At 34.0% G+C, this 230,686-nt stretch carries 176 protein-coding genes, 5 tRNA genes, 1 rRNA gene and 73 pseudogenes (2 of these 255 cut by a window edge); 127 read left to right on the forward strand and 128 right to left on the reverse strand.

What is annotated here, in order from left to right; genetic code table 11:
- Both O1Q06_RS06905 and O1Q06_RS06910 read left to right on the forward strand, forming a co-directional pair.
- Nucleotides 1-189 (forward strand): annotated as a pseudogene (locus tag O1Q06_RS06905) (IS982 family transposase) (it extends 679 nt beyond the left edge of the window).
- Nucleotides 190-207: 18 nt separating this feature from the next.
- Nucleotides 208-789, forward strand: a pseudogene (locus O1Q06_RS06910) (hypothetical protein); the annotation flags it as partial.
- 20 nt (nucleotides 790-809) lie between these two features.
- Here the strand turns inward: O1Q06_RS06910 and O1Q06_RS06915 are convergent.
- A pseudogene (locus O1Q06_RS06915) lies at nucleotides 810-1,811 on the reverse strand (IS630-like element ISWpi10 family transposase).
- Between the two features lie 83 nt (nucleotides 1,812-1,894).
- Between O1Q06_RS06915 and O1Q06_RS06920 the strand changes: the two are divergent.
- Nucleotides 1,895-2,101, forward strand: a pseudogene (locus tag O1Q06_RS06920) (ankyrin repeat domain-containing protein); the annotation flags it as partial.
- 165 nt (nucleotides 2,102-2,266) lie between these two features.
- Nucleotides 2,267-2,386 (forward strand): annotated as a pseudogene (locus tag O1Q06_RS06925) (IS630 family transposase); the annotation flags it as partial.
- Here O1Q06_RS06925 and O1Q06_RS06930 read toward each other — a convergent pair.
- Nucleotides 2,379-2,780, reverse strand: a pseudogene (locus O1Q06_RS06930) (transposase); the annotation flags it as partial. The pseudogenes O1Q06_RS06925 and O1Q06_RS06930 sit on opposite strands and share 8 nt — an antisense overlap.
- Before the next feature lie 80 nt (nucleotides 2,781-2,860).
- Here O1Q06_RS06930 and O1Q06_RS06935 point away from each other — a divergent pair.
- From O1Q06_RS06935 to O1Q06_RS06995, 13 genes and pseudogenes are all read left to right on the forward strand, one after another.
- Nucleotides 2,861-3,306: pseudogene (locus tag O1Q06_RS06935) on the forward strand (IS630 family transposase); the annotation flags it as partial.
- A gap of 194 nt (nucleotides 3,307-3,500) precedes the next feature.
- Nucleotides 3,501-4,682, forward strand: a complete 1,182-nt coding sequence (locus tag O1Q06_RS06940) for an ankyrin repeat domain-containing protein (RefSeq protein ID WP_410542507.1) — start codon at nucleotides 3,501-3,503, stop codon at nucleotides 4,680-4,682.
- Nucleotides 4,683-4,804: 122 nt separating this feature from the next.
- Complete coding sequence (locus O1Q06_RS06945) at nucleotides 4,805-6,031, forward strand: cytochrome b (protein ID WP_410542508.1); 1,227 nt, start codon at nucleotides 4,805-4,807, stop codon at nucleotides 6,029-6,031.
- Nucleotides 6,031-6,792: a cytochrome c1 gene (locus O1Q06_RS06950; protein ID WP_410543170.1), complete on the forward strand. Its 762-nt coding sequence runs from the start codon at nucleotides 6,031-6,033 to the stop codon at nucleotides 6,790-6,792. Before O1Q06_RS06945 ends, O1Q06_RS06950 begins: the two co-directional genes overlap by 1 nt.
- A gap of 85 nt (nucleotides 6,793-6,877) precedes the next feature.
- Nucleotides 6,878-8,812 carry an excinuclease ABC subunit UvrB gene (gene uvrB / locus O1Q06_RS06955; RefSeq protein ID WP_410542509.1) on the forward strand — a complete coding sequence of 645 codons (1,935 nt, stop codon included), beginning with the start codon at nucleotides 6,878-6,880 and terminating at the stop codon, nucleotides 8,810-8,812.
- A gap of 109 nt (nucleotides 8,813-8,921) precedes the next feature.
- A protein-coding gene (locus O1Q06_RS06960) for an IS630 family transposase (protein WP_410542510.1) occupies nucleotides 8,922-9,970 on the forward strand; the annotation gives its coding sequence in 2 pieces (ribosomal slippage) (nucleotides 8,922-9,576 and nucleotides 9,576-9,970; 1,050 coding nt in all).
- Between the two features lie 252 nt (nucleotides 9,971-10,222).
- Nucleotides 10,223-11,419 carry an MFS transporter gene (locus O1Q06_RS06965; RefSeq protein WP_410542511.1) on the forward strand — a complete coding sequence of 399 codons (1,197 nt, stop codon included), beginning with the start codon at nucleotides 10,223-10,225 and terminating at the stop codon, nucleotides 11,417-11,419.
- 38 nt (nucleotides 11,420-11,457) lie between these two features.
- On the forward strand, nucleotides 11,458-11,757 hold the full coding sequence (locus tag O1Q06_RS06970) for an integration host factor subunit alpha (RefSeq protein WP_410542512.1): 300 nt from the start codon (nucleotides 11,458-11,460) through the stop codon (nucleotides 11,755-11,757).
- The gene (locus tag O1Q06_RS06975) at nucleotides 11,754-12,080 is read left to right on the forward strand and encodes a MerR family transcriptional regulator (protein WP_410542513.1); all 327 of its coding nucleotides are present in this window, start codon (nucleotides 11,754-11,756) and stop codon (nucleotides 12,078-12,080) included. Before O1Q06_RS06970 ends, O1Q06_RS06975 begins: the two co-directional genes overlap by 4 nt.
- Before the next feature lie 52 nt (nucleotides 12,081-12,132).
- Nucleotides 12,133-12,723, forward strand: coding sequence for a murein hydrolase activator EnvC family protein (locus O1Q06_RS06980; protein WP_410543171.1), 591 nt, complete (start codon nucleotides 12,133-12,135; stop codon nucleotides 12,721-12,723).
- Between the two features lie 4 nt (nucleotides 12,724-12,727).
- The gene (leuS, locus tag O1Q06_RS06985) at nucleotides 12,728-15,196 is read left to right on the forward strand and encodes a leucine--tRNA ligase (RefSeq protein ID WP_410543172.1); all 2,469 of its coding nucleotides are present in this window, start codon (nucleotides 12,728-12,730) and stop codon (nucleotides 15,194-15,196) included.
- Nucleotides 15,197-15,431: 235 nt separating this feature from the next.
- The gene (locus O1Q06_RS06990) at nucleotides 15,432-15,779 is read left to right on the forward strand and encodes an IS630 transposase-related protein (RefSeq protein ID WP_410542311.1); all 348 of its coding nucleotides are present in this window, start codon (nucleotides 15,432-15,434) and stop codon (nucleotides 15,777-15,779) included.
- Between the two features lie 56 nt (nucleotides 15,780-15,835).
- Nucleotides 15,836-16,180 carry a transposase gene (locus O1Q06_RS06995; protein ID WP_410542514.1) on the forward strand — a complete coding sequence of 115 codons (345 nt, stop codon included), beginning with the start codon at nucleotides 15,836-15,838 and terminating at the stop codon, nucleotides 16,178-16,180.
- Here the strand turns inward: O1Q06_RS06995 and O1Q06_RS07000 are convergent.
- The gene (locus tag O1Q06_RS07000) at nucleotides 16,165-17,619 is read right to left on the reverse strand and encodes an IS4 family transposase (RefSeq protein ID WP_410542272.1); all 1,455 of its coding nucleotides are present in this window, start codon (nucleotides 17,617-17,619) and stop codon (nucleotides 16,165-16,167) included. The genes O1Q06_RS06995 and O1Q06_RS07000 overlap by 16 nt on opposite strands.
- Before the next feature lie 492 nt (nucleotides 17,620-18,111).
- On the opposite strand from O1Q06_RS07000, the gene ispD reads away from it, so the two are divergent.
- The gene (ispD, locus tag O1Q06_RS07005; RefSeq protein WP_410542515.1) at nucleotides 18,112-19,317 is read left to right on the forward strand and encodes a 2-C-methyl-D-erythritol 4-phosphate cytidylyltransferase; all 1,206 of its coding nucleotides are present in this window, start codon (nucleotides 18,112-18,114) and stop codon (nucleotides 19,315-19,317) included.
- Between the two features lie 84 nt (nucleotides 19,318-19,401).
- Here the strand turns inward: ispD and O1Q06_RS07010 are convergent, their stop codons facing one another.
- The 3 genes from O1Q06_RS07010 to O1Q06_RS07020 all read right to left on the reverse strand — a co-directional run bounded on the left by O1Q06_RS07010 (nucleotide 19,402) and on the right by O1Q06_RS07020 (nucleotide 23,674).
- Entirely contained in the window at nucleotides 19,402-20,268 is an 867-nt protein-coding gene (locus tag O1Q06_RS07010; protein WP_410542516.1) for a ParB/RepB/Spo0J family partition protein, read from the reverse strand.
- The gene (locus tag O1Q06_RS07015; RefSeq protein ID WP_006014513.1) at nucleotides 20,265-21,107 is read right to left on the reverse strand and encodes a ParA family protein; all 843 of its coding nucleotides are present in this window, start codon (nucleotides 21,105-21,107) and stop codon (nucleotides 20,265-20,267) included. Before O1Q06_RS07015 ends, O1Q06_RS07010 begins: the two co-directional genes overlap by 4 nt.
- An 86-nt stretch (nucleotides 21,108-21,193) precedes the next feature.
- Nucleotides 21,194-23,674, reverse strand: a complete 2,481-nt coding sequence (locus tag O1Q06_RS07020) for a response regulator (protein ID WP_410542517.1) — start codon at nucleotides 23,672-23,674, stop codon at nucleotides 21,194-21,196.
- Between the two features lie 159 nt (nucleotides 23,675-23,833).
- Here O1Q06_RS07020 and hemF point away from each other — a divergent pair, with 159 nt between their 5' ends.
- The 3 genes and pseudogenes from hemF to O1Q06_RS07035 form a co-directional block, all read left to right on the forward strand.
- Nucleotides 23,834-24,658, forward strand: a complete 825-nt coding sequence (gene hemF, locus O1Q06_RS07025; protein WP_052264973.1) for an oxygen-dependent coproporphyrinogen oxidase — start codon at nucleotides 23,834-23,836, stop codon at nucleotides 24,656-24,658.
- A gap of 301 nt (nucleotides 24,659-24,959) precedes the next feature.
- A pseudogene (locus O1Q06_RS07030) lies at nucleotides 24,960-25,828 on the forward strand (IS982 family transposase).
- A 12-nt stretch (nucleotides 25,829-25,840) separates the two neighbouring features.
- A pseudogene (locus O1Q06_RS07035) lies at nucleotides 25,841-26,423 on the forward strand (IS630 family transposase); the annotation flags it as partial.
- On the opposite strand, the gene O1Q06_RS07040 reads toward O1Q06_RS07035, so the two are convergent.
- A complete protein-coding gene (locus tag O1Q06_RS07040; protein WP_410542518.1) occupies nucleotides 26,420-26,800 on the reverse strand; it encodes a hypothetical protein in 381 nt (126 codons plus the stop codon). The pseudogene O1Q06_RS07035 and the gene O1Q06_RS07040 overlap by 4 nt on opposite strands.
- Before the next feature lie 157 nt (nucleotides 26,801-26,957).
- Here O1Q06_RS07040 and mraY point away from each other — a divergent pair, with 157 nt between their 5' ends.
- Together mraY and O1Q06_RS07050 are read left to right on the forward strand one after the other, a co-directional pair.
- On the forward strand, nucleotides 26,958-27,938 hold the full coding sequence (gene mraY, locus O1Q06_RS07045) for a phospho-N-acetylmuramoyl-pentapeptide-transferase (protein ID WP_410542519.1): 981 nt from the start codon (nucleotides 26,958-26,960) through the stop codon (nucleotides 27,936-27,938).
- Between the two features lie 5 nt (nucleotides 27,939-27,943).
- The gene (locus O1Q06_RS07050; protein WP_410542520.1) at nucleotides 27,944-28,537 is read left to right on the forward strand and encodes a ribonuclease HII; all 594 of its coding nucleotides are present in this window, start codon (nucleotides 27,944-27,946) and stop codon (nucleotides 28,535-28,537) included.
- A 7-nt stretch (nucleotides 28,538-28,544) separates the two neighbouring features.
- On the opposite strand, the gene virB9 is transcribed toward O1Q06_RS07050, so the two are convergent.
- Together virB9 and O1Q06_RS07060 are read right to left on the reverse strand one after the other, a co-directional pair.
- Entirely contained in the window at nucleotides 28,545-29,330 is a 786-nt protein-coding gene (virB9, locus tag O1Q06_RS07055) for a P-type conjugative transfer protein VirB9 (RefSeq protein ID WP_410542521.1), read from the reverse strand.
- Nucleotides 29,331-29,659: 329 nt separating this feature from the next.
- Nucleotides 29,660-30,286 carry a histidine phosphotransferase family protein gene (locus O1Q06_RS07060; protein ID WP_410542522.1) on the reverse strand — a complete coding sequence of 209 codons (627 nt, stop codon included), beginning with the start codon at nucleotides 30,284-30,286 and terminating at the stop codon, nucleotides 29,660-29,662.
- 137 nt (nucleotides 30,287-30,423) lie between these two features.
- On the opposite strand from O1Q06_RS07060, the gene purM reads away from it, so the two are divergent.
- On the forward strand, nucleotides 30,424-31,461 hold the full coding sequence (gene purM, locus O1Q06_RS07065; protein WP_019236866.1) for a phosphoribosylformylglycinamidine cyclo-ligase: 1,038 nt from the start codon (nucleotides 30,424-30,426) through the stop codon (nucleotides 31,459-31,461).
- On the opposite strand, the gene purC is transcribed toward purM, so the two are convergent.
- Entirely contained in the window at nucleotides 31,458-32,180 is a 723-nt protein-coding gene (gene purC / locus O1Q06_RS07070; RefSeq protein ID WP_410542523.1) for a phosphoribosylaminoimidazolesuccinocarboxamide synthase, read from the reverse strand. The two genes, purM and purC, sit on opposite strands and share 4 nt — an antisense overlap.
- Before the next feature lie 73 nt (nucleotides 32,181-32,253).
- On the opposite strand from purC, the gene trmD reads away from it, so the two are divergent.
- From trmD to O1Q06_RS07090, 4 genes are all read left to right on the forward strand, one after another.
- Nucleotides 32,254-32,952, forward strand: a complete 699-nt coding sequence (gene trmD / locus O1Q06_RS07075) for a tRNA (guanosine(37)-N1)-methyltransferase TrmD (protein ID WP_410542524.1) — start codon at nucleotides 32,254-32,256, stop codon at nucleotides 32,950-32,952.
- Entirely contained in the window at nucleotides 32,949-33,320 is a 372-nt protein-coding gene (gene rplS / locus O1Q06_RS07080) for a 50S ribosomal protein L19 (RefSeq protein WP_410542525.1), read from the forward strand. The genes trmD and rplS overlap by 4 nt, the downstream gene beginning before the upstream one ends.
- A 257-nt stretch (nucleotides 33,321-33,577) precedes the next feature.
- On the forward strand, nucleotides 33,578-34,831 hold the full coding sequence (locus tag O1Q06_RS07085; protein ID WP_410542526.1) for a DUF3333 domain-containing protein: 1,254 nt from the start codon (nucleotides 33,578-33,580) through the stop codon (nucleotides 34,829-34,831).
- Complete coding sequence (locus O1Q06_RS07090) at nucleotides 34,828-35,625, forward strand: phosphoribosylformylglycinamidine synthase subunit PurQ (protein WP_108784327.1); 798 nt, start codon at nucleotides 34,828-34,830, stop codon at nucleotides 35,623-35,625. The genes O1Q06_RS07085 and O1Q06_RS07090 overlap by 4 nt, the downstream gene beginning before the upstream one ends.
- Before the next feature lie 113 nt (nucleotides 35,626-35,738).
- Here the strand turns inward: O1Q06_RS07090 and pdxH are convergent, their stop codons facing one another.
- Genes pdxH through O1Q06_RS07105 form a run of 3 tightly spaced genes read right to left on the reverse strand, consistent with a single transcriptional unit; the run spans nucleotide 35,739 to nucleotide 37,263 of the window.
- Nucleotides 35,739-36,332 (reverse strand): pyridoxamine 5'-phosphate oxidase, encoded by a 594-nt coding sequence (gene pdxH / locus O1Q06_RS07095; RefSeq protein WP_410542527.1) that lies wholly within the window; start codon nucleotides 36,330-36,332, stop codon nucleotides 35,739-35,741.
- 15 nt (nucleotides 36,333-36,347) lie between these two features.
- Nucleotides 36,348-37,163, reverse strand: a complete 816-nt coding sequence (gene mutM / locus O1Q06_RS07100; protein ID WP_264375214.1) for a bifunctional DNA-formamidopyrimidine glycosylase/DNA-(apurinic or apyrimidinic site) lyase — start codon at nucleotides 37,161-37,163, stop codon at nucleotides 36,348-36,350.
- Complete coding sequence (locus O1Q06_RS07105; RefSeq protein ID WP_255324779.1) at nucleotides 37,129-37,263, reverse strand: hypothetical protein; 135 nt, start codon at nucleotides 37,261-37,263, stop codon at nucleotides 37,129-37,131. Before O1Q06_RS07105 ends, mutM begins: the two co-directional genes overlap by 35 nt.
- Nucleotides 37,264-37,291: 28 nt before the next feature.
- On the opposite strand from O1Q06_RS07105, the gene O1Q06_RS07110 reads away from it, so the two are divergent.
- Nucleotides 37,292-37,364: transfer RNA gene (locus O1Q06_RS07110), tRNA-Thr, on the forward strand.
- Nucleotides 37,365-37,610: 246 nt separating this feature from the next.
- On the opposite strand, the pseudogene O1Q06_RS07115 reads toward O1Q06_RS07110, so the two are convergent.
- Nucleotides 37,611-38,478 (reverse strand): annotated as a pseudogene (locus tag O1Q06_RS07115) (IS982 family transposase).
- An 86-nt stretch (nucleotides 38,479-38,564) separates the two neighbouring features.
- Here O1Q06_RS07115 and O1Q06_RS07120 point away from each other — a divergent pair.
- From O1Q06_RS07120 to O1Q06_RS07130, 3 genes and pseudogenes are all read left to right on the forward strand, one after another.
- Nucleotides 38,565-39,004 (forward strand): annotated as a pseudogene (locus tag O1Q06_RS07120) (IS630 family transposase); the annotation flags it as partial.
- Between the two features lie 16 nt (nucleotides 39,005-39,020).
- Nucleotides 39,021-39,344 (forward strand): annotated as a pseudogene (locus O1Q06_RS07125) (transposase); the annotation flags it as partial.
- 33 nt (nucleotides 39,345-39,377) lie between these two features.
- The gene (locus tag O1Q06_RS07130) at nucleotides 39,378-39,557 is read left to right on the forward strand and encodes a diacylglycerol kinase (RefSeq protein ID WP_410543173.1); all 180 of its coding nucleotides are present in this window, start codon (nucleotides 39,378-39,380) and stop codon (nucleotides 39,555-39,557) included.
- 6 nt (nucleotides 39,558-39,563) lie between these two features.
- Here the strand turns inward: O1Q06_RS07130 and O1Q06_RS07135 are convergent, their stop codons facing one another.
- From O1Q06_RS07135 to O1Q06_RS07155, 5 genes and pseudogenes are all read right to left on the reverse strand, one after another.
- Nucleotides 39,564-40,496, reverse strand: a complete 933-nt coding sequence (locus O1Q06_RS07135; RefSeq protein ID WP_410542528.1) for an RluA family pseudouridine synthase — start codon at nucleotides 40,494-40,496, stop codon at nucleotides 39,564-39,566.
- Between the two features lie 65 nt (nucleotides 40,497-40,561).
- On the reverse strand, nucleotides 40,562-41,278 hold the full coding sequence (locus O1Q06_RS07140; protein WP_410542529.1) for a hypothetical protein: 717 nt from the start codon (nucleotides 41,276-41,278) through the stop codon (nucleotides 40,562-40,564).
- Between the two features lie 120 nt (nucleotides 41,279-41,398).
- A complete protein-coding gene (locus O1Q06_RS07145) occupies nucleotides 41,399-42,319 on the reverse strand; it encodes a hypothetical protein (RefSeq protein ID WP_410542530.1) in 921 nt (306 codons plus the stop codon).
- A 41-nt stretch (nucleotides 42,320-42,360) separates the two neighbouring features.
- A pseudogene (locus O1Q06_RS07150) lies at nucleotides 42,361-44,193 on the reverse strand (ComEC/Rec2 family competence protein).
- Nucleotides 44,174-45,042 (reverse strand): annotated as a pseudogene (locus O1Q06_RS07155) (IS982 family transposase). Before O1Q06_RS07155 ends, O1Q06_RS07150 begins: the two co-directional pseudogenes overlap by 20 nt.
- A gap of 538 nt (nucleotides 45,043-45,580) precedes the next feature.
- Here O1Q06_RS07155 and cutA point away from each other — a divergent pair.
- The 3 genes from cutA (at nucleotide 45,581) to O1Q06_RS07170 (ending at nucleotide 46,545) form a co-directional block, all read left to right on the forward strand.
- The gene (gene cutA / locus O1Q06_RS07160; protein ID WP_010402294.1) at nucleotides 45,581-45,916 is read left to right on the forward strand and encodes a divalent-cation tolerance protein CutA; all 336 of its coding nucleotides are present in this window, start codon (nucleotides 45,581-45,583) and stop codon (nucleotides 45,914-45,916) included.
- Nucleotides 45,907-45,978, forward strand: a tRNA-Gln gene (locus tag O1Q06_RS07165). The genes cutA and O1Q06_RS07165 overlap by 10 nt, the downstream gene beginning before the upstream one ends.
- 21 nt (nucleotides 45,979-45,999) lie before the next feature.
- On the forward strand, nucleotides 46,000-46,545 hold the full coding sequence (locus O1Q06_RS07170) for a hypothetical protein (protein ID WP_015587954.1): 546 nt from the start codon (nucleotides 46,000-46,002) through the stop codon (nucleotides 46,543-46,545).
- Here O1Q06_RS07170 and O1Q06_RS07175 read toward each other — a convergent pair.
- The 3 genes and pseudogenes from O1Q06_RS07175 to O1Q06_RS07185 form a co-directional block, all read right to left on the reverse strand.
- A complete protein-coding gene (locus tag O1Q06_RS07175) occupies nucleotides 46,542-46,832 on the reverse strand; it encodes a hypothetical protein (RefSeq protein WP_410542531.1) in 291 nt (96 codons plus the stop codon). The two genes, O1Q06_RS07170 and O1Q06_RS07175, sit on opposite strands and share 4 nt — an antisense overlap.
- Before the next feature lie 29 nt (nucleotides 46,833-46,861).
- Nucleotides 46,862-47,185 (reverse strand): annotated as a pseudogene (locus tag O1Q06_RS07180) (transposase); the annotation flags it as partial.
- A gap of 16 nt (nucleotides 47,186-47,201) precedes the next feature.
- Nucleotides 47,202-47,641, reverse strand: a pseudogene (locus O1Q06_RS07185) (IS630 family transposase); the annotation flags it as partial.
- Nucleotides 47,642-47,727: 86 nt separating this feature from the next.
- On the opposite strand from O1Q06_RS07185, the pseudogene O1Q06_RS07190 reads away from it, so the two are divergent.
- A pseudogene (locus O1Q06_RS07190) lies at nucleotides 47,728-48,611 on the forward strand (IS982 family transposase).
- A 510-nt stretch (nucleotides 48,612-49,121) separates the two neighbouring features.
- On the opposite strand, the gene dapE reads toward O1Q06_RS07190, so the two are convergent.
- A complete protein-coding gene (gene dapE / locus O1Q06_RS07195; RefSeq protein WP_410542532.1) occupies nucleotides 49,122-50,318 on the reverse strand; it encodes a succinyl-diaminopimelate desuccinylase in 1,197 nt (398 codons plus the stop codon).
- Between the two features lie 42 nt (nucleotides 50,319-50,360).
- Between dapE and O1Q06_RS07200 the strand changes: the two genes are divergently transcribed.
- Nucleotides 50,361-51,626 (forward strand): iron-containing alcohol dehydrogenase, encoded by a 1,266-nt coding sequence (locus tag O1Q06_RS07200; RefSeq protein WP_410542533.1) that lies wholly within the window; start codon nucleotides 50,361-50,363, stop codon nucleotides 51,624-51,626.
- A 562-nt stretch (nucleotides 51,627-52,188) separates the two neighbouring features.
- Here the strand turns inward: O1Q06_RS07200 and O1Q06_RS07205 are convergent.
- Together O1Q06_RS07205 and O1Q06_RS07210 are read right to left on the reverse strand one after the other, a co-directional pair.
- A pseudogene (locus O1Q06_RS07205) lies at nucleotides 52,189-53,169 on the reverse strand (IS481 family transposase).
- Nucleotides 53,170-53,250: 81 nt separating this feature from the next.
- Nucleotides 53,251-54,238 (reverse strand): IS630 family transposase gene (locus O1Q06_RS07210; protein ID WP_410542534.1). Its coding sequence is split into 2 segments (ribosomal slippage): nucleotides 53,251-53,778 and nucleotides 53,780-54,238, totalling 987 coding nucleotides; the frame shifts between segments, so codons are not numbered across the junction.
- 173 nt (nucleotides 54,239-54,411) lie between these two features.
- On the opposite strand from O1Q06_RS07210, the gene O1Q06_RS07215 reads away from it, so the two are divergent.
- The 3 genes and pseudogenes from O1Q06_RS07215 to O1Q06_RS07225 all read left to right on the forward strand — a co-directional run bounded on the left by O1Q06_RS07215 (nucleotide 54,412) and on the right by O1Q06_RS07225 (nucleotide 56,163).
- Nucleotides 54,412-54,759 (forward strand): IS630 transposase-related protein, encoded by a 348-nt coding sequence (locus O1Q06_RS07215; RefSeq protein WP_410542358.1) that lies wholly within the window; start codon nucleotides 54,412-54,414, stop codon nucleotides 54,757-54,759.
- A 56-nt stretch (nucleotides 54,760-54,815) separates the two neighbouring features.
- The gene (locus O1Q06_RS07220) at nucleotides 54,816-55,073 is read left to right on the forward strand and encodes a hypothetical protein (RefSeq protein WP_410542535.1); all 258 of its coding nucleotides are present in this window, start codon (nucleotides 54,816-54,818) and stop codon (nucleotides 55,071-55,073) included.
- A 109-nt stretch (nucleotides 55,074-55,182) separates the two neighbouring features.
- Nucleotides 55,183-56,163: pseudogene (locus tag O1Q06_RS07225) on the forward strand (IS481 family transposase).
- 49 nt (nucleotides 56,164-56,212) lie between these two features.
- On the opposite strand, the gene O1Q06_RS07230 reads toward O1Q06_RS07225, so the two are convergent.
- From O1Q06_RS07230 to O1Q06_RS07245, 4 genes and pseudogenes are all read right to left on the reverse strand, one after another.
- A complete protein-coding gene (locus O1Q06_RS07230; RefSeq protein WP_410542536.1) occupies nucleotides 56,213-56,467 on the reverse strand; it encodes a hypothetical protein in 255 nt (84 codons plus the stop codon).
- A gap of 24 nt (nucleotides 56,468-56,491) precedes the next feature.
- On the reverse strand, nucleotides 56,492-56,872 hold the full coding sequence (locus O1Q06_RS07235; RefSeq protein ID WP_410542537.1) for an IS630 transposase-related protein: 381 nt from the start codon (nucleotides 56,870-56,872) through the stop codon (nucleotides 56,492-56,494).
- A 24-nt stretch (nucleotides 56,873-56,896) separates the two neighbouring features.
- Nucleotides 56,897-57,898, reverse strand: a pseudogene (locus tag O1Q06_RS07240) (IS630-like element ISWpi10 family transposase).
- Nucleotides 57,899-58,114: 216 nt separating this feature from the next.
- A pseudogene (locus O1Q06_RS07245) lies at nucleotides 58,115-59,116 on the reverse strand (IS630-like element ISWpi10 family transposase).
- Nucleotides 59,117-59,192: 76 nt separating this feature from the next.
- Here O1Q06_RS07245 and O1Q06_RS07250 point away from each other — a divergent pair.
- Nucleotides 59,193-59,486, forward strand: a complete 294-nt coding sequence (locus tag O1Q06_RS07250) for a transposase (RefSeq protein ID WP_410542538.1) — start codon at nucleotides 59,193-59,195, stop codon at nucleotides 59,484-59,486.
- 90 nt (nucleotides 59,487-59,576) lie between these two features.
- Here the strand turns inward: O1Q06_RS07250 and O1Q06_RS07255 are convergent, their stop codons facing one another.
- Genes O1Q06_RS07255 through O1Q06_RS07270 form a run of 4 tightly spaced genes read right to left on the reverse strand, consistent with a single transcriptional unit; the run spans nucleotide 59,577 to nucleotide 62,371 of the window.
- Nucleotides 59,577-60,056 (reverse strand): dihydrofolate reductase, encoded by a 480-nt coding sequence (locus O1Q06_RS07255; RefSeq protein WP_410542539.1) that lies wholly within the window; start codon nucleotides 60,054-60,056, stop codon nucleotides 59,577-59,579.
- Nucleotides 60,053-61,306 carry a dihydropteroate synthase gene (gene folP, locus O1Q06_RS07260; RefSeq protein WP_410542540.1) on the reverse strand — a complete coding sequence of 418 codons (1,254 nt, stop codon included), beginning with the start codon at nucleotides 61,304-61,306 and terminating at the stop codon, nucleotides 60,053-60,055. The genes O1Q06_RS07255 and folP overlap by 4 nt, the downstream gene beginning before the upstream one ends.
- Nucleotides 61,303-61,689 carry a dihydroneopterin aldolase gene (locus O1Q06_RS07265; RefSeq protein WP_410542541.1) on the reverse strand — a complete coding sequence of 129 codons (387 nt, stop codon included), beginning with the start codon at nucleotides 61,687-61,689 and terminating at the stop codon, nucleotides 61,303-61,305. The genes folP and O1Q06_RS07265 overlap by 4 nt, the downstream gene beginning before the upstream one ends.
- A 22-nt stretch (nucleotides 61,690-61,711) precedes the next feature.
- Complete coding sequence (locus O1Q06_RS07270) at nucleotides 61,712-62,371, reverse strand: CADD family putative folate metabolism protein (protein WP_410542542.1); 660 nt, start codon at nucleotides 62,369-62,371, stop codon at nucleotides 61,712-61,714.
- Nucleotides 62,372-62,552: 181 nt separating this feature from the next.
- Between O1Q06_RS07270 and O1Q06_RS07275 the strand changes: the two genes are divergently transcribed.
- Nucleotides 62,553-63,275, forward strand: coding sequence for a hypothetical protein (locus tag O1Q06_RS07275; RefSeq protein WP_410542543.1), 723 nt, complete (start codon nucleotides 62,553-62,555; stop codon nucleotides 63,273-63,275).
- A 112-nt stretch (nucleotides 63,276-63,387) separates the two neighbouring features.
- Nucleotides 63,388-64,842: an IS4 family transposase gene (locus tag O1Q06_RS07280; protein WP_410542423.1), complete on the forward strand. Its 1,455-nt coding sequence runs from the start codon at nucleotides 63,388-63,390 to the stop codon at nucleotides 64,840-64,842.
- On the opposite strand, the gene O1Q06_RS07285 is transcribed toward O1Q06_RS07280, so the two are convergent.
- The 8 genes and pseudogenes from O1Q06_RS07285 to O1Q06_RS07320 all read right to left on the reverse strand — a co-directional run bounded on the left by O1Q06_RS07285 (nucleotide 64,827) and on the right by O1Q06_RS07320 (nucleotide 70,231).
- Entirely contained in the window at nucleotides 64,827-65,093 is a 267-nt protein-coding gene (locus tag O1Q06_RS07285) for a transposase (RefSeq protein ID WP_410542308.1), read from the reverse strand. The genes O1Q06_RS07280 and O1Q06_RS07285 overlap by 16 nt on opposite strands.
- Before the next feature lie 2 nt (nucleotides 65,094-65,095).
- Nucleotides 65,096-66,097: pseudogene (locus tag O1Q06_RS07290) on the reverse strand (IS630-like element ISWpi10 family transposase).
- Nucleotides 66,098-66,228: 131 nt separating this feature from the next.
- On the reverse strand, nucleotides 66,229-66,408 hold the full coding sequence (locus O1Q06_RS07295; protein WP_319606739.1) for an IS630 transposase-related protein: 180 nt from the start codon (nucleotides 66,406-66,408) through the stop codon (nucleotides 66,229-66,231).
- Nucleotides 66,396-66,575 (reverse strand): IS630 transposase-related protein, encoded by a 180-nt coding sequence (locus O1Q06_RS07300; RefSeq protein ID WP_410542246.1) that lies wholly within the window; start codon nucleotides 66,573-66,575, stop codon nucleotides 66,396-66,398. Before O1Q06_RS07300 ends, O1Q06_RS07295 begins: the two co-directional genes overlap by 13 nt.
- A complete protein-coding gene (locus tag O1Q06_RS07305; RefSeq protein WP_410542465.1) occupies nucleotides 66,565-66,840 on the reverse strand; it encodes a helix-turn-helix domain-containing protein in 276 nt (91 codons plus the stop codon). Before O1Q06_RS07305 ends, O1Q06_RS07300 begins: the two co-directional genes overlap by 11 nt.
- Nucleotides 66,841-66,924: 84 nt before the next feature.
- Nucleotides 66,925-68,175 (reverse strand): hypothetical protein, encoded by a 1,251-nt coding sequence (locus O1Q06_RS07310; protein ID WP_410542464.1) that lies wholly within the window; start codon nucleotides 68,173-68,175, stop codon nucleotides 66,925-66,927.
- A gap of 279 nt (nucleotides 68,176-68,454) precedes the next feature.
- Nucleotides 68,455-69,123 (reverse strand): JAB domain-containing protein, encoded by a 669-nt coding sequence (locus O1Q06_RS07315; RefSeq protein WP_410542261.1) that lies wholly within the window; start codon nucleotides 69,121-69,123, stop codon nucleotides 68,455-68,457.
- A 187-nt stretch (nucleotides 69,124-69,310) separates the two neighbouring features.
- Entirely contained in the window at nucleotides 69,311-70,231 is a 921-nt protein-coding gene (locus O1Q06_RS07320) for a helix-turn-helix domain-containing protein (protein WP_410542228.1), read from the reverse strand.
- A gap of 89 nt (nucleotides 70,232-70,320) precedes the next feature.
- On the opposite strand from O1Q06_RS07320, the gene O1Q06_RS07325 reads away from it, so the two are divergent.
- Entirely contained in the window at nucleotides 70,321-71,256 is a 936-nt protein-coding gene (locus O1Q06_RS07325; protein WP_410542544.1) for an Rpn family recombination-promoting nuclease/putative transposase, read from the forward strand.
- Between the two features lie 110 nt (nucleotides 71,257-71,366).
- Here the strand turns inward: O1Q06_RS07325 and O1Q06_RS07330 are convergent, their stop codons facing one another.
- Nucleotides 71,367-79,373 carry an ankyrin repeat domain-containing protein gene (locus O1Q06_RS07330; protein WP_410542545.1) on the reverse strand — a complete coding sequence of 2,669 codons (8,007 nt, stop codon included), beginning with the start codon at nucleotides 79,371-79,373 and terminating at the stop codon, nucleotides 71,367-71,369.
- Nucleotides 79,374-80,141: 768 nt separating this feature from the next.
- Between O1Q06_RS07330 and O1Q06_RS07335 the strand changes: the two genes are divergently transcribed.
- The 3 genes and pseudogenes from O1Q06_RS07335 to O1Q06_RS07345 all read left to right on the forward strand — a co-directional run bounded on the left by O1Q06_RS07335 (nucleotide 80,142) and on the right by O1Q06_RS07345 (nucleotide 83,887).
- Nucleotides 80,142-81,137, forward strand: a complete 996-nt coding sequence (locus tag O1Q06_RS07335) for an RDD family protein (protein ID WP_410542546.1) — start codon at nucleotides 80,142-80,144, stop codon at nucleotides 81,135-81,137.
- 208 nt (nucleotides 81,138-81,345) lie between these two features.
- Nucleotides 81,346-82,899: an ankyrin repeat domain-containing protein gene (locus tag O1Q06_RS07340; RefSeq protein ID WP_410542547.1), complete on the forward strand. Its 1,554-nt coding sequence runs from the start codon at nucleotides 81,346-81,348 to the stop codon at nucleotides 82,897-82,899.
- Nucleotides 82,900-83,019: 120 nt separating this feature from the next.
- A pseudogene (locus tag O1Q06_RS07345) lies at nucleotides 83,020-83,887 on the forward strand (IS982 family transposase).
- A 133-nt stretch (nucleotides 83,888-84,020) separates the two neighbouring features.
- On the opposite strand, the pseudogene O1Q06_RS07350 reads toward O1Q06_RS07345, so the two are convergent.
- A pseudogene (locus O1Q06_RS07350) lies at nucleotides 84,021-85,022 on the reverse strand (IS630-like element ISWpi10 family transposase).
- A gap of 76 nt (nucleotides 85,023-85,098) precedes the next feature.
- Here O1Q06_RS07350 and O1Q06_RS07355 point away from each other — a divergent pair.
- The 3 genes and pseudogenes from O1Q06_RS07355 (at nucleotide 85,099) to O1Q06_RS07365 (ending at nucleotide 87,539) form a co-directional block, all read left to right on the forward strand.
- Nucleotides 85,099-86,082 (forward strand): ankyrin repeat domain-containing protein, encoded by a 984-nt coding sequence (locus tag O1Q06_RS07355; RefSeq protein ID WP_410542548.1) that lies wholly within the window; start codon nucleotides 85,099-85,101, stop codon nucleotides 86,080-86,082.
- 53 nt (nucleotides 86,083-86,135) lie between these two features.
- A complete protein-coding gene (locus tag O1Q06_RS07360; RefSeq protein ID WP_410543174.1) occupies nucleotides 86,136-86,486 on the forward strand; it encodes an ankyrin repeat domain-containing protein in 351 nt (116 codons plus the stop codon).
- Nucleotides 86,487-86,537: 51 nt separating this feature from the next.
- Nucleotides 86,538-87,539, forward strand: a pseudogene (locus tag O1Q06_RS07365) (IS630-like element ISWpi10 family transposase).
- A 638-nt stretch (nucleotides 87,540-88,177) separates the two neighbouring features.
- Here the strand turns inward: O1Q06_RS07365 and O1Q06_RS07370 are convergent.
- From O1Q06_RS07370 to O1Q06_RS07380, 3 genes are all read right to left on the reverse strand, one after another.
- On the reverse strand, nucleotides 88,178-88,489 hold the full coding sequence (locus O1Q06_RS07370; RefSeq protein ID WP_410542245.1) for a hypothetical protein: 312 nt from the start codon (nucleotides 88,487-88,489) through the stop codon (nucleotides 88,178-88,180).
- 46 nt (nucleotides 88,490-88,535) lie between these two features.
- Nucleotides 88,536-88,793, reverse strand: a complete 258-nt coding sequence (locus O1Q06_RS07375) for a transposase (protein ID WP_410542244.1) — start codon at nucleotides 88,791-88,793, stop codon at nucleotides 88,536-88,538.
- An 86-nt stretch (nucleotides 88,794-88,879) separates the two neighbouring features.
- Nucleotides 88,880-89,419: a hypothetical protein gene (locus O1Q06_RS07380; protein ID WP_410542549.1), complete on the reverse strand. Its 540-nt coding sequence runs from the start codon at nucleotides 89,417-89,419 to the stop codon at nucleotides 88,880-88,882.
- Nucleotides 89,420-89,620: 201 nt separating this feature from the next.
- Here O1Q06_RS07380 and O1Q06_RS07385 point away from each other — a divergent pair, with 201 nt between their 5' ends.
- The 5 genes and pseudogenes from O1Q06_RS07385 (at nucleotide 89,621) to lpdA (ending at nucleotide 99,128) form a co-directional block, all read left to right on the forward strand.
- The gene (locus tag O1Q06_RS07385; RefSeq protein WP_410542550.1) at nucleotides 89,621-90,805 is read left to right on the forward strand and encodes a hypothetical protein; all 1,185 of its coding nucleotides are present in this window, start codon (nucleotides 89,621-89,623) and stop codon (nucleotides 90,803-90,805) included.
- A gap of 9 nt (nucleotides 90,806-90,814) precedes the next feature.
- Nucleotides 90,815-95,104, forward strand: a complete 4,290-nt coding sequence (locus O1Q06_RS07390; RefSeq protein WP_410542551.1) for a hypothetical protein — start codon at nucleotides 90,815-90,817, stop codon at nucleotides 95,102-95,104.
- 262 nt (nucleotides 95,105-95,366) lie between these two features.
- Nucleotides 95,367-96,347 (forward strand): annotated as a pseudogene (locus tag O1Q06_RS07395) (IS481 family transposase).
- A 176-nt stretch (nucleotides 96,348-96,523) separates the two neighbouring features.
- A complete protein-coding gene (locus O1Q06_RS07400) occupies nucleotides 96,524-97,393 on the forward strand; it encodes an IS982 family transposase (RefSeq protein ID WP_410542552.1) in 870 nt (289 codons plus the stop codon).
- A gap of 349 nt (nucleotides 97,394-97,742) precedes the next feature.
- On the forward strand, nucleotides 97,743-99,128 hold the full coding sequence (gene lpdA, locus O1Q06_RS07405) for a dihydrolipoyl dehydrogenase (RefSeq protein WP_410542553.1): 1,386 nt from the start codon (nucleotides 97,743-97,745) through the stop codon (nucleotides 99,126-99,128).
- 1 nt (nucleotide 99,129) lies between these two features.
- Here the strand turns inward: lpdA and O1Q06_RS07410 are convergent, their stop codons facing one another.
- Entirely contained in the window at nucleotides 99,130-99,495 is a 366-nt protein-coding gene (locus tag O1Q06_RS07410) for a hypothetical protein (RefSeq protein WP_410542554.1), read from the reverse strand.
- 73 nt (nucleotides 99,496-99,568) lie between these two features.
- Here O1Q06_RS07410 and O1Q06_RS07415 point away from each other — a divergent pair, with 73 nt between their 5' ends.
- Nucleotides 99,569-100,606: a UDP-N-acetylglucosamine--N-acetylmuramyl-(pentapeptide) pyrophosphoryl-undecaprenol N-acetylglucosamine transferase gene (locus O1Q06_RS07415; protein WP_410542555.1), complete on the forward strand. Its 1,038-nt coding sequence runs from the start codon at nucleotides 99,569-99,571 to the stop codon at nucleotides 100,604-100,606.
- Between the two features lie 62 nt (nucleotides 100,607-100,668).
- Nucleotides 100,669-101,670, forward strand: a pseudogene (locus O1Q06_RS07420) (IS630-like element ISWpi10 family transposase).
- Nucleotides 101,671-101,688: 18 nt separating this feature from the next.
- Here the strand turns inward: O1Q06_RS07420 and O1Q06_RS07425 are convergent.
- The 3 genes and pseudogenes from O1Q06_RS07425 to O1Q06_RS07435 all read right to left on the reverse strand — a co-directional run.
- Nucleotides 101,689-101,969: pseudogene (locus O1Q06_RS07425) on the reverse strand (IS982 family transposase); the annotation flags it as partial.
- A 105-nt stretch (nucleotides 101,970-102,074) separates the two neighbouring features.
- Nucleotides 102,075-102,942: pseudogene (locus tag O1Q06_RS07430) on the reverse strand (IS982 family transposase).
- Between the two features lie 304 nt (nucleotides 102,943-103,246).
- A protein-coding gene (locus O1Q06_RS07435) for an IS630 family transposase (RefSeq protein WP_410542357.1) occupies nucleotides 103,247-104,252 on the reverse strand; the annotation gives its coding sequence in 2 pieces (ribosomal slippage) (nucleotides 103,247-103,789 and nucleotides 103,791-104,252; 1,005 coding nt in all).
- Between the two features lie 187 nt (nucleotides 104,253-104,439).
- Here O1Q06_RS07435 and O1Q06_RS07440 point away from each other — a divergent pair.
- Nucleotides 104,440-104,516 (forward strand) — tRNA-Met (locus tag O1Q06_RS07440).
- 132 nt (nucleotides 104,517-104,648) lie between these two features.
- On the opposite strand, the gene tmk is transcribed toward O1Q06_RS07440, so the two are convergent.
- Nucleotides 104,649-105,266 carry a dTMP kinase gene (tmk, locus tag O1Q06_RS07445; protein ID WP_410542556.1) on the reverse strand — a complete coding sequence of 206 codons (618 nt, stop codon included), beginning with the start codon at nucleotides 105,264-105,266 and terminating at the stop codon, nucleotides 104,649-104,651.
- Nucleotides 105,267-105,368: 102 nt separating this feature from the next.
- Between tmk and O1Q06_RS07450 the strand changes: the two genes are divergently transcribed.
- The 3 genes from O1Q06_RS07450 (at nucleotide 105,369) to O1Q06_RS07460 (ending at nucleotide 108,918) form a co-directional block, all read left to right on the forward strand.
- The gene (locus O1Q06_RS07450) at nucleotides 105,369-105,941 is read left to right on the forward strand and encodes a thioredoxin family protein (protein ID WP_410542557.1); all 573 of its coding nucleotides are present in this window, start codon (nucleotides 105,369-105,371) and stop codon (nucleotides 105,939-105,941) included.
- A 5-nt stretch (nucleotides 105,942-105,946) separates the two neighbouring features.
- Nucleotides 105,947-107,665, forward strand: a complete 1,719-nt coding sequence (locus O1Q06_RS07455; RefSeq protein ID WP_410542558.1) for a monovalent cation:proton antiporter-2 (CPA2) family protein — start codon at nucleotides 105,947-105,949, stop codon at nucleotides 107,663-107,665.
- Nucleotides 107,666-107,757: 92 nt separating this feature from the next.
- Nucleotides 107,758-108,918 (forward strand): aspartate kinase, encoded by a 1,161-nt coding sequence (locus tag O1Q06_RS07460; RefSeq protein WP_410542559.1) that lies wholly within the window; start codon nucleotides 107,758-107,760, stop codon nucleotides 108,916-108,918.
- Nucleotides 108,919-108,933: 15 nt separating this feature from the next.
- On the opposite strand, the gene recF is transcribed toward O1Q06_RS07460, so the two are convergent.
- Complete coding sequence (gene recF / locus O1Q06_RS07465) at nucleotides 108,934-110,013, reverse strand: DNA replication/repair protein RecF (protein WP_410542560.1); 1,080 nt, start codon at nucleotides 110,011-110,013, stop codon at nucleotides 108,934-108,936.
- A gap of 8 nt (nucleotides 110,014-110,021) precedes the next feature.
- On the reverse strand, nucleotides 110,022-110,489 hold the full coding sequence (bcp, locus tag O1Q06_RS07470; protein WP_410543175.1) for a thioredoxin-dependent thiol peroxidase: 468 nt from the start codon (nucleotides 110,487-110,489) through the stop codon (nucleotides 110,022-110,024).
- Between the two features lie 63 nt (nucleotides 110,490-110,552).
- Between bcp and gshB the strand changes: the two genes are divergently transcribed.
- The gene (gene gshB / locus O1Q06_RS07475; RefSeq protein ID WP_410542561.1) at nucleotides 110,553-111,524 is read left to right on the forward strand and encodes a glutathione synthase; all 972 of its coding nucleotides are present in this window, start codon (nucleotides 110,553-110,555) and stop codon (nucleotides 111,522-111,524) included.
- Here the strand turns inward: gshB and O1Q06_RS07480 are convergent.
- The 4 genes and pseudogenes from O1Q06_RS07480 to O1Q06_RS07495 all read right to left on the reverse strand — a co-directional run.
- A pseudogene (locus tag O1Q06_RS07480) lies at nucleotides 111,487-112,488 on the reverse strand (IS630-like element ISWpi10 family transposase). The gene gshB and the pseudogene O1Q06_RS07480 overlap by 38 nt on opposite strands.
- 161 nt (nucleotides 112,489-112,649) lie before the next feature.
- A pseudogene (locus O1Q06_RS07485) lies at nucleotides 112,650-112,889 on the reverse strand (IS5/IS1182 family transposase); the annotation flags it as partial.
- A gap of 149 nt (nucleotides 112,890-113,038) precedes the next feature.
- Nucleotides 113,039-114,058 (reverse strand): P-loop NTPase, encoded by a 1,020-nt coding sequence (locus O1Q06_RS07490; RefSeq protein ID WP_410542562.1) that lies wholly within the window; start codon nucleotides 114,056-114,058, stop codon nucleotides 113,039-113,041.
- A gap of 841 nt (nucleotides 114,059-114,899) precedes the next feature.
- Nucleotides 114,900-115,277, reverse strand: a pseudogene (locus O1Q06_RS07495) (transposase); the annotation flags it as partial.
- A gap of 79 nt (nucleotides 115,278-115,356) precedes the next feature.
- Between O1Q06_RS07495 and O1Q06_RS07500 the strand changes: the two are divergent.
- A pseudogene (locus O1Q06_RS07500) lies at nucleotides 115,357-116,224 on the forward strand (IS982 family transposase).
- A 42-nt stretch (nucleotides 116,225-116,266) separates the two neighbouring features.
- On the opposite strand, the pseudogene O1Q06_RS07505 reads toward O1Q06_RS07500, so the two are convergent.
- The 4 genes and pseudogenes from O1Q06_RS07505 to O1Q06_RS07520 form a co-directional block, all read right to left on the reverse strand.
- Nucleotides 116,267-116,455 (reverse strand): annotated as a pseudogene (locus tag O1Q06_RS07505) (transposase); the annotation flags it as partial.
- Between the two features lie 26 nt (nucleotides 116,456-116,481).
- Nucleotides 116,482-116,637, reverse strand: a complete 156-nt coding sequence (locus O1Q06_RS07510) for a hypothetical protein (RefSeq protein WP_410542563.1) — start codon at nucleotides 116,635-116,637, stop codon at nucleotides 116,482-116,484.
- Nucleotides 116,601-116,741 (reverse strand): hypothetical protein, encoded by a 141-nt coding sequence (locus tag O1Q06_RS07515; RefSeq protein WP_410542397.1) that lies wholly within the window; start codon nucleotides 116,739-116,741, stop codon nucleotides 116,601-116,603. Before O1Q06_RS07515 ends, O1Q06_RS07510 begins: the two co-directional genes overlap by 37 nt.
- Before the next feature lie 283 nt (nucleotides 116,742-117,024).
- Nucleotides 117,025-117,405: pseudogene (locus O1Q06_RS07520) on the reverse strand (IS4 family transposase); the annotation flags it as partial.
- 508 nt (nucleotides 117,406-117,913) lie between these two features.
- Here O1Q06_RS07520 and O1Q06_RS07525 point away from each other — a divergent pair.
- The gene (locus O1Q06_RS07525) at nucleotides 117,914-118,666 is read left to right on the forward strand and encodes an ankyrin repeat domain-containing protein (RefSeq protein WP_410542564.1); all 753 of its coding nucleotides are present in this window, start codon (nucleotides 117,914-117,916) and stop codon (nucleotides 118,664-118,666) included.
- Nucleotides 118,667-118,768: 102 nt separating this feature from the next.
- Here O1Q06_RS07525 and tyrS read toward each other — a convergent pair whose 3' ends face one another.
- Both tyrS and rsfS read right to left on the reverse strand, forming a co-directional pair.
- Nucleotides 118,769-120,031, reverse strand: a complete 1,263-nt coding sequence (tyrS, locus tag O1Q06_RS07530) for a tyrosine--tRNA ligase (protein WP_410542565.1) — start codon at nucleotides 120,029-120,031, stop codon at nucleotides 118,769-118,771.
- Nucleotides 120,032-120,260: 229 nt separating this feature from the next.
- Nucleotides 120,261-120,578 carry a ribosome silencing factor gene (rsfS, locus tag O1Q06_RS07535; RefSeq protein ID WP_007302263.1) on the reverse strand — a complete coding sequence of 106 codons (318 nt, stop codon included), beginning with the start codon at nucleotides 120,576-120,578 and terminating at the stop codon, nucleotides 120,261-120,263.
- A 128-nt stretch (nucleotides 120,579-120,706) separates the two neighbouring features.
- Between rsfS and O1Q06_RS07540 the strand changes: the two are divergent.
- The 7 genes and pseudogenes from O1Q06_RS07540 to O1Q06_RS07570 all read left to right on the forward strand — a co-directional run.
- Nucleotides 120,707-121,069: pseudogene (locus tag O1Q06_RS07540) on the forward strand (hypothetical protein); the annotation flags it as partial.
- Between the two features lie 51 nt (nucleotides 121,070-121,120).
- Entirely contained in the window at nucleotides 121,121-121,468 is a 348-nt protein-coding gene (locus O1Q06_RS07545; protein WP_410542358.1) for an IS630 transposase-related protein, read from the forward strand.
- A 56-nt stretch (nucleotides 121,469-121,524) separates the two neighbouring features.
- Entirely contained in the window at nucleotides 121,525-121,869 is a 345-nt protein-coding gene (locus O1Q06_RS07550; protein ID WP_410542566.1) for a transposase, read from the forward strand.
- Nucleotides 121,870-121,913: 44 nt separating this feature from the next.
- Entirely contained in the window at nucleotides 121,914-122,558 is a 645-nt protein-coding gene (locus O1Q06_RS07555) for a transposase DNA-binding-containing protein (RefSeq protein WP_410542567.1), read from the forward strand.
- A gap of 12 nt (nucleotides 122,559-122,570) precedes the next feature.
- Nucleotides 122,571-123,368 carry an IS4 family transposase gene (locus O1Q06_RS07560; RefSeq protein ID WP_410542568.1) on the forward strand — a complete coding sequence of 266 codons (798 nt, stop codon included), beginning with the start codon at nucleotides 122,571-122,573 and terminating at the stop codon, nucleotides 123,366-123,368.
- A gap of 373 nt (nucleotides 123,369-123,741) precedes the next feature.
- Nucleotides 123,742-124,230 (forward strand): RNA pyrophosphohydrolase, encoded by a 489-nt coding sequence (locus O1Q06_RS07565; RefSeq protein WP_410542569.1) that lies wholly within the window; start codon nucleotides 123,742-123,744, stop codon nucleotides 124,228-124,230.
- Nucleotides 124,220-125,008, forward strand: a complete 789-nt coding sequence (locus O1Q06_RS07570; protein WP_007302260.1) for a TatD family hydrolase — start codon at nucleotides 124,220-124,222, stop codon at nucleotides 125,006-125,008. Before O1Q06_RS07565 ends, O1Q06_RS07570 begins: the two co-directional genes overlap by 11 nt.
- A gap of 5 nt (nucleotides 125,009-125,013) precedes the next feature.
- Here O1Q06_RS07570 and mdh read toward each other — a convergent pair whose 3' ends face one another.
- The 7 genes from mdh to O1Q06_RS07605 are packed head-to-tail and all read right to left on the reverse strand — an operon-like array spanning nucleotide 125,014 to nucleotide 128,801.
- The gene (gene mdh, locus O1Q06_RS07575) at nucleotides 125,014-125,958 is read right to left on the reverse strand and encodes a malate dehydrogenase (RefSeq protein WP_007302259.1); all 945 of its coding nucleotides are present in this window, start codon (nucleotides 125,956-125,958) and stop codon (nucleotides 125,014-125,016) included.
- 3 nt (nucleotides 125,959-125,961) lie between these two features.
- On the reverse strand, nucleotides 125,962-126,537 hold the full coding sequence (locus O1Q06_RS07580) for an NADH-quinone oxidoreductase subunit C (RefSeq protein WP_214249946.1): 576 nt from the start codon (nucleotides 126,535-126,537) through the stop codon (nucleotides 125,962-125,964).
- A 1-nt stretch (nucleotide 126,538) separates the two neighbouring features.
- Complete coding sequence (locus O1Q06_RS07585; RefSeq protein ID WP_015588278.1) at nucleotides 126,539-127,042, reverse strand: NuoB/complex I 20 kDa subunit family protein; 504 nt, start codon at nucleotides 127,040-127,042, stop codon at nucleotides 126,539-126,541.
- Complete coding sequence (locus O1Q06_RS07590; RefSeq protein ID WP_410542570.1) at nucleotides 127,033-127,386, reverse strand: NADH-quinone oxidoreductase subunit A; 354 nt, start codon at nucleotides 127,384-127,386, stop codon at nucleotides 127,033-127,035. The genes O1Q06_RS07585 and O1Q06_RS07590 overlap by 10 nt, the downstream gene beginning before the upstream one ends.
- 17 nt (nucleotides 127,387-127,403) lie before the next feature.
- Nucleotides 127,404-127,772: an HIT domain-containing protein gene (locus tag O1Q06_RS07595; protein WP_006014413.1), complete on the reverse strand. Its 369-nt coding sequence runs from the start codon at nucleotides 127,770-127,772 to the stop codon at nucleotides 127,404-127,406.
- Between the two features lie 6 nt (nucleotides 127,773-127,778).
- On the reverse strand, nucleotides 127,779-128,063 hold the full coding sequence (locus O1Q06_RS07600; protein ID WP_410542571.1) for a hypothetical protein: 285 nt from the start codon (nucleotides 128,061-128,063) through the stop codon (nucleotides 127,779-127,781).
- Nucleotides 128,064-128,066: 3 nt separating this feature from the next.
- Nucleotides 128,067-128,801 carry a hypothetical protein gene (locus O1Q06_RS07605; protein WP_410542572.1) on the reverse strand — a complete coding sequence of 245 codons (735 nt, stop codon included), beginning with the start codon at nucleotides 128,799-128,801 and terminating at the stop codon, nucleotides 128,067-128,069.
- Nucleotides 128,802-128,985: 184 nt separating this feature from the next.
- Between O1Q06_RS07605 and O1Q06_RS07610 the strand changes: the two genes are divergently transcribed.
- Nucleotides 128,986-130,362 (forward strand): UDP-N-acetylmuramoyl-tripeptide--D-alanyl-D-alanine ligase, encoded by a 1,377-nt coding sequence (locus tag O1Q06_RS07610; RefSeq protein WP_410542573.1) that lies wholly within the window; start codon nucleotides 128,986-128,988, stop codon nucleotides 130,360-130,362.
- Between the two features lie 33 nt (nucleotides 130,363-130,395).
- Nucleotides 130,396-131,361, forward strand: coding sequence for a complex I NDUFA9 subunit family protein (locus O1Q06_RS07615; protein WP_410542574.1), 966 nt, complete (start codon nucleotides 130,396-130,398; stop codon nucleotides 131,359-131,361).
- Between the two features lie 8 nt (nucleotides 131,362-131,369).
- Here O1Q06_RS07615 and O1Q06_RS07620 read toward each other — a convergent pair.
- From O1Q06_RS07620 to rpmF, 4 genes are all read right to left on the reverse strand, one after another.
- Nucleotides 131,370-131,443: transfer RNA gene (locus tag O1Q06_RS07620), tRNA-Arg, on the reverse strand.
- A 142-nt stretch (nucleotides 131,444-131,585) separates the two neighbouring features.
- Entirely contained in the window at nucleotides 131,586-132,542 is a 957-nt protein-coding gene (locus tag O1Q06_RS07625; protein ID WP_410542575.1) for a beta-ketoacyl-ACP synthase III, read from the reverse strand.
- Nucleotides 132,535-133,572, reverse strand: a complete 1,038-nt coding sequence (gene plsX / locus O1Q06_RS07630; protein ID WP_006014431.1) for a phosphate acyltransferase PlsX — start codon at nucleotides 133,570-133,572, stop codon at nucleotides 132,535-132,537. Before plsX ends, O1Q06_RS07625 begins: the two co-directional genes overlap by 8 nt.
- Before the next feature lie 8 nt (nucleotides 133,573-133,580).
- Complete coding sequence (rpmF, locus tag O1Q06_RS07635) at nucleotides 133,581-133,763, reverse strand: 50S ribosomal protein L32 (protein WP_410542576.1); 183 nt, start codon at nucleotides 133,761-133,763, stop codon at nucleotides 133,581-133,583.
- A gap of 231 nt (nucleotides 133,764-133,994) precedes the next feature.
- Here rpmF and O1Q06_RS07640 point away from each other — a divergent pair, with 231 nt between their 5' ends.
- From O1Q06_RS07640 to O1Q06_RS07650, 3 genes are all read left to right on the forward strand, one after another.
- The gene (locus O1Q06_RS07640) at nucleotides 133,995-134,777 is read left to right on the forward strand and encodes an MlaE family ABC transporter permease (protein ID WP_012481974.1); all 783 of its coding nucleotides are present in this window, start codon (nucleotides 133,995-133,997) and stop codon (nucleotides 134,775-134,777) included.
- Nucleotides 134,770-135,471: an ABC transporter ATP-binding protein gene (locus tag O1Q06_RS07645; protein WP_410542577.1), complete on the forward strand. Its 702-nt coding sequence runs from the start codon at nucleotides 134,770-134,772 to the stop codon at nucleotides 135,469-135,471. Before O1Q06_RS07640 ends, O1Q06_RS07645 begins: the two co-directional genes overlap by 8 nt.
- Before the next feature lie 278 nt (nucleotides 135,472-135,749).
- Nucleotides 135,750-137,204, forward strand: a complete 1,455-nt coding sequence (locus O1Q06_RS07650; RefSeq protein ID WP_410542423.1) for an IS4 family transposase — start codon at nucleotides 135,750-135,752, stop codon at nucleotides 137,202-137,204.
- Here the strand turns inward: O1Q06_RS07650 and O1Q06_RS07655 are convergent.
- Nucleotides 137,189-137,533 carry a transposase gene (locus O1Q06_RS07655; RefSeq protein ID WP_410542578.1) on the reverse strand — a complete coding sequence of 115 codons (345 nt, stop codon included), beginning with the start codon at nucleotides 137,531-137,533 and terminating at the stop codon, nucleotides 137,189-137,191. The two genes, O1Q06_RS07650 and O1Q06_RS07655, sit on opposite strands and share 16 nt — an antisense overlap.
- A gap of 91 nt (nucleotides 137,534-137,624) precedes the next feature.
- On the opposite strand from O1Q06_RS07655, the pseudogene O1Q06_RS07660 reads away from it, so the two are divergent.
- The 3 pseudogenes from O1Q06_RS07660 to O1Q06_RS07670 all read left to right on the forward strand — a co-directional run.
- A pseudogene (locus O1Q06_RS07660) lies at nucleotides 137,625-137,762 on the forward strand (IS630 family transposase); the annotation flags it as partial.
- Nucleotides 137,763-137,843: 81 nt separating this feature from the next.
- A pseudogene (locus tag O1Q06_RS07665) lies at nucleotides 137,844-138,387 on the forward strand (IS982 family transposase); the annotation flags it as partial.
- An 83-nt stretch (nucleotides 138,388-138,470) separates the two neighbouring features.
- Nucleotides 138,471-139,472, forward strand: a pseudogene (locus O1Q06_RS07670) (IS630-like element ISWpi10 family transposase).
- 64 nt (nucleotides 139,473-139,536) lie between these two features.
- Here the strand turns inward: O1Q06_RS07670 and O1Q06_RS07675 are convergent.
- From O1Q06_RS07675 to O1Q06_RS07690, 4 genes are all read right to left on the reverse strand, one after another.
- The gene (locus tag O1Q06_RS07675) at nucleotides 139,537-139,884 is read right to left on the reverse strand and encodes an IS630 transposase-related protein (protein WP_410542358.1); all 348 of its coding nucleotides are present in this window, start codon (nucleotides 139,882-139,884) and stop codon (nucleotides 139,537-139,539) included.
- Between the two features lie 255 nt (nucleotides 139,885-140,139).
- Nucleotides 140,140-141,483 (reverse strand): signal recognition particle protein, encoded by a 1,344-nt coding sequence (gene ffh, locus O1Q06_RS07680; protein WP_410542579.1) that lies wholly within the window; start codon nucleotides 141,481-141,483, stop codon nucleotides 140,140-140,142.
- Nucleotides 141,468-143,027 (reverse strand): proton-conducting transporter membrane subunit, encoded by a 1,560-nt coding sequence (locus tag O1Q06_RS07685; RefSeq protein ID WP_410542580.1) that lies wholly within the window; start codon nucleotides 143,025-143,027, stop codon nucleotides 141,468-141,470. The genes ffh and O1Q06_RS07685 overlap by 16 nt, the downstream gene beginning before the upstream one ends.
- Nucleotides 143,028-143,635: 608 nt before the next feature.
- Nucleotides 143,636-144,016, reverse strand: coding sequence for a hypothetical protein (locus O1Q06_RS07690; protein ID WP_410542581.1), 381 nt, complete (start codon nucleotides 144,014-144,016; stop codon nucleotides 143,636-143,638).
- An 81-nt stretch (nucleotides 144,017-144,097) separates the two neighbouring features.
- Between O1Q06_RS07690 and O1Q06_RS07695 the strand changes: the two genes are divergently transcribed.
- The 5 genes and pseudogenes from O1Q06_RS07695 to O1Q06_RS07715 all read left to right on the forward strand — a co-directional run bounded on the left by O1Q06_RS07695 (nucleotide 144,098) and on the right by O1Q06_RS07715 (nucleotide 148,848).
- Nucleotides 144,098-144,445 carry an IS630 transposase-related protein gene (locus O1Q06_RS07695; protein ID WP_410542358.1) on the forward strand — a complete coding sequence of 116 codons (348 nt, stop codon included), beginning with the start codon at nucleotides 144,098-144,100 and terminating at the stop codon, nucleotides 144,443-144,445.
- Between the two features lie 131 nt (nucleotides 144,446-144,576).
- Nucleotides 144,577-145,578: pseudogene (locus tag O1Q06_RS07700) on the forward strand (IS630-like element ISWpi10 family transposase).
- Nucleotides 145,579-145,663: 85 nt separating this feature from the next.
- Nucleotides 145,664-147,124, forward strand: a complete 1,461-nt coding sequence (locus O1Q06_RS07705; RefSeq protein WP_410542582.1) for a hypothetical protein — start codon at nucleotides 145,664-145,666, stop codon at nucleotides 147,122-147,124.
- Between the two features lie 234 nt (nucleotides 147,125-147,358).
- Complete coding sequence (locus O1Q06_RS07710; protein ID WP_410542583.1) at nucleotides 147,359-148,066, forward strand: uroporphyrinogen-III synthase; 708 nt, start codon at nucleotides 147,359-147,361, stop codon at nucleotides 148,064-148,066.
- Nucleotides 148,066-148,848 (forward strand): exodeoxyribonuclease III, encoded by a 783-nt coding sequence (locus tag O1Q06_RS07715; RefSeq protein WP_410542584.1) that lies wholly within the window; start codon nucleotides 148,066-148,068, stop codon nucleotides 148,846-148,848. The genes O1Q06_RS07710 and O1Q06_RS07715 overlap by 1 nt, the downstream gene beginning before the upstream one ends.
- Before the next feature lie 37 nt (nucleotides 148,849-148,885).
- On the opposite strand, the gene O1Q06_RS07720 is transcribed toward O1Q06_RS07715, so the two are convergent.
- Together O1Q06_RS07720 and O1Q06_RS07725 are read right to left on the reverse strand one after the other, a co-directional pair.
- Nucleotides 148,886-149,836 carry a hypothetical protein gene (locus O1Q06_RS07720; protein ID WP_410542585.1) on the reverse strand — a complete coding sequence of 317 codons (951 nt, stop codon included), beginning with the start codon at nucleotides 149,834-149,836 and terminating at the stop codon, nucleotides 148,886-148,888.
- 727 nt (nucleotides 149,837-150,563) lie between these two features.
- Nucleotides 150,564-151,151: pseudogene (locus O1Q06_RS07725) on the reverse strand (IS982 family transposase); the annotation flags it as partial.
- Between the two features lie 129 nt (nucleotides 151,152-151,280).
- Here O1Q06_RS07725 and O1Q06_RS07730 point away from each other — a divergent pair.
- The 3 pseudogenes from O1Q06_RS07730 to O1Q06_RS07740 form a co-directional block, all read left to right on the forward strand.
- Nucleotides 151,281-151,480, forward strand: a pseudogene (locus O1Q06_RS07730) (IS982 family transposase); the annotation flags it as partial.
- An 83-nt stretch (nucleotides 151,481-151,563) separates the two neighbouring features.
- A pseudogene (locus O1Q06_RS07735) lies at nucleotides 151,564-152,565 on the forward strand (IS630-like element ISWpi10 family transposase).
- A 26-nt stretch (nucleotides 152,566-152,591) separates the two neighbouring features.
- Nucleotides 152,592-153,251 (forward strand): annotated as a pseudogene (locus O1Q06_RS07740) (IS982 family transposase); the annotation flags it as partial.
- A 14-nt stretch (nucleotides 153,252-153,265) separates the two neighbouring features.
- Here the strand turns inward: O1Q06_RS07740 and O1Q06_RS07745 are convergent.
- The 8 genes and pseudogenes from O1Q06_RS07745 to O1Q06_RS07780 form a co-directional block, all read right to left on the reverse strand.
- Nucleotides 153,266-153,558: pseudogene (locus O1Q06_RS07745) on the reverse strand (IS982 family transposase); the annotation flags it as partial.
- Between the two features lie 235 nt (nucleotides 153,559-153,793).
- Nucleotides 153,794-156,322, reverse strand: a complete 2,529-nt coding sequence (gene polA, locus O1Q06_RS07750; protein WP_410542586.1) for a DNA polymerase I — start codon at nucleotides 156,320-156,322, stop codon at nucleotides 153,794-153,796.
- A gap of 111 nt (nucleotides 156,323-156,433) precedes the next feature.
- Complete coding sequence (gene gatA, locus O1Q06_RS07755; RefSeq protein WP_410542587.1) at nucleotides 156,434-157,900, reverse strand: Asp-tRNA(Asn)/Glu-tRNA(Gln) amidotransferase subunit GatA; 1,467 nt, start codon at nucleotides 157,898-157,900, stop codon at nucleotides 156,434-156,436.
- Between the two features lie 186 nt (nucleotides 157,901-158,086).
- Nucleotides 158,087-160,459, reverse strand: a complete 2,373-nt coding sequence (gyrB, locus tag O1Q06_RS07760) for a DNA topoisomerase (ATP-hydrolyzing) subunit B (protein WP_410542588.1) — start codon at nucleotides 160,457-160,459, stop codon at nucleotides 158,087-158,089.
- A gap of 217 nt (nucleotides 160,460-160,676) precedes the next feature.
- Nucleotides 160,677-161,093 carry a hypothetical protein gene (locus tag O1Q06_RS07765; RefSeq protein WP_410542589.1) on the reverse strand — a complete coding sequence of 139 codons (417 nt, stop codon included), beginning with the start codon at nucleotides 161,091-161,093 and terminating at the stop codon, nucleotides 160,677-160,679.
- The gene (locus O1Q06_RS07770) at nucleotides 161,084-161,899 is read right to left on the reverse strand and encodes a hypothetical protein (protein WP_410542590.1); all 816 of its coding nucleotides are present in this window, start codon (nucleotides 161,897-161,899) and stop codon (nucleotides 161,084-161,086) included. The genes O1Q06_RS07765 and O1Q06_RS07770 overlap by 10 nt, the downstream gene beginning before the upstream one ends.
- Before the next feature lie 77 nt (nucleotides 161,900-161,976).
- A pseudogene (locus O1Q06_RS07775) lies at nucleotides 161,977-162,450 on the reverse strand (ankyrin repeat domain-containing protein); the annotation flags it as partial.
- Between the two features lie 15 nt (nucleotides 162,451-162,465).
- Nucleotides 162,466-162,669: pseudogene (locus tag O1Q06_RS07780) on the reverse strand (transposase); the annotation flags it as partial.
- A 90-nt stretch (nucleotides 162,670-162,759) separates the two neighbouring features.
- On the opposite strand from O1Q06_RS07780, the pseudogene O1Q06_RS07785 reads away from it, so the two are divergent.
- A pseudogene (locus tag O1Q06_RS07785) lies at nucleotides 162,760-163,628 on the forward strand (IS982 family transposase).
- Here O1Q06_RS07785 and O1Q06_RS07790 read toward each other — a convergent pair.
- A pseudogene (locus O1Q06_RS07790) lies at nucleotides 163,539-163,958 on the reverse strand (IS630 family transposase); the annotation flags it as partial. The pseudogenes O1Q06_RS07785 and O1Q06_RS07790 overlap by 90 nt on opposite strands.
- Before the next feature lie 36 nt (nucleotides 163,959-163,994).
- Nucleotides 163,995-164,435 (reverse strand): annotated as a pseudogene (locus tag O1Q06_RS07795) (ankyrin repeat domain-containing protein); the annotation flags it as partial.
- Between the two features lie 231 nt (nucleotides 164,436-164,666).
- Between O1Q06_RS07795 and O1Q06_RS07800 the strand changes: the two are divergent.
- Genes O1Q06_RS07800 through plsY form a run of 5 tightly spaced genes read left to right on the forward strand, consistent with a single transcriptional unit; the run spans nucleotide 164,667 to nucleotide 169,531 of the window.
- Entirely contained in the window at nucleotides 164,667-165,350 is a 684-nt protein-coding gene (locus O1Q06_RS07800; RefSeq protein WP_410542591.1) for a phosphatidylserine decarboxylase, read from the forward strand.
- Complete coding sequence (locus O1Q06_RS07805) at nucleotides 165,347-166,117, forward strand: CDP-alcohol phosphatidyltransferase family protein (RefSeq protein WP_064086015.1); 771 nt, start codon at nucleotides 165,347-165,349, stop codon at nucleotides 166,115-166,117. Before O1Q06_RS07800 ends, O1Q06_RS07805 begins: the two co-directional genes overlap by 4 nt.
- A gap of 22 nt (nucleotides 166,118-166,139) precedes the next feature.
- Entirely contained in the window at nucleotides 166,140-167,474 is a 1,335-nt protein-coding gene (locus O1Q06_RS07810) for an alanine/glycine:cation symporter family protein (RefSeq protein ID WP_410542592.1), read from the forward strand.
- A 2-nt stretch (nucleotides 167,475-167,476) separates the two neighbouring features.
- Nucleotides 167,477-168,943: an alanine/glycine:cation symporter family protein gene (locus O1Q06_RS07815; RefSeq protein ID WP_410542593.1), complete on the forward strand. Its 1,467-nt coding sequence runs from the start codon at nucleotides 167,477-167,479 to the stop codon at nucleotides 168,941-168,943.
- A gap of 9 nt (nucleotides 168,944-168,952) precedes the next feature.
- A complete protein-coding gene (gene plsY, locus O1Q06_RS07820; protein WP_410542594.1) occupies nucleotides 168,953-169,531 on the forward strand; it encodes a glycerol-3-phosphate 1-O-acyltransferase PlsY in 579 nt (192 codons plus the stop codon).
- Here plsY and O1Q06_RS07825 read toward each other — a convergent pair.
- From O1Q06_RS07825 to O1Q06_RS07850, 6 genes and pseudogenes are all read right to left on the reverse strand, one after another.
- On the reverse strand, nucleotides 169,526-169,939 hold the full coding sequence (locus O1Q06_RS07825) for a hypothetical protein (RefSeq protein ID WP_410542595.1): 414 nt from the start codon (nucleotides 169,937-169,939) through the stop codon (nucleotides 169,526-169,528). The genes plsY and O1Q06_RS07825 overlap by 6 nt on opposite strands.
- 9 nt (nucleotides 169,940-169,948) lie before the next feature.
- Nucleotides 169,949-170,950: pseudogene (locus O1Q06_RS07830) on the reverse strand (IS630-like element ISWpi10 family transposase).
- 233 nt (nucleotides 170,951-171,183) lie between these two features.
- Nucleotides 171,184-172,052 (reverse strand): annotated as a pseudogene (locus O1Q06_RS07835) (IS982 family transposase).
- An 85-nt stretch (nucleotides 172,053-172,137) separates the two neighbouring features.
- Nucleotides 172,138-173,486: pseudogene (locus tag O1Q06_RS07840) on the reverse strand (hypothetical protein); the annotation flags it as partial.
- A 55-nt stretch (nucleotides 173,487-173,541) separates the two neighbouring features.
- Nucleotides 173,542-174,438: a cation diffusion facilitator family transporter gene (locus O1Q06_RS07845; protein ID WP_410542596.1), complete on the reverse strand. Its 897-nt coding sequence runs from the start codon at nucleotides 174,436-174,438 to the stop codon at nucleotides 173,542-173,544.
- Nucleotides 174,439-174,466: 28 nt separating this feature from the next.
- A tRNA-Val gene (locus O1Q06_RS07850) sits at nucleotides 174,467-174,539 on the reverse strand.
- A gap of 508 nt (nucleotides 174,540-175,047) precedes the next feature.
- On the opposite strand from O1Q06_RS07850, the gene O1Q06_RS07855 reads away from it, so the two are divergent.
- The 3 genes from O1Q06_RS07855 (at nucleotide 175,048) to O1Q06_RS07865 (ending at nucleotide 179,279) form a co-directional block, all read left to right on the forward strand.
- Nucleotides 175,048-177,492 (forward strand): hypothetical protein, encoded by a 2,445-nt coding sequence (locus tag O1Q06_RS07855; RefSeq protein WP_410542597.1) that lies wholly within the window; start codon nucleotides 175,048-175,050, stop codon nucleotides 177,490-177,492.
- A 125-nt stretch (nucleotides 177,493-177,617) separates the two neighbouring features.
- Complete coding sequence (locus O1Q06_RS07860; RefSeq protein ID WP_410543176.1) at nucleotides 177,618-177,887, forward strand: GIY-YIG nuclease family protein; 270 nt, start codon at nucleotides 177,618-177,620, stop codon at nucleotides 177,885-177,887.
- A gap of 171 nt (nucleotides 177,888-178,058) precedes the next feature.
- Nucleotides 178,059-179,279, forward strand: a complete 1,221-nt coding sequence (locus O1Q06_RS07865) for a hypothetical protein (RefSeq protein ID WP_410542598.1) — start codon at nucleotides 178,059-178,061, stop codon at nucleotides 179,277-179,279.
- 90 nt (nucleotides 179,280-179,369) lie between these two features.
- Here O1Q06_RS07865 and rlmB read toward each other — a convergent pair whose 3' ends face one another.
- Nucleotides 179,370-180,137, reverse strand: coding sequence for a 23S rRNA (guanosine(2251)-2'-O)-methyltransferase RlmB (gene rlmB, locus O1Q06_RS07870; protein WP_007302490.1), 768 nt, complete (start codon nucleotides 180,135-180,137; stop codon nucleotides 179,370-179,372).
- A 92-nt stretch (nucleotides 180,138-180,229) separates the two neighbouring features.
- Here rlmB and O1Q06_RS07875 point away from each other — a divergent pair, with 92 nt between their 5' ends.
- Complete coding sequence (locus O1Q06_RS07875) at nucleotides 180,230-180,721, forward strand: Smr/MutS family protein (RefSeq protein WP_410542599.1); 492 nt, start codon at nucleotides 180,230-180,232, stop codon at nucleotides 180,719-180,721.
- A gap of 11 nt (nucleotides 180,722-180,732) precedes the next feature.
- Here the strand turns inward: O1Q06_RS07875 and uvrC are convergent, their stop codons facing one another.
- From uvrC to O1Q06_RS07895, 4 genes are read right to left on the reverse strand one after another with little or no spacing between them, the layout of a single operon-like run.
- Nucleotides 180,733-182,550: an excinuclease ABC subunit UvrC gene (uvrC, locus tag O1Q06_RS07880; protein ID WP_410542600.1), complete on the reverse strand. Its 1,818-nt coding sequence runs from the start codon at nucleotides 182,548-182,550 to the stop codon at nucleotides 180,733-180,735.
- The gene (gene glyS / locus O1Q06_RS07885) at nucleotides 182,534-184,642 is read right to left on the reverse strand and encodes a glycine--tRNA ligase subunit beta (protein ID WP_410542601.1); all 2,109 of its coding nucleotides are present in this window, start codon (nucleotides 184,640-184,642) and stop codon (nucleotides 182,534-182,536) included. The genes uvrC and glyS overlap by 17 nt, the downstream gene beginning before the upstream one ends.
- Nucleotides 184,643-184,645: 3 nt before the next feature.
- Nucleotides 184,646-185,485: a glycine--tRNA ligase subunit alpha gene (locus O1Q06_RS07890; RefSeq protein ID WP_410542602.1), complete on the reverse strand. Its 840-nt coding sequence runs from the start codon at nucleotides 185,483-185,485 to the stop codon at nucleotides 184,646-184,648.
- Nucleotides 185,486-185,529: 44 nt separating this feature from the next.
- Nucleotides 185,530-186,288: a phosphatidylglycerophosphatase gene (locus O1Q06_RS07895; protein WP_410542603.1), complete on the reverse strand. Its 759-nt coding sequence runs from the start codon at nucleotides 186,286-186,288 to the stop codon at nucleotides 185,530-185,532.
- 463 nt (nucleotides 186,289-186,751) lie between these two features.
- Here O1Q06_RS07895 and O1Q06_RS07900 point away from each other — a divergent pair, with 463 nt between their 5' ends.
- Complete coding sequence (locus O1Q06_RS07900) at nucleotides 186,752-188,206, forward strand: IS4 family transposase (protein WP_410542423.1); 1,455 nt, start codon at nucleotides 186,752-186,754, stop codon at nucleotides 188,204-188,206.
- Between the two features lie 141 nt (nucleotides 188,207-188,347).
- Here the strand turns inward: O1Q06_RS07900 and O1Q06_RS07905 are convergent.
- A pseudogene (locus O1Q06_RS07905) lies at nucleotides 188,348-188,584 on the reverse strand (terminase); the annotation flags it as partial.
- A 68-nt stretch (nucleotides 188,585-188,652) separates the two neighbouring features.
- Here O1Q06_RS07905 and O1Q06_RS07910 point away from each other — a divergent pair.
- The 3 genes and pseudogenes from O1Q06_RS07910 to O1Q06_RS07920 form a co-directional block, all read left to right on the forward strand.
- The gene (locus O1Q06_RS07910) at nucleotides 188,653-188,856 is read left to right on the forward strand and encodes a hypothetical protein (protein WP_410542604.1); all 204 of its coding nucleotides are present in this window, start codon (nucleotides 188,653-188,655) and stop codon (nucleotides 188,854-188,856) included.
- Between the two features lie 554 nt (nucleotides 188,857-189,410).
- Nucleotides 189,411-189,694: pseudogene (locus O1Q06_RS07915) on the forward strand (IS982 family transposase); the annotation flags it as partial.
- Nucleotides 189,695-189,775: 81 nt separating this feature from the next.
- Nucleotides 189,776-190,762, forward strand: a pseudogene (locus tag O1Q06_RS07920) (IS630-like element ISWpi10 family transposase); the annotation flags it as partial.
- 6 nt (nucleotides 190,763-190,768) lie between these two features.
- Here O1Q06_RS07920 and O1Q06_RS07925 read toward each other — a convergent pair.
- The gene (locus O1Q06_RS07925) at nucleotides 190,769-191,638 is read right to left on the reverse strand and encodes an IS982 family transposase (RefSeq protein WP_410542605.1); all 870 of its coding nucleotides are present in this window, start codon (nucleotides 191,636-191,638) and stop codon (nucleotides 190,769-190,771) included.
- 129 nt (nucleotides 191,639-191,767) lie between these two features.
- Here O1Q06_RS07925 and O1Q06_RS07930 point away from each other — a divergent pair.
- Nucleotides 191,768-192,355 (forward strand): annotated as a pseudogene (locus O1Q06_RS07930) (IS982 family transposase); the annotation flags it as partial.
- A gap of 330 nt (nucleotides 192,356-192,685) precedes the next feature.
- Here the strand turns inward: O1Q06_RS07930 and O1Q06_RS07935 are convergent.
- The 7 genes from O1Q06_RS07935 to O1Q06_RS07965 all read right to left on the reverse strand — a co-directional run bounded on the left by O1Q06_RS07935 (nucleotide 192,686) and on the right by O1Q06_RS07965 (nucleotide 196,971).
- Nucleotides 192,686-193,018, reverse strand: coding sequence for a hypothetical protein (locus tag O1Q06_RS07935; RefSeq protein WP_410542606.1), 333 nt, complete (start codon nucleotides 193,016-193,018; stop codon nucleotides 192,686-192,688).
- A 54-nt stretch (nucleotides 193,019-193,072) separates the two neighbouring features.
- Complete coding sequence (locus O1Q06_RS07940; RefSeq protein WP_410542607.1) at nucleotides 193,073-193,333, reverse strand: hypothetical protein; 261 nt, start codon at nucleotides 193,331-193,333, stop codon at nucleotides 193,073-193,075.
- 117 nt (nucleotides 193,334-193,450) lie between these two features.
- Nucleotides 193,451-193,639, reverse strand: a complete 189-nt coding sequence (locus O1Q06_RS07945) for a hypothetical protein (RefSeq protein WP_410542608.1) — start codon at nucleotides 193,637-193,639, stop codon at nucleotides 193,451-193,453.
- Nucleotides 193,640-193,752: 113 nt separating this feature from the next.
- Entirely contained in the window at nucleotides 193,753-194,010 is a 258-nt protein-coding gene (locus tag O1Q06_RS07950; protein ID WP_410542609.1) for a hypothetical protein, read from the reverse strand.
- Nucleotides 194,011-194,014: 4 nt separating this feature from the next.
- Entirely contained in the window at nucleotides 194,015-194,428 is a 414-nt protein-coding gene (locus tag O1Q06_RS07955; protein ID WP_410542610.1) for a hypothetical protein, read from the reverse strand.
- Complete coding sequence (locus O1Q06_RS07960; protein ID WP_410542611.1) at nucleotides 194,416-196,122, reverse strand: hypothetical protein; 1,707 nt, start codon at nucleotides 196,120-196,122, stop codon at nucleotides 194,416-194,418. Before O1Q06_RS07960 ends, O1Q06_RS07955 begins: the two co-directional genes overlap by 13 nt.
- Nucleotides 196,123-196,236: 114 nt before the next feature.
- Nucleotides 196,237-196,971 carry a hypothetical protein gene (locus O1Q06_RS07965; RefSeq protein ID WP_410542612.1) on the reverse strand — a complete coding sequence of 245 codons (735 nt, stop codon included), beginning with the start codon at nucleotides 196,969-196,971 and terminating at the stop codon, nucleotides 196,237-196,239.
- A gap of 111 nt (nucleotides 196,972-197,082) precedes the next feature.
- Here O1Q06_RS07965 and O1Q06_RS07970 point away from each other — a divergent pair.
- Nucleotides 197,083-198,088 (forward strand): IS630 family transposase gene (locus O1Q06_RS07970; RefSeq protein ID WP_410542613.1). Its coding sequence is split into 2 segments (ribosomal slippage): nucleotides 197,083-197,541 and nucleotides 197,543-198,088, totalling 1,005 coding nucleotides; the frame shifts between segments, so codons are not numbered across the junction.
- Here the strand turns inward: O1Q06_RS07970 and O1Q06_RS07975 are convergent.
- The 6 genes and pseudogenes from O1Q06_RS07975 to O1Q06_RS08000 form a co-directional block, all read right to left on the reverse strand.
- A complete protein-coding gene (locus O1Q06_RS07975; RefSeq protein WP_410542614.1) occupies nucleotides 198,051-198,371 on the reverse strand; it encodes a hypothetical protein in 321 nt (106 codons plus the stop codon). The genes O1Q06_RS07970 and O1Q06_RS07975 overlap by 38 nt on opposite strands.
- 352 nt (nucleotides 198,372-198,723) lie before the next feature.
- Entirely contained in the window at nucleotides 198,724-200,187 is a 1,464-nt protein-coding gene (locus O1Q06_RS07980; RefSeq protein WP_410542615.1) for a DegQ family serine endoprotease, read from the reverse strand.
- A 3-nt stretch (nucleotides 200,188-200,190) separates the two neighbouring features.
- Entirely contained in the window at nucleotides 200,191-201,063 is an 873-nt protein-coding gene (gene hflC / locus O1Q06_RS07985; protein WP_007302430.1) for a protease modulator HflC, read from the reverse strand.
- A 2-nt stretch (nucleotides 201,064-201,065) separates the two neighbouring features.
- The gene (gene hflK, locus O1Q06_RS07990; protein ID WP_410542616.1) at nucleotides 201,066-202,091 is read right to left on the reverse strand and encodes an FtsH protease activity modulator HflK; all 1,026 of its coding nucleotides are present in this window, start codon (nucleotides 202,089-202,091) and stop codon (nucleotides 201,066-201,068) included.
- 414 nt (nucleotides 202,092-202,505) lie between these two features.
- Nucleotides 202,506-203,738, reverse strand: a pseudogene (gene mutL, locus O1Q06_RS07995) (DNA mismatch repair endonuclease MutL); the annotation flags it as partial.
- Nucleotides 203,739-203,754: 16 nt separating this feature from the next.
- Nucleotides 203,755-204,195: pseudogene (locus O1Q06_RS08000) on the reverse strand (IS630 family transposase); the annotation flags it as partial.
- A gap of 86 nt (nucleotides 204,196-204,281) precedes the next feature.
- On the opposite strand from O1Q06_RS08000, the pseudogene O1Q06_RS08005 reads away from it, so the two are divergent.
- Nucleotides 204,282-204,683, forward strand: a pseudogene (locus O1Q06_RS08005) (transposase); the annotation flags it as partial.
- On the opposite strand, the pseudogene O1Q06_RS08010 reads toward O1Q06_RS08005, so the two are convergent.
- The 5 genes and pseudogenes from O1Q06_RS08010 to O1Q06_RS08030 all read right to left on the reverse strand — a co-directional run.
- Nucleotides 204,676-204,795, reverse strand: a pseudogene (locus O1Q06_RS08010) (IS630 family transposase); the annotation flags it as partial. The pseudogenes O1Q06_RS08005 and O1Q06_RS08010 sit on opposite strands and share 8 nt — an antisense overlap.
- Before the next feature lie 67 nt (nucleotides 204,796-204,862).
- A pseudogene (mutL, locus tag O1Q06_RS08015) lies at nucleotides 204,863-205,478 on the reverse strand (DNA mismatch repair endonuclease MutL); the annotation flags it as partial.
- On the reverse strand, nucleotides 205,478-205,978 hold the full coding sequence (gene purE, locus O1Q06_RS08020) for a 5-(carboxyamino)imidazole ribonucleotide mutase (protein ID WP_410542617.1): 501 nt from the start codon (nucleotides 205,976-205,978) through the stop codon (nucleotides 205,478-205,480). The gene purE and the pseudogene mutL (O1Q06_RS08015), both read right to left, overlap by 1 nt.
- Nucleotides 205,979-206,580: 602 nt before the next feature.
- Nucleotides 206,581-207,433: pseudogene (locus O1Q06_RS08025) on the reverse strand (IS630 family transposase).
- Nucleotides 207,434-207,467: 34 nt separating this feature from the next.
- Nucleotides 207,468-208,336: pseudogene (locus O1Q06_RS08030) on the reverse strand (IS982 family transposase).
- Nucleotides 208,337-208,765: 429 nt separating this feature from the next.
- Here O1Q06_RS08030 and O1Q06_RS08035 point away from each other — a divergent pair.
- From O1Q06_RS08035 to O1Q06_RS08075, 9 genes are all read left to right on the forward strand, one after another.
- A complete protein-coding gene (locus O1Q06_RS08035) occupies nucleotides 208,766-209,062 on the forward strand; it encodes a helix-turn-helix domain-containing protein (protein ID WP_007302434.1) in 297 nt (98 codons plus the stop codon).
- 60 nt (nucleotides 209,063-209,122) lie between these two features.
- Nucleotides 209,123-209,515 carry a DNA-directed RNA polymerase subunit omega gene (rpoZ, locus tag O1Q06_RS08040; RefSeq protein ID WP_410542618.1) on the forward strand — a complete coding sequence of 131 codons (393 nt, stop codon included), beginning with the start codon at nucleotides 209,123-209,125 and terminating at the stop codon, nucleotides 209,513-209,515.
- Nucleotides 209,516-209,544: 29 nt separating this feature from the next.
- Nucleotides 209,545-209,790 (forward strand): monovalent cation/H+ antiporter complex subunit F, encoded by a 246-nt coding sequence (locus tag O1Q06_RS08045; protein WP_012481980.1) that lies wholly within the window; start codon nucleotides 209,545-209,547, stop codon nucleotides 209,788-209,790.
- A gap of 6 nt (nucleotides 209,791-209,796) precedes the next feature.
- Entirely contained in the window at nucleotides 209,797-210,069 is a 273-nt protein-coding gene (gene mnhG, locus O1Q06_RS08050) for a monovalent cation/H(+) antiporter subunit G (RefSeq protein WP_012481981.1), read from the forward strand.
- A gap of 11 nt (nucleotides 210,070-210,080) precedes the next feature.
- Nucleotides 210,081-210,605, forward strand: a complete 525-nt coding sequence (locus O1Q06_RS08055) for a DUF4040 domain-containing protein (RefSeq protein ID WP_410542619.1) — start codon at nucleotides 210,081-210,083, stop codon at nucleotides 210,603-210,605.
- Entirely contained in the window at nucleotides 210,598-211,017 is a 420-nt protein-coding gene (locus O1Q06_RS08060) for a Na(+)/H(+) antiporter subunit B (protein WP_410542620.1), read from the forward strand. Before O1Q06_RS08055 ends, O1Q06_RS08060 begins: the two co-directional genes overlap by 8 nt.
- Nucleotides 211,014-211,316, forward strand: a complete 303-nt coding sequence (locus O1Q06_RS08065; protein ID WP_012481982.1) for a cation:proton antiporter subunit C — start codon at nucleotides 211,014-211,016, stop codon at nucleotides 211,314-211,316. The genes O1Q06_RS08060 and O1Q06_RS08065 overlap by 4 nt, the downstream gene beginning before the upstream one ends.
- A 139-nt stretch (nucleotides 211,317-211,455) precedes the next feature.
- On the forward strand, nucleotides 211,456-213,354 hold the full coding sequence (rpoD, locus tag O1Q06_RS08070) for an RNA polymerase sigma factor RpoD (RefSeq protein WP_410542621.1): 1,899 nt from the start codon (nucleotides 211,456-211,458) through the stop codon (nucleotides 213,352-213,354).
- A gap of 743 nt (nucleotides 213,355-214,097) precedes the next feature.
- Nucleotides 214,098-214,445: an IS630 transposase-related protein gene (locus O1Q06_RS08075; RefSeq protein ID WP_410542622.1), complete on the forward strand. Its 348-nt coding sequence runs from the start codon at nucleotides 214,098-214,100 to the stop codon at nucleotides 214,443-214,445.
- Nucleotides 214,446-214,509: 64 nt separating this feature from the next.
- Here O1Q06_RS08075 and O1Q06_RS08080 read toward each other — a convergent pair.
- Nucleotides 214,510-215,012, reverse strand: a pseudogene (locus O1Q06_RS08080) (IS630 family transposase); the annotation flags it as partial.
- A gap of 88 nt (nucleotides 215,013-215,100) precedes the next feature.
- Here O1Q06_RS08080 and O1Q06_RS08085 point away from each other — a divergent pair.
- Nucleotides 215,101-215,969 (forward strand): annotated as a pseudogene (locus tag O1Q06_RS08085) (IS982 family transposase).
- Between the two features lie 15 nt (nucleotides 215,970-215,984).
- Here O1Q06_RS08085 and O1Q06_RS08090 read toward each other — a convergent pair.
- Nucleotides 215,985-216,485 (reverse strand): annotated as a pseudogene (locus O1Q06_RS08090) (IS630-like element ISWpi10 family transposase); the annotation flags it as partial.
- A gap of 526 nt (nucleotides 216,486-217,011) precedes the next feature.
- On the opposite strand from O1Q06_RS08090, the pseudogene O1Q06_RS08095 reads away from it, so the two are divergent.
- Together O1Q06_RS08095 and O1Q06_RS08100 are read left to right on the forward strand one after the other, a co-directional pair.
- Nucleotides 217,012-217,657, forward strand: a pseudogene (locus O1Q06_RS08095) (IS630 family transposase); the annotation flags it as partial.
- 11 nt (nucleotides 217,658-217,668) lie between these two features.
- Nucleotides 217,669-217,878, forward strand: a pseudogene (locus O1Q06_RS08100) (transposase); the annotation flags it as partial.
- Nucleotides 217,879-218,396: 518 nt separating this feature from the next.
- Here O1Q06_RS08100 and O1Q06_RS08105 read toward each other — a convergent pair.
- The gene (locus O1Q06_RS08105; protein WP_410542623.1) at nucleotides 218,397-219,014 is read right to left on the reverse strand and encodes a hypothetical protein; all 618 of its coding nucleotides are present in this window, start codon (nucleotides 219,012-219,014) and stop codon (nucleotides 218,397-218,399) included.
- Nucleotides 219,015-219,167: 153 nt separating this feature from the next.
- Here O1Q06_RS08105 and O1Q06_RS08110 point away from each other — a divergent pair.
- The 5 genes from O1Q06_RS08110 to O1Q06_RS08130 all read left to right on the forward strand — a co-directional run bounded on the left by O1Q06_RS08110 (nucleotide 219,168) and on the right by O1Q06_RS08130 (nucleotide 224,065).
- Nucleotides 219,168-220,671: ribosomal RNA gene (locus tag O1Q06_RS08110) — 16S ribosomal RNA — on the forward strand.
- Nucleotides 220,672-220,773: 102 nt separating this feature from the next.
- Nucleotides 220,774-221,151, forward strand: coding sequence for a succinate dehydrogenase, cytochrome b556 subunit (gene sdhC, locus O1Q06_RS08115; RefSeq protein ID WP_410542624.1), 378 nt, complete (start codon nucleotides 220,774-220,776; stop codon nucleotides 221,149-221,151).
- Nucleotides 221,148-221,513, forward strand: a complete 366-nt coding sequence (gene sdhD / locus O1Q06_RS08120) for a succinate dehydrogenase, hydrophobic membrane anchor protein (protein ID WP_410542625.1) — start codon at nucleotides 221,148-221,150, stop codon at nucleotides 221,511-221,513. The genes sdhC and sdhD overlap by 4 nt, the downstream gene beginning before the upstream one ends.
- Before the next feature lie 76 nt (nucleotides 221,514-221,589).
- The gene (locus O1Q06_RS08125) at nucleotides 221,590-222,825 is read left to right on the forward strand and encodes a hypothetical protein (protein ID WP_410542626.1); all 1,236 of its coding nucleotides are present in this window, start codon (nucleotides 221,590-221,592) and stop codon (nucleotides 222,823-222,825) included.
- Between the two features lie 118 nt (nucleotides 222,826-222,943).
- Nucleotides 222,944-224,065 carry a mannose-1-phosphate guanylyltransferase gene (locus O1Q06_RS08130; protein ID WP_410542627.1) on the forward strand — a complete coding sequence of 374 codons (1,122 nt, stop codon included), beginning with the start codon at nucleotides 222,944-222,946 and terminating at the stop codon, nucleotides 224,063-224,065.
- On the opposite strand, the pseudogene O1Q06_RS08135 reads toward O1Q06_RS08130, so the two are convergent.
- The 3 genes and pseudogenes from O1Q06_RS08135 to O1Q06_RS08145 form a co-directional block, all read right to left on the reverse strand.
- Nucleotides 224,062-224,385 (reverse strand): annotated as a pseudogene (locus tag O1Q06_RS08135) (transposase); the annotation flags it as partial. The gene O1Q06_RS08130 and the pseudogene O1Q06_RS08135 sit on opposite strands and share 4 nt — an antisense overlap.
- Nucleotides 224,386-224,401: 16 nt before the next feature.
- Nucleotides 224,402-225,407, reverse strand: a protein-coding gene (locus tag O1Q06_RS08140; protein ID WP_410542255.1) for an IS630 family transposase whose coding sequence is annotated in 2 segments (ribosomal slippage) — nucleotides 224,402-224,944 and nucleotides 224,946-225,407 — 1,005 coding nt in all. Because the reading frame shifts where the segments join, the coding sequence is not laid out codon by codon here.
- 83 nt (nucleotides 225,408-225,490) lie between these two features.
- Nucleotides 225,491-226,035: pseudogene (locus O1Q06_RS08145) on the reverse strand (IS982 family transposase); the annotation flags it as partial.
- A 94-nt stretch (nucleotides 226,036-226,129) separates the two neighbouring features.
- Between O1Q06_RS08145 and O1Q06_RS08150 the strand changes: the two are divergent.
- The 6 genes and pseudogenes from O1Q06_RS08150 to O1Q06_RS08175 form a co-directional block, all read left to right on the forward strand.
- Nucleotides 226,130-226,324: pseudogene (locus O1Q06_RS08150) on the forward strand (mannose-1-phosphate guanyltransferase); the annotation flags it as partial.
- Between the two features lie 116 nt (nucleotides 226,325-226,440).
- Entirely contained in the window at nucleotides 226,441-227,670 is a 1,230-nt protein-coding gene (locus tag O1Q06_RS08155; RefSeq protein ID WP_410542628.1) for a lipoprotein-releasing ABC transporter permease subunit, read from the forward strand.
- The gene (locus O1Q06_RS08160) at nucleotides 227,663-228,394 is read left to right on the forward strand and encodes a hypothetical protein (protein ID WP_007302451.1); all 732 of its coding nucleotides are present in this window, start codon (nucleotides 227,663-227,665) and stop codon (nucleotides 228,392-228,394) included. Before O1Q06_RS08155 ends, O1Q06_RS08160 begins: the two co-directional genes overlap by 8 nt.
- Entirely contained in the window at nucleotides 228,391-229,611 is a 1,221-nt protein-coding gene (locus O1Q06_RS08165) for a tetratricopeptide repeat protein (protein WP_410542629.1), read from the forward strand. The genes O1Q06_RS08160 and O1Q06_RS08165 overlap by 4 nt, the downstream gene beginning before the upstream one ends.
- Nucleotides 229,612-229,777: 166 nt before the next feature.
- The gene (gene atpG, locus O1Q06_RS08170; RefSeq protein ID WP_410542630.1) at nucleotides 229,778-230,650 is read left to right on the forward strand and encodes an ATP synthase F1 subunit gamma; all 873 of its coding nucleotides are present in this window, start codon (nucleotides 229,778-229,780) and stop codon (nucleotides 230,648-230,650) included.
- Nucleotides 230,651-230,668: 18 nt separating this feature from the next.
- Nucleotides 230,669-230,686 (forward strand): annotated as a pseudogene (locus tag O1Q06_RS08175) (PmbA/TldA family metallopeptidase); its annotated part runs 201 nt beyond the window's last position; the annotation flags it as partial.

A 230,686-nucleotide genomic window follows, 5' to 3' on the forward strand; every position in this document is an offset into this window, starting at 1 on the left:
GAAAAGATTTTGCTGAGAAAAAGGTCGATCATTGAGACGATTTTTGGCTACCTCAAAAATAGACTTGAAATTGAACATACTCGCCATAGATCTCCCGTTAATTTCTTGGTTCACATCTTTTCTACTCTCATTTCCTATTCCTTGAAATCCAAAAAGCCTTCCATTTCCTATACTTTCTTCCTTCCTTAATCCAGAATTAGCGTTTGTAGTACCACTTCCCAAGTAATGCAAGGTTTTACAGCTTTACACTTAGCCTTTTTTTATTGTCGATTAGATATCGCGAATCTTCTGCTCAATAATAACACTATTAATATTAAAAATGCAAATGGCAAAACGGCATTTGAGGTTATCCCAGGTTATGAAAGTCTTTGCAGTGATGGCTGTGACATAGAAAAAATATTCTTAGCTGTGTTAAGATTTCATAAAAATAATTGTACAGAACTATTACTTTCTGCTAGAATAAATACTAAATTAGAGTTAGAAGCTGGTGATACTCCAGATGCAGCAAGTAGTATAGCGAACCCTTTCTCAACATGCACCAGGGCAAATACTAAGATAGGATTGGAAGCTGGTGATACTCCAAATCCTGCACCAAGCAGTGCAGTAAAACCTTTTTCTTTTATTAATAGTATATTTAGTTGGGTAACCACTGCCACACTCAGCAATTTATTCAGCAGTGCTCCTGCTTTACCTCCTGCACAGCAATCTGTTGACCACTTAGATCGTAGCCCAATTAGTTCTTCACAAGTTGATTGTAATGGAATAATTCTGCTAACTTCTGCAGCAATAAGTAATACCAAATTCCATTACTAATCGAACAAATAAGAAACATTACAAACTCGTTTAATAGTAGCACTGGAAATACTGACAATAAAATTACACAGAACATCTTCAAGTAAGCCTATGGTATCGTAGACTCTGTTGCGTAAAGTATTGTGTTTGATATATTGCCACAACCTCTCAACAGGATTCAGTTCTGGTGAATAAGGAGGCGAGTATATAATGGTAATGTTTTTCTGAATTTTCAAACTTTTTGATCTATGCCAGCCTGCACAATCCATTACAAGAAAGGCTTTTTTCGTGCCTAAATCTTTCGACATCTGCTCCAGAAATATATTCATACAATCAGTGTTTACATATGGAGCAAGTAGGCTAATTTTCTTACCACTTCTTGGATTTACCGCACTGTAGATATAGAAATTTTGTCTACCAATTTTCATTTAACCTGCGTTCTGACCCCTTTTTTAAACCATCCGTGTCCGATTTTTGAATGAGTTCCAAATCGTGATTCATCAAAAAAATACCTCCTTTTCAGGGTGGGAATTGATTATTTTATTGAAGTATTTTTTAAACTCTTCTTGCTTGTTTTTATCTTGTTTATGGTGAATTGGCCTCGGTGTTATATAAGAAAACTTCATCCTTTGTATCTCACGATGCACTGTTGATTTGCTAATGTTTAGGCCAAATTCCTCTGAGATTTTTATTTGCACTTCCTTAATAGTAATATTTGGATTTCTTTCTACCCATATTTCAATTTGCTCACGTTGATTTTTGTTTAATTTGCTTTTTCTTCGCCGCTGAGAAGGGGAAAATAATTTTTCTTCTCTTCCAAATTTTAGATGCTTTATCCATTCAGTCAAAGCAGTCCTTGAAATTTTACATATTCTTGCCACAGCGCTTATACTACTTTCTTTTCCTGCTATCACCGCTTGTAACTTTTTTGAAACATATGCGTTATTTCTGACCTTTTTTAACATTTCTTTCGCCAAATTTACAACTTTTTCGTCTAACAGTTTTGACCTTAATGCCATTTATACCTCTCTATTTTATCTACTCTAGTATCACTTCTTTCCCATTATTGTCTATCTGTTCTTTACATAGTGGGAATTGGTATAAGTTCACAGGAAAAAAATATTCAAGGACACTGGACAATTCACTTCTCACAATAGAAGAAATTAGAGAAAGAAATCTTAACACTATAGAAAAAAACTTCGAGACAGCACTTAGTAAGTGTAAAAAACTTTATCAATGTCCTGAAAGTTCATTAAGCAATTTAACGATATCTAAAGGTATACATCAAAAGTCCCTTTTAATCAGTTAAAATAAGCACTCAAGCTTGAGTGCTTATTTTCGTATAATCCTCTTTAAGTTAAAGCTCTTATATGTTGAGAATAAGCTGCTAATACCAATTCCCGCTATACAAGCAACGAATAGAAAATTAATGGAAAAAAAGCCATACTGAAGTAAGTAAAATAGCGAGGTTTAGATGGCATTAAGATCAAAATTATTGGATGAAAAAGTGGTGAAATCAGCAAAAGAGATGCTGAAGAGAGTAAGAAATAATGCGTATGTTGCAAAAAAACTAAATGCTGTAATTGCAGCAAAAACCTTATTTCTTGATATTCTTTTTGCATGGCAAACTGCAATAGGAGTTGTATCTATGTATGAGATTCCAGTAAGTTCTGACCATCCGCAAAGGCACTGTAATAGCATGGCTAAATGCCACAAAACCCTGGACTTTAGAGCAACAAACCTAGTGTATGAAGGCAACTTCGAAAACTCTGTTTGTAGAGCAATGTTAGGTAATGCAGGTAGAAAGCCTTAAAATTTTCACAGGGAGATTGCTGATACAGGAGGATTATTGTGATAATTTCCGAATGTGTAATTTCTGGCACTCTTGTGGGTTTTTTACCGTTTGGTAGTAGTTTATCTGCAAAATTTTTCTCTATATCTCTGCAAAAATCATCGACCAGACAAAACAGTTTTGTTATATCTTCCATGGGTAACCTCATCTATTTTTTTCTATTTGTTGAGTTTACCCTACTCTCCTGACTTTTCTATTCTCTTTTTAATCCAGAATTAGCGTTTTAAAAAAGGCAGTAGGACACAGGTTAAGGTAAAATTAGGTAGGAAAATTTTTATCTCTATAGTGCAGTTAATCCCAGAAATGGAGAGAATTTTAGCTTATTTGCACCAAACGTCAACACTGATTGTATAAATATATTCCTTGAACAGATGTCGCAATATTTAGGAATACGAAAGGCTTTTCTCTTGATGGATTGCGCTAGTTGGCATAAGTCAAAAAATTTAAAGGCACCTAAAAATATCGAAATTATATACCTACCACCATACTCACCTGAACTCAATCCTGTTGAGAGGTTTTGGTTATATATAAAACAGAACATTTTGCGCAATAAAATCTACGATACAATTGTTCTGCTTGAATGCGCTTTGTGTAAATTTATTACCTCTCTTTCCCCTTCCACGGTTAAACAACTCTGCTATGCTTCTTATTTGGTTCATTAATAATGAGAATTGGTATAAGCAATTTAAGCAAACTAAGGAGGCTTATGGTGTTTTGCACAAAAACTAAATGTAGCACGTGATCAAATAACAATCTCTTACGTTGTAAATTTTTTTTTAATTTTACATATAAATTTCACTAGCATATGCCCAAATTATGTGGTATAAGGGCAAAAATTTTATCCTTTAGGAGGGTTATGGTTACAAAAACAGAAGTTGAAAAATGGAGAGATGGGTTACGTTCTGCAGTAAAGGAACGTGATTTTCAAAAAGCTGAGGAGTATATTAGAGAAGGAAAGACACATACTACTAATGTTATTAACTCTAAAGATAGAAATGGTAACTCACCTTTATCGATTGCTGTTAGTAAACAAGATTTAGAAATGATGAGGTTTTTAATTGAGAATGGTGCAGATGTTAATATTGAGGACTTTTTTCGTGTGCCTCCTATATACTATGCTGTTACAAAGGGCACCAAAAAAATGATAGAGCTTCTAATCGATAAAAAGGCTAGAATTAGTGGTTATTTTTCATATGCTGGTGAAAAACGTACTCTTATAGGCTGGGCTATAGATAAAAATAGTTCGGAAAAAGTAGAGGTCCTACTTAAACATGGTGCTAGTCCAGATGGCAAATTTGATTTTAATGATTCTTCACAAGATTCGTGTCTACATATTGCCATTCAGAAAGATTACCAAAAAATAGTAGAGCTTCTTATTGAATATCATGCTGACGTCAATGTTCAAAACAGACGGGGGCACACACCTATATATTTGGCTATTAGTTTAAAACGTCCAAAAATAATGAAGCTGTTATACGATAGTGGTGCTGATATTGATAATGTTAAGGATATAAGGAACGAGACACCATCAGGTTATGTTAAGTTATTTTATCCCGGTAAAACGATAAAAGAGATTGTTGCAGAAGCAGAGAGTGCCAATGTAAACCCAGGTGATACCACTCTTGCACCAAGTAGTGCAGTAAGACCTTCTTCTTTTATTAATAGTGTATTTAGTTGGATGGGAACTTCAACAACTGCTGCACTCAGTAGCTTATTTCAGAGTGCCCCTGCTTTACCTCCTGCACAGCAATCTATTGCACATTCAACTGGAAGGTCAATTGGTTCTTCACAAGTTGATTGTAGTGGAGCAATTCTGCTAACTGCTATAGCAATCAGTAAATTCACAGGGGAAAGATATTCAATGCCACTGGATAATTCGCTTTTGACATTGGAGCAAATTAAAGAAAGAAAGGTTAGTGCTATAGAAAGAAATGTCAAGATGGCACTTAGTAAGTGTGAAAAACTTTATCAATGTCCTCGAAGTTCATTAAGCAATTCAACAATATCTAAAGGTGTATGTCATCAAAAGTCCCTTTAAAACAAGCACTCAAATTTGAGTGCTTGTTTTTGTGAAATCTACTCTTTAAACTTAAACTTTTTATTGTTTATTAGCGTTAAATTGTTACAATACAATGAGTTAAGATGACAAAGCTTTAAGTTATGGGAGATGACAGCAAAAAAGAAATAATAGAAGAAAAAGGTATATTAGGTTGGATAGAGTACAGACTGCCTATATTTTCTTTTCTAAAACATACTGCTTCTTATCAAGTACCAAAAAATTTAAATTATGCTTGGAATTTTGGTTCTTTAGCTGGTATAGCGCTGATTTTACAAATAATAACAGGTATATTTCTTGCCATGCACTACACTCCGCATGTTGATCATGCATTTAATAGTGTGGAGCGTATAATGCGTGACGTAAGTTATGGATGGCTGATACGTTATACTCATGCTGTTGGGGCGTCGCTCTTCTTTATGGTGGTCTATGTTCATATCATGCGTGGATTATATTACGGATCTTATAAGAGACCGCGAGAAATGGTATGGTTTATTGGCATATTTATATTTTTTGCAATGATGGCAACTGCCTTTATGGGATATGTTCTTCCATGGGGACAAATGAGTTTTTGGGGTGCAACAGTTATAACTAATTTATTCTCGGCTATACCTTTAATTGGTGATAAAATAGTTATATGGCTATGGGGAGGTTTCTCTGTTGATAATCCAACGCTTAATCGTTTTTTTGCGCTGCATTATCTTATGCCTTTCATTATTATCGCTTTAGCTATGTTGCATGTTGTTGCTCTGCATAGGTTTGGCTCTAATAATCCAAGTGGAATAGAAGTCAGGTCAGATAAGGATACCATTCCTTTTTATCCTTACTATATAGCAAAGGACTGCATAACTTTTGGTTTATTTTTTATAATTTTATTTGCATTTGTTTTTTATGCCCCTAATTATCTTGGGCATCCTGATAATTATATAGAGGCTGATCCTATGGTAACTCCAGTACATATAGTGCCAGAGTGGTATTTCTTACCTTTTTATGCGATGCTGCGTTCAATTCCAAATAAACTTATTGGTGTACTTACCATGTTTGGATCTATTTTAGTGTGGTTTCTTTTGCCTTGGCTTGATAAATCAAAGGTTAAAAGTGGTTCCTACCGTCCATTATTTAAGAAATTTTTTTGGTTTTTTGCAATAAATTTTGCATTTCTTGCCTGGCTTGGGGGACAAGAAGTTAAGGAGCCTTACATTACTTTAAGTAGGCTTTCAACTCTTTATTATTTTTCATATTTTGTGATAATTTTACCTTTACTTAGTAAGTATGAGAAACCAAAAAAATTACCAAAAACAATAAGCGATTCCGTGCCGGAGATGAAGTGATGCTATTGGTTAAAGTTGCTGTGTTTTGTATATTATTTTTCGCTAATTCTCTATCTGCAGAGGAGTTTAAACCTTTACCAAACAAGAAAATTGACTGGAGTTTTAATGGAATTACCGGATCTTTCGATAGAGAGTCAATTCAGCGTGGCTATAAAGTATACAAGGAAGTCTGTGCTGCTTGCCATTCAATGAATAGAATAGCGTTTCGTAATTTGCAAGATGTTGGTTTTTCTGAAGAGGACGTAAAACAAATTGCAGCCTCTTATCAAGTGAAAGATGGTCCAAATGATTTGGGTGAAATGTTTGATAGGCCGGGAGTGTCTTCGGATTATTTTATTGCACCTTTTGATACAAAAGAAGCAGCTGCAGCAAGTAATAATGGTGCAATTCCACCAGACTTATCACTCATTGTCAAAGCAAGGCACGATGGTGCAAACTACGTCTATTCACTTTTGATAGGCTATCAAAACGGCGAGCAGGATGAGAATGGTTTATATTTTAATCCATATTTTTCAACAGGTAGGTTAGCTATGGCCCCACCTCTTTCTGAAGGAATGGTAGAATATGATGGTGCAAGACAAGCCACAGTTGAAAATATGGCATATGATGTGGTAAATTTCTTACAATGGGCAGCAGAGCCAGAACTGGAGCGCCGACATAAACTTGGGCTAAAAATAATGACGTATTTTATAATTTTGACGGTGTTTTTTGTATTAACCAACAATAGGATTTGGAGCAGGCTCTATAAAAAGAAAAAATAGAGTTTTTTATGTTCATTCTTTCATACCTTATTTACACTAGCAAATGTATTGTATAGTAATAAATACATTATGAAAATATAAAGGTATGGAATTTCAAATAGTTACACATTTTCAGCCAGCTGGAGATCAACCACAGGCAATAGACAACTTAGTTGCAGGGTTAAATAGTAATAAAAGAGATCAGGTTTTGCTTGGAGTTACTGGCTCTGGAAAAACCTTCACTATGGCAAATGTTATTGCAAGAACAAACAGGCCTGCATTAATTATGGCACATAATAAAACTTTAGCGGCGCAGCTTTACGAGGAGATGAGAGGATTTTTCCCTCACAATGCTGTTGGATACTTCATTTCTTATTATGATTATTATCAGCCTGAGGCTTATTCGCCACAAACAGACACTTATATTGAAAAAGACTCTTTAATAAATGAAAGAATTGATATGCTACGCTATTCTGCTATATGCTCTCTTTTGGAGCGTAGGGACACGATTGTAGTTGCGAGTGTTTCTTGTATATATGGTCTTGGTTCGCCTGAGAGCTATCTCAGCATGACCTTGACTTTAAGTGCCGGAGATAAGATTCATGTTAATGACTTTCTGAATAATTTAGTTAATCTCCAATATAAACGTTCTGATGTCAGATTTGAGCGAGGATATTTCAGAGTGCGCGGCGACATTATTGATATATTTCCTGCCTATTATGAAAATAAAGCTTGGCGTTTATCATTGTTTGGTGATGAAATAGAGGAAATTTCTGAGATTGATGCCATTAACGGCAATATTATCAGACGTATAGATAAAGTCACCATTTTTCCAAACAGCTATTACACTACATCACGTGAGACTCTTTTGCAAGCAGTTCAGTTGATTAAAAAAGAACTACATGAACGCTTGGATTATTACTATTCACAGAACAAAATTGTTGAAGCAAAACGTCTTGAGCAGCGTACTAATTTTGATATTGAAATGATGATGGCAACGGGAGTGTGTAAAGGTATTGAAAATTATTCGCGTTATCTTTACGGAATGAAAGCCGGAGATCCACCGCCTACATTGTTTGAGTATTTACCTAAAGATGTAATTTTATTTGTTGATGAAAGCCATGTAACCGTTCCCCAGATAGGTGCAATGTATAGCGGTAATGAAGCACGTAAAAAGAAATTGATAGATTATGGTTTTAGGCTACCTTCTGCTTTTGATAACCGTCCATTAAAATCGGAAGAGTGGGAGGCAATACGGCCACAGACTATTTACGTTTCAGCTACTCCAGGAAAATATGAATTAGAAAAGACAAATCACGCATTTATAGAGCAAGTTATCCGCCCAACAGGACTGACAGATCCCATCTGCACCATAAAACCAACAGAGAGTCAGGTTGATGATGTGATTCATGAGGCACAAGTGACGATAAAAAAAGGGTTTTGTATTCTAATTACCACATTGACAAAAAAAATGGCTGAAAAGCTAGCTGAGCATATGAGTGAGCTCAGTATGAAAGTAACTTACCTACATTCAGATATTGGTGCACTGGAAAGAATTGAAATTATATGCAAATTAAGATCTAAAGAAATAGATGTTCTTGTTGGCGTTAACTTGTTGCGGGAAGGTCTTGATATTCCCGAGTGTGGATTGGTTGCAATTTTAGATGCTGACAAAGAAGGGTTTTTACGATCAGAGACTTCGCTCATTCAAACGATAGGTCGTGCTGCACGAAATGTTGAAGGCAGAGTAATTTTATATGCAGACAAAATTACTAATTCTATGGATCGTGCACTGAAAGAAACTGAAAGGAGAAGAAAGAAACAGACAGAGCATAATACACTGCATAATATTGTACCAAAAACTATAATAAAGCCTATATCAAATACTTTACGGGAAAAAGTGGTGATTGAGGATTTTAGTCCGAATGATCTAAGCAGTTTGAAAAAACAAATGTTGAAGCATGCTGAAAATTTAGAGTTTGAAGAGGCAGCAAAAATAAAAAGTATTATTGAAAGGTTTAATAATAGATCCACTGCATAATTAGAAAAAAGATGAATAATTAATAGCTAAACTGACTTTGATTTATCAACAATTTGAAAAAACATCATCTAATACCAATTCCCGCTATACAAGCAACGAATAGAAAATAATGGAAAAAAGCCATACTGAAGTAAGTAAAATAGCGAGGTTTAGATGGGCATTAAGATCAAAATTATTGGATGAAAAAGTGGTGAAATCAGCAAAAGAGATGCTGAAGAGAGTAAGAAATAATGCGTATGTTGCAAAAAAACTAAATGCTGTAATTGCAGCAAAAAAGCACAGTATAACAGCTGTAGCAAAAATATGTTGCATTTCGAGAAAGGCAATTACTACATGGATAAAGCACATAAAATTTGGAAGAGAAGAAAAATTATTTGCTCCACCTCAACGCCGTAGAAAAACTATATTGAACCAAAGTCAACTTGAACGAATTGAGTTGTGGATAGAGGAAAACCCCAATATTACTATTAGAGAAATGAGAATAAGAATCCAAGAAAGATTTGGTTTGAATATCAGCAAATCCGCAATACATCGTAATATGCAAAGAATGAAATTCTCATATATCACACCAAGACCAGTTCATAGTGGACAAGATAAAAACAAGCAAGAGGAGTTTAAAAAAAAACTCAATGAAACTATTGTCATGCATTCTGAAAAAGAGCTATTTTTCTTCGATGAATCACGGTTTGGTACACATTCGAAAGTTGGACATGGGTGGTTTAAAAAAGGCAGTAGGACACAGGTTAAGGTAAAATTAGGTAGGAAAATTTTTATCTCTATAGTGCAGTTAATCCCAGAAATGGAGAGAATTTTAGCTTATTTGCACCAAACGTCAACACTGATTGTATAAATATATTCCTTGAACAGATGTCGCAATATTTAGGAATACGAAAGGCTTTTCTCTTGATGGATTGCGCTAGTTGGCATAAGTCAAAAAATTTAAAGGCACCTAAAAATATCGAAATTATATACCTACCACCATACTCACCTGAACTCAATCCTGTTGAGAGGTTTTGGTTATATATAAAACAGAACATTTTACGCAATAAAATCTACGATACAATTGTTCTGCTTGAATGCGCTTTGTGTAAATTTATTACCTCTCTTTCCCCTTCCACGGTTAAACAACTCTGCTATGCTTCTTATTTGGTTCATTAATAATGAGAATTGGTATAAGTGGCAGAAAAATGAGCCAGTTCATGATAATTTCAAATTTTCACCTTTTATCTTATAGGTAATGATTGTTGAACTTATTTCTTTCTTGAGGTTATGTACAGACTCTAACAAATTAAATCTCACAACAAATTTGTTGTTTCATAGCTTTTATATCATACTATAATTGCAACTGTTTTAACAATAATCAGAGCCTAAAAGAGGTTTATTATCAATGGACTATTTATAAAAAATCTTATGGAAAATAAAGCTTGGTTCATTTGGCTAATCAGTAACTTGATTGTTGTATTCAGCAATATGCAGATAATCTACACCTTTATAAGCGTGAATCTTGAAAAAGAACTTGGGCTCACAATCGCGCAAGTTGCACTAGCTAATTCAGCATATACTTGGACTTTTGCTATCTCACAATTTTTTAGTGGGGCAATGTTTAATGTTTTTTCCAGCAAAAAAATTTATTTTTTCTCATTGTCAATCATGCTCTTTGGTTTTTTTGTCCTTATCAAGAGTGACAATTTTGCCCATTTAATTTTATTTCAATTTTTGATCGCAATTGGAGCATCGTTTGGTTTTATTGGCGCTGCTCATGTAAGTAGCACATATTTTCCCCTTACTCAATTTGGACTGATGTTCTCACTAGTGCAGACAATTTCAAGTCTTTCTGCTTTGATGATTCAAATGTGCTTCTCTAGCTTGCTTGCCGAAGGTGCAGATTGGAAAAATCTTATTGTATGCGTAATATTATTTGGCGTATCGATATTCGTACTTATGTTTTTTTATCCGAAAGGACTTTCAAAAAAAAATTTGGGGGAATACACAATAAAGAGCTCTATAAAAACAGTAATATGTTCTGTACTAACAGTGCTAAAATTAAGAGATATCTGGATAACCTCAATAGTGGGTGCTATTACTTTTGGAACATTTTTAGCGCTTAATATGCTGTGGGCACCAAGGTTACTAAGCAACTTAGAACTCAATACAATGGAGTTAGGTGTGGCAACTGCAATATTGTGGCTTGGTCTTGCAGCTGGTGCTCCAATTGCAGATCTAATCTCAAATCTATTTAAAAATAGAAGGCACGTAATCTCTGCTTTTGCCACATTGCAAAGTATTTCAGTTATTATTTTACTATACGGCAATTTAACAGTTCATATTATATACTTTTGTATGTTAATGTTTGGTTTTTTTGCAGGCGGACATATGCTTAATTTTACTGTTGGCAGTGAGATTGTTGAGCAGAAGTATATTAGCACATCATCATCCATTATCAATGGATTTATGTTTATTATGAGTGGAATTTTAGTGTCAATTTTAGCACTTTTTTCAGATCATCAAACGGCGCTTTTCACAATATTTGCAATGTTAACATTTGCTAGTATTTTTAATTATGCTACAAAAGAAACACACCACAAAAATAAAGTAGCTGAATCTTGAGTCGACTGTTATATTATATTAACATACTATAATAAATTATGACAACAAAAGACACAACAGTAACTAAGGCAACAATAGCTGAATGTATAAACCAGGAAATTGGATTATCGAAAGAAGACTCTATTGCAATAATAGATGATATATTGGATGAGATAAAAACGAGCTTAGCAAAGGATGGGATAGTAAAAATATCTTCATTTGGGACATTTTTGGTTAAAAACAAAAAAGAAAGACCAGGAAATATACCAAAGACATTGGAAAGGGTAGTAATTCAAGCGAGAAAATCAATTTCTTTTAGACCTTCAAAAATGATGAAGAAATTAATAAATAACCGATGAATAAGGAAAAATTATTTTACACAATTGGAGAAGTAGCTAAAGAACTACATTTGGAGCAGCATGTTTTAAGATTCTGGGAAAGTCAATTCCATCAAATTAAACCCATAAAACGGAAGGGAAGAAGACTATATGATCATAAGTGTATAGAGGCAATAAAGAAAATAAAATATATGCTATATGACAAAGGATATACAATAAAAGGAGTACAAAAGGAATTTGGTAACGATGTAAGAATTGATCATTATTCAAGAAATTTGTTGCAAGAACTTACCGATTTAAGAGACTATTTGACTGATAAAATAAATGAAGAAAGTAATAAATAGACGAAAAACACTATAAAGTTTTGTGAAAGTTGATATATCTAGAGATAAGTGTATGTGTCGTATAGCCTTGTTCTTTATATTATCAGCAATACTGATAAGCTGTGGCCTGCAAAAACCTGCACCTGTACTACTTAAAGGCGAAGAATTTTATGGGAAAAGAGACCTAGAGTACACAAGGGAGTATCATTTGATTAAAGAAAATGTTGATTCTTCGCTGCGAAAAGAAAGTAGAAAAGCCTTTGTAGATAAGGTATATAACAATAATGCACAAAGCATGTGTAAATTTGTAATACCGGTTAAAGATGCAGTTACCTCTTCTGATAAAATATGTCAAGATGGCATAAAAATTACTGCTCAAAGTGGAACAAAGGTTATTGCTTCTGCACCTGGCAAAGTAATATACGTAGGCAAAGGCCTGAGGTGGTACGGAAATTTAATTATAGTGGAACATAAAGATAACTACATGACTATGTACTCCTATTTAAAAAACATACAAGTTGAAATTGGTGATAAAGTAAAACAAGGTCAAGTAATTGGATCTGCAGGTAAATCAAGCACACAAGATAAAGATCTGCAGATGTGTTTCACAATAAGGCATAATGGTCAAGCAGTCGATCCTTTAGTACATATAAACTGTGATTGAATTTATGAAATATGATTTTAAAAACGTTGAAAAATTCTACCAAAATAAGTGGGATTTTTCTGTAAGCAAAGATAGTAAAAAGAAGAAATGTTACGTGTTGGAAATGTTTCCATATCCATCTGGTAAGATTCATATGGGGCACCTGCGTAACTATGCAATAGGAGATGTTATAGCACGTTACAAGAGAGCTCATGGATTTGAGGTTTTGCACCCAATTGGCTGGGATGCGTTTGGATTACCAGCTGAAAATGCAGCAAGGGACAATAATATTAACCCTGCAGCGTGGACAAAAGAGAATATAGACAATATGCGTGCACAGCTAAAATCTATAGGTCTTTCCTACAATTGGAATCACGAGCTTTCCACATGTGAGCCTGATTATTACAAACACGAACAGAAATTTTTTCTGGATTTTTTAAAGCATGGTCTTGCCTATCGAAAAGAGTCGTGGGTTAATTGGGATCCAGTGGACCAAACAGTGCTTGCAAATGAGCAAGTGGTTGATGGAAAAGGATGGCGATCAGGTGCAGTTGTTGAAAAACGTAAGTTATTCCAATGGTTTTTAAAGATTACTGATTTTGCTGAAGATTTGCTTCATTGTCTGCAAAGTTTAAAAAATTGGCCAGAAAAAGTCAAAACTATGCAAGAGCGCTGGATAGGAAAATCTGAAGGGGCAACTATAGATTTTGAAATAGTTGGCTTGAATAAGAAGTTAAAGATTTTTACAACTTCTCCTCATACTTTATTTGGAGCTTCTTTTCTTGCAGTAGGAGCAGAGCACCCTATTGTACAAGACCTTAAGGACAAAGAAATAAGAGACTTTATTGGTAATATGAAGGCAAATGGGGAGAATGATGAAAAAATTGGAATTTACACTGGACTGAACGTCAGGCACCCATTTCTCGACAAGGAATTACCAATTTATATAGCGAATTTTGTGTTGATGGAGTATGGAGAAGGTGCGATTTTTGGTTGCCCTGCACATGATAAGCGTGATTTTGAATTTGCACAGAAGTATGGTTTACCGATTATTCCTGTAGTTTGTGAAGAGAGCACACAGACCACAAAGGTCTTAAAAGAACCGTACGTCGGTGATGGAGTGGTATTCAATTCTGAATTCTTAAACAGACTAACGGTTAGCGAGGCAAAAAAAGTAATCCTAAAAAAACTTGAGGAAAAAGGAATAGGTAAGAAAACAATAAACTATCGTCTACACGATTGGGGAATTTCAAGGCAACGTTATTGGGGATGTCCTATACCTGTTATATATTGTAAAGATTGTGGAATTGTTCCAGTTCCAGAAAAAGACCTCCCTGTTGTTCTACCAACGGATGTAGAATTTACAAGTGGTGGTAATCCCCTAGACAAGCACCCAACCTGGAAATTTGTTGATTGTCCAAAGTGCGGAAAGCAAGCAGAACGTGAAACTGATACATTTGACACTTTTTTTGAATCTTCTTGGTATTTTGCTGCATTTTGCAGTGAAAATAAATCGATTAATAAAGATACTTGTAATCGTTTTATGCCTGTTGATTATTACATAGGTGGAATAGAACATGCAATTTTACATTTGCTTTACTCAAGGTTTTTCTGCCGTGCTTTAACTAAATGTGGCTATTTTGACGTTAAAGAGCCTTTCTCTACTTTAATCACTCAAGGAATGGTCTGCCATATAACTTATAAAGATGAGAATGGCAAATGGCTCTTTCCCGAAGAAGCAAAAGAGTTGATTGCGAAGGGTGCTAAGATCCAAGTTGGAAAAGTCGAAAAGATGAGTAAGTCAAAGAAGAATACAGTTGACCCAAACTTTATCATAGAAAAATACGGTGCTGATACTGCTCGTTTGTTTGTATTATCCGATACCCCCCCAGAAAAAGATATGGAATGGTCTGATGATGGCGTGGAAGGTTGTTTTCGCTACATAAATAAATTGTGGCGTATGGTAGTGCAACTTAGGCCCGTAAACATACACTATGATAATGAAAACATTGTAGGTAAACTCCTAGAGTACAGAAAAAAAATCCATAAACTATTGCAAGGGCTTACAGATGACTTGGAAAACTGCAGATTAAACTGTGTGGTAGCAAAGTTTCGTGAAATGACAAATTTAATAGCTGAAATAGACGTAAAAACTGGAAAATCTCTTATTGATGAAGGTATATGCATACTAATCAGAGTAATTGAACCATTTATGCCACACTTAGCTGAAAATTTATGGCAAAAAATAGGAGGAAAAGGTGTGCTATATCTAAAGCCTTGGCCACAAGCTGATGAATCACTACTAATTGATAATATGGTAACTGTGGCAGTGCAGATCAATGGAAAGTTGCGTGCGACCATCAAAGTAGCAATTGGTTTATCTCAAGAAAAATTGAAGAAAATAGCAACAGATTCTGTATCTAACAAAATCGATCAAAGCAAAATTCGCACTATATATGCTGTACCAAATAAGGTAGTAAACATAGTTATATAAAAATTTTGAGTAGCATGCCCCTAATTTCGTAGGTATACTTTTTTTGATATGAGGTTATATCTTTTTTAATATAAAGGATATATACTTGTGCATTATATATTTTTTTGTATGGGTAGTTATATGAAAATAAAAGGATTGTGTGTTTTAGCTGTTTTGCTCACTTCATCTCTAGTAGGTGCAGCTATAGTATTTCCTAAAGTAAATGATAAAGGTATAATAAAGTATTTGAGTTATAATGGCATATAGTGTGGATTTAAGGGAAAAGGAAGTATTGATGATAGAAAAAGGGAAGGCAAAGGTTGAGATAGCAGAGCTCATGGAGATAGGAATAGCAACGCTGTACCGCTGGTTAAAAAAGAAAGCTGCTGGTGAAAGCCTAAAGCCATCTAAAAACGGTAGCTTTATTCGAAAAATAGACCCAAAAATACTCGAAGAATATGTTACAAAGAATCCAGATCATACTCTGGCAGAGATGAAACAAAATCTTGGATTTGGAATAAATTCAATTTGGTATAGACTAAAACAGCTAAAAATTACTTTAAAAAAAAGTCACACTATATCAAGAGCGCAATCAAGAAGATAGGCAGCAATTTATTGATAAAATCTCAAAAATAGACCATTCCAGCATCTTATATATAGATGAAGCAGGAGTTGATAATAAGTTATACCGAGAATATGGACGTGCTCCAAGAGGAAAGAAAATTTATGCAGATATTCCAGCGAGAGAGAATCAGTATAGTAGCCGGGTGGATTGGAATGAGATTTATTGCACCAATGACTTTCAAAGGTGGGTGTGACAAAGAGGTATTCAATATATGGTTGGAGAAACCTAAATTGCCACTTGGCACAACCATAGTTATGGATAATGCTACATTTCATAAGACCACTAAAACAAAATCATTAATAGAGTCTTTTGGCTGTCATGTGCTGTATCTTCCAACATATTCACCAGATTTGAATCCTCACTTTTACCCACAACTTTGAGAGGTCATTATGCGAGGCATAACCATGCTTTCCCTGAGGTTTTCATAACCACGCCATAGAGTCATAGTTCCTGGTAAATTATCACTTTTTCTATTCATAAATCCACCTAATTTTCCTAACCAAATAATAGCTTGTTTTATGTTTGGAGGTTCTTCTGGCAATTTGGCTACTTTATGCTCACGTATGTAAAGGGTTTTCCACTCTTCATTACTTAAAACCTTAGTACAAACCTCCATAGGATTCGATAAAGCGATTTTTGTTAAATATAAAATATTAAATGCAATAATGCTCTTTATAGCGATTAATTTCTCTAATCTTTCTTTTGTAGCTAAACGAGAGCTTTCTACCTTACATCCTGATTTTAAAATCCTAAAATACTCCTCGATTTTCCATCTTAGCTTATACCAATTTATCCTTTCTATAGCATCTAAAGTGCTATTAACTGGTACATTAGTCAGCAAAGTCCAATCAATAGCTTCTACTCTTTCAGGAGGATTTGTTTCTTTGGCACTTACTACATATATAGCGATTTTATCACTTATTTTATGCTCTGTATCTTTCGATCCATAAATGTAAGGAGATCTGATAGGTATATAGCCTTTCATATACCTGACTTCAATGTTAGCTTTTCTTGAGATCTGGTATTTATTTTCAGCAACATTCAAGACAATTTCCTTTTTTACAGGCAGTTGAGTTATACGTGTTTGCAAATCCGTTTTTCCCCCTTCAATACAGATGAATTTCCTATTAGTTCGGTTGCGGATTACATAAAAACTGTCCAATGATTCAACAGTCCATAAAAACTTAAAAATATCTGCTTCCCTATCACCAATAGTAACAAGCTGTACACCTTCTGCGAGGTTATTTAGGGTTTCTTTTAGTGCCGCTATCCACTTATAGCTTTCTTTCTCCTTTATAGCAGTACGGTATTTCCTGTTTGCTTTTTCTTGGGCTGTTTCTTCCCTGATAGAACGTGCCCAACACTGTTGAGAAGATAGCCCTAAAGGTAATCCGTCTTTGTTAACCATTAAGTTACTGTGCAATAACAAACCCTTTTTATATTTTGTATAGGCTTTAGAAATACTACCTAGACCCTTAGTCTTTATATGAGAGTCAAAATCCAAATAACTTGTATCTTGAACTGAAAATACCAGCTCATTTCCTTTTATCCTTTCCATAGTTTCTTTATAATGGGAAGAATAAATTTCCTTAGCTTCAAGCTTCTCATTGCTAAATAATCTGTATGCACCTTTAGCTTCTTTCCATCCTACACAGCTTTGACTAATTGACCCAGACGCCTTATTCTCTATTAAATAGCTTGTTTTAATAAGTCTTGTATTAAGCCTTACATCTCCCAGATTAACATGTCTCAACTCTTTTTCTAGCCATTTATCTCCTAAGCCATCAGCACATTGTACATTTCTATTTACTTCACACATTTTTACCTCATCTTAAGTATATTTTTCTCTATCTTACTTGCTTTTTATACTTGTGGGTAAAAGTGAGATTTGAATCCCATAGAACACTGTTGGCATACCATCAAAAGCCGCCTCAGACCTCTAATGTATAAATGTACAGACTTACAACTTTTGGTTGGTAATACCATAATGGTAATTTATTATTCATTTTAGAAAATACTATAGCTATTGCGTAAGTTATATAGTTTTGAAATGCAATTGGGCATTTATGTGCATGAGTGTGAAAATTAGACCTATGGAGATATGTAGATCTATCTTGTATATACCTGGCCGCATTCTTATAATTATCACCTATTCCATGAAAAAATATAAGATGTATCTCATTTTCTTTATTATACTTAGCAACGTGTATTATTTTCCTCTAGCATATATTACACCTAGTAAAAGAATATTCTTTTTTGAGAATTGGATCAACTTTTTTAAAATGCTAGATAACTTGTATTAACACCGAAAATGGTAAGCATGTACACTAACAGACTTGAGGAATACAAGATAGCAGCATTAATAGTTGCAGCAGGAGTAGGCAGTAGATGCAATGCCAAAATCCCTAAACAGTATATAAAATTGGCAGGTAAGTCTGTTTTATTTCACACAATTAGGAAATTCTTAGCTAATCAGTACATAAGTTACATAAGAGTGGTAGTGAATGAAAGTCAAAAAGATTTCTATAAAGAAGTTACGTCATCAACTATAGATACTAAATTGCTGAGTCCAGTATGTGGAGGAAAAAGCAGGCAGAGTTCAGTTAAACTTGGACTGGAGAGTTTGCAAAAGATCAATCCAGATTTTGTTATTATACATGACGCTTGTAGGCCTTTTGTATCAAATATTCTAATAAACAACTTGATTGAATCTATGATTAATGGTCAATATACAGGAGTAGTTCCAGCAATAGAAGTCGAGGATACTATATCGTTGGTGAGTAATAATTTCATTGAATCTACGATTTCAAGAGAAAAACTTAGAGCCATGCAAACTCCTCAAATTTTTAATTTCAGAGAATTATTATCGTGCCATCAATCAGTCAAAGAATTTACTGATGATTCATCACTAATGGTAGAGCATAAAAAACATGTTGCGATTATTGAAGGTGAGAAAAAGAATTTTAAGTTAACTACAAAAGAGGATATCAATATGGCAAAACTTCTCTTTGGAGAGCCAAAATTCCGTGTCGGAACCGGTTATGATATACATAAATTTGTTAAAATTCAAAATGATGCTAAGAGCTTTATAAAAATTTGCGGTGTGGAAATTGAGCATAATATGGCAATAGAGGCACATTCCGATGGTGATGTTGCAATACATGCAATCGTTGATGCAATACTCGGAGCACTAGGATGTGGCGATATAGGAGAACATTTTCCTCCTAATTCCTCTAAATGGAAGGATTGCAATTCATCTCATTTTCTTGATTTTGCTGCTAAAAAAGCACAGGAAAAACGATATAGCGTGTCTAATTTAGATATTACTATAGTTTGTGAAGAGCCTAAAATATCGCCTTACAAAGCAGGAATGAAGGAATTCATATCAAAAATATTAGAAATTAATGGTGAATTCCTAAGTATCAAAGCAACCACAGCGGAAAAATTAGGTTCTATTGGCAGAAATGAGGGAATAGCAACGTATGCTTCTGTGCTATTGCGTGCAAATTTTGATTGAAGGTAGGAACGAAATAACTTACTTGACAAACTCCACCATTTCACTTCCTTTGCAAGGAAAGTGGGAAGGTTTGTCAAGAAATTTCTATGGGCTACTTTCGACATTAATAGCTGATTCAAGTCTTCTATTCAAAATTTTCAATATAAAATCCAATTCATTTGAGTTGTTATAACGTATCATGACTTTACCCTTAGAATTACTGTCATTAATTTTGATCTTTAAACCAAGCTGAGAAGATATAGCTCCTTCTAATACTGCCATATCTTGATTTTTAGTACACTTATGCTCTTTTCGGTCGTTATTTTGTTGTAAGTCTTTTATCAATTTTTCAGTTCGCCTAACGCTCAGGCCCTGAGAAACTATTCTTTCTGCAATACTTTCCGCATTTTCAACATTAATCAATGCTCTTGCATGACCCATAGACAATTTTTTCTCGTTGATCATTGTTTTTACTCCATTAGGGAGTGACAGCATTCGTATCATATTGGTTATGTGACTGCGGCTTTTACCTAAAGTTAAGGCTAATTCTTCGTGTGTATAGGAGAATTCATCTATTAGTTTTCTGTACGCCTCACCTTCTTCTATTGGATTAATATCTTGCCTCTGTATGTTTTCAATTATCGATACTTCTAAGCATTCCTTGTCATTTAAATCTTTTATGATAACCGGCACACTATCAAGATTTATGACCTTACTTGCTCGCCAACGACGTTCCCCTGCTACTATTTCATAACCTTCATTACTTGGATCTTTGCGCACCACAACAGGTTGTATTATACCATTTTTCTCTATCGAACCTGCAAGTTCTTTTAATGACTCCTCATCAAAATATTTTCTCGGCTGAAATTTGCTTGGGTGTAGTAATGAAATAGGTAACCGATCTTCTTTATTACCATAATTATCGCCTATGAGGCCAGCAAGACCTCTACCTAAGCGCCTATTGTCCTTCACGCTGCACCCTCACTTATCAGCTTTTTCTCTTTACAGATGCTCATGTGTTTCTTTAAAATTTCTTTTGCCAAACTTATATATGCTTGTGCACCAGGACACTTAAGATCATATACAATAGCAGGTTTTCCATGAGAAGGCGCTTCTGATAACCGTACATTACGTGGAATAATGGTCTCATACAAGGGGATAATAGTTTTATATACTTTATCATTTAAATATTGGCAAATATCATTTTTAATCTGCTCACTAAGTTTGTTGCGTCTGTCATACATTGTGAGCAATATTCCTTCTATTAACAGGAAAGGGTTTAGGTTATTTCTTTTTATCAGCTCTACAGTCTTAACTAAATGGCTCAATCCTTCCAGAGCGAAAAATTCACACTGAAGAGGAACAATAATCGAGTCAGCAGCGGTCAGAGCATTGATAGTAAGCAGACCAAGTGATGGAGGACAATCGATAATTATGTACTCATAATTATTACGTACTTTCTCTAGCGTATCTTTTAGTACGAATTTTCCCTGCTCAAGTTGTGATAGCTCAATTTCTGCAGCTGATAAGTCAACCACTGATGAAATCAGCGATAGATTTGGAATTTCCTTTATATTGAAAATTGCCGATTCCACCAATTCACTTTCGCTGCTCAGCAGTATTTTATATATATTTTTTTCTTCCCTGCTACGATAAGAAATCCCAAGTCCTGTACTAGCATTTCCTTGAGGGTCAAGATCTACCAGTAAAGTACTTTTTCCCACAGCAGCAAAGGCTGTTGATAAATTTATACTAGTTGTAGTTTTACCAACTCCACCCTTTTGATTTACTATTGCAATGATCTTGCTCACGCCCTTTATCTTATGTATAAAATAACTCTATTGTATATATGCAAGAAATTTTTGCATTAGAAAAATTTTTTTGTTGCCAATCATGCTCAAAGTAAACTGCCTTTTTTTGTCTTGTGTAACACACTTTGAACCTTATTTCCTAACTCATTCAGAGTAAATGGTTTGGGTAAAAAATGGAAGTCTTCTATATTGATTTCATCGCTCTTTAAAAAAGCATCCTCTGTATACCCAGAAATAAAAATAACTTTGATGTTTGGCCTATGTATCAATGTTTCTTTAACTATTTCTGGACCACTCACCTCTGGCATGATTACATCAGTGATTATTAGATCTATGTGTTGATTTTTTTTTCTAATGATCTCTAGTGCCTCGCTGCCTATACTCGCTTCTATTACATTAAATCCTTTTCTTGTAAGAGCCTTAGCAGTAAATTCCCTTACTGAATCTTCATCTTCAATTAATAAAATTATACCATTACCTTTAATCTCTACCGGTTTCTCTATTTCTTTACTATCTTCCTCTTTATCATTTTCATCCGATATGTAAACTATGGGCAAAAATATGCTAAATTTAGTTCCATGATTCACTTTGCTAGCAACATAGATGTATCCTTCGGTTTGTTTAATAATGCCATATACAGTAGAGAGGCCAAGACCTGTACCAGAAGTAATATCTTTGGTAGAAAAAAATGGATCAAATGCCTTTTCAATTATATCACTCGTCATTCCACATCCAGTATCAATCACTTCAATCACAACATAATTCCCATGTTCAATCGTTTCCTTATCTGGAGAAAACATATCCTGAGGTGTAGAATTTAATGAATCAACCTTTTGATTAAAGGTTCGTATAGTTAACTCTCCCCCCTTTTCCATAGCAGCACCAGCATTAACTGCTAAGTTAAGCATAACTTGCTCTAATTGTCCTTGGTCAGCCCTAACAGCACCCAAATCGCTACCATAATAAATATTAAATTTTATATTTTCACCTATTAATCTTTTGATCATTTCATAAAGATTAGCTATCGTACCATTTACATTAATAATCTTTGGCTGCAAAGTCTGTCTTCTTGAAAAAGCAAGCAGTTGTCTTACTAAATTTGACCCACGTTTTGCATTTTGCTGTATCTGTATTATATCTCCAAAAGATGGATCGCTAGCTGAGTGCTGGAGTAAAAGCAAATCACAAAATCCTATTATTCCGGTTAATATATTATTGAAATCATGTGCAATACCACCTGCTAATTGCCCTATAGCTTGCACCTTTTGATAATGCTCAAGTTTTATCTCTAGTTTTTTACGTTCAGTATTATCAATAAAATAACAAAGTATGAACATCACTTTATTATGAAGAAACTTATTAAAATATATTTTCATGTTATTACCGCCATTGAGCTGCACATCAAAGGACGCATTATTTATCCTATTACTTGAAAAATATTCACGCACTTTCATATGATAACCATCTGATATCAATGCAAAGATAGAACCATTACTTGACCCCGCAAGTTTTACTAATGCTATATTTTTCTTTATAAAATTGCCATTTATATCGCATTGTGCAATAGCAATTGACGAATTTGTAAAACAAGGGTGTAGTTGATAATCAACAATATTTGATTCAGTTGGTGTTATAAAGCCGTGTATATAGCTATGATTGTATTTATCACAAAATATAGCAGTACTCATATAAGCCTTAAATGGAGCACCGCTTATAGTAAAAAACATAATTTCATTTTTGGTTATTGTATCGTCATACTTAGATTGAGATATAAAATCATTGATTGAACTACCTTTTTCCAATTTTTTTAGTTCAAACATGTCTAAAAATCTTTTATTTACAGATAAGATACCTCCTTTTGTATTTGCAACGTAAGTTGCTATATTGTGTTTCTCTATCAACTCTTCATATACCTGCTCTTTGTTTACCTGTGTTGCCTTCAGTACAAAATACCCATTCGGTCTTGCTATTGGGGCTAATGATAAATTTAAAGTCTTATTACTATTTATAGCAATTTGTGGATTATCCGGTATTGGTTCAGAGAGCAAAAGAAAGTTAGATATTCTACTCTTCTTGCTTAAGGAAATGCATACTTTTACAGAAGTGTTATTTCTTAACGCATGATAGAGTGATTTTCTGTCTTTTTCTGACACATCTCCTGCTTCAAGAATTTTATCTAGCGTAACATCATCGTTTATGTGATCTTTGAACCTTTCGTAGAACCTCGCATCAGCATAAATAATACCCTCATCTTTATGTAAAATGAGACAAAACTCTGTATTATGATTCAGCGCATTTGCAAATATTGCATTTTGAAACTCTATGATATTAAGTAGATACTTGTAACGTTTTATATTATATACCACAAAGAGAGTCATTAGAATGCTAATTAATAAATTAATCTCTATATTAACATGCTGACTATATACATTAGAAAAATAGAGTACTGATATTGCTATTGGAGGTAAGAACATAATGACTGCCATCACAATAATTGACATCCCATAATTTCTTAGTATGAAGTCAACTCTGTTCTCTTTTTTGTTATCTATGTATCTTTTACTCATTATTATTGCTTGGCATCCTTGCACATATAAAAATATTCTACTATATTGATTTAATTATTATAGATTTATTAACATCCTTGATGAGTAGTTACTATCCCAATCTAATTAAGTCCTGTAAATATAGAGTACAATAATATTAATAAGCCAACAGAAGGCATTATGGAAAAACAAAAGACACAAGCATTTGAATGGTTCTGCGCACTGAGAAACAAGATCACCGAATCTTTCTTATCAATTGAGGTACAGTCATTCACACAACCAAAAATCGAAAAAAGAAAGTGGAACCGACCAGGTGGAGGAAGTGGTGAATCTACAATTATCTTTGGTAATATTTTTGAAAAAGTTGGAGTAAACGTTTCAAGAGTATACGGAAAGCTCGAAGACTCAGCCATTAATGAAATTCCTGGTGCAAGTGAAAGCAATGGAGAGTTTTGGGCAAGCGGTATATCTTTAGTGTCTCACATGCAATCTCCCCTTATCCCTGCAGCACATATGAACACAAGGTTGATATATACCTCAAAACAATGGTTTGGTGGAGGAATGGACTTTACTCCAATTTATAAGGATGAGGGAGATTGCAAGTATATTCACGAATCAATTAAAGCAACTTGCGATGAGTTCAACATCGAATATTATCCGAAATTTAAAAAGCAATGTGATGATTACTTTTTTTTACAACATAGAAAAGAGCCACGTGGTATTGGTGGAATTTTTTATGACAATCTAACTTCTGGCAACTGGAAAAACGATTTTGAGTTCACAAAAGCAGTAGGTGAAGCCTTTTTAGAAATTTACTTACACATCATACACAAACATATGCAAAAATCTTGGACAAAAGAACAACGAGAAGAACAATTGATAAAACGTGGCAGATATGTGGAGTTCAATCTTCTTTATGATCGTGGTACAAGGTTTGGTTTAATGACTAATGGTAACCCCGATGCAATTATGATGTCGATGCCTCCTCTTGTTAAGTGGGTGTGAAAAGCGATTATTAATATAAAATAAATCGTTATAGTTTAAGATTGTACCACATATGGTGAGCTTTTGTATAGAGGGGTACAATCATGGGTATAAGTAGATAGTTTTTTAATTAAATCCGCTAGAAATAGCAATATAAGAGGCGTGAGGCTAGCTTTAAGTCTTCATAATATAGTAAACAGCTTTGAAAAACTCTTTTCTAGAATTAATCCTTTGTAACGCTAATTCTGGATTAAAAAGAGAATAGAAAAGTCAGGAGAGTAGGGTAAACTCAACAAATAGAAAAAAATAGATGAGGTTACCCATGGAAGATATAACAAAACTGTTTTGTCTGGTCGATGATTTTTGCAGAGATATAGAGAAAAATTTTGCAGATAAACTACTGCCAAACGGTAAAAACCCACAAGAGTGCCAGAAATTACACATTCGGAAATTATCACAATAATCCTCCTGTATCAGCAATCTCCCTGTGAAAATTTTAAGGCTTTCTACCTGCATTACCTAACATTGCTCTACAAATCAGAGTTTTCGAAGTTGCCTTCATACACTAGGTTTGTTGCTCTAAAGCCCAGGGTTTTGTGGCATTTAGCCATGCTATTACAGTGCCTTTGCGGATGGTCAGAACTTACTGGAATCTCATACATAGATACAACTCCTATTGCAGTTTGCCATGCAAAAAGAATATCAAGAAATAAGGTTTTTGCTGGAATTGCAAAATTAAGCAAGAGTACATATGGCTGGTTTTTCGGCTTTAAACTACATTTGATAATTAACGAGAAAGGTGAAATTCAAGCTTTTACGCTTACAAGAGGTAATGTTGACGATAGAGAGCCTGTAGCAAACCTAACTAAGAAATTAACCGGTCTTTTGTTTGGTGATAAAGGCTATATTAAAAAAGAGCTTTTCCAAGAGTTGTTTAACCGCGGTTTGAAACTTGTTACCAAGGTGAAAAAGGGGATGAAAAACGCATTAATTTCACTACATGAAAAGATTTTGCTGAGAAAAAGGTCGATCATTGAGACGATTTTTGGCTACCTCAAAAATAGACTTGAAATTGAACATACTCGCCATAGATCTCCCGTTAATTTCTTGGTTCACATCTTTTCTACTCTCATTTCCTATTCCTTGAAATCCAAAAAGCCTTCCATTTCCTATACTTTCTTCCTTCCTTAATCCAGAATTAGCGTTCATAGTGGACAAGATAAAAACAAGCAAGAGGAGTTTAAAAAAAAACCTCAATGAAACTATTGTCATGCATTCTGAAAAAGAGCTATTTTTCTTCGATGAATCACGGTTTGGTACACATTCGAAAGTTGGACATGGGTGGTTTAAAAAAGGCAGTAGGACACAGGTTAAGGTAAAATTAGGTAGGGAAAATTTTTATCTCTATAGTGCAGTTAATCCTAGAAATGGAGAGAATTTTAGCTTATTTGCACCAAACGTCAACACTGATTGTATAAATATATTCCTTGAACAGATGTCGCAATATTTAGGAATACGAAAGGCTTTTCTCTTGATGGATTGCGCTAGTTGGCATAAGTCAAAAAATTTAAAGGCACCTAAAAATATCGAAATTATATACCTACCACCATACTCACCTGAACTCAATCCTGTTGAGAGGTTTTGGTTATATATAAAACAGAACATTTTACGCAATAAAATCTACGATACAATTGTTCTGCTTGAATGCGCTTTGTGTAAATTTATTACCTCTCTTTCCCCTTCCACGGTTAAACAACTCTGCTATGCTTCTTATTTGGTTCATTAATAATGAGAATTGGTATGAGATTCTCCTTTCTTCGGAGAAAAAGGTTCTTTGTTTGTAGTATTAGTGTCTGGATCATTCTGTAACTTAAAGAATTTATCCCATTCTTCATCACTGTCTAATTTAATATATTCACGCTTGTTCTTGCCTGATACTGCATTCTGAATACTAGACGATCCTTCTGTTACAGTTGTACCAGAGCTATTGCCTTTACCTCTTAGAAGAACAAGATGCTCTTCTGACCTTTCTTCCTTACTCAACTTTGAAGCTGCATCACCAAAAGAAGGTTTCTCTACTATATGCGTGTAAGAACTTTTAACTCTACTCTCATTATCAGGTACTGTAGTAGCCCAAAAAAGCTTTTTAATATAATCTAACATATGCTACCTCTTACCATTAACTAAATATCAGTATGCAAACTTTGCTATAACTAATCAATAACTAAATTTACTCCAAATAAAATGAGCTGATAAAAAGGTATAAATTGAGATTAGGTAAAGCTTTTGGTATAATATCTAGTTAATTTTGAATAGGCAGGTGATCTCATCTACAAAGACGTTTTTTATCTCATTTATTTTTGGGTTTATTCTCTTTCCCTATTTTATAAAACTTCTAAAAAAGATAAGTAAAGATGGACAACCAATCAGATCATATGGACCAGAAAGTCATTTAATAACAAAAAAGAATATACCACCTATGGGTGGAATAATAATACTAACTTCTGCTTTATTACCAATCCTGCTTTGGACTCAATTAACACCAGAAATTTCATTGCTGGTATTTATAACTCTATTTTTTGCTCTACTTGGATTTATTGATGACTATTTAAAATTGAAGACAAATCACCACCGAGGTTTAAGTGCAAAAACCAAAATACTTATTCAGTTTGTCGTTACTCTGGTCTGTATGTTTATACTTAAGCTACAATCTGCTGAAGGTTTTACAAAAATTTCTCTATTTAGAGAAGTAGCAATCGACCTTGGCTATCTATATCTTCCGTTTGCTGCATTTGTAATTGTCGGCTCTTCTAATGCTGTGAATCTTACAGATGGCCTAGATGGCCTTGCTGCAACTCAAGCCATTACTTCCTTTGCTTTTTTGGGGCTAATTGCATACATCACTCAGACAGATGTAAACATTACTTTATTCTGCATTGCATTTATAGGAGCTATTTTAAGTTTCTTGTGGTTTAACACACATCCAGCAAAAATATTTATGGGTGATGTTGGAAGCCTATCAATCGGTGCAGCTTTAGGACTCACTAGTGCTCTAATTAAAAAAGAAATGCTTTTTGCCGTTATTGGAATAATCTTTGTAATAGAGACTTTATCTGTGATTATTCAGGTATCATATTTTAAATATACAAAATTTAGATATGGAGCAGGAAGAAGAATTTTCCTTATGACACCAATACATCATCACTTTGAAAAGAAAGGGTGGTCAGAAAATACAATAGTTATAAAATTTTGGATAATTTCTATCGTTTGTTCGATTTTTGCTTTAACTTTCTTATTATAGGAACTATGAAATATCCAGATTTCACATTAGAAGATACATTATCAGGAATTATAGCAGGAGTAGATGAAGTTGGAAGAGGTCCGCTTGCCGGTCCAGTGATATCTGCAGCTGTAATATTTACTGATAGAGATACGGTTATTGATGGAATAAACGACTCAAAAAAGCTAACCCCCAAGTGTAGGCAAGTTCTATACGAAAAAATAACGTCTGTTGCAAAATTTGGTATAGGAATGGCAAGCGTAGAAGAAATAAACTCATACAATATTTTGCAAGCAACAAAGCTTTCAATGAAACGTGCGTTGGCAAACTTGAATCTAGAACTAGATTATGTGCTAGTTGATGGTAATCAACCACCTGAAGTAAAATGGCAAGTAAAATCTATAGTGAATGGTGATAGCTTAAGTATATCAATCGCAGCTGCTTCAATCGTTGCAAAAGTTACAAGAGATCGGCTTGTGGAAGAATTGCATAATAAACATCCTCAATATAATTGGTATAAAAATAAGGGATATGGAACAAAAGAACACCTCAGCGCTATTGGCCTTCATGGAATTACGAAGCACCATAGAAAGAATTTTGCACCTATAAGAATACTATAGCCTTTAATCACTTACCTTTTTTGAAAGGTATGTTTTCATTAAACAGGCAGACTGTGCTTGATCCGTTTCTTAAGGTAAATACCGAGCTTACTCTTTCAATTATCAGGTAGTCATCAACTGTACGAAAATTTATCAAGGATTCATATCCTGCAGAATCAACCATAAAAACTGCCGGGAAATCAGAGTTTATTTTATTAAATTGTAGATATGTAAATTTTCCGTCATCAAAAACCTTAATTGGTATTATTGATTGACTGCCTTTAACGTGCGAGATGGAATAGTTAAAATTCAAGCCTTTCTTTATAACCTCAATATCACTTATATCAGGGATAGTGGTATGACTAGCTTGCTCTAGAATATCACCGTTACTCGTTGAATAAATTTCATCACCGTTAAACAGTGGATAAAGAAACCTTACTTCATATGCTAACCTTGGATCATCTAGCCCGTTTGCTTCTTCAGCATGAAACTCGAAATAATAAACTCTTTTATTGGTAATTATAGTTGCATTAGTATCGGCAATATCATCTATAGGCTTAATAAATAATCTATTACCTTGAGGAAGGAGCTGCCAACCGGTTGCATCACCCATTGAAAGACTCTCTATTACCTCCCCTGGCTCAAACAATATGCTGGATTGATAACCATAAAAGCCCGTGTACTTATGTATAGCCTGTGGATTATAATTCATTACCTTTATGTGGTTATCACCAGCTATTGGTCTTGGTTCCTGTTTTGCAAGTGCATAACCACCACAAAAAAATAATAGTGCAACAAAGAGTACCCTAATCATAGTATCAAAATAAACTGATCTTTATTTTATCATTGATAGACATGTACTGCAACTATCAAACTATCCCAGTAGCAAGCGACAGAAAATGCAAGCTTCATAATAATTCATTACTGCAGGAAAAAGGGGAGTGTTAAATAAACTGTGTTAAACCTCCATTTTTTTGTTTCTATTTTATTTTTACTTCTCGGTTTGACACAGTTTATTTAACACTCCCTGCAAAGAAATTAACTACAGATTTTATGTCTAAGTTACTCCACAAAATTTTTCCTTTCCTTATCCAAGATTCAAATTTATAGTATCGATTCCTTTTTATGAAATATGAAGCCACCTCAAGTTATAGTTAAGCCTATATTCAGTGAATTACTTTCACAAGTGCAATTGATTTTAGTGTTATACTGTTCTAACAGTAAAGAAGTCATATAGATAATAATGTCTTTTGTATCCAAACGAATATCATTTTTTTTTGTTAATTTGCTCACTAATAATGTACTTATTGATTTATGTTCATTTACTACTTTTATAGTGAGTAGTGTTTTATCTTCTGTTTTAGTCAGTAAAATAGACACTAATTCAATTTGTGCCACTGCACTGATTATAGTTATCACCATATTGGAAATTATCTTATTTATTTTTTCAATTAAGTTTTCTGTAGGACATTCACTTACCCTCCACTGAAGCTTTACTTTTTTTTTAAATAAATAATTTTCTATATTGGATTTAGTCTTAACAAAGCTGCAATTATCTGATGAATGAGAATACGCTTGCTTCATAACTTTATATTTATATATTAAATCATCGGAGCTTTCTTTAAGCAATGACAATGCTTCGTTTTGCATATTAGGATTGTTTTCTTCAAGCTCTTCCAATCCACCCACTATTCCTTGCATAGAACTAGCAAAATCATGAAGAATTCGTCCTGATAGGCATTCTGTTATTAACATTATGTTTTTATTCATTGGATAAAAGTATAAATGATTTAAGTTAACCCTATATTGGTAGGCATGTAGTAGTCAATTTAAGAGAAAGTTTCGTTGCGCTTTTTGTGTCAAAGCATTAATGTAGTATTAATAATTATAAGATTTATGAAGGCGTTATGAATACTTATGCTAAATCTGGAATAGACCTTAAACTATATAATGAACTAATAAAAAAAGTTAAACCTATTATTGAAAAGACTAAAGGAGAAGAAGTAATTAGTGAAGTAGGATCATTTTCTGCATTGTTTGACTTTTCTTCGCTGAGTAAGAAATACGACCATCCAGTACTTGTTTCCTCAACTGATGGAGTGGGCACAAAACTATTAATAGCTCAAGAGGTGAATAAGCATGATACTATAGGTATAGACTTAGTTGCAATGTGTGTAAATGATCTACTTGCACAAGGAGCAACACCTTTATTTTTCCTTGATTACTTTGCAACAGGCGTTTTAAACAAAAACGTTTTATTGTCTGTAATCCAGGGCATTGCAGAAGGGTGCAAGGAATCTAAAATAGCATTAGTTGGTGGAGAAACTGCAGAAATGCCTGGAATGTATGGTAACAATCACTATGACCTTGCAGGGTTTGTGGTTGGTGTTGTTGATCGAAAGCAAATTCTTCCAAATTGTAGTATAATGAAAGCAGGTGACTGTGTAGTTGGTTTAGAATCAAATGGAATTCACTCAAATGGATTTTCTTTGGTGCGCCATATTTTTAAAAGCTTAGGTATAAATTATAATGATATATCTCCATGGAATAATAAATCTTGGGGTGAAATATTACTTAAGCCAACAAAGATATATGTTGATTCTTTGTTGCCTATTATGCCAAAGGTAAAAGGCATTGCGCATATAACAGGTGGCGGGTTAATAGACAATATCCCAAGAATTCTCTCAGGAAATTTATTTGTAGACATAAATATTAATTCTTGGAAATGGCCAGATATATTTTTATGGCTGAAAGAAGAAGGCAAAATAGAAAAGAGAGAAATGTTAAAAACATTTAATTGCGGCATAGGTATAGTACTGATTGTAGATCCCGATAATATGAAGGATGTGGAAAGCCATTTCCAAAAGCGTGGAGAAAAAATTGAGATTATTGGAAAACTTGATGAAGCATGTCAGCCTCCACTTGATAGAGTAGTATTTAGTTAGTCTAACTTTACCGACAGTCTTTTTGCAACTTCTGAGTATGCTTCCTTTAAGTTTCCTAGATTTAAACGGAAAACATCTTTGTCTAGCTTTTTATGAGTATTTTTATCCCATAGCCTACAATTATCAGGGCTGATTTCATCGGCTAAAATGATTTTAGTGCTGTTGTTTATCAATTTGCCAAATTCTAACTTGAGATCAACTAAATATATATTTGCATTTGAAAATAGGTCGACTAAGATTTTGTTGATCTTTAAAGTTGTAGTTTTAACTACTTCCATTTCTTTATGGGATAACCAACCAAAATATAGTATGTGATTTTCATTCACCATTGGGTCGGCTAGGTCATCATTTTTGTAAAAAAACTCGATTATAGGAGATGTAAGTGCCTCACCTTCTTTGATATTAAAACGTTTGCAAAAGCTGCCAGCTGCAATATTTCTAACCACTACCTCAAGAGGTATTATCTTGAGCTTTTTGACTAGCTGTTCTCTTTCGTTTAGAGCTTTTATAAAGTGCGTGCTAATTCCTGCTTCTTCAAGCTTTTCCATGATAAAAGCACTAACATGATTATTAATTATTCCTTTGCCCTCAATAATTTTATATTTTTCCTTATTGAATGCTGTAACATCATCTTTAAAGTACTGTATAACAGTTGATGAGTCTTCAGTTTCAATAATGACTTTGGCTTTACCTTCGTATATCGTTTTATTCAGTGGCATATTTAATTTAACTATGTATCATATCAATTTACTGTTCTTAGAGTATAGCCCCAAATAACTTAAATAAACCTTAATGGCGTTCAATGTTACAATATTAACCATATTTCCAGAAATGTTCCCCGGATTTTTGAACTATTCTCTTGCTGGAAGAGCGTTGGAAAAAAAAATATGGAATCTTGAAATAGTAAATATTCGTTCTTTTGCTAAAGATAAACATTCAACTGTGGATGATGTTCCATATGGAGGTGGAGCAGGGATGGTTATGCGCCCAGATGTGATTGGTAATGCAGTTGATAATGTGCTTTCTGCTCATAAAAATACTAGATTTATTTATATGACTCCATCTGGTACAAAATTTAATCAGAGCATTGCAAAGGAGTTAACAGAAATTCCTCATGTAACAATATTGTGTGGTCGATTTGAAGGTGTTGACCAAAGAGTAATTGATGTGTATACTCCTTATGAGTTAAGTATTGGAGATTATATACTTTCGGGAGGTGAGCCAGCTGCAATGGTGGTTCTTGATGCATGTATTAGGCTTCTTCCAGGTGTAGTAAATAATTTCGATAGCGTTGCTGAAGAAAGTTTTAGTTATAGTGGTGGTATGCTTGAATATCCTCAATATACTAGGCCTGAGCAGTGGAGTAGGTACAAAGTTCCTGAGGTTCTGTTGTCTGGCAATCACAGAAAAATAAGTGATTGGAGAAGGGAACAGTCATACGTTAGAACAAAGGAACGTCGACCTGAATTGTTGAATGGAGATGATAAATGACAAACTTGCTTGAAAAATTTAACGAACAACAAATACAAAGATTAGCCAAAGAGATGCCGGTTTTTTGTCCTGGCGATGATTTGAAGGTCACTTTTAAGGTAGTTGATAGTACGGGTGAGCGTATACAGATATTTGAGGGCGTATGTATATCAAAAAGAAATCGTGGATTACACTCTTCTTTTTCAGTTAGAAAGGTAAGTCATGGAGAAAGTATAGTATCACAATTTTTTGTTTACTCTCCTGCATTAATTTCAGTACAAGTGATAAGAAAGGGAAAGGTCCGTAGAGCAAAATTATATTATCTGTGCAAGCTATTTGGGAAAGCTGCAAGGATCAAAGAACGTACTACTTATGTTAAAAAAATCTAAGTAGATACAATAGGGAGTGATGTCAATTGTATCATCTCAAAACTCTCTCTTATTATCCCAGTGTGTGGCGCACAACTGTACTTTCCCTCCTGCTGTGGTGTCATCCCAATGTTTGACACTGGGATCCAGATTCTCCTTTTGTTTTGTGCTTTCATGAGAAATATAAAAATTATTTGCAGGCAAAGCCTGCTAGATCTCAGTGTCAAGCACTGGAAAAAGGGGAAAGTCTTTTCAAATCCTCCTGTAAAGAAAAGTAAATGGGTATAATAAAGAAAAACTTCCTTAAGTTACTTCAATCTAAGCGCGTACATGCTCGTGTAAAAAGAAAAAATAAAAAGAACAGAGCGTTACGCTTTTGTTCTTTCACGGCACTAGTTATCTCACTTGGCTGTCCTGTGTGTATATTGTTGAGTATATTAGTTAACTCTTACAGTGCTTTAACAGTAACGAAAATTTTATTGCCAGTTGAAATAAATGCTGATCTTATTTTAACTAATAATCCTGGTGATTTACGATATAAGTCCATTGGCTTACTCAACAATTCTTTACGTAAGGTGTTTGAAGGAACTGATTTTAAAGACGGTGACGAAATTTTAAGTCGTAATTCTTACAAAGAACTAGAGAAATTTTTTCGTAAGAGAGTAAAAAATAGTGGTGAATATGAGATCTGGTTTACCGCATCGAGTGTGATCAATTCACTATATAAAAATAAATGTTTGAATGATCATTATGCTAAATTACTTGATTGGTTAAAAGAGAAGGGAAGAGTAAGAAAATTTTTTAATAAGTCTCTGTTTCTTAAGTCTGATTCTTGTGAGCCTGAGAATGCAGGGATTTTAGGGGCATTTATCGGTTCATTAATGACAATTATAGTATGCTTAGCGTTGGCATTGCCAATAGGAATTATGTCAGGTATCTGTCTTTATGAATTTATGCCTAGAAATAGGCTAATAACCAGTATTGTAGAAATTAGCATGAATAACCTTGCTGCAGTGCCTTCGATAATATTTGGTGTGGTAGGACTGACTCTCTACTTGGGCATATTTGGTTTACCCCGTTCTTCACCGCTTGTTGGCGGGATGACTCTTTCATTTATGATGCTGCCTAATATTATTATTGCAACAAAAAATGCCTTTACAAATGTTCCTATTGCAATAAAAGATGCAGCGTTTGCGCTAGGTGCACCTCACATCAAGGTGATATTGGATCACTCTTTACCGATTGCGTTGCCACGGATAATACATGGTGCAGTGCTTGCAATTGCAAGGATTTTAGGCGAATCTTCCCCTTTACTTATGATAGGCATGGTAGCATTTATTGCTGATACACCTACATCCTTCTTCGATCCGGCAACTGTTTTACCTGTACAAATATACATATGGTCAAGTAGTCCTGAAATTGCATTTATTGAGCTTGCTGCTATTGCAATTATGGGTTTATTGTTAATGCTATTTGCTTTGAATTTAATAGCAAATTTTGTAAAAAGAAAGTTTGAGTTTTTTGATTCATGAAAATTATTGTTTTATCTGGTTATGGCTTGAATTGTGAAAAAGAAACTGCATTTGCATTTATGGAATGCAGCAGAAAGCTTGGTATTAATAATATTGAAGTAAAAATCGTTCACATTAATGAAGTTATAAGTAATTCAGATGAACTAAAATCAAGTAATATACTTGCAATTCCAGGAGGTTTTTCTTACGGTGATGACACTGGTGCTGGCAATGCATTTGCTTTGCGTATAAAAAACAACTTGTTAGACGAATTTCAAAATTTCTTATCTCAAGATAAGCTTATTATAGGGATATGTAATGGTTGCCAGATATTAGTAAAATTAGTTCCAGAATTCTCTAATCTAGCTTTAACCTCTAATGATATAGGTAATTACCAATGTCGTTGGATTAGAGTGAGAGTTAATCCGCAGAGTAGTTCTGTTTGGCTACGGGGCCTGAGTGAGCTATATCTTCCTGTTGCTCATGGAGAAGGCAGGTTTTTTATGGATCAAGATATTTTAAATCAATTGATTGAAAATAATTCCGTTGCACTGCGTTACGTTGATGAAAATGGTGACTATGCAAATTTACAATTTCCTTACAATCCAAACGGATCTATATACGACCTGGCAGCTTTGTCAGACAAAAGTGGTAGAGTTTTAGCTTTAATGCCTCACCCAGAGAGAGGAATATTTTTTACTCAGCAGGACAACTGGCCTCTTGAAAAAGAAAAATGTAAACGTTCAGGAGTGGCTATGCCAAAATATGGTGATGGAATGCTCATATTTGAGAATGCACTAAAATATTTTGCGTAAGTATTACAATACGTTACATACAACAAGTTTTTAAACCATAAAAAGTTACTTGATCAGGTCCTGTTATGACAATAAATCCTTATCTTTGATCTGCAGAGTAGCTTTCTCTAACGTTAGGGATATAATTGTTCCACTTTCCAATTGCTTTTCTCAACAAGAGTATATCTAAATCTAGTGTGTTTCCTATATTCACCTTCTTGCCAAAATTCAATTACCTTTGGGATTACGCAAAATCCCACCCAAAAGTCAGGACGAGAAACTTGTGTATTGTGAAATTCTTTCTCTTTCAATTCTATAGCCTGCTCAAAATCTTGCCAATCTTTCAGAACTCTTGATTGTTTTGAGCACCACGCGCTAATTTGACTATCACGTGCTCGAGAGGAGAAATATTCGTCAGCCTTTTTGCCGCTTAGAAGCCTAACTTCTCCTTCAATTCGTACTTGTCTAGAAAATTCTGTCCAATGAAATACGAGTGCAGCTTTGGGGTTCTCAGTCAATTCTTTTCCTTTTCTACTGTTTGCGTTAGTGAAGAACACAAAACCTTCTTTACTATACTCCTTTAGTAATACCACTCTTGCAGATGGAATGCAGTCTTTGCTACACGTTGCTAGCGTCATTGCAGTTGACTCTTTACACGGAAAATTAAGTACTTCTTGATACCACTTTGAGAACAAATCAAAAGGATCTTTTTCAGGTAAGAGTGTCATATGCAAAAATAAAATTTAATTCTGACATGCATTGCAAAAATAAGTGCTACGACCATTTTGTCGTATAAGTGTTATGATATTGTTGCAGATTCTGCAAGGTTTTTGCACTTTACCATATACGTAAAAGTTATTTTGAAAGTATCCAGCAGATCCAGATGGTTGTGCATAATCTTTCAGTGTTGAACCACCAGCAGCAATTGCATCACTCAGAGTATTTTTTATTTCGATAGCAAGTTTTTCGCACTCTATATATGTTAAATCTTGTGCTAGCCTAAGTGGTGATATGCGAGCTCTAAATAAGCTCTCAGAAGCATATATGTTACCTACGCCAACTATTAGCTTATTATTCATTAATACTGATTTGATATTTGCTTTTCTGTTCTTTAGCAACTTCTGTAAATAATGTCCGTCAAATTCATCTGTGAGGGGTTCTATTCCTAGGTTATTAAAAAAATTTAGTTCTTGCTCTCTGTTTAAAACAATCACTAATCCAAACCTTCTTGGGTCATTAAAGATTAGTGAAGTGTTGTCAGAAAATAAGAATATCACATGATCATGTTTGTTCTGTGCTTGATTGTCTTCAGCATATATAAGCTTTCCGCTCATGCCAAGGTGTATGATTACAGCCATACTAGCATCTATATTCGAGATTATATATTTACCTCTACGCTTGATATCATTTATAACTTTGCCCTTTAGCAAATCATCAATATTCTTCGTTATTGGTACACGCAAATTCCAATTATTGACTGTAACATTACTTATTTTCTTATTTTTGATTTTATCAAATAAGAAGTTAGAGATTACTTCCACTTCTGGGAGTTCTGGCATCTTGTCTACTCTGTTGCTGTTTTTTTCTTTTTAGAATATTTTGCTTTAAAGCTTTTGCCAATCTTTTTCTCTCTTCTTCTTTTTCCTTATTTTTTTTCATGTTATTCATTATCATAATACGTGAACTTGCCGTTGTAGCTCAGGTGGTAGAGTACGTCATTGGTAATGACGAGGTCCCAAGTTCGAATCTTGGTAACGGCAGTTTAGAGGACGATATTCATAAAGTCAATCCTCTAGATGCTAATTAGATTATAGAAAAACGTCTAGTAAATACCTTTTATACACTACCATTAGGCTGCTTTTTCAGTATTACTATTCAGTAATACCTGCCGTAATTTTTCTTTAGAAAATCCATGCATTAAAAGAAATTGTATAATCCTTTGCCAAAAATCCCTCACAATATACTGAAGGATTATTAAAACTTACGTTGGCAACGCTAATTCTGGATTAAGGAAGGAAGAAAGTATAGGAAATGGAAGGCTTTTTGGATTTCAAGGAATAGGAAATGAGAGTAGAAAAGATGTGAACCAAGAAATTAACGGGAGATCTATGGCGAGTATGTTCAATTTCAAGTCTATTTTTGAGGTAGCCAAAAATCGTCTCAATGATCGACCTTTTTCTCAGCAAAATCTTTTCATGTAGTGAAATTAATGCGTTTTTCATCCCCTTTTTCACCTTGGTAACAAGTTTCAAACCGCGGTTAAACAACTCTTGGAAAAGCTCTTTTTTAATATAGCCTTTATCACCAAACAAAAGACCGGTTAATTTCTTAGTTAGGTTTGCTACAGGCTCTCTATCGTCAACATTACCTCTTGTAAGCGTAAAAGCTTGAATTTCACCTTTCTCGTTAATTATCAAATGTAGTTTAAAGCCGAAAAACCAGCCATATGTACTCTTGCTTAATTTTGCAATTCCAGCAAAAACCTTATTTCTTGATATTCTTTTTGCATGGCAAACTGCAATAGGAGTTGTATCTATGTATGAGATTCCAGTAAGTTCTGACCATCCGCAAAGGCACTGTAATAGCATGGCTAAATGCCACAAAACCCTGGGCTTTAGAGCAACAAACCTAGTGTATGAAGGCAACTTCGAAAACTCTGTTTGTAGAGCAATGTTAGGTAATGCAGGTAGAAAGCCTTAAAATTTTCACAGGGAGATTGCTGATACAGGAGGATTATTGTGATAATTTCCGAATGTGTAATTTCTGGCACTCTTGTGGGTTTTTACCGTTTGGCAGTAGTTTATCTGCAAAATTTTTCTCTATATCTCTGCAAAAATCATCGACCAGACAAAACAGTTTTGTTATATCTTCCATGGGTAACCTCATCTATTTTTTTCTATTTGTTGAGTTTACCCTACTCTCCTGACTTTTCTATTCTCTTTTTAATCCAGAATTAGCGTTTTAAAAAAGGCAGTAGGACACAGGTTAAGGTAAAATTAGGTAGGAAAATTTTTATCTCTATAGTGCAGTTAATCCCAGAAATGGAGAGAATTTTAGCTTATTTGCACCAAACGTCAACACTGATTGTATAAATATATTCCTTGAACAGATGTCGCAATATTTAGGAATACGAAAGGCTTTTCTCTTGATGGATTGCGCTAGTTGGCATAAGTCAAAAAATTTAAAGGCACCTAAAAATATCGAAATTATATACCTACCACCATACTCACCTGAACTCAATCCTGTTGAGAGGTTTTGGTTATATATAAAACAGAACATTTTACGCAATAAAATCTACGATACAATTGTTCTGCTTGAATGCGCTTTGTGTAAATTTATTACCTCTCTTTCCCCTTCCACGGTTAAACAACTCTGCTATGCTTCTTATTTGGTTCATTAATAATGAGAATTAGTATAAGAAATTAACCGGTCTTTTGTTTGGTGATAAAGGCTATATTAAAAAAGAGCTTTTCCAAGAGTTGTTTAACCGCGGTTTGAAACTTGTTACCAAGGTGAAAAAGGGGATGAAAAACGCATTAATTTCACTACATGAAAAGATTTTGCTGAGAAAAAGGTCGATCATTGAGACGATTTTTGGCTACCTCAAAAATAGACTTGAAATTGAACATACTCGCCATAGATCTCCCGTTAATTTCTTGGTTCACATCTTTTCTACTCTCATTTCCTATTCCTTGAAATCCAAAAAGCCTTCCATTTCCTATACTTTCTTCCTTCCTTAATCCAGAATTAGCGTTTGTATAGCGGGAATTGGTATAAGTAGCCTATTTTTGGTGTTAATTGTAGAAATTATTAACACTGCTTTTGAAACAACAATTGAGCGTATTTCCAGTGAACAACATATACTTTCAAAAAAAGTGAAAGATCTAGGTAGTGCAGCAGTTTTTCTCCCATTAATTAACCTTTTGATAACATGGATGATAATATTGATATGAATGTTGTTAAGATATATTTTCAAATTCACCGATTAAGACTTGCATGTCTTGTGGTAAATCAGAAACAAATTCTATATATTCTTTACTTTTTGGATGATATAAGCCTAGCGTGTGAGCATGTAGTGCCTGTCTATTGAAATTACGGATAAAGTCAGAGTTTTTAGCATGTTTTTCACTTTTACTACTATTTTTTCCGTAAACTTGATCACCAACTACAGAATGTCCTATGTGGCTCATGTGTACTCGAATTTGGTGTGTTCTGCCTGTCTCTAAAGTACATTTAACCAGGCTTGCTTGCCCTATAATTTTCTTCACTGAATAATGAGTGATTGCTAATTTACCTGCTGTTTTTGTGACACACATCATTTCTTTATTACTGCGTTTTGGAGCAATATGGGTTTTTACTGTTCCTTGCAGATTAGGTAATGCTCCCCAAATTACTGCTAAGTATTCCCTTTTTATTTTACGATTTGATAGCAGTTCAGACAAGAAGCTGTGGGATTGTTCATTTTTTGCAATTACCATGAGTCCACTAGTATCTTTATCAAGCCTGTGAACAATTCCTGGTCTTGTATTTGTATATGGAATTTTGCCAAGGTGAGCGATCACCGCATTCAGGAGTGTATCATTGTTTGTTCCAGCACCTGGGTGTACTGTTAATCTACTTTGTTTACTCAGAACTATAATGTCCCCATCTTCGTAGATGATATCAAGCTTTATATTATAGTTAGGTTCAATTGATGTGGATATGTCAGGTTGAACGAGATGTACTATATACTCTTCACCTGGTTTTACTATGTGGTCATTATTAATTATCGGCGTGCCAAATAATGTTACCCGCTCATCTTGTACCAATCTTTGCGCTTTACTGCGTGATATGTTGCACTTTTTAGCTATGTAAGTATCTAGCCTTAATTTTTTTTTCGTCACTATTAACATTTAAGGTTATATCTATGGTCACTACCCTGCGCAAGCTACTTTGAATGCTGCATGAACATCTGGATTCACAAAATCAACTTTTGTACTAGGTTGAATTTGAAGGCCGTCTTGTTTTTAATATGGCAAATTATTTGAGAGCCATCTTTCCAGTAAATTATTATTTTATTATCAAAATCCCGTAGCGTTAACTCCCTCTTTTCTTCTTTTTTATCTTTTTCTTCTAGCTTAATAGACTCTAATAAATAATATAGAAAGTCACTTGCTTTACCGTTAACTTTTTTTCTCCATTCATCCATTTTTTCTTGTTCAGATAATTCTTTTTCCAATTTTGCATTTTCTTGCTCCAGCTCTTTCATCCTTTTTTTTGATTTTAATAGTCTATTTTTTTCTTTTGCTTTTTTCTCTTCATCCCGTTGTTTGTCAAAAGGAGTAGCAGTAATACTGCCTTCACTGCTATTAGGTTCATTTGATTGAGTCTGTTTATTCTTTAATTCCTCTAGTTCATCTTTTACTTTTTTTAGTTCTTCTTCTAATTCCTTCTTTATCTTTTCCGCTTCTTCTTGCTTTTTCAACATACAAAAAAAATCGTTGTCGTTGCTAATTATTTCTTCTCTAGATTGAAAAAAGCCAACAAATCTGCTTGGTTCAAATCGCTCAACCTTATCTTCAGCGATTTTAATAGTATTCTCTAAATTAGAAAAAATGCTTTCAATGTTTAGTGAATTTGTTCTTTTTGCCAACCCTTTAGCTTCGCTTAAAATGACCATCATTTCCTTACGCAACTTATCTAAATCTTTTTTTGATGTCTCCTCTAATTCCTTGTAGATGACAAGTGTTTCTTGAATTTCATCATTTGCAGCCTTTAGAAGGCTATTATCAAGTAGATCTTTAACTTCATCTAGCTACTTATCAAATGAAGCAACAATTTTATCTGTAAAATCAGTCAAGTGCTTATCAAGTAATTTTATCAATTGAGATATAGAATCATTTTCTTCCTCATCTTTTGTCTTTTTTTCTATTACCGATACAACCCCACCTCTTCTGAATGGAAAGAGAATATCCAAATTGTTAAACTTTTTAACAATATTATGATTATTGTTTATCTCATTGTTTTTTAGCTTGCTGAATGTTATACATATCCCAACAATAGCAATGATACTAGCCAGTGCAACTATGGCCCATTCCAAATCCTGAACATTGGCAAAGCTAAATCTATTTTGTATTAATGCGCCAACTATAATTACAGTGCTAATTATATATGTTATGGTAAGAAAAATGGCCTTATTTTTATTCTCTTGTCTTTGATCATCTAATGTTTTTCTTTGATTTTCAGAAATTGGCAAAATTATTGAAAAGTTTGCTTTTTTGCGACCTACAAGACTTAAATTTGGTTTTATCTCTATTTTTAGAGCATTTTCAGCAAGTTCACTTATCTCGTTGTCTTTGCCACCTCTAATTTTATCATTTATTAATTCCTCTATCGGCTTTTTTCCTTCTTTTATCTTCTGCTTATGCATATATCTCATAGCAGAAGAGGCTGCAAAAGTTGTTAAAAGAATAATAGAAACCAAAGTATAAATTGGCATGAATGTTGGGTTAAAAATATCTGTAATAAAGCTTAAATTATTACTAGTTATTATTGCAGCTACATAAGCCAAAGAAAATTGAAGCCAAGTATTTACAGCTGCTATAGGTAGAGTGTTACTTACGGAATATTTCTTTGCTGCACGCCATAATCTAGGGAAAAAACCAATAGCATCATCTATTTTGGCAAAATTATGATCTACTTTAACACTTAAAGGATTTATTATATCTAAAGGCATAAACTTCCTAGCACCTAATTAATTATATACTAATAACACTTTTAAAACAAGTTTTTTAGCTTATGCCAAGGACGATTAGAACGCACTTTAATAACCTTTATGCCACCATCTGTTAGCCAAACAGAGTGTGTGCCATATGCCTCTAAGTCAGCATACTTGATGGTTTTAGTATTGCAAGCTGGATAGTTGAATTTGCTTAGCTGAATTGCTAGATCGACATTGTTACAACTTTCTACAATATCTTCTTTTTTATAAGCTAGCAACACTGACTTATTATTTCCTTTATTATATATACAGTCATAATCATTACATTTTAGCCTTTTGTTTGAATTACTGAATTTAGTGTGATTCAAAATTTGATTCTGCCCGTTTTGTTTAGTCCATGTTTTGACAACAAAGTTCCTATTTTTCCTAGTAAGAGAATATAGTAAACTGTCATCTTCTTTTACAGCAAGATTATCAATACTGACCAGGATGTCAGGGGTTCTATACATAGCGCTAGAGAAAATACCCAGCACAATAAAGAAAATTCCAAAAAAACGCCAATTCCTTTCCCATAAGCATAGCCACAATAACCCAAGTGTTATTATAATAATTGATGAGCCAGGAAAAGTGCGAGTGGGAATAACCAAATACTGAAGACTAGCGATTGCATTTGTTATACACAAGATACTGTCAATTGGGCGCTCTATAAATGGCGCTATAATCCATTCAATACCTAAAGGAATCAATAAAACATAAATTATTCCAAGTGGAATAATAATGAGTGTAACTATTGGTATAGCAATCAAATTTGTGATAATGCCACTGATTGAACAATAGTTAAAATTGTATATTGTGTACGGAACAGTTGCTAAACTTGCTATGACTGAGCTGATCATTATCGACACAAAATATTTTATTATTTTTATTTTGAATAACTTATGAGCATTGAGCTGATAGCTGGCAACTAGTGCCAAAACAGCAGAAAATGACATTTGAAAACCTGGCTTTAAGATTGCTTCTGGCTCCACTATGAGTATCATCGAAGCAGCAAACGCAATTGCTATTAATTCTCGATATTGCCTTTCTATGATTATTGCAACAAGTACCAAGATCACCATGACGTAGGCACGCTGAGCAGAAATTTGCATACCGGTAATCAACAAATAAAAGGTAGTTGGCAAGATAGTAAAGAATGCAGATATTTTTTTAGTGTTATATTTAAGAGTCAAAGTTTCAGATATTGCAAATAAATTACGGAATACTATAAAAAACAGACCAGCAACAAACGATAAATGTAAACCAGATATAGCGAATAAATGTGCTATACCTGAATCTCGTATCGCATTCATAGTTTTTTGATCTATCCCGTCTTTTTTGCCAATTAATAATGCAGAGATTATGTCCGCGTGTGGCTTTTTGGTATTTTGCTGTAGGTTTTCATAGATATATTGACGGAAAGATTCTATATACTCTTGAAATTTTCTTGCTTCAGCCTTTTTGTACAGGACTATTTTGCTTGTTGCAAAGCCTGTTGCACTTATTTTCTGATAATATGCTATTCTTGCGAAATCATATGCATATTCCGAAGGCGCAATTTTTGGAGGAAAGAGTTTTGCTGATAATTTTACTTGATCCCCTATTTTAATGCCTTCTTCCGCTTTGGTTTTAACTTATATTCTGATGTTATCCAGCTTGAACTTCGTGTTTTTTATTTCATAAAGCAAAAATTGTTTATATGAGCCCCTATCGTTAATATCCTTCACTGTAGCAACAATATCTTTCACATACCTTTCCTTATCAAGAATGTGAGTATTAACTGAATCTGTTCTGAATTTGCTGGCTGTAAATCCTATGAACGCTAATTCTGGATTAAGGAAGGAAGAAAGTATAGGAAATGGAAGGCTTTTTGGATTTCAAGGAATAGGAAATGAGAGTAGAAAAGATGTGAACCAAGAAATTAACGGGAGATCTATGGCGAGTATGTTCAATTTCAAGTCTATTTTTGAGGTAGCCAAAAATCGTCTCAATGATCGACCTTTTTCTCAGCAAAATCTTTTCATGTAGTGAAATTAATGCGTTTTTCATCCCCTTTTTCACCTTGGTAACAAGTTTCAAACCGCGGTTAAACAACTCTTGGAAAAGCTCTTTTTTAATATAGCCTTTATCACCAAACAAAAGACCGGTTAATTTCTTAGTTAGGTTTGCTACAGGCTCTCTATCGTCAACATTACCTCTTGTAAGCGTAAAAGCTTGAATTTCACCTTTCTCGTTAATTATCAAATGTAGTTTAAAGCCGAAAAACCAGCCATATGTACTCTTGCTTAATTTTGCAATTCCAGCAAAAACCTTATTTCTTGATATTCTTTTTGCATGGCAAACTGCAATAGGAGTTGTATCTATGTATGAGATTCCAGTAAGTTCTGACCATCCGCAAAGGCACTGTAATAGCATGGCTAAATGCCACAAAACCCTGGGCTTTAGAGCAACAAACCTAGTGTATGAAGGCAACTTCGAAAACTCTGATTTGTAGAGCAATGTTAGGTAATGCAGGTAGAAAGCCTTAAAATTTTCACAGGGAGATTGCTGATACAGGAGGATTATTGTGATAATTTCCGAATGTGTAATTTCTGGCACTCTTGTGGGTTTTTACCGTTTGGCAGTAGTTTATCTGCAAAATTTTTCTCTATATCTCTGCAAAAATCATCGACCAGACAAAACAGTTTTGTTATATCTTCCATGGGTAACCTCATCTATTTTTTTCTATTTGTTGAGTTTACCCTACTCTCCTGACTTTTCTATTCTCTTTTTAATCCAGAATTAGCGTTAATGGTATCCGTTCAAGAAAGTAGTAAGGTAGATGAGAAAAGAAGACTAAATGAATTTCATCCGAGTAGCTGACACTGGCATCTATATAAAGACAATCTAATGCACTCATTTAAAGTGAAGTTTTCTGGATCCCAGTGTCTAGGCACTGGGATGACAAGAAAAGAGTTGACTTGAATGACACCGAATAGGTACTGGGACAGAGGCTACTTGAATAATATTTTACCATGTCATTCCAGCACTTGATGCTAGAATCCAGAAGTTTTTTGAGCACAAAAGTCATGCTAAGTTTTTGTTGTTAAGAAAGGCTGGATAGCTACTTGCATGACAAGAGGAGAACTACTAAATGACATCTTCAATTTCTGTGTGTCAAGCACTGAAGAAGTCTCTTCTATTTTCTCTTGATGAATAAATCTAAGTGCAGTATAGTGAAGTGCATTTATGTAGCGATTAATGAGCAATTTAGTTTTAGTCTATATAACTTTTTCAAACTTGAAAGAGGCTAAGGCTATTTCTGAAGAATTGTTAAATGAGAAGTTAATTGTGTGTGTAAATATATTTCCTGAGGTAAATTCTCTGTATCTATGGGAAGGTAAAATTAATAGTAATTGTGAAGTGGTGACAATTATGAAGAGTAGGAATGATCAGGCTGATAAGATTGTAGAAAAAATCGAGGCAATGCATTCTTATGATCAACCAGCCGTTGTGATAATACCCATAGGAAAAGCGAATAAATCTTTTACTAATTGGGTTAATAATGTTATTGATATAAACAATATTGGGGTGTAGCCAAGTGGTAAGGCAGCGGTTTTTGATACCGCCACGCGAAGGTTCGAATCCTTCCACCCCAGCTTTATTGAAGTGTGCGTGAAATGATATCACTTTTTTATAAATTAAGGTTATTTAATTACATACTGGGCAGTTTGAAAGATATAGTTGTTAAGCTATTTCTTTTCACTCTGTATCTTTATACATCGAGCATTATGCTCATGTTTCTCACCAGTGGCTTTTGGTATGCTGTAGAATTTAGCTCTTTCAAAAATGCATTTTACCATTTATATCAATATTTAAAATGGTATTATGAAAATAGAGATGATTTGGGTTATGGAGTTTCTATTAGAATATTAGTAGCGTTTCTTACTCCACATTTTCTCTACAAATTATTTTCTGGCACAGGCTGGAAGTCTTTTTTCAAGGAAAAGATAGTTCAGATACTCAGCACAAGAAGAAAAATGAGTAATAAACCAAATGGTAGTAGTTATGGTTATAGTAATAAGAACAGTTACGGTAACAATAATCTTCAAGAGGCAGAACGGAAAGTAAATATGATAAAGCAGCTATTAATCCAAGATATAGATGAAGCTATAGAAAAAAGATTAAATGATATTTTTCTTGGTGAGAGGGGCAAACCTCATTAAAAGGGCTTTATCTTTTTTAAAATTGGCTGTATTTTGTTTTTTACGTATATCGGATCGCAGTCAGCCAGTATAAATGTTTCAACAAAATCTTGGCTAAAGTCTGACAGCCAGGAAATTGCTTTACGTTTCTCTACCAAGCTTTCTGTTTTTTTACAGTTACTTGCTGCATCAATCGTTGCCTGTAATATCACTGATTGCCACAGTACGAAGTACCTTTGTATATCATCTAAAGTGCTATTTGCTTCGTGATGGTGAAAAAATTCTTTGAAATTGAAGTTATTTGACATTATGTACCTCTTTAAACGCTAATTCTGGATTAAGGAAGGAAGAAAGTATAGGAAATGGAAGGCTTTTTGGATTTCAAGGAATAGGAAATGAGAGTAGAAAAGATGTGAACCAAGAAATTAACGGGAGATCTATGGCGAGTATGTTCAATTTCAAGTCTATTTTTGAGGTAGCCAAAAATCGTCTCAATGATCGACCTTTTTCTCAGCAAAATCTTTTCATGTAGTGAAATTAATGCGTTTTTCATCCCCTTTTTCACCTTGGTAACAAGTTTCAAACCGCGGTTAAACAACTCTTGGAAAAGCTCTTTTTTAATATAGCCTTTATCACCAAACAAAAGACCGGTTAATTTCTTATACTAATTCTCATTATTAATGAACCAAATAAGAAGCATAGCAGAGTTGTTTAACCGTGGAAGGGGAAAGAGAGGTAATAAATTTACACAAAGCGCATTCAAGCAGAACAATTGTATCGTAGATTTTATTGCGCAAAATGTTCTGTTTTATATATAACCAAAACCTCTCAACAGGATTGAGTTCAGGTGAGTATGGTGGTAGGTATATAATTTCGATATTTTTAGGTGCCTTTAAATTTTTTGACTTATGCCAACTAGCGCAATCCATCAAGAGAAAAGCCTTTCGTATTCCTAAATATTGCGACATCTGTTCAAGGAACATATTTATACAATCAGTGTTGACGTTTGGTGCAAATAAGCTAAAATTCTCTCCATTTCTGGGATTAACTGCACTATAGAGATAAAAATTTTCCTACCTAATTTTACCTTAACCTGTGTCCTACTGCCTTTTTTAAAACGCTAATTCTGGATTAAAAAGAGAATAGAAAAGTCAGGAGAGTAGGGTAAACTCAACAAATAGAAAAAAATAGATGAGGTTACCCATGGAAGATATAACAAAACTGTTTTGTCTGGTCGATGATTTTTGCAGAGATATAGAGAAAAATTTTGCAGATAAACTACTGCCAAACGGTAAAAACCCACAAGAGTGCCAGAAATTACACATTCGGAAATTATCACAATAATCCTCCTGTATCAGCAATCTCCCTGTGAAAATTTTAAGGCTTTCTACCTGCATTACCTAACATTGCTCTACAAATCAGAGTTTTCGAAGTTGCCTTCATACACTAGGTTTGTTGCTCTAAAGCCCAGGGTTTTGTGGCATTTAGCCATGCTATTACAGTGCCTTTGCGGATGGTCAGAACTTACTGGAATCTCATACATAGATACAACTCCTATTGCAGTTTGCCATGCAAAAAGAATATCAAGAAATAAGGTTTTTGCTGGAATTGCAAAATTAAGCAAGAGTACATATGGCTGGTTTTTCGGCTTTAAACTACATTTGATAATTAACGAGAAAGGTGAAATTCAAGCTTTTACGCTTACAAGAGGTAATGTTGACGATAGAGAGCCTGTAGCAAACCTAACTAAGAAATTAACCGGTCTTTTGTTTGGTGATAAAGGCTATATTAAAAAAGAGCTTTTCCAAGAGTTGTTTAACCGCGGTTTGAAACTTGTTACCAAGGTGAAAAAGGGGATGAAAAACGCATTAATTTCACTACATGAAAAGATTTTGCTGAGAAAAAGGTCGATCATTGAGACGATTTTTGGCTACCTCAAAAATAGACTTGAAATTGAACATACTCGCCATAGATCTCCCGTTAATTTCTTGGTTCACATCTTTTCTACTCTCATTTCCTATTCCTTGAAATCCAAAAAGCCTTCCATTTCCTATACTTCCTTCCTTAATCCAGAATTAGTGTTTTAAGTTGAAAATTAGAATTTGAAGTAGTGCGAACGTTATCTTGCTGAAGCGGTCATGCAAGCCTTTATGACAGTCAGACCGGGTTTTGTATGAGCTATAAATGTTTAAGAAATTCTTAGAAGCATCTGGGTAGGTAGAGCCGGGTAGCAAAATAAGGTAGACGAGAAAAGACAACTATAGAAAAAATGATCAATGCGCGACACTGGAAAATTCATCACAAACAAGACAACATTTTCGATCAAAAATCAGTGTCTGAGCACTGGCATTATAAAGGAACCTATGTCAGCTACTTGCATGACACCGATTTCTCTCTTATACTTTTTTTGTCTATCTTTATTTTGCCACTCTGCTGAACAGATACCATATAATTTTCGCTAATAAGCTTTTTACTGAGTTTTTGTTATTGAGCTTGCACAGATCAAAGACGAGTTTTGAGTCAAAAATACCCTTAATATTATAATAAGGGGTTGGTAAAATGTGTCTAGTAAGTTTTCTTCTCTATGCAACTGCACCTCAAGCTAATAATGGACTATCAGGCGTATTACCAATTACATTGATTTGGTTTAATATTTTATTAGTTGGGTAAAAATAATTTTTTATAAACTCCTTATATATAGCTGTTAATTTATGTATATCGTCTATTGATACGCATTCATTTACCTGATGTGCGGTTTTGTTGATCATACCAAATTCAATTACTGGACAAATATCCTTAATAAACGCAGCATCAGATGTGCCACCATTTGTACTCAGCACAGCATCAATACCAGTAATTTTATTTATCGCATCAAGCATAATATCAGTATTTCTATCAGGAGTAGAGAGAAAAACGTCCCTGCTGCTCTGCATAGAAAGTTTATAATCGTTAGTCACATTGGCGCATATTGCATCAATCATCTTATATAAAACGTCCGGTGTTTGTGTATTGTTATATCGAACATTAAAACCTGCTGCTATTGAACTAGGTATTAGATTATTAGTATTATTTCCAACGTCGATAGTAGTAATTTCGCAATGTGAAGGCTGAAAATATTTATTACCAGTATCAAAAGTGGTATCTTTCATCTTACTTAATATCGATATCATTTTATATATTGGGTTATCCGCTAGGTCTGGGTAGGCAACGTGCCCTTGTTTACCATGGCAAATCAATTTAAATGTTGCAGAACCTCTTCTACCTATTTTTATGGTATCACCTAATTTCTCACTACTCGTTGGTTCTCCAACTATACAAAAATCTATCTTTTTTTGCTTACTTTTCATCCATTCCAAAACGGCCTTTGTTCCATGTTCTTCCGTGCTTTCTTCAGCACCGGTAATCAATGCACTGATTGAACCACTGAATCGAAACTTACCTGCAACTGAATCTACCATAGCAGCAATAAATGCGGCTATTCCACTTTTCATATCAGCTGCTCCTCTTCCATATAGCATTCCATCTCTAACTTCTGGCTTAAATGGATCAGATATCCAATCTTTTAACTCACCTGGTGGTACAACATCAACATGTCCAGCAAAACACAAGTTTGGTACTCCATTTATATATTTCGCATAAAGATTTTTAACTTTATTACCAAACTCTAAAATCTCACATTCAAAACCACTTTTCTTAAGAATGGCTGCTATATGCTCTATTGCCCCATCGTCTTTTGGTGTTATACTTTTAAAAGAAATTAATTTCTTAGTTAGTTCTACAGGGTCAATCTTCATATCAATCTTGAAATACTAACATTACCGTATTGTAAACATACTATGCGATATTTAAAACAAATATTACAGCACACAGAACAAGTTCTTATTAGGGAAGTAACAGTACTTGCTGATAATATCTATGAAATATGTAGACAATACGGAAATGACATTTTTCTGATTGCAGATGAAAATACAGCAAAACTTTTAAACAAAAACATACTTAATAAAGTTTCTCATTTAATCATTCCAGCCACAACTGTCATTCCAGCGCGTGACTATGATGGATCGCAGTGTCACGCTACTTGGATGACACCAAATAGACTGAACAGCGCTGCTTCCCTCCAAACTGTAAACCTAGTTAGAAATAAAGCAAAAGATAGTGACTTAATGGTTGCATTTGGTAGTGGCACTGTTAATGATATCTGCAAATATGCAAGCTACCTCGAGAAAAAAGATTATATATCGTTCCCAACAGCCGCTTCCATGAATGGGTATAGCTCTGCAAACGCTTCAATATTAGTTGATGGATATAAAAAATCGTTCGGAGCACATCTTCCAAAGGCAATATACATTGATAACGATATAATTGCCAACGCACCACCACGCCTCACATTAAGTGGATTTGCAGATTTCATCTGCCGTTCAACAGTACAAGCCGATTGGCTATTATCTCATCTATTACTTGGCACAGAATATAATGAACTCCCCTTTAAACTTGTTCGCAATCTGGAGGAAATTTTGCTCAGAGAACACTTGGCACTTGCTAAAAAAGATAAAAGAGTAGTTTTATTACTTATGGAAGCCTTATTGATTTCAGGACTCGGAATGGTGATGTCAAAAGGCAGTTACTCTGCAAGTCAAGGAGAACATATGATAGCTCATGCAATTGAGATGGTCACACAGGATTATACCTCCTCGTTACATGGGGAAAAAATTGCTGTGACAACGATTAGCATGGCTAACTTGCAAGAGGAGATATTGTCAATACAAAACCCGATTACCAAACCGATCACTTTAGATGTAAAACATATAACTCAGTGCTTTGGTAATACCGAATTTATAAAAATTCTAAAGCAGAAGCAAATGATGCAGCAAAAAATTCAAGAGATTATTTACAAAGAATGGAGTAATATTTCTAGTTTAATTAAGCAAAATTTACTATCTGCAAAACACCTGCAGAAAGTATTTGAAGATCTATCAATTCCGTACTTACCGGAGCATCTTAATTGGAACAAAGAGCAATATTGCAAGGTAGTCAATCTTACATTTGCAACAAGAGATAGATTCACCTTTCTTGACCTGGCTGGTTGTATAGAAAAAAGTTAGATTTTGTGTATTCGTTCAGTAGGGTAGCAAAATAAGATAGACAAAAACACAGTAACAAATGGTGTCATGCAAGTAGCTATCCAGCCTTTCTTAACAACAAAAACTTAGCATGACTTTTGTGCTCAAAAAACTTCTGGATTCCAGCATCAAGTGCTGGAATGACATGGTAAAATATTATTCAAGTAGCCTCTGTCCCAGTACCTATTCGGTGTCATTCAAGTCAACTCTTTTCTTGTCATCCCAGTGCCTAGACACTGGGATCCAGAAAACTTCACTTTAAATGAGTGCATTAGATTGTCTTTATATAGATGCCAGTGTCAGCTACTCGGATGAAATTCATTTAGTCTTCTTTTCTCTTTTTCTTATTTTACTACTCTGATGAACGGATACAAAAAAAACTCATGCACCTTGATGTAATACCAATTCTCATTATTAATGAACCAAATAAGAAGCATAGCAGAGTTGTTTAACCGTGGAAGGGGAAAGAGAGGTAATAAATTGTGTGATTCATAGAGGTTATTGCAACTAATTTATCAGATCAAGTCTGAACTTGAAATATCTGTTAAGAGGTTTTGTATTTTTGAAGTGACTTTAACTCTTGGTTATGTTTGTAATTTTGCATGACAAATGTTTCTTTTGATGAAGTATAATTTTTTTGTATTTCACTTAGACAAGGAATTGTTTTTTCCAGTTCTTTATATTTTTCCCAAGGAGTCTTTCCCTGAAGAAAGCTATGAGGACGTTGTTTATTATAATATTCTTCCCAATCCCTAAGCTTGACTTGCAATTCATAATCCTTAATGTTAACGCTACTATAAAATTCATCTAAATCTGTACGCTGCGCTCTTTCTACTTTACCATTTCAATGTGGGGAAAACGGCTTAATTGGACGGAATTTTATTTTCCATTCTTTTAGACACTCTTGCACTTCGTAAGTAAAAAATTCTTGTCCTCTATCGGTTTGAATCCTTTGACAATGAAATGGAGCCCTTTCCCTTAATTGTTTTAAGAAATCCAGAGTATTTTTTGAAGTACGCCTTGAGTATAATGCGATAACTTTATAACGCGTACAATCATCTATAGCAGTATATTGATAAAGCCCCGAGGATATTTTGCAAACATCCATTTGTACACGCTCTCCTGGCACTTTGCAGTTATAACGCTTAATCTGCTTGCGATAGTGGCGTTTAATACGTAAAAGACTTACATCGTGTTTCTTCAAAATTTTGTGTATAGTAGCCAATGCAAAAGAGATATCATGTAAACGCTTCAATTCAGCTTGAATACGTCTTGCTCCTAATTTTCTAGCTTTTCTCAGATGAAGAATGAGCTGCTCATTTGACTCGTTGATTTTTTGTAAGGGTAAAGTTTTAGGCCTGCTACTAAGGTTTGACAATCCCTGTGCACCTAGCTTTTCATAACGTTTGTACCATTTTCGTAAGGTAAAGCGTGAAATGTTATAGTGTTGACACACTTTACCTGCATGACCTAATTTTTTGTATAATTCTATCCAATTCAAACGCAACTTAACTTTGGTATCCATTTACTGATTGCCTCTTGTTGATGAATTTATTCATATTGTTGTAATAAGGTATTTAAACTATCACAAGTCAAAGTTTTTATTTTATCTTACATTTTTGCTGTAATAACCTCTATGAATCACACAAATAAATTTACACAAAGCGCATTCAAGCAGAACAATTGTATCGTAGATTTTATTGCGTAAAATGTTCTGTTTTATATATAACCAAAACCTCTCAACAGGATTGAGTTCAGGTGAGTATGGTGGTAGGTATATAATTTCGATATTTTTAGGTGCCTTTAAATTTTTTGACTTATGCCAACTAGCGCAATCCATCAAGAGAAAAGCCTTTCGTATTCCTAAATATTGCGACATCTGTTCAAGGAATATATTTATACAATCAGTGTTGACGTTTGGTGCAAATAAGCTAAAATTCTCTCCATTTCTGGGATTAACTGCACTATAGAGATAAAAATTTTCCCTACCTAATTTTACCTTAACCTGTGTCCTACTGCCTTTTTTAAACCACCCATGTCCAACTTTCGAATGTGTACCAAACCGTGATTCATCGAAGAAAAATAGCTCTTTTTCAGAATGCATGACAATAGTTTCATTGAGGTTTTTTTTAAAACTCCTCTTGCTTGTTTTTATCTTGTCCACTATGAACTGGTCTTGGTGTGATATATGAGAATTTCATTCTTTGCATATTACGATGTATTGCGGATTTGCTGATATTCAAACCAAATCTTTCTTGGATTCTTATTCTCATTTCTCTAATAGTAATATTGGGGTTTTCCTCTATCCACAACTCAATTCGTTCAAGTTGACTTTGGTTCAATATAGTTTTTCTACGGCGTTGAGGTGGAGCAAATAATTTTTCTTCTCTTCCAAATTTTATGTGCTTTATCCATGTAGTAATTGCCTTTCTCGAAATGTAACATATTTTTGCTACAGCTGTTATACTGTGCTTTTTTGCTGCAATTACAGCATTTAGTTTTTTTGCAACATACGCATTATTTCTTACTCTCTTCAGCATCTCTTTTGCTGATTTCACCACTTTTTCATCCAATAATTTTGATCTTAATGCCATCTAAACCTCGCTATTTTACTTACTTCAGTATGGCTTTTTTCCATTATTTTCTATTCGTTGCTTGTATAGCGGGAATTGGTATAAGTAGATCTTGCAAGCATTTTAAGATTGCCGGTTCACTATAGTATTTCCTAAAGTAAATGATAAAGGTATAATAAAGTATTTGAGTTATAATGGCATATAGTGTGGATTTAAGGGAAAAGGCAGTATTGATGATAGAAAAAGGGAAGACAAAGGTTGAGATAGCAGAGCTCATGGAGATAGGAATAGCAACGCTGTACCGCTGGTTAAAAAAGAAAGCTGCTGGTGAAAGCCTAAAGCCATCTAAAAACGGTAGCTTTATTCGAAAAATAGACCCAAAAATACTCGAAGAATATGTTACAAAGAATCCAGATCATACTCTGGCAGAGATGAAACAAAATCTTGGATTTGGAATAAATTCAATTTGGTATAGACTAAAACAGGTAAAAATTACTTTAAAAAAAAGTCACACTATATCAAGAGCGCAATCAAGAAGATAGGCAGCAATTTATTGATAAAATCTCAAAAATAGATCATTCCAGCATCTTATATATAGATGAAGCAGGAGTTGATAATAAGTTATACCGAGAATATGGACGTGCTCCAAGAGGAAAGAAAATTTATGCAGATATTCCAGCGAGAGAGAATCGGTATAGTAGCCGGGTGGATTGGAATGAGATTTATTGCACCAATGACTTTCAAAGGTGGGTGTGACAAAGAGGTATTCAATATATGGTTGGAGAAACCTAAATTGCCACTTGGCACAACCATAGTTATGGATAATGCTACATTTCATAAGATGTGTGATTCATAGAGGTTATTACAGCAAAAATGTAAGATAAAATAAAAACTTTGACTTGTGATAGTTTAAATACCTTATTACAACAATATGAATAAATTCATCAACAAGAGGCAATCAGTAAATGGATACCAAAGTTAAGTTGCGTTTGAATTGGATAGAATTATACAAAAAATTAGGTCATGCAGGTAAAGTGTGTCAACACTATAACATTTCACGCTTTACCTTACGAAAATGGTACAAACGTTATGAAAAGCTAGGTGCACAGGGATTGTCAAACCTTAGTAGCAGGCCTAAAACTTTACCCTTACAAAAAATCAACGAGTCAAATGAGCAGCTCATTCTTCATCTGAGAAAAGCTAGAAAATTAGGAGCAAGACGTATTCAAGCTGAATTGAAGCGTTTACATGATATCTCTTTTGCATTGGCTACTATACACAAAATTTTGAAGAAACACGATGTAAGTCTTTTACGTATTAAACGCCACTATCGCAAGCAGATTAAGCGTTATAACTGCAAAGTGCCAGGAGAGCGTGTACAAATGGATGTTTGCAAAATATCCTCGGGGCTTTATCAATATACTGCTATAGATGATTGTACGCGTTATAAAGTTATCGCATTATACTCAAGGCGTACTTCAAAAAATACTCTGGATTTCTTAAAACAATTAAGGGAAAGGGCTCCATTTCATTGTCAAAGGATTCAAACCGATAGAGGACAAGAATTTTTTACTTACGAAGTGCAAGAGTGTCTAAAAGAATGGAAAATAAAATTCCGTCCAATTAAGCCGTTTTCCCCACATTGAAATGGTAAAGTAGAAAGAGCGCAGCGTACAGATTTAGATGAATTTTATAGTAGCGTTAACATTAAGGATTATGAATTGCAAGTCAAGCTTAGGGATTGGGAAGAATATTATAATAAACAACGTCCTCATAGCTCTCTTCAGGGAAAGACTCCTTGGGAAAAATATAAAGAACTGGAAAAAACAATTCCTTGTCTAAGTGAAATACAAAAAAATTATACTTCATCAAAAGAAACATTTGTCATGCAAAATTACAAACATAACCAAGAGTTAAAGTCACTTCAAAAATACAAAACCTCTTAACAGATATTTCAAGTTCAGACTTGATCTGACAAATTAGTTGCAATAACCTCTATGAATCACACATCTGAAATGTAGCATTGTCCATAACTATGGTTGTGCCAAGTGGCAATTTAGGTTTCTCCAACCATATATTGAATACCTCTTTGTCACACCCACCTTTGAAAGTCATTGGTGCAATAAATCTCATTCCAATCCACCCGGCTACTATACTGATTCTCTCTCGCTGGAATATCTGCATAAATTTTCTTTCCTCTTGGAGTACGTCCATATTCTCGGTATAACTTATTATCAACTCCTGCTTCATCTATATATAAGATGCTGGAATGATCTATTTTTGAGATTTTATCAATAAATTGCTGCCTATCTTCTTGATTGCGCTCTTGATATAGTGTGACTTTTTTTTAAAAGTAATTTTTAGCTGTTTTAGTCTATACCAAATTGAATTTATTCCAAATCCAAGATTTTGTTTCATCTCTGCCAGAGTATGATCTGGATTCTTTGTAACATATTCTTCGAGTATTTTTGGGTCTATTTTTCGAATAAAGCTACCGTTTTTAGATGGCTTTAGGCTTTCACCAGCAGCTTTCTTTTTTAACCAGCGGTACAGCGTTGCTATTCCTATCTCCATGAGCTCTGCTATCTCAACCTTTGTCTTCCCTTTTTCTATCATCAATACTGCCTTTTCCCTTAAATCCACACTATATGCCATTATAACTCATACCAAATTCCATTACTAATCGAACAAATAAGAAACATTACAAACTCGTTTAATAGTAGCACTGGAAATACTGACAATAAAATTACACAGAACATCTTCAAGTAAGCCTATGGTATCGTAGACTCTGTTGCGTAAAGTATTGTGTTTGATATATTGCCACAACCTCTCAACAGGATTCAGTTCTGGTGAATAAGGAGGCAAGTATATAATGGTAATGTTTTTCTGAATTTTCAAACTTTTTGATCTATGCCAGCCTGCACAATCCATTACAAGAAAGGCTTTTTTCGTGCCTAAATCTTTCGACATCTGCTCCAGAAATATATTCATACAATCAGTGTTTACATATGGAGCAAGTAGGCTAATTTTCTTACCACTTCTTGGATTTACCGCACTGTAGATATAGAAATTTTGTCTACCAATTTTCATTTAACCTGCGTTCTGACCCCTTTTTTAAACCATCCGTGTCCGATTTTTGAATGAGTTCCAAATCGTGATTCATCAAAAAAATACCTCCTTTTCAGGGTGGGAATTGACTATTTTATTGAAGTATTTTTTAAACTCTTCTTGCTTGTTTTTATCTTGTTTATGGTGAATTGGCCTCGGTGTTATATAAGAAAACTTCATCCTTTGTATCTCACGATGCACTGTTGATTTGCTAATGTTTAGGCCAAATTCCTCTGAGATTTTTATTTGCACTTCCTTAATAGTAATATTTGGATTTCTTTCTACCCATATTTCAATTTGCTCACGTTGATTTTTGTTTAATTTGCTTTTTCTTCGCCGCTGAGAAGGGGAAAATAATTTTTCTACTCTACCAAATTTTATGTGCTTTATCCATTCAGTCAAAGCAGTCCTTGAAATTTTACATATTCTTGCCACAGCGCTTATACTACTTTCTTTTCCTGCTATCACCGCTTGTAACTTTTTTGAAACATATGCGTTATTTCTGACCTTTTTTAACATTTCTTTCGCCAAATTTACAACTTTTTCGTCTAACAGTTTTGATCTTAATGCCATCTAAACCTCGCTATTTTATCTACTCTAGTATCACTTCTTTCCCATTATTGTCTATCTGTTCTTTACATAGTGGGAATTGGTATCAAATACTTTATTATACCTTTATCATTTACTTTAGGAAATACTATAACTAGCTATAAAGGTGTTGGACGGAAAACCGCAAGTATCCTACTCATAGAGGTACCTGAACTTGGTAGGTTATACCAAATTCCATTACTAATCGAACAAATAAGAAACATTACAAACTCGTTTAATAGTAGCACTGGAAATACTGACAATAAAATTACACAGAACATCTTCAAGTAAGCCTATGGTATCGTAGACTCTGTTGCGTAAAGTATTGTGTTTGATATATTGCCACAACCTCTCAACAGGATTCAGTTCTGGTGAATAAGGAGGCAAGTATATAATGGTAATGTTTTTCTGAATTTTCAAACTTTTTGATCTATGCCAGCCTGCACAATCCATTACAAGAAAGGCTTTTTTCGTGCCTAAATCTTTCGACATCTGCTCCAGAAATATATTCATACAATCAGTGTTTACATATGGAGCAAGTAGGCTAATTTTCTTACCACTTCTTGGATTTACCGCACTGTAGATATAGAAATTTTGTCTACCAATTTTCATTTAACCTGCGTTCTGACCCCTTTTTTAAACCATCCGTGTCCGATTTTTGAATGAGTTCCAAATCGTGATTCATCAAAAAAATACCTCCTTTTCAGGGTGGGAATTGACTATTTTATTGAAGTATTTTTTAAACTCTTCTTGCTTGTTTTTATCTTGTTTATGGTGAATTGGCCTCGGTGTTATATAAGAAAACTTCATCCTTTGTATCTCACGATGCACTGTTGATTTGCTAATGTTTAGGCCAAATTCCTCTGAGATTTTTATTTGCACTTCCTTAATAGTAATATTTGGATTTCTTTCTACCCATATTTCAATTTGCTCACGTTGATTTTTGTTTAATTTGCTTTTTCTTCGCCGCTGAGAAGGGGAAAATAATTTTTCTACTCTACCAAATTTTATGTGCTTTATCCATTCAGTCAAAGCAGTCCTTGAAATTTTACATATTCTTGCCACAGCGCTTATACTACTTTCTTTTCCTGCTATCACCGCTTGTAACTTTTTTGAAACATATGCGTTATTTCTGACCTTTTTTAACATTTCTTTCGCCAAATTTACAACTTTTTCGTCTAACAGTTTTGACCTTAATGCCATTTATACCTCTCTATTTTATCTACTCTAGTATCACTTCTTTCCCATTATTGTCTATCTGTTCTTTACATAGTGGGAATTGGTATTAGATAATAAGGAAATAGCTTGTCTAGTTGGAGTTGCACCAAAAACTAGTGAAAGCGGAAGGAAAGTAAGCAAGGCCCAAGTCATAGGTGGCAGATTTTATGCTCGAAAAGCATTATACATGTCTGCTGTGGTTGCAATGCGTCATAATAAAAAAATGAAAGTATTTTACCAGCGTTTAGTTGACTCCGGCAAAGCCGCTAAAGTTGCTTTAGTTGCTGTAATGAGAAAAATCATCATTTGTTTAAATGCTATGATAAAAAACAATAATTTTTATCTTGATGTTTAAGACGGTAGATGCCAGTTTCTGGGCACTGACCATCATAAAGGAGCCAGTGTCATGCACTGATAGTTGTCTTTTCTCGCCTACCTTATTTTACTACTCTGCCGAACGGATACAATTGAATATAGTATAGTCTTCTGTTCTGACGAGAATAGTTTTATTCCATCCATCAAAAAATGCTAAATTGAGGTATGTATCACCCTTATAGGGCTTGTGAATTTCAGTCATAATAAATTCTGAGATTAGGTTATGCTCTAAAAAAAGGTGTGCTATTTGTGCCCCACCAATCACAAAGACTTGAGAACTACTTTGAATTGACAGAAATTCTTGCATGGAAGAGACAACAGTACATTTTGGGCCTCTATTAAAACACTTGTTACGGGAGAAAACAATAGGTGTACGATTCTTTAGTATACTCTGAGGCACGGTTTCAAATGTCTTTTTTCCCATCACAATAACTTGCTTGTCGGTTACTTGACAAAAATGTTTAAACTCACTTGGATAACGCCAGGGCAAATCATTATTTATTCCAATTACCCCATTAGGGTCAACAGCCATAATTCCAATAATCTTCATCCCTTTAAGACAGCTTGGGCTACAAAAAATCTCATGTGGTCACGTACATTATGTACTCTAAGGAAATCAACCTTATTTTGCAGTATAGCAGATGTAGCAATTGTTTCTAAATCTCTATTAGAGGGAGATTCTATGGAAAAAGAGGAAATAAATGACTTTCTGGAATGACCAACTAAAACCTTGCAGCCAAAATTTTGTAAAGTTTCTATACTGCGTAAAATCTGAATATTCTGATACATAGATTTGCCAAAACCAATACCAGGATCAATAATTATTGAATTTTCATCAAAACCAAGGTCAAGTAACCTATTAATGCTCTTCTCTGCCCAATTATTTATGATATCAATTGGGTCAGTGTCATGTGAAATAATATTGTCCTTATGTGGTGGTATCGAAAGTGAATGCATAATAACGACACTACACCCACTGCTAGCAACTTCTTTTAAGGTATTACTACTCAGATCTACCTTCTGATCATTTACCCAGGCAATATTGTAGTGCTTCAAAACGTTTAAAATAACGTCTGGCCAAAAACTATCAATGCTGACTTCAATATCACCATTTTTCATATAGTCGCTAAGATTATCAAGTACTGGTTTTAGACGTTCATACTCTTCCTCTGGCGTCTTTATTGAAGCTCCAGGCCTTGTTGATTGAGCACCAAGATCAACTATGCTTGCACCATCTGATACCAACTGCAATGCCTGCTTGGTTGCTCGATTCGCATCATAATAAAGACCACCATCTGAAAATGAATCAGGGGTAATATTGACGATACCCATAAGCTTTGGTGAAAGCGTAAAACTCTTTGAAAAACAGTCTTGAACATTGAAAGCAAAGGTTTTGTTAACCATTGCCATCAAGTGGAGCAAAAATGGTCTATTTACTAATTCTGGGTGAGGAATTTTAAGGTCAGGTATATCAAGCGTTAGATCATCCCATAACAAAATATCTAAATCAATAACACGAGGTGCCCATTTTTCATAGACTTGTGGACGACCAATATCACATTCGATTTGTTTTAAGCCTTTTAATAGCCCCTCGGGAGAAGAAGAACAACTTCCATAGACAATCATGTTAAGAAATGGCTTATTCCACTCAGGTGGAGCACCATTTGGTAAAATAGCCTCAGTTTCTAGAATGATCGAAGACTTTAAGCCTTTTAAATAGCGCTTCTTTAGTAACTGAGTAGCCTTTTGTAAATGAGAAAGACGATTCCCTATGTTTGAGCCAATAGAAATATAGATCATTCTTGCAATTCATTACAGTAAGTAAAAAAAACGCCCCCATGCACACCAGGAACTGGTGGTGCGATTTTGTGAGTAGTCACCCTGACAGAAGAAATAATATGCTTCTTTCGCAGCAAAAGGTTATTAATGGCTCTGTATATCTCATGAGTTAAATGCTCGATTAAATTAAATTGCTTGCCCTGAACAAGAGATTGAATATTTTGCACTACTTCCAAGGAGCAGATAGTATCTTTAAGTTGATCAGTTGTAAGCCCTGAAGGAGGAGATTTAAAAGTGAAATCAACGTCAATACTCACCAATTGGGGAGAAAACTTCTCTTCTGCGCTACATCCTAAATGAACCCACAGCCGCAGATTAGATATAAGAAGATTACATGCTACCACTGAATTTAGTATCTACTTATAATTAATGGCAAACGTTAACATTCAGCATGCCGTCAAGAAAACCCCACAAGAGTTTTGCTCCTTTTTTAGCGCCTTGTATGACTTTCTCTTGCTCTTCTTCGCTTAAATCTGCAATAAGGTTTGCACATTCCTCAGAATGCCACTCATCAGCTTCCATATGAACGGTAAAAAATTTGAGAGAACGCTCATCATTTATTGAATAGTGTTTTTTCAGACCTTCAATTTTAGACTTAGAAACCTCTGGAGTTTGACGTTCATAAGCGTACAGAGCTCCAAGACCTGCTGCAAAATCTGATTTTACAATGTCAAAATAACCATCAACTAATTCTCGTGTCTCCTTAATTTGTGCATTTTCACAAAGCTCTGAACGTGCTACTCCCAGTCCTTCAGCAAAATGCTGCCATAATTCTGGGTGATTCTCGTCGCCTTGCTCTTCCTCTATTAAATTACCAAGTAAAATTTGCCGCATTTTCAAATTCGGACACAAGGAATGTATACCGCTGATATAACGAGGAAAAGCAGCAACATGGTGATAATATTCCTTAGCATAGGTTCGCAGAGCCTGCAGGCTTAAGCTACCTTCGTTCCATGACTCGTAAAACGGGTGTTTTAATAAGTGTAAACTATCTAATTGATCATTAAGTGATTGAACAAATGTCATAAATAAACACCAAATTGTTTTAGGCTACGTTTAGGTTTATCAAATGTCAAGAGACATTTCTCATTACTACCTTAATTCCAATAAATACAAAGATAGATGCGTTATTGATTAATTTTTTAGTAAAAATTGATTTTTTCTAAAATTTCATGTATTATTAAATCAATATAGTGAAAAACGCAAAATGAAAGTAACAGAAGAAAATACAATAAAAATTAGGGAAGAGTTCGTAGAAGTTCAAAATGGAATGCGAATTCAAAAGATAGTGATGTCAAACTCGAAGAGCAGTGCAGATAGCAGAAAGAAAAAGCATATAGTTTATTTTCCAGGGCTTACATATACTTTTGAAAAAGAGCCAGATGAAGACAAAAGTGAATGGAATTGGGCAGCTGAAGCAGGTATGGATGTTCACCTTATTAATTTTCCTGGTTCTGGAAAAAGCAAAGGTCATTCTTTAAACGGTCAAAATCGAGTAAATGCAGGAATTGCAGTCATTTCAGATCTTCTAAAGCAAGGCATTTACCCAGATAATATAGTATTATATGGAAGCTGCGCTCGAGGACCAATAGCTGCAGAGGTTTATAAAAAGTTTAAAAAAGATGACAATGTTCATTTAGGATGCGTTATCAATAAATCCTTTAGCTCATTCAAAAAACTTGTAGTGAAATTACTACACATATCAAAACCTAAATGGCTATTTCCTCCTATAATAAAATTCATACTCAAATGCTTTGGTTGGCACTTTAAGCCACATACAATAGTAAACGATATTACTCCATACACAATTTGTTTTAATCTAGAGAACGATGGCTTTATTATAGTATTTTCTAAAATGAATGATAAATTTCCATTATGGTATTACCAACCAAAAGTTGTAAGTCTGTACATTTATACATTAGAGGTCTGAGGCGGCTTTTGATGGTATGCCAACAGTGTTCTATGGGATTCAAATCTCACTTTTACCCACAAGTATAAAAAGCAAGTAAGATAGAGAAAAATATACTTAAGATGAGGTAAAAATGTGTGAAGTAAATAGAAATGTACAATGTGCTGATGGCTTAGGAGATAAATGGCTAGAAAAAGAGTTGAGACATGTTAATCTGGGAGATGTAAGGCTTAATACAAGACTTATTAAAACAAGCTATTTAATAGAGAATAAGGCGTCTGGGTCAATTAGTCAAAGCTGTGTAGGATGGAAAGAAGCTAAAGGTGCATACAGATTATTTAGCAATGAGAAGCTTGAAGCTAAGGAAATTTATTCTTCCCATTATAAAGAAACTATGGAAAGGATAAAAGGAAATGAGCTGGTATTTTCAGTTCAAGATACAAGTTATTTGGATTTTGACTCTCATATAAAGACTAAGGGTCTAGGTAGTATTTCTAAAGCCTATACAAAATATAAAAAGGGTTTGTTATTGCACAGTAACTTAATGGTTAACAAAGACGGATTACCTTTAGGGCTATCTTCTCAACAGTGTTGGGCACGTTCTATCAGGGAAGAAACAGCCCAAGAAAAAGCAAACAGGAAATACCGTACTGCTATAAAGGAGAAAGAAAGCTATAAGTGGATAGCGGCACTAAAAGAAACCCTAAATAACCTCGCAGAAGGTGTACAGCTTGTTACTATTGGTGATAGGGAAGCAGATATTTTTAAGTTTTTATGGACTGTTGAATCATTGGACAGTTTTTATGTAATCCGCAACCGAACTAATAGGAAATTCATCTGTATTGAAGGGGGAAAAACGGATTTGCAAACACGTATAACTCAACTGCCTGTAAAAAAGGAAATTGTCTTGAATGTTGCTGAAAATAAATACCAGATCTCAAGAAAAGCTAACATTGAAGTCAGGTATATGAAAGGCTATATACCTATCAGATCTCCTTACATTTATGGATCGAAAGATACAGAGCATAAAATAAGTGATAAAATCGCTATATATGTAGTAAGTGCCAAAGAAACAAATCCTCCTGAAAGAGTAGAAGCTATTGATTGGACTTTGCTGACTAATGTACCAGTTAATAGCACTTTAGATGCTATAGAAAGGATAAATTGGTATAAGCTAAGATGGAAAATCGAGGAGTATTTTAGGATTTTAAAATCAGGATGTAAGGTAGAAAGCTCTCGTTTAGCTACAAAAGAAAGATTAGAGAAATTAATCGCTATAAAGAGCATTATTGCATTTAATATTTTATATTTAACAAAAATCGCTTTATCGAATCCTATGGAGGTTTGTACTAAGGTTTTAAGTAATGAAGAGTGGAAAACCCTTTACATACGTGAGCATAAAGTAGCCAAATTGCCAGAAGAACCTCCAAACATAAAACAAGCTATTATTTGGTTAGGAAAATTAGGTGGATTTATGAATAGAAAAAGTGATAATTTACCAGGAACTATGACTCTATGGCGTGGTTATGAAAACCTCAGGGAAAGCATGGTTATGCTTCGCATAATGACCTCTCAAAGTTGTGGGTAAAAGTGAGGATTCAAATCTGGTGAATATGTTGGAAGATACAGCACATGACAGCCAAAAGACTCTATTAATGATTTTGTTTTAGTGGTCTTATGAAATGTAGCATTATCCATAACTATGGTTGTGCCAAGTGGCAATTTAGGTTTCTCCAACCATATATTGAATACCTCTTTGTCACACCCACCTTTGAAAGTCATTGGTGCAATAAATCTCATTCCAATCCACCCGGCTACTATACTGATACCAAATTCCATTACTAATCGAACAAATAAGAAACATTACAAACTCGTTTAATAGTAGCACTGGAAATACTGACAATAAAATTACACAGAACATCTTCAAGTAAGCCTATGGTATCGTAGACTCTGTTGCGTAAAGTATTGTGTTTGATATATTGCCACAACCTCTCAACAGGATTCAGTTCTGGTGAATAAGGAGGCAAGTATATAATGGTAATGTTTTTCTGAATTTTCAAACTTTTTGATCTATGCCAGCCTGCACAATCCATTACAAGAAAGGCTTTTTTCGTGCCTAAATCTTTCGACATCTGCTCCAGAAATATATTCATACAATCAGTGTTTACATATGGAGCAAGTAGGCTAATTTTCTTACCACTTCTTGGATTTACCGCACTGTAGATATAGAAATTTTGTCTACCAATTTTCATTTAACCTGCGTTCTGACCCCTTTTTTAAACCATCCGTGTCCGATTTTTGAATGAGTTCCAAATCGTGATTCATCAAAAAAATACCTCCTTTTCAGGGTGGGAATTGACTATTTTATTGAAGTATTTTTTAAACTCTTCTTGCTTGTTTTTATCTTGTTTATGGTGAATTGGCCTCGGTGTTATATAAGAAAACTTCATCCTTTGTATCTCACGATGCACTGTTGATTTGCTAATGTTTAGGCCAAATTCCTCTGAGATTTTTATTTGCACTTCCTTAATAGTAATATTTGGATTTCTTTCTACCCATATTTCAATTTGCTCACGTTGATTTTTGTTTAATTTGCTTTTTCTTCGCCGCTGAGAAGGGGAAAATAATTTTTCTACTCTACCAAATTTTAGATGCTTTATCCATTCAGTCAAAGCAGTCCTTGAAATTTTACATATTCTTGCCACAGCGCTTATACTACTTTCTTTTCCTGCTATCACCGCTTGTAACTTTTTTGAAACATATGCGTTATTTCTGACCTTTTTTAACATTTCTTTCGCCAAATTTACAACTTTTTCGTCTAACAGTTTTGACCTTAATGCCATTTATACCTCTCTATTTTATCTACTCTAGTATCACTTCTTTCCCATTATTGTCTATCTGTTCTTTACATAGTGGGAACTGGTATAAGATGCTGGAATGGTCTATTTTTGAGATTTTATCAATAGATTGCTGCCTATCTTCTTGATTGCGCTCTTGATATAGTGTGACTTTTTTTTAAAGTAATTTTTAGCTGTTTTAGTCTATACCAAATTGAATTTATTCCAAATCCAAGATTTTGTTTCATCTCTGCCAGAGTATGATCTGGATTCTTTGTAACATATTCTTCGAGTATTTTTGGGTCTATTTTTCGAATAAAGCTACCGTTTTAGATGGCTTTAGGCTTTCACCAGCAGCTTTCTTTTTTAACCAGCGGTACAGCGTTGCTATTCCTATCTCCATGAGCTCTGCTATCTCAACCTTTGCCTTCCCTTTTTCTATCATCAATACTGCCTTTTCCCTTAAATCCACACTATATGCCATTATAACTCAAATACTTTATTATACCTTTATCATTTACTTTAGGAAATACTATACCAACATGAACTGATAATGCTTCCGCTATAACTTTTAATTTTTTAGTTGGAATGCCACATGTTCCTTGCTCGTATCTTAGCAACATATGATACTTTATACCTGTTTTCTCTACTAAATCTTTTAGGGTATACTTTTGTTTTAGCCTCCAGCTTCTTATTTTTTGTGCTATTTTGTATCTTGCAGGGCTAATGTTCTTTGTATTATTGTTCACTATTTTTACGGAAATAAACATATATACCCTGCTAGAAAATTTTTTGCTATAGCTTAACTTTATTGAGGAAAAGTTTCCGATTGTTTAAAGCTTTCGAGAGGTTTCTTTACTACCTCCACACACCCTATTAACCCATGATAATGCTTCATTATTACTAATCGCCTTTATTTCTTCTTTTACCTTTTCTTTACTCCACTTACCACTCCTAGGGAAACTTCCTTTTTCTACTGCTTCTGTGACTGTCATTCCTCCAAAAAAACACCCTTTTCCTATAGTTTCCCCTTTTTTTTGTAGTTCAGACCACATTTCTTTATCTGCTACTCTAATCTCTACTTGACGATCATTTCTTGCATTATGGCATATTACAATTTTTAGGCTACCAATACTTGTGGGAAATGCTACCTCAAAAGCACTATTGTCAGACACATCAACATAATTCCTTTCACCTTCTTTTCCACTTTTAACCTCAACCTTACTATTCCCAATTTCTATAACATCACCTCCTAATTTTACCTCTCCTGTGGTTAATCCTAAATTTTTTGTACCTTCCAATATTCTTGCAATATTTACCTTACTACTCTCAGAAAATTTCATAAAAAACGTCTGATTATCTATTTCCACGTCTTCTATGATTCCTTCATTTTCAATAGCACTTTCACCAATTTCTCTCAGTTCTTTTAGCAACTCATCTATCTGTGGACGAATCTCTTGATAGAGTTTGTTATGCATTTCAATTATTCCCTTATCCTGCAATAGATCGTAACTGAATATCGCTCCATTTAGCATTAATTCACATATTATATCTTCCTTCTCATTTTCTTTGCATTTGATCAAAGACATTTTCGATATCACCGTATCAGCAAAACTCTTCTGTCCTTCGCTATGCGCATTTATCCTTATTCCAGCGCTTAGTGCCTGGTCTATCACTTTGTTCAGTTCATCTACGCTTTTTGCCTTTACTACTCTACTTTTAAACCATCTTAATTCTGCATTTTCACTTGCACTTAGCTCTATCTTGCTTAAGGTTGGAATAAACGGATTTTGACGATTTGAAGATTTTGTGTTATAAATCTTACGTCCTTCTCCAAGATTGATTGATTTTTCAGAAGCATCGCTAGGGGAAGGCACACCTTCAGGATTCTCAAACCTGCTTTTATCATCAAATATTTTCGGATCAATCTCGTCTACAAATACAGGCTGCTGATTTTTTTTGCCAGTACGCCTTATACCTTCAATAGCACTATATAGTCCTTTTGGTAACTTTTTAGAATCAATGATTAACTCATAAGTATTTCCATCTGTATCATCAAATGATACTGTTTTTTTAGTAGTCATATAGCCTCCTATTAAGCATGTTATTCAAGTCTAAAGAGCAATTTATTGCTTTATAATTAACTTAATACGCAAATTATAAAAAGATCTTGTATATTTTGCAACTATTTCTAATAAAATAATAGCTTTATCAGGACTTTTATTCTTTAACTACAACTTAATATACAAACTATACAAAGATCTTTTATATTTTGTAATTCTCCAATATCTCTCTCCAGATTCTTGACTTAGTTTTCTTGCTACTGTGTGGTAGCCAAACTTCTCAAGCAATTGAAATTTGATTTATAACAACTCTCTTTCCTTAAAGCTGCAATATCCTTTGTCTGTCATAATAATGTGATCCTCTAACTCAATTCCCACTCCTTGACATGCTGACACTAATTCTCTAGTCATTACTTTATCATCTTCTGATGGTTCTAAACTCCCTCCTGGATGGTTATGAGCTAATATTATTGACGCTGCTTCCATTGATAACGCCTTTTTTACCACTTTCCTTTCAGATAGGTGTACTTCATCTATTGTACCAAAATACACTTCATCTCTTATCAAACGGTTCTGTTTATCCAAGTATATTATCTGGACAGCTTCTTTTGCTGAAAAGCCTATGTTTACCCTTACATACTCTATCAGCTTTTCTTGGCTATCCATTACTGGGCCTCTCTTTAATCCTTCTCTGAGTGCTCTTTTATAAGCTTCTTTAACACATTCAATTGCTGCAGCTGCATGTTCGGTCATTCCTTCTATCATTTTCAGATCATCGATTTCTCGTCCCAAAATTTCTCCTATTCCTGGACAATTATCCATTAGAGTTTTAGTAACATCTTGTGCTTGCTTTCTGTCGTGAACTGCTCCTAGAAGCACTGACACTATCTCACGATCAAATAGAGCACCTCCTCCTCCGCTTTGTAGTACTCTTTCTATTTCTTCTGTAAGTTTTTCACTATTATTCATAAAATATACTCCTCGTTAATAACAAATTATTTTTAATTATTTACTGCTGTTTTTTATCAGCATTGGCATAGAGCCATAGCTTTTGAGTGAAGTCAAATCAATTTTTCAATCTTTTTTACTTATTTTTTCATGGATAGGTAAAGATATTAATATATATTTGTTTTCAAGTTATGTAAAAAGGTTGTTGTTAATCAATTATTTTAGAAATAACATCAGTAGAAAAACCTAACTGAAGTAAATTATTTGCAACTTTCATTTCCTCTATTTTGTAAATCTTTTCTTTGTAAATTTGCTTTCTTTGCAAGAAAAATTCTGCCCATATATTTAGCTCATCTCGTGATTCTTGATTGTCAATTTTTCTATATTCCCTCGCCCAACTTAATAAATCATTTTCTGCTTCACCATCTTCATAATTATCTTCTTCCTTTATCAGATCTTCAGCATTCACTGATAATTCTCTTGCTATCTCCCACAACCTTTCACTTAAAAGAGTAACACTACCTTGCTCATAATGATGTATCTGTGAGGGACCTACATCTAGCTTTTTTGCTAATTCTTCTTGTGTATAGCCTCTGATTATTCTCCACTTCTTGATCTCTTGTCCTCCATTTTGACTTGTACAGCCGATACTATCTTTATCAGCATATTCTTCAGTTGATAAGCCCGTTGCTCGATAGATAATGTCATTATCAAACTCTGCCTTAACTAGATTCTTTGCAATTCTTATTCTTGCTGCTTTGATATTACTTTCCTTTTCAGCTTGAATAGATTGGGTCAAAGCATAAACCACCTTGCGTAGTTCTCGCTCTCCTATTTGTATGTATCTTTGCATTAGATTATACATTGCTTGTTCCTTAGCTTTATCAAAACAGCTATTTTCTCTTAGCACCTTTCGTTTGGGAAATAGATTTCTAATAGGAACTGATAATGCATCTGCTAATATTTTTAACTTCCCAATTGGAATGCCACATGCTCCTTGCTCATATCTTAGCAGCGTATGATAGTTTATGTTTACTTTGCCTGCTAAATCTTTCAGAGTATATTTTCTCTTTAACCTCCAGCTTCTTACTTTGTGTTCTATCTGATACCTTATCGAGATGTTTGTCATAAATATTATACGGGTTAACATTACGTTTAATTGTTGAATATTTCTTCAGAATTGCGTATAATTATTAATGCTTTTTATCTTACTTTCTCATGGCTCTTTCTAAGTTTCTCGATCCAAAAAATGATGTTGCGTTTCGGCGTATCTTTGGTACTGAAAAGAATAAAGATATCCTCATTCACTTTCTAAATGATATTTTGAGCTTTACTGGCAAAAATGCAATACAGGATATAGAGTTTTTAAGTACTATTCAAGATCCTGATATTGCATCTAAAAAGCAAAGTATTGTTGATGTGCTATGTAGAGATTCTACAGGAGTGCAATGGATAATTGAGATGCAGGTCGCTAAAACCAAAGGCTTTGAAAAACGTGCCCAATACTACGCAGCTAAAGCTTACTCAAGACAAGCGGATAAAGGTGATCAATACCATGACCTTAAGGAAATTATCTTTATTGCTATAGCAGATTGTATACTATTTCCGGATAAGGCTGAGTATAAATCAAAACACACCATTCGGGATGAAGATACTAATGAACATGATCTAAAAGATTTTTATTTTGTATTTATTGAGCTGCCTAAATTTCCAAAAACCAAAGAAGATCAGCTTTCAAGTATAGTTGAAAAATGGGTCTACTTTTTTAGATATGCAGATGAAACTAGTGAAGAAGAGTTAGAAAGAATAATAGGAAGTGATCTAATAATTAAAAGAGCATATGAAGAACTCAATAGGTTCAACTGGTCAGAAAAAGAATTTATTGCCTATGAACAAGAGATCAAGCGTATTCGTGATGAACAGGCTGTCCTTGCTCAAAAACTTGATGATGCTAAACATGAAGGTAGACAAGAAGGTATTCAAATCGGCGAGGAAAGAGGTATTCAAATCGGCGAGGAAAGAGGTAGAGAAGAGGGTGAAATGAAAGCTAAAGTAGCAGTGGCAAAAAAATCACTTAAAGCTGGTATGTCTATAGATGTTATAGCTGAAACAACCGGACTTTCTATAGATGAAATAAAAAAACTTCAAAAGTAATATTTTTAGTTGCCATCTTATTAATTATACTTCTTCCAGAATATAAAGCACTTGAATATTCTACAAATGGATACATACCCTTAGAAAGCAAAGTAATGCTAAACCACTGCTCAACCTATAGCTCTTCTCCTCCTAACAGGTTCTATATCAATCTTGCTGAGTGAAGACAAAGGTGTATTATTGTTTATAGTCGATCTTTTCTCTACATTTAAAGAATTCTCTTTCACCATATCATTAAGCATTCTTTTAATATTTCTTTCTACATCGCTAAAAAACTTTTCACTTGGATTACTACAAATATTCTTAGCAGATTCATGCAATATTCTTGGCACTTTAGAGTACTGACCGCTAATCATACTACCTTCTATAGACCTAAACAACTTATTAAACCAATCGAAGTCCAACTTTGATATTTCACATCCAGAGCTTTTAGCTAATACCTTTTCGAAGCTGTCTGTAATACTTAAGGCATAATCTCTTGCTTCTGGTGGAGATATAGACTGCTCTGCTGTAGAATTATATTTTTGACCTGTAACCCTTCTAATCAGTAAGTCAAGTAATAGTATTGTACTATTTATATCCGTTTGTACATTAACTTGTGATATTGAACTCTCAGGTTTATATCCATTAAAAGAGCTTTTATAATTACTAGGCTTATCATCTATATGACATTGAGTTGAATACCCTGATGCAGAAGTTCTAGCTGAAATAAATTGAGTAATACCTTGTAAAGTACCTATTACAGCATTAGTGAAAGTACTTGCTATAGTATTTATAAATGAAGTTGGTCTATTAGCTGCACTTTTTACATTACTTTCTATATTTCTTCTATTCCTTATGAAGGATTTCACACTTGTCTCAGTCGAATTACTTGCCTCAGTTGCCTCAGTAGAATTGTTGAAACTATTGATAATATTAGCAGTATTGTTTCTATACTCTTCTTTTAAATCATCAAAACTTCTTACATTATTTAACTCATCCTTTATTGTTACTTCTTTATTTGCAAATCTAATAGTTAGTGTTTCCATTTCTTTGTTTTTATAAAATTCACTGAGTATCAAACTTGCATTGTTATTAAAGGTCATTATTAGATCGTTTTCTAATTTACTGAAAGTATAATCTTCAATTTTCTGTGATATAATGATCTTATTATTTTTATCTACATCTTCCGCTGCTATTCTAATTATTTCCTCGTTATTATCGAATACTAAAGGTAGTGGTCTTAACTTAAATTCCTCTATTTTCATTGGTACGTGATTCATAATTACATGTAGTCTTTCATACCAATTTGTTAATAGACCATTCTTTAATCTTACTTGTACTACAGTACCTTCTACTATGGTACCTTTTGATACTTCGTGATCTTTTTCATAAAAGAGCCATATTATTAAATCTTTGTCACTTGTAATAATTCTTGCTTTAAGCTTTACATTTAAATCACTTTCTACTTGTTTTCTTACTTGACGTAAATCTAGAGTGTCTATTTTATTTTCTTGATCAAGATCATAAAGTACTATTTCTGGTATAGGTAGTTTATCAGATGTAACCACAAATATGTTCTCACCACCGTTACCAACTAGATGACTCTTGTACTTAGGATTATTCTCTATAACATCATGTTTTCCATGCCCAACTACAATAGATTCGTTGTTTAGTAATGAGTGGACAAAGATAGACATTTTCAAATTATTCGCTACTCTAGAGTAACTATTAATTATTTCATCAACTGATTTGTTGCTGTTTTGTAACAAAAATAGTTCTCCCTTTATTATTCTTATCTCAGAATTGTCCCCTAAGTGATATATTGGGGAATTATGACCATGTATTGTTATACTAAAAGTAGTGCCCTCTGATTTATAGTTGTGGTTACCTAGATTTATTCTTGTTAATTCTGGAGTAACTTTTCTGTCACCAGCATCAGTTTTAAAGTTAAATTTTACAGTAGTGTCTTCAACATAAATGCTATCTATATCATATAGAGTGTAGTTAAATACAAATGTGTGTGTACCTGGAACTTGTTTTAGGTTAATGAAAGCTTTGCCTTTACTTGTTGCAAAGGGCACCATATAGGTGAAATCACCTTGAGAATAGTTGGTAATTTTCGTATAAGTCCTGATAACAAACTTGATATCATGTGAACAACTATTGCTACTCTTATATACAATAATATCGTCCATGTTCTCCTCATTCCTTCCTCCTCTACCATCTATATATCTAGTTTCACAATCATTGATCACTAGGGAATCAATAATATCTTCTCTTAATAGAAAGTTATGTATTTTATAGAGTTCTAATTTTGTCCCATATTCACCAGTAATATATATATTTTGATCGATTAATATATGCTTTTGCTTAGAAAAATCTCTCAGATCTAAAGTGTTGATACCAGAACCTCCAGCAATACTACCTGTAATTTTGTCACCTTTTAAAATAATAGTATCATCTCCTGTATTTAGACGAACAATTTTCTCTCCGTCCTCAAGAACAACCACATGATTATCATGTGGAAAACCGATTATCTTATCATAACCAGTACCTAGGGAGATATATGTATAGTTTGCTGTCCTATCATAAGGATACTCTAACCCAATTGCGTTTTCACAGATATAGGCATCCTCGCTTGAAGCAGGATAATCACCTTTAAACATAGGAAAAGCAGTGGGTAAACAAAATAATTCTCCACCATGTACCCTTTCAGGAATTGCCCTACTTGATCTGATATCCGACATCTTATGTAAAAATGCAGCTGTATGACTTCCTGATGTTATATATTTAGTCACGCATTTTGGTAGGTACGTTAAGCCGCATGAGTCCGAAATTGCAGTACATGGGTACGCAAGTGTTTTTACAAACTGACAATTTCTTTCTGATTTCATAGTCGGGAAAACATACTTTCTAACATCAGTATGATGCTTTAAGTAATCAACAGCTTTATAGATATATTGGCTGGCAAATAATTGTTCACGAAGCAATTCTTCTATATAAGGCTCAGGGCTCACATGCAAAAATGCACGTATTCCTTCAATAAACCTTTCCTTTTCTGTTAGATGTACTAGTCTATCAATGTTTTCTACTTTTTTTACAGCTTGATAAATATCAGTACCAACAAACACAACAGCACCAATTGTAGCACCTATAGGACCTGTAACTGATGAAACTCCCTCTAATATTCCGAACCCTTCAGCAACTTCTATACCAAGTTCCGCAGCATCAACTCCTAAATAGACGCTATCTCCTACAACACCAACAAGAGCATCTTTGTTACCTTTTTTATACTCTTTTACCTCATTATATAAATCATATGCAATAAAACCTGATGTACCACGAGCAAGGAAAGAAGATGATAATTTGAAGGACTGAGCAAGAGATGACTCTACAAGTGGAGCTAGTTTAAATCCTCGAGCATATGAGGCCTGCGAAGCTGCGTTTAAACCTTCAAGAGCAGCATTTTCTGCAGCTTTAACTCCAGATGGTAGAGCAGTAAACCCTAGATTGATAGCTAGACCTTGATAATCACCATTAACAGCATCAGCTAAAATATTCTTAGCCATCATGCCTTGCATAGCAGCTCCCGATACTTTTCCTATTCTATCAAGATGACTCATTACCCTTTGATTGCTGATTAGTTTGTTTGCTAAACTAGAAGATTCACCTGTAAGCCGCTCTTTTCCTGCTAATTGAATGAGTTGAAAACGCTTATTTTCTGATAGTGATTCATCCTGAATATATTTTAGAAATAAGTCGCTATTGATAGTCATAGTCTGGTCAATAACATTGGTATTTTCCTCAAGGATCTTACTTATATCGTTTGACGATATCCACTCACATGTGTTAGCTCTTCTCCTTCTTCTACCTAAAGTTGTAGTCGAAGAACACCCTGGTAAGGATTGAAGACCTACTAAGTTAGGGATAAATTCCAAATTTTTTGCGAGGAGTTCAGCAATTCTTTCGTATCCTTCCCTCCTCTGCTCCAGAACAAGTAACCCAGCTACGTCTAATGCAGTCTGGCCATCACTATTGCGTTTCTCAGCATCCTTTATTTTATCTATTAGATCACTAATAAGTGACCTAGCTACGTCTAATGCAGTCTTGCCACCACTATTGCGAGTATGTAGCAGCACCTTGCGTGTCTTAGCATCCTTTGTGTTTAAGAGATCACGAACTCCTTTTTCGTTATTGTTCCTAACGTTATTGAATAACTTCTCAATTGATCCAATGAGCTTTATAATATTAGAGCTCGCCTTTTCATTTTTATACCTTACATGTTCAACTATTTCCTTTGCGGTTTTTCCTCCGAAACCAAGAGCATCATAATATTCTCCTCTCATCAATGCACCCCTAATACCTTCTTCATCCAGATTGAGAGCATGAGTGTGTAGTTCAGTTATACCAAGTCTATCAGCCGCCTCTTTATATAGTTTCAGGAACATCGTGGACACCTCAATACACTGATTCGTAAACTTAGCCTTTAAGTATTCGTATTTAGTGTTTTGAAATATAAGTCTTCCTTTTTTGCGCAATCGATTGAATTCCCAAAAATCTTCTTTTATTATTGCAGTATCATCATTAGTAGTAATGCCTCGAGATCGGTCACTCTCGAATGTTTTTTGCAATACAGAAAATAGCTTTAGCTTTAAAAGTAAAGTGTAAGGATCATCAGAACCAAGAGCATTTTGTAGTGCAGTACATGCTCTTTTCGCAAACTTATATAATTCTCCGTTTTCTATCAGAGATTGAGGGAATAGATCAAGAATGTGCATTGGTATCTCATTAAATTCTTTTACCAATTTATCATACTTACTTGCATAATCCCAAACAGAAATAGCGTGTCTTACATCAAGTAGATCAACACCATTCTTGAACACCCCGAGAGCCTTTTCTAGAACCTTTTCTTCTTTATTTTCCTGTGCCAACTGCTTTCTGATTGCTTCCTGAGTTGCTTTCTTTATTCTTAGAAAATATTCTGGTTTTCTACTTACTTCACTTATTAAAGACCCGTCTATAAGTAAACTAAGTACCGAACTCAATTTTTCATCGTTATTATCTACTAAACCTACAAAGATAGTTCCGCGTATACGCGTATTTGCAAAATAGGACACGGAATTCAAAATTTCCAATGCTAGGCTTCCATGATCTGATTTGCTGATAGCGTTAATTCTATCCTGAATTAAATGTTGATGATCAGATGAACTCAGTATTGAAGGAATATCACTTTGAAGGGCCCCTGATTGTGAACCTGAGAACATATTGTATATTAAAGAATCTTGATCTCTACGAGCAATTTCCAAAACAGTCTCGCCTTTCATATTTGTAGCGTACAAATCTAATGTTCTTCCTTTTAAAGCTAAAATATCTTTTACTATTAGATCGTCTTTTTGAATCACTGCAATATGTAACGGCGTATTACCTTCTTTGTTCTGAGCATTGACATTTAACCTTGATCCCAATCCTAATAAAAGTTCTAGGGCCTGATATTTTTTCAATTTGACAGCAAGGTGCAACGGAGTATTGCCCTCGTCATTTATAGCATTGACATTCACCTCCCTCTCCGGGTCTAACAACTCAGCTATTATTCGCTTATTATCACTATTAACAGCGTAATGCAGAGGTGTATTGTTATGGTCTTGTGCGTTTTTGGTATTTATGTTCACTACTCTTGTCAAACAACTCTTGAATAGATTAAAATTACCCTTTTGTATGGCACGATTTAACTTATCAATATCTGTATGATTTGCATCCTTGACGCCCACATCTGTTGGAGAAGCATCAAAGTACTGATGTTTAAAGGTAGAGTCAGCGCTGTCAGCGAAGTTATTCTCTGCGTCATTAATACCAGATTTATTAGTTATGCGTTTTGCATTTGACAATGCATTTATTATCAACGTCCGACTGAATTCATTAGCAATATCTAACGGAGTCTGACCTTGAAAATTTTTGGAATTAACATCTGCTTCTAATTTTGGATCTAAGAGCATTTGTACTATTGCTAAATCTCCCAACGAGACAGCAAGGTGCAAAGGAGTACCATCTTCTTTGTTCAGAATATTAATATTTATTATCGAATCCAAATTTAATAATTTTTTAACTATTGTTTTGCCTCTTGATCGTTGTTTACTCTCTCTAATAGCAAAATGCAAAGGAGTATCACCTTGTTTGTTCTGAGCATTAACATTTGTTCCCCACTTAGGCCCTAATAACTCCTCAACTATTCTTATTCTATCATTCACAATAGCAAGGTGCAGTGGAGTATCACCTTCCTTGTCCCTAGCACTAACATCTATTTCCCACTTAGTCTCCAATAACTTTCTTACTATTTGTACGTTGCTATATTCAGCGGCAACGTGCAGTATAGTTCTACCTTGTTTGTTCTGAGCATTAACATCTACTTTCGACTCAAGCTTCAACATTTCCTGGACTATCTCTTTTCTGTTCTCTCTGACAGCAACGTGCAAAGGAGAATCACCTTGTTTGTTCTGAGCATTAACATCTACTTTCGACTCAGGCTTCAACAGTTCTTGGAATATTTCTTTTCTGTTCTCTCTGACAGCAACGTGCAAAGGAGAATCACCTTGTTTGTTCTGAGCATTAACATCTACTTTCGACTCAGGCTTCAACAGTTCTTGGAATATTTCTTTTCTGTTCTCTCTGACAGCAACGTGCAAAGGAGAATCACCTTGTTTGTTCTGAGCATTAACATCTACTTTCGACTCAGGCTTCAACAGTTCTTGGAATATTTCTTTTCTGTTCTCTCTGACAGCAACGTGCAAAGGAGAATCACCTTGTTTGTTCTGAGCATTAACATCTACTTTTTTAAACTTAGTCTTTAGTAGTCTCTGAACTACTTGTTCTTTATTTTCTCTAACAGCAACATGCAGTGGAGTGTCACCTTGTTCGTTCTGAGCATTAACATTTATCTCTAGTTGAGACTCTAATAACTCCCTCACTATTCCTACTTTGCCATTTTTAGCAGCAACATGTAGCGGAGTATCACCTTGATTATTCCGAGCATTAACATCTACTCCCAATTTAGAATTCAATAACAGGCTCACTACCTTTCTTTTACTAGATAGAACAGCAGCGTGTAAGGGAGTATCACCTTGTTTGTTCCGAATATTAACATCTATTTTCTGCTCCAGCTGTAATATTTCTTGCATCACTAATTCCACACCATTTCGGGCAGCATAGTGGAGAAGTGTGTTATCATTAACGTTATTATTAATATTAACTCTAGCATTCAAATCTACTTTACCTCGCAAAAGACTCTTAAACAGATTGAAGTCTCCTTTATTCATTGCATCTACTAACTTTGGAAGCTTCTTTTTATCAATGAACCTTCTAGGTTGAGTATTATGTTGCTGATTCCTTCGATTAGCATTTGAAGACTCTGGTTGAGGCTCATTATTAGTTCTTTCTAAATTGCTTCTTGATAAATCTGTCTGCTGTTCCATCGATTTTACAGGCTGAATTTCCTGAGTTCGAATAATAGGTTCAAAATGCCCCTTACCACTATTTATTACATGTATTGTATTGGCATCATTATAATCAACATCGTTATCACCTACAGACCTGGAGCTTGATTTATCTACAATTTGATCAGTCCATATTTCTTTTCCATCAACATCATATTTTTCAATGATATGTAACTTTACATTGTACTTTTGACAAATTATCCTTCCTTCTATTTCGCTTCTACCCCATATAGGAGAATTCAATCCTAATATTCTTGCTAATTCAGATCCTTGATTAATGTCATCTGCAGTCAATTCAATGCGTGGGATATATTGCTCAATTGGTTCAACTTCTCTTTCTAAAGCTTCTCTAAGCCAAGATTGATCTTTTTCTAACTCAGTTTGCGCAAATTCCTGACAAATTTTTCTTAAAGATTTAGCAGTAAAGACCATTTCAGGCCTTGATTGTTTTAGACCTTGCGCAACTGCATCAAAAAAACAATCACCATCTCCAATTGCTTCACCTATTCTAAAACCCTGTGGTAATTCTGGTATATCGTTGAAACGTTTAAAGCGCTTCAAGCTAAATTCTTGGTTTAACTGTTCTTGTTCTGATGGCTTATTATCGTGTGGATAAATTTCTTCTTTGGTATGTAGTATTATTGTCATAAGATTGCGTATTATTAATTTTGTGTTAAGCTTACTATAATAAGACTGCTGTAGTATAATCAGGGAAATTAGGAATACAAGATATTTTTATAAATTTTCTAGAATTTTTATCTACTACAGTAGAAGTGGAGGATCTTTTATTTACTTTACTCACTTTAGTAATCCTTTTTATCTTGAATTTCTCTCAAATTCTCAAACACATAGGGATTTTTATGTTGAGTAAAGTTACCAAAAAGGTGTATGATTTAGGTGTTTTTCACTATTTTACATAAATGAACGGAGAACAAGTTCGAAAAGTACACTTGCCTCCACCAAACCAAACAGAGAAAAAGGGAGGTTAGCTCAGTTGGTAGAGCATCTCGTTTACACCGAGGAGGTCGGCAATTCGAGCCTGTCATCGCCCACTAATAGAGAGTTTTTAGCCAAAATTTAAAATACAAAAATACACTAAATACTGCTCAAATAAATGCGGTATTTAACTTCAAATGTTTACCCATAGAAACTACATATTTTTACATAATCTATTAATAAAGCTCTCTATTTCTCTACAATATAGGGTATTTTTCAATAATTCAGAGAGATTCATAGAGTAAACAAGTCAATAAAAGAATTTAATTTAACAGTAGAGAGAGGTATGTTTTGAAAAATTGTGTCTTTTTAGAGTGCACTTTGCCAATAATGATCAATTTTTCTGTAAGTAGGTTAACCAACTTTTACTATTGTTTAATTGCTAATATTTTAGTATTAAATGATTATGTGAGGCGTAGAATGGATGTTAAAGTAAATTATGCAGAAATTACTAAACGTGTTGCAGCATGTGTAGTAGATGCAATAATATTTCTATCCTTTTATTTATTCATTTTGTTCATATCATCAGATAAATCCTTTACTGAATTTTTTAATTATATCTTTTCTGATACTGCTATAATCTCCACGTCAGTTCAATGGGAAGTATTAGAAACATTGCTGTTTATAGCACTAGAAACATTAATGATAACAAAGTGTGGCTGGACTCCTGGAAAATTGCTATTTGGTATATACATAAAGGATGCAAATACACTTAAAAACGTCTCTTTGATGCAAGCCGTAATAAGGAGTACTCTTAAGGTGCTCTTGTTAAGCTGTATTTCTAACTGGTTCTTCATTTTACCAATTTTAGTTTTAATATTTGCAACATTTGATCAACGTAAACAGACTTTTTATGATAAAACTATAAAAACAGTGGTAATTGACTACAAACCTGAAAAACATCACTTAAATTTAAACTGTGTGGGAATAATTAGGCGCGCAGTAGCATATATTATAGACCATTTTATTATTATTGGAATTTCTTTAGCTTTTTTCTCTTTCGTACAAATGGCTTTTGATCCTATTAAAGCTGATTTATTAACCACATACTTATTTTTTCTACTATCAATAATATTTGGAGTATTCATGATGAGAAGATTTAGCGGTACTCCAGGACAACTATTGTGCGGTATTCACATAAAAGATACAAATACACTTGAAAATATCACTTTAGTACAGGCAACAGTCAGGTACGTTTTGTTTGAAGCTTTTAATGTATTCATACCGTGTTATATTTTGTCTCTAGAAGAATTCTGTAATCAGCATAATTCTGAACAGTGGTCTGGAGCTTTGTTAACCTTAACATTTGTAGTTATAATATTAATTTTTATATTCGCAATACTCGACAAACGCAAGCAGCTTTTTTACGATAAAATTGCAAAAACAGTGGCAATATACTACAAATCTTCAAGATAATTTTCTCCTTGCTATAGTTGATAATATATGCCTACTGTAGTTGATGTGATTCTTTTAATACTAGTTTTAAATAAACTATGCGATTTCTTGCAATATAAAATTAATTTTCCACCACATGGAAAAAATTATTGACACTCAAAATATCTGTGCTAGAGATTAGTTCATATTTGGTATTTACATAAACTGTTTACAACCATTTAGTTTTATAGTGTGGGTAATTTTAGTTATACTTAATGGTAATAAAATGCATGTGAATCAGCAACAATCCAGTAATAGTACAATTAATAGAGTTGTTCAGCTATTACAGTCTGGTACTTCAAAGCAAAAAAATCTTAGTGATAAAATTAGTCATGAAGAAATAAGCAGATTAGTAAATGATATTATAAGTTCAAGTGAAGATAATACAGTTAAACTTCATCGTTCAAAGCGAGGTATAGGAGATGATATATATAAAATAGCAACCTATATATATCGTTGGTACCAGCTGTCAAAAAAACTGGGTTTGGATCGGGGTTCACAGATAGTTACTCGGCACTTAGGCACACAAAGTGGACAGCAGAAGGCTTTAGATACAGCCAGGGGTGCTTTAGGTGAGGTAGAAACTTTAGGTGATCTCATGAATACTCTTAAACGATTTCTGTCTCCTGAGACAGGTAAAAAACAAATCACAGAGGAATATAGCAACATATCTTTACACCTAGCCGCCGAGCAAGGTAATTTAAATGCAGTGGAGCACTTTGTAGAAAAAGGAGCTGATACTTCCACTCAAAATGAAAGAGGGTATACACCTTTACACTTGGCTGCTGCAGAAGGTCATTTAAATGTAGTAAAATTGCTTATAGAGAAGGGAGCCGATGTCGATGTTCATCAAGGTGGATGGAGTTATAGCACCGCTCTTCACTTAGCTGCTAAGAATGGTCATTTAGATGTACTAAAATATCTTATAGAGAAGGGTGCTAACCCTAAAGCTACTGATAGTGAAGGTAAAAATCCCCTGCAAAGGGCTGCTCAGAGCGGTCACTCAGATATAGTTGAATATCTTAAGAAGAGCGTTCAACAAGTTACGCAAGTGCAACCAGCCACAGAAAGGCAAAACATTACAACAAAAATACCTCAAGTTACAAAAGAACAACAGGTTAATGACAATAAAACACTACAAGAATTTGCTACTCAAAACGGCCAAATCAGTACATCTGGAACAAATAAAAAAGGAGCTATACAAGGACAACAAGTTACAACAGAAATGTCACAAGTTACAGGAGAAAAACAGTTTATAGAAGAACAAGAAAGCGATTTTATACAGGAAACTTTGGAGGCGCTTTCAGACTTTTTACCTGACTTCAGGGGTGAGCTTTCTAAAACATTAAAGAGGCTTTTTGAAACAAGTAAAGAACAGGTTACAGAAGGACAAAATATTACAATAGAAATGCCACAAACTATAGAAGGACGACAAGTTGCAACAGAAGTACCTCAAGGAATATCACAAACTACAGAAGGCCAGCAAATCACAGAAAGACAGCAGATTACAACAGAAGCACGGCAAACTACAGAAAAACAGCAAGTTACAACAGAAGTGCCACAGACTACACAGAGGCAGCAGGTTACAGAAGACTATAGAAATATGTCTTTGCATGATGCTGCTGCGCAAGGTAATTTAAATGCAGTGAAATATTTTGTAGAAAACGGGATCGATATTAACTCTAAGAATGAAAGAGGTGAGACTTCTTTGCACCTAGCTGCTGCGCAAGGTAATTTAGATTGAGCAAGGTAATTTAGATATAGTAAAATACCTTGTAACGCTAATTCTGGATTAAAAAGAGAATAGAAAAGTCAGGAGAGTAGGGTAAACTCAACAAATAGAAAAAAATAGATGAGGTTACCCATGGAAGATATAACAAAACTGTTTTGTCTGGTCGATGATTTTTGCAGAGATATAGAGAAAAATTTTGCAGATAAACTACTACCAAACGGTAAAAACCCACAAGAGTGCCAGAAATTACACATTCGGAAATTATCACAATAATCCTCCTGTATCAGCAATCTCCCTGTGAAAATTTTAAGGCTTTCTACCTGCATTACCCAACATTGCTCTACAAACAGAGTTTTCGAAGTTGCCTTCATACACTAGGTTTGTTGCTCTAAAGCCCAGGGTTTTGTGGCATTTAGCCATGCTATTACAGTGCCTTTGCGGATGGTCAGAACTTACTGGAATCTCATACATAGATACAACTCCTATTGCAGTTTGCCATGCAAAAAGAATATCAAGAAATAAGGTTTTTGCTGGAATTGCAAAATTAAGCAAGAGTACATATGGCTGGTTTTTCGGCTTTAAACTACATTTGATAATTAACGAGAAAGGTGAAATTCAAGCTTTTACGCTTACAAGAGGTAATGTTGACGATAGAGAGCCTGTAGCAAACCTAACTAAGAAATTAACCGGTCTTTTGTTTGGTGATAAAGGCTATATTAAAAAAGAGCTTTTCCAAGAGTTGTTTAACCGCGGTTTGAAACTTGTTACCAAGGTGAAAAAGGGGATGAAAAACGCATTAATTTCACTACATGAAAAGATTTTGCTGAGAAAAAGGTCGATCATTGAGACGATTTTTGGCTACCTCAAAAATAGACTTGAAATTGAACATACTCGCCATAGATCTCCCGTTAATTTCTTGGTTCACATCTTTTCTACTCTCATTTCCTATTCCTTGAAATCCAAAAAGCCTTCCATTTCCTATACTTTCTTCCTTCCTTAATCCAGAATTAGCGTTTGTAGAGAAAGGGGCCGATGTTAATGCTAAAGGTTGGCATGGTAGTATTCTTCTGGGCTATGCTATTCAAGGGAGTAGGTATTCTGCTTGAGGGGGTGAGTTATACCAAATTCCATTACTAATCGAACAAATAAGAAACATTACAAACTCGTTTAATAGTAGCACTGGAAATACTGACAATAAAATTACACAGAACATCTTCAAGTAAGCCTATGGTATCGTAGACTCTGTTGCGTAAAGTATTGTGTTTGATATATTGCCACAACCTCTCAACAGGATTCAGTTCTGGTGAATAAGGAGGCAAGTATATAATGGTAATGTTTTTCTGAATTTTCAAACTTTTTGATCTATGCCAGCCTGCACAATCCATTACAAGAAAGGCTTTTTTCGTGCCTAAATCTTTCGACATCTGCTCCAGAAATATATTCATACAATCAGTGTTTACATATGGAGCAAGTAGGCTAATTTTCTTACCACTTCTTGGATTTACCGCACTGTAGATATAGAAATTTTGTCTACCAATTTTCATTTAACCTGCGTTCTGACCCCTTTTTTAAACCATCCGTGTCCGATTTTTGAATGAGTTCCAAATCGTGATTCATCAAAAAAATACCTCCTTTTCAGGGTGGGAATTGATTATTTTATTGAAGTATTTTTTAAACTCTTCTTGCTTGTTTTTATCTTGTTTATGGTGAATTGGCCTCGGTGTTATATAAGAAAACTTCATCCTTTGTATCTCACGATGCACTGTTGATTTGCTAATGTTTAGGCCAAATTCCTCTGAGATTTTTATTTGCACTTCCTTAATAGTAATATTTGGATTTCTTTCTACCCATATTTCAATTTGCTCACGTTGATTTTTGTTTAATTTGCTTTTTCTTCGCCGCTGAGAAGGGGAAAATAATTTTTCTACTCTACCAAATTTTAGATGCTTTATCCATTCAGTCAAAGCAGTCCTTGAAATTTTACATATTCTTGCCACAGCGCTTATACTACTTTCTTTTCCTGCTATCACCGCTTGTAACTTTTTTGAAACATATGCGTTATTTCTGACCTTTTTTAACATTTCTTTCGCCAAATTTACAACTTTTTCGTCTAACAGTTTTGACCTTAATGCCATTTATACCTCTCTATTTTATCTACTCTAGTATCACTTCTTTCCCATTATTGTCTATCTGTTCTTTACATAGTGGGAATTGGTATTAGATGTGGTTAAGTACCTTGTAGAGAAAGGGGCTGGTTTGAATTTAAAGGACGACGATTACAGAGGCTTCGCTCCTTTGCACTATGCTGCTGATCTCAATGGCCGCTTAGATATAGTAAAATATCTTATAGATAGAGGAGCTGACATAAATATTAAAAGTGATTATGGTAGTACCCCTTTACATATAGCTGCTAAAGGGGGCAGGTATGTTGCTTGGGGTGGTGAGTTAGATGTGGTTAAATACCTTGTAGAGCAAGGAGCTGATTTTTGTGCTAAGAACAACGGCGGTAAAACTCCTTTACACTATGCTGCTGAAACAGGTGGGGTAGATATAGTTAAATACCTTGTAGAACAAGGAGCTGACATTGATGCTAAAGATAAAAAAGGTGATACCCCTTTACATGAGGCTGCCAGTGTAGGTAGTTTTAGTGCAGTAAAGTATCTTGTAGAGAAAGGGGCTGATTTAATGGCCAAAGATAAAGAAGGTGATACCCCTCTAGACATAGCTAATCTATCGCTTATAGTAGAATTTTTAAAACAGGCACAAGCTAATCATCATCGTGATCGCCGTGATCTAGCATCAAGCAACTCATGGACAAGTAATAGTATTGTTAATTGGGTTAAAGGTCTAATATCGTCTACAGGATCTCCAGCTTTACTTACTTACAGAGAGTACGATAGCACTACTGTCACTGCTATACCGGAAATAAACACAACTGTAGTAAACAACACAATAATATTAGGCATTCTAACTACTGGTTTATTTAATAAAACAAAACATAAGCAGCCAATACTTGAAAATCTTTTATCACCAAGAGAGCTGATTATGAGGAATGTAGATGATTCAAGCAGGCTTCTAGAGAAAGCATTACGGAAAGGTAAAGAAGAGGGATGGGGTAGTAGTCCTAGTACTGATGTGAATGAAGTGGAAGTTATCAGTAGCAACAAGACTGGTATGTGGAAAGTAGGTAAATAGTTGATGTTAAAACCTACTCTTTTCAGTAAAGGAGCTGTGATAAATACGGTAATATCCCTTTACATAAGGCTACTATGAGAGGAGATTTAGATATAGTAAAATTACTGGTAAGTAACCGTGCTAATCTTAATCCTAAAAACGACAATGGCTTAATACCTTTACATTATGCTACTAAAAATGGTCACTTAGAAACAGTGAGATTTCTTGTAGAAAATGGGGCTAAGCTTAATCTTCCTGACACAAGAGGCATAACTCCTCTGCAGTACGCAAACGAAGACATTAAGGAAATGTTACTACGGGAAGCACCATCTAGTAGCGTGGAAGGTACAAGTGTAGCAGTCCCAAGTAGCAGCTTTCATTATTATAGGGCTTATACCAATTCCCACTATGTAAAGAACAGATAGACAATAATGGGAAAGAAGTGATACTAGAGTAGATAAAATAGAGAGGTATAAATGGCATTAAGGTCAAAACTGTTAGACGAAAAAGTTGTAAATTTGGCGAAAGAAATGTTAAAAAAGGTCAGAAATAACGCATATGTTTCAAAAAAGTTACAAGCGGTGATAGCAGGAAAAGAAAGTAGTATAAGCGCTGTGGCAAGAATATGTAAAATTTCAAGGACTGCTTTGACTGAATGGATAAAGCATCTAAAATTTGGTAGAGTAGAAAAATTATTTTCCCCTTCTCAGCGGCGAAGAAAAAGCAAATTAAACAAAAATCAACGTGAGCAAATTGAAATATGGGTAGAAAGAAATCCAAATATTACTATTAAGGAAGTGCAAATAAAAATCTCAGAGGAATTTGGCCTAAACATTAGCAAATCAACAGTGCATCGTGAGATACAAAGGATGAAGTTTTCTTATATAACACCGAGGCCAATTCACCATAAACAAGATAAAAACAAGCAAGAAGAGTTTAAAAAATACTTCAATAAAATAATCAATTCCCACCCTGAAAAGGAGGTATTTTTTTGATGAATCACGATTTGGAACTCATTCAAAAATCGGACACGGATGGTTTAAAAAAGGGGTCAGAACGCAGGTTAAATGAAAATTGGTAGACAAAATTTCTATATCTACAGTGCGGTAAATCCAAGAAGTGGTAAGAAAATTAGCCTACTTGCTCCATATGTAAACACTGATTGTATGAATATATTTCTGGAGCAGATGTCGAAAGATTTAGGCACGAAAAAAGCCTTTCTTGTAATGGATTGTGCAGGCTGGCATAGATCAAAAAGTTTGAAAATTCAGAAAAACATTACCATTATATACTTGCCTCCTTATTCACCAGAACTGAATCCTGTTGAGAGGTTGTGGCAATATATCAAACACAATACTTTACGCAACAGAGTCTACGATACCATAGGCTTACTTGAAGATGTTCTGTGTAATTTTATTGTCAGTATTTCCAGTGCTACTATTAAACGAGTTTGTAATGTTTCTTATTTGTTCGATTAGTAATGGAATTTGGTATTAGGTTAGTTATTTAAAGAGTTTTATAAGGCAGGTAGTTATATTCGCGGAGTCATATCTAGATTATAATAGTTATCAAATTAGCTTATTATTTTTAGTTATTAATAAGTATATCCAGTAGCTTTAGCCGTTAGTGGTGTTGTTGTGCTACCCCGTATTTTGCTATTTTTTATATTAATTTGAATGGAGTTTAAATTGATTCCATTACCTGAATGGGTGCCTTTTCTTCTCTTGGTTCCTCTAATGTAGAATGGCTTTGTTGCATAGCACTGATAGGGATGTAAATCACAGTAAATTTATGCAGCTCATTCAAATTTAGCCGTACCTATATCAGTAAATTTGTTCAATAAGTAGCACTTAATTAACAGCTCTTTTTCACGATTTACCTCTGATTTATTTTTCAAGCCAAACCCAAATATTTGCTTCAACCTATAGAAAAAGACTTCAATATAAGACCGTGCTCCATACTTAACTTTTTTCTTCCATTCATTTTCATAATTCTCATATGACCTAATTCTACTAATATACTTGTTTCTTTCTGATAAGTAGTCAGCTAAACAAATTTTAGCTAGGGCGAATAATAGGCACAATATTGTATTTTCTGCATTCTTTATACACACTTTTTATATCATAAGCTGCATCTGCTCAATAGAATAAATGTTATATTTATCACTGACTTCTTCTAACATATCGCAGACCGGCAAATAGTCTACAGCAACACCACTAGTGTAGTTCATGCTTATTGCTTTCTTATCATTTATGTTTAAAACAACATGTAATTTTCTTACTTGACCATAGCCACTGTATTTTCTTTTTCGAATATTAAGCTTACTATGCCCACCGTTATTATTGTAGATACTAACTCTAGTGCTATCTACGGCAATTTCAATATTTTCCAAATCATCTTTATTGCTTCTATGGTCATCAATCTTCAAATTAAGCTTTTTAAATCTTCTGGAAGCTTGTGTATAGCTGATAATCTTAAGTTTTTTTGCCTATTTGTATCATATAACCTTTTACAAAACCTACAGCTTGTCTCAGGACAATTCTAAAAAGATGAACTATTATGTGTATTAAAATTACAACTTTATCACTATAAATGTTATTACCACCTGCAACTTTTGGACTGTTTTCATACCAATTTTCTATGGCTTGATTAACAAAATGAAAAACATTTCCTCTTTTTTTGAGAAACTCGTTATATTCTCTTTGGTTACTGACTCTCATTTTTTGTGGCATAAGTTGTACTTGTTTGAAAAACGCCTATTTTACAACAAAATGCGTCAGTAGCCATATATTAAAAAGCTTTTCTTCTTACAATAACCTCAACCAACACTAGCTATGCAACAAAGCCATGTAGAATTAGGGCCATTTGTTTTTTTAAACATATCATTATATACTAGCCACACACAACCAAGTAAAGCTATTGCTGCTGCTAATGTTGAATAATAAACTGCTATAATAATAGTTGTTAACACAGAAGCTACTATAATAGTAAACAAAAATACTTTTTGATTTGATGAAATACTATCTTTCTTACTTTTTGGACTATAATTATTTTGTGAATCAAGTGTTTTAATATTTCCTAACTTATTAGGAAATCTGACAGGTTCAAAATTAAAATTTCCTTCTTCAGCTTTTCTACTTTCTTCTATATTATCTATTTGTTTATCGAGCTCTTCACTTTTTCCTATCTTACTATCTATCTCCGGTAATTTTACGGGTTGAGAATCAGCTTGCTCTAATTCAACCTGTATTATAGTTTTATTTTCTAACTTATTAAGGTCTTCATCAAGTTCTCTTATCAACTTATATAATACTTCCAATAATTTATCCAATTCCCTTAAATCCACACTATATGCCATTATAACTCAAATACTTTATTATACCTTTATCATTTACTTTAGGCAATACTATAGTTTATATATTGCAATACCGTTTTACTATACAAACTGGCTACATTCAAACTTATATTCAAAAAGGCTAGTCTAAATAGATGCGTGCTAGTTTAAATAAAAATTCATATTTTTTCTGTAGTAGCTAAACATCAAAAGTTAATTAGAAGGATGTCAAAAAGTCAAATTTCAAGACAGTATACTTTTCAAATTAACCCTAAACCAGAAATCTATGAGTCACCTTTTAATTATGAATATTACGATGTAGAAATAGCTGGTGGTCTAATTCAATTACCAAACTTCGCTTATTATTTTAATAGAGTATTTGATACAGAAGAAGATAAAAACATATTATGGAGATTTGAGCCATCTAATTCTCAAACTTGGCCATTAGAAAATAAATACTATCTAACTTTATCTAGCAATAAGATTGTGTCAGGAGAAAAGGAAATTGAACGCCGCAATATTTTTTCAAAGTATGATATTGTAGAAAAGATAAGAGAGATAAATAATAACAATAAAAATTGTGTTATTAAAATATTTAAACCTTATGGTAATGAAGACTATTATTTTAAGGATGGCAGCAGATATATGCCTGTACGTTATCCTGCTGCTATATTTGAAGAGGGTAGTGATGAACCAATAGCGTATCTAAGCGACTTCACTATATCTTTTAGAAAAGAAAAGGATTCATATCCAGAAGGAAAACTTATAAATGTGGGAATAAGGAATATTAATAATTATCTTACAAATGAAAAATTAACACTAGTTGAATCGGATGAAGGAAATTTAAAACTAGAATATGAATTGGAGCCTCAATTCTTTTGGGATGAGGAAAGTAGAATTATTCAACCTCTGATTGATCACTACTATCTAGTATCATCATCACCTCTGGCAAGGTACGAAAATAAAAAGATTGCGGGAGTATCCTTACCGTTACTTGAAGTTGCAAATCGAATTGAAAGCAAGAGAAATCAACTAGCTCATGAAATACTTACTATTCTTAATACCAAAGATGAGCAAAATAATAAAATCTCAAAGCTTCTCGATAAAGCAAAAGAAATTTTTAATGCTCAAGAAAGAAGTCAAAACATTCTACATAATGAAATAAACACTATTCTTGAAACTAATGATTCAGAGATTATAAAATTCTTAAAGATTAGTCATAAAGTACAAGAAATTTTAGAAGGTGTAAAAGGTGGTGAATATGATATAGGTCAAGAAATACTTACTATTCTCAATACTCAAGATGAACAAAATAATAAAATCTTAAATATTACCAATAAAGCAAAAGAAACTTTGGGGAATGAAAAATGCTTAATCGGTGTACAAAATTTTCTACAAACATTTTTGTAAGAGGAATATATGAATATAGATGAAATTATTACAGAGCTTAAAAGAAAGATTGAAACTGATGGTAATAATGAGGGCTCTGAGATAAATAAACTTAAATCACTCTTAAAAGGACCACCTGGTCCTCAAGGATCTCCAGGTAAAAATGTAGATCCTGAAGATGTTGTAAAGCAAATTCTTTTTAATTCTCCTCATATTCGAGTGTTATCAGAGAGTGTTGCAACCTCAGGTGATTTAGCAAGCGAGGTTGCAGATAGGCTTAAACATGACAGGAAGATTAGGGAAGATGTAGAACGTGCTCTCAAATATGATATTCACTTTCAGCAAGCTGTTAAAGGTCCTAAGGGTGATCCAGGACTAAAAGGTCAAGATGCAAAGCCTGAAGATGTTGCAAAAAATATTATCGATGATTCAAATAAACTTAATACTTTAAAAACAGAAGTTGCCTCTAAACTAAAATCTGATAATGAGTTTCAAACATTAGCGAGAGGTCCTAAGGGTGATCCAGGACCACAAGGTCTTAAAGGTGATCCAGGACCTAAAGGTGAGGATTCCAAACCTGAAGATGTTGCAAAAAATATTATCGATGATTCAAATAAACGTAGTACTTTAAAAACAGAAGTTGCCTCTAAACTAAAATCTGATAATGAATTTCAAGGATTAGCGAAAGGTCCTAAGGGTGATCCAGGACTAAAAGGTCAAGATGCAAAGCCTGAAGATGTTGCAAAAAATATTATCGATGATTCAAATAAACTTAATACTTTAAAAACAGAAGTTGCCTCTAAACTAAAATCTGATAATGAGTTTCAAACATTAGCGAGAGGTCCTAAGGGTGATCCAGGACTAAAAGGTCAAGATGCAAAGCCTGAAGATGTTGCAAAAAATATTATCGATGATTCAAATAAACTTAATACTTTAAAAACAGAAGTTGCCTCTAAACTAAAATCTGATAATGAGTTTCAAACATTAGCGAGAGGTCCTAAGGGTGATCCAGGACCACAAGGTCTTAAAGGTGATCCAGGACCTAAAGGTGAGGATTCCAAACCTGAAGATGTTGCAAAAAATATTATCGATGATTCAAATAAACGTAGTACTTTAAAAACAGAAGTTGCCTCTAAACTAAAATCTGATAATGAATTTCAAGGATTAGCGAAAGGTCCTAAGGGTGATCCAGGACTAAAAGGTCAAGATGCAAAGCCTGAAGATGTTGCAAAAAATATTATCGATGATTCAAATAAACTTAATACTTTAAAAACAGAAGTTGCCTCTAAACTAAAATCTGATAATGAGTTTCAAACATTAGCGAGAGGTCCTAAGGGTGATCCAGGACCACAAGGTCTTAAAGGTGATCCAGGACCTAAAGGTGAGGATTCCAAACCTGAAGATGTTGCAAAAAATATTATCGATGATTCAAATAAACGTAGTACTTTAAAAACAGAAGTTGCCTCTAAACTAAAATCTGATAATGAATTTCAAGGATTAGCGAAAGGTCCTAAGGGTGATCCAGGACTAAAAGGTCAAGATGCAAAGCCTGAAGATGTTGCAAAAAATATTATCGATGATTCAAATAAACTTAATACTTTAAAAACAGAAGTTGCCTCTAAACTAAAATCTGATAATGAGTTTCAAACATTAGCGAGAGGTCCTAAGGGTGATCCAGGACCACAAGGTCTTAAAGGTGATCCAGGACCTAAAGGTGAGGATTCCAAACCTGAAGATGTTGCAAAAAATATTATCGATGATTCAAATAAACGTAGTACTTTAAAAACAGAAGTTGCCTCTAAACTAAAATCTGATAATGAATTTCAAGGATTAGCGAAAGGTCCTAAGGGTGATCCAGGACTAAAAGGTCAAGATGCAAAGCCTGAAGATGTTGCAAAAAATATTATCGATGATTCAAATAAACTTAATACTTTAAAAACAGAAGTTGCCTCTAAACTAAAATCTGATAATGAGTTTCAAACATTAGCGAGAGGTCCTAAGGGTGATCCAGGACCACAAGGTCTTAAAGGTGATCCAGGACCTAAAGGTGAGGATTCCAAACCTGAAGATGTTGCAAAAAATATTATCGATGATTCAAATAAACGTAGTACTTTAAAAACAGAAGTTGCCTCTAAACTAAAATCTGATAATGAATTTCAAGGATTAGCGAAAGGTCCTAAGGGTGATCCAGGACTAAAAGGTCAAGATGCAAAGCCTGAAGATGTTGCAAAAAATATTATCGATGATTCAAATAAACTTAATACTTTAAAAACAGAAGTTGCCTCTAAACTAAAATCTGATAATGAGTTTCAAACATTAGCGAGAGGTCCTAAGGGTGATCCAGGACCACAAGGTCTTAAAGGTGATCCAGGACCTAAAGGTGAGGATTCCAAACCTGAAGATGTTGCAAAAAATATTATCGATGATTCAAATAAACGTAGTACTTTAAAAACAGAAGTTGCCTCTAAACTAAAATCTGATAATGAATTTCAAGGATTAGCGAAAGGTCCTAAGGGTGATCCAGGACTAAAAGGTCAAGATGCAAAGCCTGAAGATGTTGCAAAAAATATTATCGATGATTCAAATAAACTTAATACTTTAAAAACAGAAGTTGCCTCTAAACTAAAATCTGATAATGAGTTTCAAACATTAGCGAGAGGTCCTAAGGGTGATCCAGGACCACAAGGTCTTAAAGGTGATCCAGGACCTAAAGGTGAGGATTCCAAACCTGAAGATGTTGCAAAAAATATTATCGATGATTCAAATAAACGTAGTACTTTAAAAACAGAAGTTGCCTCTAAACTAAAATCTGATAATGAATTTCAAGGATTAGCGAAAGGTCCTAAGGGTGATCCAGGACTAAAAGGTCAAGATGCAAAGCCTGAAGATGTTGCAAAAAATATTATCGATGATTCAAATAAACTTAATACTTTAAAAACAGAAGTTGCCTCTAAACTAAAATCTGATAATGAGTTTCAAACATTAGCGAGAGGTCCTAAGGGTGATCCAGGACCACAAGGTCTTAAAGGTGATCCAGGACCTAAAGGTGAGGATTCCAAACCTGAAGATGTTGCAAAAAATATTATCGATGATTCAAATAAACGTAGTACTTTAAAAACAGAAGTTGCCTCTAAACTAAAATCTGATAATGAATTTCAAGGATTAGCGAAAGGTCCTAAGGGTGATCCAGGACTAAAAGGTCAAGATGCAAAGCCTGAAGATGTTGCAAAAAATATTATCGATGATTCAAATAAACTTAATACTTTAAAAACAGAAGTTGCCTCTAAACTAAAATCTGATAATGAGTTTCAAACATTAGCGAGAGGTCCTAAGGGTGATCCAGGACCACAAGGTCTTAAAGGTGATCCAGGACCTAAAGGTGAGGATTCCAAACCTGAAGATGTTGCAAAAAATATTATCGATGATTCAAATAAACGTAGTACTTTAAAAACAGAAGTTGCCTCTAAACTAAAATCTGATAATACATTTAAGCAAGATGTAGGAAATGTTCTAAAAAATGATTCTTTTCCAGTAAACAGTATTGATCCTGATAAGATAGATCAATCATTGCTTAAAATACTCTCAAATGATTCATATGAAAGTAAAATTAGTGACAATTTAGCTAATATTATTAACAATAATGAAGAAAACAGAGAAACAGTATTAAGAAAACTTCAAAATCAAAACGTAAATATGTCTCTCAAGATAATAAAAGGAGAAAGTTACGGTGAAATCAGCAGTGCAAAAATAGTTGACAGCCAAAACAACGATATTGGTACATTTGCAAACATAGGATATTTCTTTCAGAATGGTGATCTGCATATACGCAACCATATTACTGAGACAAATATAAAGGTACCAAAGGAGTTTCACTTTTTAAGAACAGTATATGATCGTGAAGGGAGATTGAAGCTTGCATTATGTAACAGTTTAGGGAATTTACTTTCTGAATATAAAAAATATGATCCTGAATACAGAGAATTACCGAAATTTGTTGAAATGAATCATTTATCCTTAGAAAGAGGTGAGGTTTTAAAATATTGCTATGATTGGAGGCCAATATTTCACCTAAAAGACAAAACAACAGGAGGTAAAGTCGATGTTTTTAAAGTACAACAGGGAGAAAAAAAGATAGGAACACTGATAGATGAATTCATCTTCTATAAAGATAATAGATTACACTATAAAAATAATTCTGATCTAGTAGAAGAATGCTGCTATAGTGAAAATTTATATACTGGTTTTGATAATAAGCTATCAATCAGTGACATCAATAATATAACAATCAACCTAGAACAAAGTTTAAACTGGAATTTATGAAGGAGTGTTAAATAAATCATACGCGTCAAGTTAAAGCAAATTTGGGGAAGTTAAGGTAGATACTCTAGTTTTTCTATACCTGTCTTTCAGAGAAAATTGTGACCAATCTGTGGTAAGTTGTATTAGACACAACTTAATCTGTGTGATTCATAGAGGTTATTACAGCAAAAATGTAAGATAAAATAAAAACTTTGACTTGTGATAGTTTAAATACCTTATTACAACAATATGAATAAATTCATCAACAAGAGGCAATCAGTAAATGGATACCAAAGTTAAGTTGCGTTTGAATTGGATAGAATTATACAAAAAATTAGGTCATGCAGGTAAAGTGTGTCAACACTATAACATTTCACGCTTTACCTTACGAAAATGGTACAAACGTTATGAAAAGCTAGGTGCACAGGGATTGTCAAACCTTAGTAGCAGGCCTAAAACTTTACCCTTACAAAAAATCAACGAGTCAAATGAGCAGCTCATTCTTCATCTGAGAAAAGCTAGAAAATTAGGAGCAAGACGTATTCAAGCTGAATTGAAGCGTTTACATGATATCTCTTTTGCATTGGCTACTATACACAAAATTTTGAAGAAACACGATGTAAGTCTTTTACGTATTAAACGCCACTATCGCAAGCAGATTAAGCGTTATAACTGCAAAGTGCCAGGAGAGCGTGTACAAATGGATGTTTGCAAAATATCCTCGGGGCTTTATCAATATACTGCTATAGATGATTGTACGCGTTATAAAGTTATCGCATTATACTCAAGGCGTACTTCAAAAAATACTCTGGATTTCTTAAAACAATTAAGGGAAAGGGCTCCATTTCATTGTCAAAGGATTCAAACCGATAGAGGACAAGAATTTTTTACTTACGAAGTGCAAGAGTGTCTAAAAGAATGGAAAATAAAATTCCGTCCAATTAAGCCGTTTTCCCCACATTGAAATGGTAAAGTAGAAAGAGCGCAGCGTACAGATTTAGATGAATTTTATAGTAGCGTTAACATTAAGGATTATGAATTGCAAGTCAAGCTTAGGGATTGGGAAGAATATTATAATAAACAACGTCCTCATAGCTTTCTTCAGGGAAAGACTCCTTGGGAAAAATATAAAGAACTGGAAAAAACAATTCCTTGTCTAAGTGAAATACAAAAAAATTATACTTCATCAAAAGAAACATTTGTCATGCAAAATTACAAACATAACCAAGAGTTAAAGTCACTTCAAAAATACAAAACCTCTTAACAGATATTTCAAGTTCAGACTTGATCTGATAAATTAGTTGCAATAACCTCTATGAATCACACAATTTATTACCTCTCTTTCCCCTTCCAACGCTAATTCTGGATTAATAAAGAGAATAGAAAAGTCAGGAGAGTAGGGTAAACTCAACAAATAGAAAAAAATAGATGAGGTTACCCATGGAAGATATAACAAAACTGTTTTGTCTGGTCGATGATTTTTGCAGAGATATAGAGAAAAATTTTGCAGACAAACTACTGCCAAACGGTAAAAAACCCACAAGAGTGCCAGAAATTACACATTCGGAAATTATCACAATAATCCTCCTGTATCAGCAATCTCCCTGTGAAAATTTTAAGGCTTTCTACCTGCATTACCTAACATTGCTCTACAAATCAGAGTTTTCGAAGTTGCCTTCATACACTAGGTTTGTTGCTCTAAAGTCCAGGGTTTTGTGGCATTTAGCCATGCTATTACAGTGCCTTTGCGGATGGTCAGAACTTACTGGAATCTCATACATAGATACAACTCCTATTGCAGTTTGCCATGCAAAAAGAATATCAAGAAATAAGGTTTTTGCTGGAATTGCAAAATTAAGCAAGAGTACATATGGCTGGTTTTTCGGCTTTAAACTACATTTGATAATTAACGAGAAAGGTGAAATTCAAGCTTTTACGCTTACAAGAGGTAATGTTGACGATAGAGAGCCTGTAGCAAACCTAACTAAGAAATTAACCGGTCTTTTGTTTGGTGATAAAGGCTATATTAAAAAAGAGCTTTTCCAAGAGTTGTTTAACCGCGGTTTGAAACTTGTTACCAAGGTGAAAAAGGGGATGAAAAACACATTAATTTCACTACATGAAAAGATTTTGCTGAGAAAAAGGTCGATCATTGAGACGATTTTTGGCTACCTCAAAAATAGACTTGAAATTGAACATACTCGCCATAGATCTCCCGTTAATTTCTTGGTTCACATCTTTTCTACTCTCATTTCCTATTCCTTGAAATCCAAAAAGCCTTCCATTTCCTATACTTTCTTCCTTCCTTAATCCAGAATTAGCGTTTCCACGGTTAAACAACTCTGCTATGCTTCTTATTTGGTTCATTAATAATGAGAATTGGTATAAATTGATAATGTGCTAACAAGCGTGTTTTGGCTGAAGTAGAAAAAATTTAAAAAACATGCAGCCGCTATAATTTTATGTAATTTGCCAATAAATATCTGAGTTTTTTACTGAATTTTGTTGTTAAATCTGCAGAGATTAAAAACAAGGATAAATACTCTTATTGATATAAGAAGAAAAGTGGGAAGGTTTGTCAAGCCGCTTCTATGCACCTGAGCATTGATCATACGGGTTCCATCTGTTATATATAGTCTTTTGCATACGAAGAAAACTGATGAATGAGTATGATATTACAGTTATAGGCAGCGGTCCTGGTGGTTATATAGCAGCAATTAGAGCGGCGCAGCTTGGACTTAAAACTGCAATTGTTGAAAGGGAGGAAAATTTGGGTGGTATATGCTTAAATTGGGGATGTATACCAACAAAATCGCTACTTAGAGCGTCTGAAGTTTATAGATTAATAAGAAGATCAGAAGAATTTGGCATAAAAGCAAAGGATACAAGTTTTGATATACAATCAATAGTGAAATATTCAAGGAACGTTGTTGATAAGCTATCAAGTGGTGTTGAGTATTTGATGAAAAAAAATAACATCAAAGTTCATCAAGGCTTTGGTAAACTTGCAGGTAACTATGTTGTAAAAATTCTTAATGATAAGAAGGAGGAGGAAATTTCTTCTAAGCATATCATTTTAGCAACAGGTGTAAGGGCAAGAAATCTTCCTGGAATCGAAGTAGATGGAGATTTAATATGGAATGCGCAGCACGCTATGACTCCAAAGAAGTTACCAAAATCTCTACTAATCATAGGTTCTGGTGCGATAGGAATAGAGTTTGCAAGTTTTTATAGTACTTTGGGAGTTGATGTAACAATTATAGAAGTAAAAGACACTATTTTGCCGATGGAAGATAAAGATATTTCAAATTTAGCACAAGAAATATTCACAAAACAAAGGATAAAAATATATACAAACAGTAGCGTAAAAGCTTTGACTAAAAATAAAGACTTTGCTCAAGTGTTACTAAGTAGTGGTGAGAGCAAAGAATTTGATAGGGTGATTGTTGCAGTTGGCGTTCAAGCAAACACTAAAAATATAGGTTTAGAAAATACAAAAATTAAGTTGAGTTCTTCTGGTTTTATTGAAACGAATGAATGGTATGAAACAAGTGAAACAAGTGTGTATGCAATAGGTGATGTCGCTGGTCCCCCATGTTTAGCGCATAAAGCAAGTCATGAAGCTGTAATCTGTGTTGAGAAAATTGCTGGTAAAAATGCTCATAAGTTAAAAAAAGAGTGCATACCAAATTGCACTTACTCTCATCCGCAAGTAGCAAGCGTTGGCCTTACTGAGGAACAGGCAATAAAAAGTGGATACGATATAAAAGTAGGAAAATTTCACTCCAACTTTAATGGTAAATCTATTGCACTAAGTGAAACTGAAGGTTTAGTGAAAACAATTATAGACAAAAAAACAGGCGAACTTCTTGGAGCTCACATGATAGGAGCGGAAGTAACAGAGTTAATTAGCAATTTCGCTCTTGCAAAGCAACTAGAGGGAACAGACTGCGACATAAAATCTACGATTTTTCCTCATCCAACTATTTCGGAAATTATACACGAATCAGCACTTGCTGCAGATGATGAATCGTTAAATAGTTAAGCTAACGATTCATTGTTTTAGAGCTACAATTATCCTGATTAGGCGATTCAATTCTAATAGATTGATTACCAATATCAGATTTTTCTAACTTTTCTTTTAACCCTTCAGCTGCTTCTTTCACTTCAAGCTTTTTTTTCTGATTAAGATCCTCTGGGCTTTTTCTTTTACTGTCTAAACCTTGTTGTCTATCAATATTTTTATTGAGTCGTTCTTGCTGAGGTAGATCAACAACTGAGTTAAAAAGAGCTTTTGTTATGCTTTTTAGTAATCCTATAAAACCTCCTCTTCCGCCTTCTCTTTGCTCTTGAGGCTTGTTTTTCACGTTTTTACTGTTGCTGCTTTCAGGCATTTTTAACTCAACTATCATAAAGCTTAACAAAATTTTACATGCGGATTATTAAAAAATGATTAATAATCTATTATCAAATTGCTATTTACAGATGGATATTATTCTAGCAACAGGCGGTACAGGTGGGCATATTTTTCCAGCTATAACCTTAGCAAAAGCACTAAAGGTACAAGGGCACAATTGTATATTATTCACTGATCAAAAAACCATCAATATAGAAAGTTATATTTTACCATTGTGCAAGCCAAGTGGCAACAAATTGAAGTTTCTCTTTTTGTTAATGTATAGTTGTGTATTAGCACTGTATCAAACAAGAAAATTAAAACCAAAGCTGATCATTGGTTTTGGTAGCTACGCTTCTTTTTCAACTCTTTTTGCAGCAAAGATTTTTTCTATACCTATAATTTTACATGAACAAAATATAGTTTTAGGGAGAGTAAATAGATTCTTTTTCAAGAGTGCAAAATTAATTGCAACTAGCTTTCCAGAGACTAAGTATGCAGAAGGTAGTAAATGCGTTTTTACAGGAAATTTTGTCGATATAGAAGCACAAGGCTATTCTAGAGCTGAAACAGTTTTAAACGTGTTAATAATAGCAGGCAGTCAGGGTGCAAATTTTTTTGATGATGTAGTGAGCAGCGTAATTTGTGATCTACCTGTTGAAGTAAAAGAGAGGATTAGAGTAACGCAGCAATGTACAAAGAAAAATATAAACAAGGTCAAGAGTCTATACAAAAGTGAAGGAATTGATTGTGAGTTAAGTGAGTTTCTCGATGATATGGAAAATAAACTGGCCAATGCTCATTTGGTAATTAGCAGAGCGGGGGCAACTTCAATAGCAGAGATTACTCTTGCTGAGCGTCCTGCTGTATATATTCCTTATCCTCACTCAAAAGATAACCATCAATTTTATAATGCAAAACATATTGAAGATTCGGGAGCAGCTGTAATGGTTGAGCAAAATAGTAACGCGAAAAAGAATCTAGGAGAGTTGCTAGTTGATTTATTGCAAAATTGTCAAAAATTGCGTGATATGGCTAATAATACTAAGAAAACAAGAATAAGGAATGGAGTTACTGAATTTATTAAGGCAATAGCTCAAGAACTTATACCAATTCCCACTATGTAAAGAACAGATAGACAATAATGGGAAAGAAGTGATACTAGAGTAGATAAAATAGAGAGGTATAAATGGCATTAAGGTCAAAACTGTTAGACGAAAAAGTTGTAAATTTGGCGAAAGAAATGTTAAAAAAGGTCAGAAATAACGCATATGTTTCAAAAAAGTTACAAGCGGTGATAGCAGGAAAAGAAAGTAGTATAAGCGCTGTGGCAAGAATATGTAAAATTTCAAGGACTGCTTTGACTGAATGGATAAAGCATCTAAAATTTGGTAGAGTAGAAAAATTATTTTCCCCTTCTCAGCGGCGAAGAAAAAGCAAATTAAACAAAAATCAACGTGAGCAAATTGAAATATGGGTAGAAAGAAATCCAAATATTACTATTAAGGAAGTGCAAATAAAAATCTCAGAGGAATTTGGCCTAAACATTAGCAAATCAACAGTGCATCGTGAGATACAAAGGATGAAGTTTTCTTATATAACACCGAGGCCAATTCACCATAAACAAGATAAAAACAAGCAAGAAGAGTTTAAAAAATACTTCAATAAAATAATCAATTCCCACCCTGAAAAGGAGGTATTTTTTTGATGAATCACGATTTGGAACTCATTCAAAAATCGGACACGGATGGTTTAAAAAAGGGGTCAGAACGCAGGTTAAATGAAAATTGGTAGACAAAATTTCTATATCTACAGTGCGGTAAATCCAAGAAGTGGTAAGAAAATTAGCCTACTTGCTCCATATGTAAACACTGATTGTATGAATATATTTCTGGAGCAGATGTCGAAAGATTTAGGCACGAAAAAAGCCTTTCTTGTAATGGATTGTGCAGGCTGGCATAGATCAAAAAGTTTGAAAATTCAGAAAAACATTACCATTATATACTTGCCTCCTTATTCACCAGAACTGAATCCTGTTGAGAGGTTGTGGCAATATATCAAACACAATACTTTACGCAACAGAGTCTACGATACCATAGGCTTACTTGAAGATGTTCTGTGTAATTTTATTGTCAGTATTTCCAGTGCTACTATTAAACGAGTTTGTAATGTTTCTTATTTGTTCGATTAGTAATGGAATTTGGTATTAATGCCACAAAACCCTGGGCTTTAGAGCAACAAACCTAGTGTATGAAGGCAACTTCGAAAACTCTGATTTGTAGAGCAATGTTAGGTAATGCAGGTAGAAAGCCTTAAAATTTTCACAGGGAGATTGCTGATACAGGAGGATTATTGTGATAATTTCCGAATGTGTAATTTCTGGCACTCTTGTGGGTTTTTACCGTTTGGCAGTAGTTTATCTGCAAAATTTTTCTCTATATCTCTGCAAAAATCATCGACCAGACAAAACAGTTTTGTTATATCTTCCATGGGTAACCTCATCTATTTTTTTCTATTTGTTGAGTTTACCCTACTCTCCTGACTTTTCTATTCTCTTTTTAATCCAGAATTAGCGTTTAGAACGCTAATTCTGGATTAAGGAAGGAAGAAAGTATAGGAAATGGAAGGCTTTTTGGATTTCAAGGAATAGGAAATGAGAGTAGAAAAGATGTGAACCAAGAAATTAACGGGAGATCTATGGCGAGTATGTTCAATTTCAAGTCTATTTTTGAGGTAGCCAAAAATCGTCTCAATGATCGACTTTTTTCTCAGCAAAATCTTTTCATGTAGTGAAATTAATGCGTTTTTCATCCCCTTTTTCACCTTGGTAACAAGTTTCAAACCGCGGTTAAACAACTCTTGGAAAAGCTCTTTTTTAATATAGCCTTTATCACCAAACAAAAGACCGGTTAATTTCTTAGTTAGGTTTGCTACAGGCTCTCTATCGTCAACATTACCTCTTGTAAGCGTAAAAGCTTGAATTTCACCTTTCTCGTTAATTATCAAATGTAGTTTAAAGCCGAAAAACCAGCCATATGTACTCTTGCTTAATTTTGCAATTCCAGCAAAAACCTTATTTCTTGATATTCTTTTTGCATGGCAAACTGCAATAGGAGTTGTATCTATGTATGAGATTCCAGTAAGTTCTGACCATCCGCAAAGGCACTGTAATAGCATGGCTAAATGCCACAAAACCCTGGGCTTTAGAGCAACAAACCTAGTGTATGAAGGCAACTTCGAAAACTCTGATTTGTAGAGCAATGTTAGGTAATGCAGGTAGAAAGCCTTAAAATTTTCACAGGGAGATTGCTGATACAGGAGGATTATTGTGATAATTTCCGAATGTGTAATTTCTGGCACTCTTGTGGGTTTTACCGTTTGGCAGTAGTTTATCTGCAAAATTTTTCTCTATATCTCTGCAAAAATCATCGACCAGACAAAACAGTTTTGTTATATCTTCCATGGGTAACCTCATCTATTTTTTCTATTTGTTGAGTTTACCCTACTCTCCTGACTTTTCTATTCTCTTTTTAATCCAGAATTAGCGTTTAGAGAGCCAGCGCGTGACCAACCTGGTCAGTTTTCTGGATACCAGTACTGATATGACAAGAAGAGAGCTGACTTGAATGACACCAAATGGACACTGGAACAGAGGCTACTTTAATAATATTTCACCATGTCATTCCAGCACTTGATTCTGGAATCCAGAAGTTTTTTTGAGCACAAAAGTTATGCTAAGTTTTTCTTGGTAATACCAATTCTCATTATTAATGAACCAAATAAGAAGCATAGCAGAGTTGTTTAACCGTGGAAGGGGAAAGAGAGGTAATAAATTTACACAAAGCGCATTCAAGCAGAACAATTGTATCGTAGATTTTATTGCGTAAAATGTTCTGTTTTATATATAACCAAAACCTCTCAACAGGATTGAGTTCAGGTGAGTATGGTGGTAGGTATATAATTTCGATATTTTTAGGTGCCTTTAAATTTTTTGACTTATGCCAACTAGCGCAATCCATCAAGAGAAAAGCCTTTCGTATTCCTAAATATTGCGACATCTGTTCAAGGAATATATTTATACAATCAGTGTTGACGTTTGGTGCAAATAAGCTAAAATTCTCTCCATTTCTGGGATTAACTGCACTATAGAGATAAAAATTTTCCCTACCTAATTTTACCTTAACCTGTGTCCTACTGCCTTTTTTAAACCACCCATGTCCAACTTTCGAATGTGTACCAAACCGTGATTCATCGAAGAAAAATAGCTCTTTTTCAGAATGCATGACAATAGTTTCATTGAGGTTTTTTTTTAAACTCCTCTTGCTTGTTTTTATCTTGTCCACTATGAACTGGTCTTGGTGTGATATATGAGAATTTCATTCTTTGCATATTACGATGTATTGCGGATTTTCTGATATTCAAACCAAATCTTTCTTGGATTCTTATTCTCATTTCTCTAATAGTAATATTGGGGTTTTCCTCTATCCACAACTCAATTCGTTCAAGTTGACTTTGGTTCAATATAGTTTTTCTACGGCGTTGAGGTGGAGCAAATAATTTTTCTTCTCTTCCAAATTTTATGTGCTTTATCCATGTAGTAATTGCCTTTCTCGAAATGCAACATATTTTTGCTACAGCTGTTATACTGTGCTTTTTTGCTGCAATTACAGCATTTAGTTTTTTTGCAACATACGCATTATTTCTTACTCTCTTCAGCATCTCTTTTGCTGATTTCACCACTTTTTCATCCAATAATTTTGATCTTAATGCCATCTAAACCTCGCTATTTTACTTACTTCAGTATGGCTTTTTTCCATTATTTTCTATTCGTTGCTTGTATAGCGGGAATTGGTATTACTATCATGTTAAGAAAGGTTAATAGATATATAAATATATGTAATAGTGTGATTTTATTCTTTTATTTATTATCATTACGCATATAATAATAAATAAGCAACGACGCGGGATGGAGCAGCTCGGTAGCTCGTCAGGCTCATAACCTGAAGGTCGTAGGTTCAAATCCTACTCCCGCAACCATCTTTCAATTGTACAAACATCGCGATTTCTCTTAATCATAATAGCAATGATATTTCTGACTCAAAGCTTGTTTTTGACCTGTAGGCTCAATCGCAGCATTCAGTAAAAAACTCAGGGTATTTATTGACAAGATTATAGCGGCTGCATGCCTTTTTTCTTTTTTCTTATTACATCAATAATTTCACTATACACTTTATTGTTGTCTTTATCTGCAATTCCAGTAATAACATTACATCTATTAGATTCTTTTATAGCTATTTCTTGAAATCCTTCTCGAACTTTATTATAAAAATCAACGTCCATCTCTTCATATTTATTTTTGTCTTTTGCTCTGCTGAGTCCAACTTGAACATCAATATCTAAAATAAATGTGATATCTGGATATTTAATTTCCACTAATTTGTGTAAGTCTCTTATTAGACTCAAGTCAACACCTAGCCCATACCCTTGATACGCAATAGTTGAATCGATAAATCGATCACAAATAACTGTCTTTCCCTCTTTAAGAGCTGGCAATATTAATTTTTTCATATGTTCGTGCCTCATCGAGATAAGCAGCAAGAGTTCAGAAATAGGATCAATATTATCCTTAAGTAGTAATCCTCTTATTTTTTCTGCAAAATCAGTACCACCTGGTTCTCTAGTCAATACGACATTATTTTCACCGTGAATTTGCTTGAAATAATTTGCAAGTAACTCAGACTGTGTTGTTTTACCAGAACCATCTATTCCTTCGAAGGTTATGAACATAAATTTTATAATTACAATGCTAAATGCAAACAGTGTACATAGAAACTATTTGACATTTAAGCAATAAGATCATAAATTATGGTATACAATTCTCTATGAGCTATGATTACGCTAGACACTCCTAAGATAGATTTAGACTTTACTGCAAAGAATTTCAATCTCCTGGGAGTGGATAACAAATATTATACATTAAGTGACTGCTATGGGGAAAATGGTCTCATTGTAATGTTTATATGCAATCACTGTCCTTACGTTCAATCAATTATTAGCAATCTAGTAAGCGATGTTAATTTGTTGAAAAAAGATTATCAGGTAAACACCGTTGCAATCATGCCAAATGATGTAAATGAGTACCCAGAAGACTCCTTTGAAAACATGATTAATTTTGCCAAGGAAAATAAGTTTACATTTCCATATTTGATTGACAATAACCAAGAAGTAGCTAAAGAGTATGGTGCTGTTTGTACCCCTGATTTTTTTGGCTTTAATTCCAAGCTAGCCCTCTGCTATCGCGGGCGTTTTAACAACACAAAAAAAGAGAAAGTTCAAAGTTACGAAGTAGGAAGTAGTGATTTATTTCAAGCCATGAAATTTATTGCAGAAACTAGCAATCCTCCAGTTGACCAAAAATCAAGCATTGGTTGTTCAATAAAATGGTCTAATTCTACAGGTTAAATATTATGCACAGCGGCTCTCAGCATTTGTTTGATATTATAATTTTACTCTCTGCTGCTGTGTTTATAGTCATAGCGTTTTGGAAAATGAATATTAGCCCAGTACTTGGTTACTTTGTTGCAGGTGCATTGATTGGTTCTCATGGATTTAATCTGATACATTCAGTTGAAGTAATGGATAACTTTGCAGAGTTTGGCGTAGTTTTCCTATTGTTCATTATAGGTCTTGAATTGACATTTGAACGCCTTATCGCCATGCGTAGGCATGTGTTTGGGTTTGGTTCTCTCCAAGTTATAGTTACTATGATAGCAATATGGTGCATCGCTCTCGCCTTTGGAGTGAGCATAAACATGGCAGCAGTTATTGGTGGTGGACTTGCACTATCCTCAACAGCAATAGTGTTGCAGGTTCTGCAAGAAAAGGGTTCTCAAGCAAGCCAAGTTGGTAGATTGTCAATAGCAGTGCTACTAATGCAGGACTTTGCAGTGGTACCTCTAATAGTACTAGTGCCCCTGCTTACTGGCAATTCTGAACACAGCTTAATAAGCTCGTTGGCAGGCTCATTAGTGCAAGCAGCTATTGCATTGGTGTTGATATTTGTAACTGGTAGGTTATTACTGAGGCCATTGTTTTCGGTTATTGCCAAAATGGAGAGTAATGAAATCTTTATATCAACAACACTTCTGATAATATTAGGATCAGCATTTATTACTGAACAATTTCATTTATCAATGGCATTAGGCGCATTTGTTGCTGGGTTACTAGTTGCAGAAACAGAACACAGGAATTCGGTAGAACATGCAGTATTGCCATTTAAAGACTTATTTCTTGGTTTATTCTTTATGACTGTTGGCATGTCTATTGATATTGACCTTTTACTCAATAAGTTACCACTCGTTACTTTATTATCAATTATCCTTATCGTTTTAAAGACGTCCATTATATATACATTGTGTAGATTTTTTGGATTTAGAAGTGCACCTGCAATACAAGCTGGATTACTGCTTGCACAAGGCGGTGAATTTGCATTTATTTTATTCCGTTTAGCAGATGAATTAGATGTACTATCAAGTGAAATCGCTCAAGTGCTTATGATAGTAACTACAGTAACTATGGCTTTTACTCCTCTTTTATCAGGAATTGGAGACTGGATAGCAAATTCATTTAGCACTGAAAAAATAATACTAGACGATGAAGCAATCGCAACAGACACACAAGACCTTTATAATCACGTAATAGTTGCTGGGTTTGGTAGAGTGGGATATATGGTAACAAAAATGCTTACTGCAGAGCATTTAAGTTATGTTGTTGTAGATATTCAATCAAAAATAGTAAAAGAAGGAAAAAATGACAGTTTTCCTATATATCTTGGAGATGCTACAAGATATGAAATTTTAAAATCAGTAGGAATAGAAAGAGCTCAAGCTCTTGTGGTTTCGATAAAGAACGAAGTTACTATAAAGAAAATAGTTTCTCTAGTTGCAGCAAATTTTCCGCATGTAAATATTATAATACGTTTGCCAGATTTGAATAATGTGGAGGTTTATAAAGATCTAGGGGCTAGTAAAATTATTCCTGAAACATCTGAAATTGGATTACAGCTAGGTGGAGCAGCATTAAGTTTAAGTGGAATTAGCGAAAGTGGAGTTACATCTTTAAAAGGTAAATTTAGAAAAGGCAACTACAGTATGTTAAAAGAACTTGGTAATGATAAAGATGAATAGCCCTATATCACTTTAATTAGTGACCAGAAAAAACACATTTAATTAAGCAGCTATACTCTCTAGAAAGGTGAAAAATTGACCTTATTGTAACTATGAACAAAATAATCATAAAAAAATTTGGTGGGACTTCACTAACTGACTTAAATCGAGTTGCAAACCTGATAAAAAATGATATTGAGAAAGGTTGTAATGTAATCGCTGTTGTATCTGCTGCTGCAGGATTCACTGATCAAATGGCTTTTCAAGCTAGGCAAATTTCAAATTTAAATTGTAGACAAGAGTTATCAGAGTATGATGTTCTCCTTTCAGCAGGAGAACAGATCTCTTGCGCATTATTAGCTATCACTCTTCAATCTATCGGAGTTAATGCTAAATCATGGCTCGCCTGGCAGTTACCAATTCTAACGGATAATTTTTATTCTGAGTCTAAAATAAAAAAGATAAAAATTGACCATGTAAAAAGATCTTTTGCTGAGGGTTATACTGCTGCAATCATTGCTGGTTTTCAGGGTATATACGATGATAGAATCACTACTTTTGGTAGAGGAGGATCTGACATCTCAGCAATTGCCTTTGCTGTAGTCTTTGGTATTAGGACTTGTGAAATTTTTACTGATATTGACGGAATATATACAGCAGACCCAAAAATTGTTCCAAGGGCACGCAAGCTTAAATCTATCTCTTACAATGAAATATTGGAGATGTCGTCATCTGGTGCTAAAATATTGCATAATCGTTCAGTACAACTTGCAATGAAGCATAATATTAAGGTGCAAGTGTTATCCACTTTTGAGGAAGTAGAAGGCACTACAGTACTACACGAAAAAGATGTACTGGAAAGATACTTAATTACTGGAATAACTTATAGCACTCACGAAGCTCTTGTAACTTTTACTAACTTTGCAAATACTCTGGATACTTTAAGAGATATAGCAGGAGCAAACGTTAAAGTTGACATGATACATGGGTCAAGCTTTTTGATTTCTAAATTTGATGTTGATTTAATGACAAAGTTATTGAACAAAAATGAAAATTATGTCGCAAACAATAATATAGCTAAAATTTCAATAATTGGTATTGGTATTATGTCTAACACTGAAGTGATGTACCGCACACTCAAGGTTTTAAGCGAAAAAAAGATAGAAATACTTGCTGTCACAATGTCCGAAATCAAGATCAGTATAGTTGTTCAAAAAAAACACGCTGAGGCTTTAATTAGAGATTTACATACCGAATATGAGCTTGATGTATGACAGCACGCTTGAAATTTATTTACTTGATAATTCAAAAAACTTGAAAGAGCAAAGATAGTTATTGAAATTATCTTGATTTACATCGGTTATCCAAGTTTGACATTGAATGCTTAACACCTCCTCCATTAACAACTTTCTGTAATCTTTATCCAGATGCGACATTATATCGTCAAGCAGAAGAATAGGTGCTTTATTGTAATGAATACACCTTGCTTTTACACTAGATAAGATGATAGAAAGCAGTAATAGCTTTTGCTCTCCAGTAGAACAAAGATTTATTGGCATGTCCCCTTTTTGGCAAAAAACCCAAAAATTATCATTATGTACAGAAAAGGTTACTCTACCAGTTAATGAGTCTTTTTCTCTGTTTTCCTTTAGACGATTCTGAAAATATTCTGCAGTATCGTCCAAAGTTAGCTGGCTGCTGAATTTCAAACTTGCCTTCGGAAAAAGCTTACAGGAATGGTTATCAATTGTGTCTTGTAATATCTTTAAAACAGATGATCGCATACGTAAAATATCAATTGCATTGGTAGCCATGACGTTTTCAAGACTAGAGAGCCAACTTTCGTCCAAAATATTCTCTCTAAGCAATTTACTTCGCTCATGCTTAGCTTTTCTATATTTCATGTAGCAATAGGTGTAATTTTCTTCAAATAGTGAAACTATACGGTCTAAAAATTTTAACCTGTCGCTTGGAGAATTAAGAAGAATATAGTCCATTTGTGGAATTAGCCATATTACATTAGATATTCTATACAAAGATGAGTAGCTTGACTGCGTTTTCCCATCAATTTGTATTAATTTCTTATTAAGATTCTTTCCTATACCAATTGAGTTAAGCTCTGCTCCATTGAAAAAATCATAATACACTACCCAACTTTCATTACTGCGCCTATTTTGCATCTCATTGATTTTTGCTTTTTTCATTCCGTTGCTTTTAGCAAGCAATGAGATTGCTTCAAGTATATTAGTTTTTCCAATACCATTTTGGCCAGTTACTACAACTGGTCTATCATCTAAATCCAGTTCAAAGTTTGAATGACTACGAAAGTTATATAATTTCAGTTTTTTTATATAGCAATGGGTAGTCATTCTTTAATTTATATTCTCCTTACTTCTTCTAGAACCTCATCAACATGTCCACTAACTTTTACGTTTTTCCAGATCTTCACTACTTTACCTTTTTTATCTATTAAAAAAGTAGTGCGCTCTATTCCCATATACTTTTTGCCAAACATACTTTTCTCTACCCAAACACCATACTTTTCCAACATTTCAGCATTTTCATCAGAAACTAAAGAAAATGGCAGAGAATATTTTGCTTTGAAGTTAGCGTGGCACTTAACGCTATCTTTTGATACACCAATTATCACTGTGTCAAAAGAAGAGAAATTTTCTACATTGTCTCTAAAGCCTTGTGCCTGCATTGTGCAGCCCGGAGTATCGTCTTTAGGATAAAAATAAAGAACTACATTTTTTTTATCAAAAAATTCACTCAGTGATAAAATCTCACCAGAATCTGTTGGCAAGCTAAAATCAGGTGCATTATTTCCTATTGTTAATTCCATACTTTGCTCCATTATTAACACTTTTATGGTACTATATTATATTGTAATAGGAAGGGAGGATAAATGAAAGTAGCTTTTCAGATGGATGAAAGTATAAATTTTGAAGCTGATACTACATTTTCATTAATAAAAGAAGCGCAAAGAAAAAGGTACGAAATTTTTGTTTATGCACCTAATAATTTAGCACTCAAGTTAAATCAGCCAATTGCCCTTGCTCAGAAAGTCAGCGTTGATGATTGTAGCTTCATTTCAAAAGAGGATGTAGTAATCAACCTAAATGAAATGGATATCATATTTATCAGACAGAATCCACCATTTGATATGCGGTACATTACAACAACCTATATCTTAGAAAAGACTGCTGCGTTAGTAATAAATAATCCAACAGAAATAAGAAACTGTCCTGAAAAATTAATTACTTCACTATTTCCAGAGCTAATTCCTCCAACTTTGATCACTGAAAATATATCGATGATTAGAAATTTTTGTCACGACTATCAGGATATCATCTTGAAACCACTATATAGCTATGGAGGAAATGACGTAATAAGAATACAAGACCAAAATAGCATTCAAGTGGTAGTCGATCTCATGATTGCAAAATATGAATGTCCTGTAATTGCACAAGCATTTTGTAAAAAGATAAATACAGATAAAAGAATACTGCTACTGGATGGAAAGCCAATAGGAGTAATGAAGCGAGTTCCAAAGTCTAGCGGAGAAATCAGAACAAATTTGAGACTCGGAGCAAGTTTTGAGCCTGCCCAAATGAATGATAGAGACAACGAAATATGTAATAAAATTGGTCCTGAGCTAAAGAAAAGAGGGCTAATATTCGTTGGCATTGATATTATAGATGACTTCCTTCTTGAAATTAACACAACTTCGCCTACGGGAGTAGTTTATATCAATAAGTTGTATAGTAAATCACTAGAAAAAGAACTATGGGATGCATTTGAAGAAAAAGCAATTCGTCAACTAATACCAAATTCCATTACTAATCGAACAAATAAGAAACATTACAAACTCGTTTAATAGTAGCACTGGAAATACTGACAATAAAATTACACAGAACATCTTCAAGTAAGCCTATGGTATCGTAGACTCTGTTGCGTAAAGTATTGTGTTTGATATATTGCCACAACCTCTCAACAGGATTCAGTTCTGGTGAATAAGGAGGCAAGTATATAATGGTAATGTTTTTCTGAATTTTCAAACTTTTTGATCTATGCCAGCCTGCACAATCCATTACAAGAAAGGCTTTTTTCGTGCCTAAATCTTTCGACATCTGCTCCAGAAATATATTCATACAATCAGTGTTTACATATGGAGCAAGTAGGCTAATTTTCTTACCACTTCTTGGATTTACCGCACTGTAGATATAGAAATTTTGTCTACCAATTTTCATTTAACCTGCGTTCTGACCCCTTTTTTAAACCATCCGTGTCCGATTTTTGAATGAGTTCCAAATCGTGATTCATCAAAAAAATACCTCCTTTTCAGGGTGGGAATTGATTATTTTATTGAAGTATTTTTTAAACTCTTCTTGCTTGTTTTTATCTTGTTTATGGTGAATTGGCCTCGGTGTTATATAAGAAAACTTCATCCTTTGTATCTCACGATGCACTGTTGATTTGCTAATGTTTAGGCCAAATTCCTCTGAGATTTTTATTTGCACTTCCTTAATAGTAATATTTGGATTTCTTTCTACCCATATTTCAATTTGCTCACGTTGATTTTTGTTTAATTTGCTTTTTCTTCGCCGCTGAGAAGGGGAAAATAATTTTTCTACTCTACCAAATTTTAGATGCTTTATCCATTCAGTCAAAGCAGTCCTTGAAATTTTACATATTCTTGCCACAGCGCTTATACTACTTTCTTTTCCTGCTATCACCGCTTGTAACTTTTTTGAAACATATGCGTTATTTCTGACCTTTTTTAACATTTCTTTCGCCAAATTTACAACTTTTTCGTCTAACAGTTTTGACCTTAATGCCATTTATACCTCTCTATTTTATCTACTCTAGTATCACTTCTTTCCCATTATTGTCTATCTGTTCTTTACATAGTGGGAATTGGTATAATGTATAAATGTACAGACTTACAACTTTTAGTTGGTAATACCATAATGGAAATTTATCATTCATTTTAGAAAATACTATAGCAAGAACTTTCACTTATTCCATAGCTTTGCACTATATGGAAATATGTACGGTATTTACACAAATATTCGAGTGCTATTAATAAATATGCATTGTTTATTTGGTTTTCCTCCTCTTGCCTTTTTCTTGACCTCTTCCTCTATTAAAATTTCTATTATTTTTCCAATGTTTTTCTTTTTACTCCTCTTAGTCTTCGAAGCTTCTCTTCATCAAGTTTACTTACCTGCTCAAAATTTATACCTTCCCTAATATTGCTTCTACTACTTGTTTCTTAAGTTATCCAAGAAGTCTATTGTCTGTTCAGATACGAGGTAGCTGCTGCCATTTGAAATATTTTATTCACCTAAAATTACATTCTACCTATTTTAAAAGTAGTTTAAAAAAACTTTATAGACTGCATACAAAAGACCTAACATCTTTAGCAATGCCTTCATAAATCCTTACTAAATCCTCACTGAGTATTGAAGGATTTCCACAATCAGAAGCACTACATATTTGCGGATCTAGAGGAATTCTGCTCAAGAGTTTGACTCCCAGCTCTTCAGACATTTTTTTTGCACCACCTTTTCCAAATATGTGTATTTTTGAATTATCTTGAACAAAATAGCTCATATTTTCCACAATGCCGATAATTGGCACGCTGAGCTTTGTGAACATATCATAAATTTTTTGTGCATCGACTAAAGCAAGCTCCTGTGGAGTTGAAACTATTATTGCTCCAGTTAAACTAAAATTCTCCATCAGACTTAAATGTACATCGCCAGTGCCAGGCGGTGTATCAATGATTAAATATTCTATATCAGACCACCTTGTTCCCATTAGCAAATTGTAAAGTGCTTTTGTGATCATAGGTCCACGCCATATTGCTGCGCGGTCCTTATCAATAAAATAGCCAATTGAAATAGTATAGAGATCATGTTTCTCTATAGGCATTGCTTTACCACTCTGTATTTCTGGTTTCAATTTCTCAGTGCCCAACATTTTAGGAATCGAAGGACCATATATATCTGCATCAACTAGCGCAACTTTATGTTTTAATTCTGCTAACGAAAGAGCTAGATTTAGTGCAACTGTCGACTTACCCACACCTCCCTTACCAGAAGCAACGACAATTATATTTTTCACTCCTTCGATATGAAGTTTAGCTTTTTGTTGCCTAGCTTGTTTTTGACCAGTAGCAACTACAGTAACCTTTCCTACTCCCGGTATCGCCTTAACAGCTTGCTCACAATTTTTTCTTAATTCTTCATTTGGCTCAGTAACTTCAAGAGCAAAAGCAACATCTTTACCTTTAATAACAATTGAGGATACTACACCAACATTCTTACCACTTTTCTTCTCTATAACCTTTTTTAGGCTCTCTCTTACGGTTTCCTCATTAACCTGTGTAAATTTTTTCCAGAACATATGATGAAATTTTTTCTATTGGTCTATACTAACATAGAATAATTAAACTGCACTGACTTTAAAACGAGGTTACAAGAATATGCTAAATCATCAAAATTTAACACGAAAACAAAAAGATTTGTATTTTTAGCTAAAAAGATCTATATGGAATGGAAGGAGCATCAGCGATATCTTGGAAGCAGTTTCAGGAAATGATTTACTAAAGTTCTTATCACTTGATATACTACACGGTTTCCAACAGATGGAGGACGCACTTTAATACTGCTTAGCCTAGCTATACATAGACACAATAATGAATGTGTTAATTCTATTTAGAACAAGCTCAAAACAATGGTATACTACAAGATATTCTTACTGCTCCAAATATTATAAACTATCAAAATGGTTTGATGTACACCTTAACATCGCTTGGCTTTGCCATACATCATAATAAGGGAAGGTATATTAATGTTATTTTAACAACAGCCCAAGAAAATGGTATATACAAGATATTCTTTCTTCTAGAAATATTGTACAGTATTTAAGTATTATAGCGTGTACTTTAACGCCACTTAACTTTGCTATATATAAAGGCAATAACGAATGTATCAACTCTATTTTAATACGAGTTCAAAATAGTGATACACTACGAAATATCCTTACTTCTAAAGATATTGTGCAGCTCCCAGGCGTGACGTATGTCATTAAACCATTTGCCTTTGCTATATATAAAGGTAATAATGAATGTGTCAATTCTACTTTAATACGAGCTAAAAATAGTAGCATGCTACAAGATGCATTTACTGAAGTAAGTACTGTACTGTTTCCATATGGTAGATATACTTTTAACGCTAATTCTGGATTAAGGAAGGAAGAAAGTATAGGAAATGGAAGGCTTTTTGGATTTCAAGGAATAGGAAATAAGAGTAGAAAAGATGTGAACCAAGAAATTAACGGGAGATCTATGGCGAGTATGTTCAATTTCAAGTCTATTTTTGAGGTAGCCAAAAATCGTCTCAATGATCGACCTTTTTCTCAGCAAAATCTTTTCATGTAGTGAAATTAATGCGTTTTTCATCCCCTTTTTCACCTTGGTAACAAGTTTCAAACCGCGGTTAAACAACTCTTGGAAAAGCTCTTTTTTAATATAGCCTTTATCACCAAACAAAAGACCGGTTAATTTCTTAGTTAGGTTTGCTACAGGCTCTCTATCGTCAACATTACCTCTTGTAAACGCTAATTCTGGATTAAAAAGAGAATAGAAAAGTCAGGAGAGTAGGGTAAACTCAACAAATAGAAAAAAATAGATGAGGTTACCCATGGAAGATATAACAAAACTGTTTTGTCTGGTCGATGATTTTTGCAGAGATATAGAGAAAAATTTTGCAGATAAACTACTGCCAAACGGTAAAAACCCACAAGAGTGCCAGAAATTACACATTCGGAAATTATCACAATAATCCTCCTGTATCAGCAATCTCCCTGTGAAAATTTTAAGGCTTTCTACCTGCATTACCCAACATTGCTCTACAAACAGAGTTTTCGAAGTTGCCTTCATACACTAGGTTTGTTGCTCTAAAGCCCAGGGTTTTGTGGCATTTAGCCATGCTATTACAGTGCCTTTGCGGATGGTCAGAACTTACTGGAATCTCATACATAGATACAACTCCTATTGCAGTTTGCCATGCAAAAAGAATATCAAGAAATAAGGTTTTTGCTGGAATTGCAAAATTAAGCAAGAGTACATATGGCTGGTTTTTCGGCTTTAAACTACATTTGATAATTAACGAGAAAGGTGAAATTCAAGCTTTTACGCTTACAAGAGGTAATGCTGACGATAGAGAGCCTGTAGCAAACCTAACTAAGAAATTAACCGGTCTTTTGTTTGGTGATAAAGGCTATATTAAAAAAGAGCTTTTCCAAGAGTTGTTTAACCGCGGTTTGAAACTTGTTACCAAGGTGAAAAAGGGGATGAAAAACGCATTAATTTCACTACATGAAAAGATTTTGCTGAGAAAAAGGTCGATCATTGAGACGATTTTTGGCTACCTCAAAAATAGACTTGAAATTGAACATACTCGCCATAGATCTCCCGTTAATTTCTTGGTTCACATCTTTTCTACTCTTATTTCCTATTCCTTGAAATCCAAAAAGCCTTCCATTTCCTATACTTTCTTCCTTCCTTAATCCAGAATTAGCGTTTGTAAGCGTAAAAGCTTGAATTTCACCTTTCTCGTTAATTATCAAATGTAGTTTAAAGCCGAAAAACCAGCCATATGTACTCTTGCTTAATTTTGCAATTCCAGCAAAAACCTTATTTCTTGATATTCTTTTTGCATGGCAAACTGCAATAGGAGTTGTATCTATGTATGAGATTCCAGTAAGTTCTGACCATCCGCAAAGGCACTGTAATAGCATGGCTAAATGCCACAAAACCCTGGGCTTTAGAGCAACAAACCTAGTGTATGAAGGCAACTTCGAAAACTCTGTTTGTAGAGCAATGTTAGGTAATGCAGGTAGAAAGCCTTAAAATTTTCACAGGGAGATTGCTGATACAGGAGGATTATTGTGATAATTTCCGAATGTGTAATTTCTGGCACTCTTGTGGGTTTTTACCGTTTGGCAGTAGTTTATCTGCAAAATTTTTCTCTATATCTCTGCAAAAATCATCGACCAGACAAAACAGTTTTGTTATATCTTCCATGGGTAACCTCATCTATTTTTTTCTATTTGTTGAGTTTACCCTACTCTCCTGACTTTTCTATTCTCTTTTTAATCCAGAATTAGCGTTTTGAATGCTTGTGAGCTAGCTGTAGTTGTTAATGAGAACAATGCTAGTATTAGGACTGCATTAGATAATGTATCTATTTCTTCTAGGTATGTTAGAGAAAATAGCAAAGTTAATTAATTTCTTAAGTAACTCTTTCTTGCAAGTACTACTTTTTTATGTATCTATTCAGGCAATGGCGTTAACTTAAGAGAATGAATTAGCAAGCTCTCCTAAAGACATTATGGCGTTTAGGCTTATCTACTTTATTGCGGCTATACAATCTTCACGTTAACTTTAGTGCGTATTTTAAAAAGGGCTTGAAAGTTTTTTGGTGCTAATAAGCACCTGATAAAGTTTCTGTCTCATTACACCAAATAAAACTGAAAAATTTAAACGATACTCAGCAATTTGATCTGGGTTCCAAGGCTCTTGTGCATTACATATATGAAGTATTGCACATGACCAAGTTTGCACAAAATTCTTGTTTCTAAATTTATCCCAGAAAAATTCTCTAATTCTGCTTCTACTTTGAGTCGTTTATAGCATTCCTCTATGTGACACTTAATAGATAAGCTTTACTGATATCTTCTTTATTGAAATAAAATAGAAACCAAAGGTCCTATTTTTACAGTATTTTATTCCTTAACATCTTTTCTTAAGTTGACGCTATTGGGCTTTGTTGCATCGCTATCTACGATGAATAAAAGATAAAATGTAGAATATCAGTAGCTTATTATTCTAGCATTTATAGTAAGGACAATCAGTAAATATCTAAATTTAAGTAAAAGAAGTTTTACTATCATTCACTAATCTAGCTAGAATTCAAGAATTTCAATGCTTTAGCTATTTTAAGTAGAATTAAATTTACTAGTACAAGCAATAAATTACTATTCTTAAATTTAATCAGATAGATTGCAAAAAATAAGATTTTCAATAAGCTGCTTGTATAGTTAGCCTTTCATAGATAGTGATGCAACAAAGCCCGCTGGAATCTAGTTCATATTATATATTTATCTGATAAGTTCCATGTATGTGTAATTTATTTAAATTGACTTCTTATCATATAATTAAATACATTATTGAAAATTAAAGGTAAGGTTATAGCAATGGAAATTTCAAATTGGCACGAATTATTGAGTTTAGTTAATGTTGACAAAGATTTAAGCAAAGATAACGTAATTGAAAAAATACAAAATGAGCTGACAAGATATTCAAAGGAATATGAAGAGTGGGAAAAGTCTGGCTTTGATATAAATTATGTGTTTAAAGATGGTGAAAAAGCGACTCTTTTGCACTTGGTGGCTTCCTTTAACCTAGAAAATATAGCGAAGGCTCTCATGGAAAAAAGGGCAAATGTTAATGAAAAAGATGTAAAAGGAGATACTCCTTTACATAATACTACTTATCTTGATAGTATAAACATAGCAAACGCTCTCATAGAAAAAGGTGCAGATGTTAATGCAATAAATATATGGAGAAGGACTACTTTACACTATGCTGCTTTATTTCGCAGTATGGCCATAATAGATGCTCTTGTAGAAAGAGGTGTCAATGTTAATGCAGTAGATATGTGGGGAGAGACTCCTTTATACTATCTTAATTGTCCAGCAATTAAGAAAGGGTGGATTGCCGGTGGAGTAACTGCATTATTAGGTACCGCTATATCTATAGCACTTTTTACAGCCGGAGCAATTACAGCTGAGTTAATACCTATAGTTATAGCAGTAGTTGCAATTACAGCAACAGCATTAATAGTTGGCAATGCTATATATAAATTGTCAAAGCCTGACACTCAAGTTGATAAACCAATCTCAGCAAATCGACAGCAAGAAACTGCTAGCGATAGTAGGGTTGCCTAGCGATTCTGCCACAGTGTCAGCTGCTTCAATGATATCCATTTGTTCCTATAATTGTCTTTTCTTGGCTACCTTATTTTACTATTCTGCTGAACAGAGACAAATTTACTTTCTTACTTCACTCACTAAAATTTTAATATGTCGTTTCTTTCCTGCAGATAATTTTATAAATGGCTGACCTTTAAAGCTTTCAGAGTTTATTGTATAGTTAACATCGTTTATAGTATTGTCATTAACTTTGCATCCATTGCCTTGTATTAAACGCTTTGCCGCACCTTTTGAAGGTTCAAAACCGGTGTCATACAGCAGGTCTATCAAGGGTATACCATTTGCAATTTGTCCTTTTGTAATAGTGTAACCAGAAAGCAATGAACTGTCTTCATTTTCAAAAGCAGAGATTGCAGCAGATCGTGCAAGTTCGGCTTCTTTGCAACCGTGACATATTTTCGTCACTTCTGTTGCCAAAACCTTTTTTGCTTCGTTTGTTTCTTGATCCTTCAAGGACTCTAGTTTTTTAATTTCATCAGTTGGTAAATCAGTGAAAAGTCTCAAGAAACGACCAACATCTTGATCATCAACATTGCGAAAATATTGCCAGTAATCATAAGAATTTAGCATGCTGCCATCAAGCCATACTGCCCCACTTTCAGTTTTGCCCATCTTTTTTCCTTGTGCGTTTAATAAAAGAGGTGTGGTAAGACCAAACAGCTCAGGTAAATTTAACTTTTTGCTAAGTTCAATTCCGTTTACTATATTTCCCCATTGGTCTGACCCTCCAATCTGGAAACGACAGCCATACTTTTTATTCAACTCGACAAAATCATAGGCTTGTAACAACATGTAATTAAACTCGAGAAAGCTTAGATTTTGCTCCCTATCTAGCCTAATTTTCACACTATCAAAGCCTAACATGCGATTTACAGAAAAATGTGTCCCTATATCACGCAAAAAGTCTATATATTTTATGTTATCTAACCAATCTGCGTTGTTTACTATGATTGCACCAGTTTTTCCATAATCGAAAGATATCATCTTCTTGAGGGTTTTCTTTATACCAAGTATATTTTGATTGATATCTTCTATCGGCAAGACGCTTCTTGCTTTGTCTTTACCAGATGGGTCACCAATTTTTGTTGTGCCACCTCCAAGTAGAACTATTGGCTTATAACCGAATTTTTGTAGGTGACGGAGCATCATGATTTGAATGAGACTGCCAATATGCAAACTTGGTGCCGTACAATCAAACCCAATGTATGCAATTATATAATTATCTTGTGATAATAGCTGGTCTAACCTATCAATGTTTGTACATTGATATAGGTATCCTCTTTCTTGAATGAAGTTTAAAAACTCGGATTTATATTTCATAATATGTTATTTTGTGTGTAAACGGTGTTGTTAACGATGGTGTCATTCCAGTGCTTGACGCTGGAATCCAGTTTATTATGAAATTTCATCAAAAATGTTGTATAGTGTGCTCGTTTATGATTAAGTTTCTAGATTCCAGTGTCAAGCACTGGAATGACACCACCAACTTCATAAGGGTTGCCTTCAAAATTACAACATTTGAGCAAGTGTATACCAGCTACCTGGATAATCAATTCCATAACTCTTCTATCTTATAATATTCTCTTACTTCTGGCCTGAATAGGTGAACCATTATACCTTGAAAATTCACAATCACCCAGTTACCTTCATCCATACCTTCTACATCTATTTTATCATATTGCTTGAGATTTTTCATCACGTGCTCAGCTAATGCTTTTACATGGCGGCTCGAATCACCGGATGCAATGATCATATATTTTGCAATGACAGTTTTATTCTGTACATCAAAAGTAACTATATCTTGACCTTTGTTTTGATCTATTACATCTACAATTGTATTTTTTATTGATTCTGTATCACCATTCATTATTCTAAATTATATAATTTATCTGTAATGATACACTCAAAATTTCTGAATATGAACTATTTTTGATATGCTTCTAGTGTAACGTTTATAATACATATATTTGTAATATATGATAGTTTTCTGATGGTATGATCATTTACTTAATCGGATTTCCGGGTAGTTGCAAACTTACGATTGCAAAAGAGCTGTGTAATATTATTGATGGGGTGATAGTAGACAATAACCTGTTTGATAATATTATATTTGATATGATTGACTTCAGAAATGCTGAGGTTACAAGTGAAATATGGGAAAAAATTTTTGTGATTAGAGAGAATATGTTAGCAATATTGGAAAAATAGCATATAGAATCAAAGCATTATATATTTACAAACGAATTGATAAAAGGTGATTCCTATGATCAAAGAGTATACAACTCAGTGGTGAATTTAAGTAAAAAGATGAATGTGGAGATTCTCCCTGTGGTGTTATATTGTAATAGTGGAGAAATATAGTATTTCCTAAAGTAAATGATAAAGGTATAATAAAGTATTTGAGTTATAATGGCATATAGTGTGGATTTAAGGGAAAAGGCAGTATTGATGATAGAAAAAGGGAAGACAAAGGTTGAGATAGCAGAGCTCATGGAGATAGGAATAGCAACGCTGTACCGCTGGTTAAAAAAGAAAGCTGCTGGTGAAAGCCTAAAGCCATCTAAAAACGGTAGCTTTATTCGAAAAATAGACCCAAAAATACTCGAAGAATATGTTACAAAGAATCCAGATCATACTCTGGCAGAGATGAAACAAAATCTTGGATTTGGAATAAATTCAATTTGGTATAGACTAAAACAGGTAAAAATTACTTTAAAAAAAAGTCACACTATATCAAGAGCGCAATCAAGAAGATAGGCAGCAATTTATTGATAAAATCTCAAAAATAGACCATTCCAGCATCTTATATATAGATGAAGCAGGAGTTGATAATAAGTTATACCGAGAATATGGACGTGCTCCAAGAGGAAAGAAAATTTATGCAGATATTCCAGCGAGAGAGAATCAGTATAGTAGCCGGGTGGATTGGAATGAGATTTATTGCACCAATGACTTTCAAAGGTGGGTGTGACAAAGAGGTATTCAATATATGGTTGGAGAAACCTAAATTGCCACTTGGCACAACCATAGTTATGGATAATGCTACATTTCATAAGACCACTAAAACAAAATCATTAATAGAGTCTTTTGGCTGTCATGTGCTGTATCTTCCAACATATTCACCAGATTTGAATCCTCACTTTTACCCACAAGTATAAAAAGCAAGTAAGATAGAGAAAAATATACTTAAGATGAGGTAAAAATGTGTGAAGTAAATAGAAATGTACAATGTGCTGATGGCTTAGGAGATAAATGGCTAGAAAAAGAGTTGAGACATGTTAATCTGGGAGATGTAAGGCTTAATACAAGACTTATTAAAACAAGCTATTTAATAGAGAATAAGGCGTCTGGGTCAATTAGTCAAAGCTGTGTAGGATGGAAAGAAGCTAAAGGTGCATACAGATTATTTAGCAATGAGAAGCTTGAAGCTAAGGAAATTTATTCTTCCCATTATAAAGAAACTATGGAAAGGATAAAAGGAAATGAGCTGGTATTTTCAGTTCAAGATACAAGTTATTTGGATTTTGACTCTCATATAAAGACTAAGGGTCTAGGTAGTATTTCTAAAGCCTATACAAAATATAAAAAGGGTTTGTTATTGCACAGTAACTTAATGGTTAACAAAGACGGATTACCTTTAGGGCTATCTTCTCAACAGTGTTGGGCACGTTCTATCAGGGAAGAAACAGCCCAAGAAAAAGCAAACAGGAAATACCGTACTGCTATAAAGGAGAAAGAAAGCTATAAGTGGATAGCGGCACTAAAAGAAACCCTAAATAACCTCGCAGAAGGTGTACAGCTTGTTACTATTGGTGATAGGGAAGCAGATATTTTTAAGTTTTTATAGACTGTTGAATCATTGGACAGTTTTTATGTAATCCGCAACCGAACTAATAGGAAATTCATCTGTATTGAAGGGGGAAAAACGGATTTGCAAACACGTATAACTCAACTGCCTGTAAAAAAGGAAATTGTCTTGAATGTTGCTGAAAATAAATACCAGATCTCAAGAAAAGCTAACATTGAAGTCAGGTATATGAAAGGCTATATACCTATCAGATCTCCTTACATTTATGGATCGAAAGATACAGAGCATAAAATAAGTGATAAAATCGCTATATATGTAGTAAGTGCCAAAGAAACAAATCCTCCTGAAAGAGTAGAAGCTATTGATTGGACTTTGCTGACTAATATACCAGTTAATAGCACTTTAGATGCTATAGAAAGGATAAATTGGTATAAGCTAAGATGGAAAATCGAGGAGTATTTTAGGATTTTAAAATCAGGATGTAAGGTAGAAAGCTCTCGTTTAGCTACAAAAGAAAGATTAGAGAAATTAATCGCTATAAAGAGCATTATTGCATTTAATATTTTATATTTAACAAAAATCGCTTTATCGAATCCTATGGAGGTTTGTACTAAGGTTTTAAGTAATGAAGAGTGGAAAACCCTTTACATACGTGAGCATAAAGTAGCCAAATTGCCAGAAGAACCTCCAAACATAAAACAAGCTATTATTTGGTTAGGAAAATTAGGTGGATTTATGAATAGAAAAAGTGATAATTTACCAGGAACTATGACTCTATGGCGTGGTTATGAAAACCTCAGGGAAAGCATGGTTATGCTTCGCATAATGACCTCTCAAAGTTGTGGGTAAAAGTGAGATTTGAATCCCATAGAACACTGTTGGCATACCATCAAAAGCCGCCTCAGACCTCTAATGTATAAATGTACAGACTTACAACTTTTGGTTGGTAATACCATAATGGAAATTTATCATTCATTTTAGAAAATACTATAGTAAAGCGCGTTCAATTAAAGGAAAGAGAGCAGGAGAGAAAAATTACTGATTCAGATTTTGCTATGAGAAGAATTAAAGGAAAGAAACTATTTGTCCCTCAAGGTTCACTTGAAATTGATAACTCAAACTTAAGCGCAAAAGAAGTTGCAAAAAAAAATTGTTGAAAAAATGAATAGTAAAAAAGTAGTTGGAACTTCTATGATAGATAATTTAGCAATAGAGAGTATTTGTGATTAGTGAGAAGAAAGAGTATCGCCCTTGTGTTGGCATAATGTTATTTAACAAACAGGGAAATATTTTTATTGGAAAACGTTTTGATAGTGACTCTTATTGGCAGATGCCACAAGGAGGAGTTGATGAAGGTGAAGAGCTAGAGCAGGCAGCGCTACGTGAGCTATTGGAGGAAGTTGGTACTGATGAAGCAGAAGTTGTGGCTCAAAATAAAGAGTGGATATATTACAACTTACCCGAGGAAGTTATACCGACATGCTGGAATGGGAGATATTCTGGCCAAAAGCAAAGGTGGTTCTTAATGAAATTTTGTGGGAAGGATAAGGATATTAATATTAACTATACTGATCATCCAGAGTTCAAAGAGTGGCGTTGGCAAAATGTGGATGATTTGGTAGCCAGTGCCATACCGTTCAAAAAAGAAGTTTATAAAAAAGTGATAGAAGAGTTTTCTTCTATCATAAAAGGATCTATTTATGATAGTTGATTCTCATTGTCATCTAATTTATTTTTCTGATGATGAAATACCAAAGGTAATTTCAAGAGCAGAGCAAAATGGTGTGAGAATTTTGCATAACATATGTATAAGCATTAATGATATCCCTAAATTATTAAAAATCTCTTCATCCTATGATCAAGTCTACTGCTCCGTTGGTATACATCCGCTTGATACTACTGTGGAAAAAGGTGAGTGTATAAATGCTGATGAATTGATTGAATTTACTAAGGGCAAAAAGGTAATTAGTATCGGTGAAACCGGATTAGATTTTTATAAATCTGATAACAAAAGCAATCAAAAAAAAAGTTTTGCATCACACATAGAAGCGGCAAAAGTAACAGGATTACCTTTAGTTATTCACACTAGAAGTGCTGATAGTGAGATGATTGATATGTTAAATTCAGAAATGAAGAAGGACGCTTTTAGTGGAGTAATGCATTGCTTTGCTTCTTCTAAAGAGCTTGCTTATAAGGCTATGGACTTGGGATTATACATTTCATTTTCTGGAATTATTACTTTTAAAAATGCGAACTTACTAAGAGAAATTGCACAAAATGTGCCACGTGAGCGTGTTTTAGTTGAAACTGATGCACCTTACCTGTCACCTGAGCCTTACAGAGGAAAAAAAAATGAACCAGCAATGGTGAAATACGTTGTGAATTGTTTAGCGAAATTATGGAATGAATCGCCAGAAGAAGTAGCAAAAATAACTACAAATAATTTTTTTAGACTGTTTTCGAAGCTTGAGCTCAAAGAAATTCTATAGGGCAATTAATTTAGCTGACAGAGCTCTTTTACTGCACTTACAGATTTATAAAACATCTCTTGTTCACTATCGTTCATTTTAACTTCTAGAACTTTCTCAACTCCATTTTTGCCAATAATAGTAGGAACACCAATGAATAAGTCTTTCACACCATATTCACCATTAAGATAAGCAGCGCATGGTAATATACGCCTTTTATCTTTTAAGTATGATTCTAGCATGCTTATGGCTGAAGATGCAGGAGCATAGTATGCAGATCCAGATTTAAGTAGATCAACTATTTCTTTTCCACCATTACGAGTGCGCTCAACTATTTCATCAACTTTTCCTCGCGTAATCACACCCATCTCAATGATTTGGGTAAGTGGAATGCCAGCAATTGAAGCATAATTGATTAGTGGTACCATAGTGTCACCATGTCCTCCAAGCACAAAAGCAGATACATCTTCGACAGAAATATTTAACTCACTTGCAAGAAAATAACGAAAACGAGCAGAGTCAAGCACTCCTGCCATACCAACAATCATATTAGTTGGCAGGCTTGAAGATTTGTATACTACTGAAACCATAGCATCTAAAGGATTGGTAACCACTATTACAAATGCGTTTGGAGAATGTTTTTTAATATTTTCCCCAACCTCTTTCATTACTGCAGCATTAGTTTGCAGAAGGTCATCTCTGCTCATTCCAGGTTTTCTGGCAATGCCAGCAGTTATTATAATTGCGTCAGAGTTTTTTATATCTTCATACCTATTTGTACCAGTAATATTGACATTAGATCGATCAATAGGAGATGATTCTGTAATGTCAAGTGCTTTACCTTGTGGTATTCCATCGCTTACATCAAGCAAAATAACATCTCCTAGCTCTCTTAGTGCAATCATATGGGCAAGAGTCCCACCGATATTTCCCGCACCAATCAAAGATATTTTTTTTCTTTGTGCTGTCATTTTCTACTCCTTTATATTTACTTTTGTGGCTTTACTACCTTCCCAAGGGGATAAGCTGTCAAACATACGAAAATCTTGCGGTAAGTCTATAGGATTATATACAACCTTTTTTGCCTCTATATCGTATCTTACTTCCTCGTAGCCAGTGAGAGGAAAATCTTTTAACATTGGATGACCTTTGAATCCATAATCCGTTAAAATCCTACGTAAATCTGGGTGATTAGAAAACTCTATTCCATACATATCAAATACTTCACGCTCAAACCACGAAGCTGCGTTAAATATCTTTGCTGCACTTAGAGGTATATCACCTTCACATAACTGAAGCTTTATGTGCACTCTGATATTGTGCACAAGGCTGAGCAAATTGTATATTAGCTCGAAACGTTTTTTTCTATCTGGGTAATCAACTCCAAAAACGTCAACTAATAACTCAAGCCTACACTTTTCATCATCACGTAGAAAGAGTAAGTGATTTTCAATGTCATTCAAAGCTGAATATATTACAATAGTGCCATCATTTTTCTGAATACATTCACATTTAGTCTTCTTTTGTATGTATTTTGCAGTTTTATCCATGCTATATATTCTTAGTTCGTTTTATTTTATTTTGTAGACATAGCATTCCATATAGCAACGCCTCAGCAGTTGGAGGGCATCCAGGAACATATACATCAACTGGCACAATTCTATCGCAACCACGGACTACTGAGTAAGAATAATGATAATAGCCACCGCCATTTGCACAACTTCCCATAGAAACGACGTATTTGGGATCTGCCATTTGATCATAAACTTTACGCAATGCTGCTGCCATTTTATTAGTTAACGTGCCAGCAACAATCATAACATCTGCTTGCCTTGGGCTTGCACGAAAGATTATGCCATATCTATCAAGATCATAACGACTAGATGCAGTGTGCATCATCTCTACTGCGCAACATGCAAGACCAAATGTCATTGGCCACAATGAACCAGACCTTGCCCAGTTCATTATATAATCTATTAAATCACCAAATTTAGTGATAAGAAAACCTTCTTTTTTGTAACGATTCCAGTCGCCATTAGATAAATTTACTCCCATTCCAACGCACCTTTACACCATTCATAAATAAAGCCTATAGTAAGTATTGCAAGGAATATCATCATAGACCAAAATCCGTAATAGCTTATTTTAGATAAAGAAACGGCCCAAGGAAAAAGAAAAGCAATTTCTAAATCGAATATTATGAACAATATTGCAACTAAGTAAAATTTTATGTCGAAACTTTTTCTGGCTCTTGATAAAGGATTAAAGCCACACTCATATGTAGAAAGCTTTTCACCATCTGGGTTACTGACTGCAAGAAACATAGGTAATATACCTAAAGTAAAGGATACTACAGTTGATATACAGATAAAAATTAATATGGTTAAATATTCACTCATTTAAAAAACATATAACACTATGAATTTACATGCTTTCCTAATCTTTTACCACCTAAAATATGTATGTGAAAGTGCGGTATAACTTGCTCTCCATCTTTACCGTGATTAGTAACTAATCTATATCCTGTTTTTTCTAAGTTATATTTATGTGCTATTTCTCTAACAGTTTTAAAAAAACTTACTATTTCCTCTTCGGAAGCTTTCAGAACAAAATCATCGTATGAAACGTATTGAGCTTTTGGTATAACTAGAATATGAACTGGTGCATCAGGATACTTATCACGAAAAGCCAGCACATTTTCATTTTTATGTATTTCCTCATAAGACAACTCACCTCTTAATATCTTAGCAAAGATATTAGTGTCATCATAAGCTGTACTACCCATACTCTATTAAATTCCTGGTCCTCTTCTATTTTGCTTATGATTTGGTGTAGAAGGTGGGCTTATTGCTGCTTCGCTAGAAGCATCTTCAAGACTTGAAACGTCGTCTTTTAGCTGTATATTTTGTCCACGCAAAACTGAACCATAGTCCATTTGGTGTCTTTTTGAAAAAGTTTCTATTCTATTTGCCCTTCTTGCAGCAATAACTTCTGGTTGTAAATGATACATATCTCCAGGAACAGTTAGGCTATGATACCTTTCCTCTATTTGAACTTCTTTCATAACACTCTCCATAATTTATTTCCCCCTACCTCTTATGCTTTCGCAACTTTCAAAATCTTGTTTAATAGCTTTTTGCCAATTATTTAAAATTTTCTCTGATGACTTTTCTTTATCCATAGGCCTTACAACTTCCTGTGACTTCTGCTTTTTACTATCATATCCACTATACAACTTTTCTGCAATACCATACAGCAATTTCCGATCTGTGTGAACTTTAAACTCTCCACCAGTAATTTTTGCCAAATTTTTAAGATCACAATCAATCTTATTATAAATTCCTTCAAGAGCGTACTTTTTCATTACTTTTTCATCCATACCTAGATTTTTATCTTTTATTTCTTGGATAATTTTTTCAACATCAACCTCAATTACAATTTTGTTTTCTTCTCTAAAAATAGTTATATTGGGCAGATCTTCCCTTATTTTATCTAATTTCTCTGGACTCAAGTAAGGCATATCCCCCGTTAAAGTTCTTGACGCTAAAAAACTTACCTTACCTTTTTCTTGTTTTGTTATTTGTATGCCAAGGTACTTACTAGCTTCTGTGGTTTTTATAGGTGGGTCATATTTCTCTTCTTCTTTAGGTAAATCACTCACAGCGTTTTTTAATGAAACTTTAGCATCATGCTTCATTTCATCAATTGAAGCAAACGGTTTCTTTATAGGATAAATAAGTGCTTTAGGCACAAGAAAAAACACGCCTTTTATCTTAGCCAAAATAGACTTTTTATTTGACTCATCTTTTGCCATACATACCTCCAAGTCACTTTCTACAATCAGATAGTAAAGCACACTCAACTATAGACGAAAATATTTAAGCTTGTATATCTATTATAAGACGAAATTATAGAAATAGCAATCATTATTTGTACATTACCAAAGTATGTAGTATTTTTCCTGCTTTTCTTGTTCAAATTACCTTTAAAGATAAATTATGTTAGAATGGAACGCAAATAATATTATAGATGCTACTGGCGGAAGAGGGGAGGGTGTTTGTAATTCGGTGTATAGCTCAAATATTTCAACGGATACAAGAAGCATAAAAAAAGGTGATTTATTTATTGCTCTCAAGGGAAAGAAATTTGATGGGCATGATTTTCTACATGAAGCATTTTTAAAAGGAGCTGTTGCTGCGGTAGTAAGCGAAGATAAATATAGAAATTTTCCTCTAATTATTGTGCAAGATACTCTAAAAGCTTTGCATAATATGGCATCATATTACATTAGAAATATTCTTGTTAATGCTAAAGTTATCACAATTACAGGTAGTGTTGGGAAAACCACTACAAAAGATATGCTTAACACTGTTTTGTTGCATTATGGAGTATCTCATGTAAATGAAGGTAACTTGAATAATAATATAGGATTGCCTTTTACGATTCTAAAAGCGCCAGAAGACTGCCAGTATTTAATCCTTGAAATAGGAATGAGTAGAGCTGGTGAAATAAAAGAGTTATCGAAGATTAGCAATCCGGATATTGCAGTTATTACCAACATTGAACCTGCGCATGTTGAGAACTTTTCATCTCTACTTGATATTGCGCAAGCGAAATTAGAAATTCTACATGGTATGAAGAATAATGGTACTTTGGTTTTGAATAAGGATAATGAACATTATGATTATCTCTTATCAAATGCTAACAGAAATGTAGTAAGCTTTGGTAAGAATGAAAGTGCTACTGTTTGTTTGTTAGAACTAATAAGAGACGATAACGGTCTAAATTTAAAAATCAAACTGAACAGTGGTCAAATTATGAACTGTAATTTACCTGTAAAAGGCGAACATTTTGCATACTCTGCATTAGTTGTTACAGCAGTTTTGCAAAGTCTCGAACTTGATTTATCTAAATTACCACTAGCACTTGAGAATTTTACTGTAACAGAAGGTAGAGGTAATGTTCATCAAGCTAAATACAATGGAAAGTTAGTACATTTGATTAACGACTCCTATAATGCTAACCCTACTTCAATGAAGGCTGCAATAAGAACTTTAGGTACATATTCTAATTTAAGAAAAGTGGCACTACTTGGCGATATGTTAGGACTTGGTAATGAAAGCATAGTATTTCATACAGAATTGCTTGACTCTATAGTAGAACAAAATGTGAATAAAGTTCATACAGTTGGTAAATTTATGTTAGAATTGAATAAACTTTTACCGGAGAATATAAAAGGCATGCATTTCGATGATTCTAACCAATTGAAAAGTAATTTAGCTAATATTGTTCAAGGTAATGATGTAATTTTAGTTAAAGGTTCTCATGGAATGAGAATGGACCTTATAGTGCAGGAATTCACAATAGAATATTAAATAAAACTATTGTATTAATTTAAAGTTAAGTTATTGGAAGTTTTAACTGTGATAAAACGTATAATTATTTTTGGTGGAACGGGATTTATAGGAAAACACATCGTAAGACGCTTGGCAGCGGCGGGGTATTTAATAAGAATATTTACTCGTGATCAGGAAAAAGCTGCTTGTCTGAAGTTATGTGGAAATTTAGGACAAATATCAATAATTGAAGGAGATTTTTTTAATGAAAGATCAATTTTAGAAAGTATGGAGGGGTGTGATGTTGTTATAAATTTAGTAGGAATATTATATGAAAAAAGAAAATACGATTTCTATGACGTTCATGTTGGAGTAGCTGAAAGAATAGCAAAAGCTGCGCAAATAAAAAGTGTATACATGATGATACATTTTTCTGCCATGGGAATAGAAAATAGTAAGCTGTCAAGATACGCCCACAGTAAATTAGAAGGTGAAAAAGCTGTAACTTCAGCATTTCAGGGAGCAATAATAATTAAGCCAAGTCTTGTATTCGGTAAAGAAGATAGTTTCTTCAATAAATTTGCAAGATTAGCAACAATTCTTCCTTTTTTGCCGTTAATCGGTAGTGGAATAACGAAGTTTCAGCCGATATGTGTAACAAACTTAGCTGAAGTGGTATACCGTATTATCAGCTTTAATAAGCAAGATAAAAAAATTTATAATATAGGTGGACCAAAAGTTTACTCTTTTAAAAGCTTATTAAAGTTTATTCTGAATGTGACTAACAGAAAGTGTCTACTGATCAATGTACCTTTTCCAATGGCAAGATTGATAGCCTTTTTCTTAGAAAGTAAAGTTGTTTCTGTACTGTTAAAACCTATAACCGGAGATGCAAGCCCTATACTTACTCGAGATCAGGTGAAAGTTATGATGAGTAGTTCAATCGAAAAGTCAGATGATCTCGGAACAATGAAAATTAGACCACTAGCAATTGAAAATGTGGTACCAGAATACTTGAAAATTTATAGAAAGCATTGATAGAAGAATGTGCCCGGTAGGATTCGAACCTACGACCCACAGCTTAGAAGGCTGTTGCTCTATCCAACTGAGCTACGGGCACACATCATACATAAAATGCTTCTTAGTAAACGTGAAGTCAAGTATTTCTTGTGAATATAATGTTTGTGATAATATCTCAAAACTTTGTCAGTACAGCATGTAACGATAAAACTGAGAAAAAAGAAGCGTGGGTAATAGGAAGTCTAATAGCGCAGTAACACAGAACCCCAGGTCAGGCCTGCACCTATTGAAATCAGCAGTACCAGATTTCCTGATTTTATTTTTGATTCTTGTATTGCATAGTCTAAGGCCAGTGGAATTGATGCTGCTGAGGTGTTTGCATGCTTATCAACGGTATTAATCACTTTCTCTATAGGAAAATCTAATTTCTTTACTACTGCTTCAATAATACGAATGTTTGCTTGATGGGGAATTAACCAGTCAATATCAATGATTTTCAAATTATTGCATTTCAGAGTTTCCTCTACTGAGGCTGTTAACTTATCCACTGCATGTTTAAACACTTCTCTTCCATTCATAAGTATCTTTCCAGAATCACGAGTAGAGGATACCCCTCCGTTCGTACATAGTATGTCCACATTGCCATCAGAGTGTAAGTTTGTTGATATGATGCCGCTGCTACCCATTTCTGATTTTATTATCACTGCACCAGCACTATCACCAAAGAGTACACAAGTTGACCTATCTTCCCAGTCAACAATCCTAGACATTATTTCAGCACCAATAACGAGCGCATATTTTATTCTATTGTGAGATTTTATGAGCGAATCAGCAACTGTAACTGCATATATAAAACCAGAGCATGCTGCTTGTACATCAAAAGAAAATGCATTTTTACATTTTAACTTACTTTGTACAATCGTTGCACAGCTAGGCAAAGTTTTGTCAGGTGTTGTTGTTGCAACTATGATCAAACCAATTTCATCCATTGAAATTTTCGCTTTTTCTATAGCATTTTTTGCTGCATTAACAGCTAAATCTGACGTTAGTTCTCCTTCATCTGCTATATGTCTTTGAACTATTCCTGTTCTTTGCCGTATCCATTCATCGTTTGTTTCAACTATCGATGCAATTTCGTTATTACTCAAAATTTTTTTTGGTAGGTAAGAACCAGTGCTCAATATGAAACTTTTATTCAATATGACTTACCCCGTTAATTATCTTCTGGTTCAAATTTTCACTGATTGCATTTACTGCAAATTTTATAGCGTGAGCAAAAGAAATAGCATCAGAATTTCCGTGGCTCTTTATAATGATACCATTTAGCCCTAAAAACATAGCTCCACTTCTAATTTTAGGATTAAAACGCTCTAATGCTTTATTTAGCTTGGGTTTCAACAATATGCCGACAAGCATTTTTGTCATCCATGAATTAAATACTTCCTGTTTTATTAGACTGATAAAAGTACCAGCAGTTGCCTCAGCTGTCTTGAGCATTACATTACCAACAAAACCATCAGCAACAATTACGTCTATATTACCATCTAAAAATTCACTTGCCTCTATATATCCTTTGAAGTTAATACTTGGAGCATTTTTGAGTAACTCAAAAGCTCCTCTTACTGAGTCAGTACCTTTCACTTCCTCTGTACCAATGTTTAGCAAAGCGACTTCAGGATTTTCAACTTTTAATGCTATTTTTGCAAATATACTCCCCATTAATGCAAATTGAAATAATGAGTCAGTATTACAGTCAACATTTGCACCAAGATCAAGCAATGCAAAGCTTTTTGTCTTAGTTGGACAGACAGATGCAATAGCAGGACGATAGATATTGGGTAATGTTCCTAAAATAAATCTGGAGATAGCCATCAATGCTCCAGTGTTGCCTGAAGACACCATCCCAAAAGCTTTACCTTTTTTCACTGCTTCAACAGCTGCCTTCATACTTGAATCTTTGCGATGTCTAAGTGCAAAAGAGGGTTTATCATTTGGAAGAACATTATCAGAGCAATGGGTAAATTCGGAGTTATCGCTTACTTTTTTGTATTTTGAAAGCAAAGGAGATATTTCTTTCTGATCTCCATAAATATGAAAAAAAACTTCAACACCTGGGTCAACAAGATTATCCAAGAAAAAACTAGCACCTTGAATTACGGAAAGAGGTGCAAAATCCCCTCCCATAGCATCAAGTGCGATAACTATGTTGTTGTTGACCGTGGGTAACATATCATGAGTTACTCCGCCTTTTGTTTAATGAAAACACTTTTTCCTTTGTAACTATTGTCAACTGCTATGTTGTGAGGCAACATGAATTCTCCAGTTGTTGCACATACCACAATATTCTTAGGCTTAATAGCATGATGAGAACGATGCATATTACGCCTTGACTTTGACTTTTTTCTCTTCGGAACTGCCAAAACTTACTCCAATTCAATTATATAACACAATTTATTAGTAGCATGTTTTTTACAAGGAGTAAATAGCAAAATAAATAAGGTTTTCTTATACAATTCAGTCTTATAAACTTAAACTCAAGCATTTTGATCAAAGTATATTGAACTTAAGACATATCTTGACTATACTCTGGCGAAGTTAATAAAAATTTTAATAAAATCAGTAAAACTAATTTTAGCTAAGATAAATGTAAAGTGAGTTCCTTTAATATAGACAGCGTTAGAATAATCGGTAGATGCTTTATGAACTTTCTGTTGAGGATTGGTAACGCATTTGTATTTTTTATTCAATCTCTATACCACTGCTTTATTCCTCCATATTATTTTAGCAATGTGGCAAGACAAATTATAGAGATAGGCTTTTTCTCTTTGCCAATTGTTGGGCTCACTGGAGTTTTTATAGGAGCAGTGATAGTTTTACAGAGTAGCTTAAGTGGTATATTGATTAATCAAGAACAAGTAGTACCTAAACTTGTTACGATCACTATCATTAAAGAGTTAGGGCCAGTTTTGATCAGCTTAATAATGGTAGGAAAGGTTGGGTCCTCAATTGCAGCAGAAATTGGCACGATGCGCATCACTGAACAAATAGATGCACTTACAACTTTGGACATCAATCCTTTCAAATATTTAATTGTACCAAGAATTCTAGCGTCAGTTATAGTATTTCCAATACTTACAGTATGTGCAGATCTAATAGGAATATTTGGAGGGTATGTCACCGCAGTCTTTGAATTTAACCACAATTTAAATATATACATAAAATATACAGCTCAATTCTTTAATATGTACGATTTTATTGTTGGGCTAATGAAAGCGACTGCTTTTGGAGCCATAATTTCTGTTTCAAGTTGTTATTACGGTTACCATTGTAGGGAAGGTGCACGAGGAGTAGGTATTGCAACAACATCAACTGTTGTTATATCCTCTATATTGATAATTTTAGCAAATTACTTAATTACTTTAATACATGCATAGCCCCATAATATCAATATTGAATATAAGCTTATCCTTTGATGATAGAACGATATTAAACAACATAACTTTCAATATGTCGAAAGGAGAATCATTAGTCATACTTGGCGGCTCAGGAAGTGGTAAATCTGTATTAACAAAAATAATTATTGGATTACTGACACCAGACTCAGGGTCTATTAAAATAAATAATAAAAGCAAAAATAAATTTGGAGTCTTATTTCAAAATTCCGCTTTGTTTGACTACGTTACAGTGTGGGAAAATATATCTTTTAATTATAAAAAACGCTTTAATATCAGCATAAAGGAGGCAAAACGCCTAGCAATTGAGAAGTTAAATGATGTTGGGCTGGAAGAAAACATAGCAGAAATGTTTCCAGTAGAACTATCAGGTGGAATGAAGAAAAGAGTGGCACTTGCAAGAGCAATTGCACACAACCCAGAAATTATTGTATTGGATGAGCCAACTTCAGGATTAGACCCAATCATGTCAGATGTAGTAAACGAGATAATAATAAAATTATCTCAAGATCTTCGTCCTACAATTATCACGATTACACATGATATTCATAGTGCATTTAAAATAGCTGACAAAATAGCAGTATTATATGAAGGGGAGATCATTTCTCACGGAACTGTTCAGGAAATACAAAATACTAACAACGAATATATAAAAAAGTTCATTTATTGTATATAGCTACAGGTTTACAAACGATATTATGGATGCTGTAACTAGCCTAACTTGAGATATCGATAACCTTCGGTCTGTTACTATAGTATTTTCTAAAATGAATGATAAATTACCATTATGGTATTACCAACCAAAAGTTGTAAGTCTGTACATTTATACATCAGAGGTCTGAGGCGGCTTTTGATGGTATGCCAACAGTGTTCTATGGGATTCAAATCTCACTTTTACCCACAAGTATAAAAAGCAAGTAAGATAGAGAAAAATATACTTAAGATGAGGTAAAAATGTGTGAAGTAAATAGAAATGTACAATGTGCTGATGGCTTAGGAGATAAATGGCTAGAAAAAGAGTTGAGACATGTTAATCTGGGAGATGTAAGACTTAATACAAGACTTATTAAAACAAGCTATTTAATAGAGAATAAGGCGTCTGGGTCAATTAGTCAAAGCTGTGTAGGATGGAAAGAAGCTAAAGGTGCATACAGATTATTTAGCAATGAGAAGCTTGAAGCTAAGGAAATTTATTCTTCCCATTATAAAGAAACTATGGAAAGGATAAAAGGAAATGAGCTGGTATTTTCAGTTCAAGATACAAGTTATTTGGATTTTGACTCTCATATAAAGACTAAGGGTCTAGGTAGTATTTCTAAAGCCTATACAAAATATAAAAAGGGTTTGTTATTGCACAGTAACTTAATGGTTAACAAAGACGGATTACCTTTAGGGCTATCTTCTCAACAGTGTTGGGCACGTTCTATCAGGGAAGAAACAGCCCAAGAAAAAGCAAACAGGAAATACCGTACTGCTATAAAGGAGAAAGAAAGCTATAAGTGGATAGCGGCACTAAAAGAAACCCTAAATAACCTCGCAGAAGGTGTACAGCTTGTTACTATTGGTGATAGGGAAGCAGATATTTTTAAGTTTTTATGGACTGTTGAATCATTGGACAGTTTTTATGTAATCCGCAACCGAACTAATAGGAAATTCATCTGTATTGAAGGGGGAAAAACGGATTTGCAAACACGTATAACTCAACTGCCTGTAAAAAAGGAAATTGTCTTGAATGTTGCTGAAAATAAATACCAGATCTCAAGAAAAGCTAACATTGAAGTCAGGTATATGAAAGGCTATATACCTATCAGATCTCCTTACATTTATGGATCGAAAGATACAGAGCATAAAATAAGTGATAAAATCGCTATATATGTAGTAAGTGCCAAAGAAACAAATCCTCCTGAAAGAGTAGAAGCTATTGATTGGACTTTGCTGACTAATGTACCAGTTAATAGCACTTTAGATGCTATAGAAAGGATAAATTGGTATAAGCTAAGATGGAAAATCGAGGAGTATTTTAGGATTTTAAAATCAGGATGTAAGGTAGAAAGCTCTCGTTTAGCTACAAAAGAAAGATTAGAGAAATTAATCGCTATAAAGAGCATTATTGCATTTAATATTTTATATTTAACAAAAATCGCTTTATCGAATCCTATGGAGGTTTGTACTAAGGTTTTAAGTAATGAAGAGTGGAAAACCCTTTACATACGTGAGCATAAAGTAGCCAAATTGCCAGAAGAACCTCCAAACATAAAACAAGCTATTATTTGGTTAGGAAAATTAGGTGGATTTATGAATAGAAAAAGTGATAATTTACCAGGAACTATGACTCTATGGCGTGGTTATGAAAACCTCAGGGAAAGCATGGTTATGCTTCGCATAATGACCTCTCAAAGTTGTGGGTAAAAGTGAGGATTCAAATCTGGTGAATATGTTGGAAGATACAGCACATGACAGCCAAAAGACTCTATTAATGATTTTGTTTTAGTGGTCTTATGAAATGTAGCATTATCCATAACTATGGTTGTGCCAAGTGGCAATTTAGGTTTCTCCAACCATATATTGAATACCTCTTTGTCACACCCACCTTTGAAAGTCATTGGTGCAATAAATCTCATTCCAATCCACCCGGCTACTATACCGATTCTCTCTCGCTGGAATATCTGCATAAATTTTCTTTCCTCTTGGAGCACGTCCATATTCTCGGTATAACTTATTATCAACTCCTGCTTCATCTATATATAATACCAATTCCCACTATGCAAAGAACAGATAGACAATAATGGGAAAGAAGTGATACTAGAGTAGATAAAATAGAGAGGTATAATGGCATTAAGGTCAAAACTGTTAGACGAAAAAGTTGTAAATTTGGCGAAAGAAATGTTAAAAAAGGTCAGAAATAACGCATATGTTTCAAAAAAGTTACAAGCGGTGATAGCAGGAAAAGAAAGTAGTATAAACGCTAATTCTGGATTAAAAAGAGAATAGAAAAGTCAGGAGAGTAGGGTAAACTCAACAAATAGAAAAAAATAGATGAGGTTACCCATGGAAGATATAACAAAACTGTTTTGTCTGGTCGATGATTTTTGCAGAGATATAGAGAAAAATTTTGCAGATAAACTACTGCCAAACGGTAAAAACCCACAAGAGTGCCAGAAATTACACATTCGGAAATTATCACAATAATCCTCCTGTATCAGCAATCTCCCTGTGAAAATTTTAAGGCTTTCTACCTGCATTACCTAACATTGCTCTACAAACAGAGTTTTCGAAGTTGCCTTCATACACTAGGTTTGTTGCTCTAAAGCCCAGGGTTTTGTGGCATTTAGCCATGCTATTACAGTGCCTTTGCGGATGGTCAGAACTTACTGGAATCTCATACATAGATACAACTCCTATTGCAGTTTGCCATGCAAAAAGAATATCAAGAAATAAGGTTTTTGCTGGAATTGCAAAATTAAGCAAGAGTACATATGGCTGGTTTTTCGGCTTTAAACTACATTTGATAATTAACGAGAAAGGTGAAATTCAAGCTTTTACGCTTACAAGAGGTAATGTTGACGATAGAGAGCCTGTAGCAAACCTAACTAATACCAATTCCCACTATGTAAAGAACAGATAGACAATAATGGGAAAGAAGTGATACTAGAGTAGATAAAATAGAGAGGTATAATGGCATTAAGGTCAAAACTGTTAGACGAAAAAGTTGTAAATTTGGCGAAAGAAATGTTAAAAAAGGTCAGAAATAACGCATATGTTTCAAAAAAGTTACAAGCGGTGATAGCAGGAAAAGAAAGTAGTATAAGCGCTGTGGCAAGAATATGTAAAATTTCAAGGACTGCTTTGACTGAATGGATAAAGCATCTAAAATTTGGTAGAGTAGAAAAATTATTTTCCCCTTCTCAGCGGCGAAGAAAAAGCAAATTAAACAAAAATCAACGTGAGCAAATTGAAATATGGGTAGAAAGAAATCCAAATATTACTATTAAGGAAGTGCAAATAAAAATCTCAGAGGAATTTGGCCTAAACATTAGCAAATCAACAGTGCATCGTGAGATACAAAGGATGAAGTTTTCTTATATAACACCGAGGCCAATTCACCATAAACAAGATAAAAACAAGCAAGAAGAGTTTAAAAAATACTTCAATAAAATAGTCAATTCCCACCCTGAAAAGGAGGTATTTTTTTGATGAATCACGATTTGGAACTCATTCAAAAATCGGACACGGATGGTTTAAAAAAGGGGTCAGAACGCAGGTTAAATGAAAATTGGTAGACAAAATTTCTATATCTACAGTGCGGTAAATCCAAGAAGTGGTAAGAAAATTAGCCTACTTGCTCCATATGTAAACACTGATTGTATGAATATATTTCTGGAGCAGATGTCGAAAGATTTAGGCACGAAAAAAGCCTTTCTTGTAATGGATTGTGCAGGCTGGCATAGATCAAAAAGTTTGAAAATTCAGAAAAACATTACCATTATATACTTGCCTCCTTATTCACCAGAACTGAATCCTGTTGAGAGGTTGTGGCAATATATCAAACACAATACTTTACGCAACAGAGTCTACGATACCATAGGCTTACTTGAAGATGTTCTGTGTAATTTTATTGTCAGTATTTCCAGTGCTACTATTAAACGAGTTTGTAATGTTTCTTATTTGTTCGATTAGTAATGGAATTTGGTATAAGATGCTGGAATGGTCTATTTTTGAGATTTTATCAATAAATTGCTGCCTATCTTCTTGATTGCGCTCTTGATATAGTGTGACTTTTTTTTAAAGTAATTTTTACCTGTTTTAGTCTATACCAAATTGAATTTATTCCAAATCCAAGATTTTGTTTCATCTCTGCCAGAGTATGATCTGGATTCTTTGTAACATATTCTTCGAGTATTTTTGGGTCTATTTTTCGAATAAAGCTACCGTTTTTAGATGGCTTTAGGCTTTCACCAGCAGCTTTCTTTTTTAACCAGCGGTACAGCGTTGCTATTCCTATCTCCATGAGCTCTGCTATCTCAACCTTTGTCTTCCCTTTTTCTATCATCAATACTGCCTTTTCCCTTAAATCCACACTATATGCCATTATAACTCAAATACTTTATTATACCTTTATCATTTACTTTAGGAAATACTATAGTGTAGTGCTACGGTGGTATAGTGTGTTAGCTATAAGACAGCGCATTAAATATAGATAAAGTAACTTGTATCAATTTTGATTATCATGCCAATTCCAACTGAAGAAATTTATTGAATTTATTACTTCACGCTAAAATAATATACTTTACTATTCAACAGCAATTACAACTGATGATTTTATTTCATTCCACTACCTGCTGACTTACTTTCTGCTTAGCATATCCATCAAATCAGATTCTTTGAGTTTACTATGGTCAACTTTACTGAACTTATTCACCATAGAGCTCATTTGATTATACTGCTTAATTAGAAGATTAACGTCAGTTACACTTGTTCCGGACCCCTTAGAAATTCTAAGTCTTCTTTTGCCATTTAAAATATCTGGATTTTGCCTTTCTTTTTCGGTCATTGAGTTTATGATGGCTATATATTTTTTCACTTTATTGTCATCGGGCACACTGCTACTTAGCTTTTTTGTGAATGAACTAGGAATGAATTTCATTATGTTGCTAATGCCATCCATTTTACTCAGAGTCTTTAACATTCCCACTAGGTCGTTTAGGTCGAATTTACCCTTTTTTACTTTCTTTTGTAACTTATCAATTTCTTCCTGACCAACAATCTCAGCAGCTTTTTCAACCAATGATACAACATCACCCATGCTAAGTATCCTTTTTGCAATTCTATCGGGATAAAAATCATCGAGATCACTTAATTTTTCACCACAAGCAATAAATTTAATTGGACAATCGGTGATCATTTTCATAGAAAGAGCAGCACCACCACGTGCATCACCATCAACACGGGTGAGAATAATGCCGGTTACACCTATTATCTCATTGAATGATTTGGCAATATTGACCGAATCCTGGCCTATCATTGCGTCGGCTACTAAAATAACTTCTGCAGGTGAAGCTATTTCCTTTACGGCTTTCAACTCATTCATCATATTATTATCAATATGAAGCCTGCCTGCGGTGTCTAGTATTAATACATCATAATTTTCGTTCTTTGCTGCTGCCAGTGCCCTTTTTGTAATTGTAACGGGCTTCTCGTCTATTACTACAGGTAAAGTTTGCACATCTATTTGTTTACCTAGCACTTCAAGTTGTTTTTGGGCAGCCGGTCTATAAATGTCTAAAGAAGCGAGCATCACTTTTTTCTTTTGTTTTTTTAACTTTAAAGCAAGCTTCCCTGAGGTGGTTGTTTTACCCGCACCTTGTAGGCCCACCATCATAATCACAGCAGGGGGTTTAGCTGCTAGGTTTAAGTCGCTTTTCTCTGATCCGAGAACTGCAACTAAGTTATCCTGCACAATTTTGATTATCATTTGCGATGGAGAAACGCTTTTTATGACTTTTTCCCCAATCACTTTATCTTTAATGTCATTGATGAATTTTTTCGCAACTTCAAGTGAAACGTCAGCTTCAATTAAAGCTATACGTATTTCACGCATGGCAAGGTTAAAATCATCTTCAGAAATGATTGACTTTCCTCTCAGTTTACTAAATACAGAATTTAAACTTTCGGTTAACGATTTAAACATAATAGCGCTAGTAGAATACTCATTAAAAAGAGAGAAGAAGCTGAAACAAAACTCACTGAGTTATAACTCAGCACTTCTTTAAGTTTAGTAATATTATTAAAGTATAAACTAGCAAGTGAATTAGTCAAGTTTTGCAGTACGTTGGCAGACATTTCTCTCACTTTAAAGACCAGTTGATTGAACAGCAAGACAGTATAAGGTATGAAAGCTCTAAAAATCCAATCAACATCCATTTTAAAATTTATTCTTGGCAAAAATAACTTTCGTAAAGGAATAAACAATAAAGTGGTACATAGTAATAAATAAAACTGAGACCAAATGTTTTGTGTATTGTACACCAGATCAAAAATTGAAGGTTTATTGTAAATAGGTAAGTAAGGGTTGCCAGCGATTACGCATATAAATGCTAAAATAATCATAGTCATTTTGCCTCCCTTATCTGCTAAAGGTTTCGACTTACTTTTTGCAATAAATATGTAGTAAAGAAACTTGAGCCCCACGCTTAAATAAAGCAGTAAATTTAGAGTCTTGTATAAGTTTTTATACACTTCTAAATTAGCACTACTTGCTTCAATCTCGTCTGTAATGTATGATTTACTAATAAATCCAGCGGTTCCAGGAAATGCAGCCATTGTAAGTATTGCAATTATAGCACACATGCCTTCCACTGACATCAGTTTACCTACTCCATTAAAACTAATTGTTCTTGTTCGTGAAATAATCGAATTGCTGACCACAAACAATAATGATTGATAAACAAGAGAGAAGATTATATGCAGTATCAAAATTGGTATTGCCTTTTCCGAAGGGCTGAGTAAACCTCCTGCAATAATCAGTAAGCCCATTTGTCCTACAATATTATAGCATAAAAATCTACGAATATTTTGCTCAAGAGAAGCAAATATAATGCTGTAAATTGCAGTGATGGCGCCTACAAGCGCTAATAGTTCAGTACAATCTTGCCATAGGTTATAAGTGTGTAAAAGCATCACTAAAAAAGAGACTTTAGTGGTAAATAAAGATAGATATGTGGTGCCATGTAGCGATGCAGCAGGATATGCATCAACAACCCAAAATGAAAAAGGAAAACAAGCGCAGTTTATCAATAAACCCAAAATTATCAGGTTAGTGCTTTGAAGTGCCAATCCTGCTATTAATATAACTCCAACGAAAAAGTGTACACAAGCGTACCTTACTGCAGGTCCACTATCTCTACAGCCAGCTGCGATAGTAAAAAATGCACTGACGGTCATTAATTCACAGAATATTATAACCAATATCATCTGCTTGGATAAAATTGCACAGAGTGAACAGGTAGTGTAAGCAGCAAAAGATAGCATCTCTGAAAAAGTCAAATTTTGTGTTGGTAGAACAGCTAAAAATGCAACTGACAAAAAAGATATTAGTACGATACGAAAAGATAAATCAAAATCTAGAATTGGGAGAGACCAATTTACTGCAATGCTCAAATTTTCAGGTAATTTTAGAACTATAACTATTAATGCAGTCAGTAGAAGTAGCAGTGACGATTTATAAAGTTGCACAATAATTTAAACCAATATGGTTTATGCTATCTTAATATATGAATAAAATCAATTTGCATATTAACCACTAATTAAACTAATTACCATATAATTATATCAGGGTTTAGAGGGTTGTAGAGAAACCGGTCAGATTAGGTTTTTAATCTAATCTGACCGATAGCTTTAATAGTGAGGTAAGCTTTAATATAGCACTCCTAATTCATAGTGCTACACTCGTGCATAATTTATTTTAATTTGTGCACGAGCGTTAGTAAATTATTTACTTTTTGAAATAAAGTTTGGCGTCACTTTAATACCAAGAACTTCAGTAACTCCACCAATTGAAAGTTATTTACTCGCTTTCTCTTAATTATCTGCACAAATCTAATGTAGCTAGTAGTTTTCAATTCACTCATTCAACTTTTATGACCTTTGCAATAGTTGATCCTATTAAAGAATTATTTGTTAATTTAGTTTTTTATGTTTTTTGGATAATGGTATAGATAGGTTCCACTAACAAGTAGCGGAATATTAGATTGTTTTCAGTCTATAGTCAAGTGCTGTAATTACGCATTTGAGCAGCAGATACTGGAACTCAGAAAGCTCTTGAGTAGCTATATAGTGAAAAATTAGATTATAAAATCCTCTAACAGTACATTCTGTGTTGTACCATCATCCACAACTGTGTAATCAATATCACACTTATTGAGCCCACTTAATATCCTATTGTGGAAGTATTTTTCACCATAATCTTCCATAATAACAGTGATATAGTCAACACTGTCAATATCAGGGAGCTTGTTACATATTTTTGGATCTTTGACTGCATAGTGTTGCGTAAACTTACACTCATTAACGTCATCTTTACAAAAAGAAATTTTTCCTTTTTGTTTATCATCTGTAGTCACGATAAATCTGTTGCCTTCTTTATCTCTTGCTATAAATTCATAGCTGTTCTTGTCTATAGAGTATTTTTCCTTTGGAAATGACAGTGTTAAGTTGTATGTCATAATGCTACCTTAATAAAAATTATTATTGTATAGTATTTCCTAAAGTAAATGATAAAGGTATAATAAAGTATTTGAGTTATAATGGCATATAGTGTGGATTTAAGGGAAAAGGCAGTATTGATGATAGAAAAAGGGAAGACAAAGGTTGAGATAGCAGAGCTCATGGAGATAGGAATAGCAACGCTGTACCGCTGGTTAAAAAAGAAAGCTGCTGGTGAAAGCCTAAAGCCATCTAAAAACGGTAGCTTTATTCGAAAAATAGACCCAAAAATACTCGAAGAATATGTTACAAAGAATCCAGATCATACTCTGGCAGAGATGAAACAAAATCTTGGATTTGGAATAAATTCAATTTGGTATAGACTAAAACAGGTAAAAATTACTTTAAAAAAAAGTCACACTATATCAAGAGCGCAATCAAGAAGATAGGCAGCAATTTATTGATAAAATCTCAAAAATAGACCATTCCAGCATCTTATACCAATTCCCACTATGTAAAGAACAGATAGACAATAATGGGAAAGAAGTGATACTAGAGTAGATAAAATAGAGAGGTATAAATGGCATTAAGGTCAAAACTGTTAGACGAAAAAGTTGTAAATTTGGCGAAAGAAATGTTAAAAAAGGTCAGAAATAACGCATATGTTTCAAAAAAGTTACAAGCGGTGATAGCAGGAAAAGAAAGTAGTATAAGCGCTGTGGCAAGAATATGTAAAATTTCAAGGACTGCTTTGACTGAATGGATAAAGCATCTAAAATTTGGTAGAGTAGAAAAATTATTTTCCCCTTCTCAGCGGCGAAGAAAAAGCAAATTAAACAAAAATCAACGTGAGCAAATTGAAATATGGGTAGAAAGAAATCCAAATATTACTATTAAGGAAGTGCAAATAAAAATCTCAGAGGAATTTGGCCTAAACATTAGCAAATCAACAGTGCATCGTGAGATACAAAGGATGAAGTTTTCTTATATAACACCGAGGCCAATTCACCATAAACAAGATAAAAACAAGCAAGAAGAGTTTAAAAAATACTTCAATAAAATAGTCAATTCCCACCCTGAAAAGGAGGTATTTTTTTGATGAATCACGATTTGGAACTCATTCAAAAATCGGACACGGATGGTTTAAAAAAGGGGTCAGAACGCAGGTTAAATGAAAATTGGTAGACAAAATTTCTATATCTACAGTGCGGTAAATCCAAGAAGTGGTAAGAAAATTAGCCTACTTGCTCCATATGTAAACACTGATTGTATGAATATATTTCTGGAGCAGATGTCGAAAGATTTAGGCACGAAAAAAGCCTTTCTTGTAATGGATTGTGCAGGCTGGCATAGATCAAAAAGTTTGAAAATTCAGAAAAACATTACCATTATATACTTGCCTCCTTATTCACCAGAACTGAATCCTGTTGAGAGGTTGTGGCAATATATCAAACACAATACTTTACGCAACAGAGTCTACGATACCATAGGCTTACTTGAAGATGTTCTGTGTAATTTTATTGTCAGTATTTCCAGTGCTACTATTAAACGAGTTTGTAATGTTTCTTATTTGTTCGATTAGTAATGGAATTTGGTATTAGATGAATTAACCCTAACTTAAGAACTGAAGAATACAATTATAATATATTGTTAATGTGAGGACTAAAATGTTATCTAATGAAACAAATTCTAATTTAAATTCTGCTGAAACTAAGCAAGACGATCTTGATAAGCAAGACGATCTTGATTTGAATAAAATGATGCAAGATCCATCAAATGCAGAGCTTATTGATAATCCACAAGCTCAACAAAATAAACTTCTTGGATTGTTAAAACGATCAATAAAAGATTTTCCTACATGGCCTACAGGAAAGCAAGCTCTTGCAGTAGGTGCAGCATGTGGATTGATTTCAGCAATGCTACCACTTGTGGTAGTTAGTTTAGGACTTGCTATATCAGGTGCTATGGTTGGTCTTATTGTATTTTTTGCTGTGAAAGCAGTTCAAAGTGGATACAAAGGGCTAAAATGGTCAGCAGAAAAAACAGTTGAAGGGGCGAAGCATATTGGCGGAAAAATTAAGGATGGTTATGAGTATTCAGCAGATTCACTGAAGAGAGGTGCTAGTTTTGTAAGCGAGGGAGCAGCAAACAAATTACATAAAGCAGCTGGTAAGGAAGACTATTCAGATAAACTGAAAAGGTTTACTCCAAAACAGGTTGGAAAGTCTGATGAAATAAGGAAGGATTTGACAGAAATTTTTGCTAATGAAAATAATTCTAAATTAGTGAATAGTATACTTTCTGGAATATCGTCAAAGATTGATTCAAAAATAAAAGAAAAAACAGAATCAGGACAGATTGATCAGACTTTTGAAAGGCTGCTAGAGCAAGGAAAATTCATTAGTGGTTTAAGTAAAGAAAGTTTGCATAGCTTATTGACACAAAGGTCATTACCTAAAGATACTTATTTCATCGACAGTATTTTCTCTGAACATCATGATGAGATTAAGGAAGTTATTAAAGAATGCAAGGAAGAGCATACTCGTTTTAATACTTTAGAAAGGCTTAATAAGTCAGCAAAAAGGCATAAAGCAAGTTCTATGAATTCACTGGAAAATAGCTTATCAGGTAGTAGTTCAACGAGTTCTATAAGTACTGTTAGCAGCAAAGCAGAATTATTAAATCCTAATGAGCATAAGGAAGTAAAAGCACCTACTTCACTTTGGAGCAAGTTGTCATCATCACTAAAAGGTGGCAAAAAGCCAGAGGAAGTTACTTGCACAGGATATAAAAGGATTTCTGAGGATGAGATGCCATCTGCGGAGATAGGAAATAGCCACTTTTATGTTGCTCCGGAGAAACCGCCAAGAAGCAATTCAATGGATTCTTTAAGCACTGACAGTACTGCTACAACTTCTAGCTTTGCCAGTTACCGTCGTAATTCTGATAGTGGGTTCAATTCACCAAGTTCTTCTCCGCAACATGGTATGCTCACTGAGAAAAATGGCAAGTTAAAAACCCAAGCTGACTTAAGAAAGACAGGTTCTTTGGACAAATTGGTGGGACCTTCTTCAACAGTAACTGCTGAGGTTGATGTAGAGCATCAAGTTCCAAAAATGAAGATATAGAGAGTAAACAAAACTATCTAGCTTCTCAAAAAGGATGTTACTCATTGAGTAACATCCTTTTTTCCATTTGATCAAAAACATTCGCTTGTTTATGATCAATTTTTCATTACTAGGCCAACTATTGAGTTTCTCTTGCCTTTTTTCTAGGTTATGCAAGAAACTTGAAAAATAAAATTTTTATTCAATAATTTGTGTATAAGGGATATCATTTTACTGCTAGCGAAATAAACCAGAATGAAGTCTATTTTATTGACAAGGCCTTTATTAGATTCGTTGAGCACAAGAAGCACGCTAAAAAAATATGGATACAAAGTTTTTATAGAGCCAGTATTCACAATAAAGTACTTAAATCCTGATATATCTACGTATGAATTTGACGTTGTGATATCTACAAGTAAAAACAGTGTAAAGGCTTTCAGTCAAATATGCACAGAGGATAACTTTTCGATTATTACAGTTGGTAATTCAACTATGCAGGCTGCAAAAAACTTGGGATTTTCCGATATAATCTCAGCAGACAGCAACGTTGATGGTCTGATATCATTCATAAAATCTCATTATTCAAATGCAACAAAGTTCTTATATATAAGGGGACAAGAAGTATCATGTGACCTAAAAAAAAGATTATCTGAAGAAGGTTTTAACGTAAGAGAAGTTGTACTCTATAAAACAATTACTAAAAGGAGTCTAACTAATAGGTGTAAAAATTTACTATTGGACGGTAAAATTGATAGCGTTGCTTTTTTTTCCTCACAAACTGCAAGGGTATTTTGTTCATTAGTTCTAAAAAGTGGGCTATCTCCTGTGATGAATAATACAGTTGCATATACCATGAGTAAAAACATTGCTGATAGTTTAAAGTTAATCAAGTGGAAAAAAATTATAACATCGAGGTTACCTACTGGGGAGAGTTTAATTGATATAATTAATAAGGATTGTTGATGCTAAAGATTGCAACTTGGAATGTAAACTCCATACGTAGAAGAGTTAATCAACTTTGTAATTTTATAGCTGATAGTCAGATAGATATAGTTTTGCTGCAAGAGATAAAATGTACAGAAGAGCAATTTCCTTATGCAGAGATAGAAAAGTTAGGATATGAATATGCTGTCTATGGACAGGTTGCAAGAAATGGTGTTTGTGTTTTATCTAAATATCCAATACTGGAAAAATTAAAAATTGATGTTGTAGAGAGTCATCAAGAAGCACGTTATATAGAGTGTGTGATAAAACACACCAATAATAAGGTAAGGGTAGGAAGTGTATACGTTCCAAACGGTCAAAGCCCAGACTCTCATACTTTTGAGTATAAACTCAAGTTTTTTGATAACCTATATGAAAGGATGGGCACTTTGTTGAAAAATGAAGAGTTAACCATCATAGCTGGCGATTATAATGTTGCACTGGATGAAATTGATGTTTTTGATTCAATTTTATTAAATGGCCAAGTGTGCTTTCATATAAAAGAGCGTGAGAAATTAAGAGCGATCTTGAATCTTGGATTTAAAGACGCGTTTAGAATATCTCACCCAAATTTGCAACAATTCACTTGGTGGAATTATCAAGGCAATTCACTCAGAAACAATCAAGGAATGCGAATAGATTATATGCTATTATCGCCACAAGCTGCAGATAAATTGGAAATATGTTACATAGATGATAGGTTGCGTAAACTAGAAAACCCATCTGATCACACTCCCGTTGTATGTGTTATAAAACAATAAAAGACCTATTACACAATTCACCTTTGGCAAATAGGTCTTACTTGACTGCTGTCTTTTCTGTGCTTTTGGCTGGCTGATCTATAGTAATTTTTCCATCAAGCATAGTAAGCTGCTCACCCCCTTTATTTCCCACCTGAGGAGCTTGTTCCGGAGTAGGTTGTTTTTTACTCCCGTCAGCAATTGTTTCAAGAGAGCTTTCAATTGGGGTTTTTAAAATATCATCAATACCCTTGCGAATTTTTTCATTCAACTTTGCTCTCTTTTCTGTATCATCTTTATCTGGTGAGCTAGGGTCATATAAAGTACCTGGCCTATTATTTGAAAAAAGAACTTCAATTCCTCCCTTTACAGCAAATATTGTACCAATAACAGCAGCAACTATCGCAAGTGTAGTAGGACCAAAAATTAATATTGAAGCAATGGAAAAAAGAATAGGAAGAAAAACCTTACGTAAGCACTTTGTTACCACCTCTTGATCACTAAGTAGTGGTTCATCCTCTTCTTTTTTATCTCCACCTAAAAATGGTATTTTTTCTTTCACTCCATCCATAAAGGAGCCAGAAATATTTTTCGGGTCTATTTTTATTCCCAATGGGAACCCAACAAGTTTTATTAGTAAATCTTTAGCTTCTGTACCACGTACATCATCTAAGCATTCCTCTACTACTTGCTTTACTTTACTATCTTCCTCTCCAGCCAATTTTTTCTCTCTAACTTCTTTTAATATAGAAAGTAAAAACTGACAAAAATTCTCTTCACTGAGTGGTCTTATCTTTTCTGGATTGACATTAGTTAGTAGTATCTTCTTATAAGCTAATATAAAATAATCAGTTATTCCTTTGCTCTCCTTTAATTTGGCTTTAACTTCTAATACTTTTACAAAGTAATCGTAAATTTCCTTATGTTCCTTCTTGAAGAGCATCTCATTTTGCCCTGTCACCTGAGTAGATGACTCTAAAGGCTTATTTTTTGCTTTTGGAACTGTCATAACGATCTGTTTGTACTAACCTATGCTATAATTATAGCATATTTTTCGTATTAATTCAAATTTCTTAGAACCTGTCTTGAAAGGGAAAAAAAGAAAAGAATAAAGCAAAAAATAGAAGAGTAACAAATGATATAAGTGATAAGGGAACGTAAAAAATTGCTTCCATATATTCTAAATCTGATTATACTGATAGTAGGAGATATTTTTAGAGCTCAAAAGCTTATCCTTGTCTGCAGACTTTTCAGTCAAACTTTTAATCAAAGAGCGTAGCATGTCTTCTTCAGAGCATGTAAGTGTGCTTAATTTCTGTCGTATGTGCGCTGCACTTTTTTTCTAATCTTTTACTTTAGCTAAAAATCAATAGGCGCCTATTGTTTAACGCTAATTAAAATAAAAATTTTTCTAATATATAGGAAAATTATAAAATCACTATTTACTGAAAGCGGGATGTTATTGCCAAGAAAGCTGCTGATATCACAGAACCTTAGATTATTCCCAAACGTTGTTTGCTTGACGTATGAGCTTGCTCTCCTTACTTCAAGAACTCTTTAATATGACTACTATTATACTTGCGAAATTAACTACTCAAGGCATCCGTTCAGGGGTGTGGCAAAATAAGGTAAAAGTGAATTTACAACAACAAGGCAGTGCTTGACACTGGAATCCAGCCTTTTGTAGTCTCATTGAAAGCGTTGCTTTTAATATCTATGATTACGCTAATTCTGGATTAAGGAAGGAAGAAAGTATAGGAAATGGAAGGCTTTTTGGATTTCAAGGAATAGGAAATGAGAGTAGAAAAGATGTGAACCAAGAAATTAACGGGAGATCTATGGCGAGTATGTTCAATTTCAAGTCTATTTTTGAGGTAGCCAAAAATCGTCTCAATGATCGACCTTTTTCTCAGCAAAATCTTTTCATGTAGTGAAATTAATGCGTTTTTCATCCCCTTTTTCACCTTGGTAACAAGTTTCAAACCGCGGTTAAACAACTCTTGGAAAAGCTCTTTTTTAATATAGCCTTTATCACCAAACAAAAGACCGGTTAATTTCTTAGTTAGGTTTGCTACAGGCTCTCTATCGTCAACATTACCTCTTGTAAGCGTAAAAGCTTGAATTTCACCTTTCTCGTTAATTATCAAATGTAGTTTAAAGCCGAAAAACCAGCCATATGTACTCTTGCTTAATTTTGCAATTCCAGCAAAAACCTTATTTCTTGATATTCTTTTTGCATGGCAAACTGCAATAGGAGTTGTATCTATGTATGAGATTCCAGTAAGTTCTGACCATCCGCAAAGGCACTGTAATAGCATGGCTAATACCAAATTCCATTACTAATCGAACAAATAAGAAACATTACAAACGCTAATTCTGGATTAAAAAGAGAATAGAAAAGTCAGGAGAGTAGGGTAAACTCAACAAATAGAAAAAAATAGATGAGGTTACCCATGGAAGATATAACAAAACTGTTTTGTCTGGTCGATGATTTTTGCAGAGATATAGAGAAAAATTTTGCAGATAAACTACTGCCAAACGGTAAAAACCCACAAGAGTGCCAGAAATTACACATTCGGAAATTATCACAATAATCCTCCTGTATCAGCAATCTCCCTGTGAAAATTTTAAGGCTTTCTACCTGCATTACCTAATACCAATTCCCACTATGCAAAGAACAGATAGACAATAATGGGAAAGAAGTGATACTAGAGTAGATAAAATAGAGAGGTATAAATGGCATTAAGGTCAAAACTGTTAGACGAAAAAGTTGTAAATTTGGCGAAAGAAATGTTAAAAAAGGTCAGAAATAACGCATATGTTTCAAAAAAGTTACAAGCGGTGATAGCAGGAAAAGAAAGTAGTATAAGCGCTGTGGCAAGAATATGTAAAATTTCAAGGACTGCTTTGACTGAATGGATAAAGCATCTAAAATTTGGTAGAGTAGAAAAATTATTTTCCCCTTCTCAGCGGCGAAGAAAAAGCAAATTAAACAAAAATCAACGTGAGCAAATTGAAATATGGGTAGAAAGAAATCCAAATATTACTATTAAGGAAGTGCAAATAAAAATCTCAGAGGAATTTGGCCTAAACATTAGCAAATCAACAGTGCATCGTGAGATACAAAGGATGAAGTTTTCTTATATAACACCGAGGCCAATTCACCATAAACAAGATAAAAACAAGCAAGAAGAGTTTAAAAAATACTTCAATAAAATAGTCAATTCCCACCCTGAAAAGGAGGTATTTTTTTGATGAATCACGATTTGGAACTCATTCAAAAATCGGACACGGATGGTTTAAAAAAGGGGTCAGAACGCAGGTTAAATGAAAATTGGTAGACAAAATTTCTATATCTACAGTGCGGTAAATCCAAGAAGTGGTAAGAAAATTAGCCTACTTGCTCCATATGTAAACACTGATTGTATGAATATATTTCTGGAGCAGATGTCGAAAGATTTAGGCACGAAAAAAGCCTTTCTTGTAATGGATTGTGCAGGCTGGCATAGATCAAAAAGTTTGAAAATTCAGAAAAACATTACCATTATATACTTGCCTCCTTATTCACCAGAACTGAATCCTGTTGAGAGGTTGTGGCAATATATCAAACACAATACTTTACGCAACAGAGTCTACGATACCATAGGCTTACTTGAAGATGTTCTGTGTAATTTTATTGTCAGTATTTCCAGTGCTACTATTAAACGAGTTTGTAATGTTTCTTATTTGTTCGATTAGTAATGGAATTTGGTATAACATCGCTCTACAAATCAGAGTTTTCGAAGTTGCCTTCATACACTAGGTTTGTTGCTCTAAAGTCCAGGGTTTTGTGGCATTTAGCCATGCTATTACAGTGCCTTTGCGGATGGTCAGAACTTACTGGAATCTCATACATAGATACAACTCCTATTGCAGTTTGCCATGCAAAAAGAATATCAAGAAATAAGGTTTTTGCTGGAATTGCAAAATTAAGCAAGAGTACATATGGCTGGTTTTTCGGCTTTAAACTACATTTGATAATTAACGAGAAAGGTGAAATTCAAGCTTTTACGCTTACAAGAGGTAATGTTGACGATAGAGAGCCTGTAGCAAACCTAACTAAGAAATTAACCGGTCTTTTGTTTGGTGATAAAGGCTATATTAAAAAAGAGCTTTTCCAAGAGTTGTTTAACCGCGGTTTGAAACTTGTTACCAAGGTGAAAAAGGGGATGAAAAACACATTAATTTCACTACATGAAAAGATTTTGCTGAGAAAAAGGTCGATCATTGAGACGATTTTTGGCTACCTCAAAAATAGACTTGAAATTGAACATACTCGCCATAGATCTCCCGTTAATTTCTTGGTTCACATCTTTTCTACTCTTATTTCCTATTCCTTGAAATCCAAAAAGCCTTCCATTTCCTATACTTTCTTCCTTCCTTAATCCAGAATTAGCGTTAGCATGGCTAAATGCCACAAAACCCTGGGCTTTAGAGCAACAAACCTAGTGTATGAAGGCAACTTCGAAAACTCTGATTTGTAGAGCAATGTTAGGTAATGCAGGTAGAAAGCCTTAAAATTTTCACAGGGAGATTGCTGATACAGGAGGATTATTGTGATAATTTCCGAATGTGTAATTTCTGGCACTCTTGTGGGTTTTTACCGTTTGGCAGTAGTTTATCTGCAAAATTTTTCTCTATATCTCTGCAAAAATCATCGACCAGACAAAACAGTTTTGTTATATCTTCCATGGGTAACCTCATCTATTTTTTTCTATTTGTTGCGTTTACCCTACTCTCCTGACTTTTCTATTCTCTTTTTAATCCAGAATTAGCGTTATGATTAGGTTGCTTGTGAGCAATTTGGATCCCAGTGTCAAGCACTGGGATGACATTATTTTTGCTTTAATATTTACACATTAGCCATGCATCTGAACAGATACTACTTAGGTCCTTTCAAGACAGGTTCTTAGGGTCTACGGTATAATTAAGAAAAGCCCCAGTTGTCGCTAATTTTTATTTCTACTTCAAGTGGTGTAGAGATTTCTATCGCATTTTCCATTACGTCTTTCATAAGTTTTGCTGTTTCTTGTACCTTGTCGTCCTCTACTTCAACCAGTAGCTCATCGTGGACTTGGAGGATTATTTTACCTGTTTTCAATTGATCAAAAAGCTGAATCATTGCACGTTTTATTATATCAGCGGCGGTTCCTTGCAGCGGTGCATTTATTGCTGCCCTTTCTGCAAATTGTCTTAGATAAGGAATTTTATTATTTATGTCTCTTACAAAACATCTTCTACCAAACAAAGTCTCTACATAACCATGATTTCTCGCGATAGATACTGCTTTTTCCATATAGACCTTTATTTCTGGGTAACAAGAAAAATAGTAATTAATGTATTCAGCAGCCTCTTGAAAGGTAATGCCAAGTCGCTTTGCAAGGCCAAATGGACTAATGCCATATATAATGCCAAAATTAATGGTTTTTGCTTTGCGTCTTAATTGCTCATCTATTTCTTGCACTCCAAAAACTTGTCTTGCGGTAATATCATGAATATCTTCCTTATTTGCAAAAGCTTCTTTAAATGCCGCAACATCTGCCACATGTGCCAGGAGTCTTAATTCTATTTGCGAATAGTCGGCAGAAATTATCTTGCACCCTTTTGGCACAATAAACGCTTGCCTGATAAGACTACCTTCTTCGCTTCTGATAGGAATATTTTGTAAATTAGGATTGCTAGAGCTCAGCCTTCCAGTTGCAGTCACAGTGATTGAAAAGCTTGTATGTATCCTACCATCAAGCGGATCAACCTGTTTTATTAACGCGTCAGTATAGGTACCCTTTAATTTACTTAGATGTCGCCAACTTAAAATTTTACCTGCGATTTCTGTACCCTCCTCTTCAAGTGCCTCTAGAACTTCAGAGTTGGTGCTATAAGACCCGGATTTTGACTTTTTCTTTTTACTTAGACCTATTTTATTAAATAAAATATCACTTAATTGTTTTGGTGATGCAATATTAAATTTTTCTCCTGCTAAGTTATGTATATCGTTTTCAAATACAGCAATTAGCTGCTCAAACTTATCAGACAGTTCCTGTAGTTTTTGAATATTAAGCAGTATTCCGTTTTTCTCCATATCAAATACTACTTTCATGAGAGGCCTGTCGAAGCGTTCGTAAATCGTAAAAAGTTTTTCCTGAAATAATCTTTGTGTCAGTTTCTCATGGATCGCTATTAAAGTTTTTGCCGAAAAATTTTCTACATTCTCACTCAAATTATGCGCAACTATGTTTGGAATGCTGTGATCATACTTACCTGTGTCAAGACTATATGACATGATCATCAAGTCATCAATTGAGTCTAGCACTCTCTCTATTGTAGGAAATATTTCTCTGATCTTTCTAATATCATGTATTATTTTAAGCACCCCATTTGAAAATAAAGTTGAATTTATTATAGTGAGTGCATCTTGTAGGCAGCTTTGATCTATGTAGAAAATATTATCTTCACTGCAAGATAAGGAGATTTCGTTTAATGCATTGTTTTCAAAGTGGCAATGAATTGCAATTTTACCTTCATATCTGCAATGCTCCAAAAATTTTTCTAATTCTTCACTACTATATTCTGTTTTCTCTTTTGTGCTAGATCCACTATAAGAAAAGAACTTTTCTACTTTTCCTATCAATGAATTAAATTCATATTTCTTCAAAAAGGATAACAATTTTTCCATATTTGGAGGATGGACTTCATATTTTACAATATCATGTTGAAGATCTACTTTTTTGCATAGTGACAAAAGTTCTCTTGAAATTAGTGCTTTTCCCTTATGCTCAGTAAGAATATTACGAACTCTTGTTTGCTCAATGTTATTGATGTTTTCTATAATGTTATCCAATGAATCAAATTCATCTAGTAATTTAGCTGCAGTCTTTGGCCCTATTCCTGGAACGCCTGGAATGTTATCAGATGCATCTCCAGTTAGAGAAAATAAATCAAGAAGCTTATTTGAATTTACACCAAATTTTTCTATCACTTGTTTTTCATCTACGTATATATTTTTGATAGGATCAAATATTAGAATGTTGTAATTCAAAAGTTGAAATAAGTCTTTATCTGATGAGACTACTACTACTTTAAAGTCTTCGTGGTTGGCATATTTTGCAGCTAGTGTTGCAATTATGTCATCTGCTTCATAGCCTTCAATCTCTTCATAGCTGAAGTTAAAAGCTTCTACCGCTTCTCTCAGTATTGTAAATTGTGGAATTAGATCCTCAGGAGGTGTTACTCTGTTTGCTTTGTACTCAGAATACAAACTGTGCCTGAAATTTTTTTTGCCAGAATCAAGTGCTATAGTTAAGTAGTACGAATGGGGAATATACTTCAGAACCATATTAAGAAAACCGTACACAGCACCTACTGGAATACCAGCTGTGGTAGTTAAATGATGTAAGACATAGTAAGCCCTGAAAAGAAAACCATAACCATCAATGATTGTGAAAGTTTTTTCTTTCATTGTAGATATTTATGTGTGCCTTTGATGGTCTGTTATTTAGCTATAAAAATCAAGCTCTTGTTTCCTATAGCCAAAATAATCATAATGCTATAGTTACTATAAGAAAACATATTACGTAAGGGAATTAACTATTCTGCCACAATTTTGCTCTATCACTCTTGCCATATTTAATATTCCAGCTTCATCGTAATAATTTCCAATTACTTGCAAAGCAAGTGGTAAGCCTTCATTGGAAAGTCCAACAGGCACAGAAATAGCAGGTAACCCTGCTAAGCTTGCCGGCACGGTAAACACATCATTGATGCACATAATTAGCGGGTCTGGCTTTTCATTTAAGCCAAAAGCTTCTGTTGGAGCAGATGGCACAAGTATGTAATCTATTTTTTCAAACGCTTTTGTAAAATCATTTCTGATTAATGCCCTAATGCACTGTGCTTTTTCATAATACTCATTGTAATGATCTGAAGAAAGCGCATAAGAACCAATTAAAATTCTCCTTTTCACTTCTTTACCAAAACCTTCTGCTCTTGTTAGCGAATACATTTCTTCAAGGGTATCAGCATCAACCCTAAATCCGTAACGTACACCATCATAGCGAGCAAGATTAGATGAAGTTTCAGCAGAACAAATTAGATAGTAAACCGGTATCGCATATTTAGTATGAGGCAGAGCAATGTCAACAACTTCAGCACCATTTTCTTTTAAATTGGAAGAAACTTTTTCCCAATGATGAACGATTTCTTCTGAAATTCCATCCATTCTATATTCTTTTGGTATACCAATGCGCTTACCCTTGATATCACCATTTATAAGATTAGAGAATTTAGGCACTGGCCTTTTGCTCGATGTTGAATCTTTTTCATCATAGCCACAAATTGTTTCCAGCATTAACGCTGAATCAGAAACGGAACGAGTAATTACTCCTGCTTGATCAAGAGAGCTCGCAAATGCAATCATACCAAAACGCGAACACCTTCCATAAGTTGGCTTTATTCCCACTACTCCGCAATAAGCTGCTGGTTGACGTACAGACCCACCAGTATCGCTTCCTAATGCTCCAGCGCATAAAAACCCAGCAACTGATGCTGCAGATCCACCAGATGATCCACCAGGAACAACTTTTTCTCCGTCACTTTTTCTAATCCATACATTTTTAACAGGACCAAAATAGCTATTTGTGTTCGCAGAACCCATAGCAAACTCATCCATATTAAGTTTACCAAGCATGGCTGCTCCACTTTTTAAAAGCACATTAGATACCGTAGATTCATAAGTCGGGACAAAATTTTCCAGCATTTTTGAGCATGCTGTTGTTTTTATTCCTTTTGTACAGAATAAATCTTTAACACCAACTGGTATGCCCATAAGTGGTGAAATATTATCTTTTTGTTTCAAGAAGTATTCATCTGCTATTTTAGCAGCTTTTATCGCGATTTCTGGGGTTTTTGTTACAAATGCATTCAGTTGCTCATTTTCAACTGCATTAACATGCGTCTCTACAAGCTCAACAGCAGAAAAATCTCTCCGCCTAAGTCCATCATACATCTCTGTAATAGTGAGCCTTCTCAATTCATTCATTAATATTCAATTTTAGCGAGGCATTAATTATAACAACAATAGGACAGAAAATCTATATATTTATGATCGAAAACGGTAATACAACCGAGATCAATTCAAATTTCTGAAATGGATTGGTTAGTAGTACGTTTTAAATAGCCGGTTTGGCACACAATGCTAAGCCATAAGGGTTTAGCGTTTCTAAAATCAAATATCAACATCATGCACGTTAAGTGCATTGTTATTTATAAAGTCACGACGTGGTTCAACTATATCACCCATTAGCACCGAGAATATGCTATCTGCTTCTTCACAATCTTTTATTTCAACTTTTAGCAGAGTTCTAGTTTCTGGATTGAGTGTAGTTTCCCAAAGCTGATCAGCATTCATTTCACCAAGGCCTTTAAATCTCTGCAGAGTTAAACCTTTTTTACCATAATCCATCACTATTTTTGCAAGTGCACTTGGAGACTTTATTTTTATTTCAGTTTCTTGCGACTGTAAAAATGAATCACCATTAAATAAGTCAATTATGTTATCAAGAGAACTCAATATATTCCGTATTTCTTTGCTTTCAAGCATACTAAGCGAGAATACATATTTGTCTGCTAACCCTTGAAACAATTTAGCAATGTGAATTTCCTCATCTTTTACTTCTACTTCCCAAGTATATTCACTATACATCAATTTTAAATATTTTAATATCTCATCAGCAGACAATAGAGCATTCTTTTTGCTTAAAATTAGCAATGATTCTAAGAGATCTTTTGGTATTTCCCTATCATAATTTTTGCTAATGTTTGAAATACTGAGGCACTTATTCAAAACGAAACGCAAATCTTTGCCTACACCATTTAATGTTAATCTTTTAATCGCTGAATTTACTATATACTCTTCAAAAGTTTCATCATCTTTGATATAAGTATCTTTAGCATTTTTTGTAACTTTATAGAGCGGTGGCTGCGCTATGTATAAATATCCTTTCTCAATTACTTCACGCATATGTCTAAAAAAGAAAGTTAGAATCAAAGTTCTTATATGCGAGCCATCAACGTCTGCGTCTGTCATAATGATAATTTTATGATACCTAGTTTTTTCAATATCGAAGTGATCACTCCCTATTCCAGCCCCAATTGCCGTGATCAGAGAGCCAATTTCTGCAGATGAAAAAATACGATCCAGCCCTGCACGTTCTACGTTTAGAATTTTCCCTCTTAAAGCAAGTACCGCCTGTGTTTTACGATTACGTCCCTGCTTTGCAGTACCACCTGCAGAATTACCCTCTACTATAAACAATTCCGATAACTCAGGAACTTTTTCCTGACAATCGGCAAGCTTTCCAGGTAGAGTTGCAATATTAATATTGTTTTTATTTTTAACTAACTCTCGTGCTTTTCTTGCGGCTTCTCTTCCTTTTGCTGACCTAATCGCTCTTTCTACTATACTTGCTGCTAACTTGGGGTCAGTTTCAAGTATTGTACTCAACTTGTCAAAAACTATGCTCTCTACAACTGCCCGCGCTTCAGAACTGACCAATTTATCTTTTGTCTGTGAAGAAAATTTAGGATCAGGCATCTTGAGAGATAAAACACAAGTTAAGCCTTCTCTAACATCTTCTCCAGTCAAATTCACTTTTGCCTTCTTCAAAAAACCTTCATTGTTTGCATAGTTATTGATACATCTGGTTAGTGCAGATCTAAACCCTGCCAAATGCGTACCACCATCCCGTTGTCTTATATTATTTGTGAAGCATAGCATATTCTCATAGTAGGAATCATTCCACTCCATTGATATTTCCACACTGGTACCTAGATCTTTTACATCATCTCTAATGCTGGCAATTTTAGTAACATGTGTCTTATTCTTGTCTAAGTACCGTACAAAATTAGCTGTACCAAAATTATCTTCAGACTCTTTACTATCGTTAAAATGAGACTTTAAATGTGGTTTATTACGGAGATCACACAAAATGATCTCAATATTTGAGTTTAAAAATGCCAATTCTCTGATGCGACTCTCAAGAGTGGAGTAACTAAAATCAATACTACTAAAAGTCCCCGTTGATGGCATAAACGTTACTCTAGTTCCTCTTTTACTTGTGTTTTCATTGACTACCTTTAAAGATTCAACAGACTCACCATCTTCAAAGCGCATAAAATGTTCTTTTTTATTGCGCCAGATGGTTAATTCCAGCCAACTCGATAACGCATTAACAACTGAAATTCCAACACCATGTAATCCTCCGGAAACCTTATAGGTATTGCTGTCAAATTTACCTCCTGCATGTAGTTGGGTCATTATTACTTCTGCTGCTGATATTCCTTCCTCTGGATGAATGTCTGTTGGAATGCCACGACCGTTGTCGGTTACAGAAACTGAACCATCTTCATTTATGCTAACTTCAATCTTACTACAATAACCAGCCAAAGATTCATCTATCGCATTGTCAACAACCTCATACACCATATGGTGCAAGCCTGATCCATCATCAGTGTCACCAATATACATACCCGGACGCTTTCTTACAGCATCAAGACCTCTTAGGATTTTTATTGCGTCAGCGTTGTAGTTACTTTCCATGGAATTGCTTTATTTATAAATATTAATTAATATTACATTTGTATGTGCTGATTAGCAACATCTTTAAGTTGAAAGAAGGATCCTTGACATGTAGATAAAACATAACATATCACCTACACGAAGTGGTTTTACATGTTATTTCAATACATAAACTTAAGTTCAAATAATCCAAACTCTGCTTCATATTTCAAGATAAATGGCTAGAATCAAATACAATTTACCTTCTCCTTTCAGCTGGACTTTCTAGCTCAACATAGGATAAGTTGCTCATACACTCTTCTAATATTTCTTTCTGTTTATTACTATCCAGCTTATTGTTGAATTTTTGGCACTCCTTTTCAAGCGTTGCACGCACAGCCATAAAATACTTTATCACCTCATTTGATAGCCCTTGCAGAATTGTTTCTTGCTCTTCTTTTGAAAATTTTTTTAGTTCTTTCTTAGATATTTCAGGGAATTTTTGTGTGATCGTTTCTTTTATCATTGCTCTAGCCTCTTCTCCATCGAGTGTAATAACCACTGATGGATGTAAGCCAGATAAAGACTCAAATAATTTATTGTATGTTCCACCTGCACAACTTTGACCTTGATTACCGTAAGTTGTTGCAGCGTCTACAAGACCTTTTAAAAACATACTTTTCTGTTTTTTATGTCTTCATCATTCAAAGGAGTTCTTTGATTTTCTGTCCCTGTATTTCTATCATTGCAGGCTTTCCAACATAAAATAGCTGCTTGCTTTAGTGTTAACTTACTATGATTGCCTTTAAAATTATCTCCTGTTCTATTGATAAATCTTAAGCATTCAAGTGCATGAGATTTATCGCCTTCTGTAAATTCATTTGACTGTTTGATGTACTCTTCAATGTCGGTTGTGTTGCCTCTATTTAGCTGTACATAGAATTCATCTTTGCTTAAATTCTCTTTATACTTTTCTATGAGTCTATCAACACTCAAGTTTATACTAGCAACTGCACTTGGGTCATGAGTAGTTTGTGCCATAAAAGGAATGGCTGCTAAATCTTGAAAGAAAATAGGCCTTTCTTCCTCTGGAATTTGTTGTATTAAATCGTTAAACTGCTGTATTTCTTCAATGAGTGATTTGTTTAGCAAACATAAGCACAATATAGGCAGTACCAAAAGCACACAGGAATTAATAATGTGTATAATTAAAAAAATGCTTAATGTTATTCTAATAACATTTTTTGGCCACGCTGATAATCTTTTTTCATTTTCCCTTGGTTTGAAAAAATAATTTACTAATGATAAATACAAAGAGAGCTGTACAAGAAGAAAAAATGAAGGAATCATACTTACTAATAAAACTATCTTAATGAATCTTTTAATTTTATTAGTGTTGTTGTAAGCATTTTGCACTCTTTCTACTAAAGCCTGTACTCTATTTCTATTTTGCTGTTGATTATTATTTTGACCTGCAAACATAACACACACCCTATTCTAACATTAATATGTCATGCTATAGAAAGAATGTAAATAAAGCAAGGAATTTAGAGCTGCTTTTATTTTTGTTTGATTGGGGATACCACTTCTATACTTTCCGCTCCATCTAAGGTACTATTTGGTTTTTCTACAGTAATCTTGGGAGTTACTTTATTCTCGATATCTTCTCCATATGAGCTAAGTACTTCAATGGCCTTTTCATTCCCACTATTGAGTGCAATATCCAAGGCATCCATTCCAGCTTTATTTTTGTGATTGATAAAATTCTTCAACCGATCTCTACCAAATCTTTCTATATATTGTTTAATGATGAGTTCCACTACTTTTCCAGGACAATTATTAGCAGCAGGAAAAAGTATTGTGTCGTTATTATTATCTTTTTTCGTTATGTCTGCTTTGAGTTTATTTATCAAATACTCGATAACTTCTACTCTGCCATCATCCTTTGCTTCAGTGCATTGCCTAATAGCTAAAAATAAAGCTGTACGCCCATTATTATCAATATCTTCAATATTCTGTCCCTTGTCAACTAATACCAATTCTCATTATTAATGAACCAAATAAGAAGCATAGCAGAGTTGTTTAACCGTGGAAGGGGAAAGAGAGGTAATAAATTTACACAAAGCGCATTCAAGCAGAACGATTGTATCGTAGATTTTATTGCGTAAAATGTTCTGTTTTATATATAACCAAAACCTCTCAACAGGATTGAGTTCAGGTGAGTATGGTGGTAGGTATATAATTTCGATATTTTAAACGCTAATTCTGGATTAAAAAGAGAATAGAAAAGTCAGGAGAGTAGGGTAAACTCAACAAATAGAAAAAAATAGATGAGGTTACCCATGGAAGATATAACAAAACTGTTTTGTCTGGTCGATGATTTTTGCAGAGATATAGAGAAAAATTTTGCAGATAAACTACTGCCAAACGGTAAAAACCCACAAGAGTGCCAGAAATTACACATTCGGAAATTATCACAATAATCCTCCTGTATCAGCAATCTCCCTGTGAAAATTTTAAGGCTTTCTACCTGCATTACCTAACATTGCTCTACAAATCAGAGTTTTCGAAGTTGCCTTCATACACTAGGTTTGTTGCTCTAAAGCCCAGGGTTTTGTGGCATTTAGCCATGCTATTACAGTGCCTTTGCGGATGGTCAGAACTTACTGGAATCTCATACATAGATACAACTCCTATTGCAGTTTGCCATGCAAAAAGAATATCAAGAAATAAGGTTTTTGCTGGAATTGCAAAATTAAGCAAGAGTACATATGGCTGGTTTTTCGGCTTTAAACTACATTTGATAATTAACGAGAAAGGTGAAATTCAAGCTTTTACGCTTACAAGAGGTAATGTTGACGATAGAGAGCCTGTAGCAAACCTAACTAAGAAATTAACCGGTCTTTTGTTTGGTGATAAAGGCTATATTAAAAAAGAGCTTTTCCAAGAGTTGTTTAACCGCGGTTTGAAACTTGTTACCAAGGTGAAAAAGGGGATGAAAAACACATTAATTTCACTACATGAAAAGATTTTGCTGAGAAAAAGGTCGATCATTGAGACGATTTTTGGCTACCTCAAAAATAGACTTGAAATTGAACATACTCGCCATAGATCTCCCGTTAATTTCTTGGTTCACATCTTTTCTACTCTTATTTCCTATTCCTTGAAATCCAAAAAGCCTTCCATTTCCTATACTTTCTTCCTTCCTTAATCCAGAATTAGCGTTAATAGTAATATTGGGGTTTTCCTCTATCCACAACTCAATTCGTTCAAGTTGACTTTGGTTCAATATAGTTTTTCTACGGCGTTGAGGTGGAGCAAATAATTTTTCTTCTCTTCCAAATTTTATGTGCTTTATCCATGTAGTAATTGCCTTTCTCGAAATGCAACATATTTTTGCTACAGCTGTTATACTGTGCTTTTTTGCTGCAATTACAGCATTTAGTTTTTTTGCAACATACGCATTATTTCTTACTCTCTTCAGCATCTCTTTTGCTGATTTCACCACTTTTTCATCCAATAATTTTGATCTTAATGCCATCTAAACCTCGCTATTTTACTTACTTCAGTATGGCTTTTTTCCATTATTTTCTATTCGTTGCTTGTATAGCGGGAATTGGTATAAGGCTTGTATTACACTTTTATTTCCATATAAAGTAGCAAGGTGAAAAGGTGTATGTCCTTCAGTGCTTTCTCTTTCATCAATTGACGCACCATTGCTAGCTAGCAATTCTATAAACTCTGGCGTGTTTGCAAAAATTGCAAGGTGCATTGGTGTTAAGTCATCTTTGCCATGATTTCCAGTTTTTGCGTTAACGTTTGCTCCGTTATTTATCAGCAATTTCGCTATTTCAAACTGCTTACACCCGATAGCAATATGTAGTGGTGTACGATTACGTTCATAATTATCATTGACATTTGCACCAAACTTTATTAGCAGCTCTTTAGCTTCAATATCACCCATCCGAATTGCAGAGTATAAGGAAGGAGATTCATCTTTTTCTATTTCCCCTGTCATACGAAATTAAGAACACAACAATTCATATATTATTAAGAATTATTATTAAGTTTTATTAAAATGATATTAACAATAGCTAAGAAATTAAATTTTCATTAAAAATTAATCTCTATCAATGGTTATATAAGCAAATGTTTATATAACCATTCCAAAAGTGAAGAAGTGAAAAAAAGCTTTTCATGAGAAATTATAAATGATAAATTGTTAATAATGAATTATCGAGAATAAATTATGTGCTTTGGTTTACCTAACATAAACAGAGAAGGTTATTTATTTATAGTTGTTTCCTTTATCGTAACATGTATAGCATTCTCTATGTCTTGGGGAGCTGGAATTACTTGCTTATTTCCAACGTTATTATGTACCTATTTTTTTCGTGATCCAGCAAGAGCTGTACCAAGCAATAAGGATTTTATATTAAGCCCCGCTGATGGTGTGATTTCAAAGATAGAAGAAGTTAGTTACTCTTTATCAGGAGAGAATGAAGAAGAAAAGAAATTTACACTTGTCAGCATATTTCTAAGCGTTTTGAATGTCCATGTGAATCGTATACCAATATCTGGTACAATAAAGGAAATGAACTATAAAAAAGGCAAGTTTGTTTCTGCAATGAGTAATAGATCCAGTAATGAAAATGAAAAGCAGATTATTGTGATTGAATATGAAAAGGGAAAAGAAATCATTGTGGAACAAATAGCTGGATTTATTGCACGCCGCATTGTTTGTAATTTGAGGACATCTCAGAGCGTAAAAGCAGGTGAAAGATTTGGAATTATAAGATTTGGTAGCAGGGTAAATATTTATATCCCTGCTGGGATAGAGGTAAGAGTCTCAGAAGGCCAAACTGTTATTGGTGGTGAGACAGTTATAGCAGATTTAAATAAACAAGAGAAGCTTACTTTTGATGTTATATGAATAATGATGAAAGTAACAGTAAATCCTTACCTATTACCAAGTTATTTCCAAATTTTATAACTTTACTGGGTTTATGTGCTGGCCTTACTTCACTTAAATTCACATTTAATGAACAATGGGAATTTTCAGCAATTTTTATTATCATTGCAGCAATAATAGATGGAATGGACGGCAGGATAGCCAGAATTTTAAAATCAACTAGCGATTTTGGAGCACAACTCGATTCTTTTGCAGATTTTCTAAATTTTGGTTCAGCACCTGCTTTTCTTTTATATTTTTGGAAGTTAAATGAAATTAAAGTTGTAGGATGGATTTTAGTAATGATATATGTAATCTGCATATCAATAAGACTTGCCAGATTCAATGTTTCGTTACATTCAGAACAATTATACTGGAAAAAATTTTTCTTTTCTGGCGTTCCAGCTCCTGTATGCGCTTTACTTGCTCTGTTACCAATAATTATTACCTTTCAATCTCATGAGAGTGAATACTTACTTCTTATAGAGCAATTTTTTAACGTAAAGAATACAGCTTGTTACTTTTTGGCCATTTCATTTTTTTCGATAAGTCATATTCCAACTTTCTCTGCAAAGTACATTTATGTTCCTAGAAGCCTATCCTATATATTTGTGTCGTTTTTTGGAATATTGATCATACTGTTTATAAGCAAGCCCTGGATAACACTACCAATTTTAGGCGCATTGTATATACTTACTATTCCAATAAGCACTGGACTTTATATATACTACACATATAAAACTCATTAGCTATATAAAAGTAGTGAGCAGCATGATTGTAAAAGCAACTGATCTATTAAACTCTTTTTTATATATAAAGATATTCAACATACCATTTATAATTATTTGGGTAATTGCAACTGGGGTTTTTTGTACGATTCGATTCAAATTCGTTAACTTTAGGTTGTTCAAATATGGGATACAAACACTATTCAACCTAGAGAGCCATAATAATAACGGCATAATCACCCACATTCAGGCATTTGCAACGGTAATTTCAGGAACAGTTGGTCTTGGAACAATATCAGGAGTTGCAATAGCTATTACAATAGGGGGGCCAAGTGCAGTTTTTTGGATGATAATTACCGGAGTACTTGGCATGTCAATAAAATTTGCTGAAGTAGTGCTTGCATTTACTCATCGCTCTGAAAACACAACTGGTGGGGCTTTTTGTTATATGGAACATGGACTTGCAAAGATTGGATTTATGAAGACTGGCAAATTCCTTGCATTTATCTACGCAGTTATGCTGCTTGTTGCAATGATTCTAGGCGGCATACCATTTCAGGCAAATCAAATTGCAGCGTTGTCAAGTAACTTATTTGAATACAACACATCTGTTATTATCTCGCTATTTGTATTAATTGTAATACTGGGAGGAATAAAGCGAATTGCTTTAGTTGCAACAGGTTTAGGGCCGATCATGATAATGTTATATATAGGCATGTGTATATATTTAATCTGTGTAAACGGAAATAATCTACTGAATGCTCTATCTATAATATTTCAAGATATCTTTAACAAATCAGCTATAGGAGGTGGAGTATTGAGTGGATTAATAGCAGGGGTAAGAAGGTCAGTGTTTGCTAATGAAGCAGGTACTGGAACAGCAGCTATAGCACATTCGATTGTAAAAGAGAAAGACCCAGTTAAAGTTGGAAGTGTTGCAATGATTGCACCATTTGTAGACACAATATTAGTCTCATTTTTGACTGGTATTGTGATAATTATCACCGATATGCATATCACTAATACCGTAGGTGATATTACGTTAATTAGCTCAGCATTTTCAACAGCCTTACCTTTATTTAGCAAGCTAGCTCTTCCGCTGATAATGTTTTCCTTTGCATTTTCCACAATAATAGCTTACTATTACTACTGTGAAGTTGCCCTAGTGTACTTATTTGGTAACAAAAAAGTACTGATATTGTTTCAGTTTTTTATAGTAGTTTCGGTGTATATCAGCTGTATATCAAAAAATATAGAATTTATATCTTATTTAGGTGATAGCCTGTTTATGTGCCTTATGATTCCAAATGCTGTTGCGATATATCTACTGAGAAGGGAAGTCTTAAATACAATAGATTCTTATTACAAAAGGTATTAAACATGATTTATAGAATGCTTTATATAGTGTTATTTTGCCTACCATTTAATGATGTATACGCTGCTTCAGTTTTTCATAAAAGTTATGACACTGCATTAAATGGAGTAAGCAACTTCATGAATGAAGTGTTGTTTTTCAAGATCTTTCACGTACCATTTATAATTCTTTTATTGGCCTTTGGTTATATATTTCTAACACTACGTTTTAGATTTCTCAACATAAGGATGTTTAAGCATGCGTTCGCTATTTTATGTGGAAAATATGACACAGATCATCATGATGGTCACATTACGCATTTTCAGGCATTTGTAACCGCGCTATCAAGCACAGTAGGCCTTGGAACTGTTGCTGGTGTTGCAATTGCAATTTCAATGGGAGGGCCAGGAGCGGTACCTTGGATGATGATCACAGGCTTTTTTGGTATGTCTGCAAAGTTTGCTGAAGTAACTTTAGCATTCAGACACAGAACAGAAGGCCAGGAGCAGTTATTCAGTGGTCCCTTTCAATATATAAGAAATGGACTAGAGAAATTTGGATTTAAGAAACTTGGTATTGTCCTAGCTGCAATATATGCAGTGTTTTTTATATTATCAGGTCTTGGTGGAAGTGTGGCATTTCAGACTAACCAAATGGTTTCAATATTATCTGGCTATTCAAGCTGGATAGATAGTCATCCTTGGGTTCTTTCCTTCATAATTTCTACATTACTTGCTCTAGTGATTATCGGTGGAATCAGGAGAATAGCTAGAGTATCTTCTGCACTAGTGCCTATTATGTCACTCATATATATCTTGAGTTGTTTCACGATTATTGCATTCAATATTCACAATTTTAGCAATACATTAAAAATATTGTTTTCCAGTATGATAGACTTCAATGCTGTTGGTGGAGGAGTAGTAGGAGCATTTGTCGCTGGGATTCAAAGGGCAATTTTTGCCAGTGAAGCAGGTGTTGGTTCTGCTGCAATTACTCACGCTGTAGCTAAAGATGAGGAGCCGGTTAGGACTGGTCTAGTTGCTATGATAGAACCATGCTTTGATACAATGTTAATTTGTTGTTTGACAGGAATAACAATAGTAATAACAGGCGCATACCAGACTGGCATTGGCGAGGGAATATTGATCACCCAAAAAGCATTTGAAACAGTTTCTTCTTGGTTTCCTATACTTTTAACCATCGCTGCGCCTTTGTTTGCGTTTTCCTCAGTAATTTCATTTGTATATTGTTGTGAAATGGGATGGCTGTATTTGTTTGGTGTAAAAAGTGTAGTAATATATCGTATAGCGGTGGTGGTAGTTGCATTTTTGTCAGGTTTGTCTAAAGATATAATGGCTATTGCTAATATTGGTGGGGCTTTATTCTCTTGTTTAGCACTCATCAATATGACAGCACTTATACTGTTTAGCAATCAGATTAACAATGAAGTCCAATGTTATCTAAAAAGGCTAAGGAATAACAAAATTAGCTAGATTTCTGCTATGATAGAGATATTTGTAGTCTTTGTATTATCTTACATATTAGGTTCAATACCGTTTAGCTTAGTTATTGCAAAAATAAATGGTATAAATTTAAGAGAAGTAGGTTCAGGAAACATTGGTGCTACAAATGTTGCAAGAACAGGAAATAAGAGACTTGCTGTCCTCGCATTATTTTTAGACTCTTTGAAAGGATTTGTCGGGGTTTATACAGCACAACAATTTTGTGATAATAACGATTTTTATATATATGTATCTGCAATTTTAGCAGTTCTAGGGCATATGTTTCCTATTTGGCTAAGGTTCAATGGAGGAAAGGGGGTTGCAACAACTTTGGGAGTTTTAATAGCACTTAACATTTCTATAGCATTAGCATTTGTATTTGTCTGGCTAATAGTATTTTTTATCTTTCGGTACTCCTCTCTTGCTTCCTTGGCTGCTAATGCAGCAGCTGTTATAGCATCTTTCTTTTTTCAAAAGGAGTTATTCCTTATACTACTCACTGTAGCGATATTAATTTTCTTGAAGCATTACAAAAATATTGCAAATCTTCTACAAGGCAGAGAGCATAAGTTTCTATAAGCAATGAGATGTTAAATCACTGACACTTAAACTACGAGATAAACTGCTTGATGGTATTATTTTACCTTCTTTATTTAAGATTGTAATTTTTACTCTTGTTATACTCTCTACTTCTTGAGGTATTAAAAATTCATCTTCAATGAATCTTTGCTTCACTTCTTGTATTTTTTCATAAAGTGTGGTTACATTGCGCTTATTTTGATTATAAATATCTTCAATCTCTATCTCTAGCCTGTGTGAAGCTTCTTTTTTTAACATGTTATTTATCACTGCTTCTGTTATTGCTAGCTTTTCTTGCAGAATTTTCTTTATTTCTTCTTTATCGTCTCTGCTATTTTTACTCAGTTCCGTGTATACCCTATAACACCTTTTCTCTAGTGGTAACGTTCTTAAACTATCTAATACCAAATTACATTACTAATCGAACAAATAAGAAACATTACAAACTCGTTTAATAGTAGCACTGGAAATACTGACAATAAAATTACACAGAACATCTTCAAGTAAGCCTATGGTATCGTAGACTCTGTTGCGTAAAGTATTGTGTTTGATATATTGCCACAACCTCTCAACAGGATTCAGTTCTGGTGAATAAGGAGGCAAGTATATAATGGTAATGTTTTTCTGAATTTTCAAACTTTTTGATCTATGCCAGCCTGCACAATCCATTACAAGAAAGGCTTTTTTCGTGCCTAAATCTTTCGACATCTGCTCCAGAAATATATTCATACAATCAGTGTTTACATATGGAGCAAGTAGGCTAATTTTCTTACCACTTCTTGGATTTACCGCACTGTAGATATAGAAATTTTGTCTACCAATTTTCATTTAACCTGCGTTCTGACCCCTTTTTTAAACCATCCGTGTCCGATTTTTGAATGAGTTCCAAATCGTGATTCATCAAAAAAATACCTCCTTTTCAGGGTGGGAATTGACTATTTTATTGAAGTATTTTTTAAACTCTTCTTGCTTGTTTTTATCTTGTTTATGGTGAATTGGCCTCGGTGTTATATAAGAAAACTTCATCCTTTGTATCTCACGATGCACTGTTGATTTGCTAATGTTTAGGCCAAATTCCTCTGAGATTTTTATTTGCACTTCCTTAATAGTAATATTTGGATTTCTTTCTACCCATATTTCAATTTGCTCACGTTGATTTTTGTTTAATTTGCTTTTTCTTCGCCGCTGAGAAGGGGAAAATAATTTTTCTACTCTACCAAATTTTAGATGCTTTATCCATTCAGTCAAAGCAGTCCTTGAAATTTTACATATTCTTGCCACAGCGCTTATACTACTTTCTTTTCCTGCTATCACCGCTTGTAACTTTTTTGAAACATATGCGTTATTTCTGACCTTTTTTAACATTTCTTTCGCCAAATTTACAACTTTTTCGTCTAACAGTTTTGACCTTAATGCCATTTATACCTCTCTATTTTATCTACTCTAGTATCACTTCTTTCCCATTATTGTCTATCTGTTCTTTACATAGTGGGAATTGGTATAACATTCTGGCCACTTGACCCTTAATAGTCTTCTTGGCTTTCAATTTTAATTCTTTTACTTCTTCTTTTATTATTTTGCTAGCTATTCCCTTAGCTTCAGTTAAAGATGAGTCCTTGAGAAAAAAATCTGTTCTAAACGCTAATTCTGGATTAAGGAAGGAAGAAAGTATAGGAAATGGAAGGCTTTTTGGATTTCAAGGAATAGGAAATGAGAGTAGAAAAGATGTGAACCAAGAAATTAACGGGAGATCTATGGCGAGTATGTTCAATTTCAAGTCTATTTTTGAGGTAGCCAAAAATCGTCTCAATGATCGACCTTTTTCTCAGCAAAATCTTTTCATGTAGTGAAATTAATGCGTTTTTCATCCCCTTTTTCACCTTGGTAACAAGTTTCAAACCGCGGTTAAACAACTCTTGGAAAAGCTCTTTTTTAATATAGCCTTTATCACCAAACAAAAGACCGGTTAATTTCTTAGTTAGGTTTGCTACAGGCTCTCTATCGTCAACATTACCTCTTGTAAGCGTAAAAGCTTGAATTTCACCTTTCTCGTTAATTATCAAATGTAGTTTAAAGCCGAAAAACCAGCCATATGTACTCTTGCTTAATTTTGCAATTCCAGCAAAAACCTTATTTCTTGATATTCTTTTTGCATGGCAAACTGCAATAGGAGTTGTATCTATGTATGAGATTCCAGTAAGTTCTGACCATCCGCAAAGGCACTGTAATAGCATGGCTAAATGCCACAAAACCCTGGACTTTAGAGCAACAAACCTAGTGTATGAAGGCAACTTCGAAAACTCTGTTTGTAGAGCAATGTTAGGTAATGCAGGTAGAAAGCCTTAAAATTTTCACAGGGAGATTGCTGATACAGGAGGATTATTGTGATAATTTCCGAATGTGTAATTTTTGGCACTCTTGTGGGTTTTTTACCGTTTGGCAGTAGTTTATCTGCAAAATTTTTCTCTATATCTCTGCAAAAATCATCGACCAGACAAAACAGTTTTGTTATATCTTCCATGGGTAACCTCATCTATTTTTTTCTATTTGTTGAGTTTACCCTACTCTCCTGACTTTTCTATTCTCTTTTTAATCCAGAATTAGCGTGTTCTAAGTAAATTTTGGTTTAAAAGCTCCAAAAAGACTTTTCCTTTGATATTTTCGAGTTGATCGTCTAAACCATCCCCCTATAGTTTATTTGTTATGTGCTGAGACAGCGCAAAGTGCTCTAATTTATTTAACTTTACAGAGTTAATATTTTTCATTAACGTCAGCACAATTTGTTCACTATATTGAGAAGTAAAACTCAGTAAATTTCTCATTAAGGAAATACTTACTTCTGCAATAAAATCATCAACTATTTTTTGACTTTTATCATCTTCATAATTATTTTGGGCGTTATGCCAAGCCCTAAGAATTTCTTTACTGTTCTTCTTATTTTTTAGCCTGTCTAACATAAACTTACGTGCTTCATTTTCTGCTTCTGTAAGGAGCATTTGTCTAGGTGGTGTAAATTTAATCTCTGGATCGGAATGAATACCCTCTAATGTACTTAACATTCTGTAGATAACACCAGTAAAACATGTGTTAGGAATTCGTTCTTTTCTAGAGAAAGCTTGGCTATCTAGTAAATTTGCAATCAACGCGTCTTTTTATTTTTTACAGCTTCTCTATCTCCATCATTGCAGGCTCTAAGAACTAACAGAAGAATTTGTCCACCAGTGAAACCAGAGCTATGTTTCTCATTACCTTTGCAAAAATCTTGCAAAAACATTACTAATTTTCCCTTATTCTCATTACTAAATGGTTGGCCATCAAGCATATGTAAGTGATTTATATATTCAATAAACTCTTTAAATCCCTCATTATTAATAGTGTCTTCAGATACTTGTTCAGTATATTTATCTTTTAATTTGTCAATATTTTTAATGATATCATCATTTAATTGATGGGGTAGTAAATGCTCATAAGTACCATCAAACTTATTTGTCATACTGCGAGTATTTTCTTTTATGCCTTCTAAAAAGAAACTTATAGCAGCTTTGAGTAACGTAAATGGATTAAAATCCTTTGGCCTTAATTCACTTTGTAATAGAATTAAAACCATTGCAAGTGGTATTGTTGCAAGTAACGAAACGAGCAGAAAAGTAGTTGTAAAGGTTAGATATGTTACAGAAGCAAAAAATACAAGGAAAGATGCTATCTTAATTTTATTTTTCTCAAAAAATATTTCCCAATATTCCTTTTTACTTATTTTTTCCTGCTTTGCAGCTTTTATGTCTTTATAAACGTAAAAAGTTTTTATTTCAGATCTAAAAAACAATGTGGCAAAAGATAAAAAGACATTGGCAGGATTAACTAAAATGCTTAAAGAAACAAAAGCTGCGAAGTAACTTGCTGTCTTTAATCTGTAATAATCCTTTCCAGGAAATTGTATTTGGGAAATACCTATCATAGCCTACTCTCTATAATATTATGATATTGTAGTAATAACAAATAGCCCATAGATGTCAATGCTTAAGTATTTTACTGTCTACGCACTCATCGTATTCAATTTCAACTGTAGAGTGTGCAATTTCAAATCTATTTAATAGTATTTTTTTTATCTCATACAGAATATTAGTATGTTGCCCATTTTGCTTTATCTTGGCATGCATAGTAAGTATAAAATAATTATCAGATAGTGACCATGCATGTATATGATGCACATCTATCACTTCAGGTAACTTAGATACAATCTCACTTTTTATCTCCTCAGCAGATACACTCTCAGGTGTACCTTCAAGGAGTATATGGCAAGAATTCTTGAGAATTTTATATCCACTGTTTAAGATTATTACACTGACAAATACTGACAAAATAGGGTCCACTATTTGCCATCCGGTAAACATGATAATTATGGATGCAAGTATAGCAGCTACAGAACCTAAAATATCTCCGATAACATGCAATACAGCACTTTTTATGTTTATATTACTTTCGCATTTACTATGTAATATAAAAAAGACTATAATGTTAGAGATCAGGCCAAGTGTGGCAATTATTAGCATTACTTTCCATTCCACATTGACTGGACAAATGAATCTCTTTATTGATTCAATTATAATGACCGCTGCAATGAAAAATAGAGTTAAACCATTAACAAATGCTGCAATTATCTGCAATCTGTGATACCCATATGACCTCTGTAAATCAGATTTCTTAGCTGAAAATTTGTGCGCTATCCAGCTTAAAATCAAGGCAAAAAGATCAGTGAGCATATGCCCTGCATCTGATAGTAGAGCAAGCGAATGTGAAATTACTCCACCTACTATCTCCATAAGCATTGTTATTGCAACTATTATTATGGAATAAATTAAGCGCTTGGACTCTGCTATTGAGTGTTTGCCATTGTGCACTGCTGTCATATAAAATCTTTTTATGAGCAAAAAAACGTGGGTAACACTGGGCTCGAACCAGCGACCCCTTGCACGTCAAGCAAGCGCTCTACCAACTGAGCTAATTACCCATCGTAGCTTTAGTATAGTGCTTCAGTGAAATGAAAGTCAATTTGCTTTTAGACTTCTTGCTGGATTAAGCCACTTGACAACCCTTCCATTTTTCCTTAAAATAAAAGTGAGAGCTTGTTTTTAATCCCTGCGGATTTAACGACAAAATTTAGTAAAAACCTCAGGTATTTATTGGCAAATTACATAAAAATTATAGAGGCTTTTTTAGTTTTTCAGCCAAAATCCACTTAAAATAAGCATTAGTACATTATTAAAACTTCCTACTATGGAATTCTTTTGCCTTTTTTCTGTTTAGTAAACTTCTTAATATTTATAATTCCGCTACTTATTAACAGCTACGTGAGGTCAGCTATGGAATTTTAGCTATATTCTAAATTTTACATATCGAGTTAACTATCTATACTTTTTTATTAAGATGTAAATTATATCAATATGAGAATTTACGCTTTTTTATATAGGTTACATATAAGATTGAAACATGTATTTAAAAATGAAACGGAGGACGAGATGTCTAATTATATATCAAGACAAACTAGGGTTATAAAAGACGAATTACAAACAACAGGTAGGGTTAGAGCAAATGATGATCAATCTGTTGAAAACGTAAAGATTACAAATGATCATGCCTTTTATAAGCTCATTTGTGAAAAGCAAGCTCATGGAGATGTTTCAACAGAGCAGTTTAATTCGCTATATTATGACATCTCTGAAAAGATGATAAGAAAACCTTTTACTATTCAAGAAATAAATAACTTCTGTAAAGAGAAAGGAATTCCTCTGTTTGAAATAAATGAGTTACTTACTCTTGTACCAAAGGATGAAACAAAATGCTATGCAGATTACGAAGTGAACTCAGTAAGAGGTCATGATCATGGGTATATGGCTGATCAGATTAATATTAAAGCCTCATATATAGAAAAAAGTTCAATCGATCACCCGGATTATCAAAATTACATTGTGGACTCAGATTCATACTATAAGTTTATATACAAAAAACTCATATTAGAAACTCTAAGAGATAGAGCTCTTGATATGTTTAATGGCGGTAAAACTGAAGAGCAAGTAAGAGAGTATTTAAATAGGATAAATACTAGCAATAAAACAGTCAAGGAAGTTAAAGAATTGCTAGAAAATACCCCTGAAGGAAGTCTTAAGAAATGGCTCGATGACCCATTAAATAAAGGATATACAGATGTAGAATATCATGTGTTATATGAAAAAATCTCTGAAGAACTTGTGCACACTAGTATGAGTGTTGATCAAATTAAAGGAATATATAATCAGTATGGTATAACACCTCCAATAGAGAGTGAACTTGAAGGGATGAAAAAAGTTCAGGAGGAAACAAGGTCGAGTGAGCATTATGAACAAAAAACAGGTTTAAAATTCCAAGGTAGAATAAATCTAAACGTTACAGATGATAGTGCTGAAAATAAGTTTAATTTAAACATTGATCTATTTCAGGACAAAAGTTTTGAAGATTTGATTGATCAGAACAACGATGGTGTTATTAACAATGAAGGCCTTCTGAAGGCATTGGAAGATACTGTCAAAACATTTAATAAAGTCTTCGGAATAAAGAAAGATAACAATCCACTCTTAGCACATGGAAACGTTGCTAATTTTAGATTGTTCCTGTTTAAAAATAAGGAAAGTTATGAGGATTGTTTAAGTAAAGGGTACTCCGGAAAAATACCAGGTGGTGGTGCAGCAGAATCCTCTGATAATAACTATATCAGTAATATGTATTCTCATGCTGAAAATGGGAGAAATAATGGCGATTTTACCCATGATGGAAAAATGGATCACAATGATTATAATTACGTTGTAAAGCATGAGCTTGTCCATGCATTAACATTCTACTTAACTTCTAAGCTTGATCTTGGCACAGTTTTAATGGAAGGGTTAGCAGAGTACGTAACACACTTAACACAAGGAAAAAAACTTGCTGATTTTGCAAAACTTGTTGGCGAAAAATACAAGGAGCATACTTTAGAAGAGATAATTAAAGGAGCTATTGATCCTTATGAAACAGGCGCAGCAGCTATTGCATATATCGAAGAAACTTATCCGAATTTCATTGATAATTTACTTTACGCAGCAACAGAAGATAGGAAAACTCTAAATGGTCGTTTTTACTTCAAGGAAATGATGACAAAGATCTATGAAAGCGAAGGAGAAAAAATCAAAAACGGGAAAGGGTTTTCTAATTGGGTAAAAGCTAACTCAAGCACAGAAGATAGCGCTGTTAAATCTCACCATATTCAATATGATCAACAAGACGAAGAAAATGAAGTACACTCAAAAGAACAAGTAAATGAAGATAGAGCTACTACTGCTTCATTTCGTGGTTTGGAAGTACCTAAAAAACCAGTAATGCATGCCCAAAATGAAGAAAAAATTATTCTAAAAGACACAATCTTGAAAATAGAAAAGAACTATGATCGAGATGTAGAAGGGAAGCATAAGGCAAATGTAACCATAGATTACAATGATGTAAAAGCTTTGTATAATAGGGCAGAAGGAGAAGATAAATCCTCTGTGTTAAAGTTTTGGAACAAATTGCACACATCAGATTATAAAATTGGTACTTTGCCGGAAGAAAAGTATTACTTTAAAGATGGCAAATTTGTAGTTCATGATAGTGATACGACAAAGCTTATAGTGTTACCTGAAGATAAGGTATCTATGAAAATAATGAAGGATGGTAATAGTTATAGTTTGGCTATATCAAATGGTAATGGCAAAGTAATAAGCAGCATTAGTAAAATAGATAATCCAAATTACGAATTGCTATCAGATTCAAGGCACTTCAGCTTAGAAACACAAGATAACTTTGAGTTATTAGATCAACATCATGAATATGATCTCTATCTAGAGAATGGTTTTGTGAAAATGTTCGACTGCGCAAGCGATCACGTTTATCACGATCATAACTCAGCCTATATATAATATACAAGGAGGGCCCTGCCCTCTTCTTGTCATTCAATTCGATGTTACCCCAGTTCTCTCTTCTGTCATCCCAGTGCTTGACACTGGGATCTAGTAAATTTACTTACTAGATATGAAAAGTTATTATACTTACAAGCAAGCACAATAAGGCTCTGTATATAGGTATAACGTCAAATCTAACTAAACGAATTTGGGAACATAAAAATAAAGTTATTTCTGGCTTTACATCAAAGTACAATGTGCAGAAATTAGTTTACTTTGAGATATTTCAAGATGTAGGTTCAGCTCTGAACAGAGAAAAACTTTTGAAAAGCTGGAAAAGAGAGTGGAAAATTGATTTAGTTGAAAGGGAAAACCCAAATTGGGCTGATTTATATGATGAAATTATAAAATAAAATGAGATCCCAGTGTCAAGCACTGGGATGACATCATCTGCTACATACTTGAATCACAAGAGAAGAATTCTGAAGCAAAAGCTTCAAGGAAATCTTATGCAAAATCTAGTATTTACGGAATTTATATTATTTTCATGCACATTATGGTTTTTATAATCAACGGAGAGTGATATGGCTAGTTTAATTTTTAAAGACAATTCTGGAAAAGATGTAAAATCCCCTACCATCAAAAGCATAATTTATGAAGATGCTGCACGGAATAAGTATACCTTTGGTGTGGACAATGGTACTAATGTTTTCAACACTTTTAAGTATGGACCTAATGGTGCTGCTGAAGTAGATTATAGCACTATAGCAACAAACTTCATGACTGAAGGTGCAATTGCTACATTATTAGGTATTGGAACTAACGTAGGTGAAATAAAGGCTAAGACTGATAAGATGCCTGCTGATTTAGGAACTGAGTTAGGTAATTTAGCTAAATCTGCTGATGTTACTGCTATAAAGGCTAAAACTGATACTATTCCAGCTGACTTAACAGCTAAAGTAACTGCTATAGAAACTGCTACAAATTCTGCTAATTTAGGAGATAAGGTTACTGCAATACAAACTAAGACTGATAAGATTACAGATACCTTAGGAGCTGATGTCACTGCTATAAAGGCTAAGACTGATAAGATGCCTGCTGATTTAGGAACTGAATTAGGTAATTTAGCTAAATCTGCTGATGTTACTGCTATAAAGGCTAAAACTGATACTATTCCAGCTGACTTAACAGCTAAAGTAACTGCTATAGAAACTGCTACAAATTCTGCTAATTTAGGAGATAAGGTTACTGCAATACAAACTAAGACTGATAAGATTACAGATACCTTAGGAGCTGATGTCACTGCTATAAAGGCTAAGACTGATAAGATGCCTGCTGATTTAGGAACTGAATTAGGTAATTTAGCTAAATCTGCTGATGTTACTGCTATAAAGGCTAAAACTGATACTATTCCAGCTGACTTAACAGCTAAAGTAACTGCTATAGAAACTGCTACAAATTCTGCTAATTTAGGAGATAAGGTTACTGCAATACAAACTAAGACTGATAAGATTACAGATACCTTAGGAGCTGATGTCACTGCTATAAAGGCTAAGACTGATAAGATGCCTGCTGACTTAAACGCTGAGTTAATTAAGTTAACTACAATAGGAAATGCTATAAATGGTAATGGTAACGTCACTGAAGCTGCTAAAGCTGTACTAGAGAGCAGTTTCAAGAAAGCTATTGAAGAAGCTGGAGAAGATGGTAGCAAATGGCTTCAAAATGAGATAAAAGAGATAGTGTCACAGCCATCCTTCGAGATTCCAACAGATTCAAGTTCACCTCTTTCTTGGGATTGGTAATGTAAGCGCTAGTGAATGACATCGCAAGATGTCATTCACTGTTGTCATTCCAGTATGTGATACTGGAATGACATCCTTGTTTTATTGCAACTAATTTGCAGTGATTTTTGTTTTTATGTAAATGGAATATAGTCCTATTGCTGCTGCGTTTGAAACATTTAGACTATCAATTACGTTTGACATTGGAATTTTTAAAAGATAATCACAACTTTCTTTCACTAATCTCCGCATTCCTTTCTCTTCAGAACCAAAAATAATTACTCTTTTTTGCCCAAAATTCTTTATTTCATCTATATTTTCCTTTGCATTGCAATCAAACCCATAACACCAGTAGCCTATCTTTTTTAAAGACTCCATCGTTTTTACTATGTTTGTAACGTATATTAGAGGAACAATATCCAGTGCTCCACTTGCTGCTTTTGCGATAGATGCATTTTCGCTCGGTGAATGGTGATGTGGTAAAACCAGTGCATCAATGTTGAAACAAGCTGAGGTTCTTAAAATCGACCCTATATTGTGCGTATCAGTAATTTGATCTAAAATGACTATAGTAGAGCTGTCACCTGAACCTTCAGCTATTTCTTCGATATTTAAGCTGTGAAAAATAGGAGCAACTTTTAAAGCAATTCCTTGATGATTGACACCTTTGGGTAAAACATCATTGAACATTTTGTTCTCTACCAGTCGAGGTTTAATGCCCTTACTATCTGCACATTGTTTAATTTCTTTCTCAAATTCTCTGTAGAAATTTTCTGTTACTAACAGTTCTATACACCGCCTATTTTTGTTTCTTAATGCTGAAATACAAGTGTGCTTTCCATATATCCAACAGTTTTCATTAGCTTTTGATGATTTCATCTCATTATTGAGAATCAGTTTTTTATAGAATAAGCAATATTTTACTGTGTTTATATATTGTTGTAAAATTATGCAGTTCAATTAATGAATTTATGTCAGATGATGAGTTAGATTGGCAAAAAAATGTTAAGCCAATAGAATGTGGAAAAGTTACTTTGAAAGTTGATCACAAAGTAAATATAAAATCTATGATTGATAAAGGTGCCTCTAGTTTACAAGAAAATTTTCTTAATACTGATAATGGTGATTCATCATTTTGTCTTGACTACAATACACAATTAAAGATCGATAGGGGCAAATATTTTATAAGCGATAAACTCGATTTGCATGGCTATAGTATAGATAATGCTTATTGTAAATTGATAGATTTTATTATCAAAAATTATCAAGCAAGGAATAGGTGCTTATTGGTAATTACGGGGCATGGTAATAGTACAGATAAAATAGACACTATAAAGAATAGCTTAAATAAGTGGTTGAATGACACAAAAGTTCGAAATATGATCTTATACTATCAGCAAGCCATAAAAAAACATGGTGGCAAAGGAGCTTTTTATGTCTTATTAAGAAGAAATAAAGGTTAATTTTAGAGTACCTATTTAGGAGTACCTTTCTTAGAATTCACGTGTTGAAGAATGATTTCTGCTAAACCTTTACTAATTCCAGGTACGTTTTGAATTTCAGCTAGAGAAGCTTTGCTTATGTTTTCTACCGAACCAAAATGAGACATGAGTGCCTTCTTTCTTTTACTGCCAACACCAGATATTTTGCTTAATTGTGAAGCAAAAAACTGTTTATCGCGTTTTTTTCTGTGCGAAGTTATTGCAAAACGGTGAGCTTCATTACGCAGCAATTGTAAATAAAGCATGACCTTGCTGTCACTTGCTAGAGTAAATTCTTCTCTGCTCGGCACATAAAATCTTTCATTTCCTGCGTTACGATCATGACCTTTTGCCATACAAGCAAAAGGAACGTTTATATTCAATATCTCCAACACATTCTGCACTATGGAAACATGTCCTGGCCCACCATCTATCAGTAAAAAATCAGGAATGATGTCTTTTATATTGCCAGAGAAACGTCTAGTCAGCACTTCTCTCATCATTTTATAGTCATCACCTGAAATTTCTTCTTTTATAGTAAATTTTCTGTACTCACTTTTTAAAAAACCTTCCTGACCTGCAACAACCATCACACCAATCTGTTGATTTCCAGATATATGGCTATTGTCATAAACTTCGATACGCTTTGGAATATTTGGTAACAAAAAGATTTTGCTAAGCTCTTCGAGCTTTTCTAGGTTATTTCTATAATCAGTAAGCTTCTGCTCTAGGCTATGCTTAGAATTATTGTAAATAAAATTCAACAAATCACGCTCTTTACTATTTTTCGCATACAAAACTTTTATTGATTTTTGAGTAAGAGCATAAAGTGCTTGTTCTATAATTTCCTTATCCTTAATAAAATCGGGAACGTAAATTTGCGCTGGTGGTGTATTAACTGGATTATACAAATTGACCAAAAAGGTGGATAAAATTTCATCATTTGGATGATCACTACAATTCTCAATGAAGTAAGGAATGCTTCCATAGTTACCTTTATCTCTGAAAGATAGTACACCAATGCATGCTAAGTCTGCCTCACGTACAATGCTGAAGAAATCTACATCTTCTTCAAAAGAAAAATCCATTGGCTGCATTTGAATTTGCTGAAGAAATTTCAATCGATCTCTATAGACAGCAGCAAGCTCGTAATTCATCTCCCTACTGCACTTTTCCATTGTAGAAAATAGCTGTCTTTGCACTTCTTTATTCCTTCCTAGCAGAGTATCTTGTGCTTGTTTTACTGATTTGCAGTAATCATCTTTTGTAATTTTATCTACGCATGGTGCTGAACAGCGCTTAACTTGATACTCAAGACATGGTCTTTTTGTTGAAGAGAAATATTGATCTGAACATACTCTTAAGAGAAAAGCTTTTTGCAATGATAATATAGTGTTCTTAACAGCAGCGGCAGATGGAAAAGGGCCGTAGTAATGAAACTCATTCTTCTTAAACTTACCTCTATATTTCGCTATTCTTGGATAATCATGCTTAGAAATTGTTATATAAGGATAAGATTTTCCATCCCTAAGCAAAATATTATAAGATGGTTTTAACGATTTTATTAACTGTGCTTCAAGAAGCAATGCTTCGATTTCATTCTCAGTGATGAATATTTCAACCTTAATAACCTGTGAGATCATTACTCTGATTCGTTCAGAAAGGTTTTCGAATTGAAGGTAGTCGGATAATCTCGACTTCAAGTTTTTTGCTTTACCGATGTATAAAACCTTATTCTTATCTCCAACCATCTTATAAACGCCACAGGATTGTGGAGATGATTTGATTTGTTCCTTATATTGCCTGAGCATTTATCAATTGTTTAACCTGTATAAGGTTAAACTCTGCTACTAAATGAAAGGTAGAAACAACATTTGCAAGCAAAGATAACCTGTTTATTCTAAGCTCATTAGAATCACAGTTAATCTTTACACTGTCCATAAATTGATTGATAAATGGAGCAAAACGAGCAAGTTCATCAAGCGCTGTATTAAAGTCGTTATTTTCTATCGCTTGTTTGATGTTTTTACAAGCAGCTGTAGCACAATTTGATAGCACAATCTCCTCATCTTCAATCAAAAACTTCTTACTGTAAGATGCATTATAAGTAGTGCCATCACTTTTTCTCACTTTGCTCATCATGTTACTGGCTCTTTTATAAGTGCTTAGAACCTGTGCACCTTCTTTTGTACTAAGATAACGATCCAATGTCACAGTTTGCTTTTCCGCTTTCAGCAGATCATTAATATCGACCTTATATAGTATTGAATCTACAACATCTTGCCTTATATTTCTATTTTTTAAAATAATCTTGAACCTTTCTAAGCAGAATTTAAATACTAGTTCTGAAATTTGTTTTTCACTTGGCTTATCAACTGGAGTTATATTTTTATTCAATAGAAGCCTTGAACATAAAGATACTGACTTATCTATCAGCAATCTAATTGGAATATGCAAATTATTTTCAAGTATTGTTCTAATTATACCAATTGTCATTCTACGCAAACCAAACTGATCATACGAACCAGAGATTTTCTCACCTGCTGCAATTAAGCCAACCAAACTATCCATTTTGTCTGCAATAGCTACAGCAATCGCAGTAGGAGATCTAGGGCATTCTTGGTCCGATCCAATTGGCTTATAGTGCTCAGTTATAGCTTCCTCTACTTCTTTATCCTCTTGAAAATAAGAAGCGTAGTATCCACTCATTACTCCTTGCAATCCCGGAAATTCTTTCACTATCAACGTTGCAAGATCTGCCTTTGCTAAATATGCAGCACGTTCAACTTTAATTAATGAAGCATGTGGAATAAATATCGCTATATACTTTGAAAGAGCGATAATACGCTTCACTTTTTCTTCTACGCTACCGAGCGTAGCATGAAATGAAATAGAGCTCAATTTTTTGACATAGTAATCTAGGTTTTCCTTCTTGTCTTGAGATATCAAAAACTGGGCATCAGCAAGACGTGCTTCTAATATTCTTTCATGGCCTTTGACAACTTCATTGTTGTTAACATTTACAACAGTAACAAAATGTGATATTTTCTGTCCATCACTTAAAGCAAGATACTTTTGCTGCGTATTAATTATACTAAGTATTACTTTCTTCGGTAATTCTGATGATTTTACTTTACCAAATAATACTATTGGCCACTCTATAAGCCCTGCCAATTCATTAAGTAAATAATCATTTTTTTCAAGTTGTAAGTTCTCCTCTTTTGTAAACTTATTAATCTGATCTAGTATAAATTGCTTTCTTTTGTCCAACTGGAGAATGACATTATTTTTTTCTAACAATTCAAAATAGTCTTTGGGTGTTTTAACAGTAAGTACTGCATCACCTGAAAGAAACCTATGACCATACGTCACGTTGCATGCTGTAACCCCTGCAAAAGATATAGGTATTATTTCGTCATTTAAAATACATAGAATATTTTTAATTGGCCTAACCCATCTCTCTTTTCTTTCACTCCATCTCATACTCTTTGGCCAAGAAAAGTTTTTTAGCATTTCCTCCAGTTGATTTTTTAGAAACCCGTTGATGTTAAATAAGCAGCTTTCTCTCTTAATGAAGTAAAAATCTTCATCGTTTACTTTGCGAATGAGTAAATCTTCTTCACCTTTCCGATTTTTTCTCAAAAAACCTTCGATAGCACTTTTCGGTGCATTAACTCTTGGTCCTTTAATCTCATTGTTAGAATCTTTTAGCTCCAAAGCACTTATGCCATCAATAAAAAGAGCAATGCGACGTGCAGTCACATAAACTTCTATAGATGCAAATTTCACATTATTTTTACTAAAAGCATTAGTGATATAGCTCTTAACCTGAGCTGCAGATGAATTCTGCATTCTTGATGGAATTTCTTCTGAAAGACATTCAAACAATAATTGTGACAACATATTCTACTTTGCTCTATATAATTCACAGCATTTTTTTGTTAACTCTCTCACTCTACCAATATAGGCTGTACGTTCATTCACACCAAGCACACCTCTTGCATCAAGTAGATTAAGTAGATGGCTCGTTTTAATACATTGGTCATAAGCTGCTATCGGCAATTCTTTTTCAACAAGGAATTTACACAGTTTTTCTGTATCCTCAAACTGCTGTTGTACTACTTTAGTATCATAATAATCAAGTGCCAGGTAAGAAAACTCTCGCTCTCTTTGTTTAAAAATATCTCCATAAGTTGCACCGCTACCGTTCCACATTATGTCGTAAACATTATCTACACCCTGTATGCACATTGCTAAACGCTCTAACCCATATGCTACTTCACCAGGAATTATTCTGCAGTCAATACCTCCCACTTGCTGTATATAAGTAAGTTGTGTTACTTCCATTCCGTTGCATGTAACCTCCCAACCAAGACCGGATGCACCAACACTTGGGTTTTCCCAATCATCTTCAATAAACTTAATATCATATTCTTTTGTCGATACACCAAGAGCTTTTAAGCTATTTAAGTAAATATCTTGCAAATTGCTGCCAGATGGTTTTATTATAACTTGGTATTGATGATGCTGATATAAACGATTAGGGTTGTCGCCATAGCGTCCGTCTGCAGGTCTGATTACTGGTTGTAGATACGCAATTTTTGTTGATTTTTCGTCAATCGCTGACATGATTGTTGCGGGATGTAGTGTTCCAGCTCCAACTTCAGACGTATATGGATGAAGTATAGTATACCCTTCATCTGCCCAAAAATCTTGTAATCCCTTTATTATATCCTGTAGATTCACGCAAACTGTATATCTTTTAAACTGAATACATAAGCAAATAAGTACTATTCTATACTTATTTTTTTAATAGTGCCATGAAAATAGTCACTCAAGGCTATTGAACTTTCTTTTACATACTCAAATATGCTTTTGTTTAAAACAATCGCATCACGCATAGTCAGATCGCAGAATATAAATGCAGTCAAGTACAATAAAATCACTGCATAAAACACATGAAAAATCCCTTCAAATGTGATTGATATTGCATTGTTATAACTAAGCTGTATCGTACTTATCGGCCATGGTTTTATTACTTCTACAATATTAAAAAATAAATAAGGTATTATAAAGAAAAAGAACAAATGCATAAGATCATTAAACCAAAATGGACATTGAAGTATTGCCTTGCATATACTTAAATAGAATTTACTTACAATATAATAAATTGACATTATTGCCGGCATCGAAAACGCAACAGTCATCACCTGTCCTGATGCTATTTGTATTACTATATTCTCATCACTGCTGGCTGAAGGATCTTGAGTATGAAAAATAGATATGCCAACTAATTGCAGCACTAACATAACTATTGCTAGCTTGGTAAAAATAGCAGCTACAACTATGCCTGAATTCGGCATTTTATATAGTATAAAATCACCTCCGTATGTAAGCATTAATATAATGTCGGTAATAAATAATATTAGAAAAGAAGACCAATAATGCTGCCAACCCGGTAAATATCCTACTCCTAAAAAAGAGCTTACTATTTTGGCAGGAAAAACCTTGCCTAGCACCTTACCCAAAAATTGAAAAAAAATCCCCATGTCCTAACTAACACTTGACTTATATTTTTCACAATACTGAATTGTAATGGACTTATCAATACACTTCTTGCATAGAAAAAAGGCAAATAGTTAAAAACGATCTAAATTTACCAATAACCGTTATCCCTTCTTTCTTCATATTAGTGCCTCTGTCCCAGTGCTCCTTTTCCTGTCATTCAAGTAGCCCCTTTGCGTCATTAGATCTCTTGCATAACTGGAATTCAAAAGTTGATGTCATTCCAGCTCATGACGCTGGAATCTATAGTATTTTCTAAAATGAATAATAAATTACCATTATGGTATTACCAACCAAAAGTTGTAAGTCTGTACATTTATACATCAGAGGTCTGAGGCGGCTTTTGATGGTATGCCAACAGTGTTCTATGGGATTCAAATCTCACTTTTACCCACAAGTATAAAAAGCAAGTAAGATAGAGAAAAATATACTTAAGATGAGGTAAAAATGTGTGAAGTAAATAGAAATGTACAATGTGCTGATGGCTTAGGAGATAAATGGCTAGAAAAAGAGTTGAGACATGTTAATCTGGGAGATGTAAGGCTTAATACAAGACTTATTAAAACAAGCTATTTAATAGAGAATAAGGCGTCTGGGTCAATTAGTCAAAGCTGTGTAGGATGGAAAGAAGCTAAAGGTGCATACAGATTATTTAGCAATGAGAAGCTTGAAGCTAAGGAAATTTATTCTTCCCATTATAAAGAAACTATGGAAAGGATAAAAGGAAATGAGCTGGTATTTTCAGTTCAAGATACAAGTTATTTGGATTTTGACTCTCATATAAAGACTAAGGGTCTAGGTAGTATTTCTAAAGCCTATACAAAATATAAAAAGGGTTTGTTATTGCACAGTAACTTAATGGTTAACAAAGACGGATTACCTTTAGGGCTATCTTCTCAACAGTGTTGGGCACGTTCTATCAGGGAAGAAACAGCCCAAGAAAAAGCAAACAGGAAATACCGTACTGCTATAAAGGAGAAAGAAAGCTATAAGTGGATAGCGGCACTAAAAGAAACCCTAAATAACCTCGCAGAAGGTGTACAGCTTGTTACTATTGGTGATAGGGAAGCAGATATTTTTAAGTTTTTATGGACTGTTGAATCATTGGACAGTTTTTATGTAATCCGCAACCGAACTAATAGGAAATTCATCTGTATTGAAGGGGGAAAAACGGATTTGCAAACACGTATAACTCAACTGCCTGTAAAAAAGGAAATTGTCTTGAATGTTGCTGAAAATAAATACCAGATCTCAAGAAAAGCTAACATTGAAGTCAGGTATATGAAAGGCTATATACCTATCAGATCTCCTTACATTTATGGATCGAAAGATACAGAGCATAAAATAAGTGATAAAATCGCTATATATGTAGTAAGTGCCAAAGAAACAAATCCTCCTGAAAGAGTAGAAGCTATTGATTGGACTTTGCTGACTAATGTACCAGTTAATAGCACTTTAGATGCTATAGAAAGGATAAATTGGTATAAGCTAAGATGGAAAATCGAGGAGTATTTTAGGATTTTAAAATCAGGATGTAAGGTAGAAAGCTCTCGTTTAGCTACAAAAGAAAGATTAGAGAAATTAATCGCTATAAAGAGCATTATTGCATTTAATATTTTATATTTAACAAAAATCGCTTTATCGAATCCTATGGAGGTTTGTACTAAGGTTTTAAGTAATGAAGAGTGGAAAACCCTTTACATACGTGAGCATAAAGTAGCCAAATTGCCAGAAGAACCTCCAAACATAAAACAAGCTATTATTTGGTTAGGAAAATTAGGTGGATTTATGAATAGAAAAAGTGATAATTTACCAGGAACTATGACTCTATGGCGTGGTTATGAAAACCTCAGGGAAAGCATGGTTATGCTTCGCATAATGACCTCTCAAAGTTGTGGGTAAAAGTGAGATTTGGATCCCATAGAACACTGTTGGCATACCATCAAAAGCCGCCTCAGACCTCTAATGTATAAATGTACAGACTTACAACTTTTGGTTGGTAATACCATAATGGAAATTTATCATTCATTTTAGAAAATACTATATTATTCTTGCAGTTGGCTGATTTCCAAGTATCCATGCGGGCCATGCAACACTTACACAAATGGACTTCATTGAACGCGGCGGCATATTGAATATTATTCTTCTTGCTTCACCAGCGCTTGCTGCTTCAAGCCTGTCTGCTATGACTTTTATATATTGATAATCATTATACTCACACCCCGGCACTACCGTTTGAAAGCATAATTCAATGAATTTGAGAAGGTTTATATTGTTCATAAAATTAAGGTTTGTTGATTTTTTAAGATTTTGTTGTATAATTAAACCAGCATAGTGAGAGTTAAAATATGAAAGAAATAAGAGAGCAAACTGAGAGAGAATTTATAAAAACTCAAAACGGGATGAAAATAGAGACAATTACGCTTCTTGGTAAAAATCAAAACAATAATCAAGGTGAAAAACATCTGATATACTCTATTGGTGGGAATAGAGCATTAAGTCCTAGTAAAGATTATTCCCAAATTGGAATTGGGCTACAGAGCAAGGGATAACTGTACATCTTTTTAATTATCCTGGACTTGGTTTAAGTAAAAACAGTTCATTGATAAGTAGCAATAGGGTTAAATCTGGTGTAGCAGTTGTAACTAACTTATTGGAAAAGGGTATAAAGCCAGATGATATCATATTGTTTGGAGACTGCCTAGGTGGACATGTACCTGCAGAGGTTCATAAAAATTTTAAGTATAAGGATATACATTTAAGATGCATCGTTAGCAATTCTGCAAGTTCACTTAAATAAGCTTCTCTTTATTATTTTGGATTCATAGCAAAATTAAAAATTTTTCTTGCTCCGATAATCAAATTGGTACTAAAGATTTTTGGCTGCCACTGGAAGACATATAAAATCGTAAATTCAATTACTCCTTATACAATGTACTTTAATCGAGAGGGAGATAAAACGATAAAACAGCCAGCGAAACTTGCAACAGAAATAGAAAAAATAGATCAAAGCGGTAGAAACGCTAATTCTGGATTAAAAAGAGAATAGAAAAGTTAGGAGAGTAGGGTAAACTCAACAAATAGAAAAAAATAGATGAGGTTACCCATGGAAGATATAACAAAACTGTTTTGTCTGGTCGATGATTTTTGCAGAGATATAGAGAAAAATTTTGCAGATAAACTACTGCCAAACGGTAAAAAACCCACAAGAGTGCCAGAAATTACACATTCGGAAATTATCACAATAATCCTCCTGTATCAGCAATCTCCCTGTGAAAATTTTAAGGCTTTCTACCTGCATTACCTAACATTGCTCTACAAACAGAGTTTTCGAAGTTGCCTTCATACACTAGGTTTGTTGCTCTAAAGCCCAGGTTTTTGTGGCATTTATACCAATTCCCACTATGTAAAGAACAGATAGACAATAATGGGAAAGAAGTGATACTAGAGTAGATAAAATAGAGAGGTATAATGGCATTAAGGTCAAAACTGTTAGACGAAAAAGTTGTAAATTTGGCGAAAGAAATGTTAAAAAAGGTCAGAAATAACGCATATGTTTCAAAAAAGTTACAAGCGGTGATAGCAGGAAAAGAAAGTAGTATAAGCGCTGTGGCAAGAATATGTAAAATTTCAAGGACTGCTTTGACTGAATGGATAAAGCATCTAAAATTTGGTAGAGTAGAAAAATTATTTTCCCCTTCTCAGCGGCGAAGAAAAAGCAAATTAAACAAAAATCAACGTGAGCAAATTGAAATATGGGTAGAAAGAAATCCAAATATTACTATTAAGGAAGTGCAAATAAAAATCTCAGAGGAATTTGGCCTAAACATTAGCAAATCAACAGTGCATCGTGAGATACAAAGGATGAAGTTTTCTTATATAACACCGAGGCCAATTCACCATAAACAAGATAAAAACAAGCAAGAAGAGTTTAAAAAATACTTCAATAAAATAGTCAATTCCCACCCTGAAAAGGAGGTATTTTTTTGATGAATCACGATTTGGAACTCATTCAAAAATCGGACACGGATGGTTTAAAAAAGGGGTCAGAACGCAGGTTAAAATGAAAATTGGTAGACAAAATTTCTATATCTACAGTGCGGTAAATCCAAGAAGTGGTAAGAAAATTAGCCTACTTGCTCCATATGTAAACACTGATTGTATGAATATATTTCTGGAGCAGATGTCGAAAGATTTAGGCACGAAAAAAGCCTTTCTTGTAATGGATTGTGCAGGCTGGCATAGATCAAAAAGTTTGAAAATTCAGAAAAACATTACCATTATATACTTGCCTCCTTATTCACCAGAACTAAATCCTGTTGAGAGGTTGTGGCAATATATCAAACACAATACTTTACGCAACAGAGTCTACGATACCATAGGCTTACTTGAAGATGTTCTGTGTATTTTATTGTCAGTATTTCCAGTGCTACTATTAAACGAGTTTGTAACGCTAATTCTGGATTAAGGAAGGAAGAAAGTATAGGAAATGGAAGGCTTTTTGGATTTCAAGGAATAGGAAATGAGAGTAGAAAAGATGTGAACCAAGAAATTAACGGGAGATCTATGGCGAGTATGTTCAATTTCAAGTCTATTTTTGAGGTAGCCAAAAATCGTCTCAATGATCGACCTTTTTCTCAGCAAAATCTTTTCATGTAGTGAAATTAATGTGTTTTTCATCCCCTTTTTCACCTTGGTAACAAGTTTCAAACCGCGGTTAAACAACTCTTGGAAAAGCTCTTTTTTAATATAGCCTTTATCACCAAACAAAAGACCGGTTAATTTCTTAGTTAGGTTTGCTACAGGCTCTCTATCGTCAACATTACCTCTTGTAAGCGTAAAAGCTTGAATTTCACCTTTCTCGTTAATTATCAAATGTAGTTTAAAGCCGAAAAACCAGCCATATGTACTCTTGCTTAATTTTGCAATTCCAGCAAAAACCTTATTTCTTGATATTCTTTTTGCATGGCAAACTGCAATAGGAGTTGTATCTATGTATGAGATTCCAGTAAGTTCTGACCATCCGCAAAGGCACTGTAATAGCATGGCTAAATGCCACAAAACCCTGGGCTTTAGAGCAACAAACCTAGTGTATGAAGGCAACTTCGAAAACTCTGATTTGTAGAGCAATGTTAGGTAATGCAGGTAGAAAGCCTTAAAATTTTCACAGGGAGATTGCTGATACAGGAGGATTATTGTGATAATTTCCGAATGTGTAATTTCTGGCACTCTTGTGGGTTTTTTACCGTTTGGCAGTAGTTTGTCTGCAAAATTTTTCTCTATATCTCTGCAAAAATCATCGACCAGACAAAACAGTTTTGTTATATCTTCCATGGGTAACCTCATCTATTTTTTTCTATTTGTTGAGTTTACCCTACTCTCCTGACTTTTCTATTCTCTTTTTAATCCAGAATTAGCGTTTGTAATGTTTCTTATTTGTTCGATTAGTAATGGAATTTGGTATTAGCCATGCTATTACAGTGCCTTTGCGGATGGTCAGAACTTACTGGAATCTCATACATAGATACAACTCCTATTGCAGTTTGCCATGCAAAAAGAATATCAAGAAATAAGGTTTTTGCTGGAATTGCAAAATTAAGCAAGAGTACATATGGCTGGTTTTTCGGCTTTAAACTACATTTGATAATTAACGAGAAAGGTGAAATTCAAGCTTTTACGCTTACAAGAGGTAATGTTGACGATAGAGAGCCTGTAGCAAACCTAACTAAGAAATTAACCGGTCTTTTGTTTGGTGATAAAGGCTATATTAAAAAAGAGCTTTTCCAAGAGTTGTTTAACCGCGGTTTGAAACTTGTTACCAAGGTGAAAAAGGGGATGAAAAACGCATTAATTTCACTACATGAAAAGATTTTGCTGAGAAAAAGGTCGATCATTGAGACGATTTTTGGCTACCTCAAAAATAGACTTGAAAGTGAACATACTCGCCATAGATCTCCCGTTAATTTCTTGGTTCACATCTTTTCTACTCTTATTTCCTATTCCTTGAAATCCAAAAAGCCTTCCATTTCCTATACTTTCTTCCTTCCTTAATCCAGAATTAGCGTTTATAGTGTTTATCCCGGCCTTCATAATGTCATTCCAGCCCTCATGATGTCATCCCAGTACTGGGATCCAACTAAATTGGTGAACACTTTACAGCATTTTTGATGGAAAGAACTAGATGCCAGTGTCAAGCACTGACCATTTTTTCCTTAAGTTTTTGCAGCTTGTGTTCTATTACAAAACCACTGCGGTACTAACGAGCGGCAAAATGGTAGCGAATCTAAACTAAAAAGAATACATTTTTACACTGCTTGAAAGTCTACTCGATTCAATTTTAAAAACAATTATTGAAACAATTATAATATACTTTGTGCGTGGTTAAGATAGCTCTGGAATAGTATAAAGAACTCTGTCATCATTGAAGAGAAATTCATCTGTTGTTTTGTACTCTTTATTAATTTTATAAGAATCATAAACATCGTAATCTGCTTTTGTATGGTAATCACAATATTGAAACTTACCCTCTTTATTAAAAACGCCAAATTGATCAATTAATGTAGCCATTTTCTTACCTTTTCCACTTTTTGTTAATTCAAATACATCAGCTGGGCAGTGGCCTGAAGAATCTTGATTAGTAGTTCCTTTTGCAATAAAAAAAGATGGTTTATCGTTAAGTAACTTGCAGAAATTTGGCTTGTATTCCTTTTTCATACAGTTTAAACTTATATATTGATATTTATCTGGAATATTTGAGTATTGAGAATCTTATTTTTTATGTTCAAAAAACTCATTACCTAAGAAATTACAAAACGTTAATTGATAATCATCATTACTACTGGACTTGACTACTTTAAGATAATGAAAGTCTCTAGGAATTTTTATCTCTTCTTCTGTAACGTGATTATGTATGACCAATTGGTCATCAAGCATGCAGTAACCTATTTTTGGTAAAGTAGCTACGAGCTTACCGTTTAACATGATATCTGCTTGATAGATATTATCTGATAATTCTTTTCCCTTTTGCAAAGTAAAATCCTGCCCTGCCTTAGCTGGTGCACTGCATTGCTCGGTTTTAGTTAAGTTTTTTATTATTGTTGATACCTCACTAATTTCTAATATATCATGTTCATTTTTTGTGTATTGCTACTTATAGCAACTGCCATCTTCACATACTGGAAGACATTTTCCTTCTTCATCTGATATATAGATATAATCACCTTCTATTGTAAAATAAAGTCCACCTTTTTCTTCTTGAATTTTTTGTAGTACTGGGTCATTTTCATCGTTAAAATTGATAAAATTGAGTACTCCAGTTATATCTCTACCAGACAATTTGAGGCCAAAGTTAGGACTATCTTTTATGTTGTAAAGCGAAATCAAGATAGGTTTTGATTCAAGCTTTTCTATAATATTGTTTCTATTTGTACTTATTATAGCTTCTTGTTCTATAATAAGATCCTCTTTATAGAGTTTCCACTTTCATCAGATCTTTCTGCCTGCAGGGGTAAGTTTCCTTCATATAAAGATATTTTATCTCCCTGCTTCTTTAACTTTAAACCATTAATATTCTCTACTTTAATTGTACCAATATGTGAATTGATAACCTTACTATTTTTGTTTAATATATAATATTCAGCAGGAAGTTTAATCAATTTTTTATAGAGCGGGTTTTTATCCTCTATTTTAAATATATGTTTTTCCATGATATTACCTTAAATAACCGACAACTTGCTGATTAATAGCACTGAGGCTACTAGGAGGAGAGACATAACTCATAAAACTCCTTGGCTGCTCATTATTTGCCACTATTTTTTCAGTATTAACGAAAGCTCTTTGCTGCTCATTGTCTTTTAATCTTTTTTCCATATGATCTTTAAAAGTAAACAAACATTTACTAGTTTGTTTGTAATTAGGGAGTGATTTTTTTGCAGTTACACACAAGAACTTCAACAACTCATTATGATTTTCATCATTAAGTAATGACTTATTGATAATGGTTGACTGCAGTTCCACTGGATCAAAATTTAGACTTTTCTTTGAAATGCCACATTTCACAGCTGTTGCTCCCAATACTTCTTCAAATTTTGTTACAACATCTGCTGCATCTATTATTTTTGCCACTTCCTGTATTTCATTTTTACTTTATATTCGTCCTGTCCTACCGCAGGGTAAAAGAAATTTATTACTTGAGATATAAATGAAGTTGGTCTGCTTGCTCCGCTTGTCACTGATGATTTTTTAGTTTCCCTCCTTCTTCTGCGTGCACTACAAACTTGATCTGCAGGATTTATTGTACAAAACATATCTCTTACGCTACTATGCAATGCTTCCGCATTTTCTGCGGATTGAAGTGCTTGATCAGCAGAATCTTCAGCTTCTCCTGTAAGATTCACTGTTTGATTGTGTAGTATTTTAACCTTATCTTCCGTATCTTTAACTTGTTTGGCAAAACCTTCTGAAGCATTTTTAGCTGCCTCTGCTGCTTTTTTAGCATCCAGAGTTTCATTTTTTGCTTTTCTTATCTCACGTAAAAACTGATCAGCTAATGTAGCACCTATTCCATCTTCTCCCTTGGAACCTGGCAATCCATTCGCACCTGGAGCTCCGGTATCTCCTTTTGGACCTTGTGGACCTGGCATACCCTTAAGACCAGATCTACCAACTTGACCTTTAGGTCCTTGCAAACCTATCTCTCCCTTAGGTCCTTGCAACCCATTCGCACCTGGTTCTCCTTTGTCACCTTTAGAACCTATCTCTCCTTTCTCACCCATATCACCTTTTATTCCCATAGCTCCGTCTAATCCTTTAGGACCAATATCTCCCTTTGTTCCATTTATACCTGGCTCACCTTTTATACCTTGAGGTCCTATATCTCCTTTTAATCCGTCCATACCGGGCTCACCCTTGTTACCTGTAAGACCTTGTGTACCATTGAAGGCCCTCAGACCTGGCTCTCCCTTAGGACCTTCTGGACCTTTCAATCCATTTGCACCTGGTTCTCCTTTCTCACCCATATCACCTTTTATTCCCATGGCTCCGTCTAATCCTTTAGGACCAATATCTCCCTTTGTTCCATTTATACCTGGCTCACCTTTTATGCCTTGAGGTCCTATATCTCCCTTTGTTCCATTTATACCTGGCTCACCTTTTATGCCTGGCTCTCCCTTAGGACCTTGTCCACCTGGCAATCCATCTGTTCCGGTATCTCCTTTATCACCTTTAGAACCAGTATCTCCTTTGGGACCTTTTATCTTTCCTGGATTTTGTCTCAACTCTTCTGCTATTCCTTCACGTAAGACTGGATCATTTACCAGCACTTTTTTATCTTGATCATCTTTTGCTTCTAGTACTGCTCTTCCTAATTCACCTACTTTTTGAGTGTCAAAGAACTGATGAACAATATTTTCAACTATTGTTTTTGCTGCATTCACATCGCCTTTTAATTTGGCATACTCAAGCAAATACTCAACTAATTTTTCCTTGTCTATTTCTTGCTTCACGATTTCTAGAGCCTTTGCCTGCTTATTTAAATCACTATGAAGCAGAAGATACTTAGCAAGTGCCCAATCGCTCACCTTACCTTTTATAAGATTGTGAGCTTCTATCTCGCTCATACTGCTTCTATCAACAAGTAGTTTAGCAAGCTTTTCTGCAAATTTTTCATATTTTTGGAAGGCTATAGGATCGGGATTATTTTTCTTTGTGGCATCGCTTGTTATCTTACTCACAGTATCTTTTATAATGTTTTTTGCTTCCTCTAAAGAAAGTTTACTTACTACTCCTTCAGTAAGTTTTGCTACATCAATTTTATTCACAAGTTCCTGCGAATTAAGATTAATTTTACCGGCAATCTGAGTTGCAAGATTTTCACCTTTGATACCATTTGCGTTAAGAACCGCTTCTCCTAGCTCAGCTTTTTTACTGGTAACTCATTCAGTTGCAATTTCTATAGCACTTGAGGCATCTCCCTTCTCACCTTTTGAGCCAGTATTTCCTTTAGGACCTTGTACACCAGTACGTTCTAATCCGTCTATTCTGCGTTTTAAAAGTTCAATTTCTGTTTTTAAATTTATATGTTCTTGAATATTCACATCAACCTCCAAAAAGTTATCAAAATTTTCTAAGTTATAATAATAAGGGTATGGACCTGGTCTATTGTTGTACTCATACCCAAAAGAATTAGGGTTAAAATTATAAAAATTTTTGCATGTGCTATTTTCATACGATATGCAACCAACATAACTATTGCCTAACTTTTTTACTGCGAAATAGGTATCTTGTGCTTTCAAGCTCTCCATTTCATGAAAAGGGAATAACTGGAATTTATTGCTTATACGAATAAATGCTGAAAGGATATCATTCAATATGCCAACTTTTCCGCCAGTTAAATTATATACCTGAGCGCTCCTATATAATTTGTATATATTTCTTGATTCTGTAAACAAATAGTCTCCCATTTTTATTTTGAGTCTTTTATCAGGTGAACTTTTAAGATCTTCCAAAATAAGACTGATATTTTCGCTACTAATTATGTCTTTTGGATCTATTAAAACCTTCCTGTTTTTTAGCAGTTCATAATAAATACTACAGCTTTCACGATTATATGCGTTAACATAGAAACCATTTGTGTAACCATGAGGTATACGATCAATAGTATCTATCATAGTAATAATAAGGTTGATCAGAGGTAGTAATACCAATTCCCGCTATACAAGCAACGAATAGAAAATAATGGAAAAAAGCCATACTGAAGTAAGTAAAATAGCGAGGTTTAGATGGCATTAAGATCAAAATTATTGGATGAAAAAGTGGTGAAATCAGCAAAAGAGATGCTGAAGAGAGTAAGAAATAATGCGTATGTTGCAAAAAAACTAAATGCTGTAATTGCAGCAAAAAAGCACAGTATAACAGCTGTAGCAAAAATATGTTACATTTCGAGAAAGGCAATTACTACATGGATAAAGCACATAAAATTTGGAAGAGAAGAAAAATTATTTGCTCCACCTCAACGCCGTAGAAAAACTATATTGAACCAAAGTCAACTTGAACGAATTGAGTTGTGGATAGAGGAAAACCCCAATATTACTATTAGAGAAATGAGAATAAGAATCCAAGAAAGATTTGGTTTGAATATCAGCAAATCCGCAATACATCGTAATATGCAAAGAATGAAATTCTCATATATCACACCAAGACCAGTTCATAGTGGACAAGATAAAAACAAGCAAGAGGAGTTTTAAAAAAAACCTCAATGAAACTATTGTCATGCATTCTGAAAAAGAGCTATTTTTCTTCGATGAATCACGGTTTGGTACACATTCAAAAGTTGGACATGGGTGGTTTAAAAAAGGCAGTAGGACACAGGTTAAGGTAAAATTAGGTAGGGAAAATTTTTATCTCTATAGTACAGTTAATCCCAGAAATGGAGAGAATTTTAGCTTATTTGCACCAAACGTCAACACTGATTGTATAAATATATTCCTTGAACAGATGTCGCAATATTTAGGAATACGAAAGGCTTTTCTCTTGATGGATTGCGCTAGTTGGCATAAGTCAAAAAATTTAAAGGCACCTAAAAATATCGAAATTATATACCTACCACCATACTCACCTGAACTCAATCCTGTTGAGAGGTTTTGGTTATATATAAAACAGAACATTTTACGCAATAAAATCTACAATACAATTGTTCTGCTTGAATGCGCTTTGTGTAAATTTATTACCTCTCTTTCCCCTTCCACGGTTAAACAACTCTGCTATGCTTCTTATTTGGTTCATTAATAATGAGAATTGGTATAACTAAAGCGAATTTGTAATCATTTCCTACTCTTTCTAGCTTTAATTGTGGCCATTTAGATAAGTCGTTTAGTATACTTACCACGTCATGCTTCAAATCCCAAATGTGAAAACTCAGATTAATATTGGTGTCGATGATAATGTAAGATACACTAGGCAGGCTAAATGTTGTTTTGTTATTTAATCTTATTTGTGCAGGTACCCTAAGACCAATTCTATTATTACAATCGTTTTGTGGAATATCTTCTTTTTCTAGTTTAAAACGCATCTCCACCTCCCTTTGCGATTAGATATAATTAATTTATGGGCATTAATTATTGATTAATAATTATGATAAGTAAATATGATTATGCTTTGTACTAATTTACTTATAAACTAATTTGTGAAAGAAAGTTATTTTTTGACAACTGAGCACAAAAATACTTTATATTATCCAATTTCTTACTACTATAGCTCTTTCATCTGATAGATGATGTCGTTTCAGTTCTTCCATAATCTCGCTGGAAACGTTTTCAGTGTAGGAATAAATTCTATTAATCTATAGAAACACCCTTATCCTCAGGATAAAGAAGCTAGTTAAATTTGTCAAGCAATTTTTTCATGACCAGCTAGATAAATAGCTACTTCTTCAATTTGATTGAGGTAAAAAATTGATTGCCGTTGCGGTAAATAAGCAACATTACTGAATCTTTACCGTCTTTCTTTACTGCTGAATCAATTTGTTTTTGAAAATCATTAGTATTTTCAATATCGATTCCATCTAGTTGAATAATTATATCACCTTTCTTAATAACACGTAGTGTAGAATTACTACTACTATCTACACTAGTAACTACTACACCCTTTGTGGGTGCATTTTTTTTTAGTTCTTTTGGCAAATTTGAAACGGTTAAACCACTTATATAACTAGATGTTGATTTATTTTCTTCTTGATTATTACCTGAATCATCATTTGTAGATTCCTCGATTGCAACCTTGATATTGACTTCTTTACCTTTTCTAAGTAACTTAACCTGTACTTTCTTTCCGGGCTCAGTTCGTGAAACCATATGAGGTAATTGCGTCATTCTATCAATTTTTTTGCCGTCAAACTCTAATAGTATATCACCTACTTTGATTCCTCCTTTCTCTGCAGGACTGCCCTTTACTACGCTTGCAACTAATGCACCTTTGATATCTTTTAAACCCAAGGATTCAGCAAATTCTTTTGTTATAGGCTGAACTTGCACGCCAAGCCAACCATGTTTTATTTTTTTACCACTTTTTAATGTGTCAATAATTGAAATAGCTAGATTAGATGGTATAGCAAAGCCTATACCCACGTTACCGCCAGACTCAGATGGGGAATAAATAGCAGTATTAATACCTATAACTTTTCCATTTAGATGAAATAGTGGTCCCCCTGAGTTACCTCTATTAATTGCAGCATCAGTTTGAATAAATTCATTCATGGTACCAATACTAATGTCTCTAGATCTTGCAGACACAATTCCTGTACTTACAGAGCCACCCAAACCAAAAGGGTTGCCTATTGCAATAACTGTATCACCAACTCTTGCTTTATCAGAATTACCAAATTCAACAAAAGGAAGATCTTTATCAGAATTAATCTTAAGCACAGCAAGATCAGTTTTTGCATCATAGCCTAAAACTTCTGCTTTGAAATAAGTATTATCGTTCATAGTAACTGTAATATCTTGGGCATTTTTAATAACGTGATAGTTGGTTACTATGGTTCCACTTTTATCTATAATAAATCCAGACCCAAGTAACGTCACTTCTCTATTAATGCTAGGAGCTCTATCGAAAAATTGATCAAAATGCTCGAAAAATTCTCTAAAGTCATCAAAGAAATTATTTCTTGGCGTAAAGGGAATTTTAGTTCTACTGTTATTTTCTTGCTTAACTATTTGCTCACTTGAAATATTTACAACTGCGGGAATAAGTTCTTCCACTATATCAGCAAGCCCTTTATTACAACTACATACAGGATCTGCAACTGTTTTTGCAAACAGATTAGCATATGAAGCAAATGAAATTAAAAAATATGCAAATATAGATAAAATAAATGCTTTACTTTTCATAAACTATTTCCATCCCTTGTTCAGAATATCTAAGAAATTATTATTTGGTGAAAGCACAAATTTAGTATTACCCTCAGCAAATGATTTACTGTAAGCTTTCATAGAGCGATAAAAGTTAAAAAACTCTTCATCAACCTTGAATGCCTCATTATAGATTCTAGTTGCTTCAGCATAACCACGGCCTCTTATTTCATGTGATTCTTTTACTGCACTAGAGACAATTCCCCTTTTTAATTTATCAGCTTTTGATCTAATTTCTTGTCCAGCTTGTTCTCCTTCTGCTCTAATTTCTTTTGCTTCCTTTTCTCTTTCAGTTTGCATGCGGCGGAATATTGCAGAACTATTTTCTTCTGGTAGATCTGCTCTCTTAATTCTTACATCTATTATCTCTATGCCAAATTTTCCAGCTTCAGAATAAACTCCACGTTGAATTAATTGCATAACTTCTGATCTCTTTTCATTCAATAAACTAATTAATGAAAATCTTCCTATATTCTCCCTTATGTGAGCTTCTATGACAGGATATAATCTTCTAACTAGCCCTGATTCATTTTTCACAGTCTGATAAAAAGTGATAGGATCTATTATTTTATATTTTGCATAAGCATCTACTATAATACGCTTTTGATCTGCAGTTATCACTTCCCTTGGAGTTTTATCAGGACTTAGATCTAAAATTCTCTTATCAAGAAATTCTACGTTATTTATAAATGGCAATTTAAAATATAAACCACTGTCCCTAACATCTTTTACGACTTTACCGAGTTGTATAACTATTGCTTGTTTTGTTTCTTGAACAACAAAGATTGAATTAGATAATGCAATCAATAATGCAACAAATACAAAAGCAAAAACAATTTTAATATTACTACTCATGACTATTTTCCTAGATTTGTAAGAGGTAAATAAGAGAACATACCTTTCAGATCGTCTGTTATAACAAATTTATCTACCTTGCTAAAAATATTTTCCATAGTTTCAAGATAAATACGATTCTTAACAAGAGAAGGATTTTGTCTATATTCTTCATGAAGAGATAAAAAGCGATTTGCATTACCTTTTGCTTCATTTATTATTTCATTCTCGTATGCTTCTGCATCTAATTTTATCTTTATTGCTTCACCTTTTGCACGAGGTATAATATCATTACTGTAAGCGTATGCTTCGTTTATGGTACGCTCCTTATCTGCGCGAGCACTTTGTACATCCCTAAATGAGCTAATCACCTTTTCTGGTGGATCAATTTTTTTCATTTGAACGGATAAAATCTCTATACCCATTTGATATCCATCAAGAATCTGTTGCAATAAAATTCTAGTATCTCTGGAAATTTCAGCCCTGCCTTGACCTTCGAGTGCAAAAGAGATCGTATTCTTACCTATTATTTCTCTCATAGCACTTTCAGCAGCATTTTTAACGCTAAAACCAGGTTTATAATCCCGCACTTTGAATAAATAATCTTTAGCATCCTTGACTCTCCATTGGACCTCAAAGTTAACGTTGACTATGTTCTCATCTCCGGTAAGCATCACTCCTTCACCACGATCTGTATCTCGCCCATAAGAGCTGCTTATCCCAATTTCTTCACGATTTATTTCTTTAACGTTCACTTTAAAAACCTTGCCAATAGGGTAGGGGAAGTGATAACGCAAACCAGATGTTTCTGTATTGGAATATTTGCCAAAAGTAAGTTCTATACCTTCCTCACTCGGATGGACAATATAGAAACCAGTACAAAGATAAAACAACAAAACAATAAAAATGATGAAATAAGGTTTTTTCCCTCTATTTCTGGTTAAGCCATTAAAAAAGCATCTTATATCAGACACAGCTTTACTTAAAATATCTTCATTACCTGGACCTGACGGTTTCTTTCCAAGATTCCAAGGGTTACGCTCATCCATAAAAATTATTAATTGTATAACTAATACCCTGATATTACTTAATCTTATCAAAAAATGCAAAACTATTTTGTTTACAAATTAATGATCAGAGTGAAGGATGTGATCATACACTTCCTTTTTTTCTATATGTTATGGTCAATTCTACAGAATTTCTAGCTTTTTTTGAATTCTTTATTGTCGTTTTTGATAAGTATCTTTAGTTGTATATTAATTATTAACATAAAAGACAATACCTGGGATTTAGGAAACTTAATTTTAATCAAGTAGCTGCATAATAAATCATTGTCAAGTGATGGAATGACATTATCTACTATGCAAATTACCTGCAAATTGCAATGTTCGAACAATTGTGTATCTGAGTTTTGAGATGACGAAACTAGGGTTGTATAATCTATACATATTTGTGATAACTTCTCACCTTCGCTCAAATAACTTTTCAATATCGCTTAATTTCATTTCTATATAGGTTGGTCTTCCGTGATTACATTGTCCAGAATAAGGTGTCTTTTCCATTTGCCTCAATAATTCATTCATCTCCTCCAATTTCATCTTTCTGCCTGCTCTTATTGATCCATAACAAGCAATTGTGGCTAGTATTTTATTCACCTTATCCTCTATAGGTAATGTATCTTCTATTTCTGTTAGTCTATCCGCTATATCAATGAGCATTCTCTTTGTGTCTACTGCTCCTAAGATTGCAGGAACTTCTCTTACTATGATCTTATTTTCTGATTTAATTTCAATCTCAAAACCCATCTCAAAAAGTTTATCTTTATAAGTTTTAATCATCTCCATTCCAGCTTGATTTTTGATTTCAACCATTTCAGGCAAAAGAAGTTTTTGTCTTTTTATACTTGATTTCTCCTTTAAGCACTCGTATACTAGTCTTTCATGGGCTGCATGCTGATCTACTATAATTAGTTTGTCTCTTACCTCAGCAATAATATAAGTATTGTAGATTTGACAGTGTGCAAACCCAGGTGGATAGTCCCTTATTAGATCGGTTTGTTCCCTTTCCAAAATTGTAGTTTCTGCTCGTGGAGGAGATTTTTGCATACCAGTATAATCAAACGATTTTGAATGTTCTGATAAGCTTTTTGTCTCTATATTTGGAGAGGTAAATTCTCTCATTAACTGGTTTTCGAAAGGATCCGACCTTCTTCCATAAAATTCATTTTTAAGACTAGACCTACTAAAAGGATCTGACGATAGATGATTCGTTGTTGTTCCAGTCTGGGCCAATACAGTTTCTGCAAGATCTATTCTCTTTGATAGCACTTTTATTAGCCCTCTTCTCACTATTTCATATATTAGCCTCTTGTTCTGAAACCTTACCTCTGATTTATTTGGATGAACATTTACATCAACTTGATCATACGGTATCTCTAAGTGCAGTGCTGCAAAAGGATATCTATTGTTTGGAATAAGGTCGTGATACGCATAACGAATTGCACCAATAAGTAGATTATCTTTAATTGGTCTACCATTAACAAATGTATAGATCTGAGTTGAATTGCTACGATTGACAGTAGGTTTACAGATGTATCCCGTAAGTCTAATACCATCTTCTTCTTCACTAATTTGCAAAGAATTTTCATGAAATTCTTCTTCTACTTCGCATAGCCTGCTAAATAATGAGGTCTGCTTATACCAATTCTCATTATTAATGAACCAAATAAGAAGCATAGCAGAGTTGTTTAACCGTGGAAGGGGAAAGAGAGGTAATAAATTTACACAAAGCGCATTCAAGCAGAACAATTGTATCGTAGATTTTATTGCGTAAAATGTTCTGTTTTATATATAACCAAAACCTCTCAACAGGATTGAGTTCAGGTGAGTATGGTGGTAGGTATATAATTTCGATATTTTTAGGTGCCTTTAAATTTTTTGACTTATGCCAACTAGCGCAATCCATCAAGAGAAAAGCCTTTCGTATTCCTAAATATTGCGACATCTGTTCAAGGAATATATTTATACAATCAGTGTTGACGTTTGGTGCAAATAAGCTAAAATTCTCTCCATTTCTGGGATTAACTGCACTATAGAGATAAAAATTTTCCCTACCTAATTTTACCTTAACCTGTGTCCTACTGCCTTTTTTAAAACGCTAATTCTGGATTAAAAAGAGAATAGAAAAGTCAGGAGAGTAGGGTAAACTCAACAAATAGAAAAAAATAGATGAGGTTACCCATGGAAGATATAACAAAACTGTTTTGTCTGGTCGATGATTTTTGCAGAGATATAGAGAAAAATTTTGCAGATAAACTACTGCCAAACGGTAAAAACCCACAAGAGTGCCAGAAATTACACATTCGGAAATTATCACAATAATCCTCCTGTATCAGCAATCTCCCTGTGAAAATTTTAAGGCTTTCTACCTGCATTACCTAACATTGCTCTACAAATCAGAGTTTTCGAAGTTGCCTTCATACACTAGGTTTGTTGCTCTAAAGCCCAGGGTTTTGTGGCATTTAGCCATGCTATTACAGTGCCTTTGCGGATGGTCAGAACTTACTGGAATCTCATACATAGATACAACTCCTATTGCAGTTTGCCATGCAAAAAGAATATCAAGAAATAAGGTTTTTGCTGCAATTACAGCATTTAGTTTTTTTGCAACATACGCATTATTTCTTACTCTCTTCAGCATCTCTTTTGCTGATTTCACCACTTTTTCATCCAATAATTTTGATCTTAATGCCATCTAAACCTCGCTATTTTACTTACTTCAGTATGGCTTTTTTTCCATTAATTTTCTATTCGTTGCTTGTATAGCGGGAATTGGTATTAGCATACTTAAGAAGCTTCTTATTATCGGAGATAAGAGTAAACTCAATTCCATAATTGATCATTGCTAAGTTGTTTACAATATCAACAATGCTTTGTGTTTCTGCCCTTTCGGTTTTGAGAAATTTTAGTCTATTTGGTGTGGCAAAAAATAAATCTCGTACTTCAATATATGTTCCTATCGATAAAGGATAAGGAACAAGCTCTCCTATTTTTTCTCCCCCCCTCATACCTTATAGATCATGCTTGATCTGCTTTGCTTGCCTTAGATGATAATTTTATTCTGCTTACTGCTGCAATTGAAGGCAAAGCTTCTCCTCTAAAGCCAAGATGCTTGATCTCTATCAATTCACTGTCACTCAATTTTGAAGTAGCATGGCGCATAAATGCAAGTTCTAAATCATCCTTTTTTACTCCGCTACCATCATCGATTACAGTAATGAGGTTACGCCCACCACTTTCTATCTTAATTTCTATCTCTGAGCTTCTCGCATCTATTGCATTTTCCACTAATTCCTTTACCACACTTGCAGGCCTTTCTATTATCTCTCCTGCTGCTATACGATTTATGGTTTTTGTATCTAAAAGAACTATTGCCATTATAATGTTGGTTTTTCTTTTACTGCTTGAGTTTGCTCCTCTCTCCATTTTTTTAATCTATCTGCGATTTCACTATTAGAAATCGACAATATAGATGCAGCAGTAATAGCGGCATTGCATGCTCCACTTTCTCCTATAGACATTGTTGCAACTGGAACACCTTTTGGCATCTGCACTATAGACAATAGACTATCCAGCCCATTTAATTGTTTGCTATGCACAGGAATACCGATAACAGGTAAATAAGTAAGCGATGCAGTCATGCCAGGTAAATGAGCCGCTCCTCCTGCACCAGCTATAATAACCTTAAAGCCTTTTTCTTGAGCAGACTTAGTAAAATTAAAGAGTCTTTCTGGTGTTCTGTGTGCGGATATTATAAATACATCATGTGAAATTTCCAATTCTTTTAATAGGTTAATAGCATGCATCATAGTGCCATAATCTGACTCGCTTCCCATAATTACAGCAACATCCTTTTTCATTTTTTCTGTATTAGACATGATTTTATTTACTAACCAAATAGTATTTCAGAAGCAACAGATATTTAAATTAAGTTACGAATATGATATAGCATTCTCATTAAATAGAAACTTTAAAAATTGAAATGAATCCCTACATTAAAATATAGAGGTATTAATTTCGGATATTAAGGGTCTATTCATAATCTTTTTAGAAGCAAAGCGGTGGAAGCAAGAAGACGATTTGTAAGCTAGTATTGAATTTTGCTTATCACAATTGTCTACACTTTTCTATAAGAGTATTAGAGACTTGCCTTTTGACAATACGGCAAAGATCTCTACAGTTAAATCCTTTTATTTGTTTCTTTGCAACTACTTTTTATATATGTTTCAAATTTATATATGTTTCAAAACACTTTCTTTACTTCCGCTGTGTTTTTTACTTCATTTATTAAAATAATCTTGCCATTTTGAAAACATTGTTGATTCACTGAAGCCACTTTTTAGGACCTGTAACACTATGTAAAATACATCCTAAATCTTCTTGATTTTGTTTTTTTCTACAGAACTCTACTCAGTTTTTCTCCTACTCATCTTGCTCTGTTTTCATAATTTATAGCATTTCTCATAATAGTCCGAACAGGTCATAGGAAGGCAGAATCAACAGCACGACGAAAGGATTCGAATAGAGGAATGTTTTTCCTGGCTCTGTTTTTTATAGCAAACCAATAATGCTCAATTTTGTTGAAATCTGGAGAATATGGAGGCAGATACAAAATTTCTGCACCAACTCCTTTAGCAAACTCGATAATCTTATCAGACTTATGAAAAGTAGCATTGTCAAGAATGACAGTTTGTCCAGGTTCCAAGATTGGTGTCAAAAATTGCTCAAACCATCCATTAAAAACATCCATATTACAGTGGCCTTCAAAGGTTAATGGAGCAACTATCTTTCTTCTACTTAAGGCTGCAACCATACTGATTCGTTGAGTTTTCTTTCCAGATTTTAGGGCATAAAACCGCTGTCCTTTCTGGCAATACCCATAGGTTCAGTGTTATCAATGCCAGACTCATCTATATACACTAAGTTTTTAGGTTCTTTTGTCGCTATAACCCTTGCAAATTGAGCTCGCTTTTCCTCATTTCTTTCTTTATACCCGTAGGTCTTTTTTTTCTTGTGAATCCTATATTTTTAAGTGCTCGATGAATCGTTTGTCTACTAATATTGCCCCAAAGCTTAGCCATCTCTGACTGAGTTTTACCACCTTGCTCATTTGCAAATTCAGTAAATGCATTCCAGTCGGTAATTTTATGGTTATAGCCCACGCTTCCAGGCTTTTTTGATTGAAAATCTCCCGTTTTCTCACATCTTTTCTTCCACTCATATAAAGTTGTTTTTCCAATCTTAAATCTCTTGGCAACAGTTTCTCCACTCTCTCCTTCATCCAATGCTTCCATTACCTTTTTCCTTAAGTCATAACTATATGCTGCTGGCATGCTTACCATCACTACTAGAAACGCTAATTCTGGATTAAGGAAGGAAGAAAGTATAGGAAATGGAAGGCTTTTTGGATTTCAAGGAATAGGAAATAAGAGTAGAAAAGATGTGAACCAAGAAATTAACGGGAGATCTATGGCGAGTATGTTCAATTTCAAGTCTATTTTTGAGGTAGCCAAAAATCGTCTCAATGATCGACCTTTTTCTCAGCAAAATCTTTTCATGTAGTGAAATTAATGCGTTTTTCATCCCCTTTTTCACCTTGGTAACAAGTTTCAAACCGCGGTTAAACAACTCTTGGAAAAGCTCTTTTTTAATATAGCCTTTATCACCAAACAAAAGACCGGTTAATTTCTTAGTTAGGTTTGCTACAGGCTCTCTATCGTCAACATTACCTCTTGTAAGCGTAAAAGCTTGAATTTCACCTTTCTCGTTAATTATCAAATGTAGTTTAAAGCCGAAAAACCAGCCATATGTACTCTTGCTTAATTTTGCAATTCCAGCAAAAACCTTATTTCTTGATATTCTTTTTGCATGGCAAACTGCAATAGGAGTTGTATCTATGTATGAGATTCCAGTAAGTTCTGACCATCCGCAAAGGCACTGTAATAGCATGGCTAAATGCCACAAAACCCTGGGCTTTAGAGCAACAAACCTAGTGTATGAAGGCAACTTCGAAAACTCTGATTTGTAGAGCAATGTTAGGTAATGCAGGTAGAAAGCCTTAAAATTTTCACAGGGAGATTGCTGATACAGGAGGATTATTGTGATAATTTCCGAATGTGTAATTTCTGGCACTCTTGTGGGTTTTTACCGTTTGGCAGTAGTTTATCTGCAAAATTTTTCTCTATATCTCTGCAAAAATCATCGACCAGACAAAACAGTTTTGTTATATCTTCCATGGGTAACCTCATCTATTTTTTTCTATTTGTTGAGTTTACCCTACTCTCCTGACTTTTCTATTCTCTTTTTAATCCAGAATTAGCGTTATAAATCCATATCTTACCTTTTTTGGACTATTATGAGAAGTGCTATACATACTCTATCTCCGGTTTATTCCTTTCTTGAGATCATGTACAGTCTCTAAAACGAGTTTATAAAATGATTATTTCTGTATTTTAAACTTTGCAATTTCAACTTATTCTCTTTGATAGTAAGTTTTTTATAAAATAATAGTTTGAAATTACTAGTATTTTGATAAAAATTATGGTCAATTTAAAATTTTGAGTATCAGATAGTTATTGACAAGTTATATACTATTAATATATTGGTATATTAAATATTATGATATAATATTTAATAAAGCTAGTTGGTATGTAAGAGTAAAAATTATGGAAACAATATCATTAAACAATCTGGATAGTGAAGCAATAAAAAAAAAATTGCTGAGCATAATAAGTAAAATTATAGGAAAAAATACTTGGACTCAAGCTTGTGCGGCTGAGAAACTTGGTATTGATCAACCAAAGGTGTCACAAATTAAAAGTGGTAAGATAAGTGGTTTTTCTTTAGAGAGACTGTTAGGTTTTTTGAAAAAGCTTGATCATGAAATAACAATTACAATAACAGAAAATCAATCAGTAAAAGCTAAAGAAGAAAAAGTAGAATGTAGAATTGGATCTCAATAGATCTGAAGTTGACATCTTATTTTTTGTGATATAGTATAAAGCTTATCAAGGTGGTATTTTATGGTTGAGTCTATTGTAGAAAAGTGTGTAGAACAGGTACACAACCGTTTTAAATTGGTTCTGCTGGCAAGTCAAAGAACGCATGATTTGAGTACAGGGGCAAGCGATCCCGTTGAAATGGTTAAGTTTAAAGATCATAAGGATACGATAGTGTCTTTATATGAAATAGCGGAAAAGAAGGTGAATACTCATGAGTTGTTTAACCTTTTGGTCAAAAGGTGCAAGGAGCACATGAAAGGAAACACAGATAATACTTATATTAATAGTCCAAGTAAGCTAGCAAATTTGTTAAATTTTTCTGATCATCAACTTAACACAAGTCTGGATGTAAGTCAAGAAAGCCACGATGATGAAATAGATGGTCAAGATAGTGGTGAAGAAGTGCCGATTTAGAAATCTACAGAGGTTATAATAGTTTATAAATGATTAGTATTGCTATCTATGTGCTTTTGTTCTGTATGAGTGTAATGTTATGTTGTATAGTATTTAGGTCAAGTGACGTTTACAATAAGATTTTAGCATTCAATAATTTATCAACACAATTAGTTTTACTCATAACAGCAATATCGATTGTTCTGAATGATTTTTTTTTAATTGATATAGCATTACTATATGCTAGCATCAGCTTTATATCAACTATAGCGCTAATGAGATTAATGTTGTTTTGATAATTTATGGTAGCATCCATTCTCATATTTTTAGGTGTTTGTTTAATAGTCATTTCAAGCGTAGGAGTAGTAGTATTTCCTGATTTCTATACTAGACTACATGCTGCAGGTATTGCAGATTCTAGTGGCGCAATGTTGTTGTTGATTGGTTTTGCTTGGCAAAATGAATTTTCAATCAATACTATTAAAGTTATATTATTGATTTTTATAATATGGATAGCCAATTCAACTAACAGTTATATTTTAGCGCGTACTTATTATAAAAGTAAAGACTATTAAAGAAGGTTAAGATGCTAGAAATACTGAATCTAATATTACTTTTACTGTTACTCACGGTTACAGTTTTTATAGTTCTTTCGAAACATTTGGTTGTAAGTGCTGTTCTAATGTGTGTATTTAGTTCAATTATTGCACTTATGTACTTGATTATGAATGCGCCAGATGTTGCAATTACTGAAGCTTCTGTTGGTGCAGGATTGAGCACAGTCTTTACGTTTGCAGCACTTTCTTTGGTAAAGAATTACAAAGCAAATTTATCTCATAGCCCCACAACACTTTTTTTTATGTTATTTTTGACTGCATGTTTATCATACTTTATGATTCAATTACCAGATTTTGGCAGTCATAATGCTCCAGTTCACTTGCACGTTGCTCCTTATTATGTAGAAAGTACTGAAAAAGCTATTGGTATTCCTAATATAGTGACAGCTGTTTTAGCAAGCTTTCGTGGCTATGACACATTTGGAGAAACCATAGTAGTTTTTACTGCTGCACTTTGTATAATGTTAATATTAGAAGAGAAAGAAAGTGATTAAAGATCCGGTATTAAGTGCAGTATCATTTTTGATGATACCTTTTATCATTTTGTTTGGTTTATACATACAGTTTCATGGTGACTATACTCCAGGTGGAGGTTTTCAGGCGGGAATAATTATTGCTTCTGGGATAATATTATATTCTATGTTATTTGATATACCTACAACTTTAAAAGCAATACCTTACTCTATTATCAAATTTACTAACGTACTAGGTATTTTAACCTATGGAGGAGCTGGTATTATAACAGTTTTATTTGGCCAAAATTTTTTATCCTATAGTATATTGTCAGCTGATAGTAGAACAGGTCAAAAATTGGGTATTTTCTTAGTGGAGCTGGGTGTATTGCTTACCGTTTCTTCTTCCATGTTAATCATATATATAAATTTTGCTCGCAAGAAAAAACAATGACTCTATATAATTATGTAGGCATTACCATATTAATGGTGCTAGGTTTCTATATCATTGTAAATGATAAAAACTTAATCAAAAAAATGATGGGATTAAGTGTCTTACAATCATCTGTTTTGTTGTTTTACATATCTTTAGGGTATGTAAAAAATTCTTTACCTCCTATATTGACTTCAAATTTTCACTTATATACCAATCCTATACCTCACGTCTTAATGCTTACTGCTATAGTGGTTGGAATTGCAACATTTTCAGTTGGATTGTCCATATTAGTAAGAATAGAGAGATTAGTTGATTAAGAAGAATGTGAATAAATTGATAGTATCTTAAACTATATGAAGTAGCAAGTAACTATAAATTAATAATAAAACTATAAGCTTGCTAATTGTAAGTTTATTTGATAAATAAGGAATAAAATTATAAACTGTAAAGGTAATGATGTCAACTATTAATGGTACGGAAGATAGGAAAAAGATCATCAAAGATCTTGTAACCAAAAGTATAAGAAAGGGCGGTTTTATCACTTTTGATGATATAAATGATAAGTTGTCAGATGAAAATTTTTCAACTGATTTTATAGATGATACTATAGCTTTATTGCAAGACTCCGGAATTAATATACTCGAAAGTAGTGAAGATGAGGAAGAAGCTCCTTCTAATGATGATGGTAATAAGCTTGATGATGATGAGACATCGTTGAATACTACTACAACTTTAGTGCAAAACGATGATCCAGTAAGGATTTATTTACAGGATATGAGCTCTGTAAAGCTTTTGTCACGAGCAGATGAAATTAAGATAGCAAAAAAAATTGAATCTGAAAAGCATAACATGTTACGTGCAATAATTGAAACATCAGTGGCATTCAAAATAATCAAAACATGGCGTGATGATTTAAGTGGTGGAACTTTTTTACTGAGAGAAATTATAAATCTGGATGCAATTTATAACTCTGATTTCAATATGGTAGACAAAGAAGAAAGTGAAGCTGAAGATGTTAGAGATTGTGTTAATGATGAGGAAAAAGGTAGTGATGAAAAGGGAAATGAGAGTGAAGACATAAGTTCAGCTAACTTAAATATTTCTGTTCTTGAAATGGAAAGTGATTTATTGCCAAAGGTTATCACGGCATTGGATGAGATCATTGCTTTAACAAATGAAGCATTGGTATTGAAAAAAAATTCTAAAGATTTCTCTAATGAGCTAGAAAATTTATATAATCAAATATGGTCTGTAGCATTACAAATTCAGTTTAGTGATGCTGCTATTACCAGAATTACACAAAAACTTTACGAAATAAATAGACTAATCACGTTTGAAGAAGCTAATCTTATTACTGAAGCTAGAAAGTACGATATTGATAGAGGAAGTTTTTATAATGTTTATGATGATGTGCTTTTAGAACGCGAGTTTAGTGAAATAAGTTTTCTCAAGATTAATGAAAATCAATCTCTTTTTACAGGTGAATTAAAAAATAAATTCTTAAGGTTTATAAACGATAGCTATGAGTATATAGCTAGTGCCTTAAGCAATATTAAGAGTTATGTACAAGGAGATAGAGTTCAGGAGTTTAAGAAGGTAATCAAGAGAATACAGAAACATGAACAAGAAGTCTCTCAAGCAAAGCAAGAAATGATTAAGGCTAATTTAAGGCTGGTGGTTTCGATTGCTAAAAAGTATTCAAAAAGAGGCCTTGATCTGCTTGATTTGATACAAGAAGGTAATATTGGTCTTATGAAGGCTGTGGATAAGTTTGATTACAAACGTGGATATAAATTTTCGACTTATGGTACTTGGTGGGTAAAACAATCAATCACTAGGGCAATACCTGAACAGTCTAAAGTAGTTAGAATACCAGTACATATGGTGGAAATTATCAGTAAAATCAACAAAGCATTAAGAAAGATGACTCATGAAATGGGTAGAGAGCCTACATTAGAGGAATTGAGTATAGAATTGGCGATGCCGCTAGAAAGAATACGCAAAGTTATGAAGATAGCAAGAGATCCGGTAAGTCTTGAAGCTCCAACAGGAAAGGATGATAGTAGTACCTTCGGTGATTGTATAGAAGATAAGCGAGTTTCTAAGCCAGAGGATGCTGCAATACTTGCCGACTTGCGTGGTATTACGACCAATGTTCTTGCAACTTTAACACCAAAAGAAGAAAGAATTCTAAGGATGCGCTTTGGCCTTGGTAAAGATGGAAAGGAGCATACCTTAGAAGAAGTAGGAAAAATTTTTAATGTTACACGTGAAAGAATTAGGCAAATAGAGGCAAAAGCACTACGTAAGTTGAAACATCCAAGTCGTGCTAAAAAACTTAGAGGTTTCTTTTAAGGCAGAAGGGCTGCTCAAAAAATAGGTAAAATTCAGCCAAAGTTCTATAATTTCACCCTATTTTTCTTTTTTTTATAGGCTTTATAGAGCAGTATGATTAGATATTGAATGTTATGGCAAATAAAAATAATAACTCTAATTCAAAGTGTAAAAATTTTTGTGTTCTGGGTGATAGTTTATCTGATAATGGTGTAATTATTGAAATTTTAATAACTTATCCTTTGTAAGAAACGTGAAACTTAATGCCCCTTTTTATTAAGGAGGATTTTTAGCAATGGCCTTACTGTTGTTGAATATGTATCAAAGTATTTAGGTTTAGAAGAATTTAAGTCATCATGGAGATGCTCATTTTTTGATCGATACTATGAACAGCAAGGTCATAACTATGCGACTTTATATGCAACAGCATCTGAAATTCTTAACCCTATTTTTTCTTATTCCCTCAATAAATTTCGTTTAGTTAATCAGCTAAACGCAGTAATTAAACATCATCCAGACGTAGGTAAAGGAGATTTTATTTTTCATTATAATCGAGGAAATAATATTATGGGTGCCACTGCTTATAACAATGTTAAAGCAGAAAAAGTATTGAAATAAAGCGGTTAGTGAAATATGTAATGCATTTGGTTCTAAATGAATATGGTGTAAAGCATGTGATTGTTGCAAATGTGACTGAGGTTGGTTTGATACTATAGTATTTCCCAAAGTAAATGATAAAGGTATAATAAAGTATTTGAGTTATAATGGCATATAGTGTGGATTTAAGGGAAAAGGCAGTATTGATGATAGAAAAAGGGAAGACAAAGGTTGAGATAGCAGAGCTCATGGAGATAGGAATAGCAACGCTGTACCGCTGGTTAAAAAAGAAAGCTGTTGGTGAAAGCCTAAAGCCATCTAAAAACGGTAGCTTTATTCGAAAAATAGACCCAAAAATACTCGAAGAATATGTTACAAAGAATCCAGATCATACTCTGGCAGAGATGAAACAAAATCTTGGATTTGGAATAAATTCAATTTGGTATAGACTAAAACAGCTAAAAATTACTTTAAAAAAAAGTTACACTATATCAAGAGCGCAATCAAGAAGATAGGCAGCAATTTATTGATAAAATCTCAAAAATAGACCATTCCAGCATCTTATACCAAATTCCATTACTAATCGAACAAATAAGAAACATTACAAACTCGTTTAATAGTAGCACTGGAAATACTGACAATAAAATTACACAGAACATCTTCAAGTAAGCCTATGGTATCGTAGACTCTGTTGCGTAAAGTATTGTGTTTGATATATTGCCACAACCTCTCAACAGGATTTAGTTCTGGTGAATAAGGAGGCAAGTATATAATGGTAATGTTTTTCTGAATTTTCAAACTTTTTGATCTATGCCAGCCTGCACAATCCATTACAAGAAAGGCTTTTTTCGTGCCTAAATCTTTCGACATCTGCTCCAGAAATATATTCATACAATTAGTGTTTACATATGGAGCAAGTAGGCTAATTTTCTTACCACTTCTTGGATTTACCGCACTGTAGATATAGAAATTTTGTCTACCAATTTTCATTTAACCTGCGTTCTGACCCCTTTTTTAAACCATCCGTGTCCGATTTTTGAATGAGTTCCAAATCGTGATTCATCAAAAAAATACCTCCTTTTCAACGCTAATTCTGGATTAAAAAGAGAATAGAAAAGTCAGGAGAGTAGGGTAAACTCAACAAATAGAAAAAAATAGATGAGGTTACCCATGGAAGATATAACAAAACTGTTTTGTCTGGTCGATGATTTTTGCAGAGATATAGAGAAAAATTTTGCAGATAAACTACTGCCAAACGGTAAAAACCCACAAGAGTGCCAGAAATTACACATTCGGAAATTATCACAATAATCCTCCTGTATCAGCAATCTCCCTGTGAAAATTTTAAGGCTTTCTACCTGCATTACCTAACATTGCTCTACAAATCAGAGTTTTCGAAGTTGCCTTCATACACTAGGTTTGTTGCTCTAAAGCCCAGGGTTTTGTGGCATTTAGCCATGCTATTACAGTGCCTTTGCGGATGGTCAGAACTTACTGGAATCTCATACATAGATACAACTCCTATTGCAGTTTGCCATGCAAAAAGAATATCAAGAAATAAGGTTTTTGCTGGAATTGCAAAATTAAGCAAGAGTACATATGGCTGGTTTTTCGGCTTTAAACTACATTTGATAATTAACGAGAAAGGTGAAATTCAAGCTTTTACGCTTACAAGAGGTAATGTTGACGATAGAGAGCCTGTAGCAAACCTAACTAAGAAATTAACCGGTCTTTTGTTTGGTGATAAAGGCTATATTAAAAAAGAGCTTTTCCAAGAGTTGTTTAACCGCGGTTTGAAACTTGTTACCAAGGTGAAAAAGGGGATGAAAAACGCATTAATTTCACTACATGAAAAGATTTTGCTGAGAAAAAGGTCGATCATTGAGACGATTTTTGGCTACCTCAAAAATAGACTTGAAATTGAACATACTCGCCATAGATCTCCCGTTAATTTCTTGGTTCACATCTTTTCTACTCTTATTTCCTATTCCTTGAAATCCAAAAAGCCTTCCATTTCCTATACTTTCTTCCTTCCTTAATCCAGAATTAGCGTTTTCAGGGTGGGAATTGACTATTTTATTGAAGTATTTTTTAAACTCTTCTTGCTTGTTTTTATCTTGTTTATGGTGAATTGGCCTCGGTGTTATATAAGAAAACTTCATCCTTTGTATCTCACGATGCACTGTTGATTTGCTAATGTTTAGGCCAAATTCCTCTGAGATTTTTATTTGCACTTCCTTAATAGTAATATTTGGATTTCTTTCTACCCATATTTCAATTTGCTCACGTTGATTTTTGTTTAATTTGCTTTTTCTTCGCCGCTGAGAAGGGGAAAATAATTTTTCTACTCTACCAAATTTTAGATGCTTTATCCATTCAGTCAAAGCAGTCCTTGAAATTTTACATATTCTTGCCACAGCGCTTATACTACTTTCTTTTCCTGCTATCACCGCTTGTAACTTTTTTGAAACATATGCGTTATTTCTGACCTTTTTTAACATTTCTTTCGCCAAATTTACAACTTTTTCGTCTAACAGTTTTGACCTTAATGCCATTTATACCTCTCTATTTTATCTACTCTAGTATCACTTCTTTCCCATTATTGTCTATCTGTTCTTTACATAGTGGGAATTGGTATTAGATTATATGAAGAAAGGTGCAGATCTTGAAATAAAAGCATTCGATCTTAACTCTAAAATGAAAAGTATGCTTGGTAAATATAAGAGCAAAGGGTTAAATGATCGAGATGCATACCTATCAAACATCGTAGACCAGTTTAGGGTAGGGTGATTTGGAAAAAGTATAAAGATACTCTTGTTGATATTTAAAGGAAGGCTTGATACTTACTATAATTCTGGATGAAGCACAGAAATACTAAAGGATTATTTCTTTTTTGATTATTTTTATCCAACTGCAGAACCTTGTTGTGAAGTTGGTAATGAAATGTATGAGTTGATTAAAAATTAGATTTCTTTTAAACATCTTTACGGTTTGTAGTAATACCAATTCCCGCTATACAAGCAACGAATAGAAAATAATGGAAAAAAGCCATACTGAAGTAAGTAAAATAGCGAGGTTTAGATGGCATTAAGATCAAAATTATTGGATGAAAAAGTGGTGAAATCAGCAAAAGAGATGCTGAAGAGAGTAAGAAATAATGCGTATGTTGCAAAAAAACTAAATGCTGTAATTGCAGCAAAAAAGCACAGTATAACAGCTGTAGCAAAAATATGTTGCATTTCGAGAAAGGCAATTACTACATGGATAAAGCACATAAAATTTGGAAGAGAAGAAAAATTATTTGCTCCACCTCAACGCCGTAGAAAAACTATATTGAACCAAAGTCAACTTGAACGAATTGAGTTGTGGATAGAGGAAAACCCCAATATTACTATTAGAGAAATGAGAATAAGAATCCAAGAAAGATTTGGTTTGAATATCAGAAAATCCGCAATACATCGTAATATGCAAAGAATGAAATTCTCATATATCACACCAAGACCAGTTCATAGTGGACAAGATAAAAACAAGCAAGAGGAGTTTAAAAAAAAACCTCAATGAAACTATTGTCATGCATTCTGAAAAAGAGCTATTTTTCTTCGATGAATCACGGTTTGGTACACATTCGAAAGTTGGGCATGGGTGGTTTAAAAAAGGCAGTAGGACACAGGTTAAGGTAAAATTAGGTAGGGAAAATTTTTATCTCTATAGTGCAGTTAATCCCAGAAATGGAAGGCACCTAAAAATATCGAAATTATATACCTACCACCATACTCACCTGAACTCAATCCTGTTGAGAGGTTTTGGTTATATATAAAACAGAACATTTTACGCAATAAAATCTACGATACAATTGTTCTGCTTGAATGCGCTTTGTGTAAATTTATTACCTCTCTTTCCCCTTCCACGGTTAAACAACTCTGCTATGCTTCTTATTTGGTTCATTAATAATGAGAATTGGTATAACTATCTGCGTAGCTGAATGGTAAAGGGAGGGGGGTAAACAAAATAATCTAAAATATAGAGAAAATACAACGGTGCTTGATACATAGCTATTGCGATTTTATCCTCTTTTTATCATTTTAGTGCTAGAATGACGTTCTGCTAGTGAAGTTTATTCTTTGATATATTAACTATAAATATAGAGAAGTCTTACTAAATAAAAAGGTAAAAGGAACCTCTGAGTAGTGAAATTTTGACTCTATATTGCTGTAAGTGGTGCTGTAATAATGTTCTAACAAGCGCGACTTGGCTGAATATAGAAAAAATTTAAAAAACCGCTATAATTTTATGTAATCTACCAATAAACACCTAAGTTTTTACTGGATTTTGTGATTGATCCTACAGTCAAAAACAAATTTTGAGTCATAAATACTTTTAGTGCCCTAATAAAATAGGGAGGTTTGTCAAGTAAAGTTCTTTATTTCATTAGATGCGCTGCCAAATTGTTATGCAAGCAAGTTTTTTTAGTTTTTGTATATCCGAAGTAATTCTTGTGCATTGGCCTTGATTAGAGTCGGACATTCTCTATCATTTAATAATGAATGCAATATTTCAATTGCACCTTTAATGTCGTTACTGTGTATCTTTACTATAGCGATAGCTTCTTGGCTTGAATAAGGGTACACTGCATTTGATTCTAAATTACTAATTTTATCTTTATTTGTTTTTTCACCGCTGGAGTGAAGTAAGCTCATTACTTCTAAGTATTGTGCTAACTCACGTAAAACATCAGGAGCATCTTTATCGTCTGCCAAATTATTATAAATAATAGATGCTGTGTCTGTTGGCATTGAATCTGAGATATGATTGAATGCGCGTTCAAAATTTGCTAAATACTTCCAATGTGAATCTATTTCTTCTAGCAGCGACTTATTATCTTTTTTTAAGAAAAATACTTCGTAAAACTTGTCACCTGCAGCTATAGATTGTTTTGTGTTATCAATGTTGCGCAATAAGTATAATGTGATGCCAACTAACATTGGCGCAAGTGTAAGCAGAAAAATGTATTTTTTCATGGTAATATTCCAAATAGTTATATATTTATACATTAATGCTTTTGATTTGCAAAAACATATTGACATAGTGATTATATCACATAATAATATCCTTAAAGTTGTTTGAATAGTTGGAGATTGAAGTATTTCTAAAGTAGAAATAAAGACAGCAGTATTAAGCTAAATTATTTTTTGTCGGATTTATCCGATGTACCCTCAACCTTTTATAGGTTGAAGTCTAAATTTGAGAGTTTGATCCTGGCTCAGAATGAACGCTGGCGGCAGGCCTAACACATGCAAGTCGAACGGAGTTATATTGTAGCTTGCTATGGTGTAACTTAGTGGCAGACGGGTGAGTAATGTATAGGAATCTACCTAGTAGTACGGAATAATTGTTGGAAACGACAACTAATACCGTATACGCCCTACGGGGGAAAAATTTATTGCTATTAGATGAGCCTATATTAGATTAGCTAGTTGGTGGGGTAATAGCCTACCAAGGTAATGATCTATAGCTGATCTGAGAGGATGATCAGCCACACTGGAACTGAGATACGGTCCAGACTCCTACGGGAGGCAGCAGTGGGGAATATTGGACAATGGGCGAAAGCCTGATCCAGCCATGCCGCATGAGTGAAGAAGGCCTTTGGGTTGTAAAGCTCTTTTAGTGAGGAAGATAATGACGGTACTCACAGAAGAAGTCCTGGCTAACTCCGTGCCAGCAGCCGCGGTAATACGGAGAGGGCTAGCGTTATTCGGAATTATTGGGCGTAAAGGGCGCGTAGGCTGGTTAATAAGTTAAAAGTGAAATCCCGAGGCTTAACCTTGGAATTGCTTTTAAAACTATTAATCTAGAGATTGAAAGAGGATAGAGGAATTCCTGATGTAGAGGTAAAATTCGTAAATATTAGGAGGAACACCGGTGGCGAAGGCGTCTATCTGGTTCAAATCTGACGCTGAAGCGCGAAGGCGTGGGGAGCAAACAGGATTAGATACCCTGGTAGTCCACGCTGTAAACGATGAATGTTAAATATGGGGAGTTTACTTTCTGTATTACAGCTAACGCGTTAAACATTCCGCCTGGGGACTACGGTCGCAAGATTAAAACTCAAAGGAATTGACGGGGACCCGCACAAGCGGTGGAGCATGTGGTTTAATTCGATGCAACGCGAAAAACCTTACCACTTCTTGACATGAAAATCATACCTATTCGAAGGGATAGGGTCGGTTCGGCCGGATTTTACACAAGTGTTGCATGGCTGTCGTCAGCTCGTGTCGTGAGATGTTGGGTTAAGTCCCGCAACGAGCGCAACCCTCATCCTTAGTTGCCATCAGGTAATGCTGAGTACTTTAAGGAAACTGCCAGTGATAAGCTGGAGGAAGGTGGGGATGATGTCAAGTCATCATGGCCTTTATGGAGTGGGCTACACACGTGCTACAATGGTGTCTACAATGGGTTGCAAGGTGCGCAAGCCTAAGCTAATCCCTAAAAGACATCTCAGTTCGGATTGTACTCTGCAACTCGAGTACATGAAGTTGGAATCGCTAGTAATCGTGGATCAGCATGCCACGGTGAATACGTTCTCGGGTCTTGTACACACTGCCCGTCACGCCATGGGAATTGGTTTCACTCGAAGCTAATGGCCTAACCGCAAGGAAGGAGTTATTTAAAGTGGAATCAGTGACTGGGGTGAAGTCGTAACAAGGTAGCAGTAGGGGAATCTGCAGCTGGATTACCTCCTTAGGCTTTGTACGTAATTCACCGTTTTAAATAATAGTGTCATTATGTACTATACTGCTGTCTTTACTTCTACTTTATTTTTTAATTTCTCGATAACGAAATTTTATGAGTAACAGGCCTCTTTCCCCATATTTACAAATATATAAAGTACAAGTTACTAGTTTTTTTTCTATTATGCATAGATTGACTGGTATCTTGCTATTTCTTTTATTAATCATATTTTCTTGGTATTTTATATTATATGTTTACTCCCCTAAGTTAATTATAGTAAGGTGCTTAAATGCATTATTGTTCACTCCTGTTGCTAAATTAGCTTATATCTTATGCTTTGTAAGCTTTATGTATCATTTTCTTAATGGTATTCGTCATTTGTTGTGGGATGCTGGGCTTAATTTAGAAATTGCTAGTGTTTTAAGAAGTGCTATGTTACTAACAATAATGCTATTTCTTTCTACTATGGCTTTTTTATTTATATTTATATGAGTCAATCTGTAAATTCAGTACATCATTGGTGGATCCAGCGTATTTCTGCGGTGACTTTGTTATTTTTACTTCCTTGGTTTATTTACTTATTTTCTTGCACATTTTATGTTGATAGCCCTTTATCTTTTAATGAAAAATTATTTCAGGCTATTAATCATCCACTAGAGCTTTTGTTTTTTGTTATACTGGTGTTTTGCATTTTTTGGCATGCAGTTCTTGGAATGCAGGTAGTGTGTGAAGATTATATAGACAGCGTACCTCTAAGGATTTTTACAATTACATGCATAAAATACTTATCAAGCATTACTTATATAGTCCTTGCTTTTACGACTTTTTTCTTTTATAGGCATATTTTCTTGTAAAATTGTTAGTTCTGTGTTAGTATATTATTAGTTTACTAATTTTATTATTGAGCTATAGTGATTTTGGTTTGACAACATGTTTGGAGTGTTAAAAAAAGGAGTAGCAGACTTTACGCTTAAAGCAAAAGGTTTATTTGCTTCATCTGAATCTCAAATTTGTGTCAAGGATCTTAGAAAGGTAATGACATATACAGATGGAAGAAAATGCAAATATCCAAAGAATTACGATCAGATTGTAAAATCTGGGAAAGTTGTAGAAAGTAAGAATAGTAATGATGAGACTATATATAAACTTTTGTATGGCAAGAAAATTTTTGAATTAGCTCTTGTCGAGAAAACGGATGATAGGTCCTATTTTACCATTGACTTTTTAGTTAATCGTAATCGGGAAAAAAACAAGGATGTTAAGCATTATGATGGCTACTATAAACCATTTGAATTTTCAAAAATCGATCTTGAAAAACATATTCCAATTTTTGAAGCTAAAAAAACTAATGATCCTAAATATCCGTTTGAATTAACTCACTCTTCTGTGCTAATGAAAAAGGTAAAAAATGGAGAGGGTAAAGTTCAGGGAGTTGTTGATGAAAAGGGAAGAAATGAAGAATTACTATACACTAGTAATTATAAAAAATTAAGCACTAATTTTTCAGAAATTAGAGATCAAAATGGTAGTCTAGAGCTAGATAAAAGTCTGATATCTGTTCCTATTGTTTTTGCTGCGGGTTTAGCTAAGATTTGTGCTAGACTGCTGACTTTCATTCCTATAAAATTAGGAGAGAATTTGATAGCTAGAAAAAATCGAGTTGCAAAATCTTTTGGTTATCTTTTTTTCACTTCTGCAGTGGTAGTAAAAAATTTAGTAAATATGGGAGCTACAATACTTAAGGTTCCAATTTTATTATTTGTAGCAAATGAGAAAAAGTATGGTGATGCTTATCTTACTATGTGGAAACACCAATTGAAAGAATGTTGGAAAGAAATAAAAAGCGACTTTAATGTTGTTACAAATGGGGAAAGGCCAAAGCCGAAGAAGAAGGATCATAAGCCACTCAGTATAGTGGGCACATGGGATGAGCTTGACGCTAGAAGTCCAGGTATTGAAAGAGAATTGGAAAAGGCGCTGAATAAAAGTAGTGAAAGTATAGATAAATCCAGAGAATCAGGTGTTGGAGAAAGCTTAAAGGAGAAGCCGCAAAACAAAACTGATAAAAAAATAGCTGCAGCCGTTAATCAAAAAAGCAGCACTCCTCATATTGATAGAGAGATAGAAAGAAGACAAGACTCATCACGGAATGTAGGGATTCCATAATGCTCGTAGTCAACCATCACTTTAAATTACTTTTTACTTTAATCATCTCACAAAAAAAACTTGCATGCATTTTGCCGTTAGTATAAGATATTAATCAAATAATTAATATCTTAATTAAATGCGCCCTGTAATACTGTGTGGTGGTAGTGGCAGCAGACTTTGGCCTCTATCTAAGCCAAAGCAATTTCAGAAAATATTTAGTCAGAATACTATGTTTCACAACACTTTGTTGAGGCTAAAAGGCGATTATATGCCACCCATCATTACTACAAATATACAATATGAGTCATTATTGATGCAGGAATTACATGCATTACAAGAATGTAAAGTAGTTTTTGAACCAGTTAAAATTGGGACAGCGGCAGCAATACTAATTGCTGTGCTTCTCTGCGATAGGAACGAGACAATCTTAGTTCTGCCTTCAGACCATTTTATAGGTGATTTGAATAGTTTTTATGTTTCTATTGAGAAAGCGTCTAAGCTAGCCTCTGAAACTGACTCTATAGTCACTTTTGGGGTAAAGCCTCATGAATTCAATTCTGAATACGGCTATATAAATGCAGTATATGGTCAGAAAGAAAAATGTCATATAGTAAAAGATTTTACAGAAAAACCCGAGCGTAAGGTAAGTAACGATCATTATTGGAACTCTGGAATATTTGTGTTTAGAGCAAAACGCTATATAGATGAGATAAAAAAAATTGCTCCGACTCTCTATAATTTATGTTGTGAAAGTATGAAGCATTTTGTATCACGAGAGAGATTTCTGTATTTAGAACAGCAAAATTGTGCAGGAATGGGTGATACATCTATTGATCACCTAGTGATAGAAAAAGCAGAAAATATTGTAATGATAGAAGCCAATTTCGATTGGATGGATGTTGGCACTTGGGGTTCAGTTTTAGAGTTAAGTAAGAGATTTAATAAGAATTTTGAGTCGTTTCAAGCTGTAATCAAAGGAAGAGAGCCAGTTTTGATGACAGAAAATGATGCAAAAAATTTACTAGGTAGAGTTTATAAACGGCCAAGTAAGAGCCTAATGTTGTTCATTAATAAAGTTAAGGAAGTAAAGCCAATAAGGAAAGAGATTAAGCCATGGGGATTTTATAGTGTAGTTTTAATGGGCAAGGATTTTCTTATAAAATACCTTTTTATAAATCCACTGAGCTGCACTTCTAAGCAATTTCACCACTATAGAGATGAGTACCATATAATACTATCAACGCTAATTCTGGATTAAGGAAGGAAGAAAGTATAGGAAATGGAAGGCTTTTTGGATTTCAAGGAATAGGAAATGAGAGTAGAAAAGATGTGAACCAAGAAATTAACGGGAGATCTATGGCGAGTATGTTCAATTTCAAGTCTATTTTTGAGGTAGCCAAAAATCGTCTCAATGATCGACCTTTTTCTCAGCAAAATCTTTTCATGTAGTGAAATTAATGTGTTTTTCATCCCCTTTTTCACCTTGGTAACAAGTTTCAAACCGCGGTTAAACAACTCTTGGAAAAGCTCTTTTTTAATATAGCCTTTATCACCAAACAAAAGACCGGTTAATTTCTTATACCAATTCTCATTATTAATGAACCAAATAAGAAGCATAGCAGAGTTGTTTAACCGTGGAAGGGGAAAGAGAGGTAATAAATTTACACAAAGCGCATTCAAGCAGAACAATTGTATCGTAGATTTTATTGCGTAAAATGTTCTGTTTTATATATAACCAAAACCTCTCAACAGGATTGAGTTCAGGTGAGTATGGTGGTAGGTATATAATTTCGATATTTTTAGGTGCCTTTAAATTTTTTGACTTATGCCAACTAGCGCAATCCATCAAGAGAAAAGCCTTTCGTATTCCTAAATATTGCGACATCTGTTCAAGGAATATATTTATACAATCAGTGTTGACGTTTGGTGCAAATAAGCTAAAATTCTCTCCATTTCTGGGATTAACTGCACTATAGAGATAAAAATTTTCCCTACCTAATTTTACCTTAACCTGTGTCCTACTGCCTTTTTTAAACCACCCATGCCCAACTTTTGAATGTGTACCAAACCGTGATTCATCGAAGAAAAATAGCTCTTTTTCAGAATGCATGACAATAGTTTCATTGAGGTTTTTTTTTAAACTCCTCTTGCTTGTTTTTATCTTGTCCACTATGAACTGGTCTTGGTGTGATATATGAGAATTTCATTCTTTGCATATTACGATGTATTGCGGATTTGCTGATATTCAAACCAAATCTTTCTTGGATTCTTATTCTCATTTCTCTAATAGTAATATTGGGGTTTTCCTCTATCCACAACTCAATTCGTTCAAGTTGACTTTGGTTCAATATAGTTTTTCTACGGCGTTGAGGTGGAGCAAATAATTTTTCTTCTCTTCCAAATTTTATGTGCTTTATCCATGTAGTAATTGCCTTTCTCGAAATGCAACATATTTTTGCTACAGCTGTTATACTGTGCTTTTTTGCTGCAATTACAGCATTTAGTTTTTTTGCAACATACGCATTATTTCTTACTCTCTTCAGCATCTCTTTTGCTGATTTCACCACTTTTTCATCCAATAATTTTGATCTTAATGCCATCTAAACCTCGCTATTTTACTTACTTCAGTATGGCTTTTTTCCATTATTTTCTATTCGTTGCTTGTATAGCGGGAATTGGTATTAGTTAGGTTTGCTACAGGCTCTCTATCGTCAACATTACCTCTTGTAAGCGTAAAAGCTTGAATTTCACCTTTCTCGTTAATTATCAAATGTAGTTTAAAGCCGAAAAACCAGCCATATGTACTCTTGCTTAATTTTGCAATTCCAGCAAAAACCTTATTTCTTGATATTCTTTTTGCATGGCAAACTGCAATAGGAGTTGTATCTATGTATGAGATTCCAGTAAGTTCTGACCATCCGCAAAGGCACTGTAATAGCATGGCTAAATGCCACAAAACCCTGGGCTTTAGAGCAACAAACCTAGTGTATGAAGGCAACTTCGAAAACTCTGATTTGTAGAGCAATGTTAGGTAATGCAGGTAGAAAGCCTTAAAATTTTCACAGGGAGATTGCTGATACAGGAGGATTATTGTGATAATTTCCGAATGTGTAATTTCTGGCACTCTTGTGGGTTTTTACCGTTTGGCAGTAGTTTATCTGCAAAATTTTTCTCTATATCTCTGCAAAAATCATCGACCAGACAAAACAGTTTTGTTATATCTTCCATGGGTAACCTCATCTATTTTTTTCTATTTGTTGAGTTTACCCTACTCTCCTGACTTTTCTATTCTCTTTTTAATCCAGAATTAGCGTTATCAGGGGTTGGATGCGTGAGTTTAGATGACAAAACATATGCTATAACAAAAAATCATGTAGTAGAGATTCCAAGGAAGGTGTTTCATAAAATTGAGAATAAAAGTACAAGATTTCCTCTTGAGATAGTTGAGTTTCAGGTAGGAAAGTTTTTATCTGATAATGATATAGTAAGATTGGACGATATATATGGAAGGTCTTAATATAGAACATTGAATATATTCAATAAGCTTGCTAAATTTAGACAACCTAATTTGAGGTAAAGGAAAAATTACAGTTATATGAAGCATAAAAAGTATGATATTTAAATCTTAGTATAATGTCTATTGCCTTTGAATTTACTATGGCTATTCGCTATTTGCGAGCAAAGAATTCTAGATTTTGCTCTATAATGGCCTTGTTTTCTATTATTGGTATTGCTCTTGGAGTTGCAACGCTAATAGTAGTAATGTCTGTAATGAATGGGTTCAGAGCAAAGCTGCTCGACTCTGTACTTGGCATTAATGGTCATATTAATGTTTACTTTGATAGAAGCATAAATTCAGATTACCACGCAGTGTTAAAATCTATTGAGAAAATCCCAGGTGTATTAAAAGCTACTTCTATGACCAATGATCAAGTGATCGTTGCAGCAAATAGTGGAATTGTGGGTAGCGTAGTCCGTGGTGTGTCAACTAAAGACTTACTTAATAATACTATCGTTAAGAATAATGTAGTTATGGGTAACGTGGAAAAATTCGATGAAGGTATCATAATAGGGGCAAGATTAGCAGAAGCTTTGAATATTGATTATGGTGATAACATTATGCTTATATCACCTGAAGGATTTGATGCACTGTCTGGTGAAATACCAAAAATGAAAGAATATAAAGTTGTAGCAATATTTGATATGGGTATGTTTGAGTACGACAATACCTTAATGTATATGCCCATAAAGTCAGCTAAAGCTTTTTTTAATTATAAAGATAATGTGAGAAATATAGAAGTGTTTGTAGATGATATTGCTATGGCTAATAAGCTAGCAAACGCTATAGCAAAAGAAACAGGAATGAGAGCTGAAAGTTGGCAGTCTCAGCAAAGCCATTATGTTAATGCTTTAAAGACTGAAAGAAATGTGATGTTTTTAATTCTCACTTTAATTATAGTTGTAGCAGCATTTAATATTGTCTCAAATTTGATGATGATAGTGCAAGAAAAGAAATCTGCAATTGCAATTATGCGTACGTTTGGTGCAACAAGCGGAAGCATTATGCGCATATTTTGTGCTTGTGGATTGCTGATTGGTTTTACAGGAACTTGTCTTGGCTCTATTATAGGGGTTGTTTTTTCTCTCAATATTGAAAGTATTAGAGTGTTTTTAGAAAACATTACCAACATCAAACTGTTTGATCCTATGATATACTTTTTTTCAAGTTTGCCAGTGATATTAGTCTCTCAAGATGTGATTAACATTTCTGCACTTGCATTGTTCTTATCATTTTTAGCGACAATTCCTCCTGCATTACAAGCAGCTGCTCAAGATCCTGTGGAGATATTACGTTATGAATGATACTTGGAGAAAATGCATAGGTTGGTTCTTAATTATATTGTTGTTTGTTAGCTATATTACAATAAATAACATAATATTTTTTAAAATAAATCAGCAAGAGAGTGAAAATAGTATAAGTATTGTAACGGAAAAGATAGATGAACTTAAAATGTTGCTTGAAGTTAATCAAATTAAGGTAGAGAAAAAGATATTTGATTTAAAGAGAAATCTGCACACTCAATGTGAGCAAGGTGACGGTAGTTCAAGGCATAAGAACCTCGCAAAGTTGCTGCTACTTGTGATTAAGATGAAGAATTCGTTATTGCAAGAAGCCAAGTTTGATAATCATATAAATTCAATAAAGCCTTTGATATCAGAGCTTGACGATCCAGAAATAGAAAATGCAGTCAATGAATTGGAAAATTTGAAAGAGGTAGATACTTTATGCGGGTTGAAATTGTCTTTTGAGAAGAACATGACTGTTATTAACTACAATAAAAGTAACTTGTTTAAAAAAATCATTTCAAATTGGATAAAGATAGATGATCGTAGTGATCCACTCAGGTTAAAGCTTGCGGAAATTGAAGAATTAATAAGCGATAATGATTGGCAGAGCATAGCCACCGCAATAAGTGACTTAACATACCCAGAATTCAAACCATGGCTTAATAAATTGAATGATTTTATTGTAGCTTTCAAGAATACTTCAATAATATATCGTCACTTATTACAATACATCTCATGATTTATTTTATAATTTTTGCTTTTTCGTTTTTATTTGGCATATGGATCAAGGTAAGTGGTGAAGTAATAAAATTGGAATTAGGCAATTACACTATAAGTATTGATCTATATTTCGTTATTCTTGCTTGCGTAGTCTTATTATTTTTATTGATTGCAGTTGCACGTTTTTGTTCTTCTATTTCATCAACATTTGCTAACATAAAAAATAGAAGAAGAAGTAGGGAAGAATTGCTTCTCTTTGAAGCTTTCTTTAGCTTAGACTTAGGTAATATAGAGAACACCAATAAGCTAATTAAAAATCTAAATGAAGAAAGTGATAAATTATCTTTAGTAAAGCTCTTTAATTTAGGTAAAACGGGAAATTACAGCTTTTTCAGCCATAATTTAACGAGTATTGCAAGTAAAAATCGCAACTTAGCTCTACTTCTGATCAATAAACTGATTATTCACCTAAAGCAAGAAAGGTTAGTCTTTCAAAAATTTATAGAATATTGCTCTAGTTCAATTAATGATAAAATTTTGTCTATTCCCTTTCAAATAGAGCATTGTATATTGCAAGAAGATTGGATAAATGCAATTTCAAAGTTAAAGGAAGCTATCAAATTCAATATTTTTCTTCCCTTTGATCGTAAAAAGATGTTAGCGGTTTTTTATTGCGCTTTAGCAAAGCAATACGAAAGTAAAGGAAGTTTTTGCAAAGCTATAGATTATTTAGCTAAAGCACAAAGTTATTATGCAACTTTTCAGCCCATCAATTATTTAAAGGCAGAATTATATATCAAGCTTGAAAAAATCAGAAAAGCTTCCACAGTATTAGAGGAAGAGTATAGAGTAAATCCTACTCCTCAATCAGCTAGAATGTATATCAAGTTAAATAATAAAGGCGCTGAAAGACTATATAACTTACGCCCTGATTATTATTTTAGTTATTGCTTGCTTGCTTTGTCTTCAATTAGCTTAGGGAAATATGATCTTGCAAGTCAGCATTTAGATATTGCTATGAAAAAAGCTAATTACATATCAATCTACCTTGTTATGGTACAGCTCAAGATTATGCTACAAGAGTATGATCAAGCAATTTACTGGCTAAATAAGATGAACTCAGAAGCTGTGCCTGATCCAGGTTGGAAATGTGTTGATTGTAATAAAGAGCTAAAGCAATGGGATTATAAGTGCTCAAGTTGCAATAGTCTTAATTGTATTTACCTTATATTATAAGACTCCATAAGGTGTGATACTTTTACATCGAGATTGCTTTAATATAATCTTTATCTCAAAACAGTAAATCTGTGAGTTTCTTAGTTAGGTTTGATTCCAATGTCAAAAAAACTTGTTTTTAGACATTACCAGTTATATATTTTAATAAATTAGAATTATATATAAAATGAAGAGCTTAAAGGAATTATCCTTAAGAATTAAAAATATTAAGTCTGTGCAGAAAATCACGAAAATAATGCAAATGGTTTCTGCAGCAAAATTATTACAAAGCCAAAAGAAATTATCAAATTCAAAATTGCATATATCTAAGCTGCATAGCATTATTTCTTCACTAGCGCTATCAGCGGATCAAGAGTTACTAGCAAGAATTCTAAATATCAATAATGAAGATTCTTTCCTAGTATTTATTATTGCATCTGATCGTGGTTTATGTGGCAGCTTCAACTCCTCTGTTGTTAAATTTAGTCAGGAGCATATAAACAAATTAATTGCAAATGATAAGAAAGTAGACATTGTCTTTTTTGGTAAGAAAGCTTTTGAGACAGGCAAAAATAGATTTAATTCTAAAAATATCTTGAAGGTTGAAAATAGTAAGGGAATCACACTAAAGCGTGTGGAAGCCTTGGTTAGTGATATAGATCTAAGTAAATACAATAAAGTTAAGGGTTTTTACAGTAAATTCTATAATACCTTCATGCAAAAGCCAATATTAGAAACAATAAAACCATGGAGTAAAGACTCATTATTAATTGATAATTCTGTAGTTAGTCCTCTAACAGATTACAGCTATGAGTATGAACCACAAAATATTGAGTTTATTTTAAAATCTTTGACTCAAGATTATGTTACAGCTTCTCTTTATTCTGCTTTACTTGAAAGTGCAGCAAGTGAAAATAGTGCTAGGATGGTTGCTATGGAATCAGCAAACAGAAATACAAAAGTAATGCTAAATAAACTAGCATTACTTTATAATCGTTCTCGTCAAGCAGCAATTACAACTGATTTGATTGAAGTTATAGGTGGTGCAGAATCTTTATAGAAACTCAAGGAATGAAAAATGAATATATTAAATATT

Source organism: Wolbachia endosymbiont of Tetranychus urticae (genome assembly GCF_046529255.1).
In the GTDB taxonomy this organism is placed as follows: Bacteria; Pseudomonadota; Alphaproteobacteria; order Rickettsiales; family Anaplasmataceae; genus Wolbachia.

Excerpts from the sequence above, each read along its gene's own strand:
- O1Q06_RS07325 (WP_410542544.1), top strand. The coding sequence starts at position 70,321 with ATGGCTCTTTCTAAGTTTCTCGATCCAAAAAATGATGTTGCGTTTCGG.
- O1Q06_RS07600 (WP_410542571.1), bottom strand. The coding sequence starts at position 128,063 with ATGGAGAGTGTTATGAAAGAAGTTCAAATAGAGGAAAGGTATCATAGC.
- O1Q06_RS08105 (WP_410542623.1), bottom strand. The coding sequence starts at position 219,014 with ATGTCAATATGTTTTTGCAAATCAAAAGCATTAATGTATAAATATATA.
- O1Q06_RS08065 (WP_012481982.1), top strand. The coding sequence starts at position 211,014 with ATGACTCTATATAATTATGTAGGCATTACCATATTAATGGTGCTAGGT.
- glyS (WP_410542601.1), bottom strand. The coding sequence starts at position 184,642 with ATGTTGTCACAATTATTGTTTGAATGTCTTTCAGAAGAAATTCCATCA.
- O1Q06_RS07855 (WP_410542597.1), top strand. The coding sequence starts at position 175,048 with ATGTCTAATTATATATCAAGACAAACTAGGGTTATAAAAGACGAATTA.
- O1Q06_RS07490 (WP_410542562.1), bottom strand. The coding sequence starts at position 114,058 with ATGTTCTGGAAAAAATTTACACAGGTTAATGAGGAAACCGTAAGAGAG.
- O1Q06_RS07380 (WP_410542549.1), bottom strand. The coding sequence starts at position 89,419 with ATGGCATATAGTGTGGATTTAAGGGAATTGGATAAATTATTGGAAGTA.
- O1Q06_RS07845 (WP_410542596.1), bottom strand. The coding sequence starts at position 174,438 with ATGACAGCAGTGCACAATGGCAAACACTCAATAGCAGAGTCCAAGCGC.
- purC (WP_410542523.1), bottom strand. The coding sequence starts at position 32,180 with ATGCCACTGAATAAAACGATATACGAAGGTAAAGCCAAAGTCATTATT.
- rplS (WP_410542525.1), top strand. The coding sequence starts at position 32,949 with ATGACAAACTTGCTTGAAAAATTTAACGAACAACAAATACAAAGATTA.
- O1Q06_RS08075 (WP_410542622.1), top strand. The coding sequence starts at position 214,098 with ATGGCATATAGTGTGGATTTAAGGGAAAAGGCAGTATTGATGATAGAA.
- gshB (WP_410542561.1), top strand. The coding sequence starts at position 110,553 with ATGAAAGTAGCTTTTCAGATGGATGAAAGTATAAATTTTGAAGCTGAT.
- O1Q06_RS07000 (WP_410542272.1), bottom strand. The coding sequence starts at position 17,619 with ATGTGTGAAGTAAATAGAAATGTACAATGTGCTGATGGCTTAGGAGAT.
- O1Q06_RS07555 (WP_410542567.1), top strand. The coding sequence starts at position 121,914 with ATGTGTGAAGTAAATAGAAATGTACAATGTGCTGATGGCTTAGGAGAT.
- O1Q06_RS07910 (WP_410542604.1), top strand. The coding sequence starts at position 188,653 with ATGAAAGAAATAAGAGAGCAAACTGAGAGAGAATTTATAAAAACTCAA.
- O1Q06_RS06970 (WP_410542512.1), top strand. The coding sequence starts at position 11,458 with ATGACAACAAAAGACACAACAGTAACTAAGGCAACAATAGCTGAATGT.
- hemF (WP_052264973.1), top strand. The coding sequence starts at position 23,834 with ATGGAAAAACAAAAGACACAAGCATTTGAATGGTTCTGCGCACTGAGA.
- O1Q06_RS06965 (WP_410542511.1), top strand. The coding sequence starts at position 10,223 with ATGGAAAATAAAGCTTGGTTCATTTGGCTAATCAGTAACTTGATTGTT.
- O1Q06_RS07875 (WP_410542599.1), top strand. The coding sequence starts at position 180,230 with ATGTCAGATGATGAGTTAGATTGGCAAAAAAATGTTAAGCCAATAGAA.
- O1Q06_RS06950 (WP_410543170.1), top strand. The coding sequence starts at position 6,031 with ATGCTATTGGTTAAAGTTGCTGTGTTTTGTATATTATTTTTCGCTAAT.
- O1Q06_RS07980 (WP_410542615.1), bottom strand. The coding sequence starts at position 200,187 with ATGAAAAGTAAAGCATTTATTTTATCTATATTTGCATATTTTTTAATT.
- O1Q06_RS07810 (WP_410542592.1), top strand. The coding sequence starts at position 166,140 with ATGATTGTAAAAGCAACTGATCTATTAAACTCTTTTTTATATATAAAG.
- O1Q06_RS07695 (WP_410542358.1), top strand. The coding sequence starts at position 144,098 with ATGGCATATAGTGTGGATTTAAGGGAAAAGGCAGTATTGATGATAGAA.
- O1Q06_RS07705 (WP_410542582.1), top strand. The coding sequence starts at position 145,664 with ATGTTATCTAATGAAACAAATTCTAATTTAAATTCTGCTGAAACTAAG.
- folP (WP_410542540.1), bottom strand. The coding sequence starts at position 61,306 with ATGATCTATATTTCTATTGGCTCAAACATAGGGAATCGTCTTTCTCAT.
- O1Q06_RS07390 (WP_410542551.1), top strand. The coding sequence starts at position 90,815 with ATGAATATAGATGAAATTATTACAGAGCTTAAAAGAAAGATTGAAACT.
- gatA (WP_410542587.1), bottom strand. The coding sequence starts at position 157,900 with ATGAATGAATTGAGAAGGCTCACTATTACAGAGATGTATGATGGACTT.
- polA (WP_410542586.1), bottom strand. The coding sequence starts at position 156,322 with ATGAAAGAAAAAACTTTCACAATCATTGATGGTTATGGTTTTCTTTTC.
- rpoD (WP_410542621.1), top strand. The coding sequence starts at position 211,456 with ATGTCAACTATTAATGGTACGGAAGATAGGAAAAAGATCATCAAAGAT.
- O1Q06_RS07385 (WP_410542550.1), top strand. The coding sequence starts at position 89,621 with ATGTCAAAAAGTCAAATTTCAAGACAGTATACTTTTCAAATTAACCCT.
- lpdA (WP_410542553.1), top strand. The coding sequence starts at position 97,743 with ATGAATGAGTATGATATTACAGTTATAGGCAGCGGTCCTGGTGGTTAT.
- purM (WP_019236866.1), top strand. The coding sequence starts at position 30,424 with ATGAATACTTATGCTAAATCTGGAATAGACCTTAAACTATATAATGAA.
- O1Q06_RS07310 (WP_410542464.1), bottom strand. The coding sequence starts at position 68,175 with ATGACTACTAAAAAAACAGTATCATTTGATGATACAGATGGAAATACT.
- O1Q06_RS07545 (WP_410542358.1), top strand. The coding sequence starts at position 121,121 with ATGGCATATAGTGTGGATTTAAGGGAAAAGGCAGTATTGATGATAGAA.
- O1Q06_RS07200 (WP_410542533.1), top strand. The coding sequence starts at position 50,361 with ATGCGATATTTAAAACAAATATTACAGCACACAGAACAAGTTCTTATT.
- O1Q06_RS08160 (WP_007302451.1), top strand. The coding sequence starts at position 227,663 with ATGAATGATACTTGGAGAAAATGCATAGGTTGGTTCTTAATTATATTG.
- O1Q06_RS06940 (WP_410542507.1), top strand. The coding sequence starts at position 3,501 with ATGGTTACAAAAACAGAAGTTGAAAAATGGAGAGATGGGTTACGTTCT.
- bcp (WP_410543175.1), bottom strand. The coding sequence starts at position 110,489 with ATGGAATTAACAATAGGAAATAATGCACCTGATTTTAGCTTGCCAACA.
- hflK (WP_410542616.1), bottom strand. The coding sequence starts at position 202,091 with ATGGATGAGCGTAACCCTTGGAATCTTGGAAAGAAACCGTCAGGTCCA.
- O1Q06_RS07675 (WP_410542358.1), bottom strand. The coding sequence starts at position 139,884 with ATGGCATATAGTGTGGATTTAAGGGAAAAGGCAGTATTGATGATAGAA.
- O1Q06_RS07085 (WP_410542526.1), top strand. The coding sequence starts at position 33,578 with ATGGGTATAATAAAGAAAAACTTCCTTAAGTTACTTCAATCTAAGCGC.
- O1Q06_RS07050 (WP_410542520.1), top strand. The coding sequence starts at position 27,944 with ATGAAATATCCAGATTTCACATTAGAAGATACATTATCAGGAATTATA.
- O1Q06_RS07220 (WP_410542535.1), top strand. The coding sequence starts at position 54,816 with ATGAAGCAGGAGTTGATAATAAGTTATACCGAGAATATGGACGTGCTC.
- O1Q06_RS08125 (WP_410542626.1), top strand. The coding sequence starts at position 221,590 with ATGTTTGGAGTGTTAAAAAAAGGAGTAGCAGACTTTACGCTTAAAGCA.
- O1Q06_RS07335 (WP_410542546.1), top strand. The coding sequence starts at position 80,142 with ATGGATGTTAAAGTAAATTATGCAGAAATTACTAAACGTGTTGCAGCA.
- O1Q06_RS07175 (WP_410542531.1), bottom strand. The coding sequence starts at position 46,832 with ATGTCAAATAACTTCAATTTCAAAGAATTTTTTCACCATCACGAAGCA.
- O1Q06_RS07135 (WP_410542528.1), bottom strand. The coding sequence starts at position 40,496 with ATGTTAATAGTGACGAAAAAAAAATTAAGGCTAGATACTTACATAGCT.
- O1Q06_RS07170 (WP_015587954.1), top strand. The coding sequence starts at position 46,000 with ATGATATCACTTTTTTATAAATTAAGGTTATTTAATTACATACTGGGC.
- O1Q06_RS07410 (WP_410542554.1), bottom strand. The coding sequence starts at position 99,495 with ATGATAGTTGAGTTAAAAATGCCTGAAAGCAGCAACAGTAAAAACGTG.
- O1Q06_RS07595 (WP_006014413.1), bottom strand. The coding sequence starts at position 127,772 with ATGGGTAGTACAGCTTATGATGACACTAATATCTTTGCTAAGATATTA.
- O1Q06_RS07460 (WP_410542559.1), top strand. The coding sequence starts at position 107,758 with ATGAACAAAATAATCATAAAAAAATTTGGTGGGACTTCACTAACTGAC.
- O1Q06_RS07585 (WP_015588278.1), bottom strand. The coding sequence starts at position 127,042 with ATGGGAGTAAATTTATCTAATGGCGACTGGAATCGTTACAAAAAAGAA.
- O1Q06_RS07650 (WP_410542423.1), top strand. The coding sequence starts at position 135,750 with ATGTGTGAAGTAAATAGAAATGTACAATGTGCTGATGGCTTAGGAGAT.
- O1Q06_RS06980 (WP_410543171.1), top strand. The coding sequence starts at position 12,133 with ATGTGTCGTATAGCCTTGTTCTTTATATTATCAGCAATACTGATAAGC.
- O1Q06_RS07935 (WP_410542606.1), bottom strand. The coding sequence starts at position 193,018 with ATGAAAAAGGAATACAAGCCAAATTTCTGCAAGTTACTTAACGATAAA.
- O1Q06_RS07315 (WP_410542261.1), bottom strand. The coding sequence starts at position 69,123 with ATGAATAATAGTGAAAAACTTACAGAAGAAATAGAAAGAGTACTACAA.
- O1Q06_RS07800 (WP_410542591.1), top strand. The coding sequence starts at position 164,667 with ATGTGCTTTGGTTTACCTAACATAAACAGAGAAGGTTATTTATTTATA.
- pdxH (WP_410542527.1), bottom strand. The coding sequence starts at position 36,332 with ATGACACTCTTACCTGAAAAAGATCCTTTTGATTTGTTCTCAAAGTGG.
- O1Q06_RS07090 (WP_108784327.1), top strand. The coding sequence starts at position 34,828 with ATGAAAATTATTGTTTTATCTGGTTATGGCTTGAATTGTGAAAAAGAA.
- O1Q06_RS07710 (WP_410542583.1), top strand. The coding sequence starts at position 147,359 with ATGAAGTCTATTTTATTGACAAGGCCTTTATTAGATTCGTTGAGCACA.
- O1Q06_RS07275 (WP_410542543.1), top strand. The coding sequence starts at position 62,553 with ATGAAAGTAACAGAAGAAAATACAATAAAAATTAGGGAAGAGTTCGTA.
- O1Q06_RS07450 (WP_410542557.1), top strand. The coding sequence starts at position 105,369 with ATGATTACGCTAGACACTCCTAAGATAGATTTAGACTTTACTGCAAAG.
- O1Q06_RS07815 (WP_410542593.1), top strand. The coding sequence starts at position 167,477 with ATGATTTATAGAATGCTTTATATAGTGTTATTTTGCCTACCATTTAAT.
- ffh (WP_410542579.1), bottom strand. The coding sequence starts at position 141,483 with ATGTTTAAATCGTTAACCGAAAGTTTAAATTCTGTATTTAGTAAACTG.
- virB9 (WP_410542521.1), bottom strand. The coding sequence starts at position 29,330 with ATGATTAGGGTACTCTTTGTTGCACTATTATTTTTTTGTGGTGGTTAT.
- O1Q06_RS07330 (WP_410542545.1), bottom strand. The coding sequence starts at position 79,373 with ATGACAATAATACTACATACCAAAGAAGAAATTTATCCACACGATAAT.
- O1Q06_RS07610 (WP_410542573.1), top strand. The coding sequence starts at position 128,986 with ATGTTAGAATGGAACGCAAATAATATTATAGATGCTACTGGCGGAAGA.
- O1Q06_RS06945 (WP_410542508.1), top strand. The coding sequence starts at position 4,805 with ATGGGAGATGACAGCAAAAAAGAAATAATAGAAGAAAAAGGTATATTA.
- O1Q06_RS07570 (WP_007302260.1), top strand. The coding sequence starts at position 124,220 with ATGATAGTTGATTCTCATTGTCATCTAATTTATTTTTCTGATGATGAA.
- O1Q06_RS07375 (WP_410542244.1), bottom strand. The coding sequence starts at position 88,793 with ATGCCACAAAAAATGAGAGTCAGTAACCAAAGAGAATATAACGAGTTT.
- O1Q06_RS07720 (WP_410542585.1), bottom strand. The coding sequence starts at position 149,836 with ATGACAGTTCCAAAAGCAAAAAATAAGCCTTTAGAGTCATCTACTCAG.
- O1Q06_RS07965 (WP_410542612.1), bottom strand. The coding sequence starts at position 196,971 with ATGATAGATACTATTGATCGTATACCTCATGGTTACACAAATGGTTTC.
- O1Q06_RS07590 (WP_410542570.1), bottom strand. The coding sequence starts at position 127,386 with ATGAGTGAATATTTAACCATATTAATTTTTATCTGTATATCAACTGTA.
- rpoZ (WP_410542618.1), top strand. The coding sequence starts at position 209,123 with ATGGTTGAGTCTATTGTAGAAAAGTGTGTAGAACAGGTACACAACCGT.
- O1Q06_RS07580 (WP_214249946.1), bottom strand. The coding sequence starts at position 126,537 with ATGGATAAAACTGCAAAATACATACAAAAGAAGACTAAATGTGAATGT.
- sdhC (WP_410542624.1), top strand. The coding sequence starts at position 220,774 with ATGAGTAACAGGCCTCTTTCCCCATATTTACAAATATATAAAGTACAA.
- O1Q06_RS07950 (WP_410542609.1), bottom strand. The coding sequence starts at position 194,010 with ATGGAAAAACATATATTTAAAATAGAGGATAAAAACCCGCTCTATAAA.
- uvrC (WP_410542600.1), bottom strand. The coding sequence starts at position 182,550 with ATGCTCAGGCAATATAAGGAACAAATCAAATCATCTCCACAATCCTGT.
- O1Q06_RS07925 (WP_410542605.1), bottom strand. The coding sequence starts at position 191,638 with ATGGAAGATATAACAAAACTGTTTTGTCTGGTCGATGATTTTTGCAGA.
- O1Q06_RS08055 (WP_410542619.1), top strand. The coding sequence starts at position 210,081 with ATGCTAGAAATACTGAATCTAATATTACTTTTACTGTTACTCACGGTT.
- O1Q06_RS06975 (WP_410542513.1), top strand. The coding sequence starts at position 11,754 with ATGAATAAGGAAAAATTATTTTACACAATTGGAGAAGTAGCTAAAGAA.
- O1Q06_RS07105 (WP_255324779.1), bottom strand. The coding sequence starts at position 37,263 with ATGAAAAAAAATAAGGAAAAAGAAGAAGAGAGAAAAAGATTGGCAAAA.
- O1Q06_RS07255 (WP_410542539.1), bottom strand. The coding sequence starts at position 60,056 with ATGAAGATTATTGGAATTATGGCTGTTGACCCTAATGGGGTAATTGGA.
- O1Q06_RS06995 (WP_410542514.1), top strand. The coding sequence starts at position 15,836 with ATGAAGCAGGAGTTGATAATAAGTTATACCGAGAATATGGACGTGCTC.
- O1Q06_RS07605 (WP_410542572.1), bottom strand. The coding sequence starts at position 128,801 with ATGGCAAAAGATGAGTCAAATAAAAAGTCTATTTTGGCTAAGATAAAA.
- O1Q06_RS07645 (WP_410542577.1), top strand. The coding sequence starts at position 134,770 with ATGCATAGCCCCATAATATCAATATTGAATATAAGCTTATCCTTTGAT.
- O1Q06_RS08045 (WP_012481980.1), top strand. The coding sequence starts at position 209,545 with ATGATTAGTATTGCTATCTATGTGCTTTTGTTCTGTATGAGTGTAATG.
- O1Q06_RS07320 (WP_410542228.1), bottom strand. The coding sequence starts at position 70,231 with ATGACAAACATCTCGATAAGGTATCAGATAGAACACAAAGTAAGAAGC.
- purE (WP_410542617.1), bottom strand. The coding sequence starts at position 205,978 with ATGTCTAATACAGAAAAAATGAAAAAGGATGTTGCTGTAATTATGGGA.
- O1Q06_RS08130 (WP_410542627.1), top strand. The coding sequence starts at position 222,944 with ATGCGCCCTGTAATACTGTGTGGTGGTAGTGGCAGCAGACTTTGGCCT.
- cutA (WP_010402294.1), top strand. The coding sequence starts at position 45,581 with ATGAGCAATTTAGTTTTAGTCTATATAACTTTTTCAAACTTGAAAGAG.
- atpG (WP_410542630.1), top strand. The coding sequence starts at position 229,778 with ATGAAGAGCTTAAAGGAATTATCCTTAAGAATTAAAAATATTAAGTCT.
- dapE (WP_410542532.1), bottom strand. The coding sequence starts at position 50,318 with ATGAAGATTGACCCTGTAGAACTAACTAAGAAATTAATTTCTTTTAAA.
- gyrB (WP_410542588.1), bottom strand. The coding sequence starts at position 160,459 with ATGGAAAGTAACTACAACGCTGACGCAATAAAAATCCTAAGAGGTCTT.
- O1Q06_RS07805 (WP_064086015.1), top strand. The coding sequence starts at position 165,347 with ATGAATAATGATGAAAGTAACAGTAAATCCTTACCTATTACCAAGTTA.
- tmk (WP_410542556.1), bottom strand. The coding sequence starts at position 105,266 with ATGTTCATAACCTTCGAAGGAATAGATGGTTCTGGTAAAACAACACAG.
- O1Q06_RS07865 (WP_410542598.1), top strand. The coding sequence starts at position 178,059 with ATGGCTAGTTTAATTTTTAAAGACAATTCTGGAAAAGATGTAAAATCC.
- O1Q06_RS07895 (WP_410542603.1), bottom strand. The coding sequence starts at position 186,288 with ATGGGGATTTTTTTTCAATTTTTGGGTAAGGTGCTAGGCAAGGTTTTT.
- O1Q06_RS07975 (WP_410542614.1), bottom strand. The coding sequence starts at position 198,371 with ATGCGTTTTAAACTAGAAAAAGAAGATATTCCACAAAACGATTGTAAT.
- mutM (WP_264375214.1), bottom strand. The coding sequence starts at position 37,163 with ATGCCAGAACTCCCAGAAGTGGAAGTAATCTCTAACTTCTTATTTGAT.
- tyrS (WP_410542565.1), bottom strand. The coding sequence starts at position 120,031 with ATGAAATATAAATCCGAGTTTTTAAACTTCATTCAAGAAAGAGGATAC.
- O1Q06_RS07900 (WP_410542423.1), top strand. The coding sequence starts at position 186,752 with ATGTGTGAAGTAAATAGAAATGTACAATGTGCTGATGGCTTAGGAGAT.
- O1Q06_RS07235 (WP_410542537.1), bottom strand. The coding sequence starts at position 56,872 with ATGGCATATAGTGTGGATTTAAGGGAAAAGGCAGTATTGATGATAGAA.
- hflC (WP_007302430.1), bottom strand. The coding sequence starts at position 201,063 with ATGAGTAGTAATATTAAAATTGTTTTTGCTTTTGTATTTGTTGCATTA.
- O1Q06_RS07280 (WP_410542423.1), top strand. The coding sequence starts at position 63,388 with ATGTGTGAAGTAAATAGAAATGTACAATGTGCTGATGGCTTAGGAGAT.
- O1Q06_RS07655 (WP_410542578.1), bottom strand. The coding sequence starts at position 137,533 with ATGAAGCAGGAGTTGATAATAAGTTATACCGAGAATATGGACGTGCTC.
- mnhG (WP_012481981.1), top strand. The coding sequence starts at position 209,797 with ATGGTAGCATCCATTCTCATATTTTTAGGTGTTTGTTTAATAGTCATT.
- rlmB (WP_007302490.1), bottom strand. The coding sequence starts at position 180,137 with ATGAAATCATCAAAAGCTAATGAAAACTGTTGGATATATGGAAAGCAC.
- O1Q06_RS07285 (WP_410542308.1), bottom strand. The coding sequence starts at position 65,093 with ATGGAATTTGGTATCAGTATAGTAGCCGGGTGGATTGGAATGAGATTT.
- mdh (WP_007302259.1), bottom strand. The coding sequence starts at position 125,958 with ATGACAGCACAAAGAAAAAAAATATCTTTGATTGGTGCGGGAAATATC.
- O1Q06_RS07515 (WP_410542397.1), bottom strand. The coding sequence starts at position 116,741 with ATGGAAGATATAACAAAACTGTTTTGTCTGGTCGATGATTTTTGCAGA.
- trmD (WP_410542524.1), top strand. The coding sequence starts at position 32,254 with ATGGCGTTCAATGTTACAATATTAACCATATTTCCAGAAATGTTCCCC.
- ispD (WP_410542515.1), top strand. The coding sequence starts at position 18,112 with ATGGTAAGCATGTACACTAACAGACTTGAGGAATACAAGATAGCAGCA.
- O1Q06_RS07060 (WP_410542522.1), bottom strand. The coding sequence starts at position 30,286 with ATGAATAAAAACATAATGTTAATAACAGAATGCCTATCAGGACGAATT.
- O1Q06_RS08155 (WP_410542628.1), top strand. The coding sequence starts at position 226,441 with ATGTCTATTGCCTTTGAATTTACTATGGCTATTCGCTATTTGCGAGCA.
- O1Q06_RS07415 (WP_410542555.1), top strand. The coding sequence starts at position 99,569 with ATGGATATTATTCTAGCAACAGGCGGTACAGGTGGGCATATTTTTCCA.
- recF (WP_410542560.1), bottom strand. The coding sequence starts at position 110,013 with ATGACTACCCATTGCTATATAAAAAAACTGAAATTATATAACTTTCGT.
- O1Q06_RS08165 (WP_410542629.1), top strand. The coding sequence starts at position 228,391 with ATGATTTATTTTATAATTTTTGCTTTTTCGTTTTTATTTGGCATATGG.
- O1Q06_RS07765 (WP_410542589.1), bottom strand. The coding sequence starts at position 161,093 with ATGTTTTTAAAAGGTCTTGTAGACGCTGCAACAACTTACGGTAATCAA.
- O1Q06_RS07770 (WP_410542590.1), bottom strand. The coding sequence starts at position 161,899 with ATGTTTGCAGGTCAAAATAATAATCAACAGCAAAATAGAAATAGAGTA.
- O1Q06_RS07400 (WP_410542552.1), top strand. The coding sequence starts at position 96,524 with ATGGAAGATATAACAAAACTGTTTTGTCTGGTCGATGATTTTTGCAGA.
- O1Q06_RS07230 (WP_410542536.1), bottom strand. The coding sequence starts at position 56,467 with ATGAAGCAGGAGTTGATAATAAGTTATACCGAGAATATGGACGTACTC.
- sdhD (WP_410542625.1), top strand. The coding sequence starts at position 221,148 with ATGAGTCAATCTGTAAATTCAGTACATCATTGGTGGATCCAGCGTATT.
- O1Q06_RS08035 (WP_007302434.1), top strand. The coding sequence starts at position 208,766 with ATGGAAACAATATCATTAAACAATCTGGATAGTGAAGCAATAAAAAAA.
- O1Q06_RS07550 (WP_410542566.1), top strand. The coding sequence starts at position 121,525 with ATGAAGCAGGAGTTGATAATAAGTTATACCGAGAATATGGACGTGCTC.
- O1Q06_RS07215 (WP_410542358.1), top strand. The coding sequence starts at position 54,412 with ATGGCATATAGTGTGGATTTAAGGGAAAAGGCAGTATTGATGATAGAA.
- O1Q06_RS07525 (WP_410542564.1), top strand. The coding sequence starts at position 117,914 with ATGGAAATTTCAAATTGGCACGAATTATTGAGTTTAGTTAATGTTGAC.
- O1Q06_RS07040 (WP_410542518.1), bottom strand. The coding sequence starts at position 26,800 with ATGTTAGATTATATTAAAAAGCTTTTTTGGGCTACTACAGTACCTGAT.
- plsY (WP_410542594.1), top strand. The coding sequence starts at position 168,953 with ATGATAGAGATATTTGTAGTCTTTGTATTATCTTACATATTAGGTTCA.
- O1Q06_RS07145 (WP_410542530.1), bottom strand. The coding sequence starts at position 42,319 with ATGCCTTTAGATATAATAAATCCTTTAAGTGTTAAAGTAGATCATAAT.
- O1Q06_RS07020 (WP_410542517.1), bottom strand. The coding sequence starts at position 23,674 with ATGAGTAAAAGATACATAGATAACAAAAAAGAGAACAGAGTTGACTTC.
- O1Q06_RS07270 (WP_410542542.1), bottom strand. The coding sequence starts at position 62,371 with ATGACATTTGTTCAATCACTTAATGATCAATTAGATAGTTTACACTTA.
- O1Q06_RS07300 (WP_410542246.1), bottom strand. The coding sequence starts at position 66,575 with ATGGCATATAGTGTGGATTTAAGGGAAAAGGCAGTATTGATGATAGAA.
- O1Q06_RS07715 (WP_410542584.1), top strand. The coding sequence starts at position 148,066 with ATGCTAAAGATTGCAACTTGGAATGTAAACTCCATACGTAGAAGAGTT.
- O1Q06_RS07690 (WP_410542581.1), bottom strand. The coding sequence starts at position 144,016 with ATGACATACAACTTAACACTGTCATTTCCAAAGGAAAAATACTCTATA.
- O1Q06_RS06990 (WP_410542311.1), top strand. The coding sequence starts at position 15,432 with ATGGCATATAGTGTGGATTTAAGGGAAAAGGAAGTATTGATGATAGAA.
- rsfS (WP_007302263.1), bottom strand. The coding sequence starts at position 120,578 with ATGAATGGTGATACAGAATCAATAAAAAATACAATTGTAGATGTAATA.
- leuS (WP_410543172.1), top strand. The coding sequence starts at position 12,728 with ATGAAATATGATTTTAAAAACGTTGAAAAATTCTACCAAAATAAGTGG.
- O1Q06_RS07455 (WP_410542558.1), top strand. The coding sequence starts at position 105,947 with ATGCACAGCGGCTCTCAGCATTTGTTTGATATTATAATTTTACTCTCT.
- uvrB (WP_410542509.1), top strand. The coding sequence starts at position 6,878 with ATGGAATTTCAAATAGTTACACATTTTCAGCCAGCTGGAGATCAACCA.
- plsX (WP_006014431.1), bottom strand. The coding sequence starts at position 133,572 with ATGTTACCCACGGTCAACAACAACATAGTTATCGCACTTGATGCTATG.